165 protein-coding genes and 1 other annotated feature (1 of these 166 only partly in view) are annotated in these 188,113 nt (G+C 31.2%); of the genes, 86 read left to right on the top strand and 79 right to left on the bottom strand.

All coding sequences use genetic code 11. From position 1 onward, the window contains the following. Nucleotides 1-1,008 precede the first annotated feature (1,008 nt). The 17 genes from B5D16_RS01500 to B5D16_RS01425 all read left to right on the top strand — a co-directional run bounded on the left by B5D16_RS01500 (nt 1,009) and on the right by B5D16_RS01425 (nt 16,656). A complete protein-coding gene (locus tag B5D16_RS01500; protein ID WP_143405010.1) occupies nt 1,009-2,430 on the top strand; it encodes an acyl-CoA carboxylase subunit beta in 1,422 nt (473 codons plus the stop codon). A gap of 15 nt (nt 2,431-2,445) precedes the next feature. Next, nucleotides 2,446-3,285, top strand: coding sequence for an OadG family protein (locus B5D16_RS01495; RefSeq protein WP_078765177.1), 840 nt, complete (start codon nt 2,446-2,448; stop codon nt 3,283-3,285). A gap of 15 nt (nt 3,286-3,300) precedes the next feature. Further along, nucleotides 3,301-3,666, top strand: coding sequence for a biotin/lipoyl-containing protein (locus tag B5D16_RS01490; RefSeq protein WP_078765176.1), 366 nt, complete (start codon nt 3,301-3,303; stop codon nt 3,664-3,666). Nucleotides 3,667-3,702: 36 nt separating this feature from the next. Continuing rightward, the gene (locus tag B5D16_RS01485; protein ID WP_078765175.1) at nt 3,703-4,830 is read left to right on the top strand and encodes a sodium ion-translocating decarboxylase subunit beta; all 1,128 of its coding nucleotides are present in this window, start codon (nt 3,703-3,705) and stop codon (nt 4,828-4,830) included. An 86-nt stretch (nt 4,831-4,916) separates the two neighbouring features. Then, entirely contained in the window at nt 4,917-6,338 is a 1,422-nt protein-coding gene (locus B5D16_RS01480) for an oxaloacetate decarboxylase subunit alpha (protein WP_078765174.1), read from the top strand. A gap of 125 nt (nt 6,339-6,463) precedes the next feature. Then, nucleotides 6,464-7,735, top strand: coding sequence for a BaiN/RdsA family NAD(P)/FAD-dependent oxidoreductase (locus tag B5D16_RS01475; RefSeq protein WP_278286346.1), 1,272 nt, complete (start codon nt 6,464-6,466; stop codon nt 7,733-7,735). A 100-nt stretch (nt 7,736-7,835) separates the two neighbouring features. Next, nucleotides 7,836-8,492: a (d)CMP kinase gene (gene cmk, locus B5D16_RS01470; protein WP_078765173.1), complete on the top strand. Its 657-nt coding sequence runs from the start codon at nt 7,836-7,838 to the stop codon at nt 8,490-8,492. Nucleotides 8,493-8,510: 18 nt separating this feature from the next. Next, nucleotides 8,511-8,636 carry a hypothetical protein gene (locus B5D16_RS12695; protein WP_278286345.1) on the top strand — a complete coding sequence of 42 codons (126 nt, stop codon included), beginning with the start codon at nt 8,511-8,513 and terminating at the stop codon, nt 8,634-8,636. Nucleotides 8,637-8,653: 17 nt separating this feature from the next. Further along, entirely contained in the window at nt 8,654-9,505 is an 852-nt protein-coding gene (gene ispH, locus B5D16_RS01465; RefSeq protein WP_078765172.1) for a 4-hydroxy-3-methylbut-2-enyl diphosphate reductase, read from the top strand. Continuing rightward, entirely contained in the window at nt 9,486-10,610 is a 1,125-nt protein-coding gene (gene rpsA, locus B5D16_RS01460; protein ID WP_078765171.1) for a 30S ribosomal protein S1, read from the top strand. Before ispH ends, rpsA begins: the two co-directional genes overlap by 20 nt. Before the next feature lie 84 nt (nt 10,611-10,694). Beyond that, nucleotides 10,695-11,252 carry a 16S rRNA (guanine(966)-N(2))-methyltransferase RsmD gene (gene rsmD, locus B5D16_RS01455; protein WP_078765170.1) on the top strand — a complete coding sequence of 186 codons (558 nt, stop codon included), beginning with the start codon at nt 10,695-10,697 and terminating at the stop codon, nt 11,250-11,252. 18 nt (nt 11,253-11,270) lie between these two features. Further along, on the top strand, nt 11,271-11,747 hold the full coding sequence (gene coaD, locus B5D16_RS01450) for a pantetheine-phosphate adenylyltransferase (RefSeq protein ID WP_078765169.1): 477 nt from the start codon (nt 11,271-11,273) through the stop codon (nt 11,745-11,747). Nucleotides 11,748-11,768: 21 nt separating this feature from the next. Beyond that, entirely contained in the window at nt 11,769-12,470 is a 702-nt protein-coding gene (locus B5D16_RS01445; protein ID WP_143405009.1) for a vacuolar family H+-ATPase subunit H, read from the top strand. Nucleotides 12,471-12,533: 63 nt separating this feature from the next. Further along, nucleotides 12,534-13,982: an aminoacyl-histidine dipeptidase gene (locus B5D16_RS01440; RefSeq protein WP_078765168.1), complete on the top strand. Its 1,449-nt coding sequence runs from the start codon at nt 12,534-12,536 to the stop codon at nt 13,980-13,982. 172 nt (nt 13,983-14,154) lie between these two features. Further along, on the top strand, nt 14,155-14,955 hold the full coding sequence (locus B5D16_RS01435; RefSeq protein ID WP_078765167.1) for an MBL fold metallo-hydrolase: 801 nt from the start codon (nt 14,155-14,157) through the stop codon (nt 14,953-14,955). A gap of 15 nt (nt 14,956-14,970) precedes the next feature. Continuing rightward, on the top strand, nt 14,971-15,243 hold the full coding sequence (locus B5D16_RS01430) for an ACT domain-containing protein (RefSeq protein ID WP_078765166.1): 273 nt from the start codon (nt 14,971-14,973) through the stop codon (nt 15,241-15,243). A gap of 48 nt (nt 15,244-15,291) precedes the next feature. Beyond that, on the top strand, nt 15,292-16,656 hold the full coding sequence (locus B5D16_RS01425) for a PFL family protein (RefSeq protein ID WP_078765165.1): 1,365 nt from the start codon (nt 15,292-15,294) through the stop codon (nt 16,654-16,656). Between the two features lie 226 nt (nt 16,657-16,882). Here B5D16_RS01425 and B5D16_RS01420 read toward each other — a convergent pair whose 3' ends face one another. After that, a complete protein-coding gene (locus B5D16_RS01420; RefSeq protein ID WP_078765164.1) occupies nt 16,883-18,160 on the bottom strand; it encodes a tRNA(Met) cytidine acetate ligase in 1,278 nt (425 codons plus the stop codon). Between the two features lie 152 nt (nt 18,161-18,312). On the opposite strand from B5D16_RS01420, the gene B5D16_RS01415 reads away from it, so the two are divergent. From B5D16_RS01415 to B5D16_RS01115, 63 genes are all read left to right on the top strand, one after another. Beyond that, nucleotides 18,313-19,659 carry a leucine-rich repeat protein gene (locus tag B5D16_RS01415; RefSeq protein WP_159444245.1) on the top strand — a complete coding sequence of 449 codons (1,347 nt, stop codon included), beginning with the start codon at nt 18,313-18,315 and terminating at the stop codon, nt 19,657-19,659. Between the two features lie 82 nt (nt 19,660-19,741). Further along, nucleotides 19,742-20,737: a phosphate acetyltransferase gene (gene pta / locus B5D16_RS01410; protein WP_078765162.1), complete on the top strand. Its 996-nt coding sequence runs from the start codon at nt 19,742-19,744 to the stop codon at nt 20,735-20,737. Nucleotides 20,738-20,785: 48 nt separating this feature from the next. After that, entirely contained in the window at nt 20,786-21,979 is a 1,194-nt protein-coding gene (locus B5D16_RS01405) for an acetate/propionate family kinase (RefSeq protein WP_078765161.1), read from the top strand. 100 nt (nt 21,980-22,079) lie between these two features. Then, on the top strand, nt 22,080-22,598 hold the full coding sequence (locus B5D16_RS01400; RefSeq protein WP_159444244.1) for a YceD family protein: 519 nt from the start codon (nt 22,080-22,082) through the stop codon (nt 22,596-22,598). A gap of 3 nt (nt 22,599-22,601) precedes the next feature. Continuing rightward, the gene (rpmF, locus tag B5D16_RS01395; protein ID WP_078765159.1) at nt 22,602-22,781 is read left to right on the top strand and encodes a 50S ribosomal protein L32; all 180 of its coding nucleotides are present in this window, start codon (nt 22,602-22,604) and stop codon (nt 22,779-22,781) included. A 230-nt stretch (nt 22,782-23,011) separates the two neighbouring features. Continuing rightward, nucleotides 23,012-24,019, top strand: a complete 1,008-nt coding sequence (gene plsX / locus B5D16_RS01390) for a phosphate acyltransferase PlsX (protein ID WP_078765158.1) — start codon at nt 23,012-23,014, stop codon at nt 24,017-24,019. A 20-nt stretch (nt 24,020-24,039) separates the two neighbouring features. Then, the gene (gene acpP, locus B5D16_RS01385) at nt 24,040-24,267 is read left to right on the top strand and encodes an acyl carrier protein (RefSeq protein WP_078765157.1); all 228 of its coding nucleotides are present in this window, start codon (nt 24,040-24,042) and stop codon (nt 24,265-24,267) included. A 28-nt stretch (nt 24,268-24,295) separates the two neighbouring features. Continuing rightward, nucleotides 24,296-24,988, top strand: a complete 693-nt coding sequence (rnc, locus tag B5D16_RS01380; protein WP_078765156.1) for a ribonuclease III — start codon at nt 24,296-24,298, stop codon at nt 24,986-24,988. 8 nt (nt 24,989-24,996) lie between these two features. Then, nucleotides 24,997-28,590, top strand: coding sequence for a chromosome segregation protein SMC (gene smc / locus B5D16_RS01375; RefSeq protein WP_078765155.1), 3,594 nt, complete (start codon nt 24,997-24,999; stop codon nt 28,588-28,590). Between the two features lie 329 nt (nt 28,591-28,919). After that, nucleotides 28,920-29,786 carry a signal recognition particle-docking protein FtsY gene (ftsY, locus tag B5D16_RS01370; protein WP_423240939.1) on the top strand — a complete coding sequence of 289 codons (867 nt, stop codon included), beginning with the start codon at nt 28,920-28,922 and terminating at the stop codon, nt 29,784-29,786. A gap of 56 nt (nt 29,787-29,842) precedes the next feature. Continuing rightward, nucleotides 29,843-31,051: a threonine ammonia-lyase gene (ilvA, locus tag B5D16_RS01365; protein ID WP_078765195.1), complete on the top strand. Its 1,209-nt coding sequence runs from the start codon at nt 29,843-29,845 to the stop codon at nt 31,049-31,051. A gap of 122 nt (nt 31,052-31,173) precedes the next feature. Continuing rightward, nucleotides 31,174-31,542, top strand: coding sequence for a YlxM family DNA-binding protein (gene ylxM / locus B5D16_RS01360; protein ID WP_078765153.1), 369 nt, complete (start codon nt 31,174-31,176; stop codon nt 31,540-31,542). A gap of 17 nt (nt 31,543-31,559) precedes the next feature. Continuing rightward, on the top strand, nt 31,560-32,906 hold the full coding sequence (gene ffh / locus B5D16_RS01355; protein WP_078765152.1) for a signal recognition particle protein: 1,347 nt from the start codon (nt 31,560-31,562) through the stop codon (nt 32,904-32,906). Between the two features lie 93 nt (nt 32,907-32,999). Next, nucleotides 33,000-33,242: a 30S ribosomal protein S16 gene (gene rpsP / locus B5D16_RS01350; RefSeq protein WP_078765151.1), complete on the top strand. Its 243-nt coding sequence runs from the start codon at nt 33,000-33,002 to the stop codon at nt 33,240-33,242. 15 nt (nt 33,243-33,257) lie between these two features. Continuing rightward, nucleotides 33,258-33,488, top strand: coding sequence for a KH domain-containing protein (locus B5D16_RS01345; RefSeq protein ID WP_078765150.1), 231 nt, complete (start codon nt 33,258-33,260; stop codon nt 33,486-33,488). An 82-nt stretch (nt 33,489-33,570) separates the two neighbouring features. Next, nucleotides 33,571-34,083 carry a ribosome maturation factor RimM gene (gene rimM / locus B5D16_RS01340; protein ID WP_078765149.1) on the top strand — a complete coding sequence of 171 codons (513 nt, stop codon included), beginning with the start codon at nt 33,571-33,573 and terminating at the stop codon, nt 34,081-34,083. Next, nucleotides 34,083-34,814, top strand: a complete 732-nt coding sequence (gene trmD, locus B5D16_RS01335; RefSeq protein WP_078765148.1) for a tRNA (guanosine(37)-N1)-methyltransferase TrmD — start codon at nt 34,083-34,085, stop codon at nt 34,812-34,814. The genes rimM and trmD overlap by 1 nt, the downstream gene beginning before the upstream one ends. A 117-nt stretch (nt 34,815-34,931) precedes the next feature. Continuing rightward, entirely contained in the window at nt 34,932-35,279 is a 348-nt protein-coding gene (rplS, locus tag B5D16_RS01330) for a 50S ribosomal protein L19 (RefSeq protein WP_078765147.1), read from the top strand. Nucleotides 35,280-35,386: 107 nt separating this feature from the next. Further along, nucleotides 35,387-36,229 (top strand): ribosome biogenesis GTPase YlqF, encoded by an 843-nt coding sequence (gene ylqF / locus B5D16_RS01325; protein ID WP_078765194.1) that lies wholly within the window; start codon nt 35,387-35,389, stop codon nt 36,227-36,229. A 22-nt stretch (nt 36,230-36,251) separates the two neighbouring features. Then, complete coding sequence (locus tag B5D16_RS01320; protein ID WP_078765146.1) at nt 36,252-37,016, top strand: ribonuclease HII; 765 nt, start codon at nt 36,252-36,254, stop codon at nt 37,014-37,016. A 93-nt stretch (nt 37,017-37,109) separates the two neighbouring features. After that, nucleotides 37,110-37,460: a YraN family protein gene (locus B5D16_RS01315; protein WP_078765145.1), complete on the top strand. Its 351-nt coding sequence runs from the start codon at nt 37,110-37,112 to the stop codon at nt 37,458-37,460. A 1-nt stretch (nt 37,461) separates the two neighbouring features. Further along, complete coding sequence (gene pgeF, locus B5D16_RS01310; protein ID WP_078765144.1) at nt 37,462-38,382, top strand: peptidoglycan editing factor PgeF; 921 nt, start codon at nt 37,462-37,464, stop codon at nt 38,380-38,382. Nucleotides 38,383-38,515: 133 nt separating this feature from the next. After that, nucleotides 38,516-39,838, top strand: a complete 1,323-nt coding sequence (gene der, locus B5D16_RS01305) for a ribosome biogenesis GTPase Der (protein ID WP_078765143.1) — start codon at nt 38,516-38,518, stop codon at nt 39,836-39,838. A gap of 3 nt (nt 39,839-39,841) precedes the next feature. Further along, nucleotides 39,842-40,504 carry a glycerol-3-phosphate 1-O-acyltransferase PlsY gene (plsY, locus tag B5D16_RS01300; protein ID WP_078765142.1) on the top strand — a complete coding sequence of 221 codons (663 nt, stop codon included), beginning with the start codon at nt 39,842-39,844 and terminating at the stop codon, nt 40,502-40,504. Between the two features lie 2 nt (nt 40,505-40,506). After that, nucleotides 40,507-41,523, top strand: coding sequence for an NAD(P)H-dependent glycerol-3-phosphate dehydrogenase (locus B5D16_RS01295; RefSeq protein ID WP_078765141.1), 1,017 nt, complete (start codon nt 40,507-40,509; stop codon nt 41,521-41,523). A 47-nt stretch (nt 41,524-41,570) separates the two neighbouring features. Then, the gene (gene cls, locus B5D16_RS01290; RefSeq protein ID WP_242942961.1) at nt 41,571-43,121 is read left to right on the top strand and encodes a cardiolipin synthase; all 1,551 of its coding nucleotides are present in this window, start codon (nt 41,571-41,573) and stop codon (nt 43,119-43,121) included. A gap of 15 nt (nt 43,122-43,136) precedes the next feature. Beyond that, nucleotides 43,137-44,501, top strand: a complete 1,365-nt coding sequence (locus B5D16_RS01285) for an NCS2 family permease (RefSeq protein ID WP_078765140.1) — start codon at nt 43,137-43,139, stop codon at nt 44,499-44,501. Between the two features lie 62 nt (nt 44,502-44,563). After that, the gene (locus B5D16_RS01280) at nt 44,564-46,018 is read left to right on the top strand and encodes an Ig-like domain-containing protein (protein ID WP_159444243.1); all 1,455 of its coding nucleotides are present in this window, start codon (nt 44,564-44,566) and stop codon (nt 46,016-46,018) included. Between the two features lie 82 nt (nt 46,019-46,100). Further along, nucleotides 46,101-46,247 carry a hypothetical protein gene (locus B5D16_RS12430; protein ID WP_159444242.1) on the top strand — a complete coding sequence of 49 codons (147 nt, stop codon included), beginning with the start codon at nt 46,101-46,103 and terminating at the stop codon, nt 46,245-46,247. Further along, entirely contained in the window at nt 46,240-48,906 is a 2,667-nt protein-coding gene (alaS, locus tag B5D16_RS01275) for an alanine--tRNA ligase (protein ID WP_078765138.1), read from the top strand. Before B5D16_RS12430 ends, alaS begins: the two co-directional genes overlap by 8 nt. Before the next feature lie 141 nt (nt 48,907-49,047). Next, the gene (gene rpsU / locus B5D16_RS01270) at nt 49,048-49,224 is read left to right on the top strand and encodes a 30S ribosomal protein S21 (protein ID WP_078765137.1); all 177 of its coding nucleotides are present in this window, start codon (nt 49,048-49,050) and stop codon (nt 49,222-49,224) included. Nucleotides 49,225-49,357: 133 nt separating this feature from the next. After that, nucleotides 49,358-50,350 carry a PhoH family protein gene (locus tag B5D16_RS01265; protein WP_078765136.1) on the top strand — a complete coding sequence of 331 codons (993 nt, stop codon included), beginning with the start codon at nt 49,358-49,360 and terminating at the stop codon, nt 50,348-50,350. Beyond that, nucleotides 50,350-50,844 (top strand): rRNA maturation RNase YbeY, encoded by a 495-nt coding sequence (ybeY, locus tag B5D16_RS01260; RefSeq protein WP_078765135.1) that lies wholly within the window; start codon nt 50,350-50,352, stop codon nt 50,842-50,844. Before B5D16_RS01265 ends, ybeY begins: the two co-directional genes overlap by 1 nt. A 14-nt stretch (nt 50,845-50,858) precedes the next feature. Further along, nucleotides 50,859-52,133 carry a DUF3048 domain-containing protein gene (locus tag B5D16_RS01255; RefSeq protein WP_078765134.1) on the top strand — a complete coding sequence of 425 codons (1,275 nt, stop codon included), beginning with the start codon at nt 50,859-50,861 and terminating at the stop codon, nt 52,131-52,133. 24 nt (nt 52,134-52,157) lie between these two features. Beyond that, the gene (locus B5D16_RS01250) at nt 52,158-53,828 is read left to right on the top strand and encodes a putative polysaccharide biosynthesis protein (RefSeq protein WP_078765133.1); all 1,671 of its coding nucleotides are present in this window, start codon (nt 52,158-52,160) and stop codon (nt 53,826-53,828) included. Nucleotides 53,829-53,831: 3 nt separating this feature from the next. Further along, a complete protein-coding gene (locus B5D16_RS01245) occupies nt 53,832-55,028 on the top strand; it encodes an aminoacetone oxidase family FAD-binding enzyme (RefSeq protein WP_078765132.1) in 1,197 nt (398 codons plus the stop codon). A 23-nt stretch (nt 55,029-55,051) separates the two neighbouring features. Beyond that, entirely contained in the window at nt 55,052-56,674 is a 1,623-nt protein-coding gene (locus B5D16_RS01240; RefSeq protein WP_078765131.1) for an NAD(P)/FAD-dependent oxidoreductase, read from the top strand. Further along, nucleotides 56,664-57,500 carry a glutamate 5-kinase gene (proB, locus tag B5D16_RS01235; RefSeq protein WP_341465170.1) on the top strand — a complete coding sequence of 279 codons (837 nt, stop codon included), beginning with the start codon at nt 56,664-56,666 and terminating at the stop codon, nt 57,498-57,500. Before B5D16_RS01240 ends, proB begins: the two co-directional genes overlap by 11 nt. A gap of 14 nt (nt 57,501-57,514) precedes the next feature. Next, a complete protein-coding gene (locus B5D16_RS01230; protein ID WP_078765130.1) occupies nt 57,515-58,702 on the top strand; it encodes a hypothetical protein in 1,188 nt (395 codons plus the stop codon). A gap of 84 nt (nt 58,703-58,786) precedes the next feature. Next, a complete protein-coding gene (locus tag B5D16_RS12320) occupies nt 58,787-58,993 on the top strand; it encodes a DUF896 domain-containing protein (RefSeq protein ID WP_143405008.1) in 207 nt (68 codons plus the stop codon). Further along, nucleotides 58,994-60,442, top strand: a complete 1,449-nt coding sequence (miaB, locus tag B5D16_RS01225; protein ID WP_143405007.1) for a tRNA (N6-isopentenyl adenosine(37)-C2)-methylthiotransferase MiaB — start codon at nt 58,994-58,996, stop codon at nt 60,440-60,442. Then, nucleotides 60,405-63,068: a DNA mismatch repair protein MutS gene (gene mutS / locus B5D16_RS01220; RefSeq protein WP_242942960.1), complete on the top strand. Its 2,664-nt coding sequence runs from the start codon at nt 60,405-60,407 to the stop codon at nt 63,066-63,068. Before miaB ends, mutS begins: the two co-directional genes overlap by 38 nt. A 1-nt stretch (nt 63,069) precedes the next feature. After that, nucleotides 63,070-65,262 (top strand): DNA mismatch repair endonuclease MutL, encoded by a 2,193-nt coding sequence (gene mutL, locus B5D16_RS01215; RefSeq protein ID WP_078765129.1) that lies wholly within the window; start codon nt 63,070-63,072, stop codon nt 65,260-65,262. Between the two features lie 31 nt (nt 65,263-65,293). Beyond that, complete coding sequence (miaA, locus tag B5D16_RS01210) at nt 65,294-66,247, top strand: tRNA (adenosine(37)-N6)-dimethylallyltransferase MiaA (RefSeq protein WP_341465169.1); 954 nt, start codon at nt 65,294-65,296, stop codon at nt 66,245-66,247. Further along, entirely contained in the window at nt 66,237-67,526 is a 1,290-nt protein-coding gene (locus B5D16_RS01205) for a methionine gamma-lyase family protein (protein WP_078765128.1), read from the top strand. The genes miaA and B5D16_RS01205 overlap by 11 nt, the downstream gene beginning before the upstream one ends. 144 nt (nt 67,527-67,670) lie before the next feature. After that, a complete protein-coding gene (gene radC / locus B5D16_RS01200) occupies nt 67,671-68,366 on the top strand; it encodes a RadC family protein (RefSeq protein WP_078765127.1) in 696 nt (231 codons plus the stop codon). Between the two features lie 13 nt (nt 68,367-68,379). Beyond that, nucleotides 68,380-69,408 (top strand): rod shape-determining protein, encoded by a 1,029-nt coding sequence (gene mreB, locus B5D16_RS01195; RefSeq protein ID WP_078765126.1) that lies wholly within the window; start codon nt 68,380-68,382, stop codon nt 69,406-69,408. A 27-nt stretch (nt 69,409-69,435) separates the two neighbouring features. Further along, the gene (gene mreC / locus B5D16_RS01190) at nt 69,436-70,302 is read left to right on the top strand and encodes a rod shape-determining protein MreC (RefSeq protein ID WP_078765125.1); all 867 of its coding nucleotides are present in this window, start codon (nt 69,436-69,438) and stop codon (nt 70,300-70,302) included. 15 nt (nt 70,303-70,317) lie between these two features. Then, nucleotides 70,318-70,851 carry a rod shape-determining protein MreD gene (mreD, locus tag B5D16_RS01185; protein WP_078765124.1) on the top strand — a complete coding sequence of 178 codons (534 nt, stop codon included), beginning with the start codon at nt 70,318-70,320 and terminating at the stop codon, nt 70,849-70,851. After that, the gene (locus tag B5D16_RS01180; protein ID WP_078765123.1) at nt 70,844-73,714 is read left to right on the top strand and encodes a penicillin-binding transpeptidase domain-containing protein; all 2,871 of its coding nucleotides are present in this window, start codon (nt 70,844-70,846) and stop codon (nt 73,712-73,714) included. Before mreD ends, B5D16_RS01180 begins: the two co-directional genes overlap by 8 nt. Nucleotides 73,715-73,726: 12 nt before the next feature. Further along, nucleotides 73,727-74,500 carry an AAA family ATPase gene (locus tag B5D16_RS01175; RefSeq protein WP_078765122.1) on the top strand — a complete coding sequence of 258 codons (774 nt, stop codon included), beginning with the start codon at nt 73,727-73,729 and terminating at the stop codon, nt 74,498-74,500. A gap of 52 nt (nt 74,501-74,552) precedes the next feature. Next, the gene (locus B5D16_RS01170; RefSeq protein WP_242942959.1) at nt 74,553-75,734 is read left to right on the top strand and encodes an FtsW/RodA/SpoVE family cell cycle protein; all 1,182 of its coding nucleotides are present in this window, start codon (nt 74,553-74,555) and stop codon (nt 75,732-75,734) included. Further along, nucleotides 75,731-76,126, top strand: a complete 396-nt coding sequence (locus tag B5D16_RS01165; protein ID WP_078765121.1) for a methylglyoxal synthase — start codon at nt 75,731-75,733, stop codon at nt 76,124-76,126. The genes B5D16_RS01170 and B5D16_RS01165 overlap by 4 nt, the downstream gene beginning before the upstream one ends. Before the next feature lie 13 nt (nt 76,127-76,139). Further along, the gene (locus tag B5D16_RS01160; RefSeq protein ID WP_078765120.1) at nt 76,140-76,562 is read left to right on the top strand and encodes a twitching motility protein PilT; all 423 of its coding nucleotides are present in this window, start codon (nt 76,140-76,142) and stop codon (nt 76,560-76,562) included. A 206-nt stretch (nt 76,563-76,768) separates the two neighbouring features. Further along, nucleotides 76,769-78,169 (top strand): biotin/lipoyl attachment domain-containing protein, encoded by a 1,401-nt coding sequence (locus B5D16_RS01155; protein ID WP_078765119.1) that lies wholly within the window; start codon nt 76,769-76,771, stop codon nt 78,167-78,169. Nucleotides 78,170-78,184: 15 nt separating this feature from the next. After that, nucleotides 78,185-78,877 (top strand): YggS family pyridoxal phosphate-dependent enzyme, encoded by a 693-nt coding sequence (locus B5D16_RS01150; RefSeq protein ID WP_078765118.1) that lies wholly within the window; start codon nt 78,185-78,187, stop codon nt 78,875-78,877. A gap of 53 nt (nt 78,878-78,930) precedes the next feature. After that, nucleotides 78,931-79,434: a cell division protein SepF gene (locus tag B5D16_RS01145; RefSeq protein WP_078765117.1), complete on the top strand. Its 504-nt coding sequence runs from the start codon at nt 78,931-78,933 to the stop codon at nt 79,432-79,434. A gap of 57 nt (nt 79,435-79,491) precedes the next feature. Then, complete coding sequence (gene aroB, locus B5D16_RS01140) at nt 79,492-80,643, top strand: 3-dehydroquinate synthase (RefSeq protein WP_078765116.1); 1,152 nt, start codon at nt 79,492-79,494, stop codon at nt 80,641-80,643. Nucleotides 80,644-80,669: 26 nt separating this feature from the next. Further along, entirely contained in the window at nt 80,670-81,299 is a 630-nt protein-coding gene (lspA, locus tag B5D16_RS01135; RefSeq protein ID WP_078765115.1) for a signal peptidase II, read from the top strand. 27 nt (nt 81,300-81,326) lie between these two features. Beyond that, a complete protein-coding gene (locus B5D16_RS01130) occupies nt 81,327-82,256 on the top strand; it encodes an RluA family pseudouridine synthase (protein WP_078765114.1) in 930 nt (309 codons plus the stop codon). An 88-nt stretch (nt 82,257-82,344) separates the two neighbouring features. Beyond that, entirely contained in the window at nt 82,345-82,983 is a 639-nt protein-coding gene (locus B5D16_RS01125; RefSeq protein WP_078765113.1) for a cytidylate kinase-like family protein, read from the top strand. 245 nt (nt 82,984-83,228) lie between these two features. Next, nucleotides 83,229-83,945 (top strand): tRNA 2-thiocytidine biosynthesis TtcA family protein, encoded by a 717-nt coding sequence (locus B5D16_RS01120; RefSeq protein WP_078765112.1) that lies wholly within the window; start codon nt 83,229-83,231, stop codon nt 83,943-83,945. 39 nt (nt 83,946-83,984) lie between these two features. After that, nucleotides 83,985-85,055 (top strand): tyrosine-type recombinase/integrase, encoded by a 1,071-nt coding sequence (locus tag B5D16_RS01115; RefSeq protein WP_078765111.1) that lies wholly within the window; start codon nt 83,985-83,987, stop codon nt 85,053-85,055. 82 nt (nt 85,056-85,137) lie between these two features. Here B5D16_RS01115 and B5D16_RS01110 read toward each other — a convergent pair whose 3' ends face one another. Beyond that, complete coding sequence (locus B5D16_RS01110) at nt 85,138-85,557, bottom strand: LysM peptidoglycan-binding domain-containing protein (RefSeq protein ID WP_159444241.1); 420 nt, start codon at nt 85,555-85,557, stop codon at nt 85,138-85,140. A gap of 237 nt (nt 85,558-85,794) precedes the next feature. On the opposite strand from B5D16_RS01110, the gene lexA reads away from it, so the two are divergent. Next, a complete protein-coding gene (lexA, locus tag B5D16_RS01105) occupies nt 85,795-86,421 on the top strand; it encodes a transcriptional repressor LexA (RefSeq protein ID WP_078765109.1) in 627 nt (208 codons plus the stop codon). 172 nt (nt 86,422-86,593) lie between these two features. On the opposite strand, the gene B5D16_RS01100 is transcribed toward lexA, so the two are convergent. From B5D16_RS01100 to rplU, 9 genes are all read right to left on the bottom strand, one after another. Then, complete coding sequence (locus tag B5D16_RS01100) at nt 86,594-88,417, bottom strand: glycosyl hydrolase 53 family protein (protein ID WP_078765108.1); 1,824 nt, start codon at nt 88,415-88,417, stop codon at nt 86,594-86,596. 56 nt (nt 88,418-88,473) lie between these two features. Then, a complete protein-coding gene (gene rsfS / locus B5D16_RS01095; RefSeq protein ID WP_078765107.1) occupies nt 88,474-88,806 on the bottom strand; it encodes a ribosome silencing factor in 333 nt (110 codons plus the stop codon). Nucleotides 88,807-88,898: 92 nt separating this feature from the next. Continuing rightward, nucleotides 88,899-89,474 (bottom strand): bis(5'-nucleosyl)-tetraphosphatase (symmetrical) YqeK, encoded by a 576-nt coding sequence (yqeK, locus tag B5D16_RS01090; protein ID WP_078765106.1) that lies wholly within the window; start codon nt 89,472-89,474, stop codon nt 88,899-88,901. Between the two features lie 26 nt (nt 89,475-89,500). Then, nucleotides 89,501-90,601 carry a nicotinate-nucleotide adenylyltransferase gene (gene nadD, locus B5D16_RS01085; RefSeq protein ID WP_078765105.1) on the bottom strand — a complete coding sequence of 367 codons (1,101 nt, stop codon included), beginning with the start codon at nt 90,599-90,601 and terminating at the stop codon, nt 89,501-89,503. Between the two features lie 43 nt (nt 90,602-90,644). Next, nucleotides 90,645-90,932, bottom strand: a complete 288-nt coding sequence (locus tag B5D16_RS01080) for a YhbY family RNA-binding protein (protein WP_078765104.1) — start codon at nt 90,930-90,932, stop codon at nt 90,645-90,647. Between the two features lie 5 nt (nt 90,933-90,937). Further along, complete coding sequence (gene obgE, locus B5D16_RS01075; RefSeq protein ID WP_078765103.1) at nt 90,938-92,227, bottom strand: GTPase ObgE; 1,290 nt, start codon at nt 92,225-92,227, stop codon at nt 90,938-90,940. Nucleotides 92,228-92,365: 138 nt separating this feature from the next. Continuing rightward, entirely contained in the window at nt 92,366-92,650 is a 285-nt protein-coding gene (gene rpmA / locus B5D16_RS01070; protein ID WP_078765102.1) for a 50S ribosomal protein L27, read from the bottom strand. 4 nt (nt 92,651-92,654) lie between these two features. Beyond that, nucleotides 92,655-92,981: a ribosomal-processing cysteine protease Prp gene (locus B5D16_RS01065; RefSeq protein ID WP_078765101.1), complete on the bottom strand. Its 327-nt coding sequence runs from the start codon at nt 92,979-92,981 to the stop codon at nt 92,655-92,657. A gap of 2 nt (nt 92,982-92,983) precedes the next feature. Continuing rightward, a complete protein-coding gene (rplU, locus tag B5D16_RS01060) occupies nt 92,984-93,292 on the bottom strand; it encodes a 50S ribosomal protein L21 (RefSeq protein ID WP_078765100.1) in 309 nt (102 codons plus the stop codon). Between the two features lie 230 nt (nt 93,293-93,522). On the opposite strand from rplU, the gene B5D16_RS01055 reads away from it, so the two are divergent. The 3 genes from B5D16_RS01055 to B5D16_RS01045 all read left to right on the top strand — a co-directional run bounded on the left by B5D16_RS01055 (nt 93,523) and on the right by B5D16_RS01045 (nt 97,486). Beyond that, the gene (locus B5D16_RS01055; protein ID WP_078765099.1) at nt 93,523-94,713 is read left to right on the top strand and encodes a hypothetical protein; all 1,191 of its coding nucleotides are present in this window, start codon (nt 93,523-93,525) and stop codon (nt 94,711-94,713) included. Between the two features lie 14 nt (nt 94,714-94,727). Then, nucleotides 94,728-95,942, top strand: a complete 1,215-nt coding sequence (locus B5D16_RS01050; RefSeq protein ID WP_078765098.1) for a hypothetical protein — start codon at nt 94,728-94,730, stop codon at nt 95,940-95,942. Nucleotides 95,943-96,166: 224 nt separating this feature from the next. Next, a complete protein-coding gene (locus B5D16_RS01045; RefSeq protein WP_078765097.1) occupies nt 96,167-97,486 on the top strand; it encodes a hypothetical protein in 1,320 nt (439 codons plus the stop codon). A gap of 109 nt (nt 97,487-97,595) precedes the next feature. Here B5D16_RS01045 and trpA read toward each other — a convergent pair whose 3' ends face one another. The 27 genes from trpA to B5D16_RS00910 all read right to left on the bottom strand — a co-directional run bounded on the left by trpA (nt 97,596) and on the right by B5D16_RS00910 (nt 132,566). Further along, nucleotides 97,596-98,378, bottom strand: coding sequence for a tryptophan synthase subunit alpha (trpA, locus tag B5D16_RS01040; RefSeq protein ID WP_078765096.1), 783 nt, complete (start codon nt 98,376-98,378; stop codon nt 97,596-97,598). Next, nucleotides 98,371-99,555: a tryptophan synthase subunit beta gene (gene trpB / locus B5D16_RS01035; RefSeq protein ID WP_078765095.1), complete on the bottom strand. Its 1,185-nt coding sequence runs from the start codon at nt 99,553-99,555 to the stop codon at nt 98,371-98,373. The genes trpA and trpB overlap by 8 nt, the downstream gene beginning before the upstream one ends. Then, nucleotides 99,548-100,180: a phosphoribosylanthranilate isomerase gene (locus tag B5D16_RS01030; RefSeq protein WP_078765094.1), complete on the bottom strand. Its 633-nt coding sequence runs from the start codon at nt 100,178-100,180 to the stop codon at nt 99,548-99,550. The genes trpB and B5D16_RS01030 overlap by 8 nt, the downstream gene beginning before the upstream one ends. 58 nt (nt 100,181-100,238) lie before the next feature. Continuing rightward, on the bottom strand, nt 100,239-101,024 hold the full coding sequence (gene trpC, locus B5D16_RS01025) for an indole-3-glycerol phosphate synthase TrpC (protein ID WP_143405006.1): 786 nt from the start codon (nt 101,022-101,024) through the stop codon (nt 100,239-100,241). 26 nt (nt 101,025-101,050) lie between these two features. After that, complete coding sequence (gene trpD / locus B5D16_RS01020) at nt 101,051-102,088, bottom strand: anthranilate phosphoribosyltransferase (RefSeq protein ID WP_078765092.1); 1,038 nt, start codon at nt 102,086-102,088, stop codon at nt 101,051-101,053. A 60-nt stretch (nt 102,089-102,148) separates the two neighbouring features. Beyond that, a complete protein-coding gene (locus B5D16_RS01015; protein ID WP_078765091.1) occupies nt 102,149-102,781 on the bottom strand; it encodes an anthranilate synthase component II in 633 nt (210 codons plus the stop codon). A gap of 1 nt (nt 102,782) precedes the next feature. Next, a complete protein-coding gene (gene trpE / locus B5D16_RS01010; RefSeq protein ID WP_242942958.1) occupies nt 102,783-104,258 on the bottom strand; it encodes an anthranilate synthase component I in 1,476 nt (491 codons plus the stop codon). 136 nt (nt 104,259-104,394) lie between these two features. After that, nucleotides 104,395-104,641, bottom strand: a binding site (T-box leader). Nucleotides 104,642-104,762: 121 nt separating this feature from the next. Next, nucleotides 104,763-107,102 (bottom strand): FtsX-like permease family protein, encoded by a 2,340-nt coding sequence (locus tag B5D16_RS01005; RefSeq protein WP_078765089.1) that lies wholly within the window; start codon nt 107,100-107,102, stop codon nt 104,763-104,765. Nucleotides 107,103-107,219: 117 nt separating this feature from the next. After that, the gene (locus B5D16_RS01000) at nt 107,220-108,347 is read right to left on the bottom strand and encodes a sensor histidine kinase (RefSeq protein ID WP_078765088.1); all 1,128 of its coding nucleotides are present in this window, start codon (nt 108,345-108,347) and stop codon (nt 107,220-107,222) included. 15 nt (nt 108,348-108,362) lie between these two features. After that, nucleotides 108,363-109,049, bottom strand: coding sequence for a response regulator transcription factor (locus tag B5D16_RS00995; RefSeq protein WP_078765087.1), 687 nt, complete (start codon nt 109,047-109,049; stop codon nt 108,363-108,365). A 32-nt stretch (nt 109,050-109,081) separates the two neighbouring features. Further along, a complete protein-coding gene (locus B5D16_RS00990; RefSeq protein ID WP_078765086.1) occupies nt 109,082-109,693 on the bottom strand; it encodes a regulatory protein RecX in 612 nt (203 codons plus the stop codon). A 26-nt stretch (nt 109,694-109,719) separates the two neighbouring features. Then, complete coding sequence (recA, locus tag B5D16_RS00985; protein ID WP_078765085.1) at nt 109,720-110,754, bottom strand: recombinase RecA; 1,035 nt, start codon at nt 110,752-110,754, stop codon at nt 109,720-109,722. 220 nt (nt 110,755-110,974) lie between these two features. Beyond that, nucleotides 110,975-112,270 carry an aspartate aminotransferase type Ic gene (locus B5D16_RS00980; protein WP_078765084.1) on the bottom strand — a complete coding sequence of 432 codons (1,296 nt, stop codon included), beginning with the start codon at nt 112,268-112,270 and terminating at the stop codon, nt 110,975-110,977. Between the two features lie 50 nt (nt 112,271-112,320). After that, nucleotides 112,321-112,803 (bottom strand): CinA family protein, encoded by a 483-nt coding sequence (locus tag B5D16_RS00975; protein ID WP_078765083.1) that lies wholly within the window; start codon nt 112,801-112,803, stop codon nt 112,321-112,323. Next, complete coding sequence (pgsA, locus tag B5D16_RS00970) at nt 112,793-113,332, bottom strand: CDP-diacylglycerol--glycerol-3-phosphate 3-phosphatidyltransferase (protein WP_078765082.1); 540 nt, start codon at nt 113,330-113,332, stop codon at nt 112,793-112,795. Before pgsA ends, B5D16_RS00975 begins: the two co-directional genes overlap by 11 nt. A 15-nt stretch (nt 113,333-113,347) precedes the next feature. Continuing rightward, a complete protein-coding gene (gene rimO / locus B5D16_RS00965; RefSeq protein ID WP_078765081.1) occupies nt 113,348-114,703 on the bottom strand; it encodes a 30S ribosomal protein S12 methylthiotransferase RimO in 1,356 nt (451 codons plus the stop codon). 51 nt (nt 114,704-114,754) lie between these two features. Next, nucleotides 114,755-114,991 carry a DNA-directed RNA polymerase subunit omega gene (gene rpoZ / locus B5D16_RS00960; protein WP_078765080.1) on the bottom strand — a complete coding sequence of 79 codons (237 nt, stop codon included), beginning with the start codon at nt 114,989-114,991 and terminating at the stop codon, nt 114,755-114,757. Between the two features lie 3 nt (nt 114,992-114,994). After that, entirely contained in the window at nt 114,995-115,645 is a 651-nt protein-coding gene (gene gmk / locus B5D16_RS00955) for a guanylate kinase (protein ID WP_242942957.1), read from the bottom strand. 7 nt (nt 115,646-115,652) lie between these two features. Next, on the bottom strand, nt 115,653-116,531 hold the full coding sequence (locus B5D16_RS00950; RefSeq protein ID WP_078765079.1) for a YicC/YloC family endoribonuclease: 879 nt from the start codon (nt 116,529-116,531) through the stop codon (nt 115,653-115,655). Nucleotides 116,532-117,081: 550 nt separating this feature from the next. Then, nucleotides 117,082-117,492 (bottom strand): ankyrin repeat domain-containing protein, encoded by a 411-nt coding sequence (locus tag B5D16_RS00945; RefSeq protein WP_078765078.1) that lies wholly within the window; start codon nt 117,490-117,492, stop codon nt 117,082-117,084. 19 nt (nt 117,493-117,511) lie between these two features. After that, entirely contained in the window at nt 117,512-118,432 is a 921-nt protein-coding gene (locus B5D16_RS00940) for a GH-E family nuclease (protein ID WP_078765077.1), read from the bottom strand. 511 nt (nt 118,433-118,943) lie between these two features. Then, nucleotides 118,944-119,375, bottom strand: a complete 432-nt coding sequence (locus tag B5D16_RS00935) for an SMI1/KNR4 family protein (protein ID WP_078765076.1) — start codon at nt 119,373-119,375, stop codon at nt 118,944-118,946. Between the two features lie 419 nt (nt 119,376-119,794). Further along, entirely contained in the window at nt 119,795-120,130 is a 336-nt protein-coding gene (locus B5D16_RS00930) for a hypothetical protein (RefSeq protein WP_078765075.1), read from the bottom strand. 19 nt (nt 120,131-120,149) lie between these two features. Then, nucleotides 120,150-120,932, bottom strand: coding sequence for a hypothetical protein (locus tag B5D16_RS00925; RefSeq protein WP_078765074.1), 783 nt, complete (start codon nt 120,930-120,932; stop codon nt 120,150-120,152). Nucleotides 120,933-121,607: 675 nt separating this feature from the next. Then, on the bottom strand, nt 121,608-122,183 hold the full coding sequence (locus B5D16_RS00920) for a hypothetical protein (RefSeq protein ID WP_078765073.1): 576 nt from the start codon (nt 122,181-122,183) through the stop codon (nt 121,608-121,610). Beyond that, nucleotides 122,170-122,514, bottom strand: a complete 345-nt coding sequence (locus tag B5D16_RS00915; protein ID WP_078765072.1) for a DUF6572 domain-containing protein — start codon at nt 122,512-122,514, stop codon at nt 122,170-122,172. Before B5D16_RS00915 ends, B5D16_RS00920 begins: the two co-directional genes overlap by 14 nt. 8 nt (nt 122,515-122,522) lie before the next feature. Continuing rightward, nucleotides 122,523-132,566, bottom strand: coding sequence for a DUF6531 domain-containing protein (locus tag B5D16_RS00910; protein ID WP_159444240.1), 10,044 nt, complete (start codon nt 132,564-132,566; stop codon nt 122,523-122,525). Between the two features lie 168 nt (nt 132,567-132,734). On the opposite strand from B5D16_RS00910, the gene B5D16_RS00905 reads away from it, so the two are divergent. After that, complete coding sequence (locus B5D16_RS00905; protein ID WP_078765070.1) at nt 132,735-134,477, top strand: Rqc2 family fibronectin-binding protein; 1,743 nt, start codon at nt 132,735-132,737, stop codon at nt 134,475-134,477. 203 nt (nt 134,478-134,680) lie between these two features. Here B5D16_RS00905 and glgA read toward each other — a convergent pair whose 3' ends face one another. From glgA to rsxC, 38 genes are all read right to left on the bottom strand, one after another. Further along, nucleotides 134,681-136,126: a glycogen synthase GlgA gene (gene glgA, locus B5D16_RS00900; protein ID WP_078765069.1), complete on the bottom strand. Its 1,446-nt coding sequence runs from the start codon at nt 136,124-136,126 to the stop codon at nt 134,681-134,683. 117 nt (nt 136,127-136,243) lie between these two features. Next, on the bottom strand, nt 136,244-137,923 hold the full coding sequence (gene recN / locus B5D16_RS00895) for a DNA repair protein RecN (RefSeq protein WP_078765068.1): 1,680 nt from the start codon (nt 137,921-137,923) through the stop codon (nt 136,244-136,246). Between the two features lie 30 nt (nt 137,924-137,953). Then, entirely contained in the window at nt 137,954-138,400 is a 447-nt protein-coding gene (argR, locus tag B5D16_RS00890) for an arginine repressor (protein WP_078765067.1), read from the bottom strand. A gap of 1 nt (nt 138,401) precedes the next feature. Then, nucleotides 138,402-139,253: an NAD(+)/NADH kinase gene (locus tag B5D16_RS00885; protein ID WP_078765066.1), complete on the bottom strand. Its 852-nt coding sequence runs from the start codon at nt 139,251-139,253 to the stop codon at nt 138,402-138,404. Nucleotides 139,254-139,290: 37 nt separating this feature from the next. After that, on the bottom strand, nt 139,291-140,118 hold the full coding sequence (locus tag B5D16_RS00880; protein WP_078765065.1) for a TlyA family RNA methyltransferase: 828 nt from the start codon (nt 140,116-140,118) through the stop codon (nt 139,291-139,293). Next, nucleotides 140,115-141,986 carry a 1-deoxy-D-xylulose-5-phosphate synthase gene (dxs, locus tag B5D16_RS00875; protein ID WP_078765064.1) on the bottom strand — a complete coding sequence of 624 codons (1,872 nt, stop codon included), beginning with the start codon at nt 141,984-141,986 and terminating at the stop codon, nt 140,115-140,117. Before dxs ends, B5D16_RS00880 begins: the two co-directional genes overlap by 4 nt. A gap of 44 nt (nt 141,987-142,030) precedes the next feature. Continuing rightward, nucleotides 142,031-142,921, bottom strand: a complete 891-nt coding sequence (locus B5D16_RS00870) for a polyprenyl synthetase family protein (RefSeq protein ID WP_078765063.1) — start codon at nt 142,919-142,921, stop codon at nt 142,031-142,033. Beyond that, a complete protein-coding gene (xseB, locus tag B5D16_RS00865) occupies nt 142,914-143,108 on the bottom strand; it encodes an exodeoxyribonuclease VII small subunit (RefSeq protein ID WP_078765062.1) in 195 nt (64 codons plus the stop codon). The genes B5D16_RS00870 and xseB overlap by 8 nt, the downstream gene beginning before the upstream one ends. A 4-nt stretch (nt 143,109-143,112) precedes the next feature. After that, complete coding sequence (xseA, locus tag B5D16_RS00860) at nt 143,113-144,312, bottom strand: exodeoxyribonuclease VII large subunit (RefSeq protein ID WP_078765061.1); 1,200 nt, start codon at nt 144,310-144,312, stop codon at nt 143,113-143,115. Between the two features lie 9 nt (nt 144,313-144,321). Next, the gene (gene nusB, locus B5D16_RS00855) at nt 144,322-144,717 is read right to left on the bottom strand and encodes a transcription antitermination factor NusB (RefSeq protein ID WP_078765060.1); all 396 of its coding nucleotides are present in this window, start codon (nt 144,715-144,717) and stop codon (nt 144,322-144,324) included. Nucleotides 144,718-144,741: 24 nt separating this feature from the next. Then, a complete protein-coding gene (locus B5D16_RS00850) occupies nt 144,742-145,110 on the bottom strand; it encodes an Asp23/Gls24 family envelope stress response protein (protein WP_200803900.1) in 369 nt (122 codons plus the stop codon). A gap of 172 nt (nt 145,111-145,282) precedes the next feature. Continuing rightward, a complete protein-coding gene (locus B5D16_RS00845) occupies nt 145,283-145,726 on the bottom strand; it encodes an NUDIX hydrolase (protein WP_078765058.1) in 444 nt (147 codons plus the stop codon). 82 nt (nt 145,727-145,808) lie between these two features. Continuing rightward, nucleotides 145,809-147,374, bottom strand: coding sequence for a peptidoglycan D,D-transpeptidase FtsI family protein (locus B5D16_RS00840; protein ID WP_078765057.1), 1,566 nt, complete (start codon nt 147,372-147,374; stop codon nt 145,809-145,811). Between the two features lie 33 nt (nt 147,375-147,407). Continuing rightward, complete coding sequence (locus tag B5D16_RS00835; RefSeq protein WP_078765056.1) at nt 147,408-148,826, bottom strand: FtsW/RodA/SpoVE family cell cycle protein; 1,419 nt, start codon at nt 148,824-148,826, stop codon at nt 147,408-147,410. 45 nt (nt 148,827-148,871) lie between these two features. Beyond that, the gene (locus B5D16_RS00830) at nt 148,872-151,178 is read right to left on the bottom strand and encodes a peptidase U32 family protein (RefSeq protein WP_078765055.1); all 2,307 of its coding nucleotides are present in this window, start codon (nt 151,176-151,178) and stop codon (nt 148,872-148,874) included. 91 nt (nt 151,179-151,269) lie between these two features. Further along, a complete protein-coding gene (locus B5D16_RS12755; RefSeq protein WP_078765054.1) occupies nt 151,270-151,881 on the bottom strand; it encodes a cell division protein ZapA in 612 nt (203 codons plus the stop codon). Between the two features lie 105 nt (nt 151,882-151,986). Beyond that, complete coding sequence (gene ruvB / locus B5D16_RS00820; RefSeq protein ID WP_078765053.1) at nt 151,987-152,985, bottom strand: Holliday junction branch migration DNA helicase RuvB; 999 nt, start codon at nt 152,983-152,985, stop codon at nt 151,987-151,989. Nucleotides 152,986-153,063: 78 nt separating this feature from the next. Beyond that, entirely contained in the window at nt 153,064-153,669 is a 606-nt protein-coding gene (gene ruvA, locus B5D16_RS00815) for a Holliday junction branch migration protein RuvA (protein ID WP_078765052.1), read from the bottom strand. A gap of 232 nt (nt 153,670-153,901) precedes the next feature. Next, nucleotides 153,902-155,110, bottom strand: coding sequence for an adenosylmethionine--8-amino-7-oxononanoate transaminase (gene bioA / locus B5D16_RS00810; protein WP_078765051.1), 1,209 nt, complete (start codon nt 155,108-155,110; stop codon nt 153,902-153,904). Between the two features lies 1 nt (nt 155,111). After that, a complete protein-coding gene (gene bioD, locus B5D16_RS00805; RefSeq protein WP_078765050.1) occupies nt 155,112-155,792 on the bottom strand; it encodes a dethiobiotin synthase in 681 nt (226 codons plus the stop codon). After that, nucleotides 155,785-156,762 carry a biotin synthase BioB gene (bioB, locus tag B5D16_RS00800; protein ID WP_200803905.1) on the bottom strand — a complete coding sequence of 326 codons (978 nt, stop codon included), beginning with the start codon at nt 156,760-156,762 and terminating at the stop codon, nt 155,785-155,787. Before bioB ends, bioD begins: the two co-directional genes overlap by 8 nt. Nucleotides 156,763-156,771: 9 nt before the next feature. Further along, the gene (locus B5D16_RS00795; RefSeq protein ID WP_078765048.1) at nt 156,772-157,344 is read right to left on the bottom strand and encodes a biotin transporter BioY; all 573 of its coding nucleotides are present in this window, start codon (nt 157,342-157,344) and stop codon (nt 156,772-156,774) included. A 131-nt stretch (nt 157,345-157,475) separates the two neighbouring features. Then, nucleotides 157,476-158,978 carry a UDP-glucose--hexose-1-phosphate uridylyltransferase gene (gene galT, locus B5D16_RS00790; RefSeq protein ID WP_078765047.1) on the bottom strand — a complete coding sequence of 501 codons (1,503 nt, stop codon included), beginning with the start codon at nt 158,976-158,978 and terminating at the stop codon, nt 157,476-157,478. A gap of 40 nt (nt 158,979-159,018) precedes the next feature. Then, complete coding sequence (locus B5D16_RS00785; protein WP_078765046.1) at nt 159,019-160,182, bottom strand: galactokinase; 1,164 nt, start codon at nt 160,180-160,182, stop codon at nt 159,019-159,021. Nucleotides 160,183-160,237: 55 nt separating this feature from the next. Further along, nucleotides 160,238-161,350: a glycoside hydrolase family 53 protein gene (locus tag B5D16_RS00780; protein WP_078765045.1), complete on the bottom strand. Its 1,113-nt coding sequence runs from the start codon at nt 161,348-161,350 to the stop codon at nt 160,238-160,240. A gap of 97 nt (nt 161,351-161,447) precedes the next feature. Next, entirely contained in the window at nt 161,448-161,663 is a 216-nt protein-coding gene (locus B5D16_RS00775; protein WP_078765044.1) for a hypothetical protein, read from the bottom strand. Continuing rightward, nucleotides 161,636-163,474, bottom strand: a complete 1,839-nt coding sequence (locus B5D16_RS00770) for a hypothetical protein (RefSeq protein WP_078765043.1) — start codon at nt 163,472-163,474, stop codon at nt 161,636-161,638. Before B5D16_RS00770 ends, B5D16_RS00775 begins: the two co-directional genes overlap by 28 nt. A gap of 254 nt (nt 163,475-163,728) precedes the next feature. After that, a complete protein-coding gene (locus B5D16_RS00765; RefSeq protein WP_078765042.1) occupies nt 163,729-167,619 on the bottom strand; it encodes a fibronectin type III domain-containing protein in 3,891 nt (1,296 codons plus the stop codon). Nucleotides 167,620-167,794: 175 nt separating this feature from the next. Further along, the gene (locus B5D16_RS00760; RefSeq protein WP_159444239.1) at nt 167,795-172,222 is read right to left on the bottom strand and encodes a glycosyl hydrolase 53 family protein; all 4,428 of its coding nucleotides are present in this window, start codon (nt 172,220-172,222) and stop codon (nt 167,795-167,797) included. Nucleotides 172,223-172,235: 13 nt separating this feature from the next. Continuing rightward, nucleotides 172,236-174,404: a beta-galactosidase gene (locus B5D16_RS00755; protein ID WP_078765040.1), complete on the bottom strand. Its 2,169-nt coding sequence runs from the start codon at nt 174,402-174,404 to the stop codon at nt 172,236-172,238. A gap of 156 nt (nt 174,405-174,560) precedes the next feature. After that, complete coding sequence (locus B5D16_RS00750; RefSeq protein WP_078765039.1) at nt 174,561-176,639, bottom strand: glycosyl hydrolase 53 family protein; 2,079 nt, start codon at nt 176,637-176,639, stop codon at nt 174,561-174,563. A 261-nt stretch (nt 176,640-176,900) separates the two neighbouring features. Continuing rightward, entirely contained in the window at nt 176,901-177,692 is a 792-nt protein-coding gene (locus tag B5D16_RS00745; protein ID WP_078765038.1) for a hypothetical protein, read from the bottom strand. A 148-nt stretch (nt 177,693-177,840) separates the two neighbouring features. Next, a complete protein-coding gene (locus B5D16_RS00740; RefSeq protein WP_078765037.1) occupies nt 177,841-178,629 on the bottom strand; it encodes an RnfABCDGE type electron transport complex subunit B in 789 nt (262 codons plus the stop codon). Nucleotides 178,630-178,641: 12 nt separating this feature from the next. Next, nucleotides 178,642-179,217, bottom strand: a complete 576-nt coding sequence (locus B5D16_RS00735) for an electron transport complex protein RnfA (protein WP_078765036.1) — start codon at nt 179,215-179,217, stop codon at nt 178,642-178,644. Further along, on the bottom strand, nt 179,217-180,038 hold the full coding sequence (gene rsxE, locus B5D16_RS00730) for an electron transport complex subunit RsxE (protein ID WP_078765035.1): 822 nt from the start codon (nt 180,036-180,038) through the stop codon (nt 179,217-179,219). Before rsxE ends, B5D16_RS00735 begins: the two co-directional genes overlap by 1 nt. Beyond that, nucleotides 180,031-180,648, bottom strand: a complete 618-nt coding sequence (locus B5D16_RS00725) for an RnfABCDGE type electron transport complex subunit G (RefSeq protein ID WP_078765034.1) — start codon at nt 180,646-180,648, stop codon at nt 180,031-180,033. The genes rsxE and B5D16_RS00725 overlap by 8 nt, the downstream gene beginning before the upstream one ends. After that, entirely contained in the window at nt 180,648-181,574 is a 927-nt protein-coding gene (locus B5D16_RS00720; RefSeq protein WP_078765033.1) for an RnfABCDGE type electron transport complex subunit D, read from the bottom strand. The genes B5D16_RS00725 and B5D16_RS00720 overlap by 1 nt, the downstream gene beginning before the upstream one ends. After that, nucleotides 181,574-182,914: an electron transport complex subunit RsxC gene (rsxC, locus tag B5D16_RS00715; RefSeq protein ID WP_078765032.1), complete on the bottom strand. Its 1,341-nt coding sequence runs from the start codon at nt 182,912-182,914 to the stop codon at nt 181,574-181,576. The genes B5D16_RS00720 and rsxC overlap by 1 nt, the downstream gene beginning before the upstream one ends. A 241-nt stretch (nt 182,915-183,155) precedes the next feature. On the opposite strand from rsxC, the gene B5D16_RS00710 reads away from it, so the two are divergent. Further along, complete coding sequence (locus B5D16_RS00710; protein ID WP_078765031.1) at nt 183,156-184,295, top strand: ribonuclease H-like domain-containing protein; 1,140 nt, start codon at nt 183,156-183,158, stop codon at nt 184,293-184,295. Nucleotides 184,296-184,408: 113 nt separating this feature from the next. On the opposite strand, the gene B5D16_RS00705 is transcribed toward B5D16_RS00710, so the two are convergent. From B5D16_RS00705 to B5D16_RS00695, 3 genes are all read right to left on the bottom strand, one after another. Further along, a complete protein-coding gene (locus B5D16_RS00705; protein WP_078765030.1) occupies nt 184,409-185,794 on the bottom strand; it encodes a UDP-N-acetylmuramoyl-tripeptide--D-alanyl-D-alanine ligase in 1,386 nt (461 codons plus the stop codon). Between the two features lie 82 nt (nt 185,795-185,876). Next, entirely contained in the window at nt 185,877-186,908 is a 1,032-nt protein-coding gene (locus B5D16_RS00700) for a D-alanine--D-alanine ligase family protein (protein ID WP_078765029.1), read from the bottom strand. A gap of 158 nt (nt 186,909-187,066) precedes the next feature. Beyond that, a protein-coding gene (locus B5D16_RS00695; protein WP_078765028.1) for a leucine-rich repeat domain-containing protein crosses the window boundary here: on the bottom strand, nt 187,067-188,113 show its 3' portion. 1,929 nt of this gene lie beyond the right edge of the window; the window shows 1,047 of its 2,976 coding nt (coding positions 1,930-2,976); its start codon lies off the right edge, out of view; its stop codon occupies nt 187,067-187,069.

The raw sequence follows: 188,113 nt of genomic DNA, 5'->3' as shown, positions 1-188,113 counted from the left end.
ATCACCTTCCTTTCTTTATAAGATAGCTTGAACATCTATATTATAAAGGGAAGGTGATTTTTTGTATAACATATATCGCTCACCCGCATAGCGGGTGGTTTATATTTCGCACGCTTCGCGAGCTCAACAGGGTCACGACCCATAACAAAAGAACCAGCCTATGCTGGTTCTTTTGTTAGTCATAATGTATATTATACGTTGCTGGTATAATGACGATAACAAGATACGTTTTATATACATCGAAAACGGTTGAGTGTTTCCTAAATTTAGTTTTCGTCCTTGGCATTTTTCTAAACGCTCCGAAAACTCGCAGCTATCGCTGCTCAAACACGTTCTACGCGTTTGAAAAATATGCCAAACCTTAAACTAAATTTTTAACGGAAAACTCAAATTGTTTTCTCACGTATATAAATACGTATCTTGTTATCAATTTATAAAATAATGTATTATTTATAATTTTTAATAGAATATTATCAGTTAGTTTAAAGTTTAAGCATTAGGAGAATTTTATTTTTCTATCTGGGACCGTTGCGGGTCTCTACACTTAGTGAGAAAGTTATATTTTGTTAAGAATTTTATTTATCTTCATAACGCGAAGCGTTATGTTATAAAAAAGTAGAAGAATTGCGTGAATGTTTACATTCTAAGTAATGCCTTCTACTTTTTTATAAGATAAGACTTGTCTTATCAAAGTAAATAAAATTATTAACGTCAAAAATATATCTTTCGAACTTAGTGTGGCTAGGGGTAGCCCGCACCGTGCGAGAGCTGAGTCCAAGATAGAAAAGATAAATTCGTATAACGCTTAAACTTTAAACTAACTGATAATATACATTATGACAAATATTATATTTCTCTTGATATTTGCATTATTTAGTTATATTATATATTTGGAAGAAATTGGGATTTTTGTCAGGTTTATATTGACAAAAATTTACCAATTAAAAAATATAAATGTAAGGCGGGTTTTGCCTATACTATATTAAGTAAATTTATGGAGGACTAATGATGAGTACTACACAGAAAATGTCAGCACGAGAAAGAATTGAATCTTTCCTCGATGACAACAGTTTTGTAGAAATCGGTGGTATGGTAAAAGCTAGAACAACTGATTTTAACATGCAAGGTATCGACGCTCCTAGTGATGGAGTTATTACCGGATTTGGTCTTGTTGATGGTAGATTAGTATATGTCTACAGCCAGGACGTTAGTGTACTTGGTGGAACAATCGGCGAGATGCATGCAAAGAAGATTGTTAATCTAATTGACAAAGCTATTTTAATGGGTGCACCTATTGTAGGTCTTATTGATAGCAATGGTGTTAGATTACAGGAATCTTCAGATGCACTTAATGCTCTTGGAGAAATCTATAAGACAATGTCTGATGCTTCAGGTGTTGTTCCTATGGTAACAGGAGTTTTCGGTAATTGTGGAGGTAGCCTTGCTATTTTAGCTTCTATGTCAGATTTCACATATGTTGATGAAGATGCAAAGCTATTTGTTAATTCACCTAACGCACTTCCTGGAAATTACACAGAAAAGTGTGATACAGCTAGTGCAAAATATCAGGCTAAGAATACTGACAATGTTGATTTTGTTGGTAGTGAAGCTGAAGTAATTGCTAATCTTAGAAATCTTGTATCAATACTTCCAGTTAACAATGATGATGAAGCTGTTGATGCATGTAACGATGATCTTAACAGATTAGTATCAGGAATTGAGGGTTCTATTGATGATCCAGCTCTTTTCCTTGCTCAGATTGCTGATAATGGTGTTGTTTGTGAACTTAAGAGTGAATATGCTGGTAACATGGCTACAGCATTTATCAAACTTAATGGTGCAACAATCGGTGTTGTAGCAAATAGAAACAAAAAATATGATGAAAACGGTGAAGTAGTATGCAACTGCGGTGGTAAATTATCAAGCAAGGGTTGTGTAAAAGCTGCTGATTTTATTAATTTCTGTGATGCTTTCAATATTCCTGTTTTATCAATAACAAATACAGATGGATTTATGGCTTGTGAATGTAGTGAAAAGAAGATTGCTAAAGCTTCTTCAAAACTTGCATTTGCATTTGCTGGTGCAACAGTTCCTAAAGTAAATCTTATTACAGGTAAGGCTCTTGGAAGTGCCTATGTTGTAATGAATAGCAAGGGATTAGGCGCTGATATGGTTTACGCTTATCCGGATGCACAGATTGGCTGTATGGATGCTAAGAGTGCTTCAGAGATTATTGCTAAGGATTGTGATGCTGCAACAGTTGAAGCAGATTATGCTAAGTTACAGCTTAATGTTGAATCAGCTGCAGCTAGAGGATATGTTGATACAATTATCGATCCAGCTGAAACAAGAAAATATTTAATCGGAGCATTTGAAATGCTTAGTTCAAAATTAGATACTACTCCAAGTAGAAAACACGGAACAATTTAATTTAGGAGGAACATTATGAGAAAAGTATTAAGCTGTGTTGTTATGCTTATTTGTGTTCTTTCTTTAACAAGTTGTAGTGTAAAAGATATTAAGAAAATCGGTCAGCCTAAGGAAGTAAGTTTCCCAGGATTAAGAGCAGATGATTTAACTGCTGAAGAAGTTCAGGCTGGTGAAATTCTTTACAAAGAAAATTTTGAATCATTTATACGTTCATATGTAGAAAACCTTTCAAACTTGGAATATTCAGATTTAAAGAAAAATATCAAGTCTGCAGAAAAGAATGCTGAAAAAGATAAGTCTTATAAACCTTTTGTTGATGCAATGAAGTCATATGAAGGTTCTTCAAAAGAACTTGGTACATTAAAAAAAGCAAGTGGAAAGATTGTATATACTGAAGATAGAAAGAACTTATATTTAGCTACATTAAAAGTAAAATATGCTAAAAGAGATTGTAAAGTTAAAGTACAGCTCTCAGTTGATGAAGATAAAGAAACTGAAATAAAGAGTATTACATTTGAACCTGAATACTCATTTAAAGAGACAATTAATAAGGCTGGTATGAATACTTTACTTGGTATGGGTACAGTTTTCGCAGTACTTATCCTTATTGCTTTCATTATTTCATTGTTTAAGATTATTAATAAGATTGAAACAATGGCTAAAGAGAAAGAAGCAAATAAAATCAAAACAGAAAATGCAAAAGAAATCGAAAAAATTGATAGTGCACCTGCTGTTGTTGAAACACAGACAGATGATAACGAACTTATAGCTGTAATTGCTGCAGCAATTGCTGCTAGTGAGGGTAGTGCAGATCCTGGCAGCTTCGTTGTAAGATCTATCAGAAAGATTAGATAATTGGAGGATACATAAATGAAAAATTATACAATTACAGTTAATGGTAATGTTTATGATGTAACAGTAGAAGAAGGTGCTGGCGTAGCAATGCCAACAGCTCCTGTAAAGAGCGCACCAGTAGTAGCTCCTAAGGCAGCTCCTAAGGCTGCAGCTTCAGGAAGCGAAGGTAGTGTAAAAGTTAACTCACCAATGCCAGGTAAAATTTTATCAGTTAAGGCTTCAGTTGGTCAGTCAGTTAGCAAGGGTGATGTAATCATGGTTCTTGAAGCTATGAAGATGGAAAACGATATTGTTGCTCCAGAAGATGGTACAATCGCATCAATCAATGCTAATACAGGTGATTCTGTAGAAGCAGGTAGTGTACTTGCAACACTTAATTAATAATAATTAATACTCGTATTAATAACGGAGGATAAAATGGATTACATTAAAGATACACTAAGTAATTTGATACACCAGACAGCGTTCTTTAACTTGACTGTCGGCAACTTCATTATGATTGCAGTTGCATGTATCTTCTTATATTTAGCGATTAAAAAAGAATATGAACCATTACTTTTGGTTCCAATTTCATTTGGTATGCTTTTAGTAAATATGTATCCAGATATCATGTCAGATACAGGTCTTCTTCATTACTTCTATTTATTAGATGAATGGAGTATCTTACCTTCTCTTATTTTCCTTGGAGTTGGTGCGATGACAGACTTTGGTCCACTTATTGCAAACCCTAAGAGTTTTCTTTTAGGTGCTGCAGCTCAGTTTGGTATTTATGGAGCATATTTCTTAGCAATTTTCATGGGATTTGGTGGTAAGGCAGCAGCTGCTATTTCAATTATCGGTGGTGCAGATGGTCCTACATCAATCTTCCTTGCAGGTAAATTAGGTCAGACTGACTTGATGGGTCCTATTGCCGTAGCAGCTTATTCATATATGGCATTAGTTCCAATTATTCAGCCACCTATTATGAAGTTACTTACAACTGAGAAGGAAAGAAAAATCAAGATGGAACAGCTTCGTCCTGTTTCAAAACTTGAAAGAATCTTATTCCCAATCGTTGTTACAATCGTAGTAGTTATGATTCTCCCAACTACAGCACCACTTGTTGGTATGCTTATGCTTGGTAACTTATTCAGAGAATCAGGTGTTGTTAAACAGCTTACTGAAACAGCAAGTAATGCACTTATGTACATCGTAGTTATTATTCTTGGTACATCAGTAGGTGCTACAACTTCGGCTGAATCATTCCTTAACATTAGTACAATTAAGATCGTTATATTAGGTCTTGTTGCCTTTGCGGTTGGTACAGCTGCAGGTGTTATATTTGGTAAGATTATGTGTGCTGTAACAGGTGGTAAGATTAACCCACTTATTGGTTCAGCAGGTGTTTCTGCCGTACCAATGGCAGCAAGAGTATCACAGCAGGTTGGTTCTGAAGCAGATCCTACAAACTTCTTACTTATGCACGCTATGGGTCCTAACGTAGCCGGAGTTATTGGTACAGCTGTAGCAGCTGGTACATTCATGGCTATCTTTGGAATAGTATAAAATGATATAAAAATGTAATAAATCAAAATACTTTCATGCTTGCATGAAAAGTAGTTTAATTTGGTTAATAGATAAAGGAGAAAGAAATGGCAAATGAGAATACTCAGGTTAAGAGACCTGTAAAGATAACAGAAACAATTCTTAGAGATGCTCATCAGTCTCTTATTGCTACAAGAATGCCAACAGAAGAAATGCTTCCAATTATCGATACAATGGATAAAGTTGGTTATCATGCAGTAGAGTGCTGGGGCGGTGCTACATTCGATGCATCACTTCGTTTTCTTAAGGAAGATCCATGGGAAAGACTTAGAAAACTTCGTGATGGTTTCAAGAATACAAAACTACAGATGTTATTCAGAGGACAGAACATCTTAGGATATAGTCATTACTCAGATGATGTAGTTGAATATTTCGTTCAGAAATCATTAGCAAATGGTATCGACATCATCAGAATTTTCGACTGCTTAAATGACCTTAGAAACTTAGAAACAGCTGTTAAGGCTGCTAATAAAGAAAAGGGTCATGCTCAGATTGCATTATCATATACACTTGGTGATGCTTATACATTAGATTATTGGAAAGATACAGCTAAGAGAATCGAAGAGATGGGTGCTTCATCACTTTGTATTAAGGATATGGCAGGTCTTCTTACACCATACAAGGCAACAGAACTTGTTAGTGCTCTTAAAGAAGGAACAGACCTTCCAATTGATCTTCATACACATTACACATCAGGTGTTGGCGCTATGACATATCTTAAGGCTGTTGAAGCTGGTTGTGATATTATTGATACAGCAATTTCACCATTCTCAATGGGAACATCACAGCCTGCAACAGAAGTTTTAGTTGAGACATTTAAGGGTACACCTTATGATACAGGCCTTGATCAGAAGCTTCTTAAGGAAATCGCAGATTATTTCAAGCCATATAGAGAAGAATGCCTTGCTAGCGGATTGCTTAATCCAAAGGTTATGGGTGTTAATATCAATACACTTTTATACCAGGTACCTGGTGGTATGTTATCAAACCTTGTTTCACAGCTTAGTGAAATGGGCGCTGAAGATAAATTTGATGAAGTGTTAGAGGAAGTTCCAAGAGTAAGAAAAGACTTCGGTGAACCACCTCTTGTTACACCTTCAAGTCAGATTGTTGGTACTCAGGCAGTTCTTAATGTTGTTATGGGTGAAAGATATAAGATGGTTAACCAGCAGGCTAAGGACTTACTTTCAGGTAAGTATGGTCAGACAGTTAAGCCATTTGATAAAGAAGTACAGAAGAAGTGCATTGGTGATACAAAGGCTATCACATGCAGACCAGCTGATTTAATCGAGCCATCACTTCCAAAATTTGAAAAGGAAGTTGCTCAGTACAAACAGCAGGATGAAGATGTACTTACATATGCGTTATTCCCACAGGTTGCTAAAGAGTTCTTCGAATATAGAAAAGCTCAGCAGACAGGTGTTGATAACACAGTAGCAGACAAAGAAAACGGAGCATATCCAGTTTAGATAACAAAAGCCATGTAGTTAAACTACATGGCTTTTTTATTAATATATCTTATGACAAAAACCATTGAATGTGGTAAAATATAGATGTTGTTTTGTTATAGAAAATGATATAGAGGAAAACGAGAGTGAAAGTTTTAGTTGTGGGTGGTGGACCTGCTGGAATGATGGCTGCGATTGCAGCTGCGCTTAATGGCAATGAGGTAACCATTATTGAGAAAAATGAAAAATTAGGTAAGAAGCTATTTATAACCGGTAAGGGTAGATGTAATGTGACTAATGCTGGTGATATGGATGATATTAGAGCACATATTTTATCTAATCCTAAGTTTATGTATAGCGCCTTTTATGAATATAATAACTTTGATGTCATTGAATTTTTCGAAAGTGAAGGAGTTAAGACTAAGGTTGAAAGAGGTAACAGAGTTTTTCCTGAAAGCGATAAATCATCTGACATTATAAAAGCTTTAACTAAAAAGATTCGAGAACTTGGAATTGAGGTTTTACTTAATACTAAGGTTGTTGATATAAAGACCAGAAAGATTTCTGATGAAGATGTGACAGATAAAAAGAGTTGTTATGAGAGTGCATTTGCTGAGGTTAGTTTGTCAGATAAATCGACGCTAAAAGGTGATGCTCTTATTATTGCAACAGGTGGTCTTTCTTATCCGGTTACAGGTTCGGATGGCGATGGTTATAAATGGGCTGAGGAATTTGGCGTTGATGTTGTTAAACCAAGGCCAGCACTTGTTCCTGTTATTCTTAGGGAAGAGGATGCAAGGGCAATGCAGGGACTTTCTCTAAAGAATGTAAATGCTAAGTTTACGATTGATGGTAAGGAAGTTTCTAGTGAAACTGGAGAGATGCTTTTTACTCATTTTGGTGTTAGTGGTCCGATAATACTATCTGCAAGTAGTTTGATTTCTGGTAGAATCAAGGATAATACAAAGTTATACATTGATTTAAAGCCAGCACTTGATTTTGATACATTGGATAAAAGAATTCTGAAGGATTTTGAAAAATATACTAATAAGAATTTTAATAATTCCTTAGATGATTTGCTGCCTAAGAAGATGATCCCGGTAATTGTTAAAAGAAGTGGCATTGATCCATATAAAAAGGTTAATGTTATTACGGCTGAAGAAAGACAAAACCTTGTAAATGTTATTAAGAATCTTGAATTTACAGTTGTAGGACTCAGAAGTTTTGATGAAGCCATTATTACGAAGGGTGGAATCAATGTAAAAGAAGTTAATCCAAAAACTTTTGAATCAAAGAAAGTTAAGGGACTTTATTTTATAGGTGAAGTTTTAGATGTTGATGCTACAACAGGTGGATATAATTTACAAATTGCCTGGTCAAGCGGATATGCATGTGGTATAAATTTGAAAGCCTGGTAGTAGATTGACTCTGGGTTCAGAGTTATTTGTTATTATTATTTAGATATTTAATAGCATTTATAAATGATGAAAATATAAAGAAATATATAGGAGGCATAATATGTATAATATTGCAATTGATGGACCTGCAGGCGCAGGAAAAAGTACTATAGCGAAGGAAGTATCTAAGAGATTAGGTTTTATTTATGTTGATACAGGAGCAATGTATAGAGCAATGGCTTTATCTTGTTTACGTGCAGGCGTTGATGTAACAGATGAAGCTGCAGTAACAGCGACTACAGATAAGGCAGATGTTAAAATTGCATATAAGGATGGTAGTCAGATAGTACTCCTTAATGGCGAGGATGTTTCAACTGAAATCAGAAAGGAAGAAGTTGGAAAGAATACATCTAAGATTGCTGTTTATGGAAAGGTTAGAGAAAAGCTTACAGTTCTTCAGAAAGAACTTGCAGCTACTAATGATGTTGTTATGGATGGTAGAGATATTGGTACTTCAGTATTACCAAATGCTGATCTAAAAATTTACCTTACAGCTTCAGTGGAAACTAGAGCAAAGAGAAGATATGATGAATTAGTAGCAAAAGGTGAAAATCCAGACATTAAGGTTATTGAGGAAGATATTGTTGCTAGAGATTATAATGATTCTCATAGAGAAATTTCACCACTTACCCAGGCTGAAGATGCAATTTTAGTAGATTCTTCAAATATGACTATTGAAGAAGTTGTAACTACTATTATTGATTATACAAAAAAGTAGAGATAAGGAGATAAAACGGTGGATTTGTTATTTTTGTTAGCTGAAAGTGCTGAGGATGCAGCAAGTTCAGGAGCTGAGAGCACAACATTTATATTTATGGTTGTTGCAGGTATTGCATTAGTAATATCAAAGCTTAAGAAATAATTATTGGTAGGAAAAATATGGAAGTTTATGTAGCTAAGAGTGCTGGTTTCTGCTTTGGTGTTAAAAAAGCAGTTGATACAGTTTATGATTTAATTAATAAGGGCGTTGAAAACATTTATACATATGGACCAATTATTCATAATGAAAACGTGGTTTCTGATTTAGAAAGCAAGGGAGTTAAGATTATTGAAAATCTTGATGATGCTAAGAATGTAGATAAAGGTACAGTAGTAATTAGATCCCATGGTGTTTCGAGAGATGAGTATGAGACAATCAAGGCATGTGGTCACGAAGTGATTGATGCAACATGTCCATTTGTTAAGAAGATTCATAATGCAGTTAGTACTGCAAGTGACGAAGGAAAGCATATTGTTATAATTGGAGATAAAAATCACCCAGAAGTTTGTGGCATTAAGGGATGGTCAAATGGTCCCGTTTCCATCATTAAAACAGAAGATGAGGCTGATAATTTTGAAGCGGCTGAAGGTGAAAAAATATTTATCGTTGCCCAAACTACATTTAATTACAAGAAATTTGAATATTTAGTTGAAAAAATTTCCAAAAAGCGATATGATATAAGTTGTTTAAATACGATTTGTAATGCTACTCATGTTAGACAGGAAGAAGCTATGCAAATCGCTAAAAACGTGGACGCAATGATCGTAATCGGTGGAAAGCACAGTTCAAATACTCAAAAATTATTTGAAATATGCAAAAGCCAATGTGAAAATACGTACTACATACAGGAACTTGTTGATTTGGATTTGAATGACCTTAAATCAATTGGTAGCGTAGGTATCACTGCAGGGGCGTCTACCCCAAATAATATTATCGAGGAGGTTCAAACCCATGTCAGAAGTAAGTTTTGAACAAATGTTAGAGGAATCATTAAAAACAATTAGTAGAGGAGAGGTTGTAGAAGGTACTGTTATTACAGTAAATCCTGAAGAGGCTGCTCTTAATATCGGCTATAAGGCTGATGGTATCCTCACACGCGGTGAGTATTCTAATGAGCCTGTAGATCTTACAACAGTCCTCAAAGAAGGAGATAAGCTTGAAGTTAAGATCTTAAAGGTTAATGATGGCGAAGGTCAGGTTTTATTAACATATAAGAGATTAGCTGCTGAAAAAGGCAACAAGGTATTAGAAGAAGCTTTCGAAAATAAGGAAGTTTTAAAGGGTAAAGTTGCTCAGGTAGTAAGTGGCGGACTTAACGTAGTTGTTGGTGAAGCTAGAGTATTCATTCCAGCAAGCCTTGTTTCAGATGTATATGAAAAAGATTTATCAGTATACGATGGACAGGAAGTAGAATTTGTTATTACAGAATTCAATCCTAAGAAGAGAAGAATTATTGGTGATAGAAAGCAGTTGGTAAGTGCTGCTAAAGAAGAAGCTAAGAAGAAATTATTTGAGACTATTAAGGAAGGTCAGACTATCGAAGGTACAATTAAGAATGTTACTGATTTTGGTGCATTTGTTGATATCGGAGGAGCTGATGGATTACTTCATATTTCAGAAATGTCTTGGGGAAGAATTGGTAACCCTAAGAAAGTCTTCAAGGCTGGAGATAAGATTAAGACATTTATTAAAGAAATCAATGGTGAAAAGATTGCACTTTCACTTAAGTTTGAGGATTCAAATCCATGGCTTAATGCTGATGAAAAGTATGCAGTTGGTAATGTAGTTAAAGGTAAAGTTGCTAGAATGACAGATTTTGGTGCATTTATTGAACTTGAACCAGGTGTTGATGCATTACTTCATGTTTCACAGATTTCATATGAACATGTAAATAAACCAGCTGATGTATTAAAAGTTGGTCAGGAGATTGAAGCACAGGTTGTAGATCTTAACGTTGAAGAAGAAAAGATTTCTCTTTCAATTAAGGCTTTACTTCCAGCTCCTGAAAAAACAGAAGAAGCAGCTGAAGAAGTTACAGAAGTAGCTGAGGAAGTTACTGAAGATACAGAAGCATAAGAATTGTATAAATAATAATTAAAATATAATAGTAAAAGCAAGCTTTTATAGGCTTGCTTTTTGCTAATAGATGTGGAGACAGTTATGAGAGTTATAGCCGGAAGCGCAAGACATCTTAATTTAAAAACGGTTCCGGGTATGGATGTAAGACCAACGACGGATAAAACAAAGGAAACGCTCTTTAATGTTTTAAATGCTGATGTACCATATTCAAAGTTTTTAGATCTTTTCAGCGGTAGTGGTGCAATTGGCATAGAAGCATTAAGCAGGGGTGCAGATAAGTGTGTATTTGTTGAAAAAAGCAGAAATGCCTTATCTTGTATTAAAGATAATTTGGATTTTACTAAGCTTGGTGATAATGCTGTTATTTTGCCTATGGATGTTATAGCAGCAATAAAATCACTTGAGAGTAATGGTGAAGTTTTCGATATTGTTTTTATGGACCCGCCTTATAATAAGGAATTAGAGAAAAGTGTCTTAGAAGTTTTATCTAGTAGTAGTCTGATTAATAATGATTCCATAATAATTGTTGAATCTTCTAATGAAACAGACCTTTCATATATTGGAAATTTGGGTATGCACATCTATAAAGAAAAAGTATATAAAACTAATAAACATACTTTTATCTGTAAGGATAATTAGTATGGATTTGAGGATGATATGACAAAAGCAATTTATCCGGGTAGTTTTGATCCGGTTACACTTGGACATCTAAGTATTATCGAGAGAGCAGCTGAAACATTTGATGAAGTAATAGTTGCTGTTTTAAAGAATGACAGTAAGAAACCTTTATTTTCTGTTTCAGAAAGAGTAAGTATGTTAGAAGAAGTAACATCTCATATTGAGAATGTTAAAATATTGTATTTTGAAGGACTTTTAGTTGATTTTGCTAATGAATGTGGTGTTAATACAATAGTTAGAGGCCTTAGAGCCATTACTGATTTTGAATATGAATTACAGATGGCGCAGACTAATAAAGCGTTATCGCATAATATTGATACTGTATTCTTTACAACTGATGTTGAATATTCATATCTTAGTTCAAGTAGTGTTAGGGAAATTGCTAAATTCGGTGGGAATATAGATAAATTTGTTCCAGAGAGTATAATTTCTAAAGTTTATGAAAAATACAAATAGATATAGAGAGGTAGTTTTATTATGAGTCAGATTGAACAGATTATTACTGAAATAGAAGATTATATGGATAGTTGTAAATTTCAGCCACTATCACAGACTAAGCTTATTGTAAATAAGGATGAGATGGAGGAATTATTAACAGAACTTCGTCTTAAGATGCCTGATGAAATAAAAAAATATCAGAAGATTATTGCTAATAAAGAGGCTATTCTTTCTGATGCAAAAGAAAAATCAGAGGCTATGATTGCTGAAGCAACAGCTCATATTACTGAACTTGTTAGCGAACATGAAATTATGCAGAGAGCTCAGGAAGAAGCTGATCAGTATGTTATCCAGGCTCGTGAGGAAGCTAAGAAGATTCTTAATGATGCACAGGCTGAAGCTAATGGTATCAAGGAAAGCGCAGTTGCTTATACTGATGAATTATTAGTAAATGTTCAGAAGTACTTACAGGCTAGTATTTCAGATTTTGAAGCGAAGTCAGGTAATGCGCTTAATGCTTTATCAGCTGCCAGAGAGAATGCAATTAAGGCAGTTACTCAGACTACAGAGGATGCAGTTGATACTTTAGCTGGTTCAAGAGAAAGAGTATTAGATTCATTGAAGAGTTCATATAGAACAGTTGATGTTAATAGAAAAGAACTTAGAGGCGTGCCTTCAAGTGAATATCGTGATTACACAGTTGATCTAGACCTTGAGGAAGATGAAGAAGATGAATTCTAAATAAATAATAAAAAGCTGTTGATCACAACAGCTTTTTATTATGTTTAAATGAGGATGGTAGAAATGAAAGATTTATATAAAAATTTTGATGAGCAAAGAGTATTTTATTATTTTGAAAAGATAAGTGATATTCCAAGAGGGTCTGGTAACACAAAAGGTATGACAGACTTTTTGGTTGAATTTGCAAAAGAAAATGGTTTAGAGTATAGCGTTGACGAACTTGGAAATGTAATCATTTCAAAGAAAGCTACTAGTGGCAGAGAGAGTGATGAAGGCGTTATTTTACAAGGCCATGTTGATATGGTTTGCGAAAAAGATGCTGATTCAAATCATGATTTTACAAAGGATGGCTTGGACTTACAGATAGATGGTGACTGGTTATATGCAAATAAAACTACACTTGGTGGTGATGATGGCATTGCTGTTGCTTATATGCTTGCAATTTTAGAAGGTGATTATGATGCACCTAATCTTGAATGTATATTTACAGTTGATGAAGAAATTGGATTACTTGGTGCTAAGGGATTAGATGTATCTAATCTTAAGGGGAAATATCTTATAAATCTTGATAGTGAGGAAGATGGCAAAATTTGGGTAGGTTGTGCAGGCGGTATGACCATATCTAATGATATGGATGTTGATATGGTTTCAGTTGAAGGAATCGAAGCTACAATTACTTTAAGCGGTTTATGTGGCGGGCATTCTGGTGCTGAAATTGATAAGGGACGTATGAATGCAACCATTACGCTTGCTCGTGTACTTAACGATTTATCTTATGAATTTGATGTTAAGATTGCATCTCTTAAAGGTGGTAATAAGGATAATGTTATTCCGCTTTTAGCAAATGCAACCATAATCTGTAATATAGATGATATAGATGACATTACTAAGTTTTTAGAGGATTATGAAAAGTTATTAAGAAATGAAGCTTGTGAAGAAGATTCAAACTTGAAATTAAAATTTGAAGTTGAAATGAGTGTTGTTAGGGATGTTATTAATCCTAAGGATTTACAGAAAGTTTTATTTTTGCTTAATCTTTTACCAAATGGAGTTGCTGCAATGTCAAATGATATTAAGGGATTAGTTGAAACATCTTCAAATCTTGGTATTTTTTCATTAGAGGGTGGAAATCTTCACATGGAAGCTTCTGTACGTAGCTCTATTTATTCAAAGAAGATAATGATTGCAAATAAAATTATTATGCTTTGTGAAATGATGAATGGTAAGATTGATGTATCAGGTGATTATCCTGCATGGGCATATAAAAAGGATTCTAAACTTAGAAAAACTATGATAGAAGTTTATGAAGATATATTTAAGGTAAAACCTGAAGCTGTTGTAATTCATGCTGGTCTTGAATGTGGATATTTTGCTGATATGCGTCCAGATTTTGATATTGTTTCAATAGGACCAAATATGAGAGATATTCATACATCTAAAGAAAGACTAAGTATTTCTTCTACGGAGAAAACATTTAAATATTTAACTGAAGTTTTAAAGAAGATTAAGTAATCGTTAATGTATTTATTAGATATTAAAAATATATGTTGATTGTTTTGGTTTTATAAATATATTCTTGTGAAAATAAAAAAATCACTTGAAAATAAATGCATTTTCAAATAGAATGATATAAGTTAATTAAATAACAATTTTGTTGTTGAAATTTTTAAGGATGTGATTATCTATGATTTTTGGTAGTATCGCAAGTGGAAGCAGTGGAAATTGTGCATTTGCTTCAAGTGGAAATACAAATCTTTTAATCGATACTGGTATTAGTAAAAAGAGGATTGAAGAAGGTCTTTCTATGAATGATATTTCTGCCTCTGAAATTAATGGTATATTAATTACTCATGAACATATTGATCATATTAGTGGTCTTGGTGTTTTCTTAAGAAAGTATAAGGATGCTAAGGTTTATTCCACAAAGAAAACAATTGATGCAATCTTAAATAGTAATAAGATTGGTAAAGTTGAACCAGAGTCTTTTATTGCAATTAATAAGGATGAAGAGTTTGAGATTGGTGATTTAACAGTGAGAGCATTTGCTATATCACATGATGCTGCTGATCCGGTTGGTTACAGAGTTATGCATGAGTCTTCATCAGTTGCTGTAGCAACGGACATGGGTTGTTATGATGAATATATTATAGATAATCTTAAAGGTATTAATGCAGGAATTATTGAAGCTAATCATGACGTTAATATGTTAATGGTTGGTTCTTATCCTTATGAACTTAAGAGAAGAATATTGGGGACAAAAGGTCATTTGTCAAATGAATCATCGGGTAAGTTAATTGATAGTATTTTACATGATGATTTAGAATATATCTTACTAGGACATCTTAGTAAGGAGAATAATATGGAAGAGCTTGCTTTTGAATCTGTTAAGAATGAGATTAATTTAAGTGAGAGTCCATATAATACCAAGGATTTCAATATTAGAGTCGCAAAAAGGGATGAGCCTATGCGATTTATGGAAATCTAATTTTAGGAGGATATGATGAAAAAAACAATTATTACAGTTCTTGGAAAAGATACAGTTGGTATTATGGCAAAGGTATGTACATATCTTGCAGATAATAACGTTAATATTTTAGATATTTCACAGACTATCGTTGATGATTATTTTAACATGATGATGATTTGTGATTGTAACAAGTCAAGCAAGGAATTTGAAGTGTTAGCAACTGAAATTGAAAAGGTTGGCGAAGAAATCGGCGTTAAGATTACAATGCAGCATGAAGACATTTTTAACTTAATGCACCGTATCTAAGGTATAAAGTAATTTATAGATATATAATACTTTGAAAGGTTTAGAATAATGATTAATATATACGAAGTTAATGAAACTAATAAGATGATTGAAGAAGATAATTTTGATGTAAGAACAATTACACTTGGTATTAGTCTTCTTGATTGTATTGATAGTGATTTAGATAAAGTAAATGAGAAAATATATGAAAAAATCACAAGACTTGCAAAGAATCTTGTAAAAACAGGTGATAGCATTGGAAGAGAATATGGTATTCCAATTGTTAATAAGAGAATTTCAGTTACACCAATTGCTATAGTTGGTGGTGCAGCTTGTAAGACATCTGAGGATTTTGTTTCTATTGCAAAGACACTTGATAAGATTGCACTTGAAGTTGGTGTAAACTTTATTGGTGGATATTCAGCTTTGGTATCTAAAGGTATGACAGCAGCTGATGAATTATTAATTAGATCAATTCCACAGGCATTAAAGGAAACAGAAAGAGTTTGTAGTTCAATCAACGTAGGTTCAACAAAGACTGGTATTAACATGGATGCAGTTAAACTTATGGGTCAGGTTGTTAAACAGACAGCTGAAGCAACTAAGGAAGATGATTCACTTGGTTGTGCTAAGTTAGTTGTATTCTGTAATGCTCCAGATGATAATCCATTTATGGCTGGTGCGTTCCATGGTGTAACAGAAGCAGATTGTATTATTAACGTTGGTGTTTCTGGACCTGGTGTTGTTAAGAGAGCTCTTGAATCAGTTAGAGGCGAAAGTTTTGAAGTGCTTTGTGAAACTATTAAGAAGACAGCGTTTAAGATTACACGTGTTGGTCAGCTTGTAGCTAAGGAAGCATCAAAGAGACTTAACGTACCATTTGGTATTATAGATTTATCACTCGCACCTACACCAGCAGTAGGTGATAGTGTTGCAGACATCTTAAAGGAAATTGGACTTGAACATCCAGGAGCTCCTGGTACAACAGCTGCACTTGCTATTCTTAATGATCAGGTTAAAAAGGGTGGTGTAATGGCATCATCATATGTAGGTGGACTTAGTGGTGCATTTATTCCTGTAAGCGAAGATCAGGGCATGATTGATGCAGTAAATGCAGGTGCACTTACACTTGAAAAACTTGAAGCAATGACATGTGTATGTTCAGTTGGTCTTGACATGATTGCAATTCCTGGTGATACAACTCCTGAAACAATTTCAGGAATTATTGCAGATGAAACAGCAATTGGTATGATTAACCAGAAGACAACTGCTGTAAGAGTTATTCCTGTAATTGGAAAGGGTGTTGGAGAAATTGTTGAATTTGGTGGACTTTTAGGATATGCACCAATTATGCCAGTTAATCAGTTTAATTGTTCAGCATTTGTTAATAGAGCTGGTAGAATTCCTGCACCAATTCATAGCTTTAAGAACTAAAATGTAATAATTATTTATATATAAAAAAGACTAAATCAAAAATTGATTTAGTCTTTTTTTGATAAAATACTTGACGGTTAACGCACGTTACTTTATAATTTAGAGAGCAGAGATTATTCTGCGATTCACTTTGTGATATGTGAATCTCCTTATGTGAGTATAAAAATTTAATAAGGTTGTAAAAAAGCGGCTACACCCTCAGGTAGCCGCCTTTTTATTTGTATAATTATTGTTTATAAATTACTACATAATTATCAAGCTGTAAATCGATATGTTCACGAGCTTTGTTAGTATCGTGGAATTTGTTAACGCAAACCTGTTTATAGATTGCATCACAATAAAGAGAAGTCTTATAGCATTTAAGCATATCGCCCTTGAGCATCAATCCGTCGCTATTTTTCATGATTACTGGAGCAAGACAGTTATTGCTAAGCTCTTTCATAATCTTTGATTCTTCTTTAAAACCAAGGACACGAACGTATTCTGTAATTTCTGTTTTACATAGATTCTTATCAGTATCATTAAGTCCTAATGTGATTGATAAAAGCTTTCTATAAATTGCAGACATTGTTTCATTCTTGGATTTGATTTCATCAGCAAATTCTGAGAAAGTCGTAAATTCTTTAGAAAGATTCTTGATTCTGTTATCAAGATCTGTATTAATGTCCTTTAAACTTAATTCCCATTCAAAATTAAATACATCAGCAGTATCATATGTATGATAATCAAAATTCTGCTTTGTAAGATTAGCAGCAAGTAATAGTGAAAAATCATCTGCATATACAGGGAATGTATGATTGTAATTTGAATTTAAATCATCATATAAACAATCAGGAATATATTCTTTAATTGATTCAAGATCGCCGTTTTTAATAGCTTTTCTGATTGCAGTAGCAGAAGAAAAGTCTTCATCTAAAATTGTGCTATTATAATTATCATTAGTTCTTTTTATTGAAAATGGTTTGATTTGAGAATTGGTTTTCTTCAAAGCTTTTAAATATTCTATAGATAGTATGTTATTAGGATGATTTAAAACATCAACTAATTCAGGTTTATACTCGCTAAGTGCAAGAGATCTTGAAAGCGGATATGAATTACCTTTCTTAAGATTCGCTTTTAATATGGTTTTAAAATCACTTGGTTCATCTGTAAATATATCGGCTATTTCATTAAGTGCATCAAGGTTATCGTTTTCGCTTCCGAATACAAGATAATCAATGAAATTAAGTGAATTTAAGATTTTAATTGCACCAGTTGCAAAGTATTCTGCGCTAGCAGTAGCATATCTTATTGGCAGTTCAATTACTAAATCAGCTCCGCATTTTAACGCAGCACTTGTTCTTAAATACTTATTAATTATTGCAGGTTCTCCGCGCTGAACATAGTTACCACTCATGATTACAACAACATGATCAGCCGAAGTCAATTCTTTAGCTTTTTTTATGATATATTTATGTCCAGTATGAAATGGATTAAATTCTGCTACAATGGCTACAGTTTTCATTTTTCTCTCCTTTTATAATTCTTGTAAAATTATAAGTATATTATATCAAAAAAATTTACAAAGATATAAGAATATATTTGAAAATCTTTAAAAATATGGTATCATTATTCGGGGAGAAAAACAAGTTTAAAAGAGCAAAAAGGAGATTATTAATGTTTAAAAAATTGGTTTGTGTACTGTGTGCAGTATCAATTAGTGTGTGTGGATTTGATGGTACATTTGATATAGTAAATAAAGATGTATTTGCTGCAACAATTTCTGAAGACGAGTATAATGCGTTAGTTTCTAAAGCTCAGTCGATGAAATCTTCGTATAATAGTGCTGTTAAAAAGTACAATAGAGGAAGTATTGGTTTCTTTGATAGTGTAAATTCTGATAATGCTATTAAATTATTAAAGAAAGGAATCAATATTTATAAAAATAACAAAACATTAAAATCTAAAAGTTATTTAAAAGCAGTTGATAAAGGCGATTCAGTAAGTGCTGCACTTAAGGATTCAACATCTCTTGAAAACATGAAGAAATCAATTGCCTATATAAAAGAATGTAATGACATTAGAGGTAAACTTGGGTTAGATGCTTTTAAAGTAAGTGATGAACTTATGGCGCAGGCACAGACTAATGTTAATTATGCTGCTAAAGAAACAGATCATGCGAAGGATTTTGATACAGCTGAGAATTTATCTTGGGGATACTCTGATCCATTTCAAGGTTGGTATCATGATGAGCATAAGTGGTTAAATGATGCAATTAAAGCAGGAACATATCCAGGTATTGAAAATATGGATATGTATGAAATATATAAAACATATCCTGCGTTTTTTGCTAAGATTGGACACTATTTTAATGTAATTAGTAAAACGTATAAATATACAGGCTTTGCCTTGGTTAAAGGAACAAAGTATGGTAATGGAATTGCTTATTCACAGGTTTATACCGGAGTCCTTGATAGAGGAATAATGGATTTTGATAAATATGAACAGAGATTTTTAGATTATTACAATCCAATTGTTAATACAATTAATGAGTATGAATCACTGATGAATCAAATCAATTCATATGAAGTTGAACAGTTTGGCGTTGGTAAGAAGATTACAAAATCAAAGGTTACTTATCAGATTACATCTAAAACAACAGCCGTTGTATGTGCAAGTAAAAAGAACGCTAAGTCTGTTAAGATTGCTGATACTGTAACTGTCGGTGGAAGAACTTATGAAATTACTGAAATAAAAGCAGGAGCTTTTAAAAACAGAAAGAAACTTAAAAAAGTAGTAATAGGTGCTAAGGTTTCTGTTATTGGTAAGAAGGCTTTTTATAATTGTAAAAAACTTAAGAATGTAAAAATAAAGAGTGTAGTTTTAAAGAAGGTTGGTAAATCTGCTTTTAAGAATACACATAAAAATATTAAATTTATGATTAAGAAATCAAAATTTAAGAGTTATAAAAAGAAAATTAAAAAATCTGGAACATCAAAGAAAGCTGTATACAAGAAGTTTTAATTGTTATGGCAGAAAGATTTTTAAAGTAGTATAATTTTAAACATAATTTATATAATAAGAAATGCTGAAAGGAGAATTAAAAATGGCATTTATTGATAGTATTAAGGAAAGAGCAAAAGCTAATGTTAAAACAATTTGTTTGCCAGAAGGTATGGACGTTAGAACATACGAAGCTGCAGCAAATGCATTAAAGGAAGGAACAGCTAACTTAATCATTCTTGCTGATGATGAAGAATTTGCTGCTAATAATGGTGGTTTTGATGTATCAAAGGCTACAATTATTAATCCTAAAACATCAGAAAAATTACAGTCATATATTGATGGCTTAGTTGAACTTAGAAAGGCTAAGGGGATGACTCCTGAGCAGGCTAAAGAATTACTTACAACAGATTATATGTATTTTGCATGTATGATGGTTAAAAATGGTGATGCTGATGGTGTTGTTTCAGGTGCTTGTCACTCAACAGCTAACACACTTCGTCCATCACTTCAGATCATAAAGACAGCTCCAGGTACAAAGCTTGTTTCAGCATTCTTTGTTATGGACGTTCCTAATTGTGAATTCGGTGAAAATGGTACATTCGTATTTGGTGATTGTGGATTAAATCAGAATCCAAATTCAGAAGAACTTGCTGCAATTGCTGTTTCATCAGCAGAAAGTTTTAAGGCTTTAGTTGGTGCTGAACCAAAGGTTGCTATGCTTTCACATTCTTCAATGGGTAGTGCTAAGCATGCAGATGTTGATAAAGTAGTAGAAGCTACAAAGATTGCTAAGGAGATGGCTCCAGACGTAGCACTTGATGGTGAACTTCAGCTTGATGCTGCAATCGTTCCAAGTATTGGTAAGTCAAAGGCTCCTAATAGCAAGGTTGCAGGTAGCGCTAATGTATTAATCTTCCCAGATTTAGATGCTGGTAACATTGGATACAAATTAGTTCAGCGACTTGCAAAGGCTGAAGCATACGGACCAATGTGTCAGGGTATTGCTGCTCCAGTTAATGATTTATCAAGAGGATGTTCAGCAGCTGATATCGAAGGCGTTATTGCAATCACAGCTGTTCAGGCTCAGATGAAATAGATAAAAGCATGGTAATGCAAAAAGAAACATTTTAAGGAGAAATTACAGATGAAAATTTTAGTAATTAACTGCGGTAGTTCATCACTTAAATATCAGCTTATTGATATGAATGATGAAAGTGTATTAGCTAAAGGTTTAGTTGAAAGAATTGGTATTGAAGGTTCAAACCTTGTACACAAACCAACAGGTAAAGAAGAATATAAAGAAGCTAAAGTTATGGAAAGCCACAAGGATGCAATTGAACTTGTTCTTGCTGCATTAGTAGACAAAGATCATGGTGTAATCGCATCTACAGATGAAATCGGTGCTGTAGGACACAGAGTTCTTCATGCCGGTACAAAGTATAGTGATTCAATCATCGTTAATGATGATGTTAAGAAGGTTGTTAGAGAGTGTTTCGATTTAGGACCTCTTCATAACCCAGCTAACTTAATTGGTATTGAAGCTTGTGAAGCTGCTATGCCAGGTACAGCTCAGGTTGCAGTATTTGATACAGCATTTGGTATGGCTATGCCACAGAAAGCTTATCTTTATGCTATTCCATATGAATATCTTGATAAGTATAGCTTAAGAAGATATGGCTTCCACGGTACAAGCCACAGCTTCGTTTCAAAGGAAACAATTAAATTTGCTAACCTTGATCCAGAAAAATGCAAGGTTATCGTTTGTCACCTTGGTAATGGTGCTTCAATTTCTGCATCAATTGGTGGCAAGTGCGTAGATACATCAATGGGTCTTACACCACTTGAAGGTCTTATCATGGGTACAAGAAGTGGTGATATCGATCCTACGGTTGTTCAGTTCATTGCTAACAAAGAAGGCAAGAGCGTTGATGAAGTATTAAACATCCTTAATAAGAAATCAGGTGTGCTTGGTATTTCAGGTGTATCAAGTGACTTTAGAGATATTGATAAGGCATGTGCTGAAGGTAATGAAAGAGCAATTGCGGCTAGAGACGCATTCATTTACAGAGTTGCTAAGTACATTGGTGCTTATACAGCAGCTATGAATGGTGTAGATGCAATCGCATTTACTGCAGGTGTTGGTGAAAACAATGCTGAATACAGAAAACTTATCTGCGAATATCTTACATTCTTAGGAGTTGAAATTGACGATGAGGCTAACAGCCACAGAGGTGAAAGAGTTCTCATTTCTACACCTAACTCAAAGGTTAAGGTTGTAGCAATTCCAACTAATGAAGAACTTTCAATCGCTAGAGAGACATTAGCATTAGTTAAATAATTAAGTATTACTGATAAATACAAAATTTAGTAAAAATGTATTTGACAAACATATATTTAGTATGTATAATAGGAAAGGTGCATTTTTAAGGAGAGAGATTATGTTAATTGATTTATCAACATTGATTTCAGATAATAGTAAGACATGCACCGTTGATACCGAGATAGAAGCTAAGACTTTTGATATTAATGGTTTTAAGTATCCATATGAGGACGGTAAAGTTAATATTTTATTTAAGTGCGAAGATGGAAAACTTAAGATTATAGGTCAGATAAAAGCAACTATCATAATGTTATGTGACAGGTGTCTAAGTGATGTTAAAAAGCAATTTGATATTGCTTACAATAATGAAATTGACATGAACGAAACTGGATTACAGACCGGCGCTGATGAGGAATATCCTTTTATTGAGGATAAACAGTTTTGCACTGAACAGTTCGTTTATAATGAGATTTTGACTAGACTTCCTATGAAGGTACTTTGTAAGGAAGATTGCAAGGGATTATGTCCTAAGTGTGGTAAAAATCTTAATGATGGTTCATGTAACTGTGAAAGAGCAGAAATTGATCCGAGAATGTCTAAGTTTCAAGATGTATTTAATCAGTTTAAGGAGGTGTAAACCATGTCTATTTGTCCTAAGAACAAATCTTCAAAAGGAAGAAGAGATAAGCGTAGAGCAAACTGGAAGATGAGTGCTCCAAATCTTGTAAAGTGTAGCAAGTGTGGTGCTTTAATGATGCCTCATAGAGTTTGCAAAGCTTGTGGTTCATACAACAAGAAAGAAATTATTTCAGTTGACTAATTAGTCGGATTCTAACTTTGGTTAGATTATACTGAATATTAAAATAAAAATCGGTAAAGCTAATGCTTTGCCGATTTTTATTTTGTTTAATATTAAGTTGATTGAATATAGAATGTATGAATATGCTGCGGGAATTAATGCACTAATTATTTTTGATAAAGTTATAGAAATAAAGGTTTCTTTTTGATATAATTATAAAGTTGATAAAGACTAATTATTAAGGAGTTTATATGAGTGAATTAACAAGAGTAGTTCTTGACTGCATGGGTGGTGATAACGCACCTTTTGAAATTGTTAAAGGTGGTGTTGAAGCACTTAATGCCAGTGATGAAATAAAATTATTACTCGTTGGTGATAAAGAACAAATTGAAGCTGAACTTTCAAAGTATACTTACGATAAGAATAGAACTGAGATTGTTCATACTACAGAAGTAATTGAGATGGCCGAACCACCTGTTAAGGCAATCAGAAGCAAGAAGGATTCTTCTATGGTTGTAGGTATGAAGATGGTTAAGTCAGGTGATGCTGATGCATTTGTTTCGGCTGGTAGTACTGGTGCAGTTTTAGTTGGCGGTCAGCTTTTAGTCGGAAGACTTAAAGGTATTGAAAGACCACCTTTAGCTCCGCTTATCCCAACAGATAAAGGTGTTTCACTTCTTATAGATTGTGGTGCTAATGTTGATGCTAGATCATCACATCTCGTTCAGTTTGCAAAGATGGGTTCTATTTACATGGAGAACATCGTTGGTATTAAGAATCCAAAGGTAGGTATTCTTAACATTGGAGCTGAAGAAGAGAAAGGTAATGCATTAGTTAAAGAGACATTTCCACTTCTTAAAGAGTGTAAGGATATTAATTTTATTGGTAGTGTTGAAGCTAGAGACATTCCTGCAGGTGTATGTGATGTAGTTGTTACAGAAGCATTTGTTGGTAATGTTTTACTTAAAACATATGAAGGTGTTGGTTCACTTTTACTTAAAAAGATAAAAGGCGCTTTGTTATCTAATTTGAAAACAAAGATTGGAGCGTTACTTATAAAGGGAACGCTAAAAGAAACTTTAAAAGGATTTGATGTTAAGGATTACGGTGGAGCACCACTTCTTGGTCTTAATGGCTTGGTTGTAAAGACTCACGGTAGTTCAAAGTCTGTTGAAGTTTGTCATAGTATCTTGCAGTGTAATACATTTAAAAAGCAGGATATTAACGGAAAAATTAAAGAACATATGTCCTTAGAATAGGGGCTTTTAGGAGGAATAAAATGGAATTTGAGAAGATTAAAAAAGCGATTGCAGAAGTTTTAGGCGTAGATGAAAATGATATTACTGAAGAAACAGAATTTGTTAATGACTTGGGTGCTGATTCACTTGATGTAGTTGAAATCATTATGAGTCTTGAAGAGGAATTTAATATTGAAATTCCTGAAGAAGCTGCAGCTGGTATTGTTACAGTTGGAGATGCGTTAGAACAGATTAAAAATGCTTTATAAGATTATTCATGGATAGAAGGAAGTTATCATGAATGTAGATATAAAAGAATTAGAAGATAAAATAGGATATTCATTTAAGGATAAGAATCTTTTACTTACAGCTATAACTCATAGTTCATATGCATATGAACATCAAAAGGAAGGTACTTCCTTTTATGAGAGAATAGAATTTTTAGGTGATGCTGTTTTAGAATTAGTATCCAGTGATTTTCTCTTTTTTGAATATCCAGATCTTCCGGAGGGAAAACTTACAAGATTAAGAGCAAGTCTTGTGTGTGAACCAACTCTTGCTTTATGTGCTAAGGATTTCTCTTTGAATGATTATATTCGTCTTGGTAATGGCGAGGAAAAAAATGGAGGACGTAATCGTGACTCCATTATTTCTGATGTTCTAGAGTCAGTTATTGGTGCTATTTATTTAGATAGTGGCATTGATGAAGCTAGAAAGTTTATACTTAAGTTTATATTAAACGATATTGAACATAAGCAGTTATTTACTGATAGTAAAACTCTTTTACAAGAGATTTGTCAGGAACTCTTTGGTGATGTCCCAGAGTATGAACTAATATCAGAGGAAGGCCCTGATCATGATAAAACATTTGAATACAAGGCAAGTATTAATGGTGAAGTTTTATCACGAGGTAAGGGAAAGTCCAAAAAGGCAGCTGAACAGATGGCTGCATATTATGCACTTATTGAAGTGAAGAAAAAATATAATTGAGGTTAATTATGTACTTAAAAAGTATTGAAATACAGGGTTTCAAATCATTTGCTAATAAGATAAAATTTGAATTTCATGACGGAATAACAGGTATTGTAGGACCAAATGGAAGTGGTAAAAGTAATGTTGCTGATGCGGTAAGATGGGTTCTTGGTGAACAGAAGATTAAACAGCTTCGTGGTTCTAAGATGGAAGATGTTATATTCTCTGGAACAGAGATGAGAAAGCCGCTTGGATTTGCATTTGTTGCAATTACTCTTGATAATTCAGATAAGAAACTACCAATTGATTATGATGAAGTTACAGTTTCAAGAAGATTATTTAGATCTGGTGAAAGCGAATATATGATTAATGGTACTGTTTGTAGATTAAAGGATGTTCATGAACTTTTCTATGATACAGGTATTGGTAAGGAAGGATATTCTATCATTGGACAGGGTCAGATTGATAAGATTCTTTCTGGTAAACCAGAGGAAAGACGTGAACTTTTCGATGAAGCTGCAGGTATCGTTAAATTCAAACGTAGAAAGAATGAAACTTTAAAGAAACTTAATGATGAAGAACAGAACTTAGTCAGAGTTGAAGATATTTTATCAGAGCTTGAACGTCAGGTTAAGCCTCTTGCTATTCAGTCTGATAAAGCTAAGAAATATTTAACATACAGGGATGAACTTAAGAGTTGTGAAACATCTCTTTTTGTTATTGATATGGATAAGCTTAAGGCTGACATTGAAGAGATTGATAAGAATACTCAGATTACTCAAACTGATTATAACGAGACAGAAAGTCTTCTTGAAAAAACAAAGTTAGAATATAGTAAGTTAGATGCCTTACTCGAAGAGATAAATGACAAGATAGAAGAAAAGAAAGATTTTGTTAATGAATCAATTCTTAGTAAGGAAAAGATGGAAAGCCAGATTCTTTTGATTAATGAGCAGATTAATTCTGCTAAGGCAAGTGATGAGCACATAAAGAATCAATTAGATGAACTTAATAAAGCTATATCTACTGGAAAGTCTGAACTTGAGAATAAAAGGGAAGATAAGGCAGATATTGAAGCTAATATGAAACTTGTTGTAAAAAGACAAGAAGAATATATTGATAAGAATAGTGTATTTGCTGAGGAAGTATCTGAAATTGAAGAAAAAATTGAAGATGCCAAGGCAGAAATTATTAGTCTTTTAAATGCTAAGACACAGATTAAATCTTCTCTTGAAAGATGTGATACTTTAATTGAGCAGATTAATATCAGAAAGAATGAACTTGAAGATAAAATCGCTAAGTTTAAGGAAGCATCTACTAAGCAGGATGAGATTATTAATGATTTAAATAATGAACTTATTAAAATCAATGATTCTATTAATGAGCTTAATGCTGAGCAGGAAAAATGTGAAAGTAAGATTAAGGAAGCTAAGAATAATCAGGCTAATATTTTAAGAAACATTGATGGAAATAAGAATGAACTTTTAAGAAATAGTTCAAGACTTGAGTCTCTTAAGAACATTACTGAAAAGTATGAAGGTTATGGTAATAGCATTAAGAAGGTAATGGAACTTAAGACTTCTAAAAAGGGTATTGTTGGTGTTGTTGCTGATATTATTAAGACTGAAAAGAAGTATGAAATTGCTATTGAAACAGCACTTGGTGGTAATATCCAGAACATTGTTACTGATACAGAAACAACTGCTAAGGAGATTATCGAATATCTTAAGAAGAACAAGTTTGGTAGAGCTACTTTCTTACCGCTTAGTTCAATGAGTACTAATAGAATTAATTTCAATAACATGGAAGCACTTGAGATGGAAGGTGTTTTAGGACTTGCTAGTTCTCTTGTTGAAATTGATGAAAAGTACAGTGGTGTTGCTAAGTTCTTACTTGGAAGAGTAGTTGTTGTTGATAATATTGATAATGCCATTGCTCTTGCAAGAAGATTTAAATATTCACTTAGAATTGTAACTCTTGAAGGTGAATTACTTAATGCAGGTGGTTCAATTTCTGGTGGTGCATATAAGAATACAAGTAATCTTTTAGGTAGAAGAAGAGAAATTGAAGAACTTGAAGGTAATATTAAAAAACTTAAGAGTTATGCAGATTCTCTTGATGCAGATCTTGTTAAAAATAGAAGTGAGATTTCAGTTATTTCTGAAGAGCTTGAAAAGATTAACAAGGCTATTCAGGAGCAGTTCATCTTACAGAACACTGTTAAGGTAAACTTAAATCAGGCTGATGAAAAGAAGAAGAATATTGTTTCTGAATTTGAAGAACATTCTGGTGAATCGGAGAATATTGAAAATAGAATTAGTGATATTAAGAAGGATAGTGAAAAACTTTCTGATGAACTTCTTAATAGCGAAGATAGAATTAAGGAACTTGAAAAATCAGTTAATGATTTAACAGCAAAACTTAAAGATAAGAATGATTCTAAATCTGAAAATGATAAGAACATTGAAAATGTAAAAATTGAAATTGCATCTCTTTCACAGAAACATGAGTTTGTATGTTCTGATATTTCTAGAATTGAAGAAGACATTAAAGTTAACGAAGAAAAGAAAACTGAAATTAGCAGAAGTAATGAAGAAAACTCAGGTGAAATTGAAGAACGTCTCTTAACTATTGATACTATTAAAGCTGAAATAGATAAATTAGTTAAGGTTAAGGATGATACAGAAAAAGAAATTGATGAACTTCAGAATTCTAAGGAAGAACAGATGAAGGAACATAAAGATTTCTTTGATAAGCGTGAAGAGTATTCTGAGAAGTTATCAGTTCTTGATAGAGAATTATTTAGATTATCAGCTCAAAAAGAAAAATTATGTGAAAAGAGTGATAATAAAGTTGACTATATGTGGACTGAATATGAACTTACATATGGTGAAGCTAAAAAGACTGTTGTTGACATGAGTGTTAGCAGAAGCGATTTAGGTAGTAGAATTTCATCTCTTAAGAAGGAAATTAAAGACTTAGGTCCAGTTAATGTTAATGCTATTGAAGAATATAAAGAAGTTGGCGAACGTTATGAATTCATGAATGCACAGCATGAAGACTTAATGAAAGCTAAGGATAATCTTCTTTCTATTATTGATGAGCTCGATAAGGGCATGAAGAAACAGTTTACTGAAAAATTCAATGATATTAAGAATGAATTTGATAAGGTATATAAAGAATTGTTCGGTGGTGGTAAAGGTACCATTGAACTTGATGAATCTGAAGACATCTTAGAAGCAGGTGTTCAGATTATATCACAACCACCTGGAAAGCAACTTAAGAATATGATGCAGTTATCCGGTGGTGAGAAGGCATTTACTGCGATTGCATTATTATTTGCAATTCAGAACTTAAAACCTTCGCCATTCTGTCTTCTTGATGAAATTGAGGCTGCTCTTGATGGTAGCAACGTTGTTAAGTTCGCTCAGTACTTACATAAGCTTACTGAACATACTCAATTTATTGTAATTACACATAGAAGAGGTACAATGGAAAGTGTTGATAGACTCTATGGTATTACAATGCAGGAAAAAGGTGTATCAACACTTGTTTCTGTTGATCTTATTGAAGGTGAACTTGCTAAGGAAGAGCAGGAAAGTCAGAATGAAAATGAATAAATATATCGAGAGGAATTAGAATGTTTAAGTTTTTTAAGAAAGATAAAACTGAAGAAGTTGTTAATGAAGAAAGCGTAGAAGTTACGAATGATTCAGTGAAAACTTCTGAAACTATAGATAATGATGATTCTGTAGAAGTCGAAAGTAATTTATCTGAAGAAGTTAGTGATAATGAAGATTCAAAAAAAACAGCATTTGCTGAAGAATCAGAAGAAATATCTTTAACTAATGCAGAAGATTCAGTTTCAGACGATAATAATGATACAACTAAGGAAAATAAAGGTTTCTTTAAAAGATTAGTTGCTGGTTTATCTAAGACTAGAAATAGTATTGTAAATAGTATTGATTCAGTTTTCTCAGCTTTTTCATCAATTGATGAAGATTTATATGAGGAACTAGAAGAAATTCTTATTACAAGTGATATAGGTGTTAAGACTACAATGGAAATCCTCGATAATTTAAGGGATGAAGTTAAGGAAAAACACATTAAGGAACCAAGCGAATTAAGAGAATTATTAATTCAGAACTTAACTAATGCCATGAACATTGGTGAGAATGAATATGATTTTGAAAATAAGAAATCAATCATTCTTGTTATTGGAGTTAATGGTGTTGGTAAAACTACTACAATTGGTAAATTGGCAGGTCAGTATAAATCGCAGGGCAAGAAAGTTGTTCTTGCGGCTGCTGATACATTTAGAGCTGCAGCAAGTGAACAGTTAGTTACATGGGCTAATAGAGCTGGTGTAGATATTGTTGCTTCTAATGAAGGTGCTGATCCGGGTTCAGTTATATTTGATGCGATTGCTTCTGGTAAGAGTAAGGATGCTGATCTTATCATATGTGATACAGCGGGAAGACTTCATAATAAGAAAAATCTTATGGAAGAATTAAAGAAGTTAGATCGTATTATATCAAAGGAATATGGCGATGCACATCGTGAAAACTTTATTGTACTTGATGCAACAACTGGACAGAATGCTTTAGAGCAGGCTAAACAGTTTAAAGAAGTTGCTGAAATTACAGGTGTAATTTTAACTAAGATGGATGGTACAGCTAAAGGTGGTATTGCAATAGCAATTCAGTCAGAGTTGGGAATTCCAGTTAAATTTATTGGTGTTGGTGAAAGTATTGAAGACTTGCAGAAATTTGATTCAGAAAAATTTATACAAGCCCTTTTTACAAAAGATGAATAAATAGTTATTCTGTTTTTAGTAAACAGTTTGGAGGTATGAAAATGGATAAAGATAAGATGACTATCGAGAAATTTGAAAATGCTGCAGATGTTGTAAACAAGGTTACTCTTAATACAAATCTTGTTTTTAGTGATTACTTAAGTGAACAGTGTGGAAATAAGGTTTACATTAAGCCTGAAAATTTACAGTTTACGGGCGCATATAAGATTAGAGGTGCATATTACAAGATTAGTACTCTTAGTGAAAAAGAACGAAGCAAGGGCTTTATCACTGCATCAGCTGGTAACCATGCACAGGGCGTTGCGTATGCTGCTAAGCTTTATGGTGTTAAGGCTACAATCGTAATGCCAACAGTTACACCTCTTATGAAGGTTAATAGAACAAAGAGTTATGGCGCAGAAGTTATTCTTTACGGAGATGTATATGATGATGCTTGTGAATATGCTCTTAAATTAGCAAAAGAAAATGGAAGTACTTTCATTCATCCATTTGATGATTTAGATGTTGCAACTGGTCAGGGTACTATTGCAATGGAAATAATTAAGGAATTACCAACGGTTGATGTTATTTTAGTACCAATTGGTGGTGGTGGACTTGCAACAGGTGTTAGTACACTTGCAAAAATGCTTAATCCAAATATTAAGGTTATTGGTGTTGAACCAGCAGGTGCTGCTTGTATGAAGGCATCATTTGCTAAGGGAGAGGTTGTTACATTACCATCTGCTTCAACAATTGCTGATGGTACAGCTGTTAAGACTCCAGGTAGCAAGATTTTCCCATATATTCAGAAGAATTTAGATGATATTATTACTGTTGAGGATGATGAATTAATTGATGCTTTCCTCGACATGGTTGAAAATCACAAGATGGTTGCGGAAAATTCTGGTCTTCTTACAATAGCTGCTCTTAAGCATCTTAAGGAAAAAGGCAAGAAAGTTGTATCAATCATTAGTGGTGGTAATATGGATATTATCACAATGTCAAGTACACTTCAGCATGGTCTTATCCAGAGAGGACGTATCTTTACTGTTTCAGTATTGTTACCAGATAAGCCAGGTGAACTTGTTAGAGTTGCTCAGTCAATCGCTGATATGCAGGGTAATATCGTTAAACTTGAACATAACCAGTTCGTTAACATTAACAGAAATGCTGCAGTTGAACTTCGTGTTACAATTGAAACATTTGGTCATGATCATAAGAAAGAAATTTTAAATAGACTTGAAGTAGATGGATTTAAGCCAAGAGAAGTTAGACCAAGTCTTTAAAATATAAGTGGAATCCGATAAGTTGATTCCACTATATTTTTAATAATTTATATGTAAAGTAAAAATACTTGACAGACAGTTCTTTATAGTGTAATATATGTAAGGTACGTTAGGAGGATTGTATGAACGAGATATTAGAGAAATCATTATTATTTGACTTTTATGGTGAATTACTTAGTGATCATCAAAAAGAAGTATATAGTGATGTTGTATTTAATGATTACTCACTTAGTGAAGTTGCAGATTCATATGGTATCTCAAGACAGGGCGTACATGATTTAATTAAGAGATGTAATAATGCTCTTAAAGGTTATGAAGATAAGCTAAAACTTGTTGAAAAGTTTATTGATGCAAGTGATAAGGCTAAACATATAATTGAAAATGTTAATAGTATTGAAAAGGGAAGTTTAGGGGAACGTCTTTCAGGTGATGATAAAAAGAAACTTGAAGACATAAAGAAACTTGCCAGTGAAATTATGGAAGATTTATAAACCAAAGGAGAAGAAATTTGGCATTCGAGAGTTTATCAGATAAATTTCAAAATATATTTAAGAATCTTCGAAGCAAGGGTAGACTTACTGAAGAAGATGTAAAGGTTGCACTTAAGGAAGTTAAGATGGCTCTCCTTGAAGCAGATGTTAGTTTTAAGGTTGTTAAGAAATTTATTAATGCTGTAACTGAAAGAGCAGTTGGTAGTGATGTTATGAATTCACTTACACCTGGTCAGATGGTTATTAAGATTGTTAATGAAGAGATGACAAACCTTATGGGATCTGAAACAACGGAGATTAAGCTTAAGCCTTCTAATGAAATTACAGTAATTATGATGGCAGGTCTTCAGGGTGCAGGTAAAACAACAACTGTTGCAAAGTTAGCAGGCAAGTTTAAACAAAAAGGTTATAAACCACTTTTAGTAGCCTGCGATATATATAGACCAGCGGCTATTGATCAGTTAACAATTAATGCTGAAAAACAGGATGTTCCTGTATTTTCTATGGGTACTGATAATAAGCCTAAGGATATTGCAAAAGCTGCTATGTCACATGCGGCTAAAAATGATAATAATGTTGTTATCATTGATACAGCCGGTCGTCTTCATATTGATGAAGAGATGATGGATGAGTTAATCGGTATCAAGGAAGCAGTTGAAGTTGATCAGACTATTTTGGTTGTTGATGCTATGACAGGTCAGGATGCTGTTAATGTAGCATCTAACTTCAATGATAAAGTAGGAATTGATGGTGTTATTCTTACTAAGCTTGATGGTGATACAAGAGGCGGTGCAGCACTTTCAATTAAGGCAGTAACTGATAAGCCTATTCTTTATGTTGGTATGGGTGAAAAATTATCAGATCTTGAACAGTTTTATCCAGATAGAATGGCATCAAGAATTCTTGGAATGGGTGATGTACTTACACTCATTGAAAAAGCTGAAGCTTCATTTGATTTAGAGAAATCAAAAGACCTTGAAGCTAAAATGAAAAAAGCTGATTTCGGTTTTGATGATTATCTAGAGTATATGCAACAGATTAATAACATGGGTGGTATTGCAGAAATGCTTAAACTTATGCCAGGTAATATGAATATTAGTGAAGATCAGCTTCCGGATGAAAAGAAGCTAAAGAGAGTTGAAGCTATTATTTATTCAATGACACCTGAAGAAAGAAGTAAGCCAGCATTACTTAATCCATCTAGAAAGAATAGAATTGCAAAAGGAGCAGGTGTTGACATTGCAGAAGTTAACAGACTTGTTAAGCAGTTTGAACAGGCTAGAAAGATGATGAAACAGATGCCGGGCCTTATGGGTGGCGGAAAGAAAAAGAGAAGAGGTTTTAAACTTCCTTTCGGATTTTAAATAGTTCATATTTAGTTAATTAAACTAAATTAAAATAAATAATATATTTTTAGAAACAAATCTAGTCGGATTTGTAATTAGGAGGAATTAAAAATGGCAGTAAAAATGAGATTAAAAAGAATGGGTAAAAAGAAGGCACCTTTCTACAGAATAGTTGTAGCTGATTCAAGATCACCTAGAGATGGTAGATTTATCGAAGAAATCGGTACATATGATCCAAATAGAGATCCAAGTGTATTTGATTTTAATGAAGAAGCTGCTAAGAAGTGGTTATCTCAGGGTGCACAGCCTACAGAAACAGTTGGAAAACTTTTAAAGATTGCAGGTATTCAGTAATATAGAGGTGAATTCATGAAAGAACTAGTTGAAGTAATTGCCAAGTCATTGGTAGATTCTCCAGACCAGGTTGTAGTTACTGAAACTGTTGAAGGTGACACTATCAAAGTCGAACTTAAAGTTGCAGATGATGATATGGGTAAAGTTATCGGTAAGCAGGGTAGAATTGCAAAAGCTATTCGTAGCGTTGTAAAAGCAGCTGCATCTAAAGGAGATAAGAAGGTTATTGTAGATATTATACAGTAATTATTTAATATAAAAAGGCAACCGGGCATATTCTGGTTGCCTTTTATAGAATAAAACTCCTATATAGGAGAAAAGGAGAATTATGCAGGATTACTTAAGAGTTGGTGTATTAGTAAAACCACATGGTGTTAGAGGAGAAATGAAAGTTTTTCCTACAACAGATGATATGAAGAGATTTGAAGATTTAATTGAAAAAGATGTATTCTTTGATATTAAAGGAAAGTATGAAGCTCATAAAATAGTTTCTGTTAAATATTTTAAACAGTTTGCAATTCTTCAATTTGAAGATATTACAGATATGGATATGGCTCTTAAACTAAAAAACATTGATGTGTATGTAAAAAGAGAAGATGCAGTAGAACTTGAAGAAGGCGAATATTATATTGCTGATCTTTTAGGCCTTTCTGTTTATCTTGAAGACGGTAGTCTTTTTGGAAGACTTAAGGATGTAATGGAAACAGGAGCAAATGATGTCTATGTAATTAACACAAAGGAGCATGGTGAAGTCTTAGTACCAGTTATTGATGATTGTGTTAAGGAAGTAGATTTAGAGAATGAGAAAATAACAATTCATTTGATGGAAGGACTCATATAATGAATTTTAATATAATGACGCTTTTCCCGGATATGTTTGATTCTTTTAAGAATACAAGCATTATAGGGCGCGCAATTAATGATGGATTAATATCGGTTAATACAATTGATTTTAGACAGTATGCTGATAATAAATATATGCATGTTGATGATTATCCATATGGTGGTGGAGCTGGTATGGTTATTCAGCCACATCCAGTTGTCGAGTGTTTTAGAGACATAACAAAAGATATGGATAAGAAACCTAGAGTTATATATTTAACTCCACAGGGTAAGGTTTTTAAACAGGAAGATGCAATTGAACTAGCTAAGGAAGAGAACCTTATATTTTTATGTGGACATTATGAAGGTATAGATGAACGTGCATTAGAGTTGATAGTTACGGATTACTATTCAATTGGTGATTATGTTCTTACAGGTGGAGAATTACCAAGTATGGTAATGATTGATGCCATAGCAAGAAACATAGATGGAGTATTAAATAACAAAGCATCAACTGAATTTGAATCTTTCTGTGATAATTTGCTAGAATATCCACAGTATACAAGACCTCCAGTATATGAAGGCATGGAAGTACCTGAAGTACTTTTATCAGGTCATCATGCAAACATAGAAAAGTGGAGAAGAGAAAAATCAATTGAGCGTACATTAGAACGTAGACCAGATCTTTTAGATGAAGCTAATTTATCCAAGAAAGAGATCGAGTATCTTAATAAATTGAAGAATAAATAAAAATTGCTTGATTTTATGTAAATAATATGTTAATATATTTGAGTTGTATTAAAAAGAGATGTTCCTCTGTTACTTTAGTATTAAGAACGTCGAATCAAGATATAAGGAGAAATGAAGATGAATAACATTATTAAAGAAATCGAAAATGCTCAGATTAAAGAGAACATCACAGAATTTAATACTGGTGATACAATTAAAGTATTCGCTAAGATTAAGGAAGGTAACCGTGAAAGAACACAGGCTTTCGAAGGTGTTGTAATTAAGAAACAGGGTGGAAGCACAAGAGCTACTTTCACAGTAAGAAAATTATCAAACGGTGTTGGCGTAGAAAAGACATGGCCACTTCACTCACCTACAATCGAAAAGATTGAAGTTATCAGACGTGGTAAGGTTAGAAGATCTAAACTTTACTATCTCCGTGACAGAGTAGGTAAGGCTGCTAAGGTTAAAGAAGTTGTTAGATAATTAAAAACAAAGTTTATAAGCTACCACATTAGTGGTAGCTTTTTATATTGTGTGTTATAATGTTGTTGATATTTATTTAAGGAAGTGAAAATATGAGTGATAATAAAATAAACATTAACTGGTATCCAGGACATATGACAAAAGCTAAGCGTATGATGGAAGAAAACATCAAACTTATTGATTTGGTTATTGAAATAGTTGATGCGAGAATTCCCCTTAGTAGTAGAAATCCTGATATTGATAAATTAGCAAATAACAAATATAGACTTATTTGTTTAAATAAATCAGATTTATCCGATAAGACACATAACGAAAAATGGATGGAATATTTTAAGTCCAAAGGATTTTTCGTTACCATGATTAATTCAAAATCAGGTGCTGGCGTTAAGAATATTAATAATATTATTCTTGATGTTTGTAAGGAAAAGATTGAAAGAGATAGAAAGCGTGGAATTAAGAATAGGCCAATTAGAGCCATGGTTTGTGGTATTCCTAATGTTGGTAAGTCTACATTTATTAATTCATTAGTTGGAAAGGCTGCAGCTAAAACTGGTAATAAACCAGGCGTTACAAAGGGTAAACAGTGGATTAGACTTAATAAAAACATTGAGCTTTTAGATACTCCGGGTATTCTTTGGCCTAAGTTTGAAAGTAATGAAGTTGGTTTAAATCTTGCTTTAATAGGTTCAATTAACGATGAAATCTTAAATCTTGATGATTTATCTTATGAGCTTATTGAAAGATTAAAAGAGAATTATGGCGGTCTTCTTGCAGAGAAATATAGCATTAATGAAGAAGATAATGAAATTAAGATTCTTTCTGATATAGCAGTTAATAGAGGTTGTATTGCCAAGGGTGGTGAACCTGATATTGAAAAAGCAGCTAAGCTTTTATTTGATGATTATCGAAATGGAAGAATAGGCAAAATTACATTAGAGTATGTAGAGTAATATATTTAAGGTAAGGTTAAATATGAGTGAAAAGTTACCAATTAGTGAAATAAAGAAAATATTTGATGAAACAGATGTTAATAATTTAGGTGAATTGATTCAGAATTTCAAGGATGATGAAAGAAGTGGTGTTGTAAATATCATAAAAAGAGCTAATAAAAGAATTGATGATTACAACAAGGAATTAAAGCGCCTTGAAATCATGAATTATTTTGAAAATACTTATGATAATTTTGAATATATATGTGGTATTGATGAGGTTGGTAGAGGGCCATTTGCTGGACCAGTTGTAGCAGGCGCGGTTATACTACCTAAAGGCTTTGATATTATGTATATTAACGATTCAAAGAAACTTTCTGAAGCAAAGAGAGAGGAACTAAATAAAATTATTCTTGAGAATGCAATTGATGCTCAGGTTGGCGTTGTTAGTGCGTGGAGAATTGATGAAACAGATATATTAAGAGCTACTTATGAGGCTATGAGAATTGCAATTGAAAAGCTTAAGGTTAAGCCAAGTCTTTTACTTAATGATGCTGTAAAAATACCTGAAGTTGATATTAAACAGGTTTCGATTATAAAAGGTGATGCTAAGTGCAAATCAATTGCGGCAGCAAGTATTGTTGCCAAGGTTTATAGGGATCACTTAATGGAAGAATATGATGAAAAGTATCCTCAGTACGAATTTGCTAAGAATAAGGGGTATGGTACAGCGGCTCATATTGAGGCGATTAAGAAGTATGGATTATGTGAGATTCATAGAAGAAGCTTTACACATAGTTATGTATAAATTCAGGAGAAGAGAGGAAGATTATCTAAAGATAATCTTTGACTACGCTCAAAGCCGCAGAGGGCTCTCCTGAATATAATTTTTGGAGTATATATGAATAAAAGGTTTATTGGGACGGTTTATGAAAAAATTGCTGCTGATATCTTAACTAAAAATGGTTATAAAATCATTGAGTTTAATTACAGGTGTCGCATAGGCGAGATTGATATTATTGCTAAAGATGGAAAGTATTTATGCTTTATTGAGGTTAAGTATAGGACTAATGGAATTCATGGAAATCCTCTTGAAGCAATTACTAAAAGTAAGGTTAAAACCATAATTAATGTTGCGAGAACTTATTTAAAACATAAGGGTTATTCAGAAAATATTCCTATTAGGTTTGATGCAATTGCAATTATGGGTGATGACGTTAAATTGATTAAGAATGCATTTGGTGGGATGTAATATGTTAAATATATTTAAAACAGGTAAGAATACGACAGAAATAAGGCAAAAAGGTGATGTTCCTTATATAACATTTAAGAATCTTGATGAGATAGATTTTATAGCAAATGCTTTCACAACAAGGCTTGGTGGTGTTAGCAAGGAACATTTATATAGCATGAATTTAAGTTTCACTCGTGGTGATGAAGATGAGAACGTATATAAAAATTATGAGCTTATAAGTGATGCTGTTGGATTTGACATGGGAAAAATAATAATGTCAAATCAAACACATACTACTAATGTTAAAAGAGTTTATCTAGATGATGCGGGAAGAGGAATGCATGGTAAGGAAAGGTTTGAAGACATTGATGGTTTAGTAACTAACGAAAAAGGCTTGGTACTTGCAACTTTCTATGCAGACTGCGTTCCGCTTTATTTTATTGATCCGGTGAATAAAGCAATTGGACTTTCACATTCTGGCTGGCGTGGAACAGTTAATAGAATGGGGAAGGCTACGCTTTTAAAGATGGCTGAAGAATTTGGAACAAATCCTAGTGATGTAATATGTGCCATCGGTCCGTCCATATGTATGGAGTGTTATGAGGTTAGTAAGGATGTTGCTGATGAATTTATAAAAGAATTTGATTTGAGAGATATTCCTGTTATCAGTGATGATAAGTTAAATGTAATAAAGAATGATAGTAATTTAAATAATAGAATTTTTAATGGAGATAAAATTCTTATTGATAAAGGAAACGGTAAGTATCAATTGAATTTATGGGAAGCTAATAAAAGGGTTTTACTTGATGCTGGAATAAAAGAATCAAACATAAGTGTTACGGATATTTGTACCTGTCATAATCCGGATTTTCTATATTCTCATAGGGCAAGTATGGGTAAAAGAGGTAATCTTGCAGCTTTCCTAACCATTAAAGATTAATTCATAACAGAATATATAAGAAAAACATATTTACGTTATACCATATATAGTTATGAGATTTACAAAAACACATAAATGTAGTAAAATTAAATGGGATATTTCGCGAGAAAATAAAGAATAGATTGGAGTTAAGATGAGAAAGCAGGTAGTTGCAATTGTTGGTAGACCTAATGTAGGTAAATCAACACTTTTTAACGTTTTAGCAGGAGAAAAAATTTCAATAGTTAAGGACACACCAGGTGTTACAAGAGATAGGATTTATGCCGATGCAACTTGGCTTGATAAATCATTTACTCTTATTGATACAGGTGGTATTGAGCCAGAATCTAATGATGTTATTCTTTCACAGATGAGAGATCAGGCTCAGATAGCCATAGATACAGCTGATGTAATTATTTTTATTACTGATGTTAAACAAGGCCTTGTTGATAGTGATAGTAAGGTTTGTGATATGCTTAGAAAGAGCAAGAAGCCTATAGTTTTAGCTGTAAATAAGGTTGATAATTTTCAAAAAGATATTTTGGATATGTATGAGTTTTATAATCTTGGAATTGGTGATCCACATCCAATTTCTGCTGCAAGTAGATTAGGCATAGGTGATTTGCTTGATGTGGTTTGTGAATACTTCCCTGAATCTGATGGTGAGGAAGAAGATGATGAAACTCCAAAGATTGCAATTGTTGGTAAACCTAATGTTGGTAAGTCATCACTTGTAAACAAATTACTTGGCGAAAACAGAGTTATTGTATCTGATATTGCAGGTACCACTAGAGATGCAATTGATACTTTAGTTACTCATGATGAAAAGGAATATATTTTCATAGATACAGCTGGTCTTCGTAGAAAGTCGAAGATTAAGGAAGAAATTGAAAGATTTAGTATCATTAGAGCTGTTAGTGCGGTTGAAAGAGCCGATATTGTTGTTATTGTTATTGATGCAACAGAGGGTGTTACTGAACAGGATGCTAAAATTGCTGGTATAGCACATGACAGAGGCAAGGGTATTGTTATTTGTGTAAACAAGTGGGATGCCATTGAAAAGAATGATAAAACAATCTATGAGCACACAAGAGATATTAGAGATGTATTATCATTTATGCCTTATGCTGAAATTATATTTATTTCAGCGAAAACTGGCCAGAGAATCAATAAACTCTTTGATGTTATCGACATGGTTATTGAAACACAGTCTATGCGTGTTGGTACTGGTGTTCTTAATGAAATCATGTCAGAGGCAGTTGCATTACAGCAGCCGCCTACTGATAAGGGTAAGAGACTTAAATTATTCTATATTACACAGGTTGCTATTAAGCCACCTACATTTGTTATTTTTGTTAATGATAAACAGCTTATGCATTTTTCATATACAAGATATATTGAAAATAAGATTAGGGATACTTTTGGATTTAAGGGTACTCCACTTAAATTTATCATTAGAGAAAGAAAGGAATCTTAAATTATGTATAGAATATTTGCTAGAATAGTTTGCGTGATAATAGGATATGGTTTTGGATTATTTCAGACAGCATTTATCTATGGAAAAATGCATGGCATAGATATTAGAAAGCATGGTAGTGGTAATTCTGGTACAACAAATGCTTTAAGAGTATTAGGTAAAAAAGCTGGACTTATAACATTTATAGGTGATGTTTTTAAGGCTGTTGTATGTAGTGCGTTTATTAAATTATTATTCCATTCAGATAGTAAGATGTTGTATATATATGTTTTATATGCAGGTCTTGGTGTTGTACTTGGACATAATTTCCCATTCTACATGAATTTTAAAGGTGGAAAGGGTGTTGCAGCTACAGGAGGCGTTATTATAGCTCTTGGTGATGCTAGAGTTACATTAATTGGATTTGTTTTGTTTTTCTGTTTGTCATTAATTACTAGATATGTATCATTAGGATCAATTGTTGCAGTTACATCGTTAATTATTTCAACATTTGTTTTTAATCAGACAAATCATCCGGTTAATCATTGGCCAACACATAAGGAAAATCAAATTGAAGCATATATTTTAATAATGATTTTCATTATATTTGTTTTAATTAGACATAGAGAAAATATAAAAAGATTATTAAATGGTACTGAGCGTAAGCTTGGAGTTAAGGAGGCATAAGAATGGCTAAGGTTACAATCCTTGGTGCAGGTGGATGGGCTATTGGTATAGCAGTTTTACTTGATAACAATGGACATGATGTTACTATGTGGTCCGCTGTAAGCACTGAAGTTAAATCATTAAAAAGACATAGAGAGAATAAAATTAGTTTACCAGGTATTGTGATTTCTGAAAAAATAAAAGTAACTGGTGACTTGGATGAAAGTTTGCAGAATGATCCAGATATTATTGTATTAGCAGTTGCATCTAAATTTATTAGAAGTACTTCTAAATTACTTAATGGGAAAGTTAAAGATGGACAGATTATTCTTAATGTTGCAAAGGGCATTGAAGATGGTACATTAATGTTTTTAACTGATGTAATTGAGGAAGAAGTACCAGGTAGTGATGTATGCGTTTTATCTGGTCCAACTCATGCTGAAGAAGTTGGAAAACTTATGCCTACAACATGTGTTGTTGGTGCAAAAAGTGAAAAAACAGCGAAATACATTCAGGATGTATTTGCTTCACAGTACTTTAGAACTTATGTAAGTCCAGATATGGTTGGAATTGAACTTTGTGGTGCTCTTAAAAATGTAATTGCACTTGCAGCGGGTATGGCTGATGGACTTGGATATGGTGATAATACTAAAGCTGCTCTTATTACAAGAGGTATTAAAGAAATTACTCGACTAGGTTTAGCTATGGGGGCGAATGTAAGTACATTTGCTGGATTATCTGGTATTGGTGATTTGATTGTTACATGTGCAAGTATGCATTCTAGAAATAGAAGAGCTGGTATTTTAATTGGACAGGGATATACATTAGATGAAGCGGTTAGAGAAGTAAACATGGTTGTTGAAGGTGCTGTTTCAGCTAAGGCCGCTTTAGAACTAGCGAATAAATATAAAATTGAAATGCCAATCATAGAGGAAGTTAATAAGATTTTATTTGAGGATTTACCAGTTGAGAATGCTGTTCAGGATCTTATGCTAAGACAGAATATTGCAGAACATCCAGAACTTGTATGGAATAAATAATTTTTATTTAGGGGTTAATATATTGTATTTTAGGTGGGACAGTTTTTATGCGAATGAAAAGAGGTAAAGAAGGCTTTTTTAGAGTAATTTTTAGTAGATCTGTTACTCTTATAGCAATGCTTTTTTTACAAATATTTTTAATATTAGTTTTTTCAAGTTTTATCAATACTTCTATTCTCACTGTATATGGAATTACTAATATATTTTCAGTATTTCTTGTTATATACATATATAATTTAGATGAACTACCAGATTTTAAAATGGCATGGATTTATCCAATGATGGTATTGCCAATTTTTGGTGTGTTATTATATTTATTTATGAAGACACAATCAGGGTCTAGAGTCATTAATAGAAAAATTAATTATATTGTAAAAAAGACAGAAGATAAATTAGTACAAAATCCAGAATTGTTTAAGGAAATAGAAGAAAGAGATAAGTTATTTGCTACTAATGTATATTATTTATCTAAACATGCTAAATATCCAATATATGATAATTCTGTAGTAACATATTTTAGATGTGGAGAAGAATTATTACCTGATTTATTGGAGGATCTAAAAAAAGCTAAAGAATTTATTTTTTTAGAGTATTTCATTGTTTCTGAAGGATTTATGTGGGATCAGATGCTTGAAATATTAACAAAAAAAGTTGAAGAAGGTGTTGAAGTAAGGGTTATGTATGATGGATTATGTTCATTGTTTTATTTACCTTACGGATACCCAAAATTTTTAAGAGAACTAGGAATTAAAACAAAGATATTTGCTCCATTAAAACCACTTCTTACTACGCAACAGAATAATAGAGATCATAGGAAGATAATTGTTATTGATGGTAAGGTTGCTTATACAGGTGGTATTAACATGGCAGATGAATATATCAACAGAAAAAAGCGATTTGGATACTGGAAAGATAATGGTATAAGAATAAAGGGTGATGCTGTTTCAAGCTTTACTCATATGTTTTTGCAGTTATGGAATCTAGATGAAAAAGAGATTGATAATTTTGATTATTATTGCAAAAAACATAGTAATGAGTTACAAGTAAACAATTCTTACGTTTGTGGATATACGGATAGTCCTTTAGATAAAGAATATGTTGGAGCTAATGTCTATATAAATTTGATAAATAGTGCAACAAATTATATTTATATTATGACTCCGTACCTTGTTCTTGATTATGTAATGGAAAGAGCAATTAGAAACGCTGCTCAAAGAGGTGTAAAAGTAGTTATTTTAATGCCGGGTACACCGGATAAAAAATATGCTTATTGTTTGGCAAGAACGTATTATCCTAAACTTATTAATGCAGGAGTTAAAATATATGAATATACTCCTGGATTTGTACATTCAAAAATGATTATATGTGATGATAAAGAATTCATTGTCGGTTCTATTAATTTTGATTATCGTAGTTTATATTTAAGCTTCGAATGTGCAGCTCTTGTTTATGGAAGTGATGAGATATTTAAGTGTAAAGATGATTTTGAATATTCGATTGAAAAGTCACATTTAGTTACTAAAGAAGAATGTAAAAATAGAAAATTATATTATAAAATACTTGGTGCGTTTTTAAAATTATTAGCACCACTTATGTAACGGATTGGAGTAATTATGTTAGAAAAATTGTTTAAATTAAAAGAGAATAATACTACTGTTTCAGTTGAAGTTATGGCTGGAATCACAACATTTATGACAATGGCATATATTTTAGCCGTTAATCCTGATATTTTAAGTGCATCAGGTATGGATAAAACAGCGATATTATTAGCAACTTGTATAGCTTCATTTATTGGTACAATTTGTATGGCTCTTTTAGCAAATTATCCATTCGCGTTATCAGCTGGATTAGGACTTAATGCTTATTTTGCTTATACAGTTTGTGGTGAGATGGGATATTCATGGCAAATTGCTTTACTTGCAGTATTTTGTGAGGGATTAATTTTTATAGCATTATCAATAACAAATGCTAGAGAAGCAATATTTAATGCAATTCCAACAACGCTTAAATCTGCAGTATCTGTAGGTATTGGATTGTTTATTGCATTTATTGGTTTACAAAATTCAGGTATTGTAGTAGATTCAGCAACATTAGTTACAATGACTGATTTTACTGAAAATTTTAAGACATCAGGTATAACAGCATTACTTGCACTTATTGGATTATTAATAATCATAACATTATATATTAAGAAGGTTAGCGGATCAATTCTTATTGGAATTATTTCAACTTGGATTTTGGCAATGGTTTGTGAAGGTTTAAATCTATATGTTCCAAATCCAGAGAGTGGTTTTTATTCAGTTATTCCATCAAAAATTGTTTCATTTGATTTTTCGCCTCTTGGAAAGACTTTTGGTCAGTGCTTTAAGGCGGATATGTCAGGTAAGAGTTTTGTTAACTTTTTAGTTGTTATTTGTGCATTTTTATTTGTTGATGTATTTGATACACTTGGAACTTTAATTGGTGTAAGTTCAAAAGCTGGTTATCTTGATAAAGATGGAAAACTTCCTAGAATTAGACCAGCACTTTTAGCAGATGCTGTTGCAACTGCATCAGGTGCTGTTCTTGGTACATCAACAACAACAACATTTGTTGAATCATCCGCAGGTGTTGCTGCAGGAGGTAGAACAGGACTTACATCGGTTATTACTGGATTTTTATTCTTATTATCAATGTTTTTTGCACCATTATTTACAACAATACCATCGTGTGCAACTGCTCCAGCGTTGATATTTGTTGGATTTATGATGTTTGGTTCAGTAACAAAACTTGATTTTTCAGATGGTAATCTTTTAGAAGCAATTCCAGCTTACTTATGCATAATTGCTATGCCGCTCTTTTATAGTATTTCAGATGGTATTGCATTAGGAATTATATCATATTGCTTTGTACATATCGTAGGTGGTAAGGCTAAAGCTGTCAAACCGCTTATGTATGTATTATCAGTTTTGTTTATTCTTAAGTACATTTTTTTATAAAATAGTAATCATTTAAAACAATACAAAATAACTATTTTTATTACTATATGGGAGGTATTAATATGAAGATGATTAAGAAAAAAATAATAAGTTTAATTCTTATTATTACTTTAATTTTAGGTGGATTTAGTAATAATAGTATTTTTCTTAAATTAGAAGAAGTTAGTGCAGCTAGTTTAAATCAGACAAAAGCAACAATTAATGTTGGTGATACTCTTAGATTACATGTTGATGGGGCATCAGGAAGTATTGAATGGAAAACTAGCAATAAAAAAGTATGTGACGTTGATGGAACTGGTTTAGTTACTCCGAAGAAAAGAGGTAAGGCAGTAATTAAAGCGGTTATTAATGGAAGTGAAACATTAAGTTGTAAAGTTAAGGTTAGAGCTTGCTATACAATCTCAAAGAAGAGTAAGCTTATGGATGTTGGAAAGAATAAATATTCAAAATATTCATCAGCTTATGTAAATAAATATACACGTGATTGGTATTTATTTAGAAGTCATCTTGAAAAGCTTGAAAAATTAGGTGGTGGTACACTTATAGTAAAGAAAGGTACATATAATATTACTTCAGTACTTTGTATACCATCAAATGTTAATATTATATTTAAAAAAGGTGCTAAAATAAATAAAACAAGTAATACACATACTAGTAAGTTTAAGGCTAGTAAGACATTATTTGAATTAGTTCCTGTTTCAAAATATAATAAAAAGAATTGGGCAAAAAAATATAATGGTGTTAAAAATGTTAAAATTATTGGTGAAGGCAAAAATGAGATTAACATGAATTATTATCATCAGGGTGTTGCCGTAACTATTTTTCATAGTACTAATATTTCAATTTCAGGTATTTCATTTAAAAATATTAATGAAGCACATTCTATTGAACTTGATGCTGGTAAAGATATTAATATTTTAAATTGTAAATTCTCTGGTCAGAAAGGATCTAATCTTTCAAGAGAGGCTATTAATTTAGATATACCTGAAAAATTTGATAAGACATGGTCAGCATGTGATAAGACTAATAATGATGGAATAGTAATTAAGAATTGTAAGTTTAAAAACTTATATGTTGGCGTTGGCTCTCATTATTATAGCTACAATAATAGTGCAAATTCTCAGATTTATCATAATAATGTTACAGTTGAAAATTGTACTTTTAACAATATGAAGAAGTTTGGAGTTCATGCTCTTAACTGGGCAAATTGTAAAGTTTCAAATTGTACTTTTGATAAAGTATCAGGAGGCAAAGGCGATGTATGTGGTATTATGGGAAGAGGTTCACAGAGATTAGATTGTACTGGTAATACATTTAAAAACATCGTTAATTCTGGAAGTGAAAAAGGATTTGGAATTAAAGTCGTAGATTACGAGCTTGGAAATAGTAGTATACCTAGAACATATCCAACATTTGTTAAAGGTAGTGGTGATGAAGAAACTAACTATTTCGAAAAAAGCAATAATTATGAAAATGTAGCTACAAAAGCTGAATGTAAGATTATCAAGAAAAAATAGTGGTTATAAAAAATAATATACATTTTTATAAAATTGTGATAGTATTTTAAAGATGTTTAAATTAAACAATTGAGGTATAATTATGAATTTATGGCAAGGTATTTTATGGTTTACAGTTAAGGGTTTGTTCTTAGTAGCGGTAGCATATGCGGGAATAAAACTTGGAATTTATTTAAGAAAAAGACATAATGATAAATTAGCAAAATCGGAGGATAATAACAATGCATAAGTATTCAGTTAATGAATTAAGAGACATGTATTTAAAATTTTTTGAAAGTAAGGATCATTTAAGAATGAACAGTTTTTCACTTGTTCCACAGAATGATAATAGTTTGCTTTTGATTAATGCTGGTATGGCTCCACTTAAGCCATATTTTACAGGTCAGGAGGTTCCACCAAGAAAGAGAGTAACAACTTGTCAGAAGTGTATTAGAACAGGTGATATTGAGAATGTTGGTAAGACAGCAAGACATGGTACATTCTTTGAAATGCTTGGTAACTTTTCATTTGGTGATTACTTTAAGGATGAGGCTATTGAATGGTCATGGGAATTTTTGACAGAAGTAGTAGGTATTGATCCTGACAGACTTTATCCTTCAGTATATAAAGATGATGATGAAGCATTTGATATTTGGAATAAAAAGATAGGAATTGCTAAAGATAGAATTTTTAGATTTGGTAAAGAAGATAATTTTTGGGAACATGGCGCAGGTCCTTGTGGTCCAAGTTCAGAAATATACTATGACCGTGGAGAAAAATATGGTTGTGGTAAAGAAGGTTGTACAGTAGGTTGTGATTGTGATAGATACATGGAAGTTTGGAATAATGTATTTACACAATTTGAAAACGACGGTAAAGGCAATTATGAAACATTAAAGAATAAGAATATTGATACAGGTATGGGTCTTGAAAGATTAGCTGTAGTTGTTCAGGATGTTGATTCTATCTTTGATGTTGATACAATTAAGGCAATTAGAGATAAAGTATGTGAACTTTCAAATAAGAAGTATGAAGAAAACTATAAGGATGATGTTTCAATCCGTGTAATTACAGATCATATTAGATCAGTTACATTTATGGCGAGTGATGGTATTTTACCTTCTAATGAAGGCCGTGGTTATGTTATGAGAAGACTTCTTAGAAGAGCTGCTAGACATGGTAGATTACTTGGTATTGATGGTTTATTCCTTGCAAAGGTAGCTGAGACAGTTATTGAAAATTCAAAGGATGCTTATCCAGAACTTACAGAAAAAATGGATCATATTTTCTCTGTAATTAACAAGGAAGAAGAAAACTTTAATAGAACAATCGATCAGGGGCTTGTTATTTTAAATGAATATAAAGAAGAACTTGTAAAGAATAATAGTAAGACTTTATCAGGTGAACATGCATTTAAGTTATATGATACATATGGATTCCCGATTGACTTAACAATTGAAATTCTTGCTGAGGATGGAATTGGTGTTGATGAAAAAGGCTTTAAGAAGTGCATGGATATCCAGAGAGAGACAGCAAGAAAAGCTCGTAAAGTTTCTAACTATATGGGTGCAGATGCTACTGTTTATGAACAGCTTGATGTAAATGTTACATCAGAATTTGCTGGATATGATAAATTGACACTTGATAGTGAAATTATTGCTTTAACTGTTGCCAAGAAAGAAGGTAAGGAAGTTAGATCAAGTGTTGTAGATACATTAAATGAAGGTGATAATGGTTCGATTATTACTAAGGTTACTCCATTCTATGGCACAATGGGTGGTCAGAGTGGTGATACTGGTGTGATTAAGACTGGTAATGGTACATTCGTTGTTCAGGATACAATTCATGTATCAGGCGGTAAGATTGCTCATATTGGTTTTGTTGAATCAGGAAGTATTAGTGCAACTGATAAGGTAACTCTTTTAGTTGATGAAAAGAAGAGAAGTCTTATCTGTAAGAACCACAGTGCAACACATCTTCTTCAGAAAGCATTAAAACTTGTACTTGGAAATCATGTTGAACAGGCAGGTTCATTTGTTTCTGATGGAAGATTACGTTTTGACTTTACACATAATAGTGCAATGTCAGCTGATGAAGTTGCTAAGGTTGAAGCTATCGTTAATGAAGAGATTTCAAAGAATCTTAAGGTTAACACAGATATTATGAGTCTTGATGATGCTAAGAAAACAGGCGCTATGGCACTTTTTGGTGAAAAGTATGGCGATAGTGTAAGAGTTGTTTCAATGGGTGAGTTCTCAAAAGAACTTTGTGGTGGTACACATGTTAAGGAAACAGGTAATATTGGTTTATTCAAGATTGTTTCTGAAAGTGGTGTAGCTGCTGGTGTTCGTAGAATTGAAGCAATTACAAGTGATGGCGTTGTAAATTATTATAATAATCTTGAAAATACACTTAATGAAGTTTGTAAGGTGGCTAAGACAGATCCTTCAAAACTTCTTAATAGAATTGAAAGCATGCTTGCTGAAATTAAAGCATTATCATCAGAGAATGAAAGCTTAAAGAGCAAGATTGCTAATGAGTCAGCAGGAGATGCTCTAGCTTCTGTTGTTGAAGTTAAGGGTGTTAAGTTATTGCCACTTGAAGTAAATGATGTAGAAATGAATGATTTACGTAATCTTGGTGATAATCTTAAAGATAAGCTTGGCGAAGGTGTTATTGTTTTAGCTTCAAATGTAGGAGGAAGTAAGGTTAACTTAATTGTTACTGCTACTGATGATGCTATTGCTAAGGGTGCTCATGCAGGTAACATTATTAAGGAAATTGCATCACTTGTTGGCGGCGGCGGCGGTGGTCGTCCAAACATGGCACAGGCCGGCGGAAAGAATGTAGCTGGTATTGCTGATGCTCTTAATAAGGCTAAAGAAGTATTAGAAGGACAGATTAAATAAAATAAGGCATTTTCTAATATTAAAAGTATAAAAAAGTAGTTGACGAATTGGGTTTTGATGTTTATAATATCACTAGTGCAAAAAATTACCCAAAACAGTTGTATGCGCAATTTATAACTGGAGGGAGGTTGGAGTTGTCTTATGTCAAATGTAATCGTTAAAGAAAACGAATCACTTGATAGTGCTATCCGCAGATTCAAGAGAAACTGTGCGAAAGCAGGTATTCAGCAGGAGATTCGTAAAAGAGAACATTATGAAAAGCCTAGCGTAAAGCGTAAGAAGAAATCTGAAGCTGCTAGAAAACGTAAATATAACTAAGATATAACTTATTTAGTTAATAAAAAAGGAGATAATTATATTATCTCCTTTTTTTGTGCGGTATTTTGTGGTATACTGTTTCAGTATGGGTTTTTATGGCCTTATATGTATATTGTAAGGAGGATATATATTTTTGGCAGCTATTGAGAATATATTTAGCATGCCTGCAGATCATATAAGAAACGTGTTTGGTGAACTTGATGAAAATGTAAAAATCATTGAAAGAAACCTACATGTTACTATTATAAATAGGGATTCAAATATAAAAATTATTGGTAATGAAGTTTCTGCAAGCAGGGCTAGAAAAGTACTTGAAGAATTATTGAAATTATCAGAACGTGGTAATGACATAACAACTCAGAATGTTACATATGCCATTTCTCTAGCGTTTGATGATAATACATCTGAATTAACTAATTTGGATGAAGATATTATATGTAGAACCATTACAGGTAAGCCTATTAAACCAAAAACATTAGGACAGAAGAAGTACATTGATGAGATAAAGCGTAAAATGATTACTTTTGGAATTGGTCCTGCTGGTACAGGTAAAACTTATCTTGCAATGGCTGAAGCAATTAATGCATTTAAATCAGATGAAGTTAGTCGAATCATTTTGACTAGACCTGCAATTGAAGCTGGTGAAAATTTAGGTTTCTTACCAGGTGATTTACAGAGTAAGGTTGATCCGTATTTAAGACCACTTTACGATGCACTTTATCAGATTATGGGAGCTGAAAGTTATTTAGCTAATGTAGAAAAAGGTCTTATTGAAGTTGCGCCTCTTGCATATATGAGAGGTAGAACTTTAGATAATGCATTTATTATTTTGGATGAAGCACAGAACACAACACCAGCTCAGATGAAGATGTTTTTAACAAGAATTGGTTTTGGTTCAAAGGTAGTTATTACTGGAGACTTAACACAGAAGGATTTACCGCATGGTAATATTTCAGGTCTTGAAGTAGCGACTAAGGTTTTATCAGGAATTGATGAAATTGCATTTGTTACACTAACAAGTCAGGATGTAGTTAGACATCCATTGGTTCAGAAGATTGTTATGGCTTATGATAAGTATGAAAATAAGCAAAATACTAAAAAGCCTAAAAAAGAGGATAGAAAGTAATGACAATTAATATTGATGAAGAGGTTTCTGTTGATTTTGACTTTGATTATAAAAAGGTGATTAAAGACGTTATTAATAAGGCTCTTGACTATGAGAAATGTCCTTATGAGTGTGAAGTCAACGTATTAATGGTTGATGGAGAGATGATTAGGGAAATTAATAAAGAACAAAGAGAGATTGATAAACCTACTGATGTTTTGTCATTTCCTATGATTGAATATGACGAACCTTCAGATTTTTCAAGTGTTGAAGATGATGATTCATTGTTCAACTTGGAGAATGGAGAGTTAATACTAGGGGATATTGTATTAAACATTGAAAGAATTAAAACTCAGGCATTTGAATATGGTCATAGTGAGTTAAGGGAACTTGCGTTTTTAACAGCGCATAGTATGCTTCATCTATGTGGTTATGATCATATGGAGGATGATGAGAGAATATTAATGGAGGATAGGCAGAAAGAAATACTTGATGAATTAGGTATATCAAGGTAGCTTAATAGGAGATTATGGATAACAAAGAAAATATTACTAACAGTGAAAATGTAGAAGAAAAGGAAATTAATAGTAAGAAAGAAGATAATAAGTTTAAAAAATTTATTTCAGAACACAAGAAACAGAGTATTGCAATTGGAATTGGTACTGTTGCTCTTATTGCAGTTGCAGTATGTTTAGCAGTTTTTGGATTAGGTGATAAGAGTAAGGATTCAACTACAACTGCAAAAGTAACTGATATAACAGCACAGCCTACTACAGTAGAACAAACAACAGTAGAACCTACAACAGAAGTTAATCATGATAATGATACAATTTCAAAATTAACTGGTGATTGGATTCCTAAAAAATTAGGAAATAAAAGACCTATAGCAGTTATGATTAATAACATTGGTGATGCAATTCCACAGTCTGGAATTAGTAAGGCTTCAATTATTCATGAATGTCCTGTTGAAGGTGGAATGACAAGACTTATGGCTTTATTTGAAGATACAAAGGACATTAAGAGAATAGGTTCAATTAGAAGTTGTAGAATTTATTACTGCTATATTTCAAATGAATATGATGCTATTTATACTCACTTTGGTCAGAGTAAGTATGCAAAAGATTATTTAAATACTGATGCGATTGATAATATCAGTGGTTTATCTGCTGTTGGTAATACAACATTTTATAGAGCAAGTGATAAATATAGCCCACATGATGTTTATACAGATCATGACAAGTTAGAGGCAGCAATTAAGACTCTTGGTTATGAACGTAAATATGATAAGGATTATAAGGGTAAATATAAATTTGCTGAAGTTGATGGCGATAAAGTAGAAATAAAAGGACAGAGTGCATATAAGGTAAGTCTTGGATATCCTATTAATGCACCTTGGTTTGAATATGATGAAAATACTGGCCTTTATAAGAGATTCCAGTATGGTGGAAAGCATATTGATGAAAATAATAATGAACAGTTAGCTTTTAATAATATTATTTGTCAGTATGTTGATTATGGTATTTATCCAGATGGAAAGAGTATCGATATGACAGTAACTGGTAGCGGTGAAGGCTATTATATCACTAATGGTGTATGCCAAAAGATTACTTGGAAAAAAGAACAGATGAGTGATGTTACTAAGTATTACAATCCAAAGGGTAGAGAAATTAAGCTTAATGTTGGTAAGACATATGTTGCTTATTTAGGCAAAAACATGAATGTTACAGTTCAGGATAAAGAAGCATTCGAAAAAGCTAATCAAAAGAAATCAGAGAAAGAGAACACTGCAGAAACAACGAAATAGTAAAAACATAAGGATAAGATAATTATGTCTAGTAAACAAAAAACCAGAAATTCGTTTATTATAAATGGAACAATTCTTGCTGCTGCAGGAATAATGGTTAGACTTATTGGTCTAATATATAGAATTCCACTTAATAATATACTTGGTAGTGGTGGAAATGGTTTATATAGTAATGCATATAGTATTTATAATATTTTGTTATTGATTTCATCAGTAAGTTTACCTTTGGCTATTTCAAAAATAGTTTCAGCTAAGGTTACTGCTAGAAAGTATGAGGATTGTGTAAAGGTTCTTAAGGTTTCTTTTGCATTTGCTCTTATAGTTGGTGGATCTATAGCAATAATTACATTTATATTTGCTGATTTTATTGCTGACATTGCAGGATATCCATCTTGTGCACCAGCATTAAGAGTTTTAGCACCTACTGTTTTAGTAGTTTGTATTGCTGGTGTAATTAGAGGTTATTTCCAAGGCCTTAATACTATGATTCCTACTGCTGTTTCTCAGATTTTTGAGCAAATAATTAATGCAATTATTTCAATTATTGCTGCTAAGAAACTTAGCGAAATAGGTATTCACATTGCTAGTAAGTACGGCAAAGGAAATATGAAAGATGCTTATGGTGCTGCTGGCGGTACTTTAGGTACATGTCTTGGTGCAGTAACAGCATTGATTATTTTATTAATCTATTATTATGTAAATAAAAGAGATATAACATTTGAAGATAGAATTATTCAAGATGACTTTTATGATGATGACTATAGAGAAATATTAAAATTATTTTTCGTTACAGTTATTCCAGTATTATTAAGTACTACATTATATCAGTTAAGTAATGTACTAGATGGAATGATTTTTGGAAATATTTTAAGATCAAAGGGACTTACAGAAGATGATTATAAAGCCGTTTGGGGTGTCTATTCTGGAAATTATGTACTTATAACTAATATTCCGGTTGCGATAGCTGCAGCACTTTCAACGTCGCTTGTTCCAAGTCTTATATCATCATATACAAAGGGTGATAGAAGAGAGGTAGCAGATAAAATTTCAATACTTCTCAAGTTTACATTAATTATTGCATTACCTAGTGGTGTTGGGCTTATGGTTTTAGGAAAACCTATAATCGCAATGTTATTTAGAACTACAATTTTAAGAATTGCATATAAATTGATGTTATTCTCTTTTTTAACAGTTGTATTTTATTCATTATCAACTATTACAAATGGTATATTGCAAGGTGTTGATAAGTTGAATGTTCCTCTTAAACATTCGGCAATATCATTTGCTATTCATATTGTTTTATTACCTATTTCTTTAAATTTTGTAAAGAAGAGTAATTTTGAAATGGCAATATATATAGTTGTTATTTTTGATTTATTATATTCAATTGTTTTATGCATATTAAATGCAATAGCAATAAGGAGATATACCATTTATAGATTTGAATGGTTAAGTTCATTTATTAGACCATTTATGTGTTCATTGGTTATGGGATTACTTTCTTATGGTTCATATAAAGGATTAAAGAGTATTATTCCGTTCCGATACGCATGTATTATTGCTATGTTTGTTGCAGTAGTTACATATGCAATTACCTTGGTTTTATTTAAGGCAATTACAAAAGAAGAATTACTTAATATGCCAAAAGGTAATAAGATTTATAGAATATTTAAGAAAGTACATTTAATGAATTAATATATGAAAGTATGTGTTTTAGGTGCTGGAGCAAGTGGTCTTATGGCTGCAATTACAGCTCGTAGAAATAATGAAGATGTTACAATAATAAATAATGCTAATAAACCTGGTAAGAAGATTTTAATGACAGGAAATGGTAAGTGTAATATTACTAATCTTTTAATGAATGAGACTTTTTATGATGATGATTGTAAGGCATATGTTAAAGATGTTTTGGAATTATTCTCTGAGAAAGATACATTAAAGTTTTTTGAAGGGATTGGTGTGCATACATATGATAAGGATGGTTATGTTTATCCACTATCTAACCAGGCATCAACAGTTCTAAATCACATGCTTTTAGAAGCCGAAAGACTTGGTGTTAATGTAGTTAATGAGTGTATTGTTAAAGACATAAAAGGAAACACTATAATCTGTGAAGACAGAGAAATAAATTTTGATAAATTAATAATTGCAACAGGTGGGGTAACTGCTAAAAAGTCAGGTTCTGATGGTAGTAGTTATGATTTAATTAAAAAGCTTGGACATACAGTTAGTAATCCTGTTCCGGTTTTAACTGGAGTTGTTTGTTCAAATAAAAGACATAAGGATATTTCGGGTGTTAGAAGTAAGGTTGTTGCAAATCTTTTGTATGATGGAAAGCTAATTGATTCAGAAAGTGGTGAATGTCAGTTTACTGATAAAGGGCTTTCTGGAATATGTATTTTCAATCTTTCAATTAAGATTAAAAAACTAATTGAAAAAGCAGAATATAAAAACATAGTTATTGATTTAGAGTTATGTCCAGAGATTAATAAAGAGAATTTAGAATATCTTCTTAGAACTTCAAAAAATTTAGGCATGCCAGTGGCAGATGTTATAAATGGTTATATTAATTATAAACTAGCAACATATATTTGTAAGAATGCAAATGTTAATCCATATAAAGATAGTTCTGAGTTAACTGATAAAGATATAAAAATATTATCTGATAAGATTAAGCATTTTACATTTAAGGTTAGTGAGTTGATTAACTCAGATAATGCACAGGCTACATCAGGTGGTGTTTCACTTTTAGAAGTAGATTCTAAAACAATGAAATCAAAGATAAATGATAATGTTTATTTTGCTGGTGAAGTTTTAGATGTTGTTGGAAAGTGTGGCGGTTATAATTTACAGTTTGCTTTTTCTAGTGGCTTTATTGCAGGCTGTTTAAAATGATTTATAGAAATAGGATATTATAAATGAGTAGTATAACTATTAGTAATATTAAAATTGATTATAAGGTAGATAGTATCGAAATGCTACTATTAAAAGTTTGTAAGAAGTGTAAAATTAAGAAATCTGACATAGATAGTTTTAAGATATTAAAAAAATCAATTGATGCAAGACATAAACCAGATGTTTTCTATGTGTATCAGATCTTTATTAATACTAAAAACAAAGTAAAAAAAATTAAACATAAAGATATTATTTATGATAAAAAACTTAAGATATATAAACTTCCTAAAGTAGGAAGCGAAAGCCTTAGTAAAAGACCTGTAATTGTTGGATTTGGACCGTGCGGTTTGTTCTGCGCGTACATTTTAGCTAAGTGCGGGTATAAACCTCTTATTATTGAAAGGGGGGAAGATATTGATAATAGAAGCAAGACAGTAGAAAGTTTCTGGAATGGGGATAAGCTTAATCCTGAATCAAATGTACAATTTGGTGAAGGCGGAGCTGGAACATTCTCTGATGGAAAACTTAATACTGGTGTTTCTGATAAATTTGGAAGATTGCAGTACATACTTGAAACATTTCATGAGTATGGTGCTGATGAAAATATAACATATGATTCTAAACCTCATATTGGTACAGATGTTTTAAAAGAATGTATTAAAAATATGAGAGAAGAAATCAAAAGTCTTGGTGGTGAAATTAGATTTAATACAAGACTTGATGATATAAAGATTGAGGATGGAAAAGTTATCGGTATTGTTACTCATAACAAGGATAATGATAAAGAGTTTATTGATACCAATCTCTTAGTACTTGCTTTGGGACATAGTGCTAGAGATACTTTTTACATGCTTAATGATTATTTAAAGATGGAGCGTAAAACTTATGCAGTCGGTCTTCGAATCATACACCCGCAAAGTGTAATTAACATGGGACAGTATGGTACGGATGATGAAAGACTTGAAAGTGCTCCGTACAAATTAACATATAAATCAGAAGATGATATACCGGTCTTTTCATTCTGTATGTGTCCGGGAGGATACGTTGTAAATGCTTCCTCCGAGGATAATAGGCTTGCAATTAACGGTATGAGTTATAAAGATAGAAACAGTGGCTGTGCTAATAGTGCATTAGTTTCACATATAGAAACAGATGTTGCTAAAGGTAGTGATGTTCTAGCTAATATCGAATATCAAAGGGGTCTTGAAGAAAAAACATATAATTTATGTGATGGAAAAATACCGGCGCAAAAGTATATTGATTTTAAGAATGATGTAAAGACGGAGTCATTTGCTGATATAGGATATGAACTAAAAGTGAAAGGTGAATATGAACCAGCTAATATAAGGTCTATTTTACCTGATTACATAAATAAAAACATTATTGAAGCAGTTGAATATTTTGGAAATAAATTATCAGGTTTCAATATGGATAATGCAGTTTTACTTGCGATTGAAAGCAGAACTTCATCACCGATTAGAATTCTTAGAAATGAGAATTTTGAAAGTGAAGTTAAGGGTATTTACCCCGCAGGTGAAGGCTGTGGATACGCCGGCGGCATAATGTCTGCTGCGGCAGATGGAATAAAAATAGCTGAAGCTATAGTTAATAAATTTACAAATGAGGATTTGAGATATGATGGTTAACAGAGAAGCATTAAAAGAAAAAAAGAGAATTGTAGTTAAGATTGGTTCATCTTCTTTAACATATAAAGAAACAGGTAATCTTAATTACGAAAAACTTGAAAAACTTGTAAGAGTTTTAACAGACCTTAACAATCAGGGTAAAGAAGTGATACTTGTTTCATCAGGAGCTATTGCTGTTGGAAAAAGAGCACTTTTAGGACATAAGGATGATTCACTTGCATATAAGCAGGCTTGCGCATCTATTGGTCAGTCAAGACTTATGATGATGTATCAGAAGTTATTTTCTGAATATAATCACATTACAAGTCAGGTTTTGATGACAAAGTTTACTGTTGAAAATGATATTAGTTTAAAGAATGCAACAAATACATTTAATAAATTATTAGAACTTGGAGTAATTCCAATTGTTAATGAAAATGATACAGTTTCAACTTATGAAATTGAATTTGGTGATAATGATTCACTTGCAGCATTAGTAGCTAATATTGTTAATGCGGATCTTGTAATCATGTTAACAGATAAAGATGGATTCTATACAGATGATCCTAATAGCAATCCAGATGCAAAGTTTATCCCATATGTTGAAGAATTAAATGAAGACATATATGCACTTGCAAAGGATAGTAGTTCTTCAAATGTTGGAACAGGTGGAATGGCTGCTAAAATTAATGCTGCTAAGATTGCAACAGAGGGTGGAATACCACTTGTAATAACTAACGGTAATAATATTGAAAATATTAAAGCAATAATAGATGGTGAAGAAGTAGGAACATATTTCTTAGAAAATAAAGTAGAAAACTTTAACATTAAAAACTATATTGATTAATATGGGAGGGCGTTATGAATATTAGATTTATGGTTAAGACATCACAGTTTAATGGTTTTCATTTAAAGGATGATATTGTCCTTGAAAAAGAATATTATGAGAGCGATTTTGAAAATGTAGATAACGCTAAATATTATATATATAGATTAGAGACAAATGAAAGAGATGAAATTATGCCTCTAAGTAATAAGATTGAATTGTTTACAGTTGTAAACTGCGTTTATAGATCCGATTCTGTGTATTTTATTGAATATGAAAAAGTTGATGAAAAATTTTCAAATTTTTATTTAGTAAAATACAATTTCATGACTAATAATTCAAAAAGAATATATGGATTTAAAGATTCCATTAAAAACTATGTTAATGGAAGAAAGCAGATTAAGATATTTGCTCTTAATGAGGATAATATTCTTGTTCAGATTGGTCTCCCTAAGAGAACATTATCAGGTGAGTTTATTGGATTACATGAATATAAATTATATTTATATAATTACAAAGAGCGAACACAGATTGAAGTTGTTGATGAAAATCTTATAAGTAATGGTATTGATACTATGATTTCTTATGATGAAAACATGTGTGTGTTAAAAACAGGTTTTACATTATTTGCTAATCCTAGTTTCCAAAAGTTAGATAGATCAGAAGTATCAATTGAAGGTGTAAGTATTGTTAATGTATCACAGCTTATTTCTGAGATTATGCTTAAGAAAACAAATATTGTTCTTAACACTATTGATCAGACATATTTTACAAAGACAATACCTTATGCATTAGTAAATGCAGGATATCTTATTTATTCAAAAATAAATAATGAAACAAGTGATGAGACTGTAACATTTTATAATTTAAGAACTAAGAAGGCTAGAACATGTATTAATAGAAATGTTAGAGGATATAACGATTTAACTCAGCCATCAGTTATCGGTGGTGTTCCATACATAAAGATTGCTAGAAAGAATGCTACACAGTTCTTAAATCTTAATAAAAATAAAATAGATATTGAATTTGAAAGTAGTAAGAAGATTGAAGCAATCACAGAGGATATTATTATTGTTTCTGAACCTAAAAAATCACTTATTGGTAATAAGAACATTATGAATATATTCAGATATCCAGCTATGAGTGTTCTTCATACTGAAAAAGCAAATTATAAGGATTGCATTTATGCAGATGATGGTACATTATATATTTTCGTATCATAATAGTTAGTAGCGAATTGATACTAATTTAACATAAGTTTATACTAATTTATTTATATAAAAATTCATATATGAAAAGAGTAAAAAATGGATAGTAAAAAAATTCAAAGAATTAATGAGTTGGCTAAAATCAAAAAGATGAGAGAACTCACAGCTGATGAAAAAGCTGAACAGCAAATGCTTTATAAGGAGTATAGAGCAGCAATTAAACAGAGTCTTTTAAATGATTTAAGTAATGTTTCAGTTCAGAATGCTGATGGAACAATTGAAGAAGTAATTAAAAAGGATAAATAGATGATTGATAATTTAAGTGTTGCACCAGTGCATGAACCAGAAAGACAGTACTACTTCATGGATTTATGTAAAAGTATTGTTTTAAATAAAGAAAATGAATACGGCAGAAAGTTAACATGTCATATTAATACTTTTGGTTGTCAGATGAATGCTAAGGATTCTGAAAAACTTTTAGGTATTCTTGAAGAAATCGGATTCGTTGAAAGCGAAGATGAGAAAGCAGATTTTGTATTATACAATACATGTACTGTTAGAGAGAATGCTAATTTAAAAGTTTATGGAAGACTTGGTTATTTAAAGAAACTAAAAGAAAAAAATCCAAATATGATTATAGCATTATGTGGTTGCATGATGCAGGAGAGCGATGTTGTTGAAAAAATTAGAAAGAGTTTTTCATTCGTTGATATCATCTTTGGTACACATAATATATTCCAGCTTGCTGAACTTTTGTATGATAGATTTACAAATAAAAGTAAGAAGCCTACTGTTAATGTGTGGGAGGGTACAACAGAAATAGTTGAAGATCTTCCACAGATTAGAAAGTATCCTTTTAAGGCTGGTGTAAATATTATGTTTGGCTGCGATAATTTCTGTACGTATTGTATTGTACCTTATGTTAGAGGTAGAGAAAGAAGTAGAAGTTCAAGAGATATTATCAGAGAAATTGAGAAACTTGTTAGCGAGGGCGTCGTTGAGGTAATGCTTCTTGGACAGAATGTTAATTCATATGGAAATAAGGAAGAGGATGAGGTATCATTTGCTGAACTATTAAAGATGGTTGATGATATTGAAGGGCTTGAACGTATTAGATTTATGACTTCACATCCTAAGGATTTATCGGATGAACTTATTGAAGTTATGGCTAATGCTAAGAAGGTTTGTCATCAGTTCCATTTACCACTTCAGTCTGGTAGTGATAGATTACTTAAACTTATGAATAGACATTATACAAAGGAAAAATATTTATCTTTAGTAGATAAATTACGTGAAGCAATGCCTGATATCTCAATTACAACAGATATTATTGTTGGTTTCCCTGGTGAAACTGAGGAAGACTTCATGGAGACAATGGATGTTGTTGAAAAAGTAAATTACGATAGTGCATTTACTTTTATATATTCGAAGAGAACTGGCACGCCTGCCGCTAAAATGGAAAATCAGATTCCAGAAGATGTTATTAAGGATCGATTTGATAGACTCCTTGATAAAATCCAGAAGGGCTCTGATATGAAGACAAAGCAACTTGTAGGACAGACTAAAAAAGTTTTAGTTGAAGGTGTTAATGAACATGACGATAGTCTTGTAACAGGTAGACTTGATAATAATAGTGTTGTTCATCTTAAAGGTGATGAATCACTTATTGGAAAAATCGTTGATGTTCATTTAGATGAAGCAAAAGGATTCTATTATTATGGAACTATTAGAACAGGTAACGAGTGCGAATGTTGATATAGACAGCGTAACTCCAATGATGCAAAAGTACATAGAGACAAAAAGAGCACATAGTGATTGTATTATTTTTTATAGACTTGGTGATTTCTATGAGATGTTTTTTGAAGACGCACTTATTGCATCAAAAGAACTTGAAATTACATTAACAGGTAAATCCTGTGGCTTGGAAAAACGAGTTCCTATGTGTGGTGTACCACATCATTCAGTTGATTCTTATTTAAATAGGTTAGTAGCATATGGCCATAAAGTAGCTATTGTTGAACAAATGGAAGATGCAGCTGATACAAAAACTTTAGTACAAAGAGAAGTTACAAGAATTGTTACACCAGGAACAAATTTAAATATAACAAGCCTTGATGATAGTAAGAATAATTACTTAATGTGTATTTTATGCACGGATGGTGCTTATGGTATTAGTGTTGTTGATGTTGGTACTGGCGATTACTATGTAACAGAGGTGAATGATAAAAGACTTCTTATTGACGAGATTTATAAATTTACTCCATCAGAAATTGTAAGTAACGAAGTCTTTTTAATGTCTGGAATTAATATTGATGATTTAAAGAATAGACTTGGTGCATATGTATATACACTAGAGGACTGGTATTTTGATGATGATAAAGCTATTTCTGTATTAAAAGATCATTTTAAAGTTATGGATATTTCAGGTCTTGGATTATCCGATTACCCACTTGGAAGTATTGCAGGTGGTGCATTACTTAATTATCTTTTGGAAACACAGAAAAATTCACTTGATCATTTAACAAAGATAACACCATATAGAACTGGTAAGTTTATGATTTTAGATACTTCAACTAGAAGAAATCTTGAACTTACAGAAACATTAAGAGAAAAGCAGAAAGCTGGATCACTTCTTTGGGTTTTAGATAAAACAAAAACCGCAATGGGTGCGAGAATGCTTAGATCATTTATTGAACAGCCACTTATTCTTAAGGACGAGATAAATGATAGATTTGATGTTATCGAAAGTTTAAATAATGAACTTATAACAAGGGATGAAATCAGAGAGTATTTAAATCCTGTTTATGACCTTGAAAGACTTATTACAAGGATTGCATATAGAACAGCAAATCCACGAGATTTAATTGCATTTAAGAGCTCGATTGAAATGCTTTCACCAATAAAAACTATTCTTTCAGATTTTGATACAAGAGAGATTAAACATATCTGTGAGGAACTTGATACATTAAGAGATATCTATGAATTGATTGAGGAAAGCATTGTTGAAGAACCACCTATTTCTGCAAGAGATGGTGGCGTTATAAAGGATAGTTTTAGTGAGGAGATTGAAAAACTAAGAAAAGCTAAAACTGATGGTAAAGGCTGGCTTTCAGAACTTGAAATGCGTGAAAGAGAAAAAACAGGCATTAAGAATATGAAGGTTAAGTACAATAAGGTATTTGGTTATTATTTTGAAGTAACTAAATCGAATATCGATATGGTACCTGATTATTACATTAGAAAGCAGACATTAACTAATGCTGAAAGATTTACAACTGATGAATTAAAGCAACTTGAAGATACAATACTTGGTGCTGAAGATAAACTCTATGCTTTGGAATATAATATATTCTCTGATATTAGAGAGAAAATCGCAAGCCAGATTGTAAGAGTTCAAAAGACTGCAAAGGCTATTGCAAAGATTGATGCATATGCTTCACTTGCATATGTTGCTGAAAGAAATAACTTTGTAAGACCTAACATTAATACAGAGGGCGTTATTGATATCAAGGATGGTAGACATCCGGTTGTTGAAAAGATGATGCCTAATAATTCATTTGTTAATAATGATACATATCTTGATAGAGATTTACACAGAATTTCAATTATTACTGGTCCTAACATGGCTGGTAAGTCAACATATATGAGACAGGTTGCACTTATTACTCTTATGGCTCAGATTGGTAGTTTCGTTCCTGCTAAAAGCGCAAACATTTCAATCTGCGATAAAATCTTTACAAGAGTTGGTGCAAGTGATGATTTATCAAGCGGTCAGAGTACATTTATGGTTGAAATGACTGAGGTTTCAAACATTCTTAGAAATGCAACTAAAGATAGTTTGATAATCTTGGATGAGATTGGTCGTGGTACAAGTACATTTGATGGACTTAGTATTGCATGGTCAGTTGTTGAGTATATTAATGATGTAAATATCATTGGTGCAAAGACACTGTTCGCTACACATTATCATGAACTTACTGAACTTGAAGGTAAACTTGATAGTGTTAATAACTATTGTATTAGCGTTAAGGAACAGGGTGATGACATCGTATTCCTTCGTAAGATTATTAAAGGTGGCGCTGATAAGAGTTATGGTATTCAGGTAGCTAAGTTAGCTGGAGTTCCTGACGGAGTTATTCAGAGAGCAAAGGAAATACTTGCTCAGCTTACTAATGCTGATATTGTTAATACAGCTAAAAAGATTGAAGCTATTGATAGTTTTGAAAAAATAGAAAATGATATTAAGCATGAAACAGCTTCTTCTGATTCAAATTTAGAGGAAGTAAAAGAGAAATTATTATCACTTGATATTAATAGTATTACGCCATTTGAAGCGATTGGTTTACTATATGATTTACAGGATAAATTAAAGGATAAATAATATGGGAAAAATTAATGTATTAGATCAAAATACAATTAACAGAATCGCTGCTGGCGAAGTAATCGACAGACCAAGTTCTATCGTAAAAGAATTATTAGAAAATGCAATCGATGCTAAGGCAACTAATATTAGTGTTGAAATTAAAAATGGCGGACTTGACATGATTCGAATTTCAGATAATGGAATTGGTTTTGATAAGGACGATATTAAGGTTGCATTTTTAAGACATACAACCAGTAAGATTAAAACAGCTGAGGATCTTGTATCAGTAGGTTCACTTGGTTTTAGAGGTGAAGCTTTATCAAGTATTGCAGCTGTTTGTCAGGTTGAGTTATTAACAAAACAGGCAGATGAAATCTATGGCTATAGATATGCAATTGAAGGTGGAGAAGAGAAGAAGTTTGAAGAAGTTGGACTTCCTGATGGAACAACATTTGTTGTTAGGAATATTTTCTTTAACACACCTGCAAGACGTAAGTTTTTAAAGAGTGGTTCTACTGAAGGTGGATATATTACTGATATTGTTCAAAAGATTGCTCTTTCAAATCCAGATATTTCATTTGTTTTAAAGGTTAATGGAAATACAAAAATTCATACACCTGGTAATGGTAACTTAAGAGATGTTATTTATAGCATTTACGGAAGAGACATTACGAAAAATCTTGTTGAGATTGATGAAAGTAATGACTTTCTTAAGATTCATGGCTTTATCGGTAAGCCTGTCGTTACAAGAGGTAATAGAGGGTATGAAAATTATTATATAAATAAAAGATACATAAAGAGTAGTATTATTTCAAAAGCCATTGAAGAAGGTTATAAAACATTTATTATGCAGCATATGTATCCATTCACTAATTTATTTATCGAAATAGATAGCAATTTGATTGATGTAAATGTTCATCCTTCAAAGATGGAACTTAGATTTAAACGTGGCAATGAAATCTTTGATTTTATTGTTGATATAGTTAGAAAGGCATTAAGACAGAACGACTTAATCAGAGATGGTGAACTTTTAACTGAAGCTGAAAAGAAGGAAGCAATCAGAAAAGAAAGTCAGATTGCTGCTAGAGAAGAAGATAAGGTTGCTCCTAAAGCTGATGGCTTGAGTGAAAGTGCTGGAACAGTAAAGAGTGTTGATTCGATTAAATCTGAAAATCCTAATGTATTAAGGAATGATATTATTAAACCTCAAAGTGTTAATAATGTTGCTGAGGATAAGACAGAGTATAAATCTAAAGTAAATGATTTTGGAGTTAGTAATAAATCAAATGTTACAGATACAAATATAGCAAATAACATAGATAATACAAAATTAGATAATAATTCTAAAATTGAAAATAATAAAACTATCAGTTTAGATAATGTTGTAAACTCTCCATCACCTAAAAAGGATGAAGAAGTTACTAAGTATCAAAATGAAACTAAGTCTGACTATGGTATTAAGAAATCATCTTCTTATGATGAACTCTTTAATAAGGCTTCAGAACCTTTTGAAGCTAATCGTAAAAAGGAAGACGAAGATTTATCAAATAAATTAAGAGAAGAGTTTAAGGAAAATGTTATTAAAGATGCTGTTCAGGAATCTTTAATTTCACCTAATGTAAGAGCAGATGATAAACCTGATTTTAGAATTGTTGGACAGGTTTTTGATACATACTGGATTATTGAATATAAGAATTCTATGTACATCATTGACCAGCATGCAGCGCATGAAAAGGTTAATTATGAGAAATACTTAAAACAGTTTAAGGAGAATGGTGTTGATAAACAGTACTTAAATCCTCCAGTTGTTATTTCTCTTAATGGTCAGGCTGAAGCTGTTGTAAATGAGTACAAGGATAATCTTGATAAATTTGGATATGAGATAGAAAACTTTGGAGATAAGGAATATATCATTAGATCAGTTCCTTATAATCTATTAAATCTTGATTATGCAGATGTATTACAGGAATTTATTGGAAAGTTAGATAGTAATATGGGTTCATTAACTAATGATACTATTAACGATAGAATTGCAACAATGTCCTGTAAGGCTGCAATTAAAGGTAATATGGCAATTTCAGAAAGAGAAGCGAATGAACTTGTTAGTACATTATTAACTCTTGATGATCCATTTAACTGTCCGCATGGAAGACCTACTATGATTGAGATTTCAAAGAAAGACATGGAAAGAAAGTTTAAGAGAATAGTTTAATTCTATTTGTTTAGAAAGGTGAATCTTTAAATTGGATATTAAGGATAAATCAATTGTAATTTTGACTGGTCCAACTGCTGTTGGGAAAACAGAACTTTCAATTAATCTTGCAAAGAAAATTGATGGCGAAATTATAAGCTGTGATTCAATTGCAGTTTATAAGGGAATGGATATAGGTTCTGCTAAAATTGAAAAAAAAGAGATGCAGGGTGTTCCTCATTTTCTTATTGATGAACTAGACCCTGATGAAGATTTCAGTGTGTTTACTTTTAAGCAATATGCTACTAAGTATATTGATGAGATTATAAGTAGAGGGCATATTCCAATCCTTACAGGTGGAACTGGTTTTTATATTCAGTCAGTTTTATATGATATTGATTTTAGTGAAAGTAATGATGATGGATTAATTCGAAAAGAATTAGAGAATCTTTATAAAAAAAAAGGTGAAGATTATTTATATGATTTATTAAAAGAAGTTGATCCTGAATATGCTGAAATTGTTCATAAGAATAACGTAAAAAGAGTTATTCGTGCAATTGAATTTTTCAGACAAACTAATACTAAGTTAAGCGAACATAATAGTAATGAAATGCAAAAAACTTCACCATATAATTTTGCTTATTTTGTTCTAAATGATGATAGAAAAAATCTATATGATAGAATAAACAAGCGTGTAGATATTATGGTTGAGCAAGGATTATTTGCTGAGGTTAAATCATTAAAGGAAAAAGGGTATGGAAGAGATCTAGTTTCAATGCAGGGGATTGGATATAAAGAGGTTTATATGTATCTTGATGGTGAAATAAGTAAGGAAGAGGCTATTGAACTAATCAAGAAAAACACCAGACATTTTGCAAAGAGACAGCTTACATGGTTTAGAAGAGAAAAAGAAGTAATCATGATTAATAAAAATGAATTTGATTATGATGAAGATAAAATCCTTGAAGTAATGATAAAGGAGATTGAACATAATAATGTTAAATAATGATATAAACAATATGTACCTTTCGATGGGAATTGAAAAGAAGGTATATGATTTTGGCGAAAAGATTCTCGAATCACTTGAAGAGAGGTTTAAAAAGATTGATAAAGTTGCTGAGTATAATCAGTTAAAAGTTATAAATGCTTTTCAAAAGAATAAGGTCGCAGATGTTCATTTCAATGGTAGTAGTGGATATGGTTACAATGACATTGGAAGAGATACACTTGAAAAGGTTTATGCCGATGTATTTAATACAGAGGCTGCACTTGTAAGACCTCAAATCACTTGTGGGACTCATGCACTTGCAATTGCACTTGCAGCTAATGTCCGCCCAGGTGATGAAATTTTATATGTATCAGGCAAACCTTACGATACTTTAGAAGAAGTTATTGGTATCAGAGATTCAATTAATTCATTAAAGGAATGGAATGTTTCATATAATCAGGTTGATTTAAAGGAAGATGGTTCTTTTGACTTTGATGGAATCAAGGAAGCCATTAATGAAAATACAAAACTTATTGGTATTCAGCGTTCAAAAGGTTATCAGACCAGAAAGACTCTTAGTGTTGAATCTATTGGTGAAGTTATTTCATTCATCAAGTCAATCAACAAGGATTTAATTATTATGATTGATAACTGTTATGGCGAATTCGTTCAGGTGAATGAACCATCTGATTTCGGTGCTGACATGGTGGTAGGTTCATTGATTAAAAATCCAGGTGGCGGACTTGCTCCAATTGGTGGTTACATTGCCGGTACTAAGGCTTGCATCGAGCGTTGCGCATACAGATTAACATCTCCTGGACTTGGTGCTGAAGTTGGTGCAACGATTGGTACTAATTTAAGTTTTTACCAGGGATTATTCTTAGCACCTACAGTTGTTGCAAGCGCACTTAAGAGCGCTATATTTGCAGCAAATATCTATGAAGAACTTGGATTTAAGGTTGTTCCAAACAAGTCAGAAGAAAGATATGATATTATCCAAGCTGTTGAATTTGGAAGAGCAGATGCATTAATTAAATTCTGCGAAGGTATTCAGGCTGCTGCACCAGTTGATAGTTTTGCAACACCTGAACCTTGGGATATGCCAGGTTATGATAGTCAGGTTATTATGGCTGCTGGTACATTTATTTCAGGTGCTTCAATTGAACTTAGCGCTGATGGTCCGATTAAGGAACCATATGCAGTATATTTCCAGGGTGGACTTACATGGCAACATGGTAAGTTTGGTATTTTAAAGAGTTTACAGAGCCTCGTAGATGCAAAAATAGTAAATATTTAGATAGTATTTGCTAGGAAAATAAAAGTTTAAGATTTTCTTAAATTTGAGTATATTGTTTAAACATACCTGCATTTATGATAAAATATTAAATCGGGCATATCATGATTATATATAATCCTACGTGCTAACCGGAAAGGATAATATATGAATGATATTAAATTTATAAAGGAACTACCAGCTAGCGATAGGCCATATGAAAAGTGTTTAATGTATGGTCCACAGAGTTTATCTGATGCAGAGCTTTTAGCTGTTATCTTAAGGAGTGGAATTAAGGGTAAGAATGCAATTAATCTTGCTCAAACCATATTGAATGTAAGCGGTTCCAAAGATGGACTTTTATCAATAATGAATTTATCTTATGAAGAATTATTAAAGATAGATGGTGTTGGTAAAGTTAAAGCAATACAGATTCTTTGTGTTGCGCAATTATCAAAAAGAATTTCAAAAACCAAGGCAAAAGAAAAACTATGTTTTTCTGAAGTTGAAACAATTGCTGATTATTACATGGAAGAGATGAGGCATAGTAATGTTGAAATCTTTAAGGCTGTATTTTTAGATGTTAAATGTAATCTGATTAAGGATTCAATTATATCCATTGGTACTAATAATCATACAATTGCTGTTCCTAAGGATGTATTTTCCATTGCATTAAAATGTAATGCACATTTTGTAATTATAATGCATAATCATCCAACAGGAGACCCGACACCGAGCGGTGATGATGTTGCTATAACGGAGAGATTTGCTAAGGCTGGAAGAATTTTAGGAATAGAATTACTTGATCATATTATATATGGTGATAATGTGTTTACAAGTTTTAAGAAAGATAAATTACTTTAATTTGAGGTGAAAAATGGCAATAGGATTTTATGGAGTTGACATAGGATCAAATAATATAAAAATATATAATAGCAATACTAAAGAAATTTCAAATTTCAAGAATATTGTTGCAATTAAAGATGGAGCTATGTTTGATTATGGAAATGGTGCTTACGAAATGTATGAAAAAACACCAACTAACATTAAATGTGTATTCCCTGTTACAGATGGAGTAATTACAGATATGACAAATATGATTTCTTCATTTGAACAGTACTTTATCATGGCGAATAAACCAAAGATGGTTAGTGGGGGAAAGTTTTTAGTTGCAGTTCCAACTGATATTACTGAAATTGAAAAACATGGATTTTCTGAAGTGGTTTCTGACTCTAATATTAAAGTTAAGGAATTATATGTTGTTGAGAGACCTATTGCTGAAGCTGTTGGACTTGGTATAGATATCAATAAACCAAATGGTAATATGATTATTAACATTGGTGGTTCAACTACTGAAATATCAATATTATCACAAGGTGGTCTTGTACTTAGTAAGATTATTAAGATGGGTGGTAATATTTTAGATGATGCTATCGCATCAGCTGTTAAGAAAAAATATAATCTTTTGATTGGAGTTAAAACAGCAGAAAGAATTAAAAACCAAATTGCAGATGTTTTAGTTAGTGACGAAGATGATGAATTGCTTGAAGTTGATGTATATGGTCGCAATATGATTACTGGTTTGCCATCAAGTCGACAGATTGGTGCTGATGTTGTTAATAAGGCAATTACTCATAATTTAAATGAAATAATTTATAATATTAAAACACTTTTAGATAGAACACCACCTGAATTGATAGTAGATATAAAAAAGAATGGAATTTATTTAACTGGTGGTACATCTTCAATTAGAAATTTAGATATTTTGATTTCTAATGAAACAGGTTTTAAGGTTAATACAGTTAATGAGCCAGGTGAATCTGTTATTAGAGGTGTAACGAAAATTATCTCAGACTCATCATATAAAAATTTAATGTATGAGCCTAAGATACCACAGTATTTATAATATTATTCTAGAATTAAAGGAATTAACATGAATAAGAAGAAAATTAATAAAATACCAACTACATATGTATTATTTATTCTTATATTTATTTGTATAGCTTCCTTGCTTTTATCAGCTATTAAACCAAAGATTTTTAATCCAATTAGAAATAATGTTTCAAAGATTGTTATTCCACTTCAGGAAGGTATCAATGATATAGGAAAGAATTTAACACATAGAAGAAAAGTATTTGCTAAAGTTAAAAAATTAGAGAAAACGAATAAGCAATTAAAACAGCAAATAGATGAATTGACCCAGGAGAATTCTTTATTATCACAGAATAAATATGAACTTGAAAGACTTAGAGAGTTATATGAACTTGATAATACTTATTCTGAGTATGAAAAAATTGCCTGCAGAGTAGTAGGTAAGGATTCAGGTAACTGGTTTAATTTATTTACAATAAATAAAGGTAAAAAGGATGGTATTGAAGCTGGCATGAATGTTATAAGTGGAAGCGGACTTGTAGGTATTGTTTCAGAAACTTATGATAATCATGCAACAGTTAGAGCAATAATTGATGATGAAAGTGCAGTAAGTGTTAAGTTTGCAAGTTCATCTGATTTAGGTATTGTTAGTGGAGACTTAGAAGAATATAGTTCTGGTCAGCTTAGATTAACTAATGTTAAAAAGGAAGTTGAAGTAAAAGAGGGTGACATGGTTTTAACAAGTCATGTTAGTACAAGTTTTCTTCCAGGAATTTTAATTGGATATGTAAGTGAAATATCACTAGATTCAAATGACCTTGCTCAGTCAGGTTATATTATTCCAGTTGTTGATTTTGAACATTTGGATGAGGTTTTAGTTATTAAGCAGACTAAAGAAAACTATGAAGATGATTATAACGAGGAATAATAAGTAGGTATAATTATGCATAAAAAGTTTGAGCGTGCAGTATTAAGAATAATTTTTTATGTTGTTCTGGTACTTAGTTGCTATTTGATACAAACTACAGTTATGAGAAACTTTATGTATAAACCGAATTTGCTGCTAATTGCAACATGTTTGATTGGGTTTATATATGGTGATTATGACGGAATGTTTGTTGGATTGTTATCAGGTTTATTAATTGATTTATATTTTGGACCTTTGATTGGATTTAATATGCTTGTATTTATTGTATTAGGATTCTTTAGTTCTTTAATGGGACGAGTGTTTTATAAGGATCAAATATTATTTCCGATTGGATTGATGACAGTTTGTGATTTTTTATATAATTTCTATTATTATGTTTTTAGAATGCTTCTTAGAAAGCATATTCATTTTGGAAGTTATTTTAAAAAGGTGTTTATTCCAGAGATAATTGCTAGTTTAATTGTAACTGTACTTATATATTATTTATTATATAAATTTAATGATAAGATGTTTACAAAAGAATCGAGGAGTGAGTTGACTTTTGATTAGAGATTTTTTAGATGTTGTTGCAAATATATTTAAATCCAGAATTTTATATGTAATGATAATTATTGTGGCATTATTTGCTTCATTGGTTGTTAGACTTTTTAATCTTCAAATTTACAATGAAGATTATTATATGAGTACATATATCAAAAAAGCTGAGAAGACAATATATAATCAGGCAACACGTGGAAAGATTTTTGATAGAAATGGTAATTTGCTTGCATATAATGAACTTGCATATGCTGTTACTATTGAAGATACTCTTGAAAATAATGGTAAGAGAAGTGAAAAACTTAATAATATAATTCTTAATGCAATTAAAATCATTGAAAAGAATGGTGATAGTATAGTTTATGATTTTGGTATTGGTGTTAAAAAAGATGGTAAGATTGAATATACCATGGAGTCACCAAGTGCCATTAAAACATTTCTGATTAATGTTTATGGTAGCAAGGAATTAAAAGATACTAAGGGTAGAGATATTTCAAATGCATCTGCTAAAGAGGTATTTGATTATTTAGTTAGAGATAAGTATGAAATTGATACTGGATTAGGTGCTGAATATGATATTAAAGTGGCAATGATTAGATATAAATTATCTTTGAATAATTATCAGAAATACATGGCAACAGTTCTTGCATTGAATGTTTCTGATAAAACAGTTGCTGCTATTTCAGAATCTAAAGCAGATATTAGAGGTGTAAATGTTACTCAGCAATCTATTAGAAAGTATAATGAGGCAGAGTATTTTGCTCCTGTTATAGGTTATACTGGTACAATTAGTCCTGACCAGTTAGAAAAATTTACACAGGATGATCAGGATTATATGCCTAATGATGTTGTAGGGAAGAGTGGCATTGAGGAATCTTTTGAATATCAATTATCTGGAGATAGAGGGTCTCAGACAGTATTTGTTGATAGTGTAGGTAAGGTTGTAGATGTAATTAAGAAGGAGGAATCAAATACTGGAAATAGTATTTATTTAACTCTTGATACAGATCTTACTAAGGCAACATATAAATTGCTTGAGCAAAAGATTGCTGGTATTCTTTCAAATCAGCTTGTTGCATATGATATTGATTTTAAGAAGAAAGCAAAAGAACCATATAAGGCAAGCAAAAAGAAAAAAGATGAAAAAATAGTTGTTTCAATAAGACAGGTTTATTTCCAAATGATTAATAACAATGTTTTGGATTTACGTCATTTTGGAAAGAAGAATGCATCTAGTGTTGAAAAGAAGATGTATAAGGCCTATAAAAATAAAACAGAAAATATTTTACAGAAGATTGAAAGTTTGATGACTGATAGTCCTGAAAACTATGATAAGTTAGATAATGAATATCAGGAGTACTGTGATTTCGTATTTAATGGATTAGTTGATGATAATATTATTATGAAGTCAATGCTTGATTCTTCAGATGAAACATATTCTAAATGGCTTGATGGTAAGAATTCACTTAAGGAAATGATTATGTACTGTGTATCCATGAACTGGATTAATGTTGCTAATCTTGAACTTGAGAGTGATTATGTTACTGCTGATGAAACTTATAAAGCAATAATTGACTATACAAAGAAAATGGCAAAGAAATCTGATGATTTTGCTAAACTAATTTATTGTTATTGTTTATATGATGGAAGTGTTTCAGGTACTGATATTTGTATCGCTTTATATGATCAGGGTGTCATTAAGAAAGACGAGAATGATAAATGGTATAACAATTTACAGTCATATGATAAGAGTGTTGCTTATAAGTTTATGAAACATCAGATTGATAACTTGGTAATAACACCAGCTATGGTTGCGCTTGATCCTTGTTCGGGCTCAACGGTTGTTACAAATCCAAACACAGGTGAAGTCTTAGCTTTGGTGACATATCCAAGTTATGATAATAATAAGTTATCAGGTTCAATTGATAATAAATATTGGCAGAAACTTGTAGATGATGAATCGGCTCCGATTTATAACAGAGCTACTCAAACTACAACAGCACCTGGTTCAGCATTTAAGATGGTTTCAGCTATGACTGGACTTGAAGATGGTTATATTTCAACAGACTCAACATATGTTTGTAAGGGTGAATTTACTGAGATTACACCACATGCTAAATGCTGGATTTATCCAAATGCTCATGGTAGTGAAAATGTTGTTGAAGCTATAAAGGATTCTTGTAACTATTTCTTTTATAATCTTGCTTATGATATGAGTTTTGCGTCTGATGGTGAAACTTATGATAGTGCAATTGGTCTTAAAAAGCTGGAAAAATATGCAACATCCCTTGGCTTAAATGAAAAAGCAGGTCTTGAAATTACTGAAAAAGAACCTAAGTTCTCTACAGAAAGTTCAGTTCGTTCTGCAATTGGTCAGGGTAGTCATGGTTATACATGTTCAAATCTTGCAAGATATGTTTCGACTTTAGCAAATGGTGGAAAGAATTATTCATTAACTCTTTTCCTTAAAGAAGTTACAGAAGATGGAGAAGAAGTTACAAAGAACAAGAAAAAACTTGAAAATACAGTTGAAGCTAAACAATCTACCTGGGATGCAATACATAAGGGTATGAGACTTGTTTGTAGTGATGGTACAGTTAGAAGTATTTATTCTAAGATGAAGATAGAAGTAGCTGGTAAAACTGGTACAGCAGAAGAAAACAAGAAGAGAAATACACATTCTGTTTTTGTATGTTATGCTCCATATAAAAATCCAGAGATTGCTTTATCTACAGTTATCCCTTATGGTGATGCTTCATCAAATGCTTCTGAAGTTGCAAGAGATGTTATTAGATATAAATATGGTGAACTTAAACTTGAAGATATATTAAAAGGTAAAGCTAATAAACCTGAAGTTGGAAGTTCACACGATTAATTTGGAGATAAGATGGGTGAAGTTATAGCCATAACATCTGGTAAAGGTGGTGTTGGTAAAACAACATTTGCTATTAATATTGGTAGCGGCCTTGCTTTGATGAATAAAAAGGTTTTGATTATCGACGAGAATAATGGTTTAAGAAATCTTGAAATAGCAATGGGACTTTCTGATTTCGCGTTTTATAATTTCATAGATTATATGAATAATAAGAACGAGTTAAAGGAAGTGGTAATCAAAGATAATCGCTTTGAAAAATTGTATATTATTCCTGCTGCACAGATTTGTAATGAAAACATTCTTAATGCAGATAAAGTTAGGGAAAAATACGATGAATTAAAGCAAAAGTTTGATTATATTATAATAGATACACCAAGCGGTGTTTCAAATGGGTTCATTAGCTCGATTTCAGGTATTGATAAATCAATTATTATTAGTAGCCCTGATATTTTATCAATTAGGAATGCTGATAAAATAAAAAGTATTCTATTAGATAAGGGTATTAGAAATATTGCTCTTATTGTTAATAAAATTGATAGTGAAATTAAAAAGAAAAACGCATATTTAAATAATAGAGACATAGACGATTTGCTAGGTTTAGAGATAATAGAAGAGTTTATGTATGATATTGATTTCCAACTTGCATTAAGTAAAGGTGAATCACTAGTTAAGTATAATACTGATTCTGCTAAGAAAATATGCAAGATTTGTGAAGATATATGCGGTGGAAAAATCATATTACCAGTTGAAAAGAAGAAAAAATTTAAATTATTTGGAAAGAGGTAAATTTATCTTTGATTATTCATAACAATTTGGTATAATTATAAGGACGGAACTAGTGAAAAAGTTATTTGGTATATTTAAAAATTATCAATTAAAACATTTAGATTTTAGATTATTATTATATGTTATAGTACTAACTACTTTAGGTATATTAGTAATCGGAAGTGCATCAGATCCAGCTGATGGTTACCAAAAAAAGCAGGTAATTGGTCTTATTCTTGGATTAATTATGATGTGTGCTGCAGTGATTTTTAGCTATAAATTAATATTTAGATTTTATTGGATAATATTTATGGTTAACGCTGTGCTGTTACTTAGTGTAACATTTTTTGGTGATAATCACATGGGTGCAAAAAGATGGATTGATTTAGGTGGTTTTGCAATTCAGCCATCAGAGGCTACTAAGGTATTGATGGTTATATTCTTAGCTGCGTATATTCAAAAGAATGTTGATAATCTAAATACACTTAGATTTTTAATATCAATTGCCATTTTATGTGCATTCCCATTGCTTTTAATATACAAGCAACCAGATCTTTCAACAACAATTGTTATTTTCACAGCATTTGTTGCGATTATTTTCTTGTCTGGCTTGAGTTATAAAATTATAATTGGTATTATAACAGTGTGTATTCCAGTAGTCGCGGTTTTGGTGTATCTTATTTTCACTTTACCACCTGATAAAAATATCATAAAGAAATATCAGTATGATAGAATTGTTGGTTTTTATAAGCAAGATAATGAAGGTGAAGAAAGAGATCCAGAAAAAGAACGACTAATGTACCAGCAGGAGAATTCAGTCCTAGCTATTGGTTCTGGAGGCCTAAACGGAAAGGGCCTAAATAATAACACAATTACCAGTGTTAAAAATGGTAATTTCTTATCAGAACCACATACTGACTTTATTTTTACCATCGTTGGTGAAGAACTTGGATTTATAGGATGCGTATCAATATTGGTATTGATATTGTTGATTGTCTTTGAATGTGTTATTATTGGGGGGCATGCATCCGATCTTCAAGGGAAATTGTTTGCATATGGATTTGGATGCTTGATAGCAGTTCAGACAGTTGTAAATGTATCAGTTGTTACTAAACTTATACCTAACACAGGACTTACGTTGCCTTTCGTAAGTTATGGACTAAGTTCTTTAGTTAGTTTATACTCTGGAATAGGAATTGTATTAAATATTGGAATGCAAAGATCAAAGAATATATATGAGGAGGTACGAATGTGAATATAGGATTAATTGCGCATGATTCTAAAAAGAAGCTTATGCAGAACTTTTGTATAGCTTATAGAGGCATTTTGGTGAATCATGATATTTATGCTACTGGTACGACGGGAAGGTTAATAGAAGAAGCAGCTAATCTTAGTGTTCATAAGTTACATGCAGGTCATCTTGGTGGGGAACAGCAAATGGGTATTATGATTGAGCAAAACGATATTGACATGGTTATTTTTTTAAGAGATCCGCTTGCACCAAAATCACATGAACCGGATGCTCATAAGGTTATTCAGTTATGTGATGTGCATAATATTCCTCTTGCGTCAAACCTTGCTACGGCAGAATTGTTAATTAAATCTCTCGATCGTGGAGATCTCGATTGGAGGGAAATGTACAAATAAGGAGGATAATATTATGGTCGGAATCATTTGTGGACAGAAAGGGAAGGGTAAAACAAAATTTTTACTCGAGCAGGCTAACGAAGCCGCAGAGAAATCTAATGGATCAGTAGTTTATCTGGATAAGAGTTCAAAGCATATGTTTGAACTGAATAATAAGATTCGTCTTATTAACATGAAGGAATATCCAATTGATAGTTATGATGGAGTTGTTGGTTTCATATCCGGTCTTCTTTCTGGAAACCATGATATTGATAACGTATTTTTCGATAATTTCCTCAAAGTTGCAGGTGTAGAGGATGATACATCTAAGATTTCAGATTTTATTAGTGTATTAGACAAGGTAGGCGGTTCGGACGTGAAATTTACTGTTTGCATATGTCTAGATAAATCAGAATTACCTGATGATGTATTAGATAAAATAACTGTAGCATGTTAATTTTGAATTAGAGATTAAAGGAAGGTTCTATTTGGAATCTTCCTTTTTGTTTGGTTTACAATATGTTGTGTATTAATAAGTGTTATATTCACATAATATTGTATTTGTTACGGCTTTTTATTTACATAAAATCGCATTTTTTCTTGATATTTCTAGTGTTTTTTATTATAATTATAATAATTAGTTTTATGAGAGGTATATAATTAATGGCTAAGAAAAATAAGCGTGTTATTAATTATGAAAAGCCGATTCATATTGATATTAGTGTAATCATATTTGCTATTATAACATTATATTTATTTGTAAATTTATATATATATGCAACTAGAGATAAGATTACTTATTATGAAGTAGTTACAGGGGAAAGCGCGCAGGCTACTAATAAAACATATACAGGTCTTGCTATAAGAGATGAACATGTTTTTTTTGCTGATAATTCTGGTTATATAGATTATTTTGCTAGAGATAATTCAAGAGTTTCTAGAAATACAGTATTATATAGTTTAGATGAAACTGGTACGGTTACAAAGGCACTTTCTGAAGCGGCTGCTAATGAAGAGTCAGATTTGAGTGATGATAATTTGAATTCGATTAAAGAAATGGTATCAGGTTTTTCATCAACATTTTCTGAGAGTAATTATGAAGAGGTTTATAATTTTAAGAGCACTCTTGAAGGTACGGTATTACAATTATTGAATAATAATACTCTTGAAAAGATTAAGAAAGATAAAGGCGATTCGTTTTTTAAAATCTATAAACCTGAAAAGGCAGGAATTGTAACTTATTATATTGATGATTTTCAAGAATTTGATGAATCGAAAATATCTGAAACTTGTTTTGAACAAAAGAATCATCCAAAGGCTATTTTTTCCTCTGGTGATTTGATCGAATCCGGTGCACCAATTTATTCGATTATTTCTGATGAAGAATGGAATATGTATATTGAATTATCGGATGATGAAGCTAAGGCATTTGCTGAAAAGACGTCTTTATATATTAAATTTTTAAAGGATGATATTACAGCGAATACTAACTTTGAAATTATTAAAGGTGCAGATGGTAATAAATACGGAAAATTTACTTTGTATAAATATATGATTAGATATTCATCTGATAGATATATAGATTTTCAGATTTTAGGCGGTCAGATTAGTGGACTTAAGATTCCGAAGACAAGTATTGTTAATAAGGATTTTTATGTAGTTCCTATTGAGTATGGTTCATATGGTCTTGATAAGAGTAATGTAATTACATTCTGGACCATGAAGGTGGATGAGGATACTAATAAACCTACGTTAACACCGATTACGCCGACTATATTCTATAAGGATGATGAATACTATTATTTGAATCCTGATGAATTTGAAGGTAAGGAAATTCTTCAAAAAGATGATTCGGATAATACATATCAGCTAGGCAAAAAAGTTTCGCTTAGTGGTGTTTATAATATTAATAATGGATATACAACATTTGTTCAAGTTAAGATTTTATCTGAGACTAATGAGTATTATATTGTGGAATCTCAAAGCAGATATGGTCTTGAGGTTTATGATCATATTGTTTTAGATGGATCTAAAACAAAGGAAAATGAAGTTGTATTTCAATAAGTATGGTAGGTTAAAATGATTGCTGAAAATATAAAAAAAGTTAGAGAGAACATTGAAGAAACTTGTAAAAAGGTTGGTAGAGATTCAAAGGAAGTAACATTAATATGTGTTTCAAAGACAAAGCCAGAAAGTGATATTATTGAAGCATATAATGTTGGTGAGAGAAACTTTGGTGAGAATAAAGTTCAGGAGATGTGTGAAAAGCATGATGATTTAAATGATGATATCAGATGGCACATGATTGGACATTTACAGAGAAACAAAGTTAAATATTTAACTGATAGTGCTTATTTAATTCATTCAGTTGATTCAAAGAGACTACTTGAGCAGATTGAAAAAGAATATGAAAAAGCTGGTAAAGAAGCTCATGTTCTTCTTGAGATAAATGTTGCTTTAGAAGATTCAAAATTTGGTTATACATGCGAATCTGTTATTGAAGATTTACCTTTTATTGAAACATTGAAACATGTTAAAGTTGTAGGTCTTATGACAGTTGCACCATATACTGATAATCCTGAAGATAATCGTAAATATTTTAGAAAATTAAAGGAACTTTCAGTTGACATTGAATCTAAAAAATATAATAATATTTCTATGGATGAATTATCCATGGGGATGACCGGTGATTATATGATTGCCATTGAAGAAGGTGCCACATTAGTTAGAGTTGGTACTGGAATATTTGGAAATAGAAACTATAATGTATAATGCATTGGTTTTTAATAATTAATAAATAATTTTAATAACGAGGAGATAGGAAAATGTCAAACTTTACAGAGAAATTTACAAATCTATTTAAAGTAAATTATGATGATGACTATGATGATGATTACTATGATGATTATGATGATTTTGAAGAACCAGTAAAGGAAAAGAAATCTAGAAGAGAACCAGCTGCTGACGTAACAATGTCAAAGGCTTCTGCTAAAAAACAGTCACAGCCTAGAAAGGTTGTTCCTATGAAGAAGAATTCTTCTGGTGAAGTTGTTGTAATTAAACCAACATCATATGATGAAGCTAGAGAGGTTGTTGATACAATTCTTTCAGGCAGAATCGTATTTCTTAATTTGGACGGTATTCATATGGAATTAGCTCAGAGAATCATTGATTTCATCTCTGGTGCTACATATTCAGTTCAGGGTAATCTCGAAAGAGTTTCATCAGGTTATATATATGCTATCACACCTAGAAACGTTGAATTATCAGGTGATTTCCAGGATTTATTCCCGGACGGATATGAATTAAATCCATATAAGAGATATTAATATATAGCAGAGCCATTTATATATGGGTCTGCTATTTTAAAAAGTGGAGGAGTCAAAATGCTAGATATTAAAGAGTTGAATACTACAGGGGATGAACTTAATGTATTAACTGTTAATTATGAAGGAAAGCCTTGCTATGATATAGTGTTTAGTGATTCATTTGATCAATTAAACAGATTGCTTTCAAAGTTTTTATTAAGAGAAAAGAAAGTTTGTATTATTACTGATGATACTATTGCTCCTTTATATCTTGATGAGGTTAAGAAAGTATTTGCTGAAGTTGCAGGATTTGTAACTGAATACGTTATTAATGCAGGGGAAGAATATAAAACATTAAGAACGGTTGAAGGAATTTATAAACATCTTATTGAAACTAAATTTGATAGAAATGATTATGTAATCGCGCTTGGTGGTGGTGTTGTAGGTGACATGACAGGTTACGTTGCTGCAACATATTTAAGAGGAATTAGTTTTATTCAGATTCCAACTACACTTTTATCACAGGTTGATTCTAGCATTGGTGGTAAAACTGGCGTGGATTTAGATGGATATAAAAATATGATTGGTGCTTTTTATCAGCCTAAACTAGTATATATTAATGTATCAACATTAAAGTCGCTTAATAGGCGAATTTTCCTATCGGGTATGGGTGAAATTATTAAGCATGGAATCATTAAGGATAAAGATTATTTGAATTGGCTTAGAAGTAATAATGAGAAAATTATTGATAGAGACCCAGAGATTTTAATTCAGATGATTAAGAATTCATGTTACATTAAAAAATGTGTAGTTGAAAATGATCCAAAGGAAAAAGGTGAAAGAGCTTTATTAAATTTTGGTCATACAATTGGACATTCAGTTGAAAAATTATATAATTTTGAAAAATATCATGGTGAATGTGTAGCAATTGGAATGGTTGTTGCTGCATATATTTCAAAAAACAAAGGTTTCATTTCGGAAAGTGAAGCTGAAAGTATTAAGAGAATAGTTTCTATTTTTGAATTGCCAAATAGTATCACGGGTTTAAAAGCTGATTCTATAATTGAAGTTTCAAAGAATGATAAGAAAATGGATTCTAAAAAGATTAAATTTATTGTAATTAAGGATATTGGTGAAGCAATTATTGATAGTTCAATAACAGATGATGATATGCGTAATGCAATATTAGAAGCTACAGAATTTGAACCTATATTTGGTGCAGCTGATTAAATACTTTAGTTACGACAGGAGTTACTATGATTAAAAACACTAAGACTACTTTGAAATTTGGTTATTTAATTTGTTTTGAATTATTCTTTTCATTACTGGTGTTTGATCAGATTACAAAAAGAATTGCAAAAAGTGGTTTGTCTAATAGAAAGCCATTTGTTATTATAAAGAACGTTTTGGAATTTAATTACCTTGAAGGCGGTAATAAAGGCGCAGCATGGGGAATATTAAAGGGACATATAGGTTTCCTTGCGATTTTATCGATTATTATTACGATTATAGCTGTATTTTTAATTGCTAGAATTGAATATATTATTCATGTTGTTGATTTAGAAAGAAAAATCATTCTTAAACTAAATTTAGTAAAGGTTTTACTAATATTTTTTGCTGCAGGTGCTATGGGAAATGCTATTGATAGAGTTTTTAGAAAGTATGTAATTGATTTTATTTATTTCAAACTTATTGATTTTCCTATATTTAATGTGGCAGATTGTTATGTGGTTGTTTCAACCATTTTACTTGCTATAATTGTTTTATTTATTGATGATGATATATTAGCAATGATTAATCCAAAAAATAAAACTGATGGCAAGGCGTTTGCTGAAAAAAATGATGACGTAAATGATGAAGTTGCAGTTGATTCTGATAATGAATAATTGCATATTTAGTATGTTGATGGATTTATGGAAAATATAAATGAATATATTATTGGTGATGAAAATAAAAATGTCAGAATTGATGTGTTTTTATCTGATGTTAATAAGGAAGTCACCAGATCGCATATAAAAAAACTTATTGATGATGAACAGGTTACAGTGAATGGAAAAACTGTTAAACCTAGTTATAAATTAAATATTGGTGATAAGGTTAAGATTATAATTCCAGAGCCTAAGGAACTAGAAATTAATCCATTAGATTACCCTCTGGATATTATATATGAGGATGAGGATATTCTCATTGTTAACAAGGAAAAAGGTATGGTTGTTCATCCAGCACCAGGTCATTACGATGATACACTTGTAAATGCAATTATGCATCATTGTAAAGATAATCTATCTGGTATTAACGGTGAACTTAGACCTGGTATAGTACATAGAATTGACCGTGATACATCCGGTATACTTGTTATATGCAAGAACGATATGGCTCATAACAATATAGCGGCACAACTTAAGGAACATAGCATAAAAAGAAGGTATTATGCTATAGTTTGCGGCAATATTAAGGAAGATGAAGGTACTGTTGATGCACCTATTGGAAGAAATCCAAATGATAGAAAGAAAATGCAAGCTAATGTTAAGAATGGCAGACATGCAGTTACTCATTTTAAAGTACTTGAAAGGTTTGGAAACTATACATATGTTGAATGTGAACTTGAAACAGGGCGTACGCATCAGATTAGAGTTCATATGAAACTTATAGGTCATCCATTGCTAGGGGATAGTGTGTATGGGGCACATAAATCACCGTTTAAATTGGAGGGCCAAACATTACATGCGGGAGTGTTAGGTTTTATTCATCCAAGAACAGGCGAATATGTTGAATTTAAGGCTGATTTGCCTGAATATTTTGAAAAATTAATTAAAATATTAAGGAATAAAACGAATAATTAGTTTTTATATTTTTTTATGAAAAACTTAAAAGTGTCAAGAACTAGAAGGAGGAAGTGGCACAAACAAGAGTGGGATTGGAGGTTTTTTTATGAATGGAAATTTAATAATCACAATTGGACGAGAAACTGGATCAGGTGGACGAGAAATTGGGAAAATGCTCGCTGATAAGCTTGGAATTTCTTATTATAATAAAGAATTGCTTACAGAGGCTGCAAGACAAAGTGGTTTATCAGAAGATATTTTAGAGACTAATGATGAACGACCTACAAACAGTTTATTATATTCAATAGTTATGGATACATATTCATTTGGATATGCAACATCATCAACAATGGATATGCCTATTAATAATAAGGTGTTTTTAGCACAATTTAATGCAATTAAAACAATTGCAGCTAAAGGTCCATGCGTTATAGTTGGTCGTTGTGCAGATTATGCGCTTGCAGGTAATGAAGATTGCGTTAGCATATTTATAACTGCAGATATGAAATTTAGAACCAGACGTATATCAACTGAGAATAATTTAACTGTTGAAAAAGCTAAAGCTTTTATAAAAAAGACAGATAAAAAACGATCAAGTTATTACAATTTTTACACAGAAAAAAAATGGGGCGAAGCTTCAAGTTATGATTTATGTGTTTGTAGTAGTCGTTATGGAATTGAAAAAACAGTTGAAATTATATTAAACTATTTAAAAACTATTGGAAAGATTGATATTGACGTATAAAGCCGTAATTTATGGTATATACGCATAGTTATTAAAATTAAATATAAAATATACAGAACTATTCGTTAAACTGTTGTTTTGCGAATAGTTCTGTGTTATAATGAACTTGTAAATATGGAGAAAGCCTTTATTTTTCAAGGGTTTTATGGTGTTTGCTACTATTACTTTTTTTGTAATAATTATATTGATTTTAATTTGAATAATAGTTATTTAGATTATATTAATATAATTAGATTGAGGGATATATGAAGTTACAGAGATTAATGAGTTTGACAAGAAAAGCCTTACAGGAATATGAAATGATTGAAGATGGAGATAAAATTTGTGTTGGTGTATCTGGTGGTAAAGATAGTTTAGCTTTACTTAAATCACTTCATGGTATCAAAAGATTCTATCCAAAGAAATATGAATTATGTGCTATTTCTGTTGATCTTGGATTTGGTATTCAGAACTTTGATAAGATTACAGATTATTGTAATGAAATGGAAATACCATTATATATTGTTAAAACAGAAATTGGAGATATTGTATTTAAAGACCGTAAGGAAAAAAGTCCCTGTTCATTATGTGCTAAAATGAGAAAAGGTGCTCTTAATGAAAAAGCTAAGGAACTAGGCTGCAATAAAATTGCCTATGCGCATCATAAGGATGATATTATTGAAACTCTTATGCTCTCATTAATTTTTGAAAGCAGGATACATACATTTTCCCCTGTAACATATTTAGATAGAATGCAATTAACTCTTATTAGACCATTAATGTATGTTAATGAACGTGATGTAATTGGATTTGCTAATAAGTATGAACTTCCAGTTGCTAAGAATCCTTGCCCTGCTGATGGATATACAAAAAGGCAGTATGTTAAGGAATTGTTATCTAAGATGAATCATGATAATCCAGGCTGTAAAGATAGAATGTTCACTGCTATTCTTTCTGGCAATATTTCTGGATTTCATTTATAAGTAAATCATTTTTGAATATTTGTATTAAAGGAGTTTATCATGGCAAATAGAAATTATCATGATCAATTAAATATAGATAATGAGGTTAAGTTAAGAGAACTTACTTCTGCTCTCCCACGCTTTTGTAGTCAGTTTTTTATTGGAATTGAACCTACAAGTGCGTCTAGAACTCGAATTGCCTATGCATATGATTTACACGTTTTTTTCAATTATATAAAAGATAATAATCCTATGTATAAGGATGTTGAAATAAGGGATATTCCAATTGATATACTTGATAATATTACACCGACTGATATTGAAGAATATTTACAGTATTTAAAATATTATGAGATGGATGGTAAGGAACATATTAATAATGAGCGAGGAATTATGCGTAAACTAGCTAGTTTAAGAACTTTTTATAACTACTACTTCCGCTCTGAGAAGATTAAAACGAATCCTCCATCAATAGTAAGGACACCTAAATATCATCAAAAAGAGATTATTAGACTTGATATTGATGAAGTAAGTAGACTTTTAGATGAAGTAGAAAGTGGAGATAGTTTAACCAAGAGACAAAAAGCTTATCATGAAAAGACAAAGGTAAGAGATTTAGCACTACTTACACTGCTTCTTGGTACAGGTATTCGAGTATCTGAGTGTGTTGGATTAGATATAAAGGACGTTGATTTTAAGAATGCTGGTATAAAGATTAGACGTAAAGGTGGTTATGAAACTGTTGTTTACTTTGGAGATGAAGTTTATGATGCTCTTACAAATTATATGAATGAAAGAAAGAATATTATAGCTTCAGAAGGTTCTGAAGATGCATTCTTCCTCTCAATGCAGAATAAAAGATTAAATGTAAGAAGTGTTGAAAATCTTGTTAAAAAGTATTCTTCTTTAGTTACTTCACTTAAGAAGATTACTCCGCATAAACTTAGAAGTACGTATGGTACTAATCTTTATAAGGAAACAGGTGATATTTATCTTGTAGCTGATGTATTAGGACATAAGGACGTAAATACTACTAAGAGACATTACGCAGCTATTGAAGATGATAGACGAAGATCTGCACGTAATGCTGTTAAACTACGTGAGAATTTACATGATGAAAAAAATAAATAATGATACTAATGAAAAAGACGAGTAGGTTCTCTACTCGTCTCTTTTCAATTCGGTGTGGGTATGCACCATGAGAATGCTCGTTTTATTTAAAATAAGCTATCTTCAAATAACAACCAGAATGAATTGTTGTAGACTCAAGTCTATTTAATTCCATAATTTCATTCATATATTCATCTAGATTCTTGTACTCTTTTTTGTAGTAATATTTCTTTGCAATGCTTGTTAATGTATCACCGTTCTTAATTTCTACAGTTGTATAATACTTTTTCTTAGGTGTAGTATGATTTGATTTTGCATTAGTAACAAAACTTGATGATAATGCAAATGTCATTGTGATAATAGCAAATACAGCAAAAGTTACTACTGCTTTCTTTAATTTCTGCATCATAATGTATGCTGGGTCATACTTTCTATTAATCTTTGTTCTTATGTTCTCTCTGATTTCATTTCTTCTATATATATACTTAATATGGTCGTTTTTTAATTCACTTTTGTAGTTCATATCTATACCTCCATATGTTCTATTATATTCTTTATGTTCGAAAATATGTTCCGAACAACTGTTTGAATATAATATAACACCCGAACACATGTTTGTCAATAGTTTCGAATAAAAAAATCGAACAATTTTTCTGAACATTTGTTTGACATTTTTCATTTTGTTCGATATAATTATATTATTAAAAGGATATTTAAGTCGTAAAAATATATATTATCTATTAAAAAAGGAGAATTACTTATGACAGATAGAGAACCATTAACTGCTAAACAGGAGCAGATTTTTAATTTTATTAAATCAGAAATTTCATCTAAGGGTTATCCACCTTCAGTTAGAGAGATATGTGATGAAGTTGGACTTAGTTCTACTTCTTCTGTTCATGCTCATATTAAAACTCTTGAAAAGAAAGGATATATAAGATCCGTATCAAGTAAGAACAGAGCTATTGAAGTATTAGATGATGATTTTAATGCACTTGCAAGACGTGAAATTACTAATGTTCCTTTAGTAGGTAAGGTGGCTGCAGGCTCCCCTATTCTTGCAACTGAGAATGTTGTTGATTATTTCCCATTTCCAGTAGAATCCCTTCCTAATAAGGAAACATTCATGCTTACTGTTAAAGGTGATAGTATGATTAATATGGGAATATTTGATGGAGATAACTTATTAGTTCAGAAACAGAATACTGCTAAAAACGGCGATGTTATTGTTGCATTAGTTGAGGATAGTGCTACAGTTAAGCGTTTTTATAAAGAAGATGGACATATAAGATTACAACCTGAAAATGATAATATGGATCCTATCATTGTTAAGGATTGTGCTATTTTAGGTAAAGTAATCGGACTTATTAGAATGAATATTATCTAGTAAACTTCTTTTATTTATGTAAATAATTAGATTAATCTAGAGTTAATATCATAATAGATTTAAAGTAAATAAAAAAGATATATAACAAACATAAATTTGCTATATATCTTTTTGTTTTATCTTAAATAATAAAATATTTAAGATTATTCTATAAATAACATATAAAGAAATTTTATTTATCTTTCCAAAGTTTCTTAAACAATCCCTTTGATAATACAGGATTTTGATTGCCTTCCTGATCAAACCAAGATTGTTCATAGCAAGCGCTACCCTGAGCTTTCTCTGGAGCTGTATTTGGGTCATATTCTTTAGCTATTGATGAAGTCCAACCTGAACCATATTCATCCCATGTAGATTCATCTGTAAGTGGCCAAGCTGGTTCCCAATAGAATGTTCCAATACAGTTGTTAATACTTGCAGAGAATTCATTTATAAGCTTAATTGCATCGTACTGATTTTCAGGAGATGCTTTTTTATATTCTTTCTGAGTTGCTGTAGCATCCTGACTTCCCATATAACTATATGAATATTCAGCTATCATTGTAAGTTTGCCATAATTATCAGCAACTAAATCAAGCTTTGATTTTAAGTTATCAAGAGTACCGTGCCAGAATGGATAATATGAACTAGCAAATATATCATAGTCAACGCCTGCTTCATCAAGTGGTTTAGCGTATGAAGCTAAGTAATTAGTTTTCTCTGGGTTTGTGAAATGAACAGCAATTAAAATATTTTTATCATATGCTCTGATTGCTTCAGCTGCATCTTTCATAATGATTGCAATATTTTCAATTCCAGATTCACCAGCCATAAAGTTATTAGTTTCATTACCAACTGAAGCTATAAGAATATTAACACCAGTATCACCGATTTTCTTTAATGCTTCTGTTGTAAATTCAGCAGCTGCTTTAGCTTTCTCATCAACACTCATGCCTTCCCATGCTTTAGGACAAATAGAACGACCTGGGTCAGACCACCAATCACTGTAATGGAAGTCTGGGAAGAAACTAATACCAGCTTTTTTACATCTCTTAGCAATTTCTACAGCATAGTCAAGATCGCAAACACCGCCACCGTAACTATTAATTGCTGATTTTGGAGGACCCTGTTTATATGGATCGTTCCAAATACGAACACGAACACAGTTAATTCCATTATCTGCTAAGATTTTAAATAAATCACCCTTGCTACCATCAGCATTCTTATATACAAATCCGCTCTTTTCTACTGAAAGAACAGATGAAATATCTACACCTTTAATATAATTACCATTATTAATTAACATACCGTTATATGTGATTCCTTTGTAGTCTATGCTACCACTACCCTTAGCACCACCGTATGTGATGTTATCAAATGATTTCTTTTCATTAGAAGAATCACCCTTTAAACTATCAGCTTTATCAAATACTATATTATCGAAATCGCCCCAGTCACCTTTCTTAAGATCACCAGTAATTGTGATTGTAACTACGTCACTCTCTTCTACCTTAATTGGATTTTCAGAAGTACTTGTCTTTTCCCAAAAATCCCAATCTTTAGAAGGTTTAAAATCAACAGAAGCAGATTTGCCATTAGCTTCTACAGTTAATTTACAACTTCCAGCAAATGAAGCGGCTCCTTCATAATCGATACCAGCTGCACAATCACCAGATACGCTAGATTTAAAAGACTGTTTAACTTCAAAAGAAGCATCAGCTGCATCAGCTGACATTTTTACAAAATATGTTTTATTAACGGTTGCCCAGTCATCTGTTTGAACTTTTATAATGTCACCTGTTGTTTCCCATCCACTAAAATCTTTAGCTTCAAAGTCACCATTAGTTAATGAATTGTTAGCATTAATATTAGCTTCTGTAGTTACTTCTGTACTCTTTTTATTATCTTTCTTTGTATCCTTATTTGATTTAGGATTACTACAACCAAATGTAAGTAATGATAAACTACTTAAAAGAATAACAGCACTAACTTTTTTCATAAATTTTGTTTTTCTCATATTTCTCTCCTTAAATCTACACACGATTCAAAAATGAATCAAAAAATATAAAGGTGTTAAACCTCCACTCTTTTTGCATCGCTCCAAATTTTTTCGAGACCATAGAACTCTCTTTGTTCATCAGAAAAAATATGTATAACAAAATCCGAATAATCCATTAGAATCCATTCTGCATTCTTAAATCCTTCGATTTTCTTTCCTTTAACATCGATTTTACAAAGCTCTTCTTCTACATTATCAGCAATAGCCTGAACCTGATTCTGATTAGAACCACTGCATATAATAAAGTATTCTGATATTTCTGATAATTCAGAGATATCTAAAATAACAATATTATTAGCCTTTTTGTCATCGAGAGCATTATAAACAGTTTTTAGTATTTCTTTCATAATTATCCGGGTAAACCCAACTCCTTATCTTAATTATATAGTAAATAAATTTAGTTTCAATTAAAAATGTCAAAAAATGTACAAGTATTTAATTACTTGTTATCGTGTATATTCTTATAGAAATTATATACACGCTCAGTCATACCATCAATTGGTTTGTTTTTACTTTTTAAATATTCTAAAGTATCTCTTGAAATTAAGTACATGCATTCATCTAAGTCAGCAAATGCAGTCTTTCTAATAATATCAAGGTTTTGAGCCTCGCATCTGCCAGGCTCAATGAAATCTGCAATATATATTATTTTTTCAAGAGTACTCATGTTTTCTCTTCCAGTTGTATGATAAAAAATAGAATTTAATATATCCTCATCATCAACTCCGTAAAACACATTTGCATAAACCATGCCAAGTTTTGGATGAATTAATGCTTTGTTATTTAATTCAACTTCTGATAATTCGATATTATACTTTTGGCATTCGGATATCTTTAAATCATCAGGAACGCACTTGGCACAATCATGAAGTAAACCAGCAATTAAAGCTTTGTTAACATTATAGCCATATCTCATGGCTAGAGATGTTGCTGTATATGCAACTCCAATTGTATGTTCATATCTATCTTTATCTAAAACTTTTTTTAATTCTTTCTTTATATCTTTAATATCCATAATTTAATCCATATTTATTTGATTATTTATAATTCCTTTTCGTAACATAGGAAATTCTCATCGTACATAAAACATTCACCAACAACATTAAAATTAAATGAAGAATACGCTTTTATGGCCTTGATATTCATCTTATTTACAAGAAAATGAATGCCGTTAAAACCACGAAGTTTAAGCTGTTTCATGCCGTATAAAAGCATTTGCTTCGCAATACCCTTATTCTGCCATTCTGGTAAAACAGCAAGACGAGCAAGTTCACCTGAAGGAGTTATGGAATCGCTCCAACAATCAAGTTTATCAACATTTTCATCTTCTTCTATTGAAATTGCAGCAATGATTTTATCCTTTGATTTCATAATAAATAAAGCATCTCTTCTTAAATCAAAATCAATAGTTTCATTGCTAGGATAATCATCAGTCCAAGGACAGAATTCTCTACCTAACTGAAGCTTATAAAGCTTTAAAATATCATTCCTGTCTTCTTCTGTAGCCATTACAATTTCACAATCATATGTTTTATATAAATCATTTTTGATAATATAATCAAAAACGTTCTTATCTAAAACATCAGCAAATGCACCATAATCTCTATTAGTTACTAAATCATTTCTGATTTCAGTTGAAGAAATATCGATTTTATCCATATTGATAGGAATTATTTTTGCATTAAATTCCTTAATTAAATCATCAATGATTTCCTTCATTTTAACAAAATCTACATCATCTCTCATGATTGTTAGAAGTGTACAATTTGATAAAACTATATCTGGTCGATACCAGGTTTTAATATTTTTAAGAGAATCGCCGCCTATAATAAAGAAAATATTTAAATCTTTATTATCTTTCTTTAAAAGAGTTAATGTATCAGCCGTATAACTAATATTATCTCTAATTAAATCAAAGTCAGAAAATTTTAATTTATTATTATTTTTAATTGCAATTTTAACCATATTACAACGATGTTCTTCGCTAGTAACATTTTTGTTTAATTTATGAGGTGGAATTTTAGAAGGCATAAAGTAAACCTCATCAACATCAATTTGACTTAGTACTGCTTCTGCCATTTTTATATGACCTAAATGAATCGGGTCAAATGTACCACCTAATATGGCAATGTTTTTACTCATGTATATCTCCAAATTGTAGTAAATAATTTAATAACTATAAAACTTATGGGAGCATGATTTTTGGCTTGTCTTTAGAAGCTCTATATAACACAATCTTTCTTCCCATAACATGAACAACTTCAGAATTAGTTCTATCTGCAAGAATGAGTGAAAGACTCTTAGGGTCATCAAAACAATTCTTTAAAACATTAATTTTAATTAGTTCTCTTGCTTCTAGAGCATCATTGATAGCTTCAGTAAATTCTGGAGTTATACTGCTCTTACCAATATGAAATATAGGATCCATAGTTTGCGCAAGTTTTCTAAGGTGCGCTCTTTGTTTACTATTCATTCTAATTACTCCTTGTAATAATCAAATTCATGACCGTATATTTTAACAGTATCTCCGTCTTCGATACCAAGTTCTTCAAGTTCATCTAAGATACCATTCTGTTTCATAAAACGCTGGAAAAATACAAAACCTTTTTCACTATCAAGATTTGTATATCCAAGCATACGCTCGATTCTAGGACCTTCAATACTATATAAGTGATCCTTAACCTTTTCAACAGTATATGGCTCATCAACAATATCGTTGTAATCCTCGATAAAGTATTCCTGCTCAAAAGTGATAGGTTCATCATCGATTGTATCAAGAATGGAAGACACTTTGTAAAGTAATTCCTTTACACCCTTACCACTAACTGCAGAAATCGGAAATACATCAATTCCTTTATCAGCAAATGCTTCCTTAATCTTATCAATTACTTCATTAGTTTCACCATAAATAGCATCGATTTTGTTAGCAGCGATGATTTGTGGCTTTTCTAATAGATTTGGATTATATTTTTCAAGTTCCTTATTTATAGCGTTAATGTCCCCAACAGGGTCTCTACCTTCAACACCTGCAGCATCAACCATATGAATAATAACCTTTGTTCTTTCAATATGTCTAAGGAAGTCATGACCTAAACCTACACCATCTGCAGCGCCTTCAATAAGACCTGGAATGTCTGCGATAACAAAACCTGGAGTTCCCTCTAAATCAACAACACCAAGATTTGGATTTAAAGTTGTGAAATGATAATTAGCAATCTTAGGTTTAGCGTTAGTTACACGTGAAAGGAATGTTGATTTACCAACATTAGGAAATCCAACTAATCCGACATCAGCTATAACTTTAAGTTCAAGAGTAACGTATAATTCCTGAGCTTCCTTACCAGGCTGAGCATACTTTGGAGCCTGCATAGTTGCTGTTGCATAATGCTGGTTACCTTTTCCACCTCTACCGCCTTTTAATACAACCTGACGAGTGTTATCGCCTGACATATCAGCTATAACTTTACCTGATTCAAACTCTTTAATTACTGTGCCTTCTGGAACTTTAATGATAAGATCTTCACCACTTTTACCATGTTGATTTTTCTTACCACCTTCTTCACCACTTTCGGCAACGTATTTACGAACATGTCTAAAGTTATAAAGAGTGTTCATACCCTTATCAACAACAAAAATGATGTCTCCACCCTTTCCGCCGTCGCCACCATCAGGGCCACCATCGGGAACGAACAATTCTCTTCTAAAAGAAACATGTCCATCGCCACCTTTTCCAGATTTTATAAAGATTTTAGCGCGATCTGCAAACATATATCACATATAATCCTAAATTAGGATTATCTCCTTCCTTAATTTAAAACAATTATCAAAAAGAAACTTTATTAAAATAAAAGGCTTCAAACCAGAATTGATTCGAAGCCTTAAATTAATGCTTTGAGCATTTATTTATTATTCAGCCTTTGGGTAAACAGAAACCTGTTTCTTATCTCTACCCTTTCTTTCGAACTTAACAACACCATCAACTAAAGCGAATAATGTGTCGTCTCCACCACGGCCTACGTTGTTACCAGGATGGATCTTAGTTCCACGCTGTCTATATAAAATATTACCAGCTTTTACAAACTGACCATCTGCTCTTTTAGCACCTAATCTCTTGCTCTCTGAATCACGGCCGTTCTTTGTAGAACCCATACCTTTTTTATGAGCAAAAAACTGAAGATTCATATTTAACATAGCATTAAACCTCCTTATATTTTATCTTTAGGTATTTCCCATCACATGAATCGGATATGTATTTCAATCCAAGTTCAAGTGAATTAACAAGCAATCTCGAGTTTTCACTCGGATTAGACTTAAAATTCAATCCAAGAATACCATCTTCCTCATCAGCAAATGATTCAAATTCATCGTCAGTAAATTCTTCAATTGAATTGATAGTATTTATAACGAGTGCCGAAACACTTGCACAATAAATATCTGTTCCTCTTTCTGAGTAATCAGAATGTCCGGATACTTCAAAACCTATGATATTATCGGATTTCTTTACAAAAATTGCATTAATCATAATTATGCGTTAATCTTCTTAATTTCAACTTCTGTGTACTGCTGTCTATGACCATTCTTATTGTGGTAACCTGTTTTTCTCTTATACTTATAAACAATTACCTTTTTAGCTTTAGCGTTAGCTACTACTTCTGCTTCAACTGAAGCACCGTTAACAGTTGGAGCTCCAACCTTAACATCGCTACCACCAACTAAAAGTACCTGGTCAAATACAACCTTTTCTCCAACGTCAGAACCAAGCTTTTCAACTCTGATTTTGTCGCCTTCTGATACTTTGTACTGTTTACCACCTGTTGCTATAATTGCGTACATATGGCACCTCCTATTACATTTACTCGCCAACTTCGGTGTGTATTAAACAACTTAAACCTCATTGTGCGGCACACTAAATTATAATAACACAGCATATGTTTTATGTCAATCAATTTTTTCTATATTTATTTTAGTTTTTTCTTTATTATTATTTATATTATTCTATACTTATGATATATTTATATGGAGTATGAATAATTTATAAAGATTTATAAAGAGGAGGTTGTAGAATGGAAAATATTCCATATTCTAATCAAAATTATTATCAAAATCAAAACCCCACACAGTATATTATCACAAAAGACATAATTTATAAAGAAAGTAAAAGATATTTAAATTTTTCTATAAAAGTTGGTATTATATCATCTTCCATAGGATTTTTTTTGACGCTACTGCTCTTTTTAGTGTATTTAGATACGGGAGGTAGTGCTTTAGAAGGATTTTTAACATTTACAGGCACTATGGTTTTTCTGATTATGTTTTTTTTCTTCTTAAATATTAAAAGAAATGCAACATCGAAAACAAAAGCTGCACTAAGAAATAATCAATTTGTTATCTATACAGATATTATTGGAGATAAAAATGAAATTAAAATAAGACATCATGGCAGACCATTGGATGATACAATCTTAGAACCTACTGGTTTAACTAGAGTTGATTTTTTATATTTATACAATACTTATAAATATTTTAGTGTGCCATTTGATGTTTCTAAAGTTCAGTTTGATAGTACAGATATGGGTGATGAATTTTTCGTGGTTTATATTATACCAACTAAAAGATTCGCCATTCTTCCAAAAAAGAAATATATATTGGATAATAGTTTAATGTATGCTTATGTAGATACTTCTATCCTTTCAAATTTTAGTAATAGATATCAAAAGAAGCAAGCAAAAGTTTATACAAAAGCATCTAATAGCATTACAAATATTGATGAAAATGGATTATTTGAATTGTATAAAAAATATGACAATAATCGTAAGGGATTGAATATTCTTACTGGTATTTTTATATTTTTCTTTTTGTTTGGTTTAATACTTTTATTTGTTGAACCAATATTAACATTATTGTTTGGTTTTATAGCTGTAATTGGAATGGCTGGAATATACATTCCTATTTACAATAATGATAATCGTGTTCGAAATAACATAAACACAGGTAATTATTTTATTAATGCATGTGTTGTTGCGGAAGATGTAACGTATAGAAATGTAATAAACTCTGATAATTTTGTTTATTTTAGAGTTAATGAATTATCTTTTGATATAAAATGTTTACGTGAGGATTTTTATAATACTCAAATTGGCAATACTATTTATGTATGTATTATGTATAAAAAAGAAAATACATTAGAAGTATTTGCTGTGCTTAATCCAATGAAGCATCAGATATCACAAAGTATTTTAAGTAAATTACAATAATTTCGAGGAAAAAAATGACAGATTTGATTTTTAAAATTGTACCAATATTATTTATTGGTATACCGCTTTTGATTTTTATAAGTGCAAGTAAAACTAATAAGAATCAAACAAATGTAACATTAACTAAAAAAATTATAAGTAAAAAAACAGCAGATAATATTGCTGCTAGTGTACTATTCGTAGTGTTTATTATGTTTGCATGTGCAGTTGTTGTTATGAATATTGCAGAAAAACCAGAAAGTATGGATGGCGAAGATATAAAGGTATTTAATATTTTAAATATTTCATTCACGATTGTTTCGATACTTATATTTATAGCATTGATTTTTTCTGTGAGAAGTATGATTAAAACAAAACTTGCTATTAAAAATAATGAATTTATAGTTTTTGTTGATGTTTTAGGAGATAAAGATATACATACATCAACTGATTCTGATGGACATAGTTCTACTGAATATTATTTTTATTTTAATCACTTATTTAGATATTTTAAGAAGAGAATATCTACTACTAGTGGTGAATATAATAAGGCAAATATTGGTGATGAATTTTATATTGTTTATGTTCTTCCTACTAAAAAGGCTATTTCTTTTAAAGTTAGCAAATACCAATTAGATTATGATATTAGAAGTAAATTGATTGAAACTACTAATCTTGAGGATTATATTCAGGATAAATCTTCAAATGGAAATAATTTGAATAATTATGAAAATGAATATAATATTCCTATTGATGAAAAGGCCTTGTTAGATACATATAAGGTATATAATTCAACAAATGGTAGTTTTGTAATAGCACCAATTTTCTTGCTAGTAACGATTATTTTTACTGGTTTTATTATAGCGCGTTCATATGGTGCGGCAGCATTTATGGCAATTTTTGTTGTTGTAATGTTTATTTGTTTAAAGGAAAATTATAATAATAATTCTAAAGCAAAAAAAGCTATTAACGAAGGAAAATATATTATTAAATCAGCTATCGTTACTGAGGATGTAACGAACAATCATATAAAAGAAGCCGATAATTATTTATACTTTAAAGTTAAAGATGATAATCGAGAAATAAAATGTTTAGCTAAAGATTTCAGTAAGGTTAATATTGGCGATGAGATTTACTTGTTCTACTTCCATCAAGGAATATTTATTGATACAGGTAAACCATTTGCTGTGCTTAATCCAAATAAGCACCATTTATCTAGTAGCATACAAAGCAAATTAAGTATATATTAGAAATTTATTGAAGAAAAAATTTTATCATTATGGGAAGGAAGAACGAATGTTAGCTAAAATTTCAATTATGGATATAATGTTTAATTCATTTCAATAGGAGATATATTATAGAACAGAGATTGGTGATGAATATTATATTGAATATTATATTGAATATTTTATAAAATAAAATATATAAAATAAAATTTAGCATTTGCTAGATTTACAAATGGAGGGAATTTTTTATGGAACAATTAAAACTTGCAGCACAGGAACTAAGTCCTGAATTACAGGAATACATAGGAAATGTTAAATATGTAGCCTATGTATTTATTGCTTTTGCAATTGTTTGTTTTGCATTGCATATTAAACGAAGGAATGACATTAAAAAGCTAAATGGTTCAACCATTAAGGTTAGTAAAGATTTTGTGTTAAAAAGAGCTGATACCATATTGGATATATTAGGGCTCTGTATTGCACTTGCCTTTGTATTGATAATAACATCAGTTATGGTTATGGCTTTTAAAACTGGACAGGTTGATGAAGAATCAAAGAATGGATTAATGATCTTTTCAGTTGTATTCTTTGGAATCTTCTATGTTGTTATATTCTACGGATTGATTAATAAGATAAGAATTAGAACTGCTCTTTCTAGAGGTGAATTTTATATTTTTGATGATGAAGTTGGCGATAAAGATGTTCGTCATGCCAATAATAGATCATATTATTATTTATATTTAAAAAAATATTATATGCTTTATAAAAAGAGAATTCATGTCTCAATGGAAACATATAGGAATACAAATGTAAATGACAAATGTTATGTTGTATATATTCCAAAGACAAAAGATAGTTATGTATTTAATCAGAAATATTATAGCTTGGACTATGATGTACAGAGTAAAATCATTGATGTTAATGAACTCTCAAATTATGATAGTAAGGTTAAGAAAAAATATGTAGATTTAGATAATAAATATCCAGGTATAAATAATTCAGTATCTGAAGGTGAAGTTTTAAAAGATATTTCAAAGTATTATACAAATGGACTTGCACTTTTTAGTATAGTTGGTGCAGTACTTGTTGTTGTGGGAATGGCTTTCATTATTAAATTCCAGATTTTACCCGGAATTTGCTTAGGTGGATTTGGATTCTTATGTATTTTTGCTGTTATGAGTAATTTTAAGAAGGCTAAAGAAGCAAAGAATAATTTCTTGAATGGAACTTATTATATTGTTCCTGCAGTTGTTGTAAAAGATGTATCAGAAATGCATCTTAAAGATGCTGATAAACGTAAGTATTTATTAACAAATAAATTTGGAAAGATGATTGTTCTTCCAATTGAAAAGTTTGGAAATATTACTACTGGTAGTCCATTGCTTTTGATGTTTGCTCATAATGATTCAGAGAATTTACTTTATGCTTTAAATCCAGCGTATACATATTCATTTGATATCGAGTCAAAGATTAATCCTTCTTTCTTAGGTGATGTTGATTATAGTAATGTTAATATTGATAACATGACTCCAATGGATGCAATAAATAACTTTAAGAAAAATTTATAAGATAAAATAGATATTTTTTATATTATTAAATATACAAAAGAGAACATTAAATATTTAAAGCCGAAACTAATATAATAGCTTCGGCTTTTATTATTGTTTTAATTACTTACTATTTAACATTCATAATTGCTGTTTTCATACTTTTAACAAAATCATATATTGGTGTAATGCTCTCTTTTCCATACTCAGCAATTATTTTAACAATCGCAGATCCTACAATTGCTCCATCTGCAACTTTGCAAATCTCAGCAGCTTTATCTGGAGTTGAAATACCAAAACCAACTACAGCTGGTACATCAGTAACTTCTTTTACAAGATCAATCATTGATTTAAGATCAGTTGTAATGTTTTCTCTTACACCCGTAACACCAAGTGATGAAACAACATATACGAAGCCATTTGCTGATTTTGCAATATCCTTAATTCTTTCTTTTGATGTTGGTGCGATAAGAGGAATATAGTCAATATTATTCTTTTCGCAGTAATGACAGAACTCTTCTCTTTCTTCGTATGGACAATCAGGAACAATAATTCCACTTATTCCACTTTCCACACATCTTTCCATAAACTTAGCACTACCATATTTAAATATAACATTAGCATAAGTCATGAATACGAGAGGTATTTTAACATCGTTTTTAATGGTTTTAAGAGCATCGAATAGTTTATCTGTTGTTGTACCTCCTTCTAATGCTCTAAGGTCTGCTTCTTGTATTACAGAGCCTTCTGCGATAGGATCTGAAAATGGAATACCTACTTCAATAACATCAGCTCCTGCTTCTTGCATTGCAAGTATAAGTTTAAGTGTAGTATCTAAATCAGGATCACCACCTGTAATAAAAGGAACAAATGCTTTTCCACTATTTTTAATTGCGTCTTTTATCTTACTCATAGATTTCAACCCCCCTATATCTTGCTATAGCTGCAACGTCTTTATCGCCTCGGCCTGAAACGTTAATTACAACAATTTTATCTTTACTTAGAGTTGGAACATATTTTAAAGCATATGCAATCGCATGTGATGACTCAACAGCAGGAATAATACCTTCAACTCTTGAAAGATATTCAAAAGCTTTAACTGCTTCTTCATCTGTAATTGCTTCATATCTTGCTCTTCCAATATCATTTAAATATGCATGCTCTGGTCCAACACCTGGATAATCAAGTCCAGCTGAAATTGAATATACTGGTGCAATCTGACCATATTCATTCTGGCAGAATAATGTCTTCATACCATGGAAGATTCCTTCTGAACCATTAGCTACTGTAGCAGCATTCTTAGGATTATCTACACCAAGACCGGCAGCTTCACAACCTATAAGTTCTACATTTCTATCATTTATAAAATTATAGAAAGCACCAATTGCGTTAGAACCACCACCTACGCATGCTATAACTGCATCTGGAAGTCTTCCTTCTTTTTCATTTAACTGTTCTTTGATTTCTTTACTTATGATACTCTGGAAATCTCTAACCATAGTTGGATATGGATGAGGTCCCATAACAGAACCAATTACATATAATGTATCATCGATTCTTGTAGACCATTCTTTCATAGCATCGTTGATAGCATCTTTAAGTGTCATAGTTCCACTTGTTACTGGATGAACTTTGGCACCTAAAAGTTCCATTCTATAAACATTTAAAGCCTGTCTTTCACAGTCTTCCTTACCCATAAATACTTCGCACTCTAAATCAAGTAATGAAGCAGCTGTTGCAGTTGCAACACCATGCTGACCTGCACCTGTTTCAGCGATAACTCTTGTTTTACCCATCTTCTTAGCAAGTAAACACTGACCAAGAGCATTGTTAAGTTTATGAGATCCAGTATGATTTAAATCTTCTCTCTTAAGATATACCTTAGCACCACCTAAATCTTTTGTCATTTTTTCTGCGTAGTAAAGCCTTGATGGTCTGCCGATATAATCATTAAATAAATCAGATAATTCTTTATTGAATTCTTCATCGTTTTTGTAGTATTCATATGCACTTTCAAGTTCGTTAATTGCAGTCATAAGTGTTTCTGGTACATACTGTCCACCATGAATACCAAATCTTCCCTTACTCATATATTTCTCCTTCCGAGTACATTTTTACTTTTTTAACAATTTTTTTCATTTTTTCATAGTCTTTAAAGCCGTCAGTTTCAACAGAAGAACTAACATCAATACAATATGGATTCATATTTTCAACAATATCTTTGATGTCCTCTTCTTTAATACCACCTGCCAGGAAAAAATCTCTCTTATTGTCAGGTAATAAATTATGGTCAAAACTAACACCACTACCGCCATACATTTTATCCGTAAATGAATCAAAAAGCAAGTAGTCTGAATTAATATTTTTAGAATTAATAATATCCTGCTTGTCTTTAACTCTAACAGCTTTAATGATTTTCTTGTCTGTTTTACTTCTTAATTTATCAATATAGTCATTATCTTCATCACCATGAAGTTGAATAATATCTATTATATTATCATTAGCTAATGAAATAATATTATCTATATCTTCATTTACAAAAACTCCAATTGCGCCAATTCTTTTGTTGAGTTTCTTTTTTAATAACCTTGCTTGATCAAAACTAATTTTTCTTTTTTCTCCAGCAAATACAAATCCAATATAGTCAGGCATTAAATCATTAGCATAAAGTATGTCTTCTTCTCTTTTAAGACCACATATTTTAATCTTTGACATATTTACCTCATTCATAACATAGTATCGATATGCTACTATGTATTTATAAATTTAAATGTTATATTAATGATTTTAATTCTGAAAGCATCTGCTTTTTATCTCCTGCTCTCATTAATGTTTCACCAATTAATACAGCGTTAACATTAATATCGTATAACTTTTTAATGTCATTTGCATCTTTAATACCACTTTCAGCAACGAAAATAGTATCATTTGAAACATATTTTCTTAAATTATTTGCATTATTAATATTAACATCAAATGTTTTTAAGTTTCTATTATTTATTCCAATGATTCTTGCACCAATCTTATTAGCCATTTCAATTTCTTTTTCATCATGAGTTTCAACTAATACTGATAAACCTAAACTATCAGCGATTTTAAAATATTCACTTAGTCTATAATCATCAAGAATTGAACAAATAAGTAAAACTGCATCAGCACCAATTGCTTTAGCTTCGTATATCATATACTCATCTACGACAAAGTCTTTTCTTAAAAGCGGAATATTAACTTCACTTTTAATCTCAGTCAAGTATTCATCTTTACCTAAGAACCACTTTGGTTCTGTTAAAACTGATATGCAGTCTGCTCCGGCTTTTTCATATTCTTTAGCTATATCTACATAAGGAAAATCATCTGCAATAATACCTTTAGATGGAGATGCTTTTTTACATTCGCAGATAAATCCCATGTTAGATTTTTTTAGGTTTTCTTCAAAAGAATATTCCTTAAGTTTATTAACATATGAATTAGCTTTGTTTTTTATTTCATCAATGCTAATAACATTTTTCTTTTCATTAACAATTTTAATATTGTTATTTGCTATGGTTTCAAGAATCATAATAACCTCTTTTTATTTAAATATTTTTATGCGTTTGTGATTACCTGTTTAATGCTTACATCAATTATCTTTTCAAGAGTCTGTGAAGCTTTACCTGAATCAATTAATTCAGCAGCAAGTTTAATACCATCTTTATATGAATCAGCTTTACCGCCAATATAAAGTGCAGCACCTGCATTAAGTAAAGTTGCATTTCTCTTAGGTCCTTTAAGTGTACCATTTAAAATATCTCTTGTAATCTGTGCATTCTCTTCTGGTGTACCACCAGCAAGATCAGCTTTATCACATTTTTCAAAACCATAATCTTCTGGATTAATAACAAATGTTCTGTACCATCCATCTTTGATTTCACAAACTGTTGTTGGTGATGATAATGAAATTTCATCAAGTTTATCCTGGCCATATACAACCATACCTCTTGTTACACCTAAACTTGTAAGAACTTGAGCTAATGGCTCGACTAAATATTCATCATATACACCAAGTAACATCTGCTTTGGCTTACCAGGATTTGTAAGAGGTCCTAAAATATTAAATACAGTTCTAAAACCAAGTTCCTTTCTGATTGGACCAACATATTTCATAGATGTATGATATTTCTGTGCAAAGAAGAAACACATACCAGCTTCTTTTAATAATTCAATACATTTTTCAGGTTCCTGATTAATGTTAACGCCAAGTGCTTCTAAACAGTCAGCTGTACCACACTTTGAAGATGCAGCTCTATTACCATGCTTAGCAACCTTCATGCCACCTGCAGCAGCAATAATAGCTGATGTTGTTGAAATGTTAAAACTACCTGCGTTATCTCCACCAGTACCAACGATTTCAAAAATATCCATACCAGTATCAACTGGAATTGCATGATCTCTCATAGCAGCAGCACATCCAGCAATTTCATCCTTAGTTTCAGCCTTTGCGCTTTTAGTTGAAAGAGCTGCAAGGAAAGCTGAATTCTGAGTTGGTGTTGTTTCACCACTCATAATTTCGTTCATTACTGTATATGCTTCATCATATGTTAAATCTTCTTTGTTTACTAATTTTATAATTGCTTCTTTAATCATTTTATTTTAATAATTCAAATTAATGAATTATATCCTCCTTATCATTTATTTCCGTTAAAATTATTTTTTTATATTTAAAAAGTTTTTCATCATTATATCACCATCTTCAGTAAGAACTGATTCCGGATGGAATTGAAATCCATATAAATCGTAATCTTTATGCTTAACAGCCATTATTTCGCCATCATCAGATTTAGCAATGATTTTAAGTTCTTTAGGAAAATTTTCTTCACTAGCTGCAAGTGAATGATATCTAGCAATCTTAATTTTGTTAGTAGCATTTTGATTATTACTAATATTCTTATCACTTTGTTCTTCGCTATATGATTTTCCTAATCCCTTAAATATTTTCTCGTTTTCATCAAAAGTGATAATACTTTGTTTACCATGCATTAACTCTTTTGCATAAGTTACTTTCGCACCATGTACTTCACATATTCCTTGATGACCTAAACATATTCCAAGGATTGGAACTTTAGATTTTAGTTTATGTGCTACTTCTTCACACACACCACTTTCACTTGGTCTACCTGGACCAGGAGATAGTATTATATGACTACTATCTAATGCATCTATTTCTTCAACGGTTAATTCATCATTTCTTATAACCTTTATATCTTCATCGGTACAAGAACCAATTAACTGATAGAGGTTATAAGAAAAACTATCATAGTTATCAATTAATAAAATCATCTTACATAACCTCCCCTGCTCTTGTAATTGCTTCAATTATTGCACCAGCCTTGTTAGCTGTTTCAATATATTCTGTTTCTTCAACTGAATCATATACCAAACCAGCACCAGCCTGAACAACAACTTCATTACCTTTTTTTACTGCTGTTCTAATACCTATACAAACATCAAGGTTACCATTTAAATCAATGTATCCAATTGCACCGGCATATACACCTCTTGCCTCTTTTTCAAGTTCATTAATAATCTGACAAGCTCTAAACTTTGGAGCTCCTGAAAGTGTTCCTGCAGGAAGTAATGCGCTAATTGCATCAAGTGCATCATATTCATCCCTAATTTCACCTTCAACTGTTGATGCAATATGCATGATTTTTGAGAAACGATGAATACTCATATAATCTTTAACTTTAACTGTTCCAAATTTTGAGATTTTACCAATGTCATTTCTTCCCAAATCAACTAACATATTATGTTCAGATAATTCTTTCGCATCCTGTAATAATTCTTTCTCAAGTGCAATATCCTCTTCATCTGTTTTACCTCTAGGTCTACTACCTGCAACAGGGAATGTTGTAAGTTTTCCATCTTCAAGTTTAACAAGTGTTTCTGGTGAAGCACCAGCGATCTGCATGTCATCCATCTGAAGGAAATACATATAAGGTGAAGGATTAGTTGTTCTTAAATATCTGTATGCATTTAATAATGATCCTTCGTATTTAGCTTTAAACTTTCTTGATAATACTCCTTGGAAGATATCACCTTCATAAATATATTTTTTTGTCTTTGTAACGATGTTACAATACTCTTCTTTTGTTTCATTACAAATAAATTCAACAGGTTCTGTATTTGTATGAACAGGAAGTTCAACATCTTCTTTTATCATATCAATAATAGCATCAATATCTTTAAGTGCTTTATCGTATCCAAATTTACCTTCTTTAGCTTTCATATTTGATATTACAATAATCTTTTGTCTAAAGTGATCGTAGCATATAACATCATCAAATAAATATAGATTAAAGTCATCACAATCATTTTTCTTTAGTTCAAGTTTAGGTTCTGCATAACCAATCATCTCGTATGAGAAATATCCAACGAATCCACCTGTAAATGAAGGAAGACCTTTAATTCTACATGATTTATATTCATCAAGTATTTCTCTTAATACTTTATAAGCGTCATGTCCTACTTCTGTTTTAGTTAATTTTCCTTCATCATCAACTGTGCAAACGCCATCTTTTAATGAAATTTGCATTACTGGATTTAATCCTAGAAATGAGTATCTAGCCCATTTCTCAGAACCCTCCACAGATTCTAATAAAAAGAATTTGTTACATTTAGTTTCGATTTTTCTAAGCAATGAAATCGGTGTAATAATGTCAGCATAAATTTCTTTAGCTATTGGAATAATTTTGTAATCTTTACCAAGCTCCATTGCTTTTTCATAAGTTATGGTTTCCATAGATACTCCTTTCATACTTCTGATTTTCAATCAGAAGAGCCCTCCGCGGCTTAGAGCGGAGTCAAAGATTCACTGTAAGTGAATCCTCAGATTCATGCTTCTGATTGTTGATCAAAAGTAAATTTTTATATAAAAAAAGCTTTTGTCCCTGTATAGGGACAAAAGCTGTATAAACTAACTTCTGCGGTACCACCCAAATTGATGTACTACATCCACTCTTAAACATACCATCATATGTCTCTCGCTGATAACGGTCAAGTCTCCGTCAGAATCTACTCGTTGCCTTTCAATCTGCCCTCCCAAGTCCATTCATTAATACCGGAATATATCGCATCACACCATACACGACTCTCTGAATACCCAAATAATAACTACTTACCCTTGGTCATCGGTTTATTAAAATATTAAACTATGTATTATTTTAATTATTTTATTTATATTTGTCAATATAAAATTTTAACTATATTGTTTATATAGTATTATATATAATTCTGTTTATTATTATTTAATTATATTTTATTATTCTTTTATTAATTCAGTTGTAGATACTCTTTTTATCTTATAGGTTGCGCAATAAGCAAATAAGAAAAATGAAATTGAAAGCATACATAGAATTAAAATATCGCTTGAGATATACAATCCATCTGGATAATTAGTCACTCCTATTGTCTTCAATAACATAATTAACATTTTTCTTGAAAACAATGTAGATAGAATGATTCCTATTAATGATCCAATAATAGAAATTATTGCAAATCTTGTAGCAAAAAGTAATCTTAATCTTTTTGTTGTAAATCCAAATGCCTTATATATACCAATATCCGTACGCTCTTCTATTAAGAATTTAGAGCAAATCATAAATACAACAATAAATGCAAAGATTAAAGAAAATGTATATATAATATATTTTATAAGATTACCTATACTTTGTAGCTGTTTTGTTATACTAGTATTTTTTTGGAATATAAATACATTTGGATACTTTTTATTTATTAAATCATATATTTCATCTTTTTTATCAGAATTTTCTATGTCATATGTAAAGGTATGGAAATTTTTAATACCAATTTTTGCAGCGCCATCCGTATTTAAATAAACATTAATTCCAGCATCAGATGTACTAACAAATGTTCCAGTAATTATATAATCCATCTCTTTACCACGATATGAAATATGAATACTATCTCCTAAATCTAATTCATTTCTTTCTAAGAACATATCCGATACAGACATTTCATTTTCATATTTAGGCATTCTTCCTTTATTGTATTTATTATCATCATGTTCTTTTACCCTTGTATATATACTTTCGTTATTTACAATGGTGTATATGGATGTGCTCTTATTTTTATTAGTAATTTTAGAAATACTTTCAATTGTATCTTCAACATCCTTCATAAAGTTTACATCAGATTTTGCAATTATATCTTCTGTTGTGAGAGATAGATCTGAATGAATCACTCCCATGCTCTCTAATAAACTACCAGAATCTAAGGTATTACAATGAATTGTAATAGTCATCATTGTAAACACTAAACAAATTACAATAAAAATAGTAACCATATACTTTTTTAATGCTGATGTTATTTGTCTAAAAGAAAGTTTTAAGTACAAAAATTTTTTGCTTATTGGTACATTGAATCTATTGTCAAAATAAACGTCATTTAGATTTCCATTAAGCATATTTACAATTGATATCTTCTCAGATATTTTACATATGAATAAAATATAAAAATATGAAAAGGCTATAATTAATAATATGATTACTAATACTCTGCTTATATATATATCATCATAAGATAAAATTGCAGTTATAGGTTGGAAAAGTTTTATTATCTTTTTGGTTAATGGAATTGAAATAATAATGCCTAATATGCAACCAATTATTTCATAAATTAAAAATTGAATACTGTATATATTTTTAATATCCAAACTTGAAAAGCCACAGGATTTTAATATTCCAATATTTGTATAATCCATTTCAATTGATGAAGATAAAACATGTCCTAAAACAATCAAAAATATAGTTAGCAAAATACCAACAAATACTAGTAACATGGAACATACAATTGATGGAGTTAATCCTGTATAATATTTTGCTTGTTCTTTAGTTAATGAGCCAAATGAATATGATCCGATTTGGGATTTGTCAAATACAATTTTTGAAAACTTTAAATCTGATAATTCCTTATTTTTTTTGTATATGTAACATATTTTTATATTTACATAGCTATCATTATTTTTCTCAAAAAGTTCACCATCATTTTTTATTAAATCAAAGTCTTCATCACTAATGTAAATACATTTAAATCCCATCATGGATGAACCAGAAACTGGTTCTAAAACAAATCCTTTTATCTTTAAATCATAAGCCCCTGCATGAGTATAATAAGTAACTATATCACCAACATTTAATTTATAATTTGTTTTTAAACCTAAAGATAAATATACTTCACCTTTTTTTAATGGTGGAACGCTATCATATCCATCAAGATTTTTATTATATAATTTATCAATATATTTATTTAATCTTGTAGCAACAATACTTGTGCTATCTTTTTTATCCTTAAATTTAAAATATGTTGAAGTAACTGCATCAACACTTTGAACTCTATCAACTTCTTCTATATTCTCAAGTTTTGTTTTAAGTTCATCTGTATACCACTTAGTAGCGATATTTAAGCTTAAGTCTGAAACTTTAGCATGCTTATAAGCTTCATCAATACTATCATTAATGTTATTTTTGCATGTAACAATTATGGATATAGAAGCTGATATTATTGTCATTAATAAAATCAATGCAATTCCTGATATTTTTCTTGTTTTTATATTAGCCTTAATCACTTTAAATATTTTCATATAAACACCTCTTATAAATTTATATGTTGATTATATAAATTATCTTATTAAGAAGTTCTTAAATCTTTTAATATAAAAAATTATTTAAATATATTTTATTAATATAATTATTATTTTTTATACAAATGGAAAACTAACGATTACTTCTAACCCATAGCTACTATTATTTAAGTTAACATCTCCATCCATCTGGATGCATAAATACTTAACAATATATAATCCAAGGCCTGATCCAACTTCATCTTTAGAATTCTTTCCTCTATAAAACTTATCAAATATAAATGGCATGTCTTCATCATTTATACCTTTGCCATAGTCTTTAAAATGGATGCTAATATTTGAGTCGTCTTTTGAAAAATAGATATCAACTTTGGTTTTGGCATATTTCTTTGCATTATTAATGAGATTTTCAGCAATTTGAAGTACTCTTTTTTTATCTGCATTTATATAGGCATCAAATTCAGGAGAAATAATATTAACATCATCTTCACTAGTTGTAAGTTCTTTTATTCCTTTTTCTAAGAAACAACATACTTCAAACTTTTCTATTTCAAAATTGAGTCTTTCCATGTCCGAAATTGAATGTAATAATAAATCATCAGTTAATTTTTTTACTTCTTCAGATTTATTTATTAATACATTCAAATATCTTTCTTTACGCTCAGGGGTATTGTCAATATTAGCCTTAAATCCTTCAGCACAAGCAACTATTGAAGCTAGAGGTGTTTTTATATCATGGGATAATGTTGCAATAACTGTTTTATTATTTTCAATAGCTTCTTCTTCTCTTAATTTTGCCTTATTAAGTTCATTTCTCATATGGTCAAAAGCCCATGTGAATTCACCAAAATAGTTAGTTCTTTCATAATCAAGAGGTATATCAAAATCGCCTTTTGAAATATTCGCAGCAAATGCGCTCAATACATCAAAAGGTTTTAATATTTTTATATAAACATATATAAATACACCTACTATTACTAATATGCATATTAAACCATTAATAACAATATATGTCTTTATATTTGCATCTTTATTATTTTCTTTTAATTTACTTTCTAATGCGATTGCTTTTTGATTAGCTTCTGTGTGTTTGCCTTGTTCGTGTAATTGCTCAATTTCATTTACATCTGCAATATATGATCGATTATCTTTATAGGCACTATCAGATTTATAAATAAAAAAGCCAGAAGCAATTATGATTATAACTATGAAAACAAAAGATATTTTTAATAAATTAGACTTCATATTCAATCCCCAATTTTAATTATCACTACATTCTAATATGTAACCAACTTTATAAACAGTTTTTAAATACTTTGGATTACTTGGATCATCTTCTAATTTTGTACGTAACCATCTTATATGAACTGTTAATGAAGATGCATCAGTATCAGAAAATCCTCCCCATACCTCATTAAGAATTTTTTCCTTTGGAATAGCTTTATTTTTGTTTGCGCACAAATAAGCTAATAAATCAAATTCACGTAAAGAAAGATTTATTAATTCACCATTCTTAGTAACGCTTCTAGATGAAATATTAACACTTATATCACCAAAATTTATAATCTCTTCTTCAGTAAATCCATATGTCCTTCTAATTAACGCGTTAACTCTTGCAAGTAATTCTTGTATGGAATATGGCTTAGATAAATAATCATCCCCACCTAAATTTAGACCAGTGATTTTATCTGTTTCACTAGTTCTAGCAGAGGCAAATATAATTGGAATATCAGAAATTCGTCTAAGTTCCTTACAGATTTCAAAACCTGTTGTTTCTGGTAAATTTATATCTAAAATGATTAAATGGAATTTATTATCCTGTAATAACGAATATGCACTAGTCTCATCATACGCAAGACTAACATCATATCCATAATCAGTTAAAAAATCTGATATTATGCCTGTGAAATCCTTATCATCATCAACAATTAAAATCTTCTTACTCATATCCTACCCCATATTTTAAAATAATAAATTAACTATAATTCTTTTATATATTTATTAATTGCATCATCAATTTGTGCATACTTAAAACCTTTATACATTAATTTATTAATTACTTTTCTTTTATCTTCTAATTCTTCTAAATCAAACTTATAATATTTCTTTTTTAAAAGATTAATAATTAATTCTGATTCATCAATTGGACTTTCTTCAAGTATGGATGAAATAATCTCCTTTGAAATATGTTTTTTATAAAGGTCATTCTTTATAGCTGTAATACTTTTGGAATTCATCTTATACTCAACATACATTTTAGCATAATTATAATCATTAATAAAATCATACTTATTAAGCATTTCAATTACACGTTCAATTATTTCATTAGGATACTTTGCTTCTTTTAATTTTTGCCTGATTTCATATTCAGTTTTTAAACTTCTCTCTATGATATAAAGAGCCCGCTCGCGGGCTCTTTTATAAATAACTTCATCCAATATTATATTCATTGTATTAGATGAGATATGGCTACCTATTTCAAGTTTAAATCTTCTGATTTCACCTTTATATAAGCAGAATTTATATTCTTCATCAATATATATCATAAAGGAATTTTTCTTATGTGGTTTTATGTCTGTAATAATACACATATATATTCCTCACAATAAATAATCAATTATTCCTCATCAGCTGCAGCTTCATCACCATCTTCAGATGGAATTAAGCCATATTTAACTCTAACCTGATGTTCAACTTCTTCTAAGATGTCTGGATTCTGTCTTAGGAAGATCTTAGCGTTCTCTCTACCCTGACCAATCTTTTCACCTTTATATGCGTACCATGCACCACTCTTATTAATAACTGACTGTTCAGCAGCAAGATCTAAGATATCACCTTCTCTTGAGATACCTTCACCAAACATAATATCAAATTCAGCTTCTTTAAATGGTGGGGAAATCTTGTTTTTAACTACTTTAACTCTAGCTCTGTTACCAATCATCTCTCCGTTAGTCTTAAGAGTTTCAATTCTTCTAACATCAAGTCTTACTGATGCGTAGAACTTAAGAGCACGACCGCCAGTTGTAACTTCAGGGTTACCAAACATAACACCAACTTTTTCACGTAACTGGTTAATAAATACTACTGTACAATTTGTCTTACTAATAACAGCTGTAAGTTTTCTTAATGCCTGTGACATAAGTCTTGCATGTAAACCTACATGTGAATCCCCCATCTCACCATCAATTTCAGCCTTAGGAACAAGTGCTGCAACTGAGTCGATAATGATAATATCCATAGCACCAGATCTAACCATAGTATCTGTAATTTCAAGAGCCTGTTCACCGTAATCAGGCTGTGAAATATATAAATTATCAATATCAACACCAATAGCCTGTGCATAGATTGGATCAAGTGCATGCTCTGCATCGATAAATCCTGCAATACCACCACGCTTCTGTACTTCAGCAATCATGTGAAGAGCTACTGTTGTCTTACCACTTGATTCTGGACCATATATTTCTATAATTCTTCCCTTAGGAATACCACCAAGACCAAGAGCGATATCTAGGCTTAATGAACCAGTAGGAATTACTTCAATGTTCATATTTACATTGGAATCTCCTAGTTTCATAACAGATCCCTTACCGTGTTGTTTCTCAATTTGTGAAAGAGCTGCCTCTAGGGCTTTCTTCTTATCTTCGTTGTTCATAGCATTCTCCTTTTCGAACTTATGTTTGAATATATAATAAAACATATGTTTGCTTTTGTCAACACATTTTTTAAAATATTTATGACAAGAATAATTTTACCACAATCATAATAATCATTCAATGATTTGTTAAACTAAATGATTACTAAATATAAATTATTGTTTTAAAAGTATAAAAGCAGGAACAAATCATTCCTGCTTTTACAATGTATTTCAAATTTTATTTCTCGCCTGTTAACATTTTATTAACTGTTGCAAGTTTAACGCATACACATAATACGTGAGCTGCATCCTTTAACTCTTCTGGAGTTGGGAATGAAGGAGCGATTCTGATATTTGAATCATATGGATCCTTACCGTATGGATAAGTTGCACCAGCATTTGTTAATACTAATCCAGCATCTTTACACATCTGTACTACGTCTTTTGCACATCCGTTATGAACGTTAAGTGAAATGAAATAACCACCTACCGGATTTGTCCATGATGCAATGTCAGCATCCTTAAGTTCTCTATCAAGTGTTGTAAGAACAGCTGCGAACTTAGGTCTAAGTAATGCAGCATGCTTTTTCATATGTTCTTTCATACCATCGAAATTACCGAAGAAACGGTAATGTCTTAACTGATTTAACTTGTCATGACCGATAGTCTGAACTGTTAACTGCTTCTTTATGAATTCAAGGTTTGCCTTTGAAGCTGAAATTGCAGCAATACCTGAACCTGGGAATGTAACCTTTGAAGTTGAACAGAACTTAAATACCATGTCTGGATTACCTGCTTTTTCACATTCAGCAAGGATTTCAATTAAGTGATCCTGCTTATCTTCTTCATCGTATAAATGATGGATTGTATAAGCGTTATCCCAGTAGATTCTAAAGTCTTTAGCCGCTGGTTTAAGTCTAGCAAATCTCTTTACAACTGCATCTGAATATGTAATACCTGTTGGATTACCATATTTTGGGATACACCAAATACCCTTAATTGAATCATCTTCGCTAACAAGTTTTTCAACCATATTCATATCTGGGCCATCTTCGTTCATAGGAATATTAATCATTTCAATTCCAAAGAACTCAGTAATTGCAAAATGTCTGTCATATCCAGGTACTGGACATAAGAATTTTACTTTATCTAATTTACACCATGGTGTTGAACCCATAACACCGTGTGTCATTGAACGAGCAACTGTATCATACATAACATTAAGTGATGAATTACCATATATAATAATGTTATCAATTGGGCATTCAATCATTTCACTAAGTAATCTTTTAGCTTCTACAATACCGTCAAGTACACCATAGTTTCTGCAGTCTATGCCCTGTTCTCCAACAAATGAATGATCAGAAGCTAAAGCATCAACCATCCCCATTGATAAATCAAGCTGATCTTTGCCAGGCTTACCTCTTGACATATCAAGTTTAATGCCAAGTCCTTTAATTTTTTCATATTCCTTTTCAAGTTCATCTTTAATTTTGAGTAATTCGTCTCTGTTTAATGTTTGAAACGCTGCCATAACTTTCCTCCTAGATTAAATTAATTCCAAATGATAATATAAAACAAAAATTAAATTTTTTCAATAGTAAAATATGCCAATTCAATGGCTTTTAAAACGCTTTGCATTCTGACTTCATCTCTGTTTCCTTCAAAATGACATTCATAAGCCTTAGTAGAATTCTTTGTACTAATACCAATATAAACTGTACCTACAGGTTTTTCATCAGTACCACCATCCGGTCCTGCTATACCAGTTGTTGAAATACCAATATCACTATCAGACTTCGTTCTACAGCCTAAAGCCATTTGCTCACATACTTTATCGCTGACTGCTCCCAAGGTATCAAGGTCATTTTTATTTACACCAAGAATTCTATTTTTAGCTTCATTTGAGTATGTAATATAACTTTCATTAATAACTGCAGATGCACCTGATATATTGATAATATGAGCTGCTACCAAGCCACCTGTACAAGATTCTGCACAACATACATGCAAGTTTTTTTCAATTAATTTCTTAACAAATGCTTCTGTTAAGTCATTATTTCTCATCTTTTAAAACCTCCTTATTTTTTACAAGGTAATCAACAAGAGAAATAACTGTTAGTACTAATGAAGCATAAATCAAAACATTTTCAAGCATCTGATATGGCTTATTTTGTAAATCTATAATTACAACAATAATCATAACCATTGATACAGCTGTTTTAACCTTGCCCCACCATCCTGCGGCGATTACAACACCTTTATCTGATGCAATAAGTCTAAAACCACTAATAATAAACTCTCTGCTGATAATGATAATTACAACTACAACAGGAATTTTCTTGCCACATAAACATATAAGGGCTGAACAAACAAGCAACTTATCTGCAAGTGGATCCATAAACTTTCCGAAGTTAGTTACAAGATTCATTCTTCTTGCAAGCTGCCCGTCAATAAAGTCTGTAATGCTGGCAGTTATAAAAATCGCTGCAGCTACATATTTATCTGCATCACCTAATACTGGACATAACATGAATAGTATAAAAAATGGTATTAATACTACTCGAAACATAGTAATTTTATTTGGTAAATTCATATAAGACCTCCCAAATTATATTATTTCACCGATTAAATCATATTCATATGAACCAGTGATTTTAGCTCTGACGAAATCTCCGCTCATAAGGTTTTCATCAGTTGTAATAAAGATATTACCGTCGACTGATGGTGCATCCATATAAGTTCTTCCAATGTATGCATTTTCATTTGGAATATGACCTTCGATTAAAACTAAAACTTCCTTGCCAATGAGATTTTCATTCTTTTCGAATACAATCTCTTGCTGAAGTTCCATAATTTCATCACGTCTATCTTCCTTAACTTCCTCGTCAATTTGATCAGGTAATAAAGCTGCCGGTGTATCTTCTTCCATAGAATAAGTAAATACACCTAATCTATCAAATTCCATTTCATCAACGAAATTATATAAATCTTTATGATCTTCTTCTGTTTCGCCAGGAAAACCTGATATAAGTGTTGTTCTGATAACAATATCAGGAATACGCTCACGAAGTTTTGTAATAATGTTAACTAAATCAGTATTGTTAGTTCTTCTACCCATTCTCTTTAATACATTATCACTTGCATGCTGAATTGGCATATCAATGTAATGGCAAAGTTTCTTGTTAGTAGCCATTTCTTCAATCAACTCATCATAAATCTCTTCAGGATAAGCATATAAAAGTCTAATCCAAACTAAACCTTCAATCTTACCTAATTCATGCAAAAGTTTATGAAGTGATTTTTCACCATATAAATCAACACCGTAAAGAGTTGTCTCCTGGGCAACTAAAATTAATTCTTTAGTGCCGTTTTCAACTAATCTATTAGCTTCCTTCAGCAAATGCTCCATCTCGATACTTCTAAACTTACCTCTGATTTTTGGAATGATACAATAAGTACAGTTCTTATCGCATCCTTCAGCAATCTTAAGATAAGAAGTATATCCACCTAGTGTTGAAACTCTGTTTTCAAATGTATCTATTGGGTTTGAAATATCTTCATAAGATGAATAAACAACATGATTTTCGTCGCATTTGCTGGAATTATGCTTTTCAATACAAGCATCAACAGCTTCTACTATTTTATCGATTGAGGATATTCCAATCAAGGCATCAACCTCTGGAAGTTCCTTTTCAATTTCATCTTTATATCTTTGAGCTAAACAACCTGTAACAATAAGTCCTTTTAATTTTCCGTTTTCTTTTAACTGACCATATTCAATAATTGAATTAATACTTTCTTCCTTAGCATCATGAATGAAGCAACATGTATTAATTATAACAATATCTGCCTCATCATTATCATCAGTAAATTCATAGCCCTTTGTTTTTAAGACACCAAGCATGTTCTCAGTATCAACTAAATTTTTATCACAACCAAGTGATACGCATAATATCTTTTCCATAAATACCTTTAAAACATAATTATAGGCACGTTTTAACGTGCCTAAATATCTTTATTCATCGTCTCCAACAATTTTAACCTTACCACTATATAATTCTTCAATTGCAAGTGATAATGGCTTTTTACCATCAGCGTTATTAACTAAAGGTTCTTCACCATCAACAATCTGTCTTGCTCTCTTTGAAGTAGCAATAACGATTGAATATCTACTCTGAACAACTGGCTGTTCACCTGGTTCAACTTCACTGTTAACAACTGCCATTAAATCTGAATATGATGGATGTAACATATTTTATTCTCCTTCCAATAAGCCACTAAGCTCATTTTTAAAATTATCAGCAAATTCATCAATTACTTTTTTATCAGTAATAATATTTTCAGCTTCTTTTATATTTCCATGAATTGTATCATTAACATTAATAATACATTCATTTATATCATCATTAATTATAACATAATCATAATGTTTTATAAAGTCTGATTCATCTATAGCTCTACGTAGTCTTCCTAAAACAACATCAAGACTTTCTGTACCACGACCAACTAATCTATCTTTAAGAATTTTAGCTGTAGGTGGGATAATAAATACCATTTCTGTTTCAGGCATCTTTTCCTTAACTTTAAGAGCACCCTGAACTTCAATTTCAAGAATTACATTAATACCTTCGTTAAGTTTATTCTCAACAAATGCTTTAGGTGTACCATATGAATTCTCAACAAATGTTGCATGTTCAATGAATTCATCGTTATCTACCATGGTCTGAAATTCTTCAGGAGTTTTAAAATAGTAATGAACACCTTCAACTTCACCCTCTCTAGGTTTTCTTGTCGTAGCGGAAATTGAGATAGCATAGTCATCATATTTATTAAGTAATCCATTAACTACTGTTCCTTTACCAGAACCTGAAAATCCTGAAAGAACAATTAATTTACCTTTTTTCATAATACTCCTATTCAATATTTTGAATCTGTTCTCTGATTTTTTCTATACATGTTTTAAGTTCAATTGCTGCATTACTAACTTCAACATCATTTGATTTAGAAAGTGTTGTGTTAGCTTCTCTGTTCATCTCCTGTGCAAGGAAATCAAGTCTTCTACCAACTGATTCATCACTTGATAGCGCTTCTGCTACAGCATCGATATGTGAATTAAGTCTAACTAATTCTTCATCAACGCAAACTTTATCAGCATAAATTGTAACTTCAGTTGCAATTCTGCTTTCATCAATTTGAACATTAAATACTGCTTCATTAATCTTATCAAGAAGCTTCTGTTTATATTCAGCAATGATTTGAGGTGATCTTTCAGCGATGAAGTTAACATCCTTTTTCATATCCTCAAGTTTGCTTAATAAATCAACCTTAAGTTTTTCACCCTCTGTAACTCTTGCATCTCTAAAATCAGAAAATGCTTTCGTTAAAGCTTCTAATAAGAATTCCCAAATTTCATCTTCGTTAATACACTCTTCTTCCATTGTTAATACTTCAGGAAGTCTTAAAAGTGTTGAAGTTGTAAGATCATTCTCTAAATTGAATTTGTCAGAAGCACTTTTGAAAATTTCATAATACTCTTCTGCAACACCTTCATTAAATCTTACATTAACATCGCCTTTTGATAAGTCCACATAAGAAATGAAAATATCAATCTTACCACGGCTTGCGTAGTTTTTAAGTTCATCTCTTATCTTGTTTTCAAAAACATTGAACTTCTTAGGCATCTTTATTGATACATCTAAGTATCTATGGTTAACGGACTTGATTTCAACTGAAACCTTCTTAAGTCCTTTTGACAGTTCACATCTGCCAAATCCTGTCATACTGCAAATCATAAATATACCTCTTTTATTACTTACTGTATGAGATTTCTTGTGAATAATATAAATCTGCATACAAGATAAATTATATTATATTTATAGATTGTAGTCAATAATCATTTGGGAAGAGATGGTGTAAATGATGGTGTAAATCCTGTACCTATAGCTATTTCTCCGCCTACTATTCTTTCACATAAATCCATTGCTTTCTTAACTATTGTACTATAGAATCTTTCATATGCACATTTTTATTTCAGCAAACGCTATAAAAAACACTCTAAACAATATATGAGGTACCCCATAATAATTTTGTTAAGAGTGTTTTGATATCAGCTTATTCGAACTAAACTGAAAATTCATTGTTCTGTTTTTATAAAGTATTCCCAACTGGGGTAAAAACCACTATATATTACTCGTTGCTACCGTAACTCGCTACCCTCACCTTCATCGACTGACATCAGCGTAGCTGAGAGGCGATTCGGGTTCGGGATAGTGGTTGGATTTAGTTGGTTGGTTTTGATGGGGAGGGATTGGTTGGTGCTAAAGTATTGACAATCATAAATGATTACTGATTGTTTCTTATTATTTCGTTTAATTCTTCATCATCAAACATTTCTATCCATTCTTTTAATGTTTGATTGCCCTCCATTTTCTTTAAATCCAATCCATATTGCAACATTAATTTTAAAATCGCACCATTATTCTTATTTATAGTACCAAGCGAAGATGTTATAGGTGAAAATCCCTTTTTGTCATTAATATTGGGGTTAGCTCCTAAATCCAACAATAGTTTAATTGCTTCTAACGAATGTGCTTGACACGCCATATGCAAATACGATACCCCTTGATAATCCTGAAAATCAGGATTATCAATATTTTTCATATCTTTTAATACTTCCTCCTTGTTTTCCATTATAGAATTATTTATATGAGCAATTCTATAATGCATTTTGTCTCGTCCCATTTTATCTATCATAATAACTCCTTTCTATCATTCAATGTGGTTTTTCGAACATGTGACTTCTGTTACTATATATTTCTTGCCATGCGTAAAAATCAGAATTATTCATAAAATCGTTAAATTGAGCTTGTGTCATTCCTTGAGATTCTGCCATGTCTCTTAAATACCAATACTCGTTGTCAGTTACATGACCTAATTCTACATTTTCAGGATTAACCCATTTTTTACTTATACTGTCATATATCTGCCCCGTTTTATAATTCACTTTAGTATTAGTATTAACACCATCAATGGTAGATTGCCTTATATAAGGTCTATGTAAATAATGTTCAGATGCACTAGATAGTCCAACTTCTCCATTGGAGGCAAACTGTCCATTCGGTCTATGCCAACGACCATTAGCATCCTGATGATAACCACTTTCCACCTTTACAACATTTTCACTTGACTTTCCATAGTTGGTCTTACCGCTAACTCTACTCTCGTAAAAATCATCAAGTTTATCTACAGCATTTGTGCTACCTTCTTCATTAGCGAGCATTGCTTCTCTAATTCTACCACTATTTCTAGTAACACAATCAACAACACCTTTAACTCCAAGTGTTACACCTGAAATCATGAACATATCAGTCGCACCATGAAGCATACTATTTACAAACTCTTTCTTATCGAAGTTTCCTGTAAACAATGATGATACTCCATACATTGCTCCTGATATTACTGCTCCTGACGCAGCAGCTTTTATCATCGCTCCTGCAACTATCGCTGGTGCAATTCCTGTTCCAATGGCTATTGCTCCACCTACTAATCCTGCAGCAATCTTTACTGGTGTTGGAATCTTATCCATAATGTCACTTGCTTTATTATAGATATCTGCAAGTGGTTTTACAACATCCTTATATGCTCTATTTAACGCAAAACTTGTAACATCATATATTCCTTCACATAAATCCATTGCTTTCTTAAAGACCGTACTATTTACGACTTTACATATAAAGCTTCTTCCGTCCGGATCTATGTTCTTTAAAGGATTATCTCCTGCGTATATGTAACTATTTACTCTTTCTTTTTCATAAAGACTTACTACAGGATCCTTATTTATGAATCTCTTATCTATTGTACTATAGAATTTTTTGTATGCATAACACTATTTCAGCAAATGCTATAAAAAACACTCTTAACAATATATGTGGTGACCCATAATAATTTTGTTAAGAGTGCATTCATATCCGCTTATTAGAACTAATCTTTAAATTGTCTTTTAACGATTTTCTAAAGTATTCCCAACAGGAGCTAAAACCGCTATAATCTTGCTCGTTACTCCGTAACTCGCTGTCCCTCACCTTCATCGACTGACATCAGCGTAGCTGAGAGAGGCGATTCAGGTGAGGGATGGTGGTTGGATTCACTTTGGTTGGCTTTGATTGGGAGTGGTTGGTGGTGCTAAAGTATTGACAATCATTAAATCAGAAACTTAAAAAAGTATCACTCCCTACCCCTTTTACCAATAATTCAAACAAGGAAGAAGCAATAAAAATTTTCTCATTTTCATCAAGATCCCCAAACGAAATAGCGTACACCCCTATTTTGTCATTGTTTTTTGAATATACAATAGCATATCCGCCCTCATCATCGCCAATCGCCCACGAGTCGGGTAAATATGTTTGTATATTATATGCTTCATTCATTTCAACACACCCTGTAGCTCCCCAGATTCTTAGAATTTTTTCATTTTTTATGCTTATTTCTAGTTCACTTTTTTGACTTATTATTTCTATATATTCATTAGGAATAATAATTGGAGATTTTTTTAACATCTCTTCAATTTCTGATTTTGTAGAAGAAATATTAGCAACCACTACATTAATATCTTCATTAAGTTGTTCTAAAATATTCATTAATATTTTATTCTTTCGTATGATACACCTAATTTATCCAACATATGATATTGTTGTTCCAAAACGCTATTAATAGTATTATCAGAAAAACCTGCTTTTCTATAATCTGATACAATATATGATAATTTTTGTTGGATGGTCCTACTAATTGAATAGCAGGAGCTTACATCATATCATATCCATCAATATCTCTTACAGCCGCGTCTTGTATTATATGATGAGCATCTTTATATCCTTCGGCTGTTAATTCGCCATACGTTCCAACTTTTCTTCCACCCTTGACAGAGAGTCTTTCACTTATGGTTATACGAGCATCCGCTTTTTACCTATCATAATTAGTGCTTGCCGATACCCCTATTGAAACTCCCAGTACTAGAAGCAGACTGACGACCATCATCAGCAGATACTTAAATATTCTCTTATTCTTGATGACATTCATCTTCACTCTCTGTAATACTTTCAATAATTGACATTATACGATTAATGCTTTCGAAAAAAGATTCTTTATCTAAGCATTTCTCCTTAACTATAGGATTATCCCATTCACTATTACGTATTAATTGAATTATGATTCTTCCATTAACATCACCTTCAGGATACCAACCAATATCAAGAATATAGTTTCCCTTATATTCAACCTGCACCAAATCTTCATTTAACTCATCCTCTTGTGCTACGAATAGTTTATCAAAATCAATATTAAATGTATTATAATTCACCTTACCTGGATAAAAAATATTATTACTTATTAACATAAATCACGCCCTCTAATTTCTAATGTTCTTTCAACAGTTTATTATATTCAGACTCAGATATAGGATGACCATGTATTGTATTAGAACTATTCTCTATCCTTACATAAACTGTTTCCTTTCCATTTACAGCACCAATTGTTGTATCATATTTATTTACTCTCCAGTTTTTCCCATTCGTTACTGGAGTACCCGATTCCCAAGCTGCTCTTTCAAAAACTTCAACATCTTGAATATCAAATGAGTATTTCGCTGGTCCAGTTTTAGTTGATTTCACAATATCTTTCCACAATGTATTTTTATTAGGAAAATGCTTATATCCATGGTTTGACCATGAAACCACATCACTTCCACCCCTACTTACCGAAATCTCTCCACTTTCATTTGCAAGGAAACTCTTTATTCTACCACTATTTCTAGTAACACAATCAACAGCACCTTTAACTCCAAGTGTTACACCTGAAATCATGAACATATCAGTCGCACCATGAAGCATACTATTTACAAACTCTTTCTTATCGAAGTTTCCTGTAAACAATGATGATACTCCATACATTGCTCCTGATATTACTGCTCCTGACACAGCAGCTTTTATCATCGTTCCCGCAACTATCGCTGGTGCAATTCCTGTTCCAATGGCTATTGCTCCACCTACTAATCCAGCGGCAATTTTTACTGGTGTTGGAATCTTATCCATAATGTCACTTGCTTTATTATAGATATCTGCAAGTGGTTTTATAACATCCTTATATGCTCTATTTAACGCAAAACTTGTAACATCATATATTCCTTCACATAAATCCATTGCTTTCTTAAAGACCGTACTATTTACAACTTTACATATAAAGCTTCTTCCGTCCGGATCTATGTTCTTTAAAGGATTATCTCCTGCGTATATGTAACTATTTACTCTTTCTTTTTCATAAAGACTTACAACTGGATCCTTATTTATGAATCTCTTATCTATTGTACTATAGAATCTTTCATATGCATATTTTTATTTCAGCAAATACTATAAAAAACACTCTTAACAATATATGAGGTACCCCATAATAATTTTGTTAAGAGTGCTTTGATATCAGCATAATGGTAATAAACTGAAGATTCATTATTCAGTTTTACTTAAGTATTCACAACTGGGGCTAAAACGCTATATTTTGCTTGTTACTACCGTAACTCGCTACCCTCACCTTCATCGACTGACATTAGAGTAGTTGAGAGGTGATTCGGGTTCGGAATGGTGGTTGAATTTACTTTAGTTGGGGTTAGGGTTGAGGGAGGGGTGGTGCTAAAATATTGACAATCATCAATCATTAAAGGGGTTATGCCGTTCAAAAGCGACATAACCCATAAAATGCCTACCGGCAGAGCCATTGGAAGAAATATAGTATGGCATAACTTTTCCTGCTTTTAGAAATTTGTGATGCTTGAGACAATTTTATCGAAATTGTCGTTTATCAGAAAAATTGAGAATGTTCCATTAAAGCATCTGTATCCACTCAAAAAAGGCTTTGCCACCATTCACATAATTCCCCCTATTACCATCATTAATCGAATTTACTGCTATTTTTATAGCTTGCTCAATATTATTCATATGAATATAAGCTAAACATTTTAACACTTTCTTATCCATACCGTCTTCATATACGGTAACATACTCATCAATATCATACTTTTCCATGAAATTATGACTACATTCATCTACTAATCCAACAAGATATTTTGCTTGTTCTTCATATTTCTCTGTAAGCTCAACTTCTCCCTTTTTCAACAAAACCGAAGGAGCCTTAAAAGCACCTATTGCCCTTAGCGAATCGTTTTTTTTGCTATTAGATGACATTTGCATAATCTCCCAAAAAATATCATCATAATCATAATTTTTAATATAAATTCGATAAACTAATTTCTGCGAATTTACAATAAGGAAATCGCAATGAATAAAAGCCTTATCTATTACCTTATAAATGGTGTTTTTCTTTGTTTTGTATTCTCTGCCATTTGAAGAGATGTATATTGCATTAATTAATTTCTTTTGCTGATTTTTATCTAGTTTCATCTGTTTCCTCCTGTGAAACACTATATTGAATCTTTATACCCAATTCAGCAACTTGATTTTGAACTGATTGTAAAAATTTTTTCGCATTAACGGTTAAATTATGTAAGAAATGAATCTCTATAACTCCATATGCTATTTCTTCCCCTTTGTAGATTTTCTCATATTGTTTCTGCTCAAGAAAGGTAATATATACATTAATCTTTTCTTGCAACATCATTAGATGCTGATATTCATCACTCCAATCTAAATGATCAGTTATCAATAGAACTATCCCATTCTTATCATAAGTTAATGCAATGCCGTCTACCGTTTTATTATCTACTACAGACATAATGCCTCCTACTCTGGTCGAATTATCGTTACTTTTGTACCTGGCGGAATTTGGTATCCACCAGAAAATATACCTTTGCCGTTTCCAACAACTGTTGCACCACTTTCGAAAATCTCAGGAAATGCAATTTTTTGATTATCTGTTAATGGCGCTGTCAATGACGATTTATATTCATTTATTACAACATTTCCATTTGCATCTAAACCAATTGCATCAACTCTTGTTCTAACACTAGAAGATGTTTTTACAGTAATCTGCTCAACTGCTTTTTTATTTTGGGATTTAAATTTAGCAAATTCTTGTTGCTCGAATGCTCTTCCTTTTGCTCTATTTTGAGCTAATACGTCAGCTTTACTTTCCCCTTTACTTATCGAAATCTCTCCACTTTCATTTACAAGGAAATTCTTTATTCTTCCACTATTTCTAGCAACACTATCAACAACACCTTTAACTCCAAGTGTTACACCTGAAATCATGAACATATCAGTCGCACCATGTAACATACTGTTTACAAACTCTTTCTTATCGAAGTTTCCTGTAAACAATGATGATACTCCATACATTGCTCCTGATATTACTGCTCCTGACACAGCAGCTTTTATCATCGTTCCTGCAACTATCGCTGGTGCAATTCCTGTTCCTATGGCTATTGCTCCACCTACTAATCCAGCGACAATTTTAACTGGTGTTGGAATCTTATCCATAATGTCACTTGCTTTATTATAGATATCTGTAAGTGGTTTTACAACATCCTTATATGCTCTATTTAATGCAAAACTTGTAACATCATATATTCCTTCACATAAATCCATTGCTTTTTTAAAGACCGTACTATTTACAACCTTACATATAAAGCTTCTTCCGTCTGGATCTATGTTCTTTAAAGGATTATCTCCTGCGTATATGTAACTATTTACTCTTTCTTTTTCATAAAGACTTACAACCGGATCCTTATTTATGAATCTCTTATCTATTGTACTATAGAATCTTTCATATGCATACCATGTTGTATATTTATTAACTTCGTTTGTAGATGATTTTAATTCATCTGAATACAGATATGTAGTATATGATGGTAAAATATCAGAATTATTTAACTCATCATCAATTATATTTCCTATTGTAAGTTCATCATCTATGGATGATTCATCTGCAAGTACATTTTTTACATTTATATTTGATATATTACCATATGAATCATAATCTATTTTTGATATGTTTTTACCATTTACATCATATGCATCTGTTACACTGCCACGTTCGTCACATACAATATCAAGTTCAAATGCTTTTGCATCTGATTTTTCATCACTTGATGATGATTTTAATTTTTTATTATTTTTTGTTCCACCATATGTATTTTTAGTTAGTTTCACATTGCTACTAACATCTAAAATTGAGGCAATCTTTTTATCATTTGCATAGACATATTTATTATCTATACTATAAGTTTTTTCAGTATTACTATCATTCTCACTATAAGTAATACCTAACAATCCAAGTTTACTATCTATTTTACTTACATTCTTGTTAACAGATGAATATGAACCTAATACACATGGATTTTCAGATGTATAATCATAAATGTAATTCTCTTTTTTATTGTACTCTGTTATATTTTCAGAAACACTTGAAGATATAATTGCATTTATGCTTTCACTATTTTTATTGTTTTTGGTAATACTTTTTTCTTCTAATAGGCCAAGCCCATTATAGATATATTCTGCATTAATGCTTTCTTCTACAGTATTTTTAGTTTTTATCAAACTTCCTGAAGAGTTTTCAAATATTGATGTAACCGATGAATTAACTATCTTATCCTCAGCATTAACATCAAACTTTTTCTCATAAGACACATATTTATTGCCAGTCACTTTAGTCTTACCTAAAGACTCACTTATTAAATTACCATTATCATCATATGAATAATCAATTTTTTTATTAACGATATTACTTCCAGAGGACTTTTCAATTCTTTCTAAAAGTCTGTCAGCGTCATCATAATTATACTCAATTGATGTATTGCCGTTCTTCTCACTAATAATGTTGTCACGACCATCATATTCATATAAAATAGTATTATTTTTACCGTTTATACTATTCTTTTCTGACTTTAATCGTCCACTCTTATCATAATCATAGATGTAAATATTTTCATAACCAGAATAATCATCAAATATCTTTAATGAATCTATACCGCTTGTTGTTTTATTACCATTGGTTGTTGAATCTGATTTAATATTCGTACCTTCAATCTTACCAATAATATTAGATTCATTATCATATGATAAGACTTTGGTTAATTTATTATTTGAATATGTTTTTAATAATCTTCCCAGTTTATCATATTCAAATTTTTCCTTAATACCTTTAGAAGTTTTCTCTATAAGTTCATCATAACCATTGTAATCAAACGACCATTCATTTTCACTAGTTTTAACTGATTTTACATTACCATTATTGTAGTATTCATATTTAGCTTGTGTACCATTATTTATTTTGGTCTTTCTGTAATCTTTATCATATTCGTATAATACCTTAGTATTTCCTTCTGAAACAGAAATAACATTACCCATAGAGTCCCTTTGAATATTTGTTTTATTTGCTCCATTGTGTAACTCTATTAAATTTCCGTTATTATCATAATCAAATGTATACTTAGTAGTTTTCTTTGATTTTTTTGTTTCAACAATCTTTTTAGTAAGACAGTCATTAAGATCGTATGAATAATCAATTCTACCTTTTGGATTTACTTCCGATAATATATTTCCGAATACATCGTAACTATATTCTGTTTCATTGCCAAGTTCATCAGTAACCTTACTTCTATTTCCATTAGCATCATACTCATATCCTATGAATATATCTTTGTCCTTAATGATTTTTGTAAGGTTATTTTCTTTGTCATATTGATATGATACACTGCCGTTTTCAGCATCTGTTACATTTAATAGATTTCCCCTGAAATCATATGAATAATTCGTTACATTACCATTGCCGTCAGTTTTCTTTGTAACTTTATCATTATAGTTATAATCAAAACTTTCTGTACTTCCATCAGGTCTTATAATAGATTTACATCTATCTAAAAGATCATATTCATATTCAAATGTTCTTTTTTCCTTGCCGTCATATCTAGTTTCACTTTTAAGATTAGAATATCTATCATATGTATATTTTGTTGTGTTTTTATTTGAATCTTTTAACTCCTTAAGATTATTATTTAAGTCATATATATAGGACTCATCAATTGTACCTGATGATTTTTTACTCTTTACATTACCGAATGCATCATAAGTAAACTCCGTATAATTACCGAGCGCATCTGTTATTTTTGTATTATTACCACAAGCATCATATGAATAATATGTTTTATGTCCTTCGCCATCTTTATATTCTTTTAGATTTCCATAAAGATCATACTTATACTCAAAAGTGATTTTTTTATTATTACTTAATTCTTTTTTTATAACCTGATTAAATGCATCATAATAGTATGTTATAACTTTTCCGTTATTGTATTTTTCTGATTTTACATTACCCTTCTTGTCATACTCAAATTTAATAATATTACCATTTTTATCAGTTACTTCTTTTACTCTTGCTTTATTAGAATATTTATACTTTTCTGTTTTATTTCTTCCATCTGTAACACTGGTTATATTACCAAGGACATCATAAGTATATTTATATCTATCAATGGATTCTTTATCAGTTTCTTTATCATCCACCGCTCTGTTTTCTATACTTTCCTTAGTAACTCTTCCTAATGCATCTCTCTCATATCTTGTTACAATCTCATTCTCTGTTTTTGTAATCAAATTACCAGATTTATCATAATCATAAGAGACGAATTTTCCTTCGGGATATTTTTCCTTTTTTATTCTACCTGCAAAATCATATGAATATTCAATTATTTTGTCACCATCAGTAATCTTTTTAAGTCTATCATTAGCATCATATTCATAAGAAATCTCATCACCATTTCTATTAATTAAGCTAACGAGATTACCATTTTTATCATAATCTCTTTCTTCAACAGTGCCATCAGCATATATGGTTTTTTTCAGATTTCCAGTTTCATCATACTCATATTTTGTTACATTACCATTTTCGTCTGTACATTTAGAAATATTTCCTCTTAAATCATACTCATATTTCCTTGTATGATTTTCTACTTCTACCTCATGGTCATTTTCATCAATACCTTTTACAGTTAAGTTTTTTATGTTTCCCTTTGAATCTACAGAATAAGTTATAACTTTGTCAGCTGTCTGAGAATAAATTAAATTATTATTTTCGTCATATTTATTGTATGTTGTAAAACCTTCTTCATCAACATATAAAGATACATTACCATTTCCATCATATTCATAATGCTTTTTATTACCGTATATATCAACTTCGTCAACAAGTCGTCCTACAGCATCATAATTATATGAATATTTATATTTTTCATCTGGATTCTTGCTATCATAGATAATTTTGCTTTTTACATTACCATTTTTATCATATGAATACTCTGTTCTTTCATCTAATGGATTAATTTGTGCAATGCATCTTCCCTGATTATCATACTCAAATCTCCAAGTTTTACCTCTTTCGTCTGTTTTAGAAACGATATTTCCATAAGCATCATACTTATAAACGACATTATCACCAGCATCATTTATTTCCTTTGATAAATATCCAAAATTATCATATACATACTTAGTTTTATACTTCATTCTGTCAATCAATTCTTCTACATTGCCAGAATCTTCTAATTTTCTAACCTCTGTATTATTTCTTCTATCTGTTGTACTTACAACATTACCATTATCATCCAAACCATAATAAAACGTATTTCCTTTTTCATCAGTCTCACTTAATAGATTTCTACAATTATCATAGTTATACTTATATTCATAATCGCCACATTTTGATGTTTTCACATCACCGATGGCATCATAAGTAAAGGAAGTTACATATTTATCTTCCTTTATATTCTTAACTCGTCCATCCTTATTATAGCTTATTTCACTGTATATTTTATCTCCATGTTTTTCTTCTATAAGACGGTTACTATCATCATAAAAATAGAAGAATTCATTTTTGTTTCCATCTACTTTCTTTTTTAAAAGATTACCAGAATATGAATACTCTATTACATTATCGATTCTGTCTTTTACTTTTGTTAAAAGAAATCCTTTTTTAGCATCATACTGATATTCTTCTGTTGTATCATCCTCGTACTCAATATAAGAAATATCACCAAACTCATTATATATGATTTTCTTTTCTTCACCATTTTCAGTTATGATCATAGGAAGGCCTTTTGCGTTATATTCGTACTTTGTCTTATCATATGAAACGCCCTTATCGTCTTTTCTTACATCACTAATAATCTGGTTATCTTCATTGTATTTTACAATACGTTTTCCGCTCTTATATCCAGTTTGAGTATTAATTCTATCTTCATCATTATAATTATACGAATATGTTCCCTTGCCAGCTGTGATTTGTACAACAACTCTTCCATTTTTATCGTAAGTATTTTTAAGGACTTCATTTCCTTTATAATCGCTTATTGTTTTAAGTAGTTTTGTAGATTCGAAGTCATCTTTTGGGGTACTATTCTCTCCATCAATTTCTGTATTTTCCTTCTTTACATCTACATATGTATATTCCTCCCACTTTTCATTGGAATTCATACAACCTGTTAAATATGTATCTTCATATTTATACTTATTAACATATTTTTCGTCACCATTTGTATATATAACACTCTCTATAGTGTTTGATACAAAATTCCATGATAAATTAATATCAAACCAGTCATTTGAAATCTGTGATAAAAATCCACCATCATATGTTAGTTTTGTTTCAAATCCTTCTACATCTTCAATGCTAACAAGATGTTTATTCTCATCAAAAGTATAGACTACCCCCTTGTCATTTAAAATAACCTTATTTGTTTTACCATTTTGTCGAACAACTTTTAATGTTTTACCATCATTACACTGATACATACCAGATGATAAATCTTTGTACTCTAACTCAGAATTCAATTTATCAGTTACTTTGGTAAAGGTATAAATTTTTCCATCTGGATATTTGATTCTAATATAATCTGTTGGATTATTATCAGCGAATACTACATCAACTTTTTCATTATCGCCTATGATGAAATCATTTGCTGAAAGTGAAGTATCATTATATGAACCTGTACTAACAACTTGATAATTATAATTATGACTCCATCCTTTTCCAAATCCAACATTATCCTCTGATAATGAATTATATAATCTCTTAAAACTTAAATCTTTGTACCCAGATATTTTGATGTCTTCAAATTCACCTTCAAAAGCACCTGTTAACATATTTACAGGATCGCCAGAGAACATATCAACGCCTTCTGCATATGCTTTTTCATAATTGGCATCATCTTTCTCAGTTCTAGTAACATTAAAACTAACATCCATTGAAGCAGTGCTTCCCTCGAGTATACTTAAAGCCCATCCTACCAATTCTGTTATTACTGCTTTTTTATTTGAATCAAGAAATGTTATTGTAGTTGCATAAGATACTCTAACAAATTCGCCTGGTTTTAATTCTTCTACATAATTATCATTTACTTCTTCACCTTCTAATAGATTTAAGTCTCTATCTTCAAATGAATCACCAGCATTCCCAACAATCATTATTCCGTTCTGGAATGTTGTTTGTCCTGGTGAAACTTGCGTATCACCTTCAATATCAAACTCTAAACCATAAATACTTTTAGTTGATTTATTATAGTAATTAAATCCTACTGTATATGTGTCTCCTGTTGCTGCTGTTTTAGATAAAGATATAATTACTCCCAATGCAGATTGCATTGTTACATTAAGAGGTTTATCTGATACAAATGTATAACTAAACTCATGATCATCAACTGCAATATTACCTTCAGATTCTTCTTCAGTATCTTTCGTATGCATCTTACCTGTTACATCCGCTGATACATAATAAGTTCCATCCACATCTCCTCTTACATACCAAACTGCGCTTTTACTAGCATTAACATCTATATCGCCCATTTCAACTTCAGTTTCATTGCTTCCTGTTGCCATTTTTGCAAGAGATAGACCATCTGGTAACTTAATGGTAGCCTTAGTGTCTTTGGCAATCTCAACTTTAGATGTATTAATTACTATAAGTTCTACTTCAAACATGTCTTTAAGCCACTTATTAGTTCCATTAATAACCATCAAGTATACATTACCAAATTTATCACTTTTTGTAATAATCTCAACTTCACCATCTTTACTTGAAGTAGTTCCACTAAAACCGCCTACAACAACTTTATTTGTTTTCTTATCAACATAGAAATCATATGGTTTCTTTTCTTTTTTACCTTTTCTTATTCTTACGAAAGACAAATTTAAAGAATACTTTACTATCTGTTTATTTTCATCTGCCCCAACATCAATTCCTGCATCCTTCATTTCTTCAAGAGTAAGTTCTTTTACTTTGATCTCGCCTTGAATTGTATTTCTGGTACTAAGATATAATGTTATTTTTCCTTCACCTTTGCATACCAAGGATGTACTTCTCATGTCATATCCATCTGCCATGGCAATAACATTTATCTTCTGTCCATGTGTTGAATAAAATGTACCTATACCTAAAGGTAATATTTTATCAGCTATTTTTTCATTATCTTCATCAGTTATATATATTGTTGCATTCTTAATAAAGCCATCTGTTTCAGTTGACTTTACTTCTACATCTATTTTATCTAGTCCCGAAGATGTAACTTTTATTTTTTTAGTTGCACTTCCTGTTCTTCCCTTATTATCTGTTACTGTTAAGCTTACAATGTATAAACCTTCTTCACTAAATTTATATGTAACATTTTTTCCCTCTAATAACTTATCATCTATTCTCCATATATACTTGGCGATTCCCTCATCATCTGTTGAACCTTCGCCGCTAAATGATACTTTTTTATAAACTTTAATATCATCATCAGACACAGATATATTTGCGATTGGAGCTTCATTGAAATGTCCTAGATTAACTGTAATTGTGTCTACATTTTCACTTTTACCAACTTCAAAAAAGCTTTCTGCATCGCCGTCATATCCTTCAGCGGTATCTTTTACTTTTATGAAATATTTTCCTTCGGTTAATCTTTCAATTAAGATTTTTCCATTTTTATCACTTGCTTTTGTATTGGCTAATTTATAATAATTCTTATACTTATTATCTACATCAATTACTTCTGAATTATCACCTTCACTTAGTTTCTTATAAAGATCAAAAGATACATTACTAACACTTTCTCCTTTGTCATTAATAACCTTTACTTCTTGTTCGAAAATATTACTATATAATCCAATACTATTTTCATTACTTCCAATATTTTTCTTATACTTATCAGCGATATTTACAATATTCCAAGTTTTTGAAACTGCCATTTCATAAGCAGTAGATGTCAAATCATCATTTTCATTTGTATCATCATTAGATTCATATTTAACTATTCTTCTAAAGTCATCACCGACATTTTCTCCTACTGCAACATTAATTTTGGTATTTTCATCAAAATGATTATTTAAATTATCCTTAACGGTTACATACCTATCCTTAGCTAGGAAAATATTCACATTATCATCACAAAACTTTACATTGCTTTTCAATATAAGTTTATTATCATTGTAAATATCATCTCCCTCGTTGCATTCAATTTCATTATAAAGCGTTGTTCTTCCGGTTTCATTTCCTTCAAATTTAACATCATCTAATATAAGAGTTTGATGATTTTCTATTGCGCCTCCTACACTTATAATTTTTCCATCATTATTTACTTTATATTTATTGTTTATAAAATCAGCTTGTTCAATAATACCAGTGTTATCATCTCGCTTATTCTCAACACAGAGTCCACGATCTATTGCATTTTCAATTACATTTCTATTAGTCTTAACTTTTCCAAAGTTTTCAAACTCATACTCTCCGCTCTTATGTAATGTAAGTTTACCACTTTGTAATAAAATGCCACCTACACGATTATCTCCTTTTATTGTAATTCCATAGATGTCAGTGGTTCCCATGCTATCTATAGCCATATCTCTAGTATTTCTATTACTACAATAACAATCTTCACAAGTACAATTAATTATTTCTGCATTATTACTTGTTCTAATTGCTCCACCGCTATGAGAACCATCACAATCAACAAACTTTGAATTGTATATACACAAAAACTTAGCGCATATAGCTCCCCCTAAGAAAGCATGTGCATCCTTAACTTCAATATCTTTTGCTATTACTTTTCCGTATTCACCACCTATAAAAGAACCATATCCACCACCTACATTAAATTTTTCGAATTTACCACCAGATATAGTTGCTTTCATATCGTGATTAACATAGATAAAATATAAATTCCAAACATTATATACTGAACTACCATAAAAATCAAAAACTCCATTATACGAACGAATAAAACTATATCCATTTCGTTTTTTTGGAACAATATCTCTAATTTCAGAGTTTCTAAAGTCAAACTCTCCATAATTATCGATAAAGTTTTTCTCCATGGTTAAGTTTTCACAATTAACTTCTAATTTATATCCATCAATGCTTAACTTTGCTCCATTTTTAATGTTAAATAGATATGATTTTCCTGTATTATTCTTTGAAAAATCATATTCATCAGAAAATCTTATCTTCAATTTATCCTTATCATCATTTTCATTATCATTATTATCGTTATCAATCTCTGATATGATTGAAATATTTTCATCACTATTAACAACAATTTCCTTATCAATTACAATATCATCATATGCTGTGATATCGATATTTTTATCACCTTTTTCTCTGGCTTCTTCAAGTACATCATAAATTGTTTCATATTTTTCTCCACAATAAAAAAAGTTTTTGCCATTATTTAATTCATCAGCAAAAACTTGTAAATCAAAAGATGTAAATAAAAGTGCACTTGATAAAAGTACAGCTACAAATCTCTTACCTATACCTAACTTCTTATTATTCTTAAAGTTTCCAATAATACGTCTCATTATTATGCAATTCCTTTCCATACGCAATTCTATCCGACATTATAGCATAATTAGTTATTTCGTTCAATTGATAAAGGTAAATGTTTATTTTTTTCTTAAATTTGACTTGATTATATAAATATTATAAACTAATAGAAGTTTTATTGATAATTATGAAGGGAAAGAATTATGGCTTTTGATGGAATTACAGTACATAGTCTTGTACATGAATTTAATGAGAATTTAATAGACGGAAGAATTACCAAGATTGCACAGCCTGAAAAAGATGAATTACTTCTTACAATCAAGAATGAAAAAGAGACTTATAGGCTGGTAATTTCAGTTAATCCTTCTCTTCCACTTATATATTTAACAGATGTAAATAAACAAAGTCCAATTAACGCTCCAATGTTTTGTATGCTTTTAAGAAAACATATTAATAACGGTAGAATTCTTAAGATTGAACAACCTGATATGGAGCGTGTGGTTGTATTTTACATTGAACATAGAAATGAACTAGGTGATTTATGCGTAAAGAAACTTATTGTTGAGCTTATGGGTAAACATAGTAATATTATCTTCACTACAGATGATGATATCATCGTTGATAGTATTAAGCATGTTACACCTGTTATGAGTTCAGTTAGGATTGTTATGCCTAATCAACAATATTTTATTCCAAAGACAAGTGACAAGTTAAATCCATTAACTGTTAGTAAGGATGAATTTATAAAGAAAATTAAATCTTCTAAAGGTATATTATATAAGGCAATTTACTCTTCTTTTACTGGTATTAGTCCTGTTATATCACAAGAGATTTGTAATTTATCAGGTATAGATTCAAATATGCCTATATCAGAAATATCAGATGATTTTTTAATTCATTTATATAATATTTATTCTAATATGATGGAAGATATTAAGAGTAATAAATTTGATCCTGTTATTTACTATAAGAATAGTGAACCTGTTGAATTTAATTCATTTGGTCTATCTATTTATGAAGATAGTATCAATATGAAACTAAGTACTATTAATGAGGTTATTCTAAAATTCTATGCTGAGAAGGATAAATATTCTAGAATCAGACAGAAAAGCGCTACTTTGCGTCATATTGTTGATACAAATCTTAATAAAGATAGAAAGAAATATGATTTACAGTTAAGACAGTTAAAGGATACTGAGAAGGCTGATAAATTCAAAGTGTATGGTGAGTTACTAACCTCATACTCTTTTAATGTTGAGGATGGTGCTAAGTCTTTCACTACTACTAATTTCTATACTGGTGATGAAATTACAATTCCACTTGATGAACACAAATCAGCTATTGAAAATGCAAATAAATATTTTGATAAATATAATAAACTTAAAAGAACTAAGGCTGCTTTAGATGAAATTATAAAAGAAACAAAGGAATCAATTGATTATTTGGAAAACATTTCAACTTATATTGATCTTGCAACATCTGAAGATGACTTGACTGCAATTAGAGAAGAGCTTATAACAAGTAGATATATAAATAAGCATGTTAAGGATAAGCGTGCAAAGATAAAATCTAAACCACTCCACTATATTTCAAGTGATGGTTATGACATTTATGTTGGAAAGAATAATCTTCAAAATGAAGAAGTTACTTTTAAAATAGCTAATACAAATGATTGGTGGTTCCATGCTAAAAACATGCCAGGTTCTCATGTGATTGTTAAATTAAAAAACGATAATAAAGAAATGCCTGACAGAGTTTTTGAGGAAGCAGGAGCTATAGCAGCTTTCTATTCAAAAGCTAAAGGACAGTCATCGGTAGAAATTGATTACACTAAGCGTAAACATTTAAAGAAGGTTGCTGCTTCAAAGCCAGGTTTTGTAATTTATCATACAAACTACTCGCTTGTTGCTAATCCTGATATATCTAATTTAACTTTGGTTGAGTAAGGTAAACTTAAATCAAATATAATCAAGTAGAAATAACAAAAATTTAGATAATAATATTTTAGATTAAATATAATTTATATTAAGTAAAAAAGAAGATACATTTATTAATCAAATAATAATTGATTAAATATGTATCTTCTTTTAATATTACATCTTTTATTACATTAAAAATTTTTTACTAAAAATTTTATATATTTCTTATACTAAAATCCTAATAATCTATGATAAAGTTCAGCATACTTTTTAGCTGAATTATCCCAAGAATAATCACAAGCCATAGCTCTATCAACCATCTTATTCCATTCTCGCTTTTTATCATAGAAGATTCTTTCTGCAAATCTAATTGTAGCCATCATCTCATGTGCATTATAGTTAGCAAATGAGAATCCTGTTCCAGTTCCTTCATACTCATTATATGGAATAACAGTATCTTTAAGACCACCAGTTTCACGTACAATTGGAAGTGTACCGTACTTTAAACTCATAAGCTGACTAAGACCACAAGGTTCAAATAATGAAGGCATTAAGAATGCATCACAGGCGGCATAAATCTGATGCGATAATTCTTCCGAATAGTATATATTAGCCGACACACTGTCTTGATACTTCCAATCGAAATGTCTAAACATGTTTTCATATTTTTCATCACCAGTACCTAGAACTACAATCTGAACTGCATCCTGACAAATCTCATCCATAACGCAATCAATAAGATCGAATCCTTTTTGATCTGTAAGTCTTGAAACAATACCAATAAGCATAACCTTATCATCCTGTTTAAGACCTAATCTCTTCTGAAGAGCTCTCTTATTCTTTATTTTCTCTTTTCTGAAATTATCAATATCATAATTGTTTTCAATTAGTTTATCGGTTTTAGGATCGAATAATGTATAATCAATACCATTTACAATACCAAATAATGAATTTGATCTTGCTCTCATAAGACCATCAAGACCTTCACCGTAAAATGGTGTTTTAATCTCCTCAGCGTATGTATCACTAACTGTTGTTACGAAATCAGAGTATACAATACCACCTTTTAAATAATTACCATTATCATAATCTTTTAATTTATCATCAGTAAAATAATAATCTGAAAGACCAGCTATGTCTTTTATTGTTTTAACGTCCCACACCCCTTGGAACTTAAGATTATGGATTGTCATAATTGTTTTAATGCCTTGATAAAAATCTCCTGCTCTAAAACTATCATTAAGATATACAGGAACAAGACCTGATTGCCAATCATGACAATGTATAATGTCAGGTCTAAAACCAATAACAGGAAGAGCCGATAAAACTGCTCTTGAGAAAAATGCAAATTTCTCTAAGTCATATCTAATATCCCCATATGGTTTCGGTCCTGAAAAATAGTATTCATTGTCAACAAAATAAAATGTAATGCCATCAAGGACAATTTTTAATATACCAACATACTGTCTTCTCCAGCATAAATCCATATAAAAACTGTCGACATATTCCATTTTATCCTTCCATTCACTAGAAATACACATGTATTTTGGAAGGATTACTCTTACATCAAATTCATCCTTATTAAGAGATTTTGGAAGAGAACCCACTACATCTGCAAGACCACCTGTTTTAATAAATGGTACGCATTCAGATGCAACAAATAATACATTTTTCATATAGCAATACCTCTCCTTATTTTTTTCATTTAATAAGTTTATCTATAAAATAGTATATCGCAATATAGTCTATTTATAAAGCGTTAATTACTACAATATTTAGTGATAAGTGATAGATTATTGTCCTTTTTTATATTCATCACAAGATTGTTTTAACGAAACTGCATGAGCCTTATCAGTATCCGTCAATTTCTCGTTACCACTTATTCTCATAAGCTCAGCTATTGATTCATCATAATCTAGTTTTGTAAGTGTTGTATATGTGTTATTATCAATTACATTTTTATCAATTCTTAAATGCAAATCGGCCATTGCAGCTATTTGAGCAAGGTGTGTTATACATATAACCTGTCGATATTTTGATACATCACATAGTTTTTTAGCAACCATTGAAGCTGTTATTCCGCTAATTCCGCTATCAATCTCATCAAATATCAATGTATCTACATCATCAACACTTGCAAGTACTGTCTTTATAGCAAGCATAATTCGTGATAATTCACCACCTGAAGCAACTTCGTTAATTGGTCTAATATCGCTACCAGGATTAGTTGAAATCATAAATATAACTTCATTATTACCTTTTGCATTAAAATCATCCTTATTATTAACCACAATATCAAATTTAACATCAAGGAAATTAAGTTCTAATAATACATCTGTAATTTTTTCTTTAAGAACCTTAGCTGTTTTAATTCTAATATCAGTTAATTTATCACATAATGAAATGATTTCACATTTGCATTTTTCTATTTTCTCTTCATGTTCTTTTAATCTATTATCATAATCTAAATAAAAATCAAGTTGTTCTTTCTTTTCATTTAGATAGTTTATAATACTTTCATAAGTATTACCATATTTCATCTTAAGGTGATTAATCTCATCAAGTCTTTCACTTACTTCGGAAAGCCTTTCTTCATCTACACTTACATCTTCTAATTTTTGATATAAATCTCTAGTTAAATCCTTGCATAAGGAATCAAGTTCATATAAAGAATCCTTAAGATCTGATAGACCATCATCATATTTATAAGCATCATTAACATATGATAATGCATCCTCAAGTGCAGAACTTACTCCACCATTATCACCTTGTAATATGGAATAAGCCTTATTTAAGTCTTCGCATATATCAGTTCCACTATTTAGCTTTTTAAATTCTTCTTCAAGAGCATCATCTTCATCCTTCATAAATATCTTTTGATCAATTTCATTAGTCTCAAACTGAAGAATATCTATTTCTCTATTTTTACTACTCTCATCAATGTTAAATTCATCTTTTAATTTTTGCAAATACTTATATTCTTCATATAAGTCCTTTAATTTTGTAAGAATAGGCTTAGTTTTATCCTTAGCATATTCATCCACTATGTCTAGGTGTGTTTCTTTACTTAATAATTTCTGGTGCTCATGCTGTCCTGATATATCAAGCATATTAAGCATAATGTTTTTTAAATCCTTAACAGTAACTGTAAAACCATTAATTTTAGAAATGCTTTTATTATTATTTATCTTTCTGCTTACAATTATAATATCATCACTTGCATCAATATCGTATTTGCTAAGAATTTCACGTAAAGAATCATTATTCTCAAATATTAATTCAACTAAAGCACTTTCCTCTTCATTTCTTATAATATCTTTTGAAAACTTAGCTCCAAGGGCAATATTAATAGAGCCAAGTAATAAAGATTTACCGGCTCCGGTTTCACCTGTTAATATATTAAGTCCTTTTTCAAAGGATACATCTATGTCTTTTATTAATGCTAAATTTTTTACATGTAAACTTAGTAGCATATTACTCCTATCTGTATTTTGTAAATAAAATTATGATATGATTTTTTCTATTTTAGTAATAACTAATGCAGCAAGCTGAGCGTTCTTTGCCGCACACATGATTGTATCATCACCTGCGATACAACCCATAATTTCTTCAAATTTTAATGCATCAAGTGCAGCGGCTACTGCCATCGCCATACCTGAAACAGTTTTAATAACAATAATATTTTCGCCATGATCCATTGAAATAAAACCATCTTTTAAGATGCGAATATACTTGTTGTTATCAGAGAAATCCGTTGTTGAACCTACTGTATACTTAGATCCATTACTAGTAGCGACTTTAGTCAAATTAAGTTCTTTAATATCTCTTGAAACAGTTGCCTGAGTAACATTAAAGCCTTCTTTGATAAGTATATTTGCAAGTTCTTCCTGGGTTTCTATATCATATTTGTTAATGATTTCTATTATCTTTCTATGTCTTTTATCCTTCAAGTTATCTATCCCCCATTTTTTCATTTAGAACTTCAATAAAACTTTGATCGCTTAATTTTATAATCTTAGTATAATCATTTGACTTTCTGATTTTTACCTTATCACCTGTTCCAAGTTCAATTCGAAAATCTCCATCAAATGATATACCGCATTTATCACTACTGCCTCTAATTTCATTTATTTTAATAGTAATTTCATCATTAGTTGAAAGAATTACAGACCTAGTATTTAATGTATGTGGATACATAGGTGTAATTACAATAATTTCAGCTTGAGGATCAACAATTGGACCTCCGGCTGATAAGTTATAAGCTGTAGAACCAGTAGGTGTTGATATAATAACACCATCAGCAGGATAAGTTGTAAGGAATTTATTCTTTACCAAAACACTTAAGTTAAGCATACCTGCAATTCTGCTTATAACAATATCGTTAAGGGAAATACTAGTAACGAATCTTTCGCCCTTTTTATGTACTTCACCTTCAATCATCATTCGTTTTTCAATTGTATATTCATCATTTATAAGTTTATCCATCATCTCTTCAACCTGGTCTGGTTTAACTTCTGATAAATAACCTAATGTTCCTCTGTTAACACCGATAAAAGGTACGTTAATTTCAAACAAATCTCTTGCAGCCTGAAGAAGTGTTCCATCACCACCAACTGCAATTACACATTCAATATCTTTAGATACTTTATCAGGATTAGTAAATTTATACCTTCCTTCTAATCTGTCAACATCAGCAAGAGTAATCTTAACATCTTCATGTTTCTTCGCATATTCTAAAATCTGCGTACCAATTTTCAATTTTGAGTCTTTTGATTTATTTGTAATAACTAGAAAATTCTTCATGTTAACTCCTTATAAATGAAAATTAAAACAATTGCATCTATTTATCAAGTGTATCATGAGCATTATTTACAATATCTTTTGATTTTTCAAGGAATGCTTCAACATCATTATCTGCTCTATACTCTTCTTCGTTTGATTCTTTCTTTAAATGTATAAGATATTCGATATTTCCTTCAGGTCCCTTAATTGGAGAGAATTCAATATCTAATAGTTTAAAACCTAATTCATTTGAAAAGTTTACAACTTTCTCTATAACTTCAAAATGTACCTGTGGGTCTCTTACAACCCCCTTTTTACCAACTTTTTCTCTTCCAGCTTCAAACTGTGGTTTGATTAATGCAACAACTTCGCCACCTATATTAAGAAGATTCTTTACAACTGGTAAAACAAGTGTAAGTGAAATAAAAGATACATCAATTGAAGTAAAATCAATTAAGTCAGGTATATCCTCATTAGTTACATATCGGATATTAGTTTTTTCCATGCATACAACTCTTTCATCGTTACGAAGTTTCCATGCAAGTTGTCCATGACCTACATCAACAGAATAAACTTTAATAGCTCCGTTTTGAAGCATACAATCAGTAAATCCGCCTGTTGAAGCACCAACATCCATACAAATTTTATCTTTTAAATCTAAATTATAATTATTAATGGCTTTTTCAAGTTTGAGTCCACCTCTAGAAACATAGGGAAGAACGTGGCCTCTTACTTCAATATTTGCATTAACATCAAACATTGAACCTGCCTTATCTTCTTTTTGATTTTCTACATAGACATTTCCACTCATAATAATCGCTTTAGCCTTCTGTCTGCTTTCGCATAAGCCTTTATTTACAAGCAATACATCGAGTCTTTCTTTCATAGTATTTTTTTTATCCTTTCATAAATGGACTCGCCATCAATTTTTAAAACTTTTCTTAAAGTATTTATATCACCTTGTTTAACAAATTTATCTTCGATTCCGATATTTAATACCTTTGGAATATTAGTAAGTCCTTCATTTTTCAAATCATTAATATATTTTAATATGGATTCACCGTAACCACCACTTATAATACCTTCTTCAACCGTGATAACATAATCAAATCTATTAACAACATCTTTAATCATGTCTTTATCAAGAGGTTTAATAAATCTAGCATTTATAAGTTCAGGATTATATCCATCTTCTATAAATTTATCAACACATTTTTTTGATTCTTCTATCATGTTACCTACATTTATTATTGCAATCTTTTCACCCTTCTTTAAGCATATGCTTTTACCATATTCAAATTCTGTAATTTCATCCGAATAAACATCACAAGCATAACCTCGGCTATATCTAACCGCAATAGGTGCTTCAAAAGATGCTGAGTATTTAACAGCCATTTCTAATTCTTTTGCATTAATTGGTGCGATAACAGTCATATTAGGTACACTTAATAGATAGGAAATATCAAATATACCTTGATGTGTTTCACCATCCTTACCAACCAATCCGGCTCTATCAACCATAAACTTAACTGGAAGTTTTGGAATACAAACATCATGTATAATCTGGTCATAAGATCTTTGTAAAAATGAAGAATAAACAGCGAAAAACGGTTTTAAACCAGTAGTTGCCATACCAGCTGCGAATGTTACCGCATGTTCTTCAGCTATACCAACATCTAAACATCTATCAGGAAATTTCTTTTTGAATCTTGAAAGTCCTGTTCCGTCAGGCATCGCGGCAGTAATCGCCATAATCTTTTTATCTTCATAAGCAAGATTAGAAAGTGTATTAGCAAATACATCCGTATATGTTAATCCTTTCTTCTTAGTTTTTAACTCACCAGTTTTAACTACAAAAGGTGCAATTCCATGAAACTTTGATGGATTGCTTTCGGCATATCTATAGCCTCTTCCTTTCTTCGTTAGAACGTGAATTAAAACAGGATGATCAATCTTTTTAGCTTCGCCAATTATATTTACAAGTTTTTTAACATCATGTCCATCAAATGGTCCAACATATGTTATACCCATATCTTCAAAAAGCATACCTGGTATAAATAATTGTTTAATACTACTCTTAGTTTTAACAATTTTATCAACAAGAGTATCACCAATTACTGGTACTCTATGAAGAGTTTTCTGAACGCCGGCTTTTAAGTCATTATAACCTTCACCTAGTCTTAAATTATCAAGATAACTTGACATACTACCAACATTCTCTGAAATAGACATCTTATTATCATTTAAAATAATAATAAAGTTTCTATTTACCATGGCAGCATTATTAAGTGCTTCAAAAGCCATACCGCCTGTAAGTGCACCATCTCCAATAACGCATACAACTGTACCATCTTCACCTTTTATCTGCTGGCCCATAACTATACCAAGACCTGCTGAAATAGATGTAGAACTATGTCCAGTATCAAACACATCACATGGACTCTCACTCATTTTAGGAAATCCACTAAGACCACCAAAACTTCTAAGTGAATCGAATTCATTCATTCGACCTGTTAATAATTTATGAGTGTAACTTTGATGTCCTACATCCCATATAATTTTATCTTTCGGTAAATCAAGCGCTAAATGAAGCGCCATGGTAAGTTCAACGGTTCCTAAATTAGATGCAAGATGTCCACCTGTATTACTTACTTTATGTACAAGAAATCTTCTGATTTCTAATGCTAATTTTGAATAATCCTTTGGCTTAATTTTTTTAATATCATTAGGCCCTTCAATCTGTTCAAGAAACATCAGTTCACCTCTTTGCTCAGATAATAATATAAACTCCTAAATAATTATTTACTTCTAACAGTAAGATAATCTAATAATTCATCTAAGAATGGATTAGGATTACCAACATTACTTAATATTTCTTTTGCATCATTTATATAATACTCAACTTTTTTCTTGGCCTCTTCAACTCCATAAATAGTAACATAAGTTGTTTTATTATTCTTTTCATCACTATGAAGTGGCTTACCAAGTTCTTTTTCATCACCAATCACATCCAACACATCATCCATGATTTGGAATGCCATACCGATGCTACTTGCTGCATCTTCAATATCTGATATTTCATCTTCTGAGGCACCACCTAATATAGCACCCATTGACATTGCTGCTTCAATTAACGCTCCAGTTTTATTTTCGTAAATATAGTCAAGCATATCTAAATCCATATCCTTGCCTTCATTCTCTATATCAGATGCCTGACCACCTATCATACCAGAATATCCAGCATTTCTTGCAAGAACTTCTAATGCATCAATAGCTAAATCCTTATTCTTTGACTCCTTAATTGAACTAATACCAATTTCAAATGCGTAGTTAAGTAAAGCATCTCCTGCTAAAACGCCCATAGCTTCACCGTATTTAGCATGAGTTGTAAGTTTACCTCTTCTGTATTTATCATTATCCATGGCTGGTAAATCATCATGAACAAGAGAATATGTATGAATATATTCAATTGCAGCCATAAATGGAATTAATTCATCAATATCAAAATCAAACTTTCTAGCAGTTTCCATGATCAAGATAGGACGAAGTCTTTTACCACCAGCCATAACACTATAGTCCATCGTTTCTATGATTTTACTCATGATTCCAATATTAATTGGTACATAAGATTTAATTATTTTATCAGCAAATTCAGCCTTTTCTTTTAATAAGTTTTCAAAATTACTCATTTTCCAATACCTCTATATCCTTTTCAACTTTTTCGATTTTTTCATTACACTCTTTAACAAGCAATAAGCCTTCATTGTATAATTTAAAACTGTCTTCAAGTGAAATATCATCACTATCCATCTGTTCAATTAAACCATCTAATTTATCATATATATCTTCAATACTTAACTCTTTTTTATTCGCCATTTCATCACCTTTCCTTAATGTCTGAAATCTGACTTTTTATAATACCGTCCTTAAGAGAAATTGTAAGTTCATCGCCTATTTTAACTTCTTTTGCACTCTTAAGACCTTTATTATTACTATCGCTAACATAGGCAAATCCATTACCAATTTTATTAAGTGGTGATTTCCCTTCAAGTTTAGTAGCAATAATACTTAATCTATTTCTATTATAAATAATCTTATCATGCATAAGTTTTGATAAGTCACCTTCGTACTGCATAAGCTTATGCTTTTTAAGATTAATAATATTCCTTGGACTTTTTGATTTAATTAATTTTTCATATGATAAAACCTTATGTTTATTTAAATCAATTTTATTATATAAATGCTGTTTTAATGTATATTCAAAAGATTCAAGTTCTTCAATGAATTTTGAATATTCAAATACTGCTATTTCAGCAGCTGCAGATGGTGTTGGTGCTCTTAAGTCAGATACAAAATCAGCAATTGTATAATCAGTCTGATGACCAACAGCCGAAATAATAGGCGTATTACATTCAAAGATTGCTTTAGCAACTATCTCTTCATTAAATGCCCATAAATCTTCAATGGATCCACCACCACGGCCAACAATAATAACATCAAGATTTAATTCATCAAGTGTTTTTATACCATTAACTATGTCAGGCGCAGCTCCATCACCTTGAACAAGTGCTGGATATAAAACGAGTTTTACATATGGGTTACGTCTTTTCGAAACATTTATAATATCTTGGATTGCAGCACCAGTTGGTGATGTAACAATGCCAATGTTTATTGCATATTTTGGTATTGGAGATTTATACATGTCATCAAACATGCCCATCTCTTCAAGTTCTTTCTTTAATTGCTCATATCTTTGATATAATTCACCCTGACCATCAAGAGTAATTGTTCTTGCATAAATCTGATACTTACTATTGCCTTTATAAGGTTCTATGCTTCCAGTAATAATTACTCTTAAGCCGTCCTTAAGTCTAAATTTTAAAGAAGCAGTACTTGATTTAAACATTATACCATCAAGTACTGCGTCACCTTCTTTAACAGAAAAATATATATGTCCACTACTATGATATTTGAGATTACTAATCTCACCAATAATCGAAACACTCTTTAACATATAATCCTGAGTGAACATATTCTTTATATATTGACTTATCTGGCTTACAGTATAAACACTTGCCATAAAGCCTCCTTAAACTAGTTTAGCTAAAATACCATTAACGAAAGATGTCGAACTACTTCCACCATACTTTTTAGCAAGTTCAACAGCTTCATTAATTGCAACTTTAGTTGGTACGTCATCATCCTTTAAAATCTCATATAAAGCAAGTCTAATAATAACTAAATCAACTTTACTCATACGATCTGTCTTCCAACCAGTAGCTACTTCATTTATTTTTTCATCTAAAGAAGGAATCTCATCCATTACAGCAAATGCTCTCTTTTCAATGAAATCTTTCTCATCTTCAGATACTTTTTCAAAATTCTCTAGATACATTGCAATCTGAGAAGGCATATCATCCTTATCATGAAATTCCTTGCAATATAACATAACAAAAGTTTTCTCTCGTAATTCACTTCTACTCATAAATGGGATAGTCTCCTTCTGGTATTATTCTTCCCCTATACCTAATACCTTAACATTAACTCCAATAACGCTAAGACCTGTCATGTTTTCAACAGTAGTTTTAACTTTCTCCTGTACCTTAGCTGATACTTCAGGGATATTTGAACCGAATTCAACGTTAATAGCCACAGAAACAGTAACATTACTTTCTTCAACTACAACTTTAACACCCTTAGATAATTTTTTCATTCCAAGTTTAGAAATAAGTTCAGCTGTAACACCACCGGCTAAAGAAATAACACCTTTAACTTCTGTTGCAGCAAGTCCAGCTATTGATGCAACAACATCATCAGCAATCTGAACTTCACCAATATTTCCACCTTCATATATTTTATATGTATTACGTTCTTCCATTATATTTAAACCTCCATTACTATGCGTGTTTTTCCTAAAAGTATACCTATTAAATTATACCTAATTTAGCATGTTATTGCAACCAAAAATCACAAAAAATTAATTGTCACATATTAAAAAGCCAAAAGTGTAATTACTACGCTTTTGGCTTTTTAATCCTACTTCTTTTAACTTACTTGATCCCCCATAGATTCCTTTCTTTTAGCTTTAAATAATCATCATAAGCTTTTTCAAGAATCTGTCTTTCATTAGCGAACTTAAGTAGGTGGTAGGCTTCGTGATATTTGTAATATCCTGAGTCAAAGAAATACTCTTCTTTCTGTGGCTTTGAATGATAACTATCAGCCATCATCAAATACCAATGTACTTCCTTGTTAACCTCACCTTCAGGAACATTAAAAGTATAACTACTAGTATCAACATACTTCATGATAGTAGCACTTACACCGGCTTCTTCAAATACTTCTCGAAGTGCCGTCTCTTTATGATCCTCACCTGGTTCTACTGTTCCTTTTGGTAAAACCCAACCCTCATATCTGTTTTTAAAATTTTTGTATAAGAGTAATACTTTACCTCTAAATATTACAACACCACCGCAACTTGTCGCATTAATCATCTTATGCCTCCTTGTCATGAGGTGTTTACAAACTTAAGATTATTATAAACTATGAGCAAATATAAATCAATGCAGTTTAACTTTATTTAAAATATTGGTCAAAGACTTTTCCAGCTGCTTCTGTTGCTGAAGCTGATCCTTCCGATACATTTTCAATAACCACACAGATGCATAGTTTTTTACCATCTTTTTCCGCACCACCTACAAACCAAGAATTAACTTTATCAGTTTCTTTATTAAGCTGGGCAGTACCTGTCTTACCATAAGCTTCATATTTTTTATTATTTAATATTTTAGCTGTACCCTGTGTAACAACAGCCCTCATATATTCCATAAGAGTTTCTGATTCGCTTTTTGAAAATACACGACCATATGATTCCATATCAAAAGATTTTACAACTTTGCCTTCGCAGTTTTGAATCTTATCGACAATATGAGGCTTGATAAGGTATCCTCCATTAGCAATAGCATCAACAATAGTAACCATATGCATAGGTGTAACTAAAGTTTTACCCTGTCCAATTGCAGTCTGAGTAATATCAAACTCTGAATCTGTAGATGTAAGACTAAATTTACTTTGAGTAGTTTTTAAATCAATTGGTATTTGTGTATTAAAGAAAAATCTATTTTCCATATTCCATGAAAACTTATCGATATCTAGTTCTGTACCAATTGTAGCAAATGCTCCATTACATGAATTAGCGAAACTTTCCTTTAAATCTTCGGTTCCATGAGCCTGATTGCCATAACATCTCATCTTATATCCTTTAAAAGTCTGTGCACCCGAACATTTGTAAGTAAATTCACTATCATCACCATTTTCTTTTAGATATTCAGCAGCTGTAAAGATTTTAAAAGTCGAACCCGGTGTATATAAACCTTGAGTTACACGATTTAAAAGAACTGTAGATTTTGTATCTTTTGATAATAATTCATCCCACATTTCACCAACTTTATTTGGATCAAAAGTAGGTTTAGAAACCATTGACAAAATCTTTCCAGTTTCAGGATCAATTGCAATTATGGCACCATCATTTTCACCTAACGCATCATATGATTTCTGTTGTAATTTTCTATTAAGTGTCGTGACAACATTATCACCATCTAATTTGCTACCAGAAAATTCATTTCGAATTTCTTTAAAACCATCCACACTAGAACGTAATAAGTCATAATTATATGCAAGTTCAATACCTGTTTGACCATAATTATATAAGCCTACAGCATGAGCAAATAACTTACCAAAAGGATAGATTCTTTCTTCTTTACCATCTTCTTCTTTTGTATAAGCTAATATTTCACCGGAATCACTTAAAATGCTACCTCTTACAACAGTTTTTGAAAAGGTATCATATCTTTTATTATATTCATTTTTAACTATTTTTTTACTTTCAACAGAAACAAAATATGCGTAATATATTCCCATGGCTATAAAAAGCAATGAAAATATAACCATAGTACTAACTACAACTTTATTAGTTTTTTTGTTAGCAGTAATTTCACTTGCAGTGTTTCCGTTTTTATCAACTTTAACTCTTCTGCCTCTTCTACTTGTTGGTCTTCCCGTTTTGCCTTTAGCAGAATTATATCTTGTATTTCTTGACTTATTAACATTTGATTTATTGTTATTCGTCTGTTTATTAGTCACTTTAATCTCCTCTACTAAATTCCTCTTTATAATTTATTTCTTTTTAATCTGACGCATTGCCTTTTTGGCAGTTTTATATTTGTTATTATCAGTAAAATCACTGTAACCTACCGTTACATCTTCAACATCACTTTCATTAACAGCATTCTTTTCCTGGCTTCTTGCTAAAACAGTAATACCCTGAATTATTGAAAATACAATAATTGTACCAAGAATAGAACTACCACCATAACTAACAAGTGGTAAAGTAACACCAGTACTTGGTATCATTTTAATACTTCCGCCAATTGTTAGGAAAATCTGTACAACATAAGCTATACCAAATCCATATGCAATTAATTTATAAAAGAACTTCTTTTGAATAACCGCTGTTCTAATAAATGCTACAAAACAACTCATGCAAACAAGTATTAATAATAAAGCAAATATGCCACCAAATTCTTCGGCAATTGCGCTAAAAATAAAGTCCTTTTCAACTACAGGAATTTTATCTGGCATACCCTTACATAGACCTGTTCCAAGCCATCCGCCAGCGCTAATAGCAAATAAAGATTGGGCAATCTGATAACCTTCATTATCGATTATTGACCAAGGATCTTTAAATGCAGCAACTCTAACTCTTACGTGAGCAAAAAGCTTATACGCTATAATTGAAGCTCCTGTTCCACCAGCAAGGCCTGCAAATAAATATAAAAACTGACTTGTAGCAGCATATAACATAAATAAATAAACCAAAAAGAATATAAGTGCTCCACCTAAATCCTTTGATAAAACTAAAATAATAACATATATACCAGCAAATACCGTGGTTATAAATATATGTTTAAATCTGGTTGATTGACTAAGCATACCAGCTATAAAAAATACAAAAAATATCTTAGCGAATTCAGATGGCTGAAATGAAAAACCCAATATTCTAATGTTAATCATCGCACCAAATACTGCTCTACCTAAAACAAACACGATTCCAAGCATTACAATTCCAATAATACCGTAAACATAAGTTAAATCCTTAAGTAATGATATTTTACTAATCATAAATGGAACTATGATTGTAAGAGTTGTAGCAAAACATGCTATGTAAAACTGCTTTAAGCATTTATCATAGTTAAGTCTTGTAATCATAACGAAACCAATAGCAATAAGCATACACATATTACTTAACAACAATCTGTTAAGTGTGCTATAAAGCATTGGGAATACAGCAAGAACAATTATAAAATATAATAATTGCAAGCCATATAAATTAATAATTTTTTGCTCTGGTTTATTTATGTATATAACTAAAAAACCAGTAAAATGAAGTAAGAATATTAAAATATTCTGACTATTATAAATGTTTTTTATATTCTCTTTAGTCTTTGCACCTGCAGCCTGAAAACACATTATGGAATAAATAGCCATATATGTAATCATTAAGTACTTAGATAGTGCAAGAAAAAAACTCTCCATAACTCTTCCTTTCTCATATTATTTCTTATATAAATTTTTCATGTTTTATTTCACACCTCTTAAGAAATGTCCTCTTGTAAAATTATTATTTTCAAAGAATATATAATCACTTTTTTCACCACTATATAGCAATCTAGCATAACTAGTAATAATGTCAATTATTTCTTCAATACCTTCATCTGTAAATTCTAGTCGTAAGTACTTATTATTAATATCAAGCACTTTATCAAATACACCATATAAAGATGTAGGTACACTATTATAAATTGTATTTTGACAGTATCTACAGTTAGTAGCAATTTGAAACTTATTATTTAAGTCGTCTTTTATATATCCTTTTTCACATTTATGCGAACAACCCTTGGTATTTCTAATAACACAATTAGCTGATACCATAACTGGCATTTTACCATAAACAACTAATTCTTCATTATAATTTGAAATAAGGTTTTTAATCTGTTCATATCTTAATTCTAATGGAAATGTTAAGCATAAATTGTTATAAGATTTATTGATATTTTCATCGTTAAAAAGCTCTTTATTTTCGCTTATAAATTCATCAATACAATTGAAACTATACGAATTAAAAGTATAAATGGTATTATCAAAAATTAAATCTAAATTTTTATTAATGTTTTTAATTATATTATTAATAATAAAGTATTCTTCATAACTCCTTATTAAAAAACCATCAATATCATTATTAATTAGCTCATTGATAGAATCCATAAACATCTTTTCTTTTTCAAAATGTAAAAATCTAATACATGCATAATATATCTTCTTATTTCTGCTATGAGCCATTTTTAAAAATTTATAAAATTTTTCAGGTTTTTCAAAAATAAAATCCTCAACATAGATATCAAAATCAATATCTAATTCAATTATATTTTCAAGTTGATTAAAATCATTAACTAAAACTCTTAATCTTTTATCTTTATTTTTGCAATTATTTAAATCTTTTAATTTATTAAAATTATTTATATCTTTAGATAATTCATTTTCAAATTTGTAATCAACTATTCTATTAGTAACATATTTCTGATTAATGATTTCAGTTATTCTATCTACACATTCTCTTTTTAATTGTTTTAGATTACCAACAGATAAGAATAAACCACTTTCTAAATTAACATTTATTTCTTTTGCAATATACAAAGTATTACCAAGTTTTGATAATTGCTTTTCTACTTCATTAGCATCTAATTCTCTATTAATAGCTAAATCTGGTGTAATACTTTCAAATTCTGTGATAATATATTCTTCATACTTTCTTAAAGCAGTAACCTTAACTTTAATTGGAGTATCTTTTTTTATCACAACATCTATAATTAAATCTTCTCTTTTATTATTTTCAATAAAGGATTTATTTAAATAATCAGTTAAGGATTTATTCTCTGCTCTAAATTTTGGTTTAGTTAAAGACATCATGCTTTTATCACAATGAATTTTATAATAACTTTCATTAAATCCATTTCTATTAAATAGATCTAATAAGTTATTATAATCATCATCCTTAACTTCATATTTCATTTTTCCACTATCAATACTATCTTTATTGGATAGATAATAATCTATGTACTTTCTATATATGCTAACAACACCAGCAACATATGTAGGTTTTTTCATTCGGCCTTCAATTTTAAGTGAATAAACACCACTATTAATAATTTCTGGAAGAATCTTTATTGTACACATATCCTTAGTACTTAATAAAGTGGATTTGTGTTCTTCAAATACATAATCCTTTCTACAAGGCTGTGCACATCGACCTCTGTTTCCACTTCTACCACCAATAACCGAACTTAATAAACACATACCTGAGTAACAATAGCATAATGCACCATGAATAAAACTTTCAATTTCAATATCAACATTTTCACTAATGTCTTTTATACCTTCAAGAGATAATTCTCTAGGAGTAACAACACGAGAAGCACCTAGTTCTTTATATTTTTTTGCGGTTCTTTTACCGTTAATTGTACTCTGTGTACTAATATGAATATCAAGATTTTTAAAGTTATCTTTTATAAATTTAAATACCCCCATATCCTGAACTATGACTGCATCAAGTCCAGCTTCGTATAAAGGTAAAATATAGTCATATAAATCTTTTTTTATTTCATCATCTTTTAAAAGAGTATTTACAGTTAAATATATAAATGCTTCATGAATATGCGCATAATTAATAGCCTCAATAAGTTCATCCTTATTTAGGTTATTAGCAAATGCTCTTGCACCAAATTTATTGCCACCAGTATATACCGCATCAGCCCCTGCATTAATGGCTGCTTTTATACATTCTAAATCACCTGCAGGAGCAAGTAATTCTACTTTTCGTGTAATATTCATAAATCACCTGTAATCAATAAAATATTCTCATAAAAATATAAACGGTCAAATAACACGTTTGACCGTTTAAAAAGCAAATATATAAAATTAATTATTCCTCAACCGGAGTGTCAGTCTTTTTTGTAGTTCTACGTGTACGCTTCTTAGGTTTTTCTTCTTCATCTACAGAAGCTTCTTTAGCCATAATCTCTAAAGGTGTTTCCACTGTTTCTTTCTTTACGGTAGTCTTTCTAACTCTAGTTTTTTTAGGCTTTTCTTCAACTGCATCTTCAACAGTAGTTTCAACACTTACAGGTGCTGAAACACTATTTTCCATCATAGTTTCAATCTTTATAAGTCTCTTTTGATATTCAACAACTCGTTTATTATAATCAGCATTTTCCTTAGTTAAAGTATCAAGTTTAACCTGTAAAGCTATAAGTTCATGTCTTAGGTCATATATTTGTTTATCTTTTTCTTCAACATCATTTTCAAGCATATCTGCCTGCTTTTTTGCCTTAAAATAATCATCTGCAATATTGATTTCTAATAAAGCATGCTGAAAGTCTCTATTCTGTCTTCTGTAAACGTCGTCTTTTTTGTATTCTGTTATTTTTGTATTAAGATAAGATGCAATCTTTTGTAGATAAGCATCACTTTCAAATCCACTAAGCGTGAAGATTTTACCATCTATAATAACATCAACTGCATTCTTTGATGACATACATTACCCCTCCGAATAATTTTGATTTACATAACTAATTCCATTATACATTATTTCAGCGTAAATGCAACAGTTTTTTGACATAAAAAACTCAATATATAGTGCTTATTCACCCATGCTTACCCCAAGATGTTTATATGCAGCTTCAGTTACTACTCGTCCACGTGGTGTTCTATTGATAAAACCCTGTTGTAATAAAAATGGTTCATATACATCTTCTATTGTTCCAGCATCCTCTCCTAAAGATGCAGCAAGTGTATCAATACCAACTGGCCCACCAGCAAATTTATATATAATAGTTTCTAATATTGACTTATCACCCTTATCAAGACCAAGGGAATCAATTTCCATTAAATCTAAAGTACTTGAAACAACATCCTTTGTAATAACTCCATCAAATCTAATTTGTGCATAATCTCTTACTCTTTTTAAAAGTCGATTTGCAATTCTTGGTGTACCTCTTGAACGTTTTGAAAGGTCTGATGCAGCATCTTCATTGATATCAACATCTAACAATTCAGATGAACGAATAATAATCTCCTTAAGTTCACCAGGAGTGTAATAATCTAGTTTATAAGATATACCAAATCTATCCCTTAGTGGCGCTGTAAGCATACCTGCTCTTGTTGTTGCACCAACTAATGTGAATTTTGGAAGATTAATTCTAACAGATCTACTACCAGAATCCTTACCAATAACTACATCAATATAAAAATCTTCCATAGCTGAATATAAAACTTCTTCTACCTGTCTATTAAGTCTATGAATCTCATCTATAAACAAAACATCACCTTCAGATAAGCCATTAAGAATAGCTGCTATTTCACCAGGTTTTTCAATAGCCGGACCAGATGTAGCTTTCATTTTAACACCCATCTCATGAGCAATTATTCCAGCAAGTGTTGTTTTACCAAGTCCCGGCGGACCATAAAATAAAATATGATCCAAGCTTTCACCTCTTCTTTTAGCAGCATCTATTGAAATTTGTAAATTTCCTTTAAGTCTTTCCTGACCAATATATTCTGATAAATATACAGGTCTTAAACTCTTTTCGATTTTAATATCTTCACCAGATATATCTGTATTAAGTGTTCTTCGTTCCATATTAACCTACCATATATAAATTTATGATTATAAATAATATAAATCTATTATTTATAATTAAATATTTATTATCTTGTATTAATTTATAATTTTTAATGCTAATGATACAATATCTCCAGCTTCATATGAATCTTTAATCTCAACTGAAGAAACAGCTTTAAGAGCCTGCGACTTTCCATAGCCTAAAGTAACAAGTGTTTCAATTGCATCGTTAATAGCGCTATTACCAGCTGAACTCTGGTTGCTTCCATCTGAAAATCCTGCAGCAGTTCCTAATATATCTTCTGTATCAAACTTATCTTTTAATTCTAATATTATTTTTTGTGCTGACTTACTACCAACACCTGGAGCTTTTGAAATTGCTTTACTATCTCCTGAGATAATTGCAGTAATTAAATCCGATGTTGTTAATGTGGACATTATAGATAAAGCACTCTTAGGTCCAACACTATTAACAGTAATTAGTTTTTTAAATATATTTAAATCTTCACGACTTAAAAATCCAAATAAAGTCATGGCATCTTCTTTAACATGAAAATATGTATGAAGTTTAACATCCATGCCAATTGTAACTTCAGATACAACATCTGATGGAACTAAAATTTCATATCCAATTCCGTTGTTTTCAACTATTACAATACCTTCCATAAGGTCAGCAACTTCACCTTTTACAAAAGCAAACATATAATCCTCTTTTCATATAAAATATATAATTAATAAAATATATAACTGATAAAATATCTTTTTAAAATTCAATATTTTTCTTATACAAATACTACAATAGTATAACGTAAAATATATATTTTTTCAATGTAACAATAAAATGCATAAGTAAAAAAATAAGGCTAAAAATATTATTAAATTTTATATTTTTAGCCATTACATTTATCTAAATATATATTTACTTTTATAAAATCTACTTCTTATAATCAAACCATTTTTTCATAGTGTCTAATATCGTAACTAGTTCCTCTTCTTTTATCACATACGGAACCATAGCATACATATATTTTAAAAAGGTTCTACTAAATACTCCATTATCATATGCAAACTTTTTAAATCCTTCAAGTGTTTTTTCATCATAAACTTCAATACATACGCATCCACCCATAATTCGAATTTCTTTTATTCTTGGATCATTAAATCCTTTCATTTCTCGCCTTGTTATATTTTCAATATTCTTTATTCTTTCGATGTAATTATCTCTTTCAAATAATTCTATGGATTTTAAAGCAGCTGCACAGGCTAATGCATTTCCCATAAATGTTGGTCCATGCATAAATGCTTTTGTATCATCATCACTTAAAAATCCATCAAAAACTTTTTTATTTGCTACAGTTACAGCATGTCCTATATAGCCACCTGTTAATGCTTTACCTAAAACTAATATATCTGGCAAAACCAAGTCAGCAACAAATCTATTACCTGTTCTACCAAAACCTGTAGCAACTTCATCAAATATTAATAAAACATCATACTTATCGCAAAGAATTCTTGCCTTCTCTAAAAAACTAATATCATACATAAGCATTCCGCCAGCACCTTGTAATAGGGGCTCAACTATAAAGCATGTTAATTTATCGCCATATTCAGCAAATGCGCTTTCTAACGCATCAATTTTTGTTGGAATATGAATTACACCTTTTTTCTTTTCGTTATTATCACCAAACGCAAAATGATAATCAACATCATCACCAACTTCCATTGCCTTAAAAGTATCACCATGATAAGCATGCTCTAATGCTAAAATCATTTCTCGATCACTTCCACGATTTGTATTAAATTGTAGTGCCATCTTTAATGCAACTTCTACTGCTACACTTCCTGAATCAGAAAAGAAACAATAATCCAAATCTCCAGGTAACCAACTTGCTAATTTGTCTGATAATTTCAACACATTATCATGTGTTAATCCACCAAGCATCACATGAGCAAATTTTTCAAGTTGGTTATTAATAGCCTCATTAATTTCAGGATGATTATATCCGTGTATAACACTCCACCAAGATGATACTGAATCTATTAAATCATGATCATCTTCAGTATATAAATGAACTCCTTTAGCATATTTTATTTTTATAGGTTCACTCATTGTTTTCATTTGAACATATGGATACCAAATCATTTTAATCCTCCATAATTAATTTATTTATTTCAATATTTATATCGACGTCGTTTTTACTAACTGTTGATAATACTGGAATTTCTGTTTTAATTTCACACATTTTTTTATTATCTTCTTCCATCAAATCGCCTTTATGAAAATTATTTAATATAATACCTTTTATTATTATATTGATATTTTTCATATATTCATATGTTAATACTGTACTATTAATAGTACCAAGTCCAGCATCTGCTACAATTAAACATGGAAGATCCAATAATTTAATAATATCTTCTAACATTATAGTTTTATCATCATATCTAATCGGACAAATTATCCCTCCGCTACCTTCACATACAACAAAATCATATTCATCACATAATTTATCATATTCTTCTTTGATTACATCTAAACATACAGGATTTCCTTCTAATTGTGATGCAAGATGAGGAGATATTGCTTTTTCATAAACATATGGGCACATACTTTCAAGTGGTTGCTTTATTTTAGAAACCTCTTTTATATGTAATGCATCTCCTGGAATAAGTTTTCCATTCTCATCTTTTTCATTGCCACTCATAGCAGCCTTAAAATATGCAACATTTAATCCTGCTTCTTTTAATTTTTTAACTATTAAAGCTGTTACATATGTTTTTCCAACGTCTGTTCCTGTTCCAGTTATAAATAAACCTTTATTCATTTTTTTCCTCCTTTTTCCTCCTTGATGATAATCCCAATTCATTAATCATATTAATATCATCGCTAATTCCATTTCCAGAAGTTGTAAGCATATCTCCTGTAATCGCAGCATTTGCTCCTGATATAAAAGCAGTTTCTCCGCAATTACTCATAAGATTTCTACCAGCTGCTAATCTTATGTCAGCTTCTGGTAAAATAAATCTAAACATAGCTATTGTTCTTAAGATTTCATCTTCGGTTATTCGTTCTAGATTTTCTAATGGAGTTCCAGGTATTGGAATTAAAGCATTTATAGGAACTGAATTAATTCCTTCTTCAGCAAGTGTTAGAGCCATATCTATTCTATCATCCATGTTTTCGCCGATACCAATTATTCCACCTGAACACACTTCTAAACCAGCAGCTTTTGCCCTTCTAATGCAGTTAATTTTATCTTCAAATGTATGTGTACTACAAATAATTTTAAAATTATTTCTAGATGTTTCAATATTTGAATGATATCTTTTTACTCCTGCCTCAACTAAACTTTTAAACTGATTATCTTCTAACAACCCAAAAGAAGCACATAGTTTAATATTTGTTTCTTCTTTTAACGTTTTATAACAATCAATTGCTTTAGTGAATTCATTTCCACTAAGTTTTTTACCAGCAGTTACTATGGCAAATCTATCAACACCTTTGGATTCGTTATGTTTACATTCCTTTAGAATTCTTTCTTTATCTAAGAAATCATAGGTTTCAATATTTGTATTATGATGTATGGATTGTGCACAGAATTTGCAATTTTCACTGCACTTACCACTTTTACCATTTATAATCGTGCAAAAATCCACATAATCTCCACAAAAATAGTTTTTTATATCATTTGCTGATTTGCATAATTCTTTTAAGTCTACTGTTTTAAAGAAATTTAAATCATCTTCTCTATTTAATCTTCTACCATTTATTATTTCTTCTTTTAGTTTTTTAATATCCATATTCTATATTCCTTTATCTTTAATTATTGGTAATATCCTTTTTGTTATTATTGTAGATACAATACAAAGAACTACATCTCCTGGTACTGCTAATACAAAACAATATAAAAACAAACTTGTAATACTTATAGGATCATCTAACCATAGTTTTCGCATTAAATAGCAATATATCATGCCGCAAAAATAAACTATTATCAAACCGGCAAAGCATCCAATTAATATATTTATGTTATTAAACTTGCCATTATAAATTATTAATCCAGTAATATAAGTTCCAAAGATAAAACCAATTAAATATCCAAATGTGGGTTGAAAAATATAAGATATACCTCCACCATTTGAAAATACAGGTATGCCCATAAGTCCAAGTAATATATATATTATTACAGCCATAGCTCCTCTATTCTTTCCTAGTAAAGTTCCCGCAAGAGTTGTAAAAAGAAATTGTAATGTAAATGGGCATAAGGGAATTGGTATCTTAATAAATGCTCCAACCATAATAAGAGCACTAAACATAGATACTAATGTCATATCTTTGATATTAATATTTTTATTAATAGTATCGCTTCTTTCCATAATTTCACTTCCTTCCAGCTTGATATTATAGCATTGCTTTTACATATCGTCAACCGTACAAAAATACGAAGGGTGACAATTGAGCAAAAAAAGATTATATTAGCATTTAATATACTAATATAATCCTTTTATTATTTATTGAGTTTTCTCATAAATCTAGCAAATGCTTCCTTACCTTTATCATCTCTTTTAAAAACACCTGCATCTTCTAAAACTCTTAAAAATACTTTACCAATCTCAATTTTTAATATCTTTTTTGTATTTCTTCTATTAAATTGATATTCATCTTTAAATGTTAAGAACCAATCATAATGTTTACCAATCTTTTCATCATCTTTAAAATCTCTATTATCAATAATAGCTTCGCCAAGTAATTTCATTTCTTCTTTTAATCTTGATGGTAAAACAGCAAGTCCCATAACTTCTATAAGACCAATATTTTCCTTCTTAATATGGTGTAGTTCAGCGTGTGGATGATATAAGCCTAAAGGATGTTCATTCGTTGTGATATTATTTCTAAGAACAATATCAAGTTCATAATAAGCACCCCTTTTTCGTGCAATTGGCGTTATTGTATTATGACGTATCTTTTCTGTATATGCATATATATATACTTTCTCATCATTATACTCTTTCCATGTATTAAATATCTTAGTACCAAGTTCAGATAATCTGTCAGTATCCTTAGCTCTTAGTCTAATAACTGACATAGGCCATTTTACAATACCAACTTTAATATCTTCAAATCCTTTAATTTTAAACTCTCTTTCAATAGGTGCCTTAGCCATAGCAAAATCATAGTTGCCACCCTGAAAATGCTCATGAGTAAGAATTGATCCACCTACTATAGGTAAATCTGCATTTGAACCAACAAAATAATGTGGAAAAATCTTTACAAAATCAAATAACTTTTTAAAAATTTTCTCATCAATTACCATTGGTACATGTTTACTATTTAATACGATGCAATGTTCGTTATAATAAACATATGGCGAATACTGAAATCCCCATTCTTGTCCATTTATAACTAGAGGAATTATTCGATGATTGCCTCTTGCTGGATGGTTAACTCTTCCAGCATAGCCTTCATTTTGAATACATAATTGACATTTTGGATATGATTTCTTCTTGCTCTTTTTTGCAGCAGCAATTTCTTTTGGATCCTTTTCTGGTTTAGATAAATTAATAGTGATATCCAATTTACCAAATTCAGTTTCTGTTTTCCACTTAACATCCTTTGCAATCCTGTATCTTCTAATGTAATTTATATCCTGATTAAATTTATACAAATAACTAGTAGCATTCTTAGGTGTCGTTTTTTTATAAATCTCATTAAACTTCTCTATCACCGATGAAGGTGGTGGAGTTAATTTTGACATAATTTTTGTATCAAATAAATCCCTATATGTCGTTGTATTCTCTTTTATCAACCCTTTATCATAGGCATAATCAAGCATGCCTTCTAAAATCTTTTCTAAATCATCCTCTGATTTATATGAATCCTCATAATAATCTTCAAGTTCAAATAATTCTAGTAATGAATTGATTACATATACCCTATCGTATTTTGAGATTATTTCATTATCTTCCCCATATTTTACAAGCTTTGCAATATACTCATATATATCGATCATTATATAACCTCTTTTTTCCTTTTTATGTCAGAATATAAAATTAAAATTTGACAGGACCATCACCTATGTTAACTACATAAAATGAAGCGTCATATCCTATTATGTTTTTATAAGCATTACCAACATTATTTATAAAATCATTAGTATTTTCTGATTTAACAATTGCTACTCCACAGCCACCAAATCCTGCACCTGTCATTCTTGCACCAATAACGCCTTCCTGTTTAAGTGCTTCATTAACAATGGTATCAAGTTCTATACCGGTAACCTCATAATCATCTCTTAACGATTCATGACTCTTAATCATAAGTTCACCAAATGTTTTTAAATCATTTGCATTAAGTGCTTCAACTGCTTCTACTGTTCTTTCATTTTCACTAACAGCATGTTTAGCTCTCTTGATTAAGATTTCATCATTTATTACAGATTTTAATTCATTAAATTTTTCAACAGTCAAATCACCTAACGAGTTTATATCTGTTACAGTTTTAATTTTTTCTAGTGCCTTTTCACACTCAGATCTTCTTTCATTATATTTAGAATCACCCAGTCCTCGTTTTTTATTTGTATTTAAAATAACTATATTTGAATCTTTCAATACTACTGGTGCATATTCAAAACTTAAATCAGATGTATCAAGGAATATTGCACTATCTTTTTTGCCCATTGCAATGGCAAACTGATCCATAATGCCGCAATTCACTCCTATAAAATCATTTTCAGCTTTTTGGCCTATAAGTGCATTCTTAATCATATCAATGTCAATATCATATAAGTCCTGACATATGAAACATGTTAACACTTCAAGTGAAGCTGAAGATGAAAGTCCCGAGCCATTTGGTATTGTACCACATATAGCAACATCAAATCCACTAGTAATTTTATAACCTTCGTTTTGTAACGCCCAGATTACACCTTTAGAATAATTAGCCCAATTATCCTTCTCTTCATTCTTAAGATTATCAACAGAAGTTTCAATAATACCTATTTCTTCAAAATTCATAGAATAAAAACGTAATTTATCGTCATCTCTTTTTCTTGCAACAGCATATGTTCCAATTGTTAAAGCACAAGGAAATACATGACCACCATTATAATCTGTGTGCTCTCCGATTAGGTTTACTCTTCCCGGCGCAAAATATGCTCGTATATCTCCAAAATCACCGAATTTTTGCTTAAATATATCTAATAATTTATCCTTCATACTCTCTCCTCTCTATTAGGATTAAATATTAATAAAAGATTTCCTGTAATCTAAATTATACACTAAAATCTCTAATTACTTTTAAACTTGGAAGTGCATTACCATCATAATCAAATAATGCCTGATTAGCCCATTCATTACCACATGGACCTGGATCATTAATGTATTTTAATGATTCTTTATTAGCCCATCCACTTCCCTTAATCGGAATCCATGCTGGTTCCCAATAAAAGAATCCATTACCTAATCCATTAGGTATATCTTTTATGATTTCAAGAACATTTTCTATAAAATCACTTTGTCCTTCTTTAGTCATAGGGTAATCAACATCAGCAGATCTTTCCTTAGTAGCTGCCATTCCCTTTCTTTCATTATCCGAAAGTCCTTCTTTATCAGCATAATCCTCTGTAGTAAATCCCATTCCAAGTTCAACGATGTTTATAGGCTTATTGTAACGTTTAGCTAAATCATCAACATTTGCTTTTAGTTTATCTAGCCCACCTTGCCAGAAAGGATAATATGAAAGTCCAATAATCTGAAAATCACCACCATCGTTTTTTATATAATTATCAAACCATTCAACACACTTTTCATTATTTCCACCACAATCTAAATGAATCATGATAGGAACATCTTCACTAATACTTCTAACAGCATCAATACCACTATTAATTAGCATTGTAATTTCTTTGAAATTTGGATATTTAGCCACAGGCCAAAGTAAACCATTAGTCAATTCATTGCCTACCTGAATCATTGTAGGAAATACTTTTTCACTTTCTAATTTCTTTAAAGTTTCATATGTAAAATTATAAAGTGATTTACTAAGATGATTAATATCCATTCCTCTCCATGCTTTTGGAATATTCTGTTTTCCAGGATCTGTCCAAAAATCACTATAGTGAAAATCTAATAAAAATCCCATTCCTAAAGCTTTTGCTTTTTTTGCAATGTAAATAAGAGTATCTAAATCATTTGTACCTGCACCATATGGATTGTTATTCTCATCATATGGATCATTCCATAATCTGATTCTAACGTAATTACACCCATAATCCTTTAAAATTTCCAAAACTTCTTTTTCTTTATTTTCATCGAAATATTTTGCACCACATTCTTCTAATTCTTTTAATGTGGATACGTCCATACCTTTTATAAACTCCACCATAATCAACCTCTTTTCTTTTTCTTATTCTCTTTTTTTAATTCTCTTTTTATTTATTCAAAAAACTGTAAGCACATGTAATCTGTGCTTACAGTAAATCTTATAAATCAAAATTAGTAAATCTTTTAAGCATAGCTTTGTATCTGAATCTTACCATTTCGTTCTTTTCAAGAACATCCTTTTCATCACCTCTGTACTGGCAACGTATGCAGTAAAATTCATCCTTATCTTTGTCATAAAACATATCGATGTCTAAATCCCTCATAAAGCATGATGGACATCTGTAATTTAATTTGCCTTTTCCAACTTGAGCCATGATTTGCACACCTCCCCTTCCTTAATATTTTTCTTAAGTCCGAGTGTAAACATTGGTGAGAATGCATAACCCTCTCTTATATAAGATACACCATCATTTGAATCAGTGTATAAAGATACTTTTGTATCAATGGCATCAATCACTGCTTCAGTATTCTTTCCACCATCAACAATTTCTTCTCTACATTTGTATTCATAGATTATTTCTTTTGTTAAATCATCAGATGAAGCTGTAAGTTTAATTCCATTCATATCTTCAGGATATTCTGTTGTACCATAACAAGCTACCATGTACTCATTAAGTTCAACCTTAGCATTAGGATTACTCATACTTAAGATTTCTCTTTCAATACGAATAGTTCCTTCACCTTCCTTAAAGATAACTTTTGTCTGAAGTTTTACAGTAAGGTCATAGAATTCAATGTCAACTGGTTTAAGTGTGACAATTCTTTCGTCACCTTCCTGTGAGAATGATGCTGTTGTTCTACATAAAGCTAAATCTACTTCTTCACCATTATATGTAAGTTTTGCACTTCTAATGGTACCTTCACCAGCGTAATGTGTAAAGTAACCAGCTCTATATTTCTCCTGAATAAGGAATGGATATGAAGCATCCTGTACATGCTTTGTACCAATACCTACTGGCCAATACAATTTAGAAGCATATGGACGAAGGTCTACAATTGCACCACCCTGTTCCATGTTAACACATGCTCTCATGTATGGATCGCAATACCAGAATAACTGCTTATCTGAACCATACAAAATATCTCTCCAAAGAGCACATTCAGGTTCTGTATATGTCTTCTTTTCTCTATAATAATCAGCAAATTCAGCCATTGTCATATCAACTAATTTGCCTTCTTTTTTAAGTTCACCGTAGTATGCACATCCATCTTCATAACTCTTTAAAAGTAATTCGTATGGTGCTTCCCATCTGCCCATCTTATTCATCCAACCTGGTCCAACAAACATCATGTTATATGAATAACCATTATTGTATTTTTCAAGAGAACGATACTGATCAATCAAATTATATAAATATGGATACTCCCAAGTTTTGCTATCATAAATCATACCACGAAGTACATTCTGTGGATGTGTTCCAAAGTTAGAACCATTACCATCATAACAAGCAATTAAATCTCTTGATAAATGAGGTATTGCTACAATTCCACTATCTTCGGATTCATTAGCTGCAGGAGCGTGTGTGTTCTGTTTTGAAGGAATCCATGGATTCCATGGGCCACCATCAAATAATGTATACCATGAATTATTACATGTATGGTATGCCTTAGGTCCTTCTTCCCAACATGTTGCAACCGCACACTTAACAGATGGATATTTTTCTTTAATATAGTTTGTTAAGTCAGCATCCATGTAATATGAACCTGTTGATTCTGGGTAAAAACCAAATTTATCATAAAACTTACCAAATACATCATCAACAATTGACTTCTTATCTTCCATTGAAAACATCCAAATACAGAAATCTTTTGTTTTGTATTTTTCTCTAAACTCTTCACAAGGAAGACCTAATAACGAAAGTGCAATTTCATCACCATATTTCTCATGATCTTCTTTTGCTAAAGCAACAGCCTCATCATTAAAAAGTGAAGCATATGTCATTTGAATAGTTGTTTTCAATCCGTTCTTATGAGCAATTGCTTGCTGTGTTTTAAAAATATCGAGCGACTCAGTAAGCAAAGCCTCTCTACCTATATCTTCTTCTTTGCCATGTCCTGTAACCTTTTCCGCATATTCAGGTACCATTTCAGGACGATGAATAATATTTACTATAAACTTATCCATCTTTATCTCCTTTCTCTTTTTTTCATATGTGAATATTTCTCTCTTTCACTAAAAAAATTGTAACATAGTTATTAATTCATCGTCAATTTGAAACCATCATAAGTACCTGTTTTTGCCTTATTTTATGCGATTTTTATACAAGTACAGTTTAACTTGTATCTAAAAATACCGGTTCATAACGATTATGTATACAATCATTATGAACCGGTAAACAAATTACATATTAGATTTTATAATCAATGAAATATCATTAACTATTTTCTTTTAGCTGATTTAAGTTTTGAAGCATTGCTATATACTTTAACTTTCTTACCATTCTTTCTGAATGCGAATACTTTATAGAAATACTTCTTACCCTTACTAGCCTTCTTGTCTAAGAATGAATGTTTCTTAGCACTCTTAAGTGTAGCAACTTTCTTAAAGCCTTTTTTCTTATTTGTTGAACGATAAACTACATATCCGTTAGATTTCTTAACTTTCTTCCATGTAATCTTAATTCCGCTCTTAAGACCTTTTGCTTTAACCTTAGAAACTTTACCTGGTGTCTTAACTTTTACAGCCTTACTTGCTGCAGAGTAACCATATTCATTGCTTCTTGCAACTACTGTAAACTTAACTGTCTTACCAGCTTTACCATATTTAACAATCTTGCTTGTCTTAGTTGTACCAGCAACCTTCTTACCATTTGCATAAATAGCATAGCTTGTTGCTCCGTCAACTGCCTTCCAAGTAATTTTAACCTTTGCACCCTTAGTTGCTTTAATTGATTTAACTTTAACCTTTGTTGGAGCACTTAATTTAGCTTTGTTCTTGCATTCTTTATCTGTGTAATATTCAACAGCCCATGTATTTTTGCCGTTCTTTAAATCTCTGTAGAAGTAAAGTTTAACAAAGTTATTAGATGTAGCCTTGAACTGTGGATTAGCAGCACCCTGTGAACCTGTAAGGTTAGTTGCATTCCAATCCTTCTCTGTATATACATTAAATGCATATGTTGTGCCCTTTACAGCCTTACCAAGTTTAATTGAGTAAACATCGTTACCTTCCTTAGCAAGTACATCTGGCCAAGTATCTTCTTTCTTTTCGTATGCTTTGCCATCATCATCAACACCCTTAACGAAATCACCAGCCCAGTAATTGCTAAAGATACCCTTACCAGCATCTGTGTTTGTATAAGCTGTTGTTGAACCAGCAACATAGTATGTCCAATCTACGAAGCTATCTGCTTCTTCCTGAGTCTTAAATACCTTATTGTACTTAATATATGCTTTATTTCCAGCTGATAAGAATGCTTTAAATCTTGAAAGGTCAGCATCTGATGTTGAGATATCACCATAATCGCCAATATCTGTCTGCCAGATTGTACCTTCTTTATCAGCTTTATCGCCCTTACCATAATCTTCATTCTGTGGATTAACAACTACCTGGTAACCACCATAAATAGCTTTATAACCCTTAAATACATACCAGCCATTACCAACTTCAGTCATAGGATAACAATTTCTACCCCAATATGTCTTTGTAGCTTTCATTCCTGGTATATCTGTATTAAATGCTAAGTAAAGATCTTTAGAACCTGTAACACCATAGAAATAATAAATTGCTACTTCGTCAAATTCTGTTGGTTCTTTACATTCAGTATCATCAAAATATTCAACTGTAAACTTGCTGTTTACTAAATCATATGTAATCTTAACATAAGCATCAGCTACTGCAAGGAATGAATAATTATTCTTCCAAACCTTACCGAACCAGCTCTTGTCTGCATATACATTAAGAGCATATGTTTCAAACTTCTTAGCTTTTTCCTTTGAAACCCATGTTAACTTCTTGCCGTCAGATGATTTTTCCATCTGATCAAGCCAGTTAGCATCACCAACATATCTGTTTTCGGCTTCAACGAAACGATAATTATCCTGAGCCCAATAGTTACTAAAGATACCCTTATCACAAGCTGGTTCAAATGCACCAGTTGATCCTGCAATATAGTAATTCCAACCGAATGCTTTATCAAATGCTTCAGCTTCTTCAACAGAATCAAATAATGTATTGTACATTACGTATGCAACTTTCTTTTCAAATAATGCATTGTATTTTTCATTATTAGTATCTGCTGTTTTAACATCACCGTAATATCCAAAATCAATGATCCATGTTGTATTTTCATTATCATTGCTATTTGTAGGATATACTTCGCTATGTGGATTAGCTACAATTTGGAATCCACCGAAATCTTTATATACATCAAATGTATACCAATTATCTTTACCAGCCACCTTCTTAAGTGGGAAACATGTTCTATTCCAATATGTTTCTTTATAAGCATTACCTAATTTATCAGCATCCTGAGATGAAGCAATAGCAGCTTTAGCAAATGCTATTGTTAAAGTATCATTTGCTACATCTTTATCACCTGGATAATATACATAAATTGTAGCCATTGGATTTTCAATTTTAACTAATTCTGTATATGTATCATCTGTATAAATCTTATATGAAACGATTTTACCTACTGAATCAAAGTATACTTTTAAGAATCCAGTAGCAGGAATTTCATAATCTGACCAATTGATAACAACATCATTCCAGCTGCCTTTTGGACCATAAACACCATTTCCTAATACAGCGCCATTTAATACTTTTCCAAATTCATAAGAATACATACCATCACTTAATTTTGTCATAGGCTGTAAAGAACCATCTGTTCCAAAATAGAAATCAGGTTTTTCTGTTGTATCTTCAATTAAATTTTTATAATCTGAATCTTCATATACTTCATATGTAACTGTACCAGCTGCAGAATCATAAACTACCTTACCATATCCATCAGCATAGATAATATAACTTCCCCAATCTACAGCTACATCATTCCAATCTAAACTATTATAAACGCCAAATTCAGCGTTACCTTTATTAACCTGACCAACCTTAAGTGAATAAACACCTTCAGATTCTTCAGTCATCTTATTGCCTTCTGATAAATCATTACTAAAGCCAACATAATATGCTTTTTCAATGATTTCTTTAGTATATTCAGCATCTTCATATACTTTAATTTCTAAAGTATGACTAACTGTATTAAATACAAGTTTAACGTAACCAGCAGGAATTGCCTTTGTACCAAATTCATACTTAACATTCCAATCAGTATCTTCTGTTACAGTAACCCATTCATTTGTAGTTTCTTCAACTTTACCAAGTTTATATGTACATGTACCGTCATTTTCCTTAGTCATAGCTGTTAATGTAGGCTGGAATGTTCCAACTGCAACATAATAGTCCTTATCAACTACAGCAACTTCTTTTGAATATGTATCATCTGTATAAACCTTTGCAACTATTGTTGATTTATCATAATCTTCTTCATCAACTGTAGCAAATACTTTTACATATCCAGCTGCAGCAACAGGAATATTTTCAAAATACTTAACTGTACCCCATGTTTCGTCATAATATACTGTTGCTTTAAATGTACTAAGTTCTAAATAACCTAATTCATAGGAATAAGTACCATCCTTTTCCTTAGTCATTTTAACTTCAGTCCAATCAGCACCAAATGCTTCTGAATTACCTGCAATCCAGTATTCTTTTTCTACTGGCACTTCTGTAGATGTATAAGTAACTGAAATATCACTTACATTAAACCAGTTATCTGAAGTCCCTGTACCAGCAAGGAATAAACCTATTTTTGTCTGAGTTGTTTCAGAAACACTGAATGTAAGCGTAAATTCATCTGGATTTCCCCAAGTGTTAGTAAGAGAAACTGATGAAGTCTCAACTTTTCCACCTACATAAGGATAAGCATCAACCTCACTGCCTAAGCCCTTAAATTTAACAGTATATGTACCTGCATTTAAAGTTTTAGTTTCTTTTGTAACAACAGTAGAAACCGCATCCTCTACTCCCCAAAAGGAATCTCCCTGTTTTGCAAAATCAGCTGTTGAAAAGCCAGCACCAGAATCGCTACCGTACCACGCATTACCGTAGTCCCAATAATTTTCACTTGCCATTGACTTTTCATCACTTGTAATAAGATCATCTCCAACGGCTAAATCAGCTGCCGCAACAGGAACATAATCAATGTTTGTAACAGTCATAGCTGCTACTAAAAGTCCTACTAAGAGTTTCTTTAAATAATTCTTCATAAACTCTTCTTTCTCCTTTCGTATAAGTATTTGTTGCCTTGTAAGAAACAACCTAACAAAATTATAACATATTTTAGTCACTGTAACAATGCAATATACATATATAAATTGCTTTTATTTTTTTGTGCAAAAGCTACAAAAAAAGAGCCGCTTGCGCGACTCTTTTTAGAAACTATTATTTCACTACCGGTTTCTTAGCACCAGTCTTTTTAATTTTCTTTTTATAAGCTTTCTTATTAGCCTTTGGTACCTTAAATTTAGCCTTTTTCTTAATTCCCTTGAAGCAAGATTTACCAAACTTTGTAATAACTTTAGATTTAATTGTAATCTTCTTAAGTTTCTTACAGTTAAAAAATGCCTTGCTTCCAACAGACTTAACATTTTCACCGATAACAACACTTGTAAGTTTCTTATATTTCTTAAATGCATTTTTACCAATTGAAGTTACTTTATAACTATAACCATTAATCTTAACAATTGCAGCAATTTTAACAGATTTAACAGTTTTCTTTTTAGCACCAAGTATGCTTACTTCACCAAATGTTCCATCAGATTTAGCTGATTTAGTAACTTTATACTTATATGTCTTATCTGTAATAACTTCATTTTCCTTAGGACCTGTAGTTACTTCAGCGTTTAAACTTCCAGGATTTAATACACATTCTTTTGATGAACCATATACTCTTCCAAATCCATTATCATAGTATGGAACAACCTTAAAGTTATACGTATTAACATTATCTACATTAATATCAACAGACGTTGTAGCTATTGGTTTTGTATCAATCTTATTGTAAGCTTCATTACCTTTTCTAGCATAGATTTCATAGCCATCACCTTCACCACCTGATGTGAATACCCATGATAATTTAGCTTTTGTATCTGAAAGTCTTTCTGCACTAGCTGAAACAATTCTATCTGGTACATGTACTGTTACACTTGCGCTTTTTCCATTATTATATCCATTTGCTTTAGCAATAACATTAATTCTATTAGATCCTGCATAACTTGCTACAACTTCATAACTTAATACATCACCTTTAACTGTTGCAACAGTATTACCACCAACTTGAACTTCGTATTCAGTTGCATTTTCAACCTTGTTCCAGTTAATTACATACGTATTTTCCTTAGTTGATGATGAAATTGTTACATTAGGCTTATCAAGTGTACCATATACAAATTTACCTGTATCAGCAGGATTACTATATAACTTACCATCTGATAATACATAATATACACTACCCTTTACGATTTCATCATAAAGTTCTGTACCACCATCTAAACCGATATTTACTAACCATGAAACTGTATCTTCTGTATGACCTTTAGAAGTATCATAAATCTGGAATCCACCATCCATAGTTGAGAATTCTAATTTATACCAGCCTTCTCCAAGATCATCTGATGCATCTTTCATAACATAGAATTTCTTACCATCCCAACCTTTAATTGTAAATGAATCACCAGCATTTTTAACTGTTGTACCAAACATTAAACTTATTTCATCTCTGCCTAATCCATATACATAGAATGTAAATTTAATCTTTCTTACATCCTTCATAACTTCATCTGAGTTAGCGAAAAGACTTCCATCATGATAATATGGCGTTTTGCTTGAAACTATGTCGTGGAAATCAGAATCATTTGCTGAATATAATAAGTTTGTCTCACCATTAACAACTTCATAAATATCAAACTTTCCATAAGTTCCATTAATTCTTAACTTATACCAGTTTTCACCATATGATAAGTCATCATTCATATAATAAGCGCTCTTACCATTAATAGTTAAGTCTTTTTCTACTCCATCTATATCCTTAGCAAATGCTAACGCAATTTTACCTTCGCCACCATAGTATGCTCTAAAAATTGATGATAAATAGTTTTCTTCATTCATATTAAATTCAGTTTTAACTTTAACAGCAGCCTTAGGCATAATAAATTCATTATTTGTAACTTCTACAATTTTATTATTTGAATCAATTACATTAACTTTAACTAAACTATATTTACTATCTGTTGAAATATTTAATTTAACTTTATTGCCAGGTTTAGCATTTGCTTTATCTGCTACAACATTTCCACCAACGCTTTCAATTACATCAACTTTAAACTCACTTTCATCACAAGCATTATCAAGTAAAGTAATTGCGTTGTTAACATCTGTTGTTGATGCTTCATCATTATTCAAAACAGTCTTTGCATTAACAATTGCATTGCTTAAACTATCATTATTCTGAGTTACATTATTATTAGCAATATCATATTCAGCCAAAGCAACTCTATATTCTAATAAATCTTTACCGCTTAAGTTCTGACCTTTTCCACAGTATTTTACTGAAACAACATCAATATTTGACCATTCATTCTTTAATACATTAGTTGCATTTACACCAACAGTAAGTTTTGAAGAATTTGTTATATTTACATAGAATTCAAATTTCTGATATGAAGAGCATGGATCAAGTTTAATTGAATTCTTTATTTCACTTGTGTTATCACCATCTTTAACATAAAGATTTACATTATTAACATTACCAAACTCATAACATGAAACTAAATACATACCTGAGCCCTGGTTTGAAATATCAATTTCCTGATAGCAATCTACATCATAATTATTAAATCCATCAGTCCAGATTGATAATTTGTGATTTGCATCCTTTGCATCAGAAGTTCTAGCCTCACTGTATATTGGTTTAGTTTCACTATTACCAACAGTTGATGTAGTAACCCAATTATCAATATTTCTACTCTTATTAATATTAGGATTTTCAAAACTTCCATTCTTAACAAGTTCGTCTGAAACTATACCTGGAGCAATAGTAACATATGCATATACATCACCGTCATAACCATCAACTTTACCTGTTACAACATATTCACCTTCAACACACGTATTTATACTTGCAAGTTCATCTGCATTCCAAGATACATCTGCATTAATTGTTTTTCCGCCGTTAACTACAGCTTTAACCTTTGAAGGTAATTTAATCTCTTCAGCAAATCCAATTCCAACATTAACATTATCAACGCAAACTATTGATTTATCTACAACTTCAACAGTAGCATAAACAGTACCGAATCCATCCACTGTACCTTCAATTGTATAATCTGAAATCTTGCTTGTATCTACTAAAGCAATTTCATCTTCATTCCATTCAACATCTTTTTTAAGCATGTTCAATGATTTTAATTCTATTTCAACTTCTTCAGGCATTGAATCCTTATTAAATACTGAATCTTTGTCAACTTCTAAAATGATAGGAGCAAAATTCTTAATATCTAATGCAGAAGTAGTTCCTTTATAAACATACTTAAATACATTAAGTGCTTCCATGGCTTTAATGTTAAGTCCGCCAGCTGCCTTAAATAAAGCTAAATCAGTTGTAGCACACTTACCACCACCATTCTTTGCACCTTCATCATATTCCTTAGCGTTATCACTAGCCCATCCAGTACCAGTTTCATTATATCCAAGTCCTACATCAACCCAAGCTGGTTCCCAGTAGAATACACCAATACCACCAATTTCACTAACCCTAGCAATTAGGTCACGTAAGAATATTGACATACCTTCTTCAGACTGACCATACTTTGCATATACACCATTTTCATCAGATGTGTTTCCTGTGTATCTATAACCAACTTCAGCAATCATAACCTGAATGTTTTTACCTGTTTTAGGATTAACAACTTTAGTTGCACCTTCTAAATTTGCACAAATACCATCAATATCACCATGCGAGCCCCATTCAGGATAGAATGATGAACCAAAAACATCAAAATCCACATTATGATCAATCATTCCCTGAACAACATCCTTATAATTAAAATGAGCCTCATTTGTATAATGAATTACTGACTTAATATCTGTTTCATTATCAATATTGTACTGTCTAAGAGCATTACATCCACTAGCAAATGCTTTATAAAAATATTCATCACTCCAACTAAAACCACAAATTCCTGAAGTTGTTTCATTACCAACCTGAATCATTTTAATATTTGTAGCTCCAGCATCCTTTAATGTTGTAAGACTATCATATGTAAAATTATAGATTTCATCTATAACTTCATCTTTAGATAAGTTCTTCCATGCCTTAGGTCTTGTTTGTTTTCCTGGATCAGCCCAAAAGTCTGAATAATGAAAATCTAATAAAACATTAAGACCAGCTTCTTTAGCTGCAAGTGCCATCTTCTTAACATAGTTAATATCACACACACCTGCACCATAGCTATTACCTACTGTTTTTTCTGTTTCGCCAGCTAAATATGGATCATTCCAAAGACGAAGTCTAACATAATTAATACCTGCATCAGCCATTAATTTATATAAGTCTTCTTCCTTACCATCAACATTAACATATCTAACGCCTGCATCAATAAGAGCCTGAGCACTTGAAACATCAGCTCCCATATAAAAATCTTCTGACAAACCATCTACTTTTTCTACCGGAAGATTAGATATGTATCTTCCTGATTCATCAAAGTTATCAGCTGCATAAGCATAATCAATATCACCAGGAATTAGTGATGTAACCATGGCCATACTCATTGCAATTGATAAAACAGTTTTTTTCAATCTTTTTCTAACCATATACTCTCCTTTTCTACTTGTTTTCATATATTAACTTTTTATAGTTACATATTGTTTCAATGTTCTTAAGTTCACATGCAAAACCATCTTTATACTCAATATTTTCATCAAAGTATTTGTCATTATCCTCATCAAGTCCATATATCCTAAAGACAATTTCCCTTGGATATCCATATCCTTTTAATCCGATTTTACATGCTTTTCCGTTATTGAAATTATCATTAACAACTTCACCATTTATCAATGTTTTCATGACATCACCATCATATAAAACATTAAGGTAAATGTTATCTAATGCGTTTTCAACACTTATATTAAAATTATAATTTACTTTAATTTTATATTCAATGGTTTTTACATCTTTTGAATTCAGCAAATGCACATTATCAACAAATTCTTTTTGTTCAATAATATTTACTTCAGCCGATGCTTCATTATCCTTTATTTTTACATCATTTAGTTGTAAATCACTGTTTTCTGGATAAATTTTTATTTCATCATCATTATCAGAATATAAATATATCTTTCCATCATCAACAACAACTGTTCCATTTGCTATTATTACATACTCTCTATCCAAAGTGATTTTATTTGCCTTAAGAGCTTCTTCCTTAGATAGAACTATTCTTTGTGTTTTTTCACCATATTCTATATTTAATTTGGCATCATCTCCATAAAGAATCGCATAATCTTCAAATCCATTCTCATCTTTTAAAACGCATAAAGGAGTTGCAGTTGCATTCTTTATAAGCATATCTCCAACTTTTAAATTAATTGGATAAAAGAAGTAATCTCCATTATTAATATCGAATGAAGGGAAAGTACTTATGCTTTCAAGCATTTTTACATCAATAAAATAATTATCCTTTATCTTTTTAACTAGTTTTAGATCTTCTAATTTTACATCCTTATGATTGCTAAGTTCATATCCTCTAACATAATTATTTACAAATACAAATCCTGATTCACAATTATGTCTTATAGAATATCTAATGCCTTCAAGATTATCTGGTTTGACGTTTACATCTTCGTATTCTTTACCATTTTCATCTATTATTGTATTAATATCAGATTCCATTAAGCAAAGTTTTTCACCAAAATCCTTTATAAACATAAATAATAATTTTAATTCATTATATTTATCCGTAATATTTCCATATGAACCAATTGGCGAATTGAAATCATAATCAAATTCAGGTAAATCACACCAGCTTCCAGTGGCAATAGTTTCATTTAAAGGATAATTAATTCCTTTTGGATTAACACCGCCATGAAACATGTAATATCCTAAAAGATTACAACCATTTGCTAATTTCACAAGTGAAACTGAAGCTATGTCCTTACCACTAACAACAGGTCTTCTTCTATATGTTGGACACAAACCACCGCCTAATTCAGCTGTAAGATATGGAAAATCTGCATATTTATAACTCTCCATGCCTCCAATCTCATGACCTTGTCCTATCATATGATCATCACGTTCTTTTGTTATTACATAATTAGTATTTGGCGGAAGTTTTTCACTACTTCTCTCCCATGGAGCATCACAGTATCCACCCATAACTGGAATGCAATCTGCTACAATTGCACCACCCCAGCCAGTAGCCGTATAGTAAGGCACATCAAATCCTATTTTTTTAATTATTTCCAGCAAATGCTTCATATGTTTTTCATCAGATTCTTTATCCACACCGCCTACATGACCAAGTTCATTTTCTACCTGAATACCAATTATCGGTCCATTGTCCTTATTAAATAAACCTTTTACTTCTTCATATATTCTTGATAAGTATTTTTTAACTTCACTAATATATGTTTCATCTTCTGATCTAATTGATGGACATTTATTAATAAGCCAGTCTGGGAATCCACCATTTCTAAGTTCTGAATGAACAAATGGACCTAATCGTAACCATACTTTAAGACCAACTTCATCAGCTATTTTTATAAACTCTCTTATATTTAAATCGCCCGAGAAGTCATATTCATTTTCTAGCTGTTCATGAAAAATCCAAAATACATATGTTGATACAATATCTATTCCGCAATTTTTCATTTTTAGTAATTCTTCTCGCCATTTATAATTACTAACCCTTGCATAATGCATCTCACCCATAATCGGGAAATAAGGTTTTTCATTTTTTGTTAAACAAATATTATTATATCCAAATTTTTCTTTCATACTTTTTCTCTTTTTATCCTTATATATTATCTAAACCAAACCATATTTATAAATTATAAATTCTTACTCCTTAAAAGGCGCGATAGGTTTTAAACTAACGCGCCTTTTTGGGGGTTATATTTATATTGGGTTATATTATGAAATATAATATAATCATTATTTATTCTTTTCTACCGGATTAAACAAGAAGTCATCAACTGTTCCCCATGGACCCTTTGTTCCATTAGCTTCAGCATAAACCGTAAAACTAATTGTTGCAGTGCCATCTTTACCAACAACAATATTTTCAATTGTAGGCTGTCTAAATACTGCCCATTCAGTTACCTCTGTTGGTTCTTCATATGTTTTTCCATTACTTTCAACAGTAAGCTTAAAAGCACCATTTGTTGTATCGCCACCCTGAACCTGACAACTTGCCTTATATTTACCAGGTTTAAGACCTGTTATCTTCTGAGTAACTGTAAAATCACATTTTGTCTTTGAATACCAATGAAGTGCATGTGTTCCTGTATAAGCATCTGTAATCTTATCCATGTTAAACAATTCATGCTCAGCATCATCTTTAGCTCTATCTTCAATTGTCCAAACTTTCATGCCTTCTTCAGAATCATCTTCAAAGCTCTGATTTTCAACATAGTTAGGTTCAATCATGTTAACGTCGCATGTTACATCATAATCAGTACCTGAAACAGATGCAACACCTTTAATAACATATTTCTGTGCTCCTGATTCCTGCATTGAATACTTCGCAGATTCAGAAATTTCTTCCCATTTAACTGATATCTCTTCTGTATGTCTGTCATTATAAATTGCTGTTACAGTTTCAGGTAATTTTATTTCATCACCAATTCTAATTGTACACTCTGTATTTGCTACTTCATCAATAGCTACATCACACTTTGTACCTGTGTAACAATAATCAAATGTATATAATGACTCTAAAATATTTCCATTTTCATCAAACATGGCCTGATTATCCCATGCACATCCGCCGTACCACTTTCCGGCATCATCAGGGTCATATTCTGCAGAATAGCTACTAGCCCATCCGCTACCATATTTTTCCCATTTTTCACTTCTAGGAGCATCTCCTTCTGGAACTGGAATCCATCCACCTTCCCAGTAGCATACGCCAATACCTGCATCACCTACATTTACAACAGCCTGAACAACATCATTTATAACTTCAACCTGTCCCTGTAATGTATATGAATAATTCTTAACAACATTAGCACCTGCGCCAATTGTATTTCCATGGCCATCTAAATCATCAGGTGTATATGCCCAAGATGTTTCCATAACCATAACTTTTTTATTATATGTTTCAGCTGCAAATTTTAATATTTCAGTTAAGTTTTCAAGACTTCCATGCCAGTATGGATAATAGCTTGTACCAAATACATCATAATCAACTTCGAAATTCTGTAAAATCTGAAGATAATTCTTATATCTTTCCTGACTTGATGGATCTGCGAAATGAACTGCAATAATAATATTCTTATCAACTTCTCTAATAGCCTTAGCAGCGCTATTCATTAAAGTTGTAATATTAATCCAGTTGATTTCTCCGCATAACCAAGCATTTGTTTCATTACCAAGCTGAACCATGCCAACATCAACACCGGCAGTCTTTAATTTATTAAGACTTTCCTTTGTATATTCATAAATAGCTTTTTCTTTTTCTTCAATTCCCATATTTGCCCAAGCTTTTGGAGCACTCTGTTTGTTTGGATCAGCCCAAAAGTCAGAGTAATGAAAATCAACTAAAGTCTTAATTCCATTTTCAGTTGCTCTTTTACCAATTTCCACACATTTATCAATGTCGTTGTTTCCGCCACCATATCCGTTACCATTTGCATCATAAGGATCGTTCCAAACTCTAACACGTACATAATTATAACCACTATCTTTTAATATTTTTAAAAGATCAGCTTCATTACCATCCTTATCATGATATTTTACACCACTCTGTTCTTCAGCAATAAGAGATGAAATATCCATACCTTTGATAAAGCCTTCTGATAAACCTTCAACCTTATTAACTAATACAGAAGATTCAACAGCGTCTCCCTTGTGCTTATCACTAAGTTCTGGATTAACAATATCAGCAAATATACCTGTTTCTTTAGGCTTTTCTGATTTGCCACCCTTACCAATGCTACATGAAGTTAATGATGCAACCATGGCAGTACATAAAATTGTAGAAATTACTTTTTGTAAACTTCTCTTTTTCATAATTACTCTCTTTCCTTTTCAAATTATTTTCTCTTTTTTTAAAACATAATGAAAAATCATATTTCTCTTTTCTAATTTGAATACTACCATATAAGATTTTGATTTTCAATTTCTTGACGTTTATACATTCTTTTTTTGTACAAGTTTTTATGAATTGGTACTTAACTTGTACAATATTTATATTAACGATTATTAACTATTTTATTTAAAAACACACAAAAAAAGAGAACACTTTCGTGTCCTCTTTTTTATATGAATTTATTAAGCTTCGCTTCTTTTTCTTGTGAAGATAATAACACCTGCAGCGAGGATGATCATACCACCCATAGCAGCTGGTCCCATGTCACCAGTCTGAGCAACATTTCCACCATTACCATCTTCTGAAGTTACAGGATCACTTGGTTCATCAACTGGATCTGAACCTGTATCTTCTGTTTCTTCAACTTCTTCTTCTGTTTCAGGTTCTGCATCTTCTTCGAAGCTTGCATCATCACCTACATATGTATCCCATTCATCCTGTGCGATTTCAAAATCACCTTTGTTTAATACTTCATCACCACTTGGACCAACAAGTGAAACATTATCAATGTATCCCCAAGCATTTGGATTACTCATATCGCAAGTACATCCAACATCATAAACACCTTCCTTAAGGTCAGCTGTAAATTTGATGCTTGACCAAGTTGATGGATTGTCATTCCAACCTGTTGTTGCTGTACCAGCACCTTTGTTCTTACCAATGAATGGAACAACTGTGATACCGTCACCAGAACCACCCATGATATTCATTGTTAATGTATATTTTCCAGCTTCAGTGATTTTAACTTTCTGAGAAATTCCCATCTTTTCACTTGTGCCTTCTTTTGACCAAACATTATATACATAATTGTTTGCATCATTTTCAAACCACTTAAGTTCGTTGAAGAATTTTTCATCTTCTGTCTTAGGTCCTGCGTAAGACCACTTACTACCTTCGTTAGCAAATGCTGATAAATTCATTGTTAAAGCAAGTGCAACAGTTGTTGCTACTGCAAAAATCTTCTTTGCTCTCATATCGTCTCTCCTTACATATATATCCTATTTCTTACATATTCCTAGTAAGAGTTATGTTAATTTTAACACTTGTACATAACAATTGTCAAGTTGTACACACTTGGTTTAAATATGAAACAATCCGTAAGTGTGTTATTTATTTATTCATTTATTTGATAATCTTCACAGGACATTTAGTCTTACAAAGGCCACAGCCAGTACATACTTCCTGATCAATATGTGCCACATTATCTTCTACTGTAATTGCTCCAACTGGACAATTTCTAGCACATAAACCACAACCAATACATCCAACCTGACAAACTGCCTTAACATCTTTACCTTTATCCTTAGAACTACATGAAACCTTAGCAACTGCTTCATATGGTACTAATTCAACAAGACTCTTTGGACAAACATCTACACATTTGCCACATGCTACACAGTTTTCCTTATTAACTACTGCAACTCCATTAACAATATGAATTGCGTCGAATTCACAAACCTTCACACAAGAACCATAGCCAAGGCATCCATAATTACAAGCTTTATCTCCACCGCCTGTAACATAATTTGCCTGTCTACAATCCATGTTTCCTGTATATTTATATTTCTTTTTAGCAACATCACAATTTCCGCTACATTTAACAAATGCAACATTTCTAACAGCCTCAGCTGCTTCACCTGTGATAGCTGAAATTTTCTCCGCAACAGGTGCACCACCTACTGGACAAGCATTTGCTTTAGCTTCGCCATTAGCAATGGCAGCTGCAAGTGCATCACAACCAGCATAACCACAACCACCACAGTTGTTTCCAGGAAGTTCTTCCCTAATTGCAATTTCTTTTTCATCAACTTTAACTTCAAACTTTATTGCTGCAAGTCCAAGTAAAATACCTATAAGAAGACCTAATCCAGCAATAAGAGCTGTAGCTAAAAATACTGCACTCATATCCATACCAAAGTCCTCCTATAATAAACCTGAAAATCCAGTAAATGCTATTGCCATAAGACCTGCGCTAACAAGTACGATTGGCATCCCCTTAAATGAAGGTGCGATATCATTGTATTCGATTTTTTCACGAATACCAGCCATAATTACAATTGCAATTGTAAAACCAGCTGCAGCACCAAATCCATTAACTGTACTTTCAATTAAGTTATATCCATTCTGTACGTTTTTAATTGCAACACCTAATACAGCACAGTTTGTTGTAATAAGTGGAAGATATACACCAAGTGCCTGATAAAGAGCCGGCATCATCTTCTTAAGTACCATTTCTACAAACTGAACTAAAGCTGCAATAACTAAAATAAATACGATTGTTTCTAAGTATTCAAGTCCAAACTTAGCTAATATAAAAATATAAATAGCTGATGTAATGAATGATGATAATGTAATAACGAATATTACGGCAGCACCCATACCAAGTGCTGTATCAACTTTCTTTGAAACACCAAGGAAAGGACAAATACCAAGGAACTGGCTTAAAATAACATTATTTACAAGAGCTGCTCCAAGAGCAATTAAAATAATACTACCCATTACTTATCCTCCTTCTTTGTTTCATCAGATTCAGATTTAGCTTCGTCAGCATTTGCTGGAGTTTCAGCTTTAACTTCTTCTTTTACTTCAGCCTTAACTGTTTCTTTCTTTTCAACCTTTGCTTCTACCTTGCTATCACATGAAGCTGCACAAGCCATACAGTTACCATCACATTCAGCAACCTTCTTACCACTTTCAATCTTGATCTTGTTCTGAATAGCAACAAGACAAGCAAGTACGAAGAATGCTCCAGGTGCCATTACAAAAATTGTAATTGGTTCATAATGTGAAAATACTTTTCCAACTACACCTTTAACCACTGTATCTTTACCAAGGAGCTGGTAACCTGCAACTGCACCACTACCAAGGATTTCTCTAAATGTCCCAAGGAATGATAAACCAACTGTAAATCCAAGTCCCATACCAAGACCATCAAATGCTGATGGGATAACTGGATTTTTAGATGCATAACTTTCAGCTCTACCTAAAATAATACAGTTAACTACAATAAGCGAAATATAAATACCTAACGCATCATTAAGTGATGGTAGATATGCTTCTAACATAAACTGTAAGATTGTAACAAGACTTGCTACAATAACGATAAATGCTGGAACTCTTACTCCGTTAGGAATAATCTTTCTAAGCATTGATATTATAATATTTGACATTACAAGTACAGCAGTTGTACTAAGTCCCATACCAACACCGTTAATAAGTGATGTTGTTACAGCAAGTGTTGGACACATACCAAGCATTAATACAAATGTTGGATTTTCCTTAACTATACCATTGTAAAGTCTTTCTAAACATTTACTCATTTGCCTTACCTCCTGCTAAATATTTAAAGCAGTAAAGTCCTGCATTAACACCATTAGTCATTGTGCTTGTTGTAATTGTAGCACCGCTAATAGCATCTATTTCATTATCCTTAGTAGCACCAGTTTTTGAGTAAGTAATGCTTTCAACCTGCTTACCCTTAAACTGCTTTTTAAAGCCATCTGTATTAGCCTGCATACCAAGTCCGGCTGTTTCATTAATAGAAAGAATTGAAATTCCGCCAAGCTTTCCATCATTATCAACACCCATTGTAAATTTAATATCACCGCCGTAACCTTCTTTAGATACAACTGTGAATACATATCCTAATAATTTACCACTATTGTCCTTAGCTTCTACAACAGTTTCAATTTCTGCCTGTGAAGTTTTAACACCTTCATCTGCGATAAACTTATTCATCTTCTTAGTATTTACTTTCTTTTCATCAAACTTTGATGCATCAGCAAATACTTCCTTATAAGCTCTATCTGTAGCAAGTTTTTCCTGTTTTGCTCTAGGAGCCTTAGTAATATCATAAACACTACCAAGTGAGAATCCGGCTACAAGAGTAATAACAAATAATATTAAAGAATTCTTAATCATGTCTTTCATTATTTCTTACCCTCCCATCCGAATGCTGTAGGCTGTGTAACCTTTTCAATAAGAGGTACTAAAATGTTTGAAATAATAATTGCATAAGATACACCTTCTGCACCAGCACCATACTTACGTAAGATTGCTGTAAGGAAACCTAAAATTATACCAAACACAATTCTACCATTCTTTGTAATTGGTGATGTAACATAGTCTGTTGCCATAAAGAAAGCACCAAGCATAAGACCACCACCACAGATCTGTTTAGCTAAATACATGTAATCAAATCCATTACCATTAAATATCAAAATAAATACAGCAAATGATCCGATATAGAATAAAGGAATTCTAATATCAATTAACTTTCTAGCTGCAAGATATAATCCGCCAATCAAAAGACATAATGCACTTGTTTCACCAATAGTACCTGCAGTGCTTCCAAGGAACATCTTATAAAGATCAAAATCTCCACCTTTTTTAATAATTGCAAGAGGAGTTGCTCCTGATACACCATCATATGTAAAATCAGTCATATATTTAGCAAATGAAACAAGTAAGAAACATCTTGCACCAAGTGCTGGATTCATAAAGTTCTGTCCTAATCCACCAAATACCTGTTTTACAACTAAGATGGCAAAAATACCACCCATTGCTGCCATCCAATATGGAATAGTTGATGGAAGGTTTAAGGCAAGAAGCAAACCTGTAAGGAATGCACTACAATCTCCAATTGTAATTTTCTTCTTCATGCCTTTTTCATATAAAAATTCTGTTAATACACAACTAGCTACTGTAACAACTATTATAATTGCTGCTCTATATCCAAAATTATAAACACCGAAAAATGTTGCTGGTAAAAGGGCAATAATTACAGTAAGCATAATCTCTGTTGTTGTAATTCTATCTCTATCATGAGGATTTGATGAAACATTATAGTTTTCCATTACTTACCTCCTTTTCTTCTATCAGCCAATATGTCTTTTCTCATTGACTTAATAGCTTGAGTTAGATTTCTTTTAGCAGGACATACATAAGAACAGCATCCACATTCACAGCATTCCATACCATGATATTTTTCAAATGCTTCCTTATTACCATGATTAGCAAATTCAGCAAGTCTTGATGGAACAACTCTACCAGGACAAACCTGAACACATCTACCACAGTTAATACAAGCTGTTTGTAATTTCTCTGCTTCTTTAACTTTATCAACACTATTACAAAGAATTGCTGAAGATGTTTTAACAATAGGTACATTTAAATCAAACATAGCAGTTCCCATCATAGGACCACCAGATATGATTTTTTCACATTCCTTTGTAAGACCACCTGCAGCTTCAATCAAATCACCCTGATTGCTTCCAAGTGGAACTTCAAAGTTCTGAGGTGTTTTAATAGCATCACCTGTAACTGTTACAATTCTACTTGTAAGAGGTTTTTGATTAGCTACCGCTTCATATACAGCTGTAACTGTATCTATGTTATTTACAATACATCCAACATCTGAAGGTAACATTGTAGAATTAATTGATCTACCAGTTGTAGCGTAAATAAGTGCACGCTCACCACCCTGTGGATACTTAGTAAATAATTTCTTAACGCAGATATTTGGTTCATCCTTGATAAGTTCACTTATCTTTGCAATTGCATCTTTCTTATTATCTTCTATTGCAATAATACCTTTTGCATTATCAAATAATAAAAGCATGATTTTTAAACCTTCAACAATCTTCTGTGGTGTTTCCATAAGTCTTCTATAGTCAGAAGTAAGATATGGTTCACACTCTGCACCATTGACGATTACATACTCAATTGCATCTGGATCTTTAGGTGATAATTTAACATGAGTAGGGAAACCTGCTCCACCCATACCAACGATACCGCATTCTTTAATCATTTCAATAATGTTTTTCTTTGTGAAATTCTCTAAAAGACTTCCGCCTTCTGGAATTTCAGGAACAAATTCTTCATTTTTCTCATCACTTTCAATTACAATCGACATCACCTTAGTTCCCTGTAATGTTAATCTAGGTTCAATCTTTGTAACTGTACCCGATACTGATGCATGAATATTTGCTGAAACAAAACTTGATGCTTCTGCTATTTTCTGTCCTTTAAGAACTCTTTCTCCAACCTCTACTATTGGAGTTGCTGGAGCACCAATGTGTTGTGAAAGTGGAAATACAAGCTCGCCTTTAGGAGAAAAAGGTTTAATAGGTAAATCCTTAGATAACTCTTTTCCTTCGAAAGGGTGTATACCGCCTTTGAATGTTAAAATAGACATTTACATTACCTCTCAATATTTTTTCCAAAATTAAACAACATTACTATTTTAATACATTGTCTAATATTTAGCAATCGTTATTTAATAAATAACCATTTTGAACTATACGTTTTATTTATCACTTCTTGATATATCAAATCAATAACTTTCTTTATATTTTAATATTCCTTTGATATAATTACTTTGTTAATTATATATATTTTACGAGTGTTTATACTATTTTATTATTTTGGGAGGAGTTATGCTTATTTATGACCAAATCATAGAATCTATTAATATTAATACTACTATTTACAATGGTTTTAATTATAATGAAACCTTCTTTTTGGATATAGAAACTACCGGACTTTCTCCCAAAAATAGTCTTATTTATTTAATTGGAATTTTATATTTCAATAAAGAATGGCATTTAAAACAATGGTTTCTTGATAATGCTGGTGATGAAGAAAACATGCTTAAAGACTTTACTAGTTTTTTAACTAAAAGCAATTTAAAAAATGTAATTCATTTTAATGGAACTACTTTTGATTGTAAATTTATAGATGATCATTGTGAAATTTATGGAATTGATTTTTCATTTGCTAATATTAATCAGATTGATTTATATAAGACCTTTAGTAAGTACAAAAAAGCATTATCATTAGATTCGCTTAAACAAAAAGCTCTTGAATATGCTTATGGAATTAATAGGAAAGATAAATTAAATGCTAAGGAATTAATCAGCAAATACAAAGAATACCTGCTAAATAAAAAAACTGAAAATGAAGAACAACTACTTCTTCATAATTTTGAAGATATTATTAATCTTCCAACACTAACTTCAATTTGTTCACTAGATGATTTGTATAATAATAAGTATTTAATTACTAATTTGGAATTTGTTGAAACCTCCGATAGTGCTTTTGTAACATTAAACATGGAAAATTTATTACCCATATTCTTTAATGGTAATTATTACTTTCATATTAAACCTATTTCATGTGAACAATTTTCTGATAATAAGACTAAAACAGATAATTATGAATATAAACTATTATTTGGAAAGATTAAAAAATGTACTTTAAAATTCTTCTATAAAGATTATAAAAACTATTATTATCTTCCTAACGAAGATATGGCCATTCATAAGTCAATGGCGACATTTATAGATAAAGATAAAAAAATAAAAGCCACAAAAGATAATTGCTATACTAAAGTAACTGATACATTTATTTCTTTACCAGACAAACCTTTTTTACAAAAGAAATATACAACGGATGATGATTCAATTTTCGAAGAAATCAAAATATTTAAAGACGATAATAATAGTTCCTACATTCGTCTATCCGAATTAAATAAGAAAGACTTTTTAATATCATTTATAAATTATATTTTTAAATAATACTTTTTGTTCGTTTATAATATCATATTAATTGAAATACTTTAATATAGATAAGATACATAATTACTAAAAAGATTAGAGCTAGAAATATTTCCAGCTCTAATCTTTTTAATTTATTTAGTTAACATTTCAATTAATTCCTTGAAGTGCATACCATTTGATGCTTTAACCAAAACTGTATCATCTTCTTCAAGAATATTAAATAATACTTCCTTTATTTGTTCAAGTGTTTCAAAATAATATACATCAGATTTACCATCTTCATTAACTGATCTTGCAGTCAAACACATATTTTTCGAAAGATCACCAACGCAAACAATAACATCTATATTTTTAGAAATTGCATATTTTCCAATTTCTTTATGAAGTTCTATTTCATCTTTACCTAATTCAAACATATCTCCAAGAATTGCTACTTTTCTTGTTTTGGCAGTAGAAAGAACATCTAAAGAAGCTTTCATAGACATCGGATTAGCATTATAACAATCATCAATTACAACATATTTATCTGTTTTAATAATATTATTTCTTCCTGATACAGCTTTAAGACTTTCAATACCATTCTTAATTTCATCATCATTTAATCCGAAATAATCACCGATTAATGAAGCCGCAAGTGCATTACCTACCATATGTTTACCAGGAATAGGAATTGTTGCTTCAATTGTTCTTCCAAGAATATTAAATAATACCTTAGTTCCTAATAATCCTAAATCTGTTACATCAATTGGATATGCACTAAACTCATCGTTATTACCAAATAATAGCGGAACAATCCCCTTATAATCTTCAATAGTAATTAACTTATCATCATCACCATTCAATACTATAAGACCTTTTTCATTCATGTAATCAAATATTTCTGTTTTTGCTTTTAACACGCCATCTCTATCTCCAAGATTTTCAAGATGACAAGTTCCAATATTAGTAATTACACAAACATCAGGTTTAGCTACTTTTGCAATTCTATGCATTTCTTCAAATTCACTAATACCCATTTCAAGAACAGCTATTTCGTCTTCTTCTGTAAGTCTAAATATAGTAAGTGGTAATCCGATTTCATTATTAAAATTACCATCAGTTTTTAAAACCTTATATTTCTGCTCAAGTACTGATGCAATAATTTCCTTTGTACTTGTCTTACCAACACTACCTGTTATACCAACAACCTTAATTGAAAGATTGCTTCTATAATATTCAGCAATGTCTTTAATAGCCTGTGCTGTTGATTCAACTAGAATATAAGGATAATTATCATAAGGGAATTTCTCTTCAAGATTTACTTCACTTAATGTAATTAATGCACCCTTATTAAACACATCAGGAATAAAATCATGACCATCAACTCTTTCACCAACAAATGGAATATATAAATAATCAGCACTTATTTTTCTACTGTCTATCGCAACTCCTGATACTTCCTTATCTTCACTTAAATCAAAATTATAAAGTTTTCCATTACAAGCTTTTGCTATATTAGCAACTGTTAAATTTTTCATATTCTTCCTATCTTTAAAGCAAATCAATAAACAACATTTCTAAATATATTAATAAACATCTATTTAAAATAACAAATACTTATTAAGCATTTAACGAGATTTCAATCAACTTCTCACAAAGTGTTGGAAAATCAATTCCAACAGCTGCAGCTTCCTGTGGAATAAGACTTGTTGCTGTCATACCTGGAAGTGTATTAGCTTCTAAGCAATAATGCTTACCATCTTCTGTAAGAATAAAGTCAATTCTACAATAAGCTCTAAGTCTTAATACTTTTGAAACCTTTAATGCCCACTCTTGCATAATCTTTGTATTCTCTTTATCAAGTTCAGCTGGACAAACTTCTAAAGTTCTTCCTTCTAAATATTTATTTTCATAGTCATAAAAACCTTCTTTAGGAATGATTTCAATAATTGGAAGTGCTTCATCTCCCATAATACCAACCGAAAATTCTCTTCCTTTAATGAATTCTTCTACAACAACCTCATTTTCATATTTAAATGCTTCTTCTAATGCATTCTTATATTCATCAGCATTATTTGCTATTGATACACCTACACTTGATCCACCACAAGTTGGCTTAACAACACATGGATATGTAAATTCATCAGTTTCTAATTCATATTTTGCATACGCCTTATTAACTGTGTATCCATTAGGTGTTGGAATATCGTTATACTTAAGCATATTCTTAGTAAGGCCCTTATCCATAGCAAGTGCACTTCCTAAATATCCTGAACCTGTATATTTAATTCCTAATAAATCAAAACTAGCCTGAACCTTACCATTCTCACCATTCTCACCATGTAATGCTAAAAATGCAATATCAGCCTGCTTACAAATTTCAATTAAATTATCGCCAAAAAATGCTTTTCTATTTTTCTTAGTTTCCTCAACTAAATTATCATTCTCTCTTATCTTTTTAACTTCTTCATCACAGTCATAACTCTCTTTGCTTCCTTCATCAAAAAGATTAACATTCTTATTTCCAAAGAACACATCTATTAAAACTGCATTATGTCCCTTTGTTCTTAATGCCTTGCAAACCATGCAACCTGTTCTTATCGATATTTCTCTCTCTGTACTTATGCCCCCGCAAAGAACTGCTATCTTCATAAAACTATCCTCACTATGTTAATATTTATCAGCCTTTTTACACAATATGTTGTGTAATTTCTGATTTAATCATACATTATATATCTTATCATTATAAGCATTTTTGTCAAGTATATAAAAAAGGTCATGGACAATTCGTCCATGACCTTAATGTTTAATTATTTAACTCTAAATGAGCGTGTTTTTGCTTTGATTAAGAGTTTCTTATATTTATTCTTTTTTGATTTTGGTAACTTAAATGTAATCTTCTTACCTGTAGCAAATGCTTTCTTTCCAATCTTCTTAAGCTTTTTACTCTTAATTACAACATTTTTAAGTTTCTTATCCTTAGCAAATACATTGCTACCAATCTTCTTTAAGCCAGATCCAAGTGTTACTTTCTTTAACTTCTTCATATTAGCAAATGCCTTATTGCCAATCTTAGTAACATATCTACTTACATAAACTGATGTAACCTTCTTGTTACCCTTAAATGCATTTGCTCCAATTGATGTTACTCTATAGTTAATACCATCAATTGTACCCTTTGCAGCAATTTTAATCTGAGTTAAGGATTTTCTTCTTAGACCAATAACCTGAAGTTCACCAACGATTGAACCATCAAAACTACCAGCCTTTGTTACTCTATAAAAATACTTTCTATCTTTAACTTTCTTACCAACCGCTGGAGCTGTACCAAACTTGAATACAGCAGTAATTGTAGCCTTATCACCTTTCTTATAAACAAATGTTGCAGTCTGAGAGTCTTTTGAACTACCCTTTGCTAAACTTACTTTTCCACTAATCTGCCATTCAACAAATTTAGCATTTAATTGTGGAACAGCTGTAATTGAAAGATTATTATTATCCTTTGATACTAAGTCAATTCTACCTGCCTTAGCTGGAGTAACAGCAAGTGTTAATCCTTCATAGAATGTAACCTTATTTAAATCAGGACTAGGTGTCTTAGCGCTTTCGTCAAGAGCTGGAACTAATGTATCACCTTTCTTAGCTTCTGATAAATGAGCTTCAACAACTGCGCCCTTTTTAATCTTAAAACTTTCTGAAATATTCTTTGACATGGCTGGTGTTGTACCATCAGCCTTCCAGTTATCAAACTTATATCCATAAACTGGAGAGATTAAAAGTGTTATTTCCCCGTTTTGCATACTCTTAAAGATTAACGCACCTTTTCCTTTTGGAGAAACTCTAAATTTCATACCCAA

Origin of the sequence: Eubacterium uniforme, from assembly GCF_900167115.1 — a bacterium.
Classification (GTDB): Bacteria; Bacillota; Clostridia; order Lachnospirales; family Lachnospiraceae; genus Eubacterium_S; species Eubacterium_S uniforme.
The sequence above is the reverse complement of the archived record's forward strand: the minus strand, read 5'-3'. Positions and strand labels throughout refer to the sequence as shown.

What these genes read in the sequence shown, in the direction of transcription:
- B5D16_RS01500 (WP_143405010.1), top strand. Translation starts at nt 1,009, where the DNA reads ATGAGTACTACACAGAAAATGTCAGCACGAGAAAGAATTGAATCTTTC.
- B5D16_RS01495 (WP_078765177.1), top strand. Translation starts at nt 2,446, where the DNA reads ATGAGAAAAGTATTAAGCTGTGTTGTTATGCTTATTTGTGTTCTTTCT.
- B5D16_RS01490 (WP_078765176.1), top strand. Translation starts at nt 3,301, where the DNA reads ATGAAAAATTATACAATTACAGTTAATGGTAATGTTTATGATGTAACA.
- B5D16_RS01485 (WP_078765175.1), top strand. Translation starts at nt 3,703, where the DNA reads ATGGATTACATTAAAGATACACTAAGTAATTTGATACACCAGACAGCG.
- B5D16_RS01480 (WP_078765174.1), top strand. Translation starts at nt 4,917, where the DNA reads ATGGCAAATGAGAATACTCAGGTTAAGAGACCTGTAAAGATAACAGAA.
- cmk (WP_078765173.1), top strand. Translation starts at nt 7,836, where the DNA reads ATGTATAATATTGCAATTGATGGACCTGCAGGCGCAGGAAAAAGTACT.
- ispH (WP_078765172.1), top strand. Translation starts at nt 8,654, where the DNA reads ATGGAAGTTTATGTAGCTAAGAGTGCTGGTTTCTGCTTTGGTGTTAAA.
- rpsA (WP_078765171.1), top strand. Translation starts at nt 9,486, where the DNA reads ATGTCAGAAGTAAGTTTTGAACAAATGTTAGAGGAATCATTAAAAACA.
- rsmD (WP_078765170.1), top strand. Translation starts at nt 10,695, where the DNA reads ATGAGAGTTATAGCCGGAAGCGCAAGACATCTTAATTTAAAAACGGTT.
- coaD (WP_078765169.1), top strand. Translation starts at nt 11,271, where the DNA reads ATGACAAAAGCAATTTATCCGGGTAGTTTTGATCCGGTTACACTTGGA.
- B5D16_RS01445 (WP_143405009.1), top strand. Translation starts at nt 11,769, where the DNA reads ATGAGTCAGATTGAACAGATTATTACTGAAATAGAAGATTATATGGAT.
- B5D16_RS01440 (WP_078765168.1), top strand. Translation starts at nt 12,534, where the DNA reads ATGAAAGATTTATATAAAAATTTTGATGAGCAAAGAGTATTTTATTAT.
- B5D16_RS01435 (WP_078765167.1), top strand. Translation starts at nt 14,155, where the DNA reads ATGATTTTTGGTAGTATCGCAAGTGGAAGCAGTGGAAATTGTGCATTT.
- B5D16_RS01430 (WP_078765166.1), top strand. Translation starts at nt 14,971, where the DNA reads ATGAAAAAAACAATTATTACAGTTCTTGGAAAAGATACAGTTGGTATT.
- B5D16_RS01425 (WP_078765165.1), top strand. Translation starts at nt 15,292, where the DNA reads ATGATTAATATATACGAAGTTAATGAAACTAATAAGATGATTGAAGAA.
- B5D16_RS01420 (WP_078765164.1), bottom strand. Translation starts at nt 18,160, where the DNA reads ATGAAAACTGTAGCCATTGTAGCAGAATTTAATCCATTTCATACTGGA.
- B5D16_RS01415 (WP_159444245.1), top strand. Translation starts at nt 18,313, where the DNA reads ATGTTTAAAAAATTGGTTTGTGTACTGTGTGCAGTATCAATTAGTGTG.
- pta (WP_078765162.1), top strand. Translation starts at nt 19,742, where the DNA reads ATGGCATTTATTGATAGTATTAAGGAAAGAGCAAAAGCTAATGTTAAA.
- B5D16_RS01405 (WP_078765161.1), top strand. Translation starts at nt 20,786, where the DNA reads ATGAAAATTTTAGTAATTAACTGCGGTAGTTCATCACTTAAATATCAG.
- B5D16_RS01400 (WP_159444244.1), top strand. Translation starts at nt 22,080, where the DNA reads ATGTTAATTGATTTATCAACATTGATTTCAGATAATAGTAAGACATGC.
- rpmF (WP_078765159.1), top strand. Translation starts at nt 22,602, where the DNA reads ATGTCTATTTGTCCTAAGAACAAATCTTCAAAAGGAAGAAGAGATAAG.
- plsX (WP_078765158.1), top strand. Translation starts at nt 23,012, where the DNA reads ATGAGTGAATTAACAAGAGTAGTTCTTGACTGCATGGGTGGTGATAAC.
- acpP (WP_078765157.1), top strand. Translation starts at nt 24,040, where the DNA reads ATGGAATTTGAGAAGATTAAAAAAGCGATTGCAGAAGTTTTAGGCGTA.
- rnc (WP_078765156.1), top strand. Translation starts at nt 24,296, where the DNA reads ATGAATGTAGATATAAAAGAATTAGAAGATAAAATAGGATATTCATTT.
- smc (WP_078765155.1), top strand. Translation starts at nt 24,997, where the DNA reads ATGTACTTAAAAAGTATTGAAATACAGGGTTTCAAATCATTTGCTAAT.
- ilvA (WP_078765195.1), top strand. Translation starts at nt 29,843, where the DNA reads ATGACTATCGAGAAATTTGAAAATGCTGCAGATGTTGTAAACAAGGTT.
- ylxM (WP_078765153.1), top strand. Translation starts at nt 31,174, where the DNA reads ATGAACGAGATATTAGAGAAATCATTATTATTTGACTTTTATGGTGAA.
- rpsP (WP_078765151.1), top strand. Translation starts at nt 33,000, where the DNA reads ATGGCAGTAAAAATGAGATTAAAAAGAATGGGTAAAAAGAAGGCACCT.
- B5D16_RS01345 (WP_078765150.1), top strand. Translation starts at nt 33,258, where the DNA reads ATGAAAGAACTAGTTGAAGTAATTGCCAAGTCATTGGTAGATTCTCCA.
- rimM (WP_078765149.1), top strand. Translation starts at nt 33,571, where the DNA reads ATGCAGGATTACTTAAGAGTTGGTGTATTAGTAAAACCACATGGTGTT.
- trmD (WP_078765148.1), top strand. Translation starts at nt 34,083, where the DNA reads ATGAATTTTAATATAATGACGCTTTTCCCGGATATGTTTGATTCTTTT.
- rplS (WP_078765147.1), top strand. Translation starts at nt 34,932, where the DNA reads ATGAATAACATTATTAAAGAAATCGAAAATGCTCAGATTAAAGAGAAC.
- B5D16_RS01320 (WP_078765146.1), top strand. Translation starts at nt 36,252, where the DNA reads ATGAGTGAAAAGTTACCAATTAGTGAAATAAAGAAAATATTTGATGAA.
- B5D16_RS01315 (WP_078765145.1), top strand. Translation starts at nt 37,110, where the DNA reads ATGAATAAAAGGTTTATTGGGACGGTTTATGAAAAAATTGCTGCTGAT.
- pgeF (WP_078765144.1), top strand. Translation starts at nt 37,462, where the DNA reads ATGTTAAATATATTTAAAACAGGTAAGAATACGACAGAAATAAGGCAA.
- der (WP_078765143.1), top strand. Translation starts at nt 38,516, where the DNA reads ATGAGAAAGCAGGTAGTTGCAATTGTTGGTAGACCTAATGTAGGTAAA.
- plsY (WP_078765142.1), top strand. Translation starts at nt 39,842, where the DNA reads ATGTATAGAATATTTGCTAGAATAGTTTGCGTGATAATAGGATATGGT.
- B5D16_RS01295 (WP_078765141.1), top strand. Translation starts at nt 40,507, where the DNA reads ATGGCTAAGGTTACAATCCTTGGTGCAGGTGGATGGGCTATTGGTATA.
- cls (WP_242942961.1), top strand. Translation starts at nt 41,571, where the DNA reads ATGCGAATGAAAAGAGGTAAAGAAGGCTTTTTTAGAGTAATTTTTAGT.
- B5D16_RS01285 (WP_078765140.1), top strand. Translation starts at nt 43,137, where the DNA reads ATGTTAGAAAAATTGTTTAAATTAAAAGAGAATAATACTACTGTTTCA.
- B5D16_RS01280 (WP_159444243.1), top strand. Translation starts at nt 44,564, where the DNA reads ATGAAGATGATTAAGAAAAAAATAATAAGTTTAATTCTTATTATTACT.
- B5D16_RS12430 (WP_159444242.1), top strand. Translation starts at nt 46,101, where the DNA reads ATGAATTTATGGCAAGGTATTTTATGGTTTACAGTTAAGGGTTTGTTC.
- alaS (WP_078765138.1), top strand. Translation starts at nt 46,240, where the DNA reads ATGCATAAGTATTCAGTTAATGAATTAAGAGACATGTATTTAAAATTT.
- rpsU (WP_078765137.1), top strand. Translation starts at nt 49,048, where the DNA reads ATGTCAAATGTAATCGTTAAAGAAAACGAATCACTTGATAGTGCTATC.
- ybeY (WP_078765135.1), top strand. Translation starts at nt 50,350, where the DNA reads ATGACAATTAATATTGATGAAGAGGTTTCTGTTGATTTTGACTTTGAT.
- B5D16_RS01255 (WP_078765134.1), top strand. Translation starts at nt 50,859, where the DNA reads ATGGATAACAAAGAAAATATTACTAACAGTGAAAATGTAGAAGAAAAG.
- B5D16_RS01250 (WP_078765133.1), top strand. Translation starts at nt 52,158, where the DNA reads ATGTCTAGTAAACAAAAAACCAGAAATTCGTTTATTATAAATGGAACA.
- B5D16_RS01245 (WP_078765132.1), top strand. Translation starts at nt 53,832, where the DNA reads ATGAAAGTATGTGTTTTAGGTGCTGGAGCAAGTGGTCTTATGGCTGCA.
- B5D16_RS01240 (WP_078765131.1), top strand. Translation starts at nt 55,052, where the DNA reads ATGAGTAGTATAACTATTAGTAATATTAAAATTGATTATAAGGTAGAT.
- proB (WP_341465170.1), top strand. Translation starts at nt 56,664, where the DNA reads ATGATGGTTAACAGAGAAGCATTAAAAGAAAAAAAGAGAATTGTAGTT.
- B5D16_RS01230 (WP_078765130.1), top strand. Translation starts at nt 57,515, where the DNA reads ATGAATATTAGATTTATGGTTAAGACATCACAGTTTAATGGTTTTCAT.
- B5D16_RS12320 (WP_143405008.1), top strand. Translation starts at nt 58,787, where the DNA reads ATGGATAGTAAAAAAATTCAAAGAATTAATGAGTTGGCTAAAATCAAA.
- miaB (WP_143405007.1), top strand. Translation starts at nt 58,994, where the DNA reads ATGATTGATAATTTAAGTGTTGCACCAGTGCATGAACCAGAAAGACAG.
- mutS (WP_242942960.1), top strand. Translation starts at nt 60,405, where the DNA reads ATGGAACTATTAGAACAGGTAACGAGTGCGAATGTTGATATAGACAGC.
- mutL (WP_078765129.1), top strand. Translation starts at nt 63,070, where the DNA reads ATGGGAAAAATTAATGTATTAGATCAAAATACAATTAACAGAATCGCT.
- B5D16_RS01205 (WP_078765128.1), top strand. Translation starts at nt 66,237, where the DNA reads ATGTTAAATAATGATATAAACAATATGTACCTTTCGATGGGAATTGAA.
- radC (WP_078765127.1), top strand. Translation starts at nt 67,671, where the DNA reads ATGAATGATATTAAATTTATAAAGGAACTACCAGCTAGCGATAGGCCA.
- mreB (WP_078765126.1), top strand. Translation starts at nt 68,380, where the DNA reads ATGGCAATAGGATTTTATGGAGTTGACATAGGATCAAATAATATAAAA.
- mreC (WP_078765125.1), top strand. Translation starts at nt 69,436, where the DNA reads ATGAATAAGAAGAAAATTAATAAAATACCAACTACATATGTATTATTT.
- mreD (WP_078765124.1), top strand. Translation starts at nt 70,318, where the DNA reads ATGCATAAAAAGTTTGAGCGTGCAGTATTAAGAATAATTTTTTATGTT.
- B5D16_RS01175 (WP_078765122.1), top strand. Translation starts at nt 73,727, where the DNA reads ATGGGTGAAGTTATAGCCATAACATCTGGTAAAGGTGGTGTTGGTAAA.
- B5D16_RS01160 (WP_078765120.1), top strand. Translation starts at nt 76,140, where the DNA reads ATGGTCGGAATCATTTGTGGACAGAAAGGGAAGGGTAAAACAAAATTT.
- B5D16_RS01155 (WP_078765119.1), top strand. Translation starts at nt 76,769, where the DNA reads ATGGCTAAGAAAAATAAGCGTGTTATTAATTATGAAAAGCCGATTCAT.
- B5D16_RS01150 (WP_078765118.1), top strand. Translation starts at nt 78,185, where the DNA reads ATGATTGCTGAAAATATAAAAAAAGTTAGAGAGAACATTGAAGAAACT.
- B5D16_RS01145 (WP_078765117.1), top strand. Translation starts at nt 78,931, where the DNA reads ATGTCAAACTTTACAGAGAAATTTACAAATCTATTTAAAGTAAATTAT.
- aroB (WP_078765116.1), top strand. Translation starts at nt 79,492, where the DNA reads ATGCTAGATATTAAAGAGTTGAATACTACAGGGGATGAACTTAATGTA.
- lspA (WP_078765115.1), top strand. Translation starts at nt 80,670, where the DNA reads ATGATTAAAAACACTAAGACTACTTTGAAATTTGGTTATTTAATTTGT.
- B5D16_RS01130 (WP_078765114.1), top strand. Translation starts at nt 81,327, where the DNA reads ATGGAAAATATAAATGAATATATTATTGGTGATGAAAATAAAAATGTC.
- B5D16_RS01125 (WP_078765113.1), top strand. Translation starts at nt 82,345, where the DNA reads ATGAATGGAAATTTAATAATCACAATTGGACGAGAAACTGGATCAGGT.
- B5D16_RS01120 (WP_078765112.1), top strand. Translation starts at nt 83,229, where the DNA reads ATGAAGTTACAGAGATTAATGAGTTTGACAAGAAAAGCCTTACAGGAA.
- B5D16_RS01115 (WP_078765111.1), top strand. Translation starts at nt 83,985, where the DNA reads ATGGCAAATAGAAATTATCATGATCAATTAAATATAGATAATGAGGTT.
- B5D16_RS01110 (WP_159444241.1), bottom strand. Translation starts at nt 85,557, where the DNA reads ATGAACTACAAAAGTGAATTAAAAAACGACCATATTAAGTATATATAT.
- lexA (WP_078765109.1), top strand. Translation starts at nt 85,795, where the DNA reads ATGACAGATAGAGAACCATTAACTGCTAAACAGGAGCAGATTTTTAAT.
- B5D16_RS01100 (WP_078765108.1), bottom strand. Translation starts at nt 88,417, where the DNA reads ATGAGAAAAACAAAATTTATGAAAAAAGTTAGTGCTGTTATTCTTTTA.
- rsfS (WP_078765107.1), bottom strand. Translation starts at nt 88,806, where the DNA reads ATGAAAGAAATACTAAAAACTGTTTATAATGCTCTCGATGACAAAAAG.
- yqeK (WP_078765106.1), bottom strand. Translation starts at nt 89,474, where the DNA reads ATGGATATTAAAGATATAAAGAAAGAATTAAAAAAAGTTTTAGATAAA.
- nadD (WP_078765105.1), bottom strand. Translation starts at nt 90,601, where the DNA reads ATGAGTAAAAACATTGCCATATTAGGTGGTACATTTGACCCGATTCAT.
- B5D16_RS01080 (WP_078765104.1), bottom strand. Translation starts at nt 90,932, where the DNA reads ATGAATAGTAAACAAAGAGCGCACCTTAGAAAACTTGCGCAAACTATG.
- obgE (WP_078765103.1), bottom strand. Translation starts at nt 92,227, where the DNA reads ATGTTTGCAGATCGCGCTAAAATCTTTATAAAATCTGGAAAAGGTGGC.
- rpmA (WP_078765102.1), bottom strand. Translation starts at nt 92,650, where the DNA reads ATGTTAAATATGAATCTTCAGTTTTTTGCTCATAAAAAAGGTATGGGT.
- B5D16_RS01065 (WP_078765101.1), bottom strand. Translation starts at nt 92,981, where the DNA reads ATGATTAATGCAATTTTTGTAAAGAAATCCGATAATATCATAGGTTTT.
- rplU (WP_078765100.1), bottom strand. Translation starts at nt 93,292, where the DNA reads ATGTACGCAATTATAGCAACAGGTGGTAAACAGTACAAAGTATCAGAA.
- B5D16_RS01055 (WP_078765099.1), top strand. Translation starts at nt 93,523, where the DNA reads ATGGAAAATATTCCATATTCTAATCAAAATTATTATCAAAATCAAAAC.
- B5D16_RS01050 (WP_078765098.1), top strand. Translation starts at nt 94,728, where the DNA reads ATGACAGATTTGATTTTTAAAATTGTACCAATATTATTTATTGGTATA.
- B5D16_RS01045 (WP_078765097.1), top strand. Translation starts at nt 96,167, where the DNA reads ATGGAACAATTAAAACTTGCAGCACAGGAACTAAGTCCTGAATTACAG.
- trpA (WP_078765096.1), bottom strand. Translation starts at nt 98,378, where the DNA reads ATGAGTAAGATAAAAGACGCAATTAAAAATAGTGGAAAAGCATTTGTT.
- trpB (WP_078765095.1), bottom strand. Translation starts at nt 99,555, where the DNA reads ATGAGTAAGGGAAGATTTGGTATTCATGGTGGACAGTATGTACCAGAA.
- B5D16_RS01030 (WP_078765094.1), bottom strand. Translation starts at nt 100,180, where the DNA reads ATGTCAAAGATTAAAATATGTGGTCTTAAAAGAGAAGAAGACATACTT.
- trpC (WP_143405006.1), bottom strand. Translation starts at nt 101,024, where the DNA reads ATGATTCTTGAAACCATAGCAAATAACAATATTAAAATTGTTAATGAA.
- trpD (WP_078765092.1), bottom strand. Translation starts at nt 102,088, where the DNA reads ATGATTAAAGAAGCAATTATAAAATTAGTAAACAAAGAAGATTTAACA.
- B5D16_RS01015 (WP_078765091.1), bottom strand. Translation starts at nt 102,781, where the DNA reads ATGATTTTATTAATTGATAACTATGATAGTTTTTCTTATAACCTCTAT.
- trpE (WP_242942958.1), bottom strand. Translation starts at nt 104,258, where the DNA reads ATGAAAGGAGTATCTATGGAAACCATAACTTATGAAAAAGCAATGGAG.
- B5D16_RS01005 (WP_078765089.1), bottom strand. Translation starts at nt 107,102, where the DNA reads ATGAAAATATTTAAAGTGATTAAGGCTAATATAAAAACAAGAAAAATA.
- B5D16_RS01000 (WP_078765088.1), bottom strand. Translation starts at nt 108,347, where the DNA reads ATGAAGTCTAATTTATTAAAAATATCTTTTGTTTTCATAGTTATAATC.
- B5D16_RS00995 (WP_078765087.1), bottom strand. Translation starts at nt 109,049, where the DNA reads ATGAGTAAGAAGATTTTAATTGTTGATGATGATAAGGATTTCACAGGC.
- B5D16_RS00990 (WP_078765086.1), bottom strand. Translation starts at nt 109,693, where the DNA reads ATGTGTATTATTACAGACATAAAACCACATAAGAAAAATTCCTTTATG.
- recA (WP_078765085.1), bottom strand. Translation starts at nt 110,754, where the DNA reads ATGAACAACGAAGATAAGAAGAAAGCCCTAGAGGCAGCTCTTTCACAA.
- B5D16_RS00980 (WP_078765084.1), bottom strand. Translation starts at nt 112,270, where the DNA reads ATGGCAGCGTTTCAAACATTAAACAGAGACGAATTACTCAAAATTAAA.
- B5D16_RS00975 (WP_078765083.1), bottom strand. Translation starts at nt 112,803, where the DNA reads ATGAGAAATAATGACTTAACAGAAGCATTTGTTAAGAAATTAATTGAA.
- pgsA (WP_078765082.1), bottom strand. Translation starts at nt 113,332, where the DNA reads ATGAATTTACCAAATAAAATTACTATGTTTCGAGTAGTATTAATACCA.
- rimO (WP_078765081.1), bottom strand. Translation starts at nt 114,703, where the DNA reads ATGGAAAAGATATTATGCGTATCACTTGGTTGTGATAAAAATTTAGTT.
- rpoZ (WP_078765080.1), bottom strand. Translation starts at nt 114,991, where the DNA reads ATGTTACATCCATCATATTCAGATTTAATGGCAGTTGTTAACAGTGAA.
- gmk (WP_242942957.1), bottom strand. Translation starts at nt 115,645, where the DNA reads ATGAAAAAAGGTAAATTAATTGTTCTTTCAGGATTTTCAGGTTCTGGT.
- B5D16_RS00950 (WP_078765079.1), bottom strand. Translation starts at nt 116,531, where the DNA reads ATGATTTGCAGTATGACAGGATTTGGCAGATGTGAACTGTCAAAAGGA.
- B5D16_RS00945 (WP_078765078.1), bottom strand. Translation starts at nt 117,492, where the DNA reads ATGATAGATAAAATGGGACGAGACAAAATGCATTATAGAATTGCTCAT.
- B5D16_RS00940 (WP_078765077.1), bottom strand. Translation starts at nt 118,432, where the DNA reads ATGGATTTATGTGAAGGAATATATGATGTTACAAGTTTTGCGTTAAAT.
- B5D16_RS00935 (WP_078765076.1), bottom strand. Translation starts at nt 119,375, where the DNA reads ATGAATATTTTAGAACAACTTAATGAAGATATTAATGTAGTGGTTGCT.
- B5D16_RS00930 (WP_078765075.1), bottom strand. Translation starts at nt 120,130, where the DNA reads ATGTTAATAAGTAATAATATTTTTTATCCAGGTAAGGTGAATTATAAT.
- B5D16_RS00925 (WP_078765074.1), bottom strand. Translation starts at nt 120,932, where the DNA reads ATGGATTTATGTGAAGGAATATATGATGTTACAAGTTTTGCGTTAAAT.
- B5D16_RS00920 (WP_078765073.1), bottom strand. Translation starts at nt 122,183, where the DNA reads ATGAAACTAGATAAAAATCAGCAAAAGAAATTAATTAATGCAATATAC.
- B5D16_RS00915 (WP_078765072.1), bottom strand. Translation starts at nt 122,514, where the DNA reads ATGTCTGTAGTAGATAATAAAACGGTAGACGGCATTGCATTAACTTAT.
- B5D16_RS00910 (WP_159444240.1), bottom strand. Translation starts at nt 132,566, where the DNA reads ATGAGACGTATTATTGGAAACTTTAAGAATAATAAGAAGTTAGGTATA.
- B5D16_RS00905 (WP_078765070.1), top strand. Translation starts at nt 132,735, where the DNA reads ATGGCTTTTGATGGAATTACAGTACATAGTCTTGTACATGAATTTAAT.
- glgA (WP_078765069.1), bottom strand. Translation starts at nt 136,126, where the DNA reads ATGAAAAATGTATTATTTGTTGCATCTGAATGCGTACCATTTATTAAA.
- recN (WP_078765068.1), bottom strand. Translation starts at nt 137,923, where the DNA reads ATGCTACTAAGTTTACATGTAAAAAATTTAGCATTAATAAAAGACATA.
- B5D16_RS00885 (WP_078765066.1), bottom strand. Translation starts at nt 139,253, where the DNA reads ATGAAGAATTTTCTAGTTATTACAAATAAATCAAAAGACTCAAAATTG.
- B5D16_RS00880 (WP_078765065.1), bottom strand. Translation starts at nt 140,118, where the DNA reads ATGAAAGAAAGACTCGATGTATTGCTTGTAAATAAAGGCTTATGCGAA.
- dxs (WP_078765064.1), bottom strand. Translation starts at nt 141,986, where the DNA reads ATGTTTCTTGAACAGATTGAAGGGCCTAATGATATTAAAAAAATTAAG.
- B5D16_RS00870 (WP_078765063.1), bottom strand. Translation starts at nt 142,921, where the DNA reads ATGAGTAATTTTGAAAACTTATTAAAAGAAAAGGCTGAATTTGCTGAT.
- xseB (WP_078765062.1), bottom strand. Translation starts at nt 143,108, where the DNA reads ATGGCGAATAAAAAAGAGTTAAGTATTGAAGATATATATGATAAATTA.
- xseA (WP_078765061.1), bottom strand. Translation starts at nt 144,312, where the DNA reads ATGGCAAGTGTTTATACTGTAAGCCAGATAAGTCAATATATAAAGAAT.
- nusB (WP_078765060.1), bottom strand. Translation starts at nt 144,717, where the DNA reads ATGAGTAGAAGTGAATTACGAGAGAAAACTTTTGTTATGTTATATTGC.
- B5D16_RS00850 (WP_200803900.1), bottom strand. Translation starts at nt 145,110, where the DNA reads ATGGAAGAACGTAATACATATAAAATATATGAAGGTGGAAATATTGGT.
- B5D16_RS00845 (WP_078765058.1), bottom strand. Translation starts at nt 145,726, where the DNA reads ATGATTAATGCGACAAGTTGCGGTGGTGTTGTAATATTTAGAGGTAAA.
- B5D16_RS00835 (WP_078765056.1), bottom strand. Translation starts at nt 148,826, where the DNA reads ATGGAGAGTTTTTTTCTTGCACTATCTAAGTACTTAATGATTACATAT.
- B5D16_RS00830 (WP_078765055.1), bottom strand. Translation starts at nt 151,178, where the DNA reads ATGAATATTACACGAAAAGTAGAATTACTTGCTCCTGCAGGTGATTTA.
- B5D16_RS12755 (WP_078765054.1), bottom strand. Translation starts at nt 151,881, where the DNA reads ATGTCATCAAAGAATGCAGTTGATGTTATTATAGATGGTAAAATCTTC.
- ruvB (WP_078765053.1), bottom strand. Translation starts at nt 152,985, where the DNA reads ATGGAACGAAGAACACTTAATACAGATATATCTGGTGAAGATATTAAA.
- ruvA (WP_078765052.1), bottom strand. Translation starts at nt 153,669, where the DNA reads ATGTTTGCTTTTGTAAAAGGTGAAGTTGCTGACCTTATGGAAGGTATT.
- bioA (WP_078765051.1), bottom strand. Translation starts at nt 155,110, where the DNA reads ATGATTTGGTATCCATATGTTCAAATGAAAACAATGAGTGAACCTATA.
- bioD (WP_078765050.1), bottom strand. Translation starts at nt 155,792, where the DNA reads ATGAATAAAGGTTTATTTATAACTGGAACAGGAACAGACGTTGGAAAA.
- B5D16_RS00795 (WP_078765048.1), bottom strand. Translation starts at nt 157,344, where the DNA reads ATGGAAAGAAGCGATACTATTAATAAAAATATTAATATCAAAGATATG.
- galT (WP_078765047.1), bottom strand. Translation starts at nt 158,978, where the DNA reads ATGATCGATATATATGAGTATATTGCAAAGCTTGTAAAATATGGGGAA.
- B5D16_RS00785 (WP_078765046.1), bottom strand. Translation starts at nt 160,182, where the DNA reads ATGAAGGATAAATTATTAGATATATTTAAGCAAAAATTCGGTGATTTT.
- B5D16_RS00780 (WP_078765045.1), bottom strand. Translation starts at nt 161,350, where the DNA reads ATGGTGGAGTTTATAAAAGGTATGGACGTATCCACATTAAAAGAATTA.
- B5D16_RS00775 (WP_078765044.1), bottom strand. Translation starts at nt 161,663, where the DNA reads ATGGCTCAAGTTGGAAAAGGCAAATTAAATTACAGATGTCCATCATGC.
- B5D16_RS00770 (WP_078765043.1), bottom strand. Translation starts at nt 163,474, where the DNA reads ATGGATAAGTTTATAGTAAATATTATTCATCGTCCTGAAATGGTACCT.
- B5D16_RS00765 (WP_078765042.1), bottom strand. Translation starts at nt 167,619, where the DNA reads ATGAAGAATTATTTAAAGAAACTCTTAGTAGGACTTTTAGTAGCAGCT.
- B5D16_RS00760 (WP_159444239.1), bottom strand. Translation starts at nt 172,222, where the DNA reads ATGGTTAGAAAAAGATTGAAAAAAACTGTTTTATCAATTGCAATGAGT.
- B5D16_RS00755 (WP_078765040.1), bottom strand. Translation starts at nt 174,404, where the DNA reads ATGAAAGAAAAATTTGGATATAATAATATTTGTTTAACAAAAAATGAA.
- B5D16_RS00750 (WP_078765039.1), bottom strand. Translation starts at nt 176,639, where the DNA reads ATGAAAAAGAGAAGTTTACAAAAAGTAATTTCTACAATTTTATGTACT.
- B5D16_RS00745 (WP_078765038.1), bottom strand. Translation starts at nt 177,692, where the DNA reads ATGAGAGCAAAGAAGATTTTTGCAGTAGCAACAACTGTTGCACTTGCT.
- B5D16_RS00740 (WP_078765037.1), bottom strand. Translation starts at nt 178,629, where the DNA reads ATGGATATGAGTGCAGTATTTTTAGCTACAGCTCTTATTGCTGGATTA.
- B5D16_RS00735 (WP_078765036.1), bottom strand. Translation starts at nt 179,217, where the DNA reads ATGGGTAGTATTATTTTAATTGCTCTTGGAGCAGCTCTTGTAAATAAT.
- rsxE (WP_078765035.1), bottom strand. Translation starts at nt 180,038, where the DNA reads ATGAGTAAATGTTTAGAAAGACTTTACAATGGTATAGTTAAGGAAAAT.
- B5D16_RS00725 (WP_078765034.1), bottom strand. Translation starts at nt 180,648, where the DNA reads ATGAAAGACATGATTAAGAATTCTTTAATATTATTTGTTATTACTCTT.
- B5D16_RS00720 (WP_078765033.1), bottom strand. Translation starts at nt 181,574, where the DNA reads ATGGAAAACTATAATGTTTCATCAAATCCTCATGATAGAGATAGAATT.
- rsxC (WP_078765032.1), bottom strand. Translation starts at nt 182,914, where the DNA reads ATGTCTATTTTAACATTCAAAGGCGGTATACACCCTTTCGAAGGAAAA.
- B5D16_RS00710 (WP_078765031.1), top strand. Translation starts at nt 183,156, where the DNA reads ATGCTTATTTATGACCAAATCATAGAATCTATTAATATTAATACTACT.
- B5D16_RS00705 (WP_078765030.1), bottom strand. Translation starts at nt 185,794, where the DNA reads ATGAAAAATTTAACAGTTGCTAATATAGCAAAAGCTTGTAATGGAAAA.
- B5D16_RS00700 (WP_078765029.1), bottom strand. Translation starts at nt 186,908, where the DNA reads ATGAAGATAGCAGTTCTTTGCGGGGGCATAAGTACAGAGAGAGAAATA.